Origin of the sequence: Vibrio gazogenes (assembly GCF_002196515.1) — a bacterium.
In the GTDB taxonomy this organism is placed as follows: domain Bacteria; phylum Pseudomonadota; class Gammaproteobacteria; order Enterobacterales; family Vibrionaceae; genus Vibrio; species Vibrio gazogenes_A.
This window is the reverse complement of record NZ_CP018835.1, coordinates 3,170,860-3,401,545: the sequence shown is the minus strand read 5'-3', so window position 1 is coordinate 3,401,545 and position 230,686 is coordinate 3,170,860. Positions and strand designations below refer to the sequence as shown.

At 45.2% G+C, this 230,686-nt stretch carries 185 protein-coding genes, 2 tRNA genes and 2 pseudogenes (1 of these 189 cut by a window edge); 68 read left to right on the top strand and 121 right to left on the bottom strand.

Annotation, left to right across the window (positions count from 1 at the left end; all coding sequences use genetic code 11):
- Nucleotides 1-634 carry the 3' portion of an AraC family transcriptional regulator gene (locus BSQ33_RS15385; RefSeq protein ID WP_021020220.1) on the top strand. 194 nt of this gene lie to the left of the window's left edge, so only the last 634 of its 828 coding nucleotides appear in the window; its start codon lies off the left edge, out of view; the stop codon is at nucleotides 632-634.
- Nucleotides 635-755: 121 nt separating this feature from the next.
- Here the strand turns inward: BSQ33_RS15385 and BSQ33_RS15380 are convergent, their stop codons facing one another.
- The 4 genes from BSQ33_RS15380 to BSQ33_RS15365 form a co-directional block, all read right to left on the bottom strand.
- Nucleotides 756-2,156, bottom strand: a complete 1,401-nt coding sequence (locus BSQ33_RS15380; protein ID WP_021020219.1) for an APC family permease — start codon at nucleotides 2,154-2,156, stop codon at nucleotides 756-758.
- A 54-nt stretch (nucleotides 2,157-2,210) separates the two neighbouring features.
- A complete protein-coding gene (locus BSQ33_RS15375) occupies nucleotides 2,211-3,503 on the bottom strand; it encodes an NAD(P)/FAD-dependent oxidoreductase (RefSeq protein ID WP_088134460.1) in 1,293 nt (430 codons plus the stop codon).
- A 47-nt stretch (nucleotides 3,504-3,550) separates the two neighbouring features.
- Entirely contained in the window at nucleotides 3,551-3,967 is a 417-nt protein-coding gene (locus BSQ33_RS15370) for a RidA family protein (RefSeq protein ID WP_021020217.1), read from the bottom strand.
- An 81-nt stretch (nucleotides 3,968-4,048) separates the two neighbouring features.
- Nucleotides 4,049-5,188 carry a tyramine oxidase subunit B gene (locus BSQ33_RS15365; RefSeq protein ID WP_021020216.1) on the bottom strand — a complete coding sequence of 380 codons (1,140 nt, stop codon included), beginning with the start codon at nucleotides 5,186-5,188 and terminating at the stop codon, nucleotides 4,049-4,051.
- A gap of 113 nt (nucleotides 5,189-5,301) precedes the next feature.
- On the opposite strand from BSQ33_RS15365, the gene BSQ33_RS15360 reads away from it, so the two are divergent.
- On the top strand, nucleotides 5,302-6,288 hold the full coding sequence (locus BSQ33_RS15360) for a helix-turn-helix domain-containing protein (RefSeq protein ID WP_021020215.1): 987 nt from the start codon (nucleotides 5,302-5,304) through the stop codon (nucleotides 6,286-6,288).
- Between the two features lie 318 nt (nucleotides 6,289-6,606).
- Here the strand turns inward: BSQ33_RS15360 and BSQ33_RS15355 are convergent, their stop codons facing one another.
- The 4 genes from BSQ33_RS15355 to BSQ33_RS15340 all read right to left on the bottom strand — a co-directional run bounded on the left by BSQ33_RS15355 (nucleotide 6,607) and on the right by BSQ33_RS15340 (nucleotide 9,900).
- The gene (locus BSQ33_RS15355; protein WP_088134459.1) at nucleotides 6,607-7,593 is read right to left on the bottom strand and encodes a trypsin-like serine peptidase; all 987 of its coding nucleotides are present in this window, start codon (nucleotides 7,591-7,593) and stop codon (nucleotides 6,607-6,609) included.
- Between the two features lie 264 nt (nucleotides 7,594-7,857).
- Entirely contained in the window at nucleotides 7,858-9,114 is a 1,257-nt protein-coding gene (locus BSQ33_RS15350; RefSeq protein WP_021020212.1) for a PTS ascorbate transporter subunit IIC, read from the bottom strand.
- Nucleotides 9,115-9,124: 10 nt separating this feature from the next.
- Nucleotides 9,125-9,412 (bottom strand): PTS sugar transporter subunit IIB, encoded by a 288-nt coding sequence (locus BSQ33_RS15345; RefSeq protein WP_088134606.1) that lies wholly within the window; start codon nucleotides 9,410-9,412, stop codon nucleotides 9,125-9,127.
- Nucleotides 9,413-9,456: 44 nt separating this feature from the next.
- Nucleotides 9,457-9,900, bottom strand: coding sequence for a PTS sugar transporter subunit IIA (locus BSQ33_RS15340; RefSeq protein ID WP_021020210.1), 444 nt, complete (start codon nucleotides 9,898-9,900; stop codon nucleotides 9,457-9,459).
- A 248-nt stretch (nucleotides 9,901-10,148) separates the two neighbouring features.
- Here BSQ33_RS15340 and BSQ33_RS15335 point away from each other — a divergent pair, with 248 nt between their 5' ends.
- Together BSQ33_RS15335 and BSQ33_RS21615 are read left to right on the top strand one after the other, a co-directional pair.
- Nucleotides 10,149-11,174 carry a LacI family DNA-binding transcriptional regulator gene (locus tag BSQ33_RS15335; protein WP_021020209.1) on the top strand — a complete coding sequence of 342 codons (1,026 nt, stop codon included), beginning with the start codon at nucleotides 10,149-10,151 and terminating at the stop codon, nucleotides 11,172-11,174.
- Between the two features lie 17 nt (nucleotides 11,175-11,191).
- Nucleotides 11,192-11,335 (top strand): hypothetical protein, encoded by a 144-nt coding sequence (locus BSQ33_RS21615; protein WP_198298116.1) that lies wholly within the window; start codon nucleotides 11,192-11,194, stop codon nucleotides 11,333-11,335.
- 17 nt (nucleotides 11,336-11,352) lie between these two features.
- On the opposite strand, the gene BSQ33_RS15330 is transcribed toward BSQ33_RS21615, so the two are convergent.
- Nucleotides 11,353-12,126 carry a 2,3-dihydro-2,3-dihydroxybenzoate dehydrogenase gene (locus BSQ33_RS15330; RefSeq protein WP_021020207.1) on the bottom strand — a complete coding sequence of 258 codons (774 nt, stop codon included), beginning with the start codon at nucleotides 12,124-12,126 and terminating at the stop codon, nucleotides 11,353-11,355.
- Nucleotides 12,127-12,288: 162 nt separating this feature from the next.
- Here BSQ33_RS15330 and BSQ33_RS15325 point away from each other — a divergent pair, with 162 nt between their 5' ends.
- Both BSQ33_RS15325 and BSQ33_RS15320 read left to right on the top strand, forming a co-directional pair.
- Nucleotides 12,289-13,470 (top strand): isochorismate synthase, encoded by a 1,182-nt coding sequence (locus tag BSQ33_RS15325; RefSeq protein ID WP_088134458.1) that lies wholly within the window; start codon nucleotides 12,289-12,291, stop codon nucleotides 13,468-13,470.
- Nucleotides 13,471-13,480: 10 nt separating this feature from the next.
- Complete coding sequence (locus BSQ33_RS15320) at nucleotides 13,481-15,145, top strand: (2,3-dihydroxybenzoyl)adenylate synthase (protein ID WP_088134457.1); 1,665 nt, start codon at nucleotides 13,481-13,483, stop codon at nucleotides 15,143-15,145.
- A 63-nt stretch (nucleotides 15,146-15,208) separates the two neighbouring features.
- Here BSQ33_RS15320 and BSQ33_RS15315 read toward each other — a convergent pair whose 3' ends face one another.
- Nucleotides 15,209-16,108 (bottom strand): isochorismatase, encoded by a 900-nt coding sequence (locus BSQ33_RS15315; RefSeq protein WP_088134456.1) that lies wholly within the window; start codon nucleotides 16,106-16,108, stop codon nucleotides 15,209-15,211.
- Nucleotides 16,109-16,398: 290 nt separating this feature from the next.
- Here BSQ33_RS15315 and fepB point away from each other — a divergent pair, with 290 nt between their 5' ends.
- The gene (fepB, locus tag BSQ33_RS15310) at nucleotides 16,399-17,391 is read left to right on the top strand and encodes a Fe2+-enterobactin ABC transporter substrate-binding protein (RefSeq protein ID WP_088134455.1); all 993 of its coding nucleotides are present in this window, start codon (nucleotides 16,399-16,401) and stop codon (nucleotides 17,389-17,391) included.
- Nucleotides 17,392-17,497: 106 nt separating this feature from the next.
- Here fepB and entS read toward each other — a convergent pair whose 3' ends face one another.
- Nucleotides 17,498-18,787, bottom strand: coding sequence for an enterobactin transporter EntS (gene entS / locus BSQ33_RS15305; protein WP_021020202.1), 1,290 nt, complete (start codon nucleotides 18,785-18,787; stop codon nucleotides 17,498-17,500).
- A gap of 123 nt (nucleotides 18,788-18,910) precedes the next feature.
- Between entS and BSQ33_RS15300 the strand changes: the two genes are divergently transcribed.
- The 3 genes from BSQ33_RS15300 to BSQ33_RS15290 all read left to right on the top strand — a co-directional run bounded on the left by BSQ33_RS15300 (nucleotide 18,911) and on the right by BSQ33_RS15290 (nucleotide 21,892).
- Entirely contained in the window at nucleotides 18,911-19,984 is a 1,074-nt protein-coding gene (locus tag BSQ33_RS15300; protein ID WP_021020201.1) for an iron chelate uptake ABC transporter family permease subunit, read from the top strand.
- The gene (fepG, locus tag BSQ33_RS15295) at nucleotides 19,984-21,021 is read left to right on the top strand and encodes an iron-enterobactin ABC transporter permease (protein ID WP_021020200.1); all 1,038 of its coding nucleotides are present in this window, start codon (nucleotides 19,984-19,986) and stop codon (nucleotides 21,019-21,021) included. Before BSQ33_RS15300 ends, fepG begins: the two co-directional genes overlap by 1 nt.
- Nucleotides 21,022-21,154: 133 nt before the next feature.
- On the top strand, nucleotides 21,155-21,892 hold the full coding sequence (locus BSQ33_RS15290; RefSeq protein WP_198298190.1) for an ABC transporter ATP-binding protein: 738 nt from the start codon (nucleotides 21,155-21,157) through the stop codon (nucleotides 21,890-21,892).
- A gap of 79 nt (nucleotides 21,893-21,971) precedes the next feature.
- Here the strand turns inward: BSQ33_RS15290 and BSQ33_RS15285 are convergent, their stop codons facing one another.
- The 3 genes from BSQ33_RS15285 to fes form a co-directional block, all read right to left on the bottom strand.
- Nucleotides 21,972-30,524, bottom strand: coding sequence for an amino acid adenylation domain-containing protein (locus tag BSQ33_RS15285; protein ID WP_088134454.1), 8,553 nt, complete (start codon nucleotides 30,522-30,524; stop codon nucleotides 21,972-21,974).
- Between the two features lie 64 nt (nucleotides 30,525-30,588).
- Nucleotides 30,589-30,783: an MbtH family protein gene (locus tag BSQ33_RS15280; RefSeq protein WP_021020197.1), complete on the bottom strand. Its 195-nt coding sequence runs from the start codon at nucleotides 30,781-30,783 to the stop codon at nucleotides 30,589-30,591.
- A gap of 29 nt (nucleotides 30,784-30,812) precedes the next feature.
- Entirely contained in the window at nucleotides 30,813-32,135 is a 1,323-nt protein-coding gene (gene fes / locus BSQ33_RS15275; RefSeq protein WP_088134453.1) for an enterochelin esterase, read from the bottom strand.
- A gap of 198 nt (nucleotides 32,136-32,333) precedes the next feature.
- On the opposite strand from fes, the gene BSQ33_RS15270 reads away from it, so the two are divergent.
- Nucleotides 32,334-34,427, top strand: coding sequence for a TonB-dependent receptor (locus BSQ33_RS15270; RefSeq protein WP_088134452.1), 2,094 nt, complete (start codon nucleotides 32,334-32,336; stop codon nucleotides 34,425-34,427).
- A 131-nt stretch (nucleotides 34,428-34,558) separates the two neighbouring features.
- Here BSQ33_RS15270 and BSQ33_RS15265 read toward each other — a convergent pair whose 3' ends face one another.
- The 6 genes from BSQ33_RS15265 to BSQ33_RS15240 form a co-directional block, all read right to left on the bottom strand.
- Nucleotides 34,559-38,023 carry an SNF2-related protein gene (locus BSQ33_RS15265; RefSeq protein ID WP_088134451.1) on the bottom strand — a complete coding sequence of 1,155 codons (3,465 nt, stop codon included), beginning with the start codon at nucleotides 38,021-38,023 and terminating at the stop codon, nucleotides 34,559-34,561.
- Nucleotides 38,014-39,477: an EH signature domain-containing protein gene (locus tag BSQ33_RS15260; RefSeq protein ID WP_088134450.1), complete on the bottom strand. Its 1,464-nt coding sequence runs from the start codon at nucleotides 39,475-39,477 to the stop codon at nucleotides 38,014-38,016. The genes BSQ33_RS15265 and BSQ33_RS15260 overlap by 10 nt, the downstream gene beginning before the upstream one ends.
- Nucleotides 39,474-40,208 (bottom strand): OmpA/MotB family protein, encoded by a 735-nt coding sequence (locus BSQ33_RS15255; protein ID WP_074373915.1) that lies wholly within the window; start codon nucleotides 40,206-40,208, stop codon nucleotides 39,474-39,476. Before BSQ33_RS15255 ends, BSQ33_RS15260 begins: the two co-directional genes overlap by 4 nt.
- Nucleotides 40,205-42,322, bottom strand: coding sequence for an anti-phage ZorAB system protein ZorA (gene zorA / locus BSQ33_RS15250; RefSeq protein WP_088134449.1), 2,118 nt, complete (start codon nucleotides 42,320-42,322; stop codon nucleotides 40,205-40,207). Before zorA ends, BSQ33_RS15255 begins: the two co-directional genes overlap by 4 nt.
- A gap of 616 nt (nucleotides 42,323-42,938) precedes the next feature.
- Nucleotides 42,939-44,477 carry an alpha-N-arabinofuranosidase gene (locus BSQ33_RS15245; RefSeq protein WP_088134448.1) on the bottom strand — a complete coding sequence of 513 codons (1,539 nt, stop codon included), beginning with the start codon at nucleotides 44,475-44,477 and terminating at the stop codon, nucleotides 42,939-42,941.
- 760 nt (nucleotides 44,478-45,237) lie between these two features.
- On the bottom strand, nucleotides 45,238-47,817 hold the full coding sequence (locus tag BSQ33_RS15240; RefSeq protein ID WP_420070636.1) for a bifunctional aconitate hydratase 2/2-methylisocitrate dehydratase: 2,580 nt from the start codon (nucleotides 47,815-47,817) through the stop codon (nucleotides 45,238-45,240).
- A gap of 435 nt (nucleotides 47,818-48,252) precedes the next feature.
- On the opposite strand from BSQ33_RS15240, the gene BSQ33_RS15235 reads away from it, so the two are divergent.
- On the top strand, nucleotides 48,253-49,311 hold the full coding sequence (locus tag BSQ33_RS15235) for a 4-oxalomesaconate tautomerase (protein WP_021020189.1): 1,059 nt from the start codon (nucleotides 48,253-48,255) through the stop codon (nucleotides 49,309-49,311).
- Between the two features lie 601 nt (nucleotides 49,312-49,912).
- Entirely contained in the window at nucleotides 49,913-50,599 is a 687-nt protein-coding gene (locus BSQ33_RS15230) for a response regulator (RefSeq protein ID WP_021020188.1), read from the top strand.
- A gap of 246 nt (nucleotides 50,600-50,845) precedes the next feature.
- Here the strand turns inward: BSQ33_RS15230 and BSQ33_RS15225 are convergent, their stop codons facing one another.
- The 5 genes from BSQ33_RS15225 to BSQ33_RS15205 all read right to left on the bottom strand — a co-directional run bounded on the left by BSQ33_RS15225 (nucleotide 50,846) and on the right by BSQ33_RS15205 (nucleotide 60,150).
- Nucleotides 50,846-52,288 (bottom strand): DASS family sodium-coupled anion symporter, encoded by a 1,443-nt coding sequence (locus tag BSQ33_RS15225; protein ID WP_088134446.1) that lies wholly within the window; start codon nucleotides 52,286-52,288, stop codon nucleotides 50,846-50,848.
- Between the two features lie 151 nt (nucleotides 52,289-52,439).
- On the bottom strand, nucleotides 52,440-54,077 hold the full coding sequence (locus tag BSQ33_RS15220; protein WP_085049864.1) for a sensor histidine kinase: 1,638 nt from the start codon (nucleotides 54,075-54,077) through the stop codon (nucleotides 52,440-52,442).
- Nucleotides 54,078-54,328: 251 nt separating this feature from the next.
- Entirely contained in the window at nucleotides 54,329-55,558 is a 1,230-nt protein-coding gene (locus BSQ33_RS15215; RefSeq protein ID WP_021020185.1) for an MFS transporter, read from the bottom strand.
- A 570-nt stretch (nucleotides 55,559-56,128) separates the two neighbouring features.
- Nucleotides 56,129-57,064: an FAD:protein FMN transferase gene (locus tag BSQ33_RS15210; protein ID WP_088134445.1), complete on the bottom strand. Its 936-nt coding sequence runs from the start codon at nucleotides 57,062-57,064 to the stop codon at nucleotides 56,129-56,131.
- A 71-nt stretch (nucleotides 57,065-57,135) separates the two neighbouring features.
- Nucleotides 57,136-60,150: an NADH-dependent flavin oxidoreductase gene (locus BSQ33_RS15205; RefSeq protein ID WP_088134444.1), complete on the bottom strand. Its 3,015-nt coding sequence runs from the start codon at nucleotides 60,148-60,150 to the stop codon at nucleotides 57,136-57,138.
- A 341-nt stretch (nucleotides 60,151-60,491) separates the two neighbouring features.
- Here BSQ33_RS15205 and BSQ33_RS15200 point away from each other — a divergent pair, with 341 nt between their 5' ends.
- Nucleotides 60,492-61,472 (top strand): MDR family oxidoreductase, encoded by a 981-nt coding sequence (locus BSQ33_RS15200; protein WP_088134443.1) that lies wholly within the window; start codon nucleotides 60,492-60,494, stop codon nucleotides 61,470-61,472.
- Nucleotides 61,473-61,494: 22 nt separating this feature from the next.
- On the opposite strand, the gene BSQ33_RS15195 is transcribed toward BSQ33_RS15200, so the two are convergent.
- The 6 genes from BSQ33_RS15195 to BSQ33_RS15170 all read right to left on the bottom strand — a co-directional run bounded on the left by BSQ33_RS15195 (nucleotide 61,495) and on the right by BSQ33_RS15170 (nucleotide 70,005).
- On the bottom strand, nucleotides 61,495-62,448 hold the full coding sequence (locus BSQ33_RS15195) for a LysR family transcriptional regulator (RefSeq protein ID WP_021020181.1): 954 nt from the start codon (nucleotides 62,446-62,448) through the stop codon (nucleotides 61,495-61,497).
- Between the two features lie 271 nt (nucleotides 62,449-62,719).
- Nucleotides 62,720-66,382, bottom strand: a complete 3,663-nt coding sequence (locus tag BSQ33_RS15190) for a COR domain-containing protein (RefSeq protein ID WP_088134442.1) — start codon at nucleotides 66,380-66,382, stop codon at nucleotides 62,720-62,722.
- 194 nt (nucleotides 66,383-66,576) lie between these two features.
- Nucleotides 66,577-67,458, bottom strand: coding sequence for a HEPN domain-containing protein (locus BSQ33_RS15185; RefSeq protein WP_088134441.1), 882 nt, complete (start codon nucleotides 67,456-67,458; stop codon nucleotides 66,577-66,579).
- 291 nt (nucleotides 67,459-67,749) lie between these two features.
- On the bottom strand, nucleotides 67,750-68,745 hold the full coding sequence (locus BSQ33_RS15180; protein WP_088134440.1) for a ribonuclease T2 family protein: 996 nt from the start codon (nucleotides 68,743-68,745) through the stop codon (nucleotides 67,750-67,752).
- 570 nt (nucleotides 68,746-69,315) lie between these two features.
- Nucleotides 69,316-69,403: transfer RNA gene (locus BSQ33_RS15175), tRNA-Ser, on the bottom strand.
- A gap of 155 nt (nucleotides 69,404-69,558) precedes the next feature.
- The gene (locus BSQ33_RS15170) at nucleotides 69,559-70,005 is read right to left on the bottom strand and encodes an L-alanine exporter AlaE (protein WP_021020158.1); all 447 of its coding nucleotides are present in this window, start codon (nucleotides 70,003-70,005) and stop codon (nucleotides 69,559-69,561) included.
- Between the two features lie 295 nt (nucleotides 70,006-70,300).
- On the opposite strand from BSQ33_RS15170, the gene BSQ33_RS15165 reads away from it, so the two are divergent.
- Nucleotides 70,301-70,873: a UPF0149 family protein gene (locus tag BSQ33_RS15165; protein WP_027694167.1), complete on the top strand. Its 573-nt coding sequence runs from the start codon at nucleotides 70,301-70,303 to the stop codon at nucleotides 70,871-70,873.
- 81 nt (nucleotides 70,874-70,954) lie between these two features.
- Here BSQ33_RS15165 and nadA read toward each other — a convergent pair whose 3' ends face one another.
- The 16 genes and pseudogenes from nadA to cysS all read right to left on the bottom strand — a co-directional run bounded on the left by nadA (nucleotide 70,955) and on the right by cysS (nucleotide 84,991).
- The gene (gene nadA, locus BSQ33_RS15160) at nucleotides 70,955-72,016 is read right to left on the bottom strand and encodes a quinolinate synthase NadA (protein WP_027694166.1); all 1,062 of its coding nucleotides are present in this window, start codon (nucleotides 72,014-72,016) and stop codon (nucleotides 70,955-70,957) included.
- A 195-nt stretch (nucleotides 72,017-72,211) separates the two neighbouring features.
- The gene (gene ybgF / locus BSQ33_RS15155; protein WP_021020155.1) at nucleotides 72,212-72,994 is read right to left on the bottom strand and encodes a tol-pal system protein YbgF; all 783 of its coding nucleotides are present in this window, start codon (nucleotides 72,992-72,994) and stop codon (nucleotides 72,212-72,214) included.
- A 20-nt stretch (nucleotides 72,995-73,014) separates the two neighbouring features.
- Nucleotides 73,015-73,557: a peptidoglycan-associated lipoprotein Pal gene (pal, locus tag BSQ33_RS15150; RefSeq protein ID WP_021020154.1), complete on the bottom strand. Its 543-nt coding sequence runs from the start codon at nucleotides 73,555-73,557 to the stop codon at nucleotides 73,015-73,017.
- A 31-nt stretch (nucleotides 73,558-73,588) separates the two neighbouring features.
- Nucleotides 73,589-74,941, bottom strand: coding sequence for a Tol-Pal system beta propeller repeat protein TolB (gene tolB / locus BSQ33_RS15145; protein WP_021020153.1), 1,353 nt, complete (start codon nucleotides 74,939-74,941; stop codon nucleotides 73,589-73,591).
- 34 nt (nucleotides 74,942-74,975) lie between these two features.
- Entirely contained in the window at nucleotides 74,976-75,986 is a 1,011-nt protein-coding gene (gene tolA / locus BSQ33_RS15140; RefSeq protein WP_088134439.1) for a cell envelope integrity protein TolA, read from the bottom strand.
- A 14-nt stretch (nucleotides 75,987-76,000) separates the two neighbouring features.
- Complete coding sequence (locus tag BSQ33_RS15135; protein ID WP_021020151.1) at nucleotides 76,001-76,441, bottom strand: ExbD/TolR family protein; 441 nt, start codon at nucleotides 76,439-76,441, stop codon at nucleotides 76,001-76,003.
- A 5-nt stretch (nucleotides 76,442-76,446) separates the two neighbouring features.
- Nucleotides 76,447-77,130 carry a protein TolQ gene (gene tolQ / locus BSQ33_RS15130; RefSeq protein ID WP_021020150.1) on the bottom strand — a complete coding sequence of 228 codons (684 nt, stop codon included), beginning with the start codon at nucleotides 77,128-77,130 and terminating at the stop codon, nucleotides 76,447-76,449.
- Nucleotides 77,120-77,541 (bottom strand): annotated as a pseudogene (gene ybgC, locus BSQ33_RS15125) (tol-pal system-associated acyl-CoA thioesterase). Before ybgC ends, tolQ begins: the two are co-directional and overlap by 11 nt.
- Before the next feature lie 154 nt (nucleotides 77,542-77,695).
- On the bottom strand, nucleotides 77,696-77,998 hold the full coding sequence (locus BSQ33_RS15120; RefSeq protein WP_021020148.1) for a cyd operon YbgE family protein: 303 nt from the start codon (nucleotides 77,996-77,998) through the stop codon (nucleotides 77,696-77,698).
- Nucleotides 77,991-78,098, bottom strand: coding sequence for a cytochrome bd-I oxidase subunit CydX (cydX, locus tag BSQ33_RS15115; RefSeq protein WP_021020147.1), 108 nt, complete (start codon nucleotides 78,096-78,098; stop codon nucleotides 77,991-77,993). Before cydX ends, BSQ33_RS15120 begins: the two co-directional genes overlap by 8 nt.
- A gap of 14 nt (nucleotides 78,099-78,112) precedes the next feature.
- A complete protein-coding gene (gene cydB, locus BSQ33_RS15110; RefSeq protein ID WP_027694165.1) occupies nucleotides 78,113-79,249 on the bottom strand; it encodes a cytochrome d ubiquinol oxidase subunit II in 1,137 nt (378 codons plus the stop codon).
- Nucleotides 79,250-79,264: 15 nt separating this feature from the next.
- Complete coding sequence (gene cydA, locus BSQ33_RS15105) at nucleotides 79,265-80,851, bottom strand: cytochrome ubiquinol oxidase subunit I (protein ID WP_088134438.1); 1,587 nt, start codon at nucleotides 80,849-80,851, stop codon at nucleotides 79,265-79,267.
- A gap of 455 nt (nucleotides 80,852-81,306) precedes the next feature.
- Nucleotides 81,307-82,311 (bottom strand): Holliday junction branch migration DNA helicase RuvB, encoded by a 1,005-nt coding sequence (ruvB, locus tag BSQ33_RS15100; RefSeq protein WP_021020143.1) that lies wholly within the window; start codon nucleotides 82,309-82,311, stop codon nucleotides 81,307-81,309.
- Entirely contained in the window at nucleotides 82,308-82,925 is a 618-nt protein-coding gene (gene ruvA, locus BSQ33_RS15095; RefSeq protein WP_021020142.1) for a Holliday junction branch migration protein RuvA, read from the bottom strand. The genes ruvB and ruvA overlap by 4 nt, the downstream gene beginning before the upstream one ends.
- Nucleotides 82,926-83,007: 82 nt before the next feature.
- The gene (gene ruvC, locus BSQ33_RS15090) at nucleotides 83,008-83,529 is read right to left on the bottom strand and encodes a crossover junction endodeoxyribonuclease RuvC (protein ID WP_021020141.1); all 522 of its coding nucleotides are present in this window, start codon (nucleotides 83,527-83,529) and stop codon (nucleotides 83,008-83,010) included.
- Between the two features lie 76 nt (nucleotides 83,530-83,605).
- Nucleotides 83,606-84,991 (bottom strand): cysteine--tRNA ligase, encoded by a 1,386-nt coding sequence (gene cysS, locus BSQ33_RS15085; RefSeq protein WP_088134437.1) that lies wholly within the window; start codon nucleotides 84,989-84,991, stop codon nucleotides 83,606-83,608.
- A gap of 153 nt (nucleotides 84,992-85,144) precedes the next feature.
- Between cysS and BSQ33_RS15080 the strand changes: the two genes are divergently transcribed.
- From BSQ33_RS15080 to BSQ33_RS15070, 3 genes are all read left to right on the top strand, one after another.
- Nucleotides 85,145-85,639 (top strand): peptidylprolyl isomerase, encoded by a 495-nt coding sequence (locus tag BSQ33_RS15080; RefSeq protein WP_021020139.1) that lies wholly within the window; start codon nucleotides 85,145-85,147, stop codon nucleotides 85,637-85,639.
- Nucleotides 85,640-85,707: 68 nt separating this feature from the next.
- Complete coding sequence (gene lpxH, locus BSQ33_RS15075) at nucleotides 85,708-86,454, top strand: UDP-2,3-diacylglucosamine diphosphatase (RefSeq protein ID WP_088134436.1); 747 nt, start codon at nucleotides 85,708-85,710, stop codon at nucleotides 86,452-86,454.
- Nucleotides 86,455-86,541: 87 nt separating this feature from the next.
- Nucleotides 86,542-86,937: a YchJ family protein gene (locus tag BSQ33_RS15070; RefSeq protein WP_021020137.1), complete on the top strand. Its 396-nt coding sequence runs from the start codon at nucleotides 86,542-86,544 to the stop codon at nucleotides 86,935-86,937.
- 76 nt (nucleotides 86,938-87,013) lie between these two features.
- On the opposite strand, the gene BSQ33_RS15065 is transcribed toward BSQ33_RS15070, so the two are convergent.
- A complete protein-coding gene (locus tag BSQ33_RS15065; RefSeq protein ID WP_021020136.1) occupies nucleotides 87,014-87,673 on the bottom strand; it encodes a DUF2057 domain-containing protein in 660 nt (219 codons plus the stop codon).
- Nucleotides 87,674-87,844: 171 nt separating this feature from the next.
- A complete protein-coding gene (locus tag BSQ33_RS15060) occupies nucleotides 87,845-88,810 on the bottom strand; it encodes a porin (protein ID WP_088134435.1) in 966 nt (321 codons plus the stop codon).
- 508 nt (nucleotides 88,811-89,318) lie between these two features.
- Here BSQ33_RS15060 and dinG point away from each other — a divergent pair.
- From dinG to pflB, 6 genes are all read left to right on the top strand, one after another.
- Nucleotides 89,319-91,400, top strand: a complete 2,082-nt coding sequence (gene dinG, locus BSQ33_RS15055) for an ATP-dependent DNA helicase DinG (protein WP_088134434.1) — start codon at nucleotides 89,319-89,321, stop codon at nucleotides 91,398-91,400.
- A gap of 36 nt (nucleotides 91,401-91,436) precedes the next feature.
- The gene (locus BSQ33_RS15050) at nucleotides 91,437-92,216 is read left to right on the top strand and encodes a sulfite exporter TauE/SafE family protein (protein WP_021020133.1); all 780 of its coding nucleotides are present in this window, start codon (nucleotides 91,437-91,439) and stop codon (nucleotides 92,214-92,216) included.
- Nucleotides 92,213-92,770: a primosomal replication protein PriC gene (priC, locus tag BSQ33_RS15045; RefSeq protein WP_088134433.1), complete on the top strand. Its 558-nt coding sequence runs from the start codon at nucleotides 92,213-92,215 to the stop codon at nucleotides 92,768-92,770. The genes BSQ33_RS15050 and priC overlap by 4 nt, the downstream gene beginning before the upstream one ends.
- Nucleotides 92,767-92,937 carry a pleiotropic regulatory protein RsmS gene (rsmS, locus tag BSQ33_RS15040; RefSeq protein WP_021020131.1) on the top strand — a complete coding sequence of 57 codons (171 nt, stop codon included), beginning with the start codon at nucleotides 92,767-92,769 and terminating at the stop codon, nucleotides 92,935-92,937. Before priC ends, rsmS begins: the two co-directional genes overlap by 4 nt.
- A gap of 122 nt (nucleotides 92,938-93,059) precedes the next feature.
- The gene (xthA, locus tag BSQ33_RS15035) at nucleotides 93,060-93,869 is read left to right on the top strand and encodes an exodeoxyribonuclease III (RefSeq protein ID WP_021020130.1); all 810 of its coding nucleotides are present in this window, start codon (nucleotides 93,060-93,062) and stop codon (nucleotides 93,867-93,869) included.
- Between the two features lie 718 nt (nucleotides 93,870-94,587).
- Nucleotides 94,588-96,864: a formate C-acetyltransferase gene (pflB, locus tag BSQ33_RS15030; protein ID WP_021020129.1), complete on the top strand. Its 2,277-nt coding sequence runs from the start codon at nucleotides 94,588-94,590 to the stop codon at nucleotides 96,862-96,864.
- 117 nt (nucleotides 96,865-96,981) lie between these two features.
- Here the strand turns inward: pflB and BSQ33_RS15025 are convergent, their stop codons facing one another.
- A complete protein-coding gene (locus BSQ33_RS15025; protein WP_088134432.1) occupies nucleotides 96,982-98,862 on the bottom strand; it encodes a methyl-accepting chemotaxis protein in 1,881 nt (626 codons plus the stop codon).
- Between the two features lie 344 nt (nucleotides 98,863-99,206).
- Here BSQ33_RS15025 and pflA point away from each other — a divergent pair, with 344 nt between their 5' ends.
- The 5 genes from pflA (at nucleotide 99,207) to BSQ33_RS15000 (ending at nucleotide 105,899) form a co-directional block, all read left to right on the top strand.
- Entirely contained in the window at nucleotides 99,207-99,947 is a 741-nt protein-coding gene (gene pflA / locus BSQ33_RS15020) for a pyruvate formate lyase 1-activating protein (protein WP_074373843.1), read from the top strand.
- 154 nt (nucleotides 99,948-100,101) lie between these two features.
- Nucleotides 100,102-100,602, top strand: a complete 501-nt coding sequence (locus tag BSQ33_RS15015) for a YfbU family protein (RefSeq protein WP_021020126.1) — start codon at nucleotides 100,102-100,104, stop codon at nucleotides 100,600-100,602.
- Between the two features lie 311 nt (nucleotides 100,603-100,913).
- On the top strand, nucleotides 100,914-102,848 hold the full coding sequence (locus BSQ33_RS15010; RefSeq protein ID WP_021020125.1) for a PrkA family serine protein kinase: 1,935 nt from the start codon (nucleotides 100,914-100,916) through the stop codon (nucleotides 102,846-102,848).
- Nucleotides 102,849-103,063: 215 nt separating this feature from the next.
- Nucleotides 103,064-104,335, top strand: a complete 1,272-nt coding sequence (locus tag BSQ33_RS15005) for a YeaH/YhbH family protein (protein WP_021020124.1) — start codon at nucleotides 103,064-103,066, stop codon at nucleotides 104,333-104,335.
- 13 nt (nucleotides 104,336-104,348) lie between these two features.
- Complete coding sequence (locus tag BSQ33_RS15000; protein WP_021020123.1) at nucleotides 104,349-105,899, top strand: SpoVR family protein; 1,551 nt, start codon at nucleotides 104,349-104,351, stop codon at nucleotides 105,897-105,899.
- Between the two features lie 81 nt (nucleotides 105,900-105,980).
- Here BSQ33_RS15000 and kdsB read toward each other — a convergent pair whose 3' ends face one another.
- Genes kdsB through BSQ33_RS14975 form a run of 5 tightly spaced genes read right to left on the bottom strand, consistent with a single transcriptional unit; the run spans nucleotide 105,981 to nucleotide 111,862 of the window.
- Nucleotides 105,981-106,742, bottom strand: a complete 762-nt coding sequence (gene kdsB / locus BSQ33_RS14995; RefSeq protein ID WP_088134431.1) for a 3-deoxy-manno-octulosonate cytidylyltransferase — start codon at nucleotides 106,740-106,742, stop codon at nucleotides 105,981-105,983.
- Complete coding sequence (locus BSQ33_RS14990; protein WP_021020121.1) at nucleotides 106,742-106,921, bottom strand: Trm112 family protein; 180 nt, start codon at nucleotides 106,919-106,921, stop codon at nucleotides 106,742-106,744. The genes kdsB and BSQ33_RS14990 overlap by 1 nt, the downstream gene beginning before the upstream one ends.
- A complete protein-coding gene (lpxK, locus tag BSQ33_RS14985) occupies nucleotides 106,902-107,909 on the bottom strand; it encodes a tetraacyldisaccharide 4'-kinase (protein WP_021020120.1) in 1,008 nt (335 codons plus the stop codon). Before lpxK ends, BSQ33_RS14990 begins: the two co-directional genes overlap by 20 nt.
- A gap of 3 nt (nucleotides 107,910-107,912) precedes the next feature.
- The gene (msbA, locus tag BSQ33_RS14980; RefSeq protein ID WP_027694163.1) at nucleotides 107,913-109,661 is read right to left on the bottom strand and encodes a lipid A ABC transporter ATP-binding protein/permease MsbA; all 1,749 of its coding nucleotides are present in this window, start codon (nucleotides 109,659-109,661) and stop codon (nucleotides 107,913-107,915) included.
- Nucleotides 109,662-109,678: 17 nt separating this feature from the next.
- Nucleotides 109,679-111,862, bottom strand: coding sequence for a DNA internalization-related competence protein ComEC/Rec2 (locus tag BSQ33_RS14975; protein ID WP_232471986.1), 2,184 nt, complete (start codon nucleotides 111,860-111,862; stop codon nucleotides 109,679-109,681).
- Nucleotides 111,863-111,954: 92 nt separating this feature from the next.
- On the opposite strand from BSQ33_RS14975, the gene BSQ33_RS14970 reads away from it, so the two are divergent.
- Nucleotides 111,955-112,464 (top strand): DUF2062 domain-containing protein, encoded by a 510-nt coding sequence (locus BSQ33_RS14970; protein ID WP_021020117.1) that lies wholly within the window; start codon nucleotides 111,955-111,957, stop codon nucleotides 112,462-112,464.
- A gap of 301 nt (nucleotides 112,465-112,765) precedes the next feature.
- Here the strand turns inward: BSQ33_RS14970 and lolE are convergent, their stop codons facing one another.
- The 3 genes from lolE to lolC are packed head-to-tail and all read right to left on the bottom strand — an operon-like array spanning nucleotide 112,766 to nucleotide 115,901.
- A complete protein-coding gene (gene lolE, locus BSQ33_RS14965) occupies nucleotides 112,766-114,013 on the bottom strand; it encodes a lipoprotein-releasing ABC transporter permease subunit LolE (protein WP_088134429.1) in 1,248 nt (415 codons plus the stop codon).
- Between the two features lie 12 nt (nucleotides 114,014-114,025).
- The gene (gene lolD, locus BSQ33_RS14960) at nucleotides 114,026-114,700 is read right to left on the bottom strand and encodes a lipoprotein-releasing ABC transporter ATP-binding protein LolD (protein WP_021020115.1); all 675 of its coding nucleotides are present in this window, start codon (nucleotides 114,698-114,700) and stop codon (nucleotides 114,026-114,028) included.
- On the bottom strand, nucleotides 114,693-115,901 hold the full coding sequence (gene lolC / locus BSQ33_RS14955; protein WP_021020114.1) for a lipoprotein-releasing ABC transporter permease subunit LolC: 1,209 nt from the start codon (nucleotides 115,899-115,901) through the stop codon (nucleotides 114,693-114,695). The genes lolD and lolC overlap by 8 nt, the downstream gene beginning before the upstream one ends.
- 164 nt (nucleotides 115,902-116,065) lie before the next feature.
- Here lolC and BSQ33_RS14950 point away from each other — a divergent pair, with 164 nt between their 5' ends.
- From BSQ33_RS14950 to BSQ33_RS14935, 4 genes are all read left to right on the top strand, one after another.
- On the top strand, nucleotides 116,066-116,632 hold the full coding sequence (locus tag BSQ33_RS14950) for a PilZ domain-containing protein (RefSeq protein WP_088134428.1): 567 nt from the start codon (nucleotides 116,066-116,068) through the stop codon (nucleotides 116,630-116,632).
- Between the two features lie 7 nt (nucleotides 116,633-116,639).
- On the top strand, nucleotides 116,640-120,104 hold the full coding sequence (mfd, locus tag BSQ33_RS14945) for a transcription-repair coupling factor (RefSeq protein WP_088134427.1): 3,465 nt from the start codon (nucleotides 116,640-116,642) through the stop codon (nucleotides 120,102-120,104).
- A gap of 53 nt (nucleotides 120,105-120,157) precedes the next feature.
- Nucleotides 120,158-120,940 carry a peptidoglycan binding protein CsiV gene (locus tag BSQ33_RS14940; protein ID WP_021020111.1) on the top strand — a complete coding sequence of 261 codons (783 nt, stop codon included), beginning with the start codon at nucleotides 120,158-120,160 and terminating at the stop codon, nucleotides 120,938-120,940.
- Nucleotides 120,941-121,209: 269 nt separating this feature from the next.
- On the top strand, nucleotides 121,210-123,570 hold the full coding sequence (locus BSQ33_RS14935; RefSeq protein WP_088134426.1) for a response regulator transcription factor: 2,361 nt from the start codon (nucleotides 121,210-121,212) through the stop codon (nucleotides 123,568-123,570).
- 17 nt (nucleotides 123,571-123,587) lie between these two features.
- On the opposite strand, the gene BSQ33_RS14930 is transcribed toward BSQ33_RS14935, so the two are convergent.
- The 14 genes from BSQ33_RS14930 to hinT form a co-directional block, all read right to left on the bottom strand.
- Entirely contained in the window at nucleotides 123,588-124,517 is a 930-nt protein-coding gene (locus BSQ33_RS14930; RefSeq protein WP_088134425.1) for a DUF1177 domain-containing protein, read from the bottom strand.
- 65 nt (nucleotides 124,518-124,582) lie between these two features.
- A complete protein-coding gene (locus tag BSQ33_RS14925) occupies nucleotides 124,583-126,157 on the bottom strand; it encodes an ABC transporter substrate-binding protein (RefSeq protein ID WP_088134424.1) in 1,575 nt (524 codons plus the stop codon).
- Nucleotides 126,158-126,210: 53 nt separating this feature from the next.
- Nucleotides 126,211-127,284: a DUF917 domain-containing protein gene (locus BSQ33_RS14920; protein WP_021020107.1), complete on the bottom strand. Its 1,074-nt coding sequence runs from the start codon at nucleotides 127,282-127,284 to the stop codon at nucleotides 126,211-126,213.
- Nucleotides 127,277-128,851: a hydantoinase/oxoprolinase N-terminal domain-containing protein gene (locus tag BSQ33_RS14915; RefSeq protein ID WP_088134423.1), complete on the bottom strand. Its 1,575-nt coding sequence runs from the start codon at nucleotides 128,849-128,851 to the stop codon at nucleotides 127,277-127,279. Before BSQ33_RS14915 ends, BSQ33_RS14920 begins: the two co-directional genes overlap by 8 nt.
- Before the next feature lie 14 nt (nucleotides 128,852-128,865).
- Nucleotides 128,866-130,542 (bottom strand): dipeptide ABC transporter ATP-binding protein, encoded by a 1,677-nt coding sequence (locus tag BSQ33_RS14910; protein WP_021020105.1) that lies wholly within the window; start codon nucleotides 130,540-130,542, stop codon nucleotides 128,866-128,868.
- A 2-nt stretch (nucleotides 130,543-130,544) separates the two neighbouring features.
- Complete coding sequence (locus BSQ33_RS14905; protein ID WP_072961001.1) at nucleotides 130,545-131,456, bottom strand: ABC transporter permease; 912 nt, start codon at nucleotides 131,454-131,456, stop codon at nucleotides 130,545-130,547.
- A gap of 3 nt (nucleotides 131,457-131,459) precedes the next feature.
- Nucleotides 131,460-132,482, bottom strand: coding sequence for an ABC transporter permease (locus tag BSQ33_RS14900; RefSeq protein WP_021020103.1), 1,023 nt, complete (start codon nucleotides 132,480-132,482; stop codon nucleotides 131,460-131,462).
- Between the two features lie 463 nt (nucleotides 132,483-132,945).
- On the bottom strand, nucleotides 132,946-134,235 hold the full coding sequence (locus BSQ33_RS14895) for an NAD(P)/FAD-dependent oxidoreductase (RefSeq protein ID WP_021020102.1): 1,290 nt from the start codon (nucleotides 134,233-134,235) through the stop codon (nucleotides 132,946-132,948).
- A gap of 331 nt (nucleotides 134,236-134,566) precedes the next feature.
- Nucleotides 134,567-135,106, bottom strand: coding sequence for an alpha/beta hydrolase YcfP (gene ycfP, locus BSQ33_RS14890; protein WP_021020101.1), 540 nt, complete (start codon nucleotides 135,104-135,106; stop codon nucleotides 134,567-134,569).
- 180 nt (nucleotides 135,107-135,286) lie between these two features.
- Nucleotides 135,287-136,147 carry a phosphotransferase gene (locus tag BSQ33_RS14885; RefSeq protein WP_021020100.1) on the bottom strand — a complete coding sequence of 287 codons (861 nt, stop codon included), beginning with the start codon at nucleotides 136,145-136,147 and terminating at the stop codon, nucleotides 135,287-135,289.
- 24 nt (nucleotides 136,148-136,171) lie between these two features.
- A complete protein-coding gene (gene lpoB / locus BSQ33_RS14880) occupies nucleotides 136,172-136,762 on the bottom strand; it encodes a penicillin-binding protein activator LpoB (protein WP_021020099.1) in 591 nt (196 codons plus the stop codon).
- 18 nt (nucleotides 136,763-136,780) lie between these two features.
- A complete protein-coding gene (locus BSQ33_RS14875) occupies nucleotides 136,781-137,170 on the bottom strand; it encodes a YcfL family protein (protein ID WP_021020098.1) in 390 nt (129 codons plus the stop codon).
- Nucleotides 137,170-138,576 carry a COG3014 family protein gene (locus tag BSQ33_RS14870; RefSeq protein WP_088134422.1) on the bottom strand — a complete coding sequence of 469 codons (1,407 nt, stop codon included), beginning with the start codon at nucleotides 138,574-138,576 and terminating at the stop codon, nucleotides 137,170-137,172. Before BSQ33_RS14870 ends, BSQ33_RS14875 begins: the two co-directional genes overlap by 1 nt.
- Before the next feature lie 64 nt (nucleotides 138,577-138,640).
- Nucleotides 138,641-138,991 (bottom strand): purine nucleoside phosphoramidase, encoded by a 351-nt coding sequence (hinT, locus tag BSQ33_RS14865; RefSeq protein WP_021020096.1) that lies wholly within the window; start codon nucleotides 138,989-138,991, stop codon nucleotides 138,641-138,643.
- A gap of 393 nt (nucleotides 138,992-139,384) precedes the next feature.
- Here hinT and BSQ33_RS14860 point away from each other — a divergent pair, with 393 nt between their 5' ends.
- Nucleotides 139,385-140,548 carry a Card1-like endonuclease domain-containing protein gene (locus BSQ33_RS14860; RefSeq protein WP_021020095.1) on the top strand — a complete coding sequence of 388 codons (1,164 nt, stop codon included), beginning with the start codon at nucleotides 139,385-139,387 and terminating at the stop codon, nucleotides 140,546-140,548.
- 59 nt (nucleotides 140,549-140,607) lie between these two features.
- Here BSQ33_RS14860 and fadR read toward each other — a convergent pair whose 3' ends face one another.
- On the bottom strand, nucleotides 140,608-141,453 hold the full coding sequence (fadR, locus tag BSQ33_RS14855) for a fatty acid metabolism transcriptional regulator FadR (protein ID WP_021020094.1): 846 nt from the start codon (nucleotides 141,451-141,453) through the stop codon (nucleotides 140,608-140,610).
- A gap of 625 nt (nucleotides 141,454-142,078) precedes the next feature.
- Between fadR and nhaB the strand changes: the two genes are divergently transcribed.
- Nucleotides 142,079-143,662, top strand: a complete 1,584-nt coding sequence (gene nhaB, locus BSQ33_RS14850) for a Na(+)/H(+) antiporter NhaB (protein WP_088134421.1) — start codon at nucleotides 142,079-142,081, stop codon at nucleotides 143,660-143,662.
- Between the two features lie 73 nt (nucleotides 143,663-143,735).
- Complete coding sequence (gene dsbB, locus BSQ33_RS14845) at nucleotides 143,736-144,269, top strand: disulfide bond formation protein DsbB (RefSeq protein ID WP_027694158.1); 534 nt, start codon at nucleotides 143,736-143,738, stop codon at nucleotides 144,267-144,269.
- 73 nt (nucleotides 144,270-144,342) lie between these two features.
- On the opposite strand, the gene BSQ33_RS14840 is transcribed toward dsbB, so the two are convergent.
- Together BSQ33_RS14840 and lrp are read right to left on the bottom strand one after the other, a co-directional pair.
- A complete protein-coding gene (locus BSQ33_RS14840; protein WP_021020091.1) occupies nucleotides 144,343-147,132 on the bottom strand; it encodes a DNA translocase FtsK in 2,790 nt (929 codons plus the stop codon).
- Nucleotides 147,133-147,303: 171 nt separating this feature from the next.
- Complete coding sequence (gene lrp, locus BSQ33_RS14835) at nucleotides 147,304-147,798, bottom strand: leucine-responsive transcriptional regulator Lrp (protein WP_021020090.1); 495 nt, start codon at nucleotides 147,796-147,798, stop codon at nucleotides 147,304-147,306.
- A 186-nt stretch (nucleotides 147,799-147,984) separates the two neighbouring features.
- On the opposite strand from lrp, the gene BSQ33_RS22035 reads away from it, so the two are divergent.
- The gene (locus BSQ33_RS22035) at nucleotides 147,985-148,188 is read left to right on the top strand and encodes a hypothetical protein (RefSeq protein WP_332457867.1); all 204 of its coding nucleotides are present in this window, start codon (nucleotides 147,985-147,987) and stop codon (nucleotides 148,186-148,188) included.
- Nucleotides 148,189-148,305: 117 nt separating this feature from the next.
- Here the strand turns inward: BSQ33_RS22035 and cysB are convergent, their stop codons facing one another.
- The gene (gene cysB, locus BSQ33_RS14830; RefSeq protein ID WP_021020088.1) at nucleotides 148,306-149,280 is read right to left on the bottom strand and encodes an HTH-type transcriptional regulator CysB; all 975 of its coding nucleotides are present in this window, start codon (nucleotides 149,278-149,280) and stop codon (nucleotides 148,306-148,308) included.
- A 302-nt stretch (nucleotides 149,281-149,582) separates the two neighbouring features.
- On the opposite strand from cysB, the gene BSQ33_RS14825 reads away from it, so the two are divergent.
- Nucleotides 149,583-150,344 carry a hypothetical protein gene (locus tag BSQ33_RS14825; RefSeq protein ID WP_021020087.1) on the top strand — a complete coding sequence of 254 codons (762 nt, stop codon included), beginning with the start codon at nucleotides 149,583-149,585 and terminating at the stop codon, nucleotides 150,342-150,344.
- A gap of 74 nt (nucleotides 150,345-150,418) precedes the next feature.
- On the top strand, nucleotides 150,419-151,219 hold the full coding sequence (gene miaE / locus BSQ33_RS14820) for a tRNA isopentenyl-2-thiomethyl-A-37 hydroxylase MiaE (RefSeq protein WP_021020086.1): 801 nt from the start codon (nucleotides 150,419-150,421) through the stop codon (nucleotides 151,217-151,219).
- A gap of 73 nt (nucleotides 151,220-151,292) precedes the next feature.
- On the opposite strand, the gene pyrF is transcribed toward miaE, so the two are convergent.
- The 6 genes from pyrF to cmk all read right to left on the bottom strand — a co-directional run bounded on the left by pyrF (nucleotide 151,293) and on the right by cmk (nucleotide 156,496).
- Complete coding sequence (gene pyrF, locus BSQ33_RS14815) at nucleotides 151,293-151,991, bottom strand: orotidine-5'-phosphate decarboxylase (RefSeq protein WP_088134604.1); 699 nt, start codon at nucleotides 151,989-151,991, stop codon at nucleotides 151,293-151,295.
- A gap of 61 nt (nucleotides 151,992-152,052) precedes the next feature.
- Entirely contained in the window at nucleotides 152,053-153,222 is a 1,170-nt protein-coding gene (lapB, locus tag BSQ33_RS14810; RefSeq protein ID WP_021020084.1) for a lipopolysaccharide assembly protein LapB, read from the bottom strand.
- A 9-nt stretch (nucleotides 153,223-153,231) separates the two neighbouring features.
- A complete protein-coding gene (locus BSQ33_RS14805) occupies nucleotides 153,232-153,516 on the bottom strand; it encodes a LapA family protein (RefSeq protein ID WP_021020083.1) in 285 nt (94 codons plus the stop codon).
- 137 nt (nucleotides 153,517-153,653) lie between these two features.
- Entirely contained in the window at nucleotides 153,654-153,938 is a 285-nt protein-coding gene (gene ihfB, locus BSQ33_RS14800; RefSeq protein ID WP_021020082.1) for an integration host factor subunit beta, read from the bottom strand.
- Nucleotides 153,939-154,024: 86 nt separating this feature from the next.
- The gene (rpsA, locus tag BSQ33_RS14795) at nucleotides 154,025-155,695 is read right to left on the bottom strand and encodes a 30S ribosomal protein S1 (protein WP_021020081.1); all 1,671 of its coding nucleotides are present in this window, start codon (nucleotides 155,693-155,695) and stop codon (nucleotides 154,025-154,027) included.
- Nucleotides 155,696-155,812: 117 nt separating this feature from the next.
- Nucleotides 155,813-156,496: a (d)CMP kinase gene (cmk, locus tag BSQ33_RS14790; RefSeq protein WP_088134420.1), complete on the bottom strand. Its 684-nt coding sequence runs from the start codon at nucleotides 156,494-156,496 to the stop codon at nucleotides 155,813-155,815.
- 546 nt (nucleotides 156,497-157,042) lie between these two features.
- Here cmk and BSQ33_RS14785 point away from each other — a divergent pair.
- The 4 genes from BSQ33_RS14785 (at nucleotide 157,043) to BSQ33_RS14770 (ending at nucleotide 163,242) form a co-directional block, all read left to right on the top strand.
- Nucleotides 157,043-158,893 carry a sensor histidine kinase gene (locus BSQ33_RS14785; RefSeq protein WP_157721407.1) on the top strand — a complete coding sequence of 617 codons (1,851 nt, stop codon included), beginning with the start codon at nucleotides 157,043-157,045 and terminating at the stop codon, nucleotides 158,891-158,893.
- 86 nt (nucleotides 158,894-158,979) lie between these two features.
- Nucleotides 158,980-159,240: a response regulator gene (locus BSQ33_RS14780; protein ID WP_232471933.1), complete on the top strand. Its 261-nt coding sequence runs from the start codon at nucleotides 158,980-158,982 to the stop codon at nucleotides 159,238-159,240.
- Between the two features lie 272 nt (nucleotides 159,241-159,512).
- Complete coding sequence (locus BSQ33_RS14775; RefSeq protein ID WP_232471984.1) at nucleotides 159,513-160,685, top strand: acyl-homoserine-lactone synthase; 1,173 nt, start codon at nucleotides 159,513-159,515, stop codon at nucleotides 160,683-160,685.
- 556 nt (nucleotides 160,686-161,241) lie between these two features.
- A complete protein-coding gene (locus BSQ33_RS14770) occupies nucleotides 161,242-163,242 on the top strand; it encodes a hybrid sensor histidine kinase/response regulator (protein WP_198298115.1) in 2,001 nt (666 codons plus the stop codon).
- An 83-nt stretch (nucleotides 163,243-163,325) separates the two neighbouring features.
- Here BSQ33_RS14770 and BSQ33_RS14765 read toward each other — a convergent pair whose 3' ends face one another.
- The 7 genes from BSQ33_RS14765 to tig all read right to left on the bottom strand — a co-directional run bounded on the left by BSQ33_RS14765 (nucleotide 163,326) and on the right by tig (nucleotide 172,199).
- On the bottom strand, nucleotides 163,326-163,631 hold the full coding sequence (locus tag BSQ33_RS14765) for a ComEA family DNA-binding protein (RefSeq protein WP_021020077.1): 306 nt from the start codon (nucleotides 163,629-163,631) through the stop codon (nucleotides 163,326-163,328).
- Nucleotides 163,632-163,765: 134 nt separating this feature from the next.
- Nucleotides 163,766-165,619 carry a peptidylprolyl isomerase gene (gene ppiD, locus BSQ33_RS14760; RefSeq protein WP_088134415.1) on the bottom strand — a complete coding sequence of 618 codons (1,854 nt, stop codon included), beginning with the start codon at nucleotides 165,617-165,619 and terminating at the stop codon, nucleotides 163,766-163,768.
- 249 nt (nucleotides 165,620-165,868) lie between these two features.
- Nucleotides 165,869-166,141, bottom strand: a complete 273-nt coding sequence (locus BSQ33_RS14755; RefSeq protein WP_021020075.1) for an HU family DNA-binding protein — start codon at nucleotides 166,139-166,141, stop codon at nucleotides 165,869-165,871.
- A 191-nt stretch (nucleotides 166,142-166,332) separates the two neighbouring features.
- Nucleotides 166,333-168,684 (bottom strand): endopeptidase La, encoded by a 2,352-nt coding sequence (gene lon, locus BSQ33_RS14750; RefSeq protein ID WP_088134414.1) that lies wholly within the window; start codon nucleotides 168,682-168,684, stop codon nucleotides 166,333-166,335.
- A gap of 116 nt (nucleotides 168,685-168,800) precedes the next feature.
- The gene (clpX, locus tag BSQ33_RS14745; protein WP_021020073.1) at nucleotides 168,801-170,075 is read right to left on the bottom strand and encodes an ATP-dependent protease ATP-binding subunit ClpX; all 1,275 of its coding nucleotides are present in this window, start codon (nucleotides 170,073-170,075) and stop codon (nucleotides 168,801-168,803) included.
- An 86-nt stretch (nucleotides 170,076-170,161) separates the two neighbouring features.
- Nucleotides 170,162-170,788: an ATP-dependent Clp endopeptidase proteolytic subunit ClpP gene (clpP, locus tag BSQ33_RS14740; protein WP_021020072.1), complete on the bottom strand. Its 627-nt coding sequence runs from the start codon at nucleotides 170,786-170,788 to the stop codon at nucleotides 170,162-170,164.
- Nucleotides 170,789-170,894: 106 nt separating this feature from the next.
- Nucleotides 170,895-172,199, bottom strand: a complete 1,305-nt coding sequence (tig, locus tag BSQ33_RS14735) for a trigger factor (protein ID WP_021020071.1) — start codon at nucleotides 172,197-172,199, stop codon at nucleotides 170,895-170,897.
- A gap of 496 nt (nucleotides 172,200-172,695) precedes the next feature.
- Between tig and BSQ33_RS14730 the strand changes: the two genes are divergently transcribed.
- Nucleotides 172,696-174,498: a sensor histidine kinase gene (locus BSQ33_RS14730; RefSeq protein WP_088134413.1), complete on the top strand. Its 1,803-nt coding sequence runs from the start codon at nucleotides 172,696-172,698 to the stop codon at nucleotides 174,496-174,498.
- Nucleotides 174,499-174,507: 9 nt separating this feature from the next.
- Nucleotides 174,508-175,851: a sigma-54-dependent transcriptional regulator gene (locus tag BSQ33_RS14725; RefSeq protein ID WP_088134412.1), complete on the top strand. Its 1,344-nt coding sequence runs from the start codon at nucleotides 174,508-174,510 to the stop codon at nucleotides 175,849-175,851.
- A 127-nt stretch (nucleotides 175,852-175,978) separates the two neighbouring features.
- Here the strand turns inward: BSQ33_RS14725 and BSQ33_RS14720 are convergent, their stop codons facing one another.
- From BSQ33_RS14720 to nagE, 6 genes are all read right to left on the bottom strand, one after another.
- Nucleotides 175,979-176,581 carry an ATP-dependent Clp protease proteolytic subunit gene (locus BSQ33_RS14720; protein ID WP_021020068.1) on the bottom strand — a complete coding sequence of 201 codons (603 nt, stop codon included), beginning with the start codon at nucleotides 176,579-176,581 and terminating at the stop codon, nucleotides 175,979-175,981.
- Nucleotides 176,582-177,148: 567 nt separating this feature from the next.
- On the bottom strand, nucleotides 177,149-178,510 hold the full coding sequence (locus BSQ33_RS14715) for a TRAP transporter large permease (protein ID WP_021020067.1): 1,362 nt from the start codon (nucleotides 178,508-178,510) through the stop codon (nucleotides 177,149-177,151).
- A gap of 5 nt (nucleotides 178,511-178,515) precedes the next feature.
- Nucleotides 178,516-179,187 carry a TRAP transporter small permease gene (locus tag BSQ33_RS14710; RefSeq protein ID WP_088134411.1) on the bottom strand — a complete coding sequence of 224 codons (672 nt, stop codon included), beginning with the start codon at nucleotides 179,185-179,187 and terminating at the stop codon, nucleotides 178,516-178,518.
- A gap of 82 nt (nucleotides 179,188-179,269) precedes the next feature.
- The gene (locus BSQ33_RS14705) at nucleotides 179,270-180,274 is read right to left on the bottom strand and encodes a TRAP transporter substrate-binding protein (protein ID WP_021020065.1); all 1,005 of its coding nucleotides are present in this window, start codon (nucleotides 180,272-180,274) and stop codon (nucleotides 179,270-179,272) included.
- 331 nt (nucleotides 180,275-180,605) lie between these two features.
- Nucleotides 180,606-182,090: a protein adenylyltransferase SelO gene (locus BSQ33_RS14700; RefSeq protein ID WP_088134410.1), complete on the bottom strand. Its 1,485-nt coding sequence runs from the start codon at nucleotides 182,088-182,090 to the stop codon at nucleotides 180,606-180,608.
- A gap of 214 nt (nucleotides 182,091-182,304) precedes the next feature.
- The gene (gene nagE / locus BSQ33_RS14695; protein ID WP_088134409.1) at nucleotides 182,305-183,801 is read right to left on the bottom strand and encodes an N-acetylglucosamine-specific PTS transporter subunit IIBC; all 1,497 of its coding nucleotides are present in this window, start codon (nucleotides 183,799-183,801) and stop codon (nucleotides 182,305-182,307) included.
- 286 nt (nucleotides 183,802-184,087) lie between these two features.
- Here nagE and nagB point away from each other — a divergent pair, with 286 nt between their 5' ends.
- The 7 genes and pseudogenes from nagB to BSQ33_RS22245 all read left to right on the top strand — a co-directional run bounded on the left by nagB (nucleotide 184,088) and on the right by BSQ33_RS22245 (nucleotide 189,800).
- Nucleotides 184,088-184,900, top strand: a complete 813-nt coding sequence (gene nagB, locus BSQ33_RS14690; protein ID WP_088134408.1) for a glucosamine-6-phosphate deaminase — start codon at nucleotides 184,088-184,090, stop codon at nucleotides 184,898-184,900.
- On the top strand, nucleotides 184,901-186,052 hold the full coding sequence (gene nagA / locus BSQ33_RS14685; protein WP_088134407.1) for an N-acetylglucosamine-6-phosphate deacetylase: 1,152 nt from the start codon (nucleotides 184,901-184,903) through the stop codon (nucleotides 186,050-186,052).
- Complete coding sequence (locus tag BSQ33_RS14680; RefSeq protein ID WP_021020059.1) at nucleotides 186,053-187,264, top strand: ROK family protein; 1,212 nt, start codon at nucleotides 186,053-186,055, stop codon at nucleotides 187,262-187,264.
- A 152-nt stretch (nucleotides 187,265-187,416) separates the two neighbouring features.
- Nucleotides 187,417-188,037 (top strand): esterase/lipase family protein, encoded by a 621-nt coding sequence (locus BSQ33_RS14675; protein ID WP_027694155.1) that lies wholly within the window; start codon nucleotides 187,417-187,419, stop codon nucleotides 188,035-188,037.
- A complete protein-coding gene (locus BSQ33_RS14670) occupies nucleotides 188,012-188,596 on the top strand; it encodes an alpha-ketoglutarate-dependent dioxygenase AlkB family protein (RefSeq protein WP_157721406.1) in 585 nt (194 codons plus the stop codon). Before BSQ33_RS14675 ends, BSQ33_RS14670 begins: the two co-directional genes overlap by 26 nt.
- Before the next feature lie 94 nt (nucleotides 188,597-188,690).
- Nucleotides 188,691-189,221, top strand: a pseudogene (locus BSQ33_RS22250) (bifunctional transcriptional activator/DNA repair enzyme AdaA); the annotation flags it as partial.
- A 39-nt stretch (nucleotides 189,222-189,260) separates the two neighbouring features.
- Nucleotides 189,261-189,800, top strand: a complete 540-nt coding sequence (locus BSQ33_RS22245) for a methylated-DNA--[protein]-cysteine S-methyltransferase (protein WP_420070635.1) — start codon at nucleotides 189,261-189,263, stop codon at nucleotides 189,798-189,800.
- Between the two features lie 105 nt (nucleotides 189,801-189,905).
- Here the strand turns inward: BSQ33_RS22245 and BSQ33_RS14660 are convergent, their stop codons facing one another.
- Nucleotides 189,906-190,700 (bottom strand): transporter substrate-binding domain-containing protein, encoded by a 795-nt coding sequence (locus BSQ33_RS14660; RefSeq protein ID WP_088134603.1) that lies wholly within the window; start codon nucleotides 190,698-190,700, stop codon nucleotides 189,906-189,908.
- Nucleotides 190,701-191,101: 401 nt separating this feature from the next.
- On the opposite strand from BSQ33_RS14660, the gene BSQ33_RS14655 reads away from it, so the two are divergent.
- Nucleotides 191,102-193,048, top strand: coding sequence for a HAMP domain-containing methyl-accepting chemotaxis protein (locus BSQ33_RS14655; protein WP_088134404.1), 1,947 nt, complete (start codon nucleotides 191,102-191,104; stop codon nucleotides 193,046-193,048).
- Between the two features lie 149 nt (nucleotides 193,049-193,197).
- On the opposite strand, the gene BSQ33_RS14650 is transcribed toward BSQ33_RS14655, so the two are convergent.
- From BSQ33_RS14650 to BSQ33_RS14610, 9 genes are all read right to left on the bottom strand, one after another.
- Nucleotides 193,198-193,812: a glutathione S-transferase family protein gene (locus BSQ33_RS14650; RefSeq protein WP_088134403.1), complete on the bottom strand. Its 615-nt coding sequence runs from the start codon at nucleotides 193,810-193,812 to the stop codon at nucleotides 193,198-193,200.
- 24 nt (nucleotides 193,813-193,836) lie between these two features.
- On the bottom strand, nucleotides 193,837-194,601 hold the full coding sequence (locus BSQ33_RS14645) for a metallophosphoesterase family protein (RefSeq protein WP_088134402.1): 765 nt from the start codon (nucleotides 194,599-194,601) through the stop codon (nucleotides 193,837-193,839).
- Between the two features lie 75 nt (nucleotides 194,602-194,676).
- On the bottom strand, nucleotides 194,677-195,153 hold the full coding sequence (locus BSQ33_RS14640; RefSeq protein ID WP_088134401.1) for a GNAT family N-acetyltransferase: 477 nt from the start codon (nucleotides 195,151-195,153) through the stop codon (nucleotides 194,677-194,679).
- 43 nt (nucleotides 195,154-195,196) lie between these two features.
- A complete protein-coding gene (locus BSQ33_RS14635; RefSeq protein ID WP_141650680.1) occupies nucleotides 195,197-195,616 on the bottom strand; it encodes an ABZJ_00895 family protein in 420 nt (139 codons plus the stop codon).
- A 64-nt stretch (nucleotides 195,617-195,680) separates the two neighbouring features.
- A complete protein-coding gene (locus BSQ33_RS14630; RefSeq protein ID WP_088134400.1) occupies nucleotides 195,681-196,046 on the bottom strand; it encodes a cupin domain-containing protein in 366 nt (121 codons plus the stop codon).
- A gap of 38 nt (nucleotides 196,047-196,084) precedes the next feature.
- Nucleotides 196,085-196,711 (bottom strand): LysE family translocator, encoded by a 627-nt coding sequence (locus BSQ33_RS14625; RefSeq protein WP_021020050.1) that lies wholly within the window; start codon nucleotides 196,709-196,711, stop codon nucleotides 196,085-196,087.
- Nucleotides 196,712-196,828: 117 nt separating this feature from the next.
- Complete coding sequence (locus BSQ33_RS14620) at nucleotides 196,829-197,050, bottom strand: VF530 family DNA-binding protein (RefSeq protein WP_021020049.1); 222 nt, start codon at nucleotides 197,048-197,050, stop codon at nucleotides 196,829-196,831.
- A 221-nt stretch (nucleotides 197,051-197,271) separates the two neighbouring features.
- Entirely contained in the window at nucleotides 197,272-199,503 is a 2,232-nt protein-coding gene (gene pbpC / locus BSQ33_RS14615; protein WP_198298113.1) for a penicillin-binding protein 1C, read from the bottom strand.
- Between the two features lie 62 nt (nucleotides 199,504-199,565).
- Nucleotides 199,566-204,461 (bottom strand): alpha-2-macroglobulin family protein, encoded by a 4,896-nt coding sequence (locus tag BSQ33_RS14610; RefSeq protein ID WP_198298112.1) that lies wholly within the window; start codon nucleotides 204,459-204,461, stop codon nucleotides 199,566-199,568.
- Between the two features lie 510 nt (nucleotides 204,462-204,971).
- Here BSQ33_RS14610 and BSQ33_RS14605 point away from each other — a divergent pair.
- The gene (locus tag BSQ33_RS14605) at nucleotides 204,972-205,952 is read left to right on the top strand and encodes an SLAC1 anion channel family protein (RefSeq protein WP_021020046.1); all 981 of its coding nucleotides are present in this window, start codon (nucleotides 204,972-204,974) and stop codon (nucleotides 205,950-205,952) included.
- Between the two features lie 32 nt (nucleotides 205,953-205,984).
- Nucleotides 205,985-206,326, top strand: coding sequence for a carboxymuconolactone decarboxylase family protein (locus BSQ33_RS14600; protein ID WP_088134397.1), 342 nt, complete (start codon nucleotides 205,985-205,987; stop codon nucleotides 206,324-206,326).
- A gap of 186 nt (nucleotides 206,327-206,512) precedes the next feature.
- On the opposite strand, the gene BSQ33_RS14595 is transcribed toward BSQ33_RS14600, so the two are convergent.
- From BSQ33_RS14595 to BSQ33_RS14580, 4 genes are all read right to left on the bottom strand, one after another.
- A complete protein-coding gene (locus tag BSQ33_RS14595) occupies nucleotides 206,513-206,794 on the bottom strand; it encodes a putative quinol monooxygenase (protein ID WP_021020044.1) in 282 nt (93 codons plus the stop codon).
- Nucleotides 206,795-206,805: 11 nt separating this feature from the next.
- Nucleotides 206,806-207,174, bottom strand: a complete 369-nt coding sequence (locus tag BSQ33_RS14590; RefSeq protein ID WP_088134396.1) for a VOC family protein — start codon at nucleotides 207,172-207,174, stop codon at nucleotides 206,806-206,808.
- Nucleotides 207,175-207,254: 80 nt separating this feature from the next.
- A complete protein-coding gene (locus tag BSQ33_RS14585) occupies nucleotides 207,255-207,722 on the bottom strand; it encodes a GNAT family N-acetyltransferase (RefSeq protein WP_027694150.1) in 468 nt (155 codons plus the stop codon).
- Nucleotides 207,723-207,929: 207 nt separating this feature from the next.
- Nucleotides 207,930-208,006, bottom strand: a tRNA-Arg gene (locus BSQ33_RS14580).
- A 213-nt stretch (nucleotides 208,007-208,219) separates the two neighbouring features.
- Here BSQ33_RS14580 and folD point away from each other — a divergent pair.
- Nucleotides 208,220-209,080 (top strand): bifunctional methylenetetrahydrofolate dehydrogenase/methenyltetrahydrofolate cyclohydrolase FolD, encoded by an 861-nt coding sequence (gene folD / locus BSQ33_RS14575; protein ID WP_021020040.1) that lies wholly within the window; start codon nucleotides 208,220-208,222, stop codon nucleotides 209,078-209,080.
- 122 nt (nucleotides 209,081-209,202) lie between these two features.
- Here folD and BSQ33_RS14570 read toward each other — a convergent pair whose 3' ends face one another.
- Both BSQ33_RS14570 and BSQ33_RS14565 read right to left on the bottom strand, forming a co-directional pair.
- Nucleotides 209,203-210,195 carry a lytic murein transglycosylase gene (locus BSQ33_RS14570; protein WP_088134395.1) on the bottom strand — a complete coding sequence of 331 codons (993 nt, stop codon included), beginning with the start codon at nucleotides 210,193-210,195 and terminating at the stop codon, nucleotides 209,203-209,205.
- Nucleotides 210,196-210,225: 30 nt separating this feature from the next.
- Nucleotides 210,226-210,510, bottom strand: coding sequence for a YcgL domain-containing protein (locus BSQ33_RS14565; protein WP_088134394.1), 285 nt, complete (start codon nucleotides 210,508-210,510; stop codon nucleotides 210,226-210,228).
- 201 nt (nucleotides 210,511-210,711) lie between these two features.
- Between BSQ33_RS14565 and minC the strand changes: the two genes are divergently transcribed.
- Genes minC through minE form a run of 3 tightly spaced genes read left to right on the top strand, consistent with a single transcriptional unit; the run spans nucleotide 210,712 to nucleotide 212,499 of the window.
- Entirely contained in the window at nucleotides 210,712-211,374 is a 663-nt protein-coding gene (gene minC, locus BSQ33_RS14560) for a septum site-determining protein MinC (protein ID WP_021020037.1), read from the top strand.
- A gap of 42 nt (nucleotides 211,375-211,416) precedes the next feature.
- Entirely contained in the window at nucleotides 211,417-212,229 is an 813-nt protein-coding gene (gene minD / locus BSQ33_RS14555) for a septum site-determining protein MinD (RefSeq protein ID WP_021020036.1), read from the top strand.
- 6 nt (nucleotides 212,230-212,235) lie between these two features.
- On the top strand, nucleotides 212,236-212,499 hold the full coding sequence (gene minE / locus BSQ33_RS14550) for a cell division topological specificity factor MinE (protein ID WP_021020035.1): 264 nt from the start codon (nucleotides 212,236-212,238) through the stop codon (nucleotides 212,497-212,499).
- Between the two features lie 134 nt (nucleotides 212,500-212,633).
- Here minE and rnd read toward each other — a convergent pair whose 3' ends face one another.
- From rnd to BSQ33_RS14510, 8 genes are all read right to left on the bottom strand, one after another.
- The gene (gene rnd, locus BSQ33_RS14545; RefSeq protein ID WP_157721405.1) at nucleotides 212,634-213,758 is read right to left on the bottom strand and encodes a ribonuclease D; all 1,125 of its coding nucleotides are present in this window, start codon (nucleotides 213,756-213,758) and stop codon (nucleotides 212,634-212,636) included.
- A gap of 388 nt (nucleotides 213,759-214,146) precedes the next feature.
- A complete protein-coding gene (gene fadD, locus BSQ33_RS14540) occupies nucleotides 214,147-215,838 on the bottom strand; it encodes a long-chain-fatty-acid--CoA ligase FadD (protein ID WP_088134392.1) in 1,692 nt (563 codons plus the stop codon).
- 97 nt (nucleotides 215,839-215,935) lie between these two features.
- Complete coding sequence (locus tag BSQ33_RS14535; RefSeq protein ID WP_021020032.1) at nucleotides 215,936-216,814, bottom strand: alpha/beta fold hydrolase; 879 nt, start codon at nucleotides 216,812-216,814, stop codon at nucleotides 215,936-215,938.
- Nucleotides 216,815-216,820: 6 nt separating this feature from the next.
- Nucleotides 216,821-217,390 carry a Slp family lipoprotein gene (locus tag BSQ33_RS14530; RefSeq protein ID WP_021020031.1) on the bottom strand — a complete coding sequence of 190 codons (570 nt, stop codon included), beginning with the start codon at nucleotides 217,388-217,390 and terminating at the stop codon, nucleotides 216,821-216,823.
- A gap of 16 nt (nucleotides 217,391-217,406) precedes the next feature.
- Nucleotides 217,407-217,715, bottom strand: coding sequence for a hypothetical protein (locus tag BSQ33_RS14525; RefSeq protein WP_021020030.1), 309 nt, complete (start codon nucleotides 217,713-217,715; stop codon nucleotides 217,407-217,409).
- A gap of 66 nt (nucleotides 217,716-217,781) precedes the next feature.
- Nucleotides 217,782-218,483 carry a tRNA (adenosine(37)-N6)-threonylcarbamoyltransferase complex dimerization subunit type 1 TsaB gene (gene tsaB, locus BSQ33_RS14520; protein WP_021020029.1) on the bottom strand — a complete coding sequence of 234 codons (702 nt, stop codon included), beginning with the start codon at nucleotides 218,481-218,483 and terminating at the stop codon, nucleotides 217,782-217,784.
- A complete protein-coding gene (locus BSQ33_RS14515; RefSeq protein WP_088134391.1) occupies nucleotides 218,484-220,439 on the bottom strand; it encodes an ATP-dependent DNA helicase in 1,956 nt (651 codons plus the stop codon). It abuts the gene before it with no gap.
- Nucleotides 220,440-220,542: 103 nt separating this feature from the next.
- Complete coding sequence (locus BSQ33_RS14510) at nucleotides 220,543-220,746, bottom strand: hypothetical protein (RefSeq protein ID WP_021020027.1); 204 nt, start codon at nucleotides 220,744-220,746, stop codon at nucleotides 220,543-220,545.
- Nucleotides 220,747-220,952: 206 nt separating this feature from the next.
- Here BSQ33_RS14510 and purU point away from each other — a divergent pair, with 206 nt between their 5' ends.
- The 3 genes from purU to ansA all read left to right on the top strand — a co-directional run bounded on the left by purU (nucleotide 220,953) and on the right by ansA (nucleotide 225,025).
- Complete coding sequence (gene purU, locus BSQ33_RS14505) at nucleotides 220,953-221,786, top strand: formyltetrahydrofolate deformylase (RefSeq protein WP_021020025.1); 834 nt, start codon at nucleotides 220,953-220,955, stop codon at nucleotides 221,784-221,786.
- A 255-nt stretch (nucleotides 221,787-222,041) separates the two neighbouring features.
- On the top strand, nucleotides 222,042-223,910 hold the full coding sequence (gene sppA / locus BSQ33_RS14500) for a signal peptide peptidase SppA (RefSeq protein ID WP_088134390.1): 1,869 nt from the start codon (nucleotides 222,042-222,044) through the stop codon (nucleotides 223,908-223,910).
- Between the two features lie 101 nt (nucleotides 223,911-224,011).
- Nucleotides 224,012-225,025 carry an asparaginase gene (gene ansA / locus BSQ33_RS14495; protein ID WP_021020023.1) on the top strand — a complete coding sequence of 338 codons (1,014 nt, stop codon included), beginning with the start codon at nucleotides 224,012-224,014 and terminating at the stop codon, nucleotides 225,023-225,025.
- Between the two features lie 152 nt (nucleotides 225,026-225,177).
- Here the strand turns inward: ansA and BSQ33_RS14490 are convergent, their stop codons facing one another.
- Nucleotides 225,178-225,471 (bottom strand): YeaC family protein, encoded by a 294-nt coding sequence (locus BSQ33_RS14490; protein WP_021020022.1) that lies wholly within the window; start codon nucleotides 225,469-225,471, stop codon nucleotides 225,178-225,180.
- A gap of 111 nt (nucleotides 225,472-225,582) precedes the next feature.
- Here BSQ33_RS14490 and BSQ33_RS14485 point away from each other — a divergent pair, with 111 nt between their 5' ends.
- Nucleotides 225,583-226,407, top strand: a complete 825-nt coding sequence (locus BSQ33_RS14485) for a DUF2989 domain-containing protein (protein ID WP_232471932.1) — start codon at nucleotides 225,583-225,585, stop codon at nucleotides 226,405-226,407.
- 39 nt (nucleotides 226,408-226,446) lie between these two features.
- On the opposite strand, the gene msrB is transcribed toward BSQ33_RS14485, so the two are convergent.
- The gene (gene msrB, locus BSQ33_RS14480) at nucleotides 226,447-226,848 is read right to left on the bottom strand and encodes a peptide-methionine (R)-S-oxide reductase MsrB (RefSeq protein WP_176698971.1); all 402 of its coding nucleotides are present in this window, start codon (nucleotides 226,846-226,848) and stop codon (nucleotides 226,447-226,449) included.
- 339 nt (nucleotides 226,849-227,187) lie between these two features.
- On the opposite strand from msrB, the gene gap reads away from it, so the two are divergent.
- The 4 genes from gap to BSQ33_RS14460 all read left to right on the top strand — a co-directional run bounded on the left by gap (nucleotide 227,188) and on the right by BSQ33_RS14460 (nucleotide 230,610).
- Nucleotides 227,188-228,183, top strand: coding sequence for a type I glyceraldehyde-3-phosphate dehydrogenase (gene gap, locus BSQ33_RS14475; protein WP_021020020.1), 996 nt, complete (start codon nucleotides 227,188-227,190; stop codon nucleotides 228,181-228,183).
- A 114-nt stretch (nucleotides 228,184-228,297) separates the two neighbouring features.
- The gene (locus tag BSQ33_RS14470; protein ID WP_088134389.1) at nucleotides 228,298-229,185 is read left to right on the top strand and encodes a D-hexose-6-phosphate mutarotase; all 888 of its coding nucleotides are present in this window, start codon (nucleotides 228,298-228,300) and stop codon (nucleotides 229,183-229,185) included.
- Nucleotides 229,186-229,303: 118 nt separating this feature from the next.
- On the top strand, nucleotides 229,304-230,122 hold the full coding sequence (rlmA, locus tag BSQ33_RS14465; protein WP_021020018.1) for a 23S rRNA (guanine(745)-N(1))-methyltransferase: 819 nt from the start codon (nucleotides 229,304-229,306) through the stop codon (nucleotides 230,120-230,122).
- 122 nt (nucleotides 230,123-230,244) lie between these two features.
- Nucleotides 230,245-230,610, top strand: coding sequence for a hypothetical protein (locus BSQ33_RS14460; protein ID WP_021020017.1), 366 nt, complete (start codon nucleotides 230,245-230,247; stop codon nucleotides 230,608-230,610).
- Nucleotides 230,611-230,686 lie beyond the last annotated feature (76 nt).

Here is a 230,686-nt window from a genome sequence, read left to right as displayed (position 1 = left end):
CTGGATTGTGCCGTCCACGCACGCCGTTTGGATCCCCGGTGGCGTCGTACATCAGGTTCAATCGGAAACCGTGACCCACATGCGCAACTTGTATGTTGATCCGTCATTTCCGATTCGGACACAGCAAAAAGGCATCGCGATGCTGAAAATAACCCCGTTGATCCGCGAGCTAATTTTACGTCTGGTTGAAGGGCACGATTCGTTACAAGAAGGGCCGATGAAACGGCTCGGACTGGTTTTAATTGATGAGATCGCCACGCTGGATGAGCTCAGAGTGTATTTACCGGCAGGCAAAGATCCGAGGTTAAACCGATTAATCACGCATATCATCAATGAGCCATTACACCACAGCACCCTACAACAGCGTGCTGCGCAAGTGGGTGCCAGCGTCCGTACCATTGAACGGTTGTTTAAAGCAGAAACGGGGATGACTTATCGGCAATGGTGTAGCAGGCACCGATTGATTAGCACTCTTGAGCTGTTAAGGCAGGGAGAAAATACCAACCGCGTCGCTTATGAATTGGGTTATAAAAGTGTGAGCAGCTTTATTAGTGCCTTTAAGACCTTGTTTGGATGTACACCACAAGTCTATGCACAGCAAGAAAACCATCAACTCCCTCCCATTCAATCCTAAAAAAACACTCGAAAGAAAATTACCGCAGCTTGTCACGCTGCTGGTGTTTCTCATCCGAGTGTCCTGACACTGTCGCGACAATATGTTCGGTGGCGCTGATACCGTCACACCAGAGAACAACTTAATCGATATCCGGCTCAAACAATCCGCGTTTCATGTAAAATTTTACCCAAAATGCCGCGATCAAACTGATGATAAGTAAAATGCTACCGGTGATGATGTATACCATCCGGGTCATACTCGGATCCGGTGAATTGTTGAGTGCCACATATAGCATACTGACAATCCCGATAATCTGAGGCCAAGGATAGAACGGTGTGCGGTAGGGACGCGCTTGTTTTGGCAGTCGTTGACGCAACACGATCACATCAATGTGAGCCACAATATAAGCCAATAGCCAACTGGTGGTTGCTGCAATCACCAACACAATCAACGCATCAATCTCAAAGATAAAATAGGAAACAGCGGTACAGACAGAGAGCATCACAATCGCTGCCCAAGGCGCATCAAACCGGTTGACGGCTTTCAGTTGCGGAAAAGCCTGCTTCTGCATTGCCATACCGTGCAACATTCTCGGCACTGAGGCCAGTACGGTATTGATCGTACTACAGGTGGCAGCGAGAGCCATGACGGTTGCGATCACTAAGCCACTCTTTCCAAAAACAGCATGGACATAATCCAAATACGGCAGCGGTGATTCAACGAGCGCATCCCGACTTAAATAAAGACTGGCACCGTAAGCAAAAGCCAAGAAGATCAAGAATATAAATAGCAGTGACAAATGCATGGCCCGGGGAATGTTCTTCCGTGGCTGTTGGACTTCGTTGATCATCGGACAGATAAATTCAACACCGACCATCATCCACATGGCTAAAGCAATCAGACCGATGAAGCTCCCGTCCCAAACACCGTTGAAACTCCAGTCTACCGCTTGCCCGGCCAAATCAGGATGTGTCTGACTTAAGCCGGTAATCGCAGTCAGCCCAACCAGAATCAAGGCGCTGACCAACACAAATGCCAGCAGATTTTGAACTCGGGCAAATACATCGGCCCCCACCAGATTGGTGATCGTAAGAACCCCTAAAATCAGGAGCGGCACCACTTTGTCCGGCAGCATCCCCGGAAACAGTTGCGCTAACATCCCATCGACCAGAAACATTTCCACGGGTACGGCCAGAATCGCAACCACAACATATCCGGCAAACACCGCAACAATCGCCGGGAAATGACCAATCGCTTTTTGCGTATAGGTCGCTAACGTCCCTTCTTGCGGAAACATCAATGATAATTCAGCAAAACTCATCGCATTGAACTGAGCAAGCGCTAATGCTGCAATCATCGCAGCAATGAACGACATGCCGCCGATCCCGATGCCCTGCGTTGCAGAAATCATCGACCCTTGCACAATGACCAAACCAATACAGATTGCCATCATCGTCGGCAAACGCATTTTTAACCGTGGACGGGGTGTTATCGACAGCCCGACAGTATCCATACTTTGTACATGTGTTTGATTGCTCATGTGAAATCCCTCTCATGAATAAAAACAACGTCAATGTTTTAAACTGATCTATGTTTAAAACCGCGCAAATCGATAAGGTGTCGGATCGACAATCGGCGTAACATTCGAGACCAAGTCCGCGGCGAGCTGTCCTGCTGCCGGGCCGGTACCAAATCCGTGACCGGAAAAACCGGTTGCGATCGTCAGGCCGGGAATCTTGCTTATGTGATCAATGACGGGGACTGAATCCGGTGTGACATCAATCAGCCCGGCCCAGCTTTCATCAATTTCAACGCCCGCAAACATCGGCCAAGCATTGGCGAGATTCGTCATTGCTTCTTGGTTAATCTCTTCATTGGCTGACGGGTTCAGAGTCCGAATCCGTTCGAATGGAGACACACCGTTCGCCTTCCAGCGTCGTGGCAAGGCCAGATCCCGAAGGAAATGACGCCCGAGCGACATGCGCATATAACTGCGCTGTGCACGTAACTGCGACAAATAACGCATCCCGATCAAAAGATGATCCAGTGTCAGTGGTGCATCCAATGCCCCGCGCTGCGTAATGACAAACCCACCGTCTGAATGGCGGCGAAAAGAAAAGTCTGGCGCTGCAAACGCAATCTCTGTCGGCCCTTGAGTCGCCTTGGTACGTAATACGGAACAGATAATCGGCAGTGTCGGGAACGACACACCATGATTGCCCAAGAAGCGTCTCGACCACGCGCCACTGGCAAGCAGCACTTGATTACAGCGGATTTCACCTTGTTCGGTGACAACGCCACTGACCTTGCCGCCCGCCGTAGAGAGTGTGCGGACGGCACAGTTCTGTACCATCACCGCCCCTTTTTCAATCGCTCGCTGAGCCATGGCACTGGTCGCAATGGCAGGTTCTGCAAATCCATCGGACGGGGTATACACACCACCGATCCATTTTTCACGCCCACCGGGAGCCAGTTGATCGATTTGCTGTGGGTTAAGGAGTCGAGAGTCCAACTGCAATGACTGAACCGATTGATGCCACCCTTGGTACATCGCCATCTGTTGTTCATCACGTGCAGCAAACAGAATGCCAGACTGCTGATAGCCAACCGAGCGTCCGATCCGTTCTGGCATCTTGGCCCAAAGCCGATCTGCTGCCTGTGCCAGCGGGATGTCTTCGGCATGACGGTTGGTTTTGCGGATCCAACCGAGATTACGTGATGACTGCTCTGCACCAATTTGTCCTTTTTCGAGCAAAACCACCGGAATGTTCCGCTCAGCCAGTGTTAATGCGGCACTGACACCAATAATGCCTCCACCGATAATCACCACTTGGGTGGATGCGGGGAGCTGATCTTGCGTCTTTACGGGTTCCAATCTCTGTGTCATCTTCTCATCCTTAAAACATCTATTCTCACGTATTGAATCCAGCGCCATCAGATCGTGATTCTGTCTGCCTCGCTATCACCGGCGCCACGATAAGCTGTGACTTCCAGCTCAACCAGATAGATTGTCGATCCCAAGGGCGGGCAGGTCACCGTTGTCGCCGGATCAATGCCCTTAAATTTTTGGCCGACAAATTCCATCACCAGCGGGACATGGGCCGGGTCCTGAATAAAAACGCGAGACATCACGACATCGCCCAGCCCGGCACCGACAGAGGCCAGCGCTTTTTCAATGTTGTCGAATACCTGCTGAGCCTGCTCAATCACATCATCAGAGATCTGTTGAGATTCCGGGTTACGACCGGCGGTATTGGAAACAAATATCCAGTTATCTACCGCCACAAGGCGGGAATAGCTGCCAAGCGCTTCAAACTTTGAACCCGTTTTTACTTTTACAATTTGAGTCATTGGGGGGAACTCCTACATCACAAATAACATACATCACAAGTCACACATGAATCGGGCGACACGATATTTCGGTGGTGGCGCTCAGCTCAGTACTGGCTCATCCCACAAATTCAGTTTGACGCCAATTCCCTGTGCGAGGGCGTTACGATAAAGCACGGTGGCCCACGCCACATCTTCTACCGGTAAACCACCGACTGACATGATGATGATCTCTTCATCGTTGTTACGACCGGGCGCTTCGCCGGCAACAATCTCACCGATATCTTCCAGTTGGTCGAGCGTGATTTTTCCTTCGGCAATCATGTCCATAAAGCGCACGCCGATCACCGGAATATGATGATGCGCTGGTTTCGGCACTTCTTCGTACCAAGCCTGATACAAACCGGTATTGTCGAGTACTTTGCGCACGTCATCCTGCTCCATCGCTTCATCAAGACGACAATAGGCAGGCATCGCCAAGAAAGCGCCCGGTTTAACCCATTCGCGTTTGACGATCGGATATAACGCCGGGTCACCGGTCTCACCGGAATTACAGTACGTCACAATATCTGAGCCTCGTACGACCTCTTCCAGTGAATCGACAATCTCGACGGTGGTGATTTGCGGATATGTGGATGCCACCCAAGTGAGGAAGCTATCGAGACTTTTCTGTCCGCGACCTTTCACTTTGATGGTATCAATCTGAGGACAGGCAGTAATAAATGCAGCAACAGCGGTTTTGCCCATCACACCGGGGCCGAGCAGACCGATGACTTTCGAGTCTTTACGTGCCAGATGGCGCGCCCCTACTCCCGGTACCGCACCGGTACGATAAGCGGATAACAGATTCGCAGACATATAAGCCAGTGGTGCGCCTGTCTCAATATCGTTGAGGATAAACATCAGGATGGAACGGGGCAGACCTTTCTCGCGGTTGGCAATGTTGGAGCCATACCATTTCACGCCACATGTCTGGAAGTTTCCGCCAAGATAAGCCGGCATGGCCATCAAACGGCGATCTGCGGTCGGTTTCGGCATGGTCGGAAAAGGCGATTCCTCTGGGAAAATAACCATCGCACCATGAGAATCATTATTTGCGCCAGCCATGCGATAGTCGCCCTGCCACAGCAGGCCAAACATCTCTTCCATCGTATCAACGCAGCTTGGCATATCGGTAACTCCTGCTTTGAGCATGTCCTGCTCCGACAGGTAAATAAAATCAATTTTGGTACTCTCTGACATAACATCACCTCAAACAAATAGGGGGTTGAATTTGTATGCCGTGTTCCGGTCACCGAGAGGATGTCAATCATCGACCTTCCCTGGCGAATCACATCGGATGAACAACGGATAGTTTGGATGATAGAGCGCTGGATCAGCAGCGTATTGAATTTTTGCGACATGACGCAAATATTGGTGAAAATGACAAACTGGCACCTCGCTTGCTTTCTAACCGTATTTCGAACGGTTTATCCCGAAAAGCAGGTGTCGTTATGTCAAAAGCTTCGATTGTCAAACGCGTGGCAGGCATCCACGCCAAACAACCTTGGTTTGTCCTCAGTGCCGCGCAGGATTTTTCGCTCTGTTCCTCTGATATTGCTGAGGTTTCTCACTTCTATGGCTTTGAAGCGGACTCGTCCGCATCACTGACACTCGCGATTCCCGATGGCTGTATCGACATCCTTTTCGACTGTGATGCCACCTCTCCGACCGCATATGTTTGTGGGACGACACTCGAAGCAACCCGAGCTAATTTCGTCCATCAACATCGGTATTTCGGAGTGCGGTTTGTGCCGGGTGTCATCCCTGATTTCTTGAATGCATCCGCCAGTGAGATGATCAACCATCTACTGCGTTTGCATGATGTGGTGCCAACATGTAATGCCCTGTTCGAACAAGTGGTCAGTGCACCAACGTTTGTCCAGCAAGTAACCCTGACGCAGCAGTTTCTGAAGGATAAGTTGTTGAATAATCGGCGGAGGAGACGCTTTTCACCACTGACGTCGCAAGCGATTGAGCTCATTTGTCATCATAAAGGGAATATTCAGATCAAGCAGTTAGAAGCATTAACCGGCTACACCAGCCGTACGTTACAACGCCAGTTTCTCGGTGATTTGGGACTGTCGCCCAAAGCGTTCAGCCGGATCATCCGCTGTCAGTCTGCGGTGTATCATATCAACCATCAGCAACAGGTCATTTTTTCCGACTTGGCTTATGGCTTAGGGTTCAGTGATCAGTCTCATTTCTTGAGAGAATTCAAACGATTAGTGAGCGCGACACCACTCGATTACCAAAAGCGGGTTAAACATGAAACTTATCTGAACCGGATTCGTTACAACTGAACTCATTTTGTGCATTTTTGCACCAACACAGTACAATGATACGGTCGATTGAGACGTTCGCCAGCTTGACGGACCGAGCAGATTGACTACGACATCACAAAAAACAATCCCGCTGAAAAATAATCTCGCTAAAACACAACCTCGTTGAAACACACTATCTCGTTGAAACACACAATCTCGCTGAAAAAAAGGCCCTCAAATTGAATTCTGAGAGCCTTTATTATCGGGTTGGGATCGTTCAACCACTCATTCATAACTGAACGGAGCGGCATTCACAAACCCGCTCCTTTTATCATCAGTATGACTGAAAGATACCGATTAATAAGAAGATATCCATCTTTTCAGTTCACTGTATACGGTACTGGTCAGCCGAGTACCACAGTTACGGGAAGATGAACCGGTTGTATGAATACCGCGAACGTAGTTACTCGAATCCCGGATGCCACTACCGCTTTGACCACCGGCAGTATCCAATGTGTAACAGATGCGGTAAGAAGAGATGGTGTTGGTTTTGCCGGAGTCAGTCCACAGGGTCCAGCGGGTTTTATCGCCCGGATATCCGGTAACCGAATGCGTACCACCAGAATAAACGCCCCAGGCAGCGGAGCCCCCATGTGGCGCTTTTTCCAACACAATTAATGCATAATCATAATTAGAATTACGGTTATTAAACCAGGCGGTCGTGGTGACTGCATTTTTCCATTTGGTTGTTCCCCAAGGTTTTGCAGAACCATTCTGTCCGGCGGCAAAATCCAACTTCTGATACCAATTGCCCCGTCCGTCTGCAACACAGTGGCCCGCAGTCAGTACATATTTATCACCAATCAGTGTACCGGTACATCCAACTGAGATATGGCCGATATACTTATAAGGTGAAGACGTTGTGTTCGTGATCCGGGTCCGATCATCACTACCAATGACGACCCCCTGAATCTCTTCCTCTTCTCCGGTCACTTTCGGTTTAATCGTTGCGTCTTTTTCCGGAGTGCTAAATAACGTGGCATCCAGACCCAGTTCATCGAATGTCTTCACTGCGGCCTCAAATGCTCGCAATGCGTCTTCTGAAATATCAGCGGTATATTGATTTCCGTCCCGATCAACAGCAATTGCTCCCATTGCATTGGCCCGGTCAGCAATCGAATCACTAAACGTCGGATCATTGGTAAATTCAGGCGGCTCAACAACATTAACGCCATCAATAAAATTTGCTTTTTGAGAGATTTCAGTAAATTGTGATAAGTCATCGGCCTGAACACCAAGTGAACACAACCCAATGATTGAAAGAGACAAAATTCTAAGCTTCATTTTTATTCCTTTAGATTCAGATTAGAAAGTAAACAGTGTTCTGACATCCTGCCACTGTTTCGACATGTTGATACATATATGCAACAAATATATATACAACAAAATGTACACTATCTTGATTCTAAATTTAGGGAAAGCTTAAATTAGAATTCTTCTCATTGCTGGGTATTCAAATGTGATCCGCACCTCAAAAAAAACAGATGCCAGTCAGCTTAACTGACTGGCATGACCCACAAGTGAGACCTTGATTTTGCAAACAAACAATTAGCGCACAATCAAGCCAAGTAAAATCCCGATGACTCCGAAGTCAGAATCACTGAATGTGGTATTGGCAAAGCCTAAATCACCCAGTACAGGTAGCAGGAAGACCGGCAGGAAGGTGATCAGCAGCCCTTGTGCGAACGCGCCTAAGATCGCACCGCGTCGTCCGCCGGTTGCGTTGCCGAAGACACCAGCGGCAGCCCCGACGAAAAAGTGCGGCACCACACCGGGAATGATGATGGTTAAATTCATCATGTAAAGCAGTAGCATCCCGACTAAACCTGCGGCAAAACTCGACAGGAAACCGACCAATACCGCGTTCGGTGCATAAGGAAAGACGACCGGACAATCCAATGCGGGTTTTGCATTCGGCACCAGCTTATCGGAGATACCTTTAAACGCCGGGACGATTTCAGCGATAATCATCCGTACCCCTTGCAAGATGACATATACCCCACCGGCAAAGGAGATGGACTGGATTAAGGCAAACATAAACCAGTGTTTACCGCCACTGACCTCACGGACATAGTCACCGCCGGCGAACAGACAAGTGATGATGAAAATGATCCCCATGGTGAACGAGATAGCAACGGGCGTATCGCGTAAAAAAAGTAAGCTTTTGGGAACATTCATATCTTCAGTGGAGTGGGCTTTATTACCCAGTTTGCTGCCGATAAACCCAGCGAGTACATAAGAAAGTGTCGAAAAGTGACCAATCGCCACATCGTCAGAACCGGTCACCTGTTTCATGTAGCGGTGAGCAATCGCCGGGAAGAACACCATCACACAGCCAACCACAATCGATCCTAAAGCAATCAGCGGCACACCGGTCATCCCACTACTGGCAAGAATCGCGGCCACCATCATCGACATAAACAGGGTATGATGCCCGGTCAAAAAGATAAATTTCCATGGTGTAAACCGCGCAATCAAAATATTCACCAGCATCGCAAAGAACATAATCATTGCCATTTCGCGGCCAAAGGATTTCTGTGCGATCGAGACGATCGCTTCATTATTGGGCACAACACCGGTAATGCCAAAAGCGTGTTGAAAAATGGTGGCAAAGTCACCGAGTGAGTTCACAACCAGGCCGGCTCCTGCTCCCAAGATAATAAAACCCAGTATTGTTTTTACCGTCCCTTTGATACATTCGGTCACCGATTTCTTCTGTGCGATCAGACCAATCAAAGCAATCAAACCGACCAACACCGAAGGCTCTGACAGAACGTCATTCATTAAGAAATTAAAGAATTCCATCTCTCTCTCCTTACAGGTAACCCAGCTCTTGCAAAGCTTGAGACAAACGCGCTTTCATCGCCGCTTTATCGACCATATTATCCAGTGCAACAATCCGTGGCTCGACCGCCAATGTATTGAGCTGCTCGGCGATATCGTTCGTGCCGACAAAGATGTCACAATCGGTTCCTTTTGCTGAGCCGAGATCAACATGATCAACAGCCGCATCAACATTGAGCTCTTTCACAATCGCTTTAATACTCATTTCCATCATCAGGCTGGTGCCGAGACCATTACCGCAAACCACTATAATTTTCATCATTCAAACCTTTTTATTTTTCAGTCATGTAAGGAGGTACAAAGTTAATATTGGTGAATCACTGCCAGCACATCGTCTGGGCTTTGCGCATTACATATCTGTTGTACGTGCGCTTCATTCATAAATAATTCGGCTAACTGCGCTATCGCTTCAATATGGCTGTTACTATCCGTCGCGGCTAATGTCACCAGCATCTTGATCGGGTCATTTTCATCAGCATTAAAATTCACCCCTTGCCGGATGACCGTCACCGCAAGAGCTAAACGGTTGACGCCATCCTCCGGGCGGGCATGAGGCATTGCCATGCCCGGACCCACCACGTAATAAGGGCCGATCGATTCATGAGAGCGACAAATCGCATCAACGTAGCCGGGTTCTATGGCATGATTTTCAATCAGCGCGGCACAAGATTTTTCAATTGCATCTTTCCAGTCGGTCGCATCCGCATGAATACGAACCACATCCGGGGTTATCAGTTCACGTAGCATGTTTATGTCCACTCTGTCGTGTGATTTAGTGACACTTTACAGAACAATGTGCCAGAAAAATCTTAAACAGATCACAAATGATAGCGCTATCTGATAGCGCTATCATTTGTGTGATGCATGTAAAACTTTGCACATGCCTTTCGGTTGAAGCCATTGAACCAGAACGCGGATACGTTAGTATCGAACCGATCATCAATATGCTGTGGTAACATATCAGCGTAGTAAACCTATCACGTAAAATTGAAAAGATGAGCAGACCGCGTAAACGAAGAAGTACTGGTAACGTCACATTGGCTGATGTCGCCCAAAAAGCCGGTGTCGGCACAATGACGGTATCACGGGCATTAAGAACACCGGATTTAGTCTCCGAGCATCTCAGAGAAAAAATTCAGCAAGTTGTTGATGAGCTTGGTTATATCCCCAATAAAGCCGCCGGGACACTGGCATCGGCAAACAGCCACGCAATTGCTCTGGTCATTCCGTCACTGTTTGAGAAAGCTTGTGCCGTTTTCCTACCGAAGTTTCAACACACTCTCAATAAAGCGGGCTATCAGTTACTCATTGGCTACAGTGACTATTCCATCACTCAGGAAGAAAAGCTGGTCTCCACATTTCTGGAAAGTCGCCCGGCAGGTGTCGTCCTGTTCGGTCAGGCGCATACCCAGCGAACCCACCAGCTACTGAAATCCACCAATACCGTTGTGTTAGAGATCGCAGAGCAATGCTCAAAAGCAAACTACTTAAATATCGGCTTTGATTACTTCGATGTGGGCAAAACGTGTACCAAGCATCTTATCGAACAAGGCTTTCAACATATTGGTTTCATCGGTGCGCGAGGGGATCATTTCACGTTGCAACATCAGCTCCATGGCTGGCAAAGTGCGATGATCGATAGTTATTTAACCCCCGATCATTTCTTAACCACACCGGATGCCCCCTCTTCTCAGTTAGGCGCTGAAGGGCTTGCGAAACTACTGTTACGCGATTCAACCTTGGATGCATTCGTCTGTAGTCATGAAGATATTGCGATTGGGGCGTTATTTGAGTGTCATCGCCGCATGCTCAAAGTGCCGAAAGATGTCGCGATTATGTGTCTTGAGGGCTCATCAATGGGAGAACACGCCTACCCAAGCCTGACCTGTGCGGAGTTTGATTATGAGGCGATGGGAACCAAAGCCGCTGAAAAGCTGATACATGCGATCAAAGGTGACGACGTATTGGCGTCACCTCCCCTCAAATATAAACTCAAACGCAGAGCCAGTACCGCGCGGTGATGCGGGTTACAACCCACTTGGGAGCCAATCGCACCGGTTTGATTGGCCCCAAAAGTGCTGCTGCCTATCCGGCCTCGCATCGTCACCGACAGTCAATCACCACTGACAATCAATCACCACCGACAAAAGCGGTGGTGATTAGTATTGATGTATCTCAATGATCCCGTTCGGGACCGGGCTAGTTATCCAGCGTGGCGCCCCCATCGACCCGCAGATCATGCATGGTGATTTGACTGGCCGCGTCAGACAGCAGAAAAAGCACACTCTTTGCAATATCAGCCGGTTCAGCGATCCGACTTAACGGAATACCCAGACGATATTGTTCAAGATTGCCTTCAATCACTTGTTGTTCACCATAGTCGTCATGCCAAAGCTGCGTCTGCATCTCTGTTCTGGTTGAGCCCGGGCTGACGATATTGCAACGAATACCGTATTCCGCCAACTCCAGGGCACAACACTTCACCAACATATGTAAAGCGGATTTTGATGCAGCATAGGCACCAATATTCAATCTTGGTGTATTGGCCGAATTCGAACCAATCACTACGATACTCCCCGATTGACGGTGTTTCATGCCCTCGGCGACTTGTTGAATCATGGTCAAAGCACCGAAGGTATTAATGTCAAACATTTGCTTGATGTCTTCAGCAGCCATTGAGTGGACATTTCCGATGCTTAATACTCCGGCACAACTGACAAAATGATCGAACTGATATTCACGGCAAAGCTGCGCGACCTGCTGTGCTAACCGGGGATCAAGCAGGTCGATGGCGTAATAATCGAGCTGATCACCATACGTCCGTTTAAAATCATCCAATTTTGTTTCAAGGGCGTCGATGCATCGATCGGTTGCGACGACCTTGTACCCCTCAACCAACAGCCGTTCCAATACCGCATATCCAATCCCCTGACTTGCTCCGGTGAGCAATACCGTTTCGTTCTTTTGCTTCAACTCAACATCTCCTGTTGCGATTCACGACCATAACAATTACCAATCTATAAACAAGATGAATTACCATTTGAAATTGATAATCGTTCTCACCTATAATCCTACCAATGTTTTGTGTATGAAACAAATGGCAACTATTTGTCACCAAATTTGAAAGAGGTAATTATGAAACGCGAAGTTGTTGGATTCTCCAAAATGGCTCAAGAGCTCTTGAACCAAGAACTAGAAACTGCGCCTTTTTTCTTTGCATCGCCAAACAACTCTATGCTGGGGGTTGGTATTGAACAACAGTTCAATCAGGCCATCCCCTTTTCTGAGCTTGCCCAACGTGCCAATCAAATGCTTGAGCAGGCGAAAACATCAGCCAATGATAATCCGGTGTTGTTTGCCACGGTGCCGTTTGACGAAAACACCCCGACGAAGTTTTTTATTCCTCAAAAACTGTATGTCTCCAGTAGTGCCAGAGAGAATAAAAATGACGCGCTTAGCCCCAACAAAGCAACGGTTATTTCTCCGCCAACCGGTGATGACTATAAACAAGGCGTCTCTACCTTATTGAATCTATTCAATACCACAGAGCTTTCTAAAGTGGTCCTCTCCCGCTCTGTGCGCATCGCAACCGATCAAAACATTAATCAAACCGCACTGCTCAGAAACCTGCTTTCCATCAACGCGCGCGGTTACACATTTGCTGCGGATATCGGAGACAATGCCAAGCTGATGGGCGCCAGCCCTGAGTTACTGTTAGCCAAAAAAGGCGGACACGTCATGTCAAACCCACTTGCAGGCTCACGTCCCAAGTCAGCCAATGCATCAGACAACCAGCGCTCGCATACCTCGTTACTCGATACCCAAAAAGACCTGAATGAACATAGCTTTGTGGTCGAAGAAGTCGAAAAAGTTCTGAGTCGTTACTGCCGGAATCTCTTTACGCCGATGGTGCCATCGGTCATCGAAACCGAAACCATGCTGCACCTGTCAACCGTGTTAGAAGGTCAGGCGATTGACCCGGAAGTGAACGCGCTGCAAATCGCCGCAGAACTTCATCCGACACCCGCTGTTTGTGGTTTCCCGAGACAGTCGGCTTATCAGGCCATCAAGCAGATCGAAACGTTTGAACGCGGATACTTCAGTGGCATGATTGGCTGGTGTGATGCACGTGGTAACGGTGAGTGGGTGGTGACGATTCGTTGCGCTGAAGTCGGCCAACGCGAAATGTGCATTTTTGCCGGTGCGGGCATTGTTAACGAATCTTCTCCGCAAAGTGAGCTTGAAGAAACCGGCGCGAAAATGGGCACCATTTTAAAGGCTGCGGGCATTCAACTTGACGACCGACTGATAGCATAAGGGGCATACCGTGACTTCTTTAACACCGTTAGACTTTACCCCTTGGCCAGCGGAATATGAGCAGCACTACCGCAAGCAAGGATACTGGCAAGACCGGACTCTATTTGATTGCTTATCGGCAACCGTGGATCAGTCACCGGATGCCATCGCCCTTGTGTGTCAGGATCAACAATATACGTATCAACAAATGCGGCAGAACATTGTCCGGCTTGCACAAGGCTTTGTTTCTCTGGGTCTCAACGCAGGTGACAATGTGGTACTGCAAATGGCCAATGAAGCTGAGTTTTACTTCTGCTTTTTTGCCTTAACCATGCAAGGAATTAAACCGGTTCTCGCGCTGCCTGCCCATCGTCATATGGAATTAAGCTATTTTTGTCAGCACGCTGAGGCAAAAGCCTATATTTTTTCTGACCAAATCACCGGTTTTGATACTCAAAAACAGGCCTTACAACTGCTTGAGACTTGCCCTTCGGTAAAACTTGCTATCACGTCAGGTACTGCGGCTCATCCCGAGATTCAATCGCTCGGCGCCCTCTATTTGGATGCGAGTGACCAACCCACCTGTGATCAACACGCTGATTCTGCACAAGGCAGTCGGGCAACGGATGTGGCTTTTTATCAGCTATCTGGCGGGACAACCGGCACACCAAAGTTAATCCCAAGAACGCACAATGACTACGTGTACAGCGTGATCGGGAGCATTGAAATCTGTCGGTTTGGCCCGGAAACCAAATATCTGTGCGTTCTGCCGGTTGCCCATAACTTCCCGCTGAGCTCTCCCGGTTCACTGGGGGTATTCTTCTCCGGGGGCTGCGTCATCTTAGGTCAGGATTCATCCCCGAAAGCAGCATTTAGCTTGATCGAACGCCACAAAGCGACCGTATCCGCACTGGTTCCGCCTTTGGCCTTACTCTGGATGCAATACGCCCCTTCGGCCTGCGAGGATATCTCCAGCTTAAAACTGGTTCAGGTCGGCGGTGCCAAATTCAGCCAAAGTGCGGCACAACAGTTGCCAGAGACATTGAACTGTCAATTGCAGCAAATCTTCGGCATGGCAGAAGGTCTGGTCAATTACACGCGATTGGATGATCCGATTGACGTTATCGTTTCAACTCAGGGACGACCGATTTCGCCCGATGACGAAGTGCTGGTCGTCAATGAAGAGGGAGAACCGGTACCTGCCGGTCAGGAAGGCCAGTTACTCACTCGCGGCCCCTACACCATTCGCGGTTACTACCGGGCAGCGGAACATAACCGACGAGCGTTCAATCATGAGGGCTTTTACTCGACGGGTGATTTAGTCAAGTTAACCCAAGATGGCAATATCATTGTCACCGGGCGCGATAAAGATCAAATCAACCGTGGTGGTGAGAAAATTGCCGCTGAAGAAGTCGAAAACGTATTGCTGCAACACCCAGATGTACACGATGCGGCCTTAATTGCGGTTCAGGATGCGTTTCTCGGTGAGCGGAGTTGCGCCATTATCGTGCTCAATCAAACGCACTTCGACCAGGCAAAAACGATTAAACCAATTGTGTTCAAGCGTTTCTTGCATGGTAAAGGCCTCGCGGAATATAAAATCCCCGATCAAATCCAATTTATGGATGTTTTACCCAAAACGCCGGTCGGTAAAATTAATAAGAAGCAACTAAGAGAGCAGTTCTCGGCCAGCTAATGTAAAAAAACCGATTTCATGTGAAATCGGTTTTTTGTATGAATCGTTTGATATCAAACGCAATCAGGCAACTGCGCGCGTTTGAGCCGCTTCCATCGTTTGCCACCACGCTCTTAACGTCACTTTCTGGATGACCTCCGAGAAAGTGACATCAACCCCTTGTTTGCGCCATTTTTCAAACAAGCTCATCGCGCGAATCGAATCCAGACCAAGCAGCATCAGATTCTCATCAACATCAATCTCTTCAATATCGAGATCTAAAATCTCCGCGACGTCTTGTTGCATGGTTTCGAGATCAATCATATCGAGGGCCGTGGGCGTGAAAGATTGCGCACTATGCTGAATTTCTTCAATCACACGCTGAGTGGATTTAACACTGCCGGCTCTGCCCGTAATAAACTGCAACGCATATTGATGATCCGCCAGTGAAAAATCGGCAACGGCATCACCAACCACAAAGGGCTGAATATCGAGCATAAAGGCATCCAGTGCTGTAGACAGTACGCCGATATGGGCATAGACACCCACAATGATCAACTGGTCGCGCCCCGTGTCGTTCATCCATTCCAACAGCGGGGTCTTTTTAAATGCACTATAGCGCCACTTCGTGTAAGTCACATCGTTATCTTGCGGTGCGACATCTGTGATGATTGCAGTATCTTGGGTTAATCCGGTTCCCCAAAAATCGGTCAGTAACGCACGCTCTTGCGGGTCCTGATTCGCGGGCTGAGCCGTATACACCACCGGAATCCCCGCCGTACTTGCCGCCTGTTTGATTAACTGAATATGTTGAATCAACGCAGGAACCGGTTCAGCTTTTTTATCAAAGAAATTAATAAAGTAATCCTGCATGTCGTGAATCAGCAGCACAGCTCTTTTTGCATCTAACTGCCAATTGACCTTGTTCTCGGGGAATGAATCACTGGTGGGAATGGGGTATGCGGCTATCTTGGGAATTGCCATGACGATTATCCTTGTTGAAAAAATTGCTGACTGACTCATGTTCGCGAAACACAGATTCCGAAATATAGAGTCACGAACAGAAGTAAAAACCGATATCAATTAGCACTGACAACCACGCAAATGCTAACAATTATCATTTCCACAATAATAAACAGCTGCTTTCATAAAATCAATTGATAATGATAGCCATTCGCAATAAAGTATTCCCCCTGTAACTATTGACTCACGCGTTGTCACTGTATGGTTTCTCAATCCCATCAGATCAGCGCTCGACAGACACGGAGCTCGTTATGCCTCGCTTATTTTTTCTCCTTTTGGGGATCTTATTTTCCATGTTGCTTACAGGATGCAACGACCAAACAGCCGAGACCGCCTCAGAGGCAGACCTGACGATTTCCCAAGGCTGGCCGAAAACCATTACCAGCCATTACGGAAAAGTGACGCTGAGCGAACCACCGAAACGAATTGTGTCCACCAGCGTGTCGATCACCGGCACCTTGCTCGCCATCGATGCACCGCTAATTGCCTCGGGAGGCTCACGCCCAAACACACACGTGGCTGACCAGAACGGTTTCTTTTATCAGTGGAACCAAGTCGCCTACACACGCGGGGTCAAACCTTTGTATCAAGGCGTCGCCAATGCCGAAGCAGTCGCGAAACAAAAACCCGATCTGATTATTGTGTCTGCCACCGGCGGAGACTCAGCAGCCAAACTCTATCGGCAGTTTTCAACCATCGCACCGACGTTGGTCATCAATTACGACGACAAAAGCTGGCAAACGTTAGCGCGTCTGCTGGCTTCGATCACCGACAGAGAAAAACAAGCCGAGTCCGCCATCACCAAATTTGATACCGAACTGACGGCATTGAAAGCGCGAATTTCACTGCCTCCGCAGCCGGTCTCCGCGCTGGTCTATTACGGAGACAATCGGGGCGGCAACTTCTGGACCAAAGACTCAGCACAGGGACAAATACTAAATGCGCTGGGTTTTACCCTGAGCCCGCTCCCTGACGCACTGAAGCACAACCATCAAATGGGCCAACGCCAAGATATCGTGCCGGTTAACGGAGAAAACTTTGCCGATGCGATTACCGGCCGTTCGGTGCTGTTATTTGCCGCAGATAATTCGCTGATCAAGCAGGTTAAACATAACAAGTTCATTGCCCATCTGCCGGCCATCAGCCAAGGCCATGTGTTCGCGATGGGCAACGACTCTTTCAGACTTGATTACTACAGTTCGATGAACTTGCTTGCCACGCTGGGTAAGACGTTTAGCCGCTAAACGTCTTACCCATATCCGCGACCCATACCTTATCTACCAACAGAAACCAGAAACCGCCTCATTTGAGGCGGTTATCGTGGTGATTTCTTCACTGAGCGCGGAATCGTTAGCCCGTCGTGGCTTGTGGTGAATCACCGCCCGCTTCTTCTTGTTGAGGTGCCAGGGCGGGATCAAATAAAGTTGCCTGACGTAAAGAACGAAACGCAATCACCATCAACATACCGATACCGGTTGCCCCGACGCCAAAGCTAAAGACCGACAGTGCCGGTGCCATGACTTTACCAAGTGCACCAAGCCCCAGCGCACCAACTGAATCTCCCGTCACATCCTGCGCTGTCCACAGGCTGCTGACACGTCCTAATAAGTGATCCGGCGTATGCCCCTGAACGATGGAATATTGCAGCAGAGAAGCAACAGAGCCTGCATAGCCATAGACCACCAGAATCGCTAAGAACAACCAGAAGTTACCTGCCAATCCCATGCAAACAATGGATAAGAAGGTACCCATCGTCGCATAAATCATCACCATCCCGGGCTTGCGTGACGTTTTCACCCACCCGGACGTTAACGCACCGATCATGGCACCAAGGGGAATCGCTGAATACATTAAACCGGCATTCGTTGCATCACCGGTAAACGTTTCTAACGCCAGTGCAGGGAACATCACCCGCACCGCTGTCGCCAAAGTCTCCAACGTTCCGAATACGACCACACAGCCAACCACTTTATTGGAAAACAGAAACTTAACCCCCTCATACAAAGAGAGTAAAGGATTCTCCGGTGTTTGATGCGTCGGTTTCATCGTCGGTAGTCGAAACAAAGGGATCAGGGTCCCCAATGTCCCAACCGCAGCGGCTAAATAGTTCCAACTGACATCACCAAATGAAATGATCAGACCGCCAATCGCCGGCGAAAGCACCATCCCGATGCGTACCGTCAACATACTCAGGGCCGCTGCCGCCGGTAGATTTTCTCGCCCGACAATCACAGGCAGCGATGCCATCAGCGCGGTCATGCCCATTGCGCCAAAAAAGCCATCCCACACGGAGAGGAGATAAAGTGCACTCAATGATGCGTTCGCCAGCAGGCTATTGAGCGCTAATGCCCCGAAACCGATACCACAGGTCGCGCGGGCAATCAAAATCAACTGACGCCGGTCATATTTATCGGCCAGCACCCCACCAAACAGCAGACCAATAAACATGCCGATGCCGTCTAAGGCCATAATCAAGCCAACCTGTAAGGTTGAACCGGTCATTTGATGAATCTGGATGGGAACGGCGACCGTCATCATACCTAAAGCGAGTACGGACATCATTCTGGCAATAAACACCATTCTAAAATGGGGGTTCTCTTTCAGCAGACTAAAATCTAATAGCAGTTTTCGCGTTGTCATGATCTTCTACGTCAAAATTTGAGGAATTTAAAGGCGTTACTCGTCGTGACGAGCGCTTAAAGCTTGAACATTCTAATCATTAATTTATAATAATGGAAATGATAATTGTTTTTATTAGCATCTATGACCAACTTATTTTCACCGCCCGAAACATCCTGTCACGATGTAAAAATCCCGAGACAACGTGCCATGCTTTCGACACGACTATCCAGCCCGTCAGGCAAACTCATCGCACTGCTACTCGCGCTACTGATGATCTGTACGGTGAGCATCTTTGTGGGTGCCAAAAGTATCTCACCCAGTATGGTGATGGATGTTTTACTCGCCAATACTGACTCGACTGAAAGTTTGATCATTGTTGAGAGCCGATTTCCGAGAACAGTGATCGGCTTACTCGTCGGTGCGGCTTTGGCTGTCGCAGGGTGCCTAATTCAATCCATCACGCGTAATCCCCTTGCCGACCCGGGAATTCTGGGAGTCAACGCCGGGGCAAGTTTCTTTGTGCTGGCCGGGGTGGTGTTACTCGGCAACCAAACGATGCCAGAACATCTCTGGCTGGCGTTTTTCGGGGCGTTGGTCACCAGTGTTTTTGTTTATTTTGTCGGAACGTACAAAGAAGCCCGTGTCAATCCGCTCAAAATTACATTAGCCGGGGTTGCTATCGGGGCGCTACTTGCAGGTGTGTCTTCGTCGATCACCCTGATGAATCCGATGGCATTTGATCAAATGCGTTTTTGGGATGCCGGTTCACTGGATATCCGCGATCTGTCCCTCGCGTCCATGGCGGTGTTACCGGTGTTATTCGGCATCATCGTCGCACTCGTGATTTCTCCGGCATTAGATAACCTTTCGCTCGGTGAAGACATTGCGCAAGGTTTAGGCACCAATGTGAAATTAGTACAACTGGCCGCTTTGTTCTCGATTGCCCTGCTGTGCGGCAGTTCAACTGCCATTGCCGGCCCCATTGGTTTCATTGGTTTAATGATTCCGCATATTGCCCGGCGCCTGTCGGGCCCGAACCAACTCTGGCTCACACTGTATGCGATTTTACTCGGCCCCCTGCTGATCATCAGTGCGGATATTGTCGGCCGGGTGATCGCCATCAATGAAATCCGGGTTTCCATTGTAACCGCTTTTGTCGGTGCGCCCGTGCTGATTTATCTGGCACGTCAAGTCACCTCTTTTGGTAAAATCTAATGCGACCATCGAATACGATTCTGCTCGGCAGCCAAACCGGCTGGCTCAATATTCTGCTCTCTAAACGGGCGCTGAAGTGGTCTTTGGCGCTGCTATGCTTCACATCTGTTGTCGCGGTGTTTGCGCTGTCCACCGGGCAATTAAAAACAACCTTTGCTGAACTGTCGCAAGTCCTGTTTGGTGAAGGAGAAAGATTCCTGACTACGGTCGTGCTGGAATGGCGCCTGCCCCGTCTCACCTCGGGATTAGTGTTTGGCGCAGCGCTGGGCGTCAGCGGGGCCTTGTTTCAGTCCCTCATCCGCAACCCGCTGGGGAGCCCTGATGTCATTGGCTTCAACACCGGTGCTTATACGGGTGCGCTCGTGGTGATTATTCTGTTCGGCGGCAGCTATTTGCAGATTGCTTTCGGTGCCATTGTCGGTGGCATTGTGTGTGCCGGGATGGTGTATCTGCTGGCGTTTAAGCAAGGCATACAAGGCTTTCGTCTGATCATTATTGGCATTGGTGTCAGCGCGATGCTGAGCGCATTTAATACTTGGATGATGATTTCCAGCAGCTTAGAAACATCGATGGCAGCAGCACTTTGGGGGGCCGGCTCGCTCAATGGTGTGAGCTGGGATCAAGTGGTGCCATCCATGTCCTTCATCTGCGTTGCGTTACTGGCGGCAATGATATTAGCGAGAAAGATGAACATCCTCGAAATGGGCGATGACAGTGCGAATATGCTGGGCATCAGCAGTGAAAAAACACGTCAACTGGCGATGCTATTCGGCGTCATTTTAACGGCAGCTGTCACAGCCACTGCGGGCCCGATTTCTTTCATTGCGCTGGTCGCCCCACAGTTGGCGAAAAAGCTGACCCGGGAAGGCGGCGTCGCCATCATTCCGTCGGCTTTAATGGGCGCCATGCTGCTGACTTTGTCAGACTTTGTCGCAGCCAACCTCTTCGCACCGAATCAATTACCGGTCGGCATTGTGACCATCAGTATTGGCGGTGTCTATCTGATCTATCTTTTAATTCAACAATCCGGAAGCTGATATTGTGACTAATGTACTGCCCACCACACGGACCGATAACCATAGCCATAATCACCATAGCCATAGTCACCATAGTTATAATAATTATCGCCTGATAGCCGAAAATATCACGCTCGCCTATCAAGAGACGCTGATCACTGAAGGGCTATCACTCAAAATACCGGATAAACAGTTCACCGTGATTCTGGGGCCGAATGGTTGTGGCAAATCAACCCTACTCCGCGGCCTGAGCAAACTGCTCTCGCCCAGCAAGGGACAGATTTGTTTTGATGGTCAAAACCTCGAGCAATATCCGCGCAAAGCGCTGGCGAAAGTGCTCGGCCTGCTCCCTCAATCGGCAATCGCCCCCAGTGGCATCACGGTGCATGATCTTGTCGCACGGGGCCGCTTTCCACATCAGTCTTTCATGCGACGCTGGACACTGGCGGACGAAAAAGCGGTCAATGACGCCATTCAGGCGACTCAGATTGAAGCATTGCTACAACAGACCGTTGAATCGCTGTCCGGCGGACAACGCCAACGCGTCTGGGTTGCAATGGTGTTAGCCCAGCAAACGCCTTATCTGCTCTTGGATGAGCCGACCACCTACTTGGATATTGCCCATCAAATTGAGTTACTTGAGCTGTTCAGCACACTGAACAGACAAGACGGTCGCACGATAGTCGCGGTATTACATGACCTCAACCACGCGTGTCGCTACGCTGATCATCTGATTGTGATGAAATCCGGCACAGTGGTCGCGCAAGGGGCACCCAAAGACATCATGACCGAAACGCTGGTCCACGACGTCTATGGGTTAAACAGCGTTGTGATTGATGACCCGTTAACCCATACGCCATTGGTCATCCCCAAGCCCTTGTCGAAACGCTAGCCAAAATCCGAGCAAAAACCGGCTCGTCTCCTCCCTTTATCAAGCGCAAAAAAGAACCGGCTCATGCCGGTTCTTTGCTTTATGACTGGAGTGTCTCTATCTGACACAACAACGTATTGAGGTGTTCACCGATATCACCGACATGCTCAGGCGCGAGAATATCCTCATGAGAGCAGTCGAATTGGTGCTTTTCTAACTGCGTCAGAAACGGCTGCCAGTGGTGGTCGATATCATAGCCTTGTGGCAATGTCCTTTGCGCCACGAACAGATCGACCCGACCATCATATGGCGAGGAGTGCGCCCCAGAAAGCAGCCGCACCGCATCTTCATAGTTGGCAGAGATATCTTGAAACATCGCGGCTCTTTGCTGATCAAGTTCATCATCCGTCACATCATTAGCGGCCAGAAACAGGTCTTTCTCCCGTTCAATTTCCTCCTGCGCTTCTTCATTCATTGGCCCGTCCCAGTCCTGCCCTTCAGGCGGATAAGTGTCCAGTAACCCGAGGAATGCCACAGTTTCACCCTGCTGCTGAAGCTGAGCGGCGAGACACTGTGCGACGGTGCCGCCAAATGAATAACCCAATAAATGATAAGGTCCGTGGGGCTGAATCTTTTTCAGCGCTCGCATATGGATATCACAGGCATCTTGCATGTCGCTCCCCGCAGCAATCGCACCCGATGGCCGTGGCGACTGAAGCCCGACAATCGGATAGTTACCTTGCAGATATTTCGGTAATCCGGTGTATTGCCAGGCAAACCCTGATGCGGAGTTGATACAGAATAACGCCGGCCCATTCCCCGCCCGGATCGGCAGGACTTCGCCAAAACCGGCCAGCGTCGGATCATTGCGAGCCTCATCATCGAGCAGTAACAGCGCCAGTTTTTCGACCGTCGGATGAACCATGATTTGCCCGACTGACACCGGAACATTCAACACGCGCCGGATGTCTGCTGCTAACTTCATCGCCATCAAAGAGTGCCCTCCCAACGCAAAGAAGTCGTCTTCAGCCGACAGGGTATCAATCCCGAGGACATCGGCAAAAATAGCCACCAGTTGAGCTTCCAGACCGGGGCGCGCTCTCCGCCCTTCTCCCGTGACAATGTCACTCGGCAGCGGCAACGCTTTACGATCCAACTTCCCATTCGCACTGAGCGGAAATGCTTCCAGCACCATGATCGCAATCGGTACCATATACGCCGGGAGATGTGCTGATAAGGCAGCCTTCAGCGCTTCACCATCCGGTTGCTGACCAGCATTCCCAATCACGTAGCCCACCAGTTGGCGCTCATCAGCGCCGGCAATGTTCCTTTCTGAACCGAATGCTTTCGCGCACACCAAGGCTTGCTTCACGCCCGGCAACGATTGCAGCGCCGCTTCGATTTCTCCCAGTTCAATGCGCTGCCCCCGAATTTTGAGCTGGTCATCACTTCTGCCCAGATATTCGATTTTGCCCGACGGTAACCAACGCACAACATCTCCGGTCCGATACATTCGCTCACCATGAGCAAACGGGTTGGCCATGAACCGATCTGCGGTCAGCGCGCTGCGGTTTAAGTAGCCAATCGCCAGTTGATCACCGGCGAGATATAACTCACCGGGCACACCGACCGGTGTTTGTCGCAGAAAACTATCCAACACATACAGCTGGGTATTCCATACCGGTAAACCAATCGGCACACTGTGACCAAGGCTTTCGTGGATGGGGTCGCCGAATGCCGGACAATATGTCACGTCCACTGCGGCTTCTGTGGGGCCGTACAGATTATGTAAAGGCGCATCAATCCACTTCGCGTAGACATGGGCGAGATCTTTGGACAGTGCCTCACCCGAGCAAAAGACGCGCTGTAAGCTCGGGGCAACTTTGCTTACTTGGGTTGTATTGTTTTCATGGATTGTATTGCTTTCATGGATCGTATTGCTCTCATGGATCGTATTGCCCTGCGTGGTACCCATTTTTTGTGCATTGGCTTCGACCGAGGCGATAAAGGCCGCCAGCATCGACGGCACAAAGTGCATGGTGGTGACTTGGTAGTCTTCAATGACCGCCATCAACCACTCCGGATCTTTATGTGACTCAGGGGGTGCCATCACTAACGTCGCGCCCTGAATGAGCGGCCAGAAGAACTCCCACACCGACACATCAAAACTACATGGTGTTTTCTGCAATACCACATCATGATGACTGAGCTGATACTCAGACTGCATCCATTGCAAACGATTCACGATCGCCCGGTGAGACACCAGTACACCTTTCGGATTTCCCGTCGAGCCTGAGGTATAGATGATATATGCCGCCTGCGCCGGATCCAGCACCGGTTGGTCCGGGACATCACTCAATGGTGTTGGGTCGGGTAACGCATCTAAAATCAGCAGTTGCCCAAGATCACGAAAACGGGCTTGATACTCAGATGTGGTCACGATCAGTTTCGGCTGCGCATCATGGACCATATAAGCCAATCGATCATCGGGGTAGCTGACATCCAGCGGCAGGTAGGCCGCGCCACATTCAATAATACTGTTAAAAGCAAGACTGAGCCTGACACTTCTTGGCAAAGCGACCGCAACCACATCGCCCACACCAACATGCTGCCGGACAAGCAAATTCGCGATGGCGATCACGTGCTCACGCATCGCTTGGTAACTCAAACGGTTGTCACTGTCGATCAGCGCAATCTGTTCCGGTGTCCGCGCCGCCTGCTCAGCCATCAGTGAGCGCAACGTGTGATGCCCCACTTCGGCCTGCGTCTGATTGACACGTTTCTGGAGGGTGATTTCTGCCGCCAAACGTAAATCGAGTTGCGTCAGGGGGATTTCAGGGGTATCAATCACGGCTTGCAGTAGTTTTTCAAAGCGCTGCATCACTTGTTGCGCAATACCGACTGTATCCCGGTATTCAAACAGCACGTGAATTTGCTCCCCGGGAAGAACCAGTATGGTTAATGGATAATGGGTATAACCACGATTGTGAATATGGGTCAGGGTTGCACCCTGATAATCTTGGTCGTACCACGTTGCATGGTCCGGGTAATTTTCCACCACCAACAGGGTATCGAACAAGGTGTCGCCACCCGCTAACTGCTGAATTTCACCTAAGCCCAGTTCATCATGTTCCAGCAGTTGAATCTGTGTTGCCTGATGCGCTTGCAATTGCGCCAACAAGCTCTGCTGCGCATCAAGTTTCATCCGTACCGGGATGGTATTACTGAACAAACCGATATGTTCATCAATGCCTTTCACATGTCCGAAACGCCCCGAGATTGGCGTGCCAAACACCACATCTTCGCGACCGGTCATACTGCCGAGGATAGATGACCAAATCCCCTGCATCAGCGAGTTCATCGTCAGGCCATAAGCACTCAGCCGTTGAGTCAGTTGCCGGGTTGTTTCCGCATCAATGATCAGTGCATGTTCTTTGACCTGATCGTCAACCGGCACATCTTCAAATGCGATGGTCGGCGTAACGTCTTGCAACACTTGCTGCCACTGCATTTCTGCCTGTGTTTTATCACGCTGTTTCAACTGACTGACCACCTCGGCATAGCTGGCTGCTACGGGCGGCAGACTTGGATGGCCTTGTGCATATGCGGTGAGAAAATCCCCCAGCAAGATCGGTGTTGACCACCCATCGACAACCAAGTGATGCGCAGAAACAAACAATGTGCTTTGCCCGTCACCATGGTGGATGAGCGTGGCACCGAGCAAGGATTCGTCCGGATGATTGAGATCGAACTGACGAACGAGCGTTTGCTTTTCGGTGTGAGCAAGGTATGCCTGTTGCTGTTGCGCGCTCTCGCTGCGGATATCAATACATGTCAGCGGCCAGGATGCATCGGTTTGAGGAATCAACTGAACCGTCTGGCCTAAAATCGAACTGTCGAATTTAGCCCCGAGTTGCGGATGACGCGTGATCACCGCGTTTAACGCTTGCTGCACTTGGTGCGGATTGACCTCGCCTTGGAAAGTCAGTCTGGTGGTTGAGTTGTAATTGCTATTCTCATCGCCTACCTGTGATTGGAACAGTAACCCTTCTTGTAACGGCAAAGCTGGCAGAATATCGCGTAGCGGGCCAAAGCGATCCGCGAACACGGCTGCGTCGTCAAGCGAGACCCCGGTTTGCGTATATTCAGCAGCAACCCGCAGCACAACCTGTCGCTCAGGTTGTGCCTTCATCCAACACAGCATGGCTTCAAGTTGCTGCGTGATCCAGTCACATACGGTATCAATCTCATCATGGCTGAATTGCGCGTTATCCCAAGCCCAGTTGAGCGCAAATTGAGCCCCGTCATCACTCTCATCGACAAAAATATTCAGCTCTAACGGATGTAACAGCGCATAATCGCTCTCCAGTGACACGGCAAAGGTGTCAGCAAACTGACCTGCGCGACTGACGGGTGTCCACATGGCCTGAGTCTGCTCAAAACGCCCCAGATAGTTGAACAACAACGAGGCGGGATGCTGTTGAGATAATGCGGTGAGCGTCTCGCGATAAGGGTTGTCCAGATAGCGCAGAGACATGTAACCCAAACCCCGGTCTTTGACACGTCGCTTCGCTTGTTTCACTTGTCTGAGTAAAGCTGGGATTTCGCCCGCTGCGGGCAAATCGATAACGAGCGGAAATTCGGTCGTGAACCACCCCAGTGTTTGGCTGAGGTTCAGTGATGCATCAAACTCTTCGCGGCCATGAGACTCCAAATACAGCTTGATCGCGTCTTTTTGATAACACTGCCCCAGCGCTGAAGTCACCGCAGCCATGAGCAACTCATCGACATCAATCGCCTGTGAATCTTGGCAGTGGCTGAGCATACTTTGCGTCAGTACCGTCGGCAGCAATACGCGACGGTGAACGACGTTCCCCTTTTCCGTCGGTGGTTTGCATGGTTCAATAAGACGGGATTCTTGCGCAATCCAATCCGGTGCTTGTTGACTCAGCTGCGGCAAATGTTGATAGAGGGCTTGCGACCATGTGTTCAGCCCTGTCACTTCCGGCGTCATCCCGGCTTTGACACCGTTCACTTGCGCCCGGACAAGCGTGTTGAGCTGCGGTAATAGAATTCGCCACGACACCCCATCAATGATCAGGTGATGTGCGAGGATCATTAGCCCGCAACGCCCGGTACGGTCACGCATTTGCACCAGCCGGAGCATCTGACTGTCTGGTGAGAGCATTTGACTCGCGTGGGCAAATACGCCGTCTAAATCTGCATGATCAAGATCGGTAATCTCAAGCGTCTCGACCCAAGTGTCCACCTTGAGCTGCGCCATCGACTGAATCACATAACGCGTCTCTTGTTTGATCAGTCGGCACGCGGCATGATTGGCAACCAGTTGTTTTAATCCGGCCTGAAGATGAGCCAGAGTGACATCGGATTCAATCTCGACAAACACGCCTTGAACATAGCGGGTCTGCGCGGCAAAGTGTTCTTCAAACCAACGCCACATCGGCAAAGCTGAAATATCCCCGTCCTGATTCTGCGTCACTTGACGGCGCAGCGGTTGCATCAACTCAGCCATGCCTCCTAACTGGCGGGCTGAGAATATCTCCCGGGGGCGCAGTTCATAACCGGCTTTTCTCAGTAATGTTCCCAAGCCCATGGCAGAGATACTATCGCCTCCCAAAGCAAAGAAATCATCTGTGATGCCGACCTTATCAACACCGAGCAACTCAGCCACCGCATCACACAGCACTTGTTGTTGATGATTGACCGGCGCGACCCATGTATGACCAGACACAATGGTCGGTTCAGGCAGTGCTTGCCGATCAATTTTGCCATTCACGTTGAGGGGGAATTGCGCCACGATCACCAGCGCAGCAGGCACCATATATTCAGGCACGGTGGCAGCAATTTGAGTCAACAAGCTGTGCTCATCCAACTGAGACCGGGCATGATTCACCAAGGTGCAGTAAGCTATCAGTCGGTGTGACGCGCCATGACGCTGGGCAATGACCACGGTGGTCTCGACACCGTCAATCGCATTAATCGCACTTTCAACATCCCCCAGTTCAATCCGGAAACCACGCACTTTGACTTGGTCGTCGCTCCGACCGATAAATGCCAGCTGACCATTGTCGCGCCATTTCACCAGATCTCCGGTTCGATACATAATTTGCCCATGGCCGAACGGGTTCGCGACAAATCGTTCTGCCGTCATCCCGGGCTGATTGAGATATCCTTTTGCCAGTCCGGCACCAGCCAGATATAACTCACCGACCACACCGACGGCAACGGTATTCAACTGTGTGTCTAACACATAAGCTTTGGTATTTAAAATGGGCTGACCGATCACCGGAGTGTCATCGACGTTCAATGATGCACTAACCGCATCCACCGTAAATTCTGTCGGCCCATAGCAGTTTTCAACCAGCAAGTCCGGGTAGGCTTTGACACTTGACCAGAGTGATTCCGGCACCGCTTCACTACCGGTCAACACCAGTGTCGGCACGTGACTGGCTGCCATTAATCCGTTATCGAGCATTTGGCTCAACAGTGAAGGCGGCAGATCCAATGCATTGATCTGGTCTTGTGCGACTTTTTCTGTCAGTTCGCAGGCATCTTTACGCTGCTCATCGTCATACAGATAAAGGGTATGCCCGCAAAGCATCCAGATCACTTGCTCCCAAGACGCATCAAATGAGAACGATGTGGTATGCGCTGCCCGAACTTGTACATCACTTTCATCACACTGCTGTTGCTCTGCAAGACGATGGATCGCATTGGCAAAAACAGACTGTCGGTGTGAATGCAATAAGTTCAGCAGCGCGCCATGGGTATTCATCACACCTTTGGGTTGTCCGGTCGAGCCTGAGGTAAAAACGATATAGGCCACATCCGAAGGGACAATCTCAAGCTCAGGATGCTCTGATTCGGTGACATTCAGGCTGGCAAGCACCGTCAGAGAGATGCAATGTGTCAGGCTTTGCCACGGCAGTGATGCCGTCTGTTCGACAATCACTCCCTTCGGCTGAGCCTGCGCTAAGATGGTTTCGATGCGTTCCTGCGGATATGCCAAATCAATCGGAAGATAGACCGCGCCAGCCCGAAGAACCGCCAGCATTGTAATCATCGTTTCAGCGCTGCGTGGTAAAGCAACCCCGATAATATCGCCTTTGCCGGCCCCGAAGGCATTGATCTGCTGCGCCCGTGTTGCGATGGCCTGATCAAGCTGGGCAAATGTCCAGTGCTGCTGACCAAAGTGCAATGCCACAGCATCAGGCTTTCGTTCGACCTGATGCGCAAACTCTGCTAATACGTGGCGCGCTTGCGGGCGGTCCGTCGCCACGCTTCCTGTGGACCAGCGAGCAATATTGGTCTGTTCACAGGTAGGGACAATATCCAAAGCACGTAATGGTCGATCCGGGTTACGGGCAATCTGTCCGACCATATGCGCAAAACGCTGGGCATGTAAAGCCAGTGACTGTTGGCCATATGTCACGGCATTGGCCGTTAACGTCAGGCTCAATTGGTTATGCCTGAGTTGCGGAGAGAACTCAATGTCGTCAATCGGGCCAGCGGAAAGAATGTGTGTCTGCCCTTTTGTCCCGGCCAGATTGATTTCTTCTTCAAACGGTTTGTAATTGAGCATTGGCCCGTACAGCGCCTGCCCGACTCTGCCGGAATCTCGCTGGATGTGTTCCGCATCGTACATTTGATGGCGGCGGGTTTGACGAATGGCCTTGTTCATCGCCCTCGCCACATCAGTGATGGTCATCGTTGGCTCAACGGCGAGTGTTAAAGGCAACACATTGACCACGGCACCGGTTGAACTCGCTGCCGAACTCCCCATACGACGCATAAACGGGAAACCGACACATACGTTTGGCGCACCTGACACTAAATGTAAGTAGGCAAAGACTAACGCCATGGCAAATTCAGAAGGCAGCACCTGATGCCCCCCCCGGTGCAGCCAATCCCCTCCCGCCAGTTCAATCGTGAATTTTTCGACGCCGGAGGCCGAGCTTCGTCGCCCGCCGGTCGCGAGTGAAATGATATCGGGCAGTTGGCTGATTTGGTGTTGCCAGAAACTGCGTGCGTGTTGACATGCCTCAGACCGATAAAATTGCTGATGTTCGGCAATCACCGCTTTGAACGGTGTAAACGGCGCTGGCTTTGCCGTCCCCAGCATAAGCCGGTTGTATTCACTGACGATATACTGCGTGATCGCGTTAAAACTGAATCCGTCAACATCAATATGATGATAGCGCTGATACCAGAGCCATTTCGGCTTCCCCGACTCGCTGACATCAATCAGACAGTGACGATATCTGGGGCGGCTTCCCTGTAGCTCAATTGGCGTATCGAGATCAGCTTTCATCCACGCCTGCGCAGATGCCGCCACACATGCCGACTGAGAAAAGTCCATCACTTCCAATACATCTTGCGCGAGTTGCGGCGCAAAGCCTCTTTGTTTAATGTCTCCGTCAACGTCTAGATATTCAAAATGCAGCGAGTCTGCGGCTGCCACACCACGGTTCACGGCCTGAGTGAATCGTTCTAAATCGATCTCTCCGTCAATCTCGATGTAATGGGCTACGTTAAATGATTCCGGTCTTGGCATCACTTGCTGCCCAAACCAAATCCCCTGCTGCGTACCAATCAGATCATACTGTTCTTCTGGCACTTGATGGTCTTTCATTCGTCCATTCCTTAAAAATAATAACTTGTTTTTTCTCGTTATTTTTATGCTTTCACGGTGCGATTTACACTCGGATGTCTTGCCAGTTTGCTTCAATGTGTTCGATACAATCCTGTTTACCGGACGGGCCAAAAGTCTGTTTCCAGCCCGAAGGCGTCTGTTTAAACTCAGGCCACAAGCTGTATTGACCGTGATGGTTGATCAGGACGATGAACTGATTTTCAGGATCATCAAAAGGATTCACGTATTGTTCTGCCATAGCTGACTCCGTTGGGTGCTGATAAAAATTTATAATGAAAAAATATAAGACAGGCCATCGATGATGCCGCCACGCCAACAGAGGCGCTCGTGGCCACCATCAAAGACCCGGTATTGAATGTTGTGTTGTTGAGCCGCGAGTTGGTGGTACATGTCCTGACTCAAGTCAACCATGATGTCTTCGCCGCTGCCGACTTCCATGAAGATGTTTAAACAGGCATGACGACCTAAGCCGTCATGTACCTGCCGACTCATATCACTCAACAAGTGAGGTGAGTCGGGCGGGACATAGTCCCCGGGCGGTTTCACAATCGAGAAATCCGGCCACCAGAAAGAACCGGACTGACAAACCACCGACCCAAACCGCTCAGGCCAGTTGAGCGCTGCAAACATCGCAGCTAACCCGCCCAGACTCTGGCCGACCACGACGGTTCGCTGCGGATCGGCACTGAGCGTGAAATAGCCGGACACCAAAGGAAACAGCTCTTGAATGATCGCCAGCCAAAACGTCGCGTTACAGCTCAGATCCACACTCCGCTGACAGCCATCAATTTCATCAATCAGCACATAGACCGCTTCTGGCAAGACGCCGTCTTCAGTGGCACATGACAGTGCGTCGTAGATTGGTAACGACTCTGACCAAAACCGACCGTCAAGAATAAAGACCACCGGTAAGACTTGCTCCGCAGAAGCGGTGGAATAGAGCCAGACCCGGCGGCTAGCGTTTAATATTTCACTGTGCCAATCGATGGCGAAAGTCGACTTCACGATGCTTTGTCCGCAGCGCTGATCGAACGGTTGCCACTGAGGTTGTGGTAGTGCATCCGGCATATGCAGCGGCGTTTTGTCACGCCCCCAGCCACAATAATTCAGCCCGTTTACATTGAGTTGGTCATGGCAACTCAGCGGAAAAATACGCCGGAGCCATTGGCGGTGCTGCTCCCTTTTCTCGTCGTCGTGCCCCACATAATTTGGCTGTACATCGGCTGAGGTTACGGGAATAAACGCATATCCACCGCGCCAGGTGCGCGGAATTGATGCGACATAAAACCACACATCGGTTTCTGCTATTCGGGTGAGCTTCGCCATGGCGAAGCTGTGATGATCGGTGATCCCATTGATATCAATGTACACGTCTTGAATATCTGCGGCGTCTGCATCGGATGGCGATTCACGCCAGAGGAAGATGACATCAGCATGTTCATCCGTCATATTCGCGACTATCGGTGTGCCTTGCGAAGTCATGATCCGCCACCATGTTTGATCGCCGATATTGCAGTTGTCTCTGGTGAGACAATGGCAAACACGAGTCATCACTGGTGTATTTTGTTCTTGGGGGGGTTCAAAAGCCATAACTGTTCCGATTCATCAACCACGCACTCATTCATAAAACACATTTATAGAAAAAGTGATCCAGTGGTATAAATTTGCCTTAATCATTGTTGTAAATAATAATAATTATCATTACCATAAACATCCGCAACAACTTTTACCTAAATTTTGTTGCGACATCAAATAATTTTCAAATTTTTTTAAAGGAATTTTTAGAAAATGAAGCCCATGGATTTAAACAGTGGTAATGGTCATGTTCTTCGTCATCAGAGGAGCATTCTTTCAACAGTGATTGGTCTGCTCTGCTTAGGCGTCAGCGCGGGTGCGAATGCAGAAAAACCACAGCAACAGAACAAAGTTCAAAACCCGGAGACGATTGTTGTCCTTGGTGAAAAGCTGGGAGGAACGCTGGCCGAGAATACCAGTTCGGTGACTGTTTTTACCGCAGAAGCCGATAACGGAGAAGACCAGACTTATTACGATTTACTGGATCGCGTCCCGAATGTTCTGAACGCGCCATCAGGCATGCCGCATATTCGTGGGGTCGATGGTCGCGGTGGGGCCGGAGACGGATTCCTTTCATACATGACCGGCGCAACGCCCCGCGTCAATACCACGGTTGATGGTGTCTCTGAATCATGGACAGGCGAAGCATTCGGTAAAGCAGGTTTGTGGGACACCGAACAGGTCGAAGTTTACAAGGGCCCGCAATCGACCAACCAAGGACGTAACAGTATCGGTGGTGCGGTGGTGATCAAAACCAAGGATCCAACGTTTCACACCGAGAGCAAAGTTCGCGCCGGTTACGAAAATGAAGATGATAAATACCATTTAGCCGGTGTTGTTTCCGCACCAATCGTCGCCGATAAACTCGCCTTCCGTCTTGCCGCAGAAGGCACCAGAGGCCACACGCCGATTGAATATTCATTTTCTGATAACGATAAGTACCATTACCCTTGGGACCCTTCTGAAATTAAATCTCACAATATCCGGGGTAAACTACTGTTCAAACCATGGGGAACCGACAAACTGACGGCGAAACTAACGATCGCCAGCCGTAATGAGGAAGGTCAGTACACCAATTTGGTCACCAAAGAAGGTTCGTTTGAAAACATCGACACTCGAGGTTCAGGTACCCGTCGCCAAACAACGAAAAGCTGGAACGTGAATCTGGACGTTGCTTACCTGATTAATGAAGAGCTGAAAGCCGATGTACTGCTTGCCAGACGTGACTACTCAACCAAGTTTGTTGCTTACCCTGATACGAATTGGTGGGGAGATATCGATGAGAAGAATTACACCGTAGAAGCCAAGCTGTCTTATAACTCTTTAGACGAAAAATACAGTGCGATTGTCGGGTTTAGCAGTTACTTCAAAGATCAGGACACACAGACTGACTCCCTGACGCGTTTTGATAAAACGCAAACCCATTCGATTTACTTTGATTCCAAAATCAAACTGACACAGAAATGGGGGCTGCTACTTGGCGCTCGTTATGAGCGGGATGAGCTTGATCGCGATTTTGATCATGAAAAATTCCGAATTGATTTTAAAGCCGATGATGATAACAACATTTTCCTGCCTAAAATTGGCGTCACTTATGACGTTTCCGGCAACTCAACACTAGGGCTGACCGCGCGTAAAGGCTACAACGCCGGGGGGATTGGTTATAACGAGTACAAGAAAGAACTCTTTGTGTTTGACCAAGAAGAAGTCTGGACTTACGAGTTGAGCTCACGCTCCACCTTCCTCGATAAAAAACTGGGGGTAACCGCGAACCTCTTCTACAACGACTATGATAACTATCATACGGTTGTTTATGGCGATAGCGGTAGCCGATTAGACAACTACGTTGCCAATATCCCGAAAGGCAAAACCTATGGGACAGAAGTCGAAACAACTTATTGGTTCGACTCTGGCTTAGATGTTTTTGCTTCTGTTGGTTTACTGAAAACAGAAGTCACTCAAGGGCCCAGCGGCACAACAGAAAACCTCAACGGCAAAGAGTTCAGCTATGCACCGGATCTGTCTGCGAGTCTCGGCTTCACGCAACACCTTGAGTCAGGCATCTTCTTCGGCGCCCGGGCGAACTACGTTTCAGAGTATTATACTGACTTAGCCAATACGAAGAGCACTTCTGCCGGAGACTACACCGTTGTCAACCTGAACGCCGGTTATGCCGCGGATAACTTCACGATTCGCGCTTACGTTAAAAACGTCACCGACGAAAATTATGTTTTACGGCATAAGAACGATCTGTTTGAAATCGGTGCCCCACGGACATTTGGTATCATTGCTGACTATCAATTCTAACCGTCTATGGCAATTCGTTTATAACAACAAACCTAGCGAGATACGCTAGGTTTGTAGCTTACGCGGTCAATTAAACTCAACCCACTTGGTTAAACTATAGTACCCAACAACATTCCGCTCCCAATCATGCGTTACAAAGATAATCGCTGTTTATCTAAACGGGTTAATACATCTTTATAAGTCACTTCTGTTTTCGATAATAATTCCAATAACTTCGTCCGGTTGATCACTTCAACGTGACAAGCTTTAGCAACATCCATGGCTTTCTTTCCGAGCGTCGATGAATTGGTCATGAACACCAAGCGATCAAACGTGGTTTTCAGTGCATTTTCATAAATCGGCTTTGCAGAGGTGATTTCCTGAACAGCTTTATACCCTTCGTAGCGTCGCAGGGTAAATTTGGACTGAATCAGGATACTTGTACCCTGTTTCCCGACAATAATACCATCAGCACCGTGATCGCTACCCTGCTTGGTTAAATAGCAGCTCTCAGACGACATCTGTTTCGCAAAAATTTCAACACAGAGCGCCTCAAACTGTTGCCAGCTCAGGTGGTCAACATTGTCTGCCGTAATTCGTGTTGATATAGAATCACCAAACACACCATTCCCCATTCCTGCTGGTTGGGGGATCACATCCTCTGGTGTAATGACCGCATCTTTCAACTGTACTTTCTTCGTCAATAGACGGTGTAGATTCACATCAAACGATTCGTATTCGGGGTGATACAACAACGGTACATAAATATGAACATCTTCTTTCTGCCCAATGCGATAGACCCGATCCGTCGCCTGAGCTTCCTTAGCCGGGTTCCAGTGACGTTCAAGATGAATCACATGATTGGCACCGACCACAGTCAAACCAACCCCAGCGGCCACTGGTGACATTACGATAATATTAAAGCCGTCTTTGGCCTCAAAAGCTTCAATCATGGTTTTTCGGGTCGGACTCAGTTTATTTTTTGTCACAGCTTTAGCGTCACCATTAATCACAGAAAGCGGCCCTAAGCCAAATAACTGTCCTAACGAGACACTAAGGAAACTCTGCAGACGTTTGTTGACGGTGAAAATAATCACTTTTTGCTGCTTCGCTTTAATTTGTTCCAAAGTGGTAAGCAGCGACGTCAGTTTGCCAGACTCCTGATATATCGCTAGGGTCTCTTTGAATGATTTACCGACATCTAACCGCCCGCCATCGGCTAATCTCGGATGCAAAGAACTGTCACGCAAACGCGCTAATGTTGTCAGGGCATGGCTGTCTTCATTTTGTAGCTGGTTGAGAATACTGCCCTCATACACATCACATTGATAGCCCTGCATGACGGAATGCAATGAATCGAGATAATTCCAGCCATCGAAATGCCCTCCTGCATGTAGATGCTTCTCAGGTAATCCTTCTAAATTATCTTCTTTGACACGGCGCAACATCAAGGCACCAACTTTTTCTCTGAGGGCGCGACCCAGCTGATGTCGGATCGCTTCCACTTCATCCCCCGCAGCCTTTAAAAGGGGTGAAATATAGGTAGCACGGAATTCTTGATAACTGCCCAAATATCCCGGGCAGGCGGTATCCATTAAACACCAGAAATCGGCAAGACTGTTTTCCACCGGCGTCCCGGTCGCCACCAATTTAAAATCAGCTTTTAAACCTTTGCCCGCACGAGCTTGCAATGAATTCGGATTTTTAATGTTTTGCGCTTCATCAAATACCACCATTCCCCAGTCAATCAGACACAGCGAAAATTGGTAATCCCGCAACGTCTGATAGGTGGTAATCACCAAACGCTTAGGCAAATCGAGACGCTCATTGAGAAAGGCCTTACCGACTTTTAAGGAATATCTGAGCTCAAGCTCGTCGTCATTGTCAGATGACCCTCTTATTTCTGTGCCACCTAAACGAAACGTGGATAAATCAGCATCCGATTGGAGAATGACCACATCGTTGAATGGCGATGTATGAAAGGTTTTATCCACTTCATCTTGCCAGTTTTCCAACAGGCTTAATGGTGCCACGATAAGAACCGGTTTTTGGGTGGCATCCATCGATTCACAACGCTGGTAACTATGCTCGATAGCAGACAGCGCCATAAATGTTTTCCCCAACCCCATATCATCTGCCAATATGGCACCGCTAATGGTATTTTCTGATCGAGCTTTGTCTTCGAGCCCTAAGATCCAACGCACCCCAATCTCCTGATGAAGGAAAGGCGTGCGTTTATGGTTGCTCCAGTCTAGCTTGCGCTTATCCAGCACATGATCTAAATTTTTAGCTACAACGGTTGATTCTTGGCTTAAATCGTCATCATTAAGATCAATGTCAACAACATAGATACCATCCTGCTCTGAAACTTGACCTTCGTTCTCAGTAACGTCCTCATCATCAATTTCATTAGCTATAGTTTCATGTCTAATATCTAGGTTATGTTTGATTTCATTGAGAACAGTATGAGCAACATCCTTATCGGGTATCTCATACGTATTACCCATAAAATCGATAACCGTAGCTCCAGTTTGAATCGCATCATCAATTTTCTGACTGAGTTGTTCCAACGTTTCAGCATCAGATACAGTATCTTTTATTTTTGAAAACGGATAAATAACTTCGGCATTAGCTGCTTGAGCAAACCAATCAATACCGGATTGATCCGTTTCACCAAAATAGGCATGTTTAAATTCAGTTGCGCCATGTACGCGTAAAGAAAACCCCAAATCTAGATCCACCAGACTGGCATCAATAAATGCGGTCGGTGTTTTTAAAAACTGTTGTACCTGATGTTTGGGAATCACCCGATTTGAGATGATCTGTTTAACGGCATCCAGTTTTTCTTCGTTGAATAAGACGATTTCTTCCCCAACCCGTAGCGCGGTTGTTGAATCATGACTTAGTTGCCCGAGCACCCGTTGCATCTTGTCGTGAGATGCCTTTTGCCCGAAATTCGGAGTAAGGATTAAATTCCCAGCGGCATCCGCTTCCGCTTCCACTGCAATTTGATCTGGAGTGATAATACTCAATTTATCAAAGTGTTGTAGATTAATCCGACACCCCTGTTCCTGCGCTTGCTGCAATGCATGAATCAATAACAGGTTGTCGTATTCTGATTTCGCGGAAGAGTGATGAGAGGCCAACGCCTGAAATGCTATCAATTGTTGAGGGCTGAGCAGATATTTGGATTGCTCACTAAACTGAATATAAGGGCCAGAAATCTGATAACTTTTGGTCATCTGCCCACGGAAATTGGAGACCAAAAACGAAACTGAAAAGTCCGGATGACTCGAACGGCCAGTCACATCCACCTCAATGGCTCCCGACCATACCTCGGCGAGTTTTAACAACTCACGTTCTTCAGCACTCAACCTGACCGCCGTATCACTAGGCATCATAAAGCCATCCGGAAAAGCCGTTACCAGCCCCTGCTCTTCCAGCATTTTCAAACAGACATATTGCGCGGTAATGTATTCACCAGCATTACCAGTGGTAATGGCATTCAGTACTTTTTTATCAGCGGAAAAATCGAGTCCATCATCGCAAATCACATCAAAACATTCTGATTTATCTGTAGATGAGAAAAAACGGCTGATTAATGATCCTATTGCCATTCTCTTGTCCCAAATTGTTGTTTGAATTGTTTGTAATCTTTATCGCTCAATACATCTTTCGGCGTCACCTTAACTCCCAGTTCCCGTAATGTCGTTAATGCTTTACGCTGCCAAGAAAAATTGGTTGGTGAATGGGTTATTTTTGCTTCCGCCCCCATATCCCCGGATATTCGAATCATCTGATGGTTAATACCAGACGTCAACTGACTGTACGTCGGCTGAGAAATGTCATAGTTGAACACACAGACTTCCGGATCGAGATGTTTGTACACCCAGAGATAACAGCTATGGCTACCTTCAATAAGATGAGCTCCGGTTAACTGAACATAAATGATCGACTTATCACCGTTGGAAACTAAAGAGTAATTGGGTAAGTGGTTTTTATCGTAATTTCTTTTTAGAAAATAATCTGCTTGGCGACTCATATACAGTCTAGTATGAGTAATTAATCCGGCATCAAATAGCCCCTCAAGAAATTGTTTTCTCGCCGGATACATTCGGCGCAATTCACTGTCGTAGGATGTTTTAGCAAAATCATCTAAGGCTTCAAGGAACAGACGTAAATCGAGTTTTGACAACCATCCTCGGACGGTTTGAATCAATGTGGGATGAATATGACTCCACCATTTGATATATCGTTCATGGGACTTAGGTATCCGAGGATCGCCAGCGATCGCCATAATCACATTAAGCCAAGAATCATCGATAGCCGTTCCTTGTGCTCTGGAGATCAATATTTCGAGAATCTTATGCCCTAACAAACTTTTGCTGTCATACCTAGCTTGATAAACATTAGGCTTTTGAACTTCATGTAGGAGTTCATGATCTTGATTCAATGTGATTGTTTTCAAGCGCTCAACATAATATATACTTTGTGCCAATGTGATAAATCTTCCGCTTGAGTAACGATCTAATTTTAATTCACGAACCAATTGGTCAAAATCAATATTTTGTTGTATTGCTTGATGAGCTAACCATTGGGGACCATTTTCAGATAATATTTCGTTCCCGTGTTTTAATTCTATCCCTCGCCCCTTCATTGACTTATGCAACCACACCCCCGTTGCGACGATATCCCCAAGTTCATCAAATTTCTTTAAAAAATGCTGAAAAAGTGACTCGATAAGTAAACTGGTCGGTTTTATAACTATTTGTGTAATCGCATCTAATAATCTTTGAGTAATCTTAATTTTGTTATCGGTATCCGATTCAAGAGAAAGGGCAAATGCTCGAACATGTGTTTTTGAACAGAGAGTTTCCTCCAACGGGCGTTCAAATCGAATCGCATCTTGAACTTCATCCAACGCTCGATTAAAACGCTGATTATTCGTTCCCGCTTTGTTAGCCCAAACACTGAGCTCATTACTCAGTTTTTTTAAATTTGAAATTTCCTTTTCAAAAAATGTCTCTGGCTCGGGCAAAGTAAAATTTAATCGCTTTAGGTTCATCATCATTGCGCAACTATCCTCTCTAAATCAGCAATAGTTGGACGTTTTACTGTAAAACGGATATCAATACGCCTATTCTGGCTTTTTTCAGAATCATTAATTTCTGTGGTATTTACCCTACGTGTTGCAGCGTAGCCACTAACCGAGAACAATTTTTGTCCATAAACATTATCTAAAACACCAAACTTTGGTTCGATTTCAATATCTTTCTGCCAAATGTTCCAAACGGAGATCGCTCTATCTACAGATAACCCCCAGTTACCTTTACCTCGATAATAGATATTGTCACTATCTGTATGACCTTCAACAAAGACCGTATCGAGATATTTCAATCGACCTTCCTTCATTATTGCTTGATGAAGTACCAATCCAATTTCTCGTACAGCATCCTGCATTTCACTATTTTTGGGTAATTCATCTTCACCAGATAAAAATGATAATGTCTTGTCTGGGATACGTATAACTGTGTCGTTTTCAGCTATCTCAACAAATACATTGCGGCGGGCAAGCTCTTCTTTAATATCAAACACAATATTACGACGTACTTGCTCAGCCTTTTTCAGTTCTTCAATTCCCGCATCGACTTGATTCGTCTTTTGGGTTAATTCAATAATCAACGCAACGGATGCAAGAATAAAAATAACCAATAATCCAGACATCAAATCGGAGAAAGATACCCAATAAGGGTTTTCTTCATCGATGTGCCGCTTGTTGTGACTAGCTAATCCTTTTTTCATTGTGCGTAGCTCACCTTACCTTGAATTTCATCAACTACAGAGGAAAGAGCATTCACTGCTAAATTCATATTTGTTGCATAGTCATTTACTGACTGAGACCATACGGTAAGATGATCCGATGTTTGCGAATTAGCTCGTTCAGCGTAGTCCTCTAATAATGAAGTCATCCGAGAACTTAGCTCATTAACATGACTTTGAATATTTTCACTTAACTTTGTCAGACTACTTTGCTGTTGTTGCAAAAATTCACTTTGAGATTCTTTAAGTGCCGTAAATGTGCTGTCCGCATTAATGATTGTTCGATCTAATGTTTGAGCAATGGAATCAAACTTAGCTGCATCTTCCAGTAATTTAACTCTTAATTGTTCGATTCTGTCACTGGAAAGCTGATTTTGTTGTGCCAGATCTTTTGTGCTCTCAACAGCCTGCCGAACAGCACCTGAAAGATTATTACCAGCTTCTTTAATATGAGATCCAAACACCTGCATATTATCAGAAGCACTTCTTAGCTCTTTAGCCGATTGTTGCATGCTTTCCGTAGCTCGTGCTGAAGCTGAAACTGATGAATCGAGGCTAGCTTGTAATTGTTTTCCTTGAGAAAGGATATTTTCAGCGGCTTTCATATTCGCTTCACTGACATCTGAAACACGCGACAACAATGTTTCTGTTCCCTGCTTCATCGCATCTGTTTGTTGAACAAAAACTTCATTCCGGTCACGTTCCATCTGTTGCGACTTTAGATCCCTCTCATTAAAACTGCTCGTCAGAGAACCTATTTGTTCGTTAACAAAATTGCTGAGAACCTGACTTTGACTAGAAACATTATCAACAAGATCTTTAATCGTTGTTTCTATAGATGTGGCAAGTTTTTCTTCACGTTGTGCAGCAGCCTTTTCTCTATCATCAAACTTCTGACCAAGTGTTGTAACCTGTCTATCCACCAGCTCTGCAAGAGTACGTTTTTGTTCTGTTCCCTGTTCAACTAACTCAGATACTTGAACTGAAATTGAGCTAATGAGATCTTTCTCTCGTTCAGAAGATGCATCTTGCTGAGTCTGTAATCGATTCAAAAATGCCTCCATTGATGTACTCATCTTATCTAAAGATGCATTTACACCATTCGACGCACTATCCATAGCAAGACGCTGTTGCTCACCTTGTTGACCAAAACCATCCATAAAAGCTTGCAGCGTAGCTTCGAGCGCTTTTTGGTTACCGTCTGAGGTTTCATCGACAAGTTTATTAATGGCTGGTGCCATGATTTTTTCCAAACTGGATTCCAAACCGCTCTGAATACCTTGCGTCGCCTGTATAAGAGAATCTTGAAGTCGGTCACCAATTTGTTCTGCTAAGCCCTTAAGACTTATATGTGATTCATGGCTGTCATGAGCTATACGTTCAAGTTGAGACTCTGTACTCAACCTGGGGAATAGGTTATCGATAATTTGCTGTAAGTCATTTAAACGCCGACGAATTTTGTGTTCAAATAATTTTTCTACAAAATTAAAAATAACGCTTAACGTTACACCCCATACAGACGTCACAAACGCAATTTTCGCACCGCTAATAACGCCTGCGACTCCGTTTTTCATCTCATCGACACCAACATTACTACCAATATTGAGGTCAGCCAGTCCTAACTGTAATCCCATAAAAGTACCAATTACCCCGACGGCAGTAAGAAATCCAGGAACAGCTGTTAGCATTCGACTTTCTGTACTTCCCGCAGCAAGTGTACTGGAATTAAAGAAATAGGCAGCATCATAAGTGTTATAAAGCCTTGTTATTCCATCTCGCCCTATAGCCTCGATTAACGTTTCATCGAATTCATTCCATAAGTGCCAAATCTGAGCATATTTAGTAGGAGATAGTTCATCAATCAAGTCTTGACGAATGTCCACTATATTTTTATTTTCGGTCTTTTTAAGTAGATTTTTTAATACGTTAATGCGATTTTTAGCCCGAAAATAAGCTCGTATTGAAATCCCCCCAAAAATCACTGCCAAGAGAATCAATAAAACAACAAAAACAGAACTTAGCCCTTCAGATGTCGTCGGAGGAAACGTTAAACTGGAGAACGGGAAAAAGCTGGAAAAATTTAAACTTTCATTCATAGCACATACCGAAATTTATCATTCTCTTTAAATGACAGATCTATTCTTTTTATAATTATCTGCCAGCCTTCACACTCATGTATCTATTGTGATTTACCGCAGTAGAACACGAGTGTGATTACCATGCTTGTTCTTACAATAACGTATCAGTTCAGATAATTCATGAAGTGAGAAAGCAAGCATGTGCGTAACATACAGCTTACGAAATACCTCTCTAATACATTGAGAAAATTATAATGAATAAGTCCAGAATTGACACCATTAGTTATAACATCGAGCATTAATTAAGCCGTTCGTTTGACAGTCTCTTTTAATCAGCGGGTTCGAGCACGTAATCGCCATCAATACTGTTAGCTTTGCGATTGGAACCCGACAAGTTTTAGGGAAAGCATCAAATTTTAGTTTAAGCCTGTTACCTTTATGTTTTTTTGGGGGTTAAACAGCGACTTTAAATTCCATCTGGGATCTACCCCTTTTTTCAGTTTTTTGTTAACTCTTGTCGTCGCTAACCTCAAGTTATTTTAACAAATTGAGAGGAGTTTGATAGCTGGCCCATAGCTAAAAGCCAGACGAGTCCCCTCGCCTGGCTTTATATCTGACTAAATCTGACTGACCGCTACTTGAGCGTTAAGACAACCACTGATTTCGCAGGAAGTACAAAACTATCCGCCCAGTCCTGAAAAGGTTGAGGCTCTAAAGCATGTGGATTATCGAACGTATTTTTAGCGTTGATAGCATCAGCAGTTAAAATACGTCCCGCTAAGATGGTGTTAATTTTTCCGTTTAGATTCAAATCAATATCTGCATCGTTCACCGGATCCAAATTGACCAAAGCCATGTATATACGGCCATCCGTTCCCTGCGCTAACGAAGCACTGACCGCAGGTAGCTCTTTACCATCCATCGCATACTTCGTGGTGTCCAGCGTAAATGGAATCGATGTTGCGTCCTGAAATATCTTGTACATATCGTAAACATAGTACGTCGGTGTTTTGACCATTTCTGCACCGTCAGTCAGGATCATGGCTTGCAGCACATTGACCATTTGCGCGATGTTGGTCATATGAACACGTTTGGCATACTGGTGGAACAAATCGAGGTTGACGGCTGCAACCACCGCGTCACGCAAGGTGTTCTGCTGATATAAGAAGCCGGGTTCACGGCCTTCTTCCGTGTCATACCATGTGCCCCATTCATCCACATAAAAACCTAACTTACCACTCGGGTCATTGCGATCCAGAATATCGATATTATTTTCCAGATAGGTTTTCATGCGATAGCTGTTTGCTAGGGTGTTAAACCACACCGTATTGTCAAATTCAGTCGCACTGCCTTTGTTATCCCAATCGTCGTTGGGGAGAGTGTAGAAGTGGAAACTGATCCCATCCATTTTGTTGTGGATCTGGTCGCTCAGAACTTCAGTCCACTGGGTCCCACCGGAGGTATCACCGCTTCCCACCAATAAGATGTTTTGATCCGGAGGCGTTTGAATGGCTGACGAGTACTGACGATAAAGGTCAACGTATTGATCCGGCTCCATATTACCGCCACACCCCCACGCCTCGTTACCAATGCCAAAGTATTTGATTTCCCAAGGTTCTCGTCTGCCATTGGCACGGCGTTCATTGGCAAGTACGGAATCCGTATCGGATGTCATGTATTCAATCCAATCCGCCATTTCCTGCGCACTACCGGTGCCTAGGTTACCGTTGATGTAAGTATCAGCACCAATCAGATCCGCTAAATCAAAAAATTCGTGAGTACCAACTGCGTTTGTTTCGTCAACGCCTCCCCAGTTTGAATTGATGGTAACCGGGCGATCCGCTTGAGGGCCAATCCCATCCCGCCAATGATATTGATCGGCAAAACAGCCACCCGGCCAGCGAATCAGAGGGACTTTGATGTCTCTTAAAGCTTGAACAACATCGTTACGAAAACCTTTTGTATTCGGAATATCGGAATCGTGTCCGACCCACAAGCCGCCATAAATACCTCGTCCTAAATGCTCAGCAAATTGGCCATAAATGTCTTTGTTGATGACTGCGCCACGCTCTTGTAAATTGGCGTTAATGGTCACCTGATGATTGGCCGCGAATGCATTGCTCGCAAACAACGAAGCGGTGAGTATCGAGAAAGTGAATACCTTTTGTTTCATTTATATTTTCCTTAATTTAAGTTGTATAACACCCAGAATACGAGCGTTAAAACGCTATTGGCTTTATCGTAAATAGGCTCGATTGCAACCGAACAACTTAAGCGGACGCCACTTGGTTGATAACTTTGAGAAAGTAAAAACCAATGTGATCAATAAAATAATGCAAGCCTTTAAACTCGATAATAAATTGCTCATTCGTCTCGGTATTGCCAAGCACGTCGTTTCAGATGCCTTCCTCATGACATAACCGAACTTTTAAAAACTGCCGATACGACAGCGAAAACACCCCGAATCATTGAGTCTTTGCAAGTGCCTGTCCACAGAGAACAAGCACCAAAATCGCACTTAAACATTTATCTAATGTATACCCAACCTCAAGATGCAGTTTCAGCGAGAATCTCTAACACAGTCTCTGAGTTCAGTGAAATCGCCCTTCGGGAGTGATTCTTGAGGTTACTTGGGTATAAGTAAATCATTCATTATTATTATAATATTGTGAAAAACGCTTTACTGAGGCGTCGTTCGAATAACTACGGCCCCTAATTGGCAATAAACAAAATAACAACCATTCGGGGGAAAGCATTTGTCACAACATTTAAATTTTAAATGTGTACTCTGCATCGCTTCATTTAATATTCATGCAGATTTTAAGTGCGGCTGAGGCATCAAAAAAAAAACAGGCAATACCATTTGGTACCACCTGTTTTTTATCACATGTTTTCAATCAAGGCATGTGGCTAAAACCGATTATCTTTGCGTTCTAGCAGGACACAACGGCAATCCGGTTTTCAGTCTGATAGGCAACATCCTGATCAAACAAAAGCTCCTGATACAGACTGTCTTGATTCTCGCTGAGGACAGACACGCGGGAACGGTACTCATCAACACTCGGTAAGTAGCCCAGAATAGCAGTGACTGCGGCCAGCTCAGCCGATGCCAGAAATACTTTAGAACCTTGTCCCAGTCGATTCGGGAAATTACGTGTCGATGTTGAAACCGCCGTTGCACCTTCTCTGACCTGAGCCTGATTGCCCATACATAAAGAACATCCGGGTTCTTCAACCCGCGCTCTGGCCCGAATATAGGTGTTCAAAATACCTTCTTTGCGTAGTTGTGCCGCATCCATTTTTGTTGGTGGTGCTATCCACAGTGTTGCATGAGTCAGATCCGGTAATTTATCAAGCAATTTACCGACGGCCCGGAAATGACCAATATTGGTCATACAGGAGCCAATGAACACTTCATCAATTTTAGTGCCTGCGACTTCAGACAATTGACGCGCATCATCCGGATCATTTGGACAACAGAGAATCGGTTCGTCAATCTCAGCCAAATCAATCTCAAGCGTCGCTGCGTATTCGGCATCCGGATCTGCGGCCAGCAAGGTTGGTTTTTCTAACCAGGTTTTCAGCGCATCGACTCTGCTTTGCAAAGTATCCCGATGGCCATAGTTTTGCCCGATCATCCATTCAAGTAGGGTGACATTTGAACGCACATTTTTAATCACCTGCTCTGGCGCTAACGCAATTGTCGTTGCCGCTGCCGAACGCTCTGCGGTTGCATCGGCTAATTCAAATGCCTGATCAACAGATAAGCTTTCCAGCCCCTGAATTTCAATGATACGTCCGGAGAACACATTGACCTTATTGGCTTTTTCGATCGTCAGTAACCCCTGTTTTCTGGCAAAATAAGGAATGGCATGCACCAAATCACGCAGCGTAATACCTGACTTCATCTCACCTTTGAATTTCACCAGTACCGATTCCGGCATATCGATAGGCATCGTCCCGGTTGCAGCAGCATATGCCACCAAACCGGACCCGGCAGGGAATGAAATACCCATCGGGAAACGAGTATGACTGTCACCACCGGTACCCAGTGTATCTGGGACTAACATCCGGTTAAGCCATGAGTGGATCACACCATCGCCGGGTCTCAGTGCGACTCCGCCCCGGGATTCAAAAAATTCCGGCAGTGTTGCATGAAGCTGGCTGTCAATCACACGGGGATAAGCATTGGTATGACAAAATGACTGCATCACCAGATCAGCACTGAACTTCATACAGGCCAGATCTTTAATTTCATCACGCGTCATCGCACCGGTGGTATCCTGAGAACCAACCGTCGTTACTTTGGGTGTGCAGAACGTGCCCGGTCGAACCCCGGCAACACCACAGGCTTGACCCACAATTTTTTGCGCCAGAGTAAACGGTTGGTCAACGGTATCCGCTTTGGGCTTGTCTTGTGTTAAACCTAATGATTGACGCACGCGCTCAGTCAGAGATTTACCAATCAGGTAAGGGATCCGGCCACCGGCACGAACCTGCGCCAGAATGGCATCATGTTTCAGTGTAAACTCAGCCAGGACTTCATCACTGCCATGACGCTTAATCAGCCCCTGATATGGATAAATATCAATCACATCGCCCATAGCAATATTTGAAACATCAACTTCAATCGGCATGGCGCCTGAATCTTCTAATGTATTAAAGAAGATAGGCGCAATCTTACCCCCTAACACAACCCCACCCCTGCGTTTATTCGGTACGCAGGGAATGTCGTGGCCGATGTACCAGATTAATGAGTTCGCCGCCGATTTACGAGAAGACCCGGTGCCGACAACATCACCGACAAAACAGATAGGATGACCGTGTTGCTTTAATTCATTGATTAAACGGACTGGCCCTCGCTCTCCATCCTGATCCGGCTGAATCCCGTCGCGGGCATTTTTATACATACTCAGAGCATGGAGTGGAATATCCGGTCTTGACCATGCATTCGGTGCCGGCGAGAAGTCATCAGTCGTTGACTCGCCCGTGACTTTGAAGACGGTCATGGTCAGGCACTCAGCAACCGGTGACTGACGACTCAACCACTCTTCCTGAGCCCAACTGTCTACCACCTGCTTCGCGTATGTATTGCCTTCACGAGCTTTTGCAATGATATCGTCCGATTTTTCATACACTAACAGCATATTTTTCAGCTGGTTTGCTGCTTCTTCAGCCAATTGAGCATCATCCAACAGTAAAATCAGCTTATCCACACAATAGCCACCCACCATGCTACCCAGCATTTGGGTCGCCTCTCGGGGAGAAATTGCCGCAACGGAAAGCGTCCCCTGAGCAATCTGACCGAGGATGTCTGCTTTTACTTTTGCAGCATCATCCACACCGGCAGGTGTATGATTTTTCAATAAATCAAGAATCTCTGCTGATAATGCACCGTCGGCTTCGGACTGTAACAAGGCAAAGCAAGCCTGAACCTCTTCAGCAGTTAAAGCGGGTTTTACCACCCCCTGAGCCGCGCGTTCTTCGCATTTATCGAGATATTGTTGATATATTCGCTTCATCGGTAATGTTCCCTTCTGGAATTAGAAATTGGGACCATTTTATGGTTTTTGCTCTCCAGAAATATGACATGTAACCGAATGAAAAAGTAAATAAAAAACAGTATAGATTTAATGAACAAAAAAGAGTTTTTACCTTCAAATTATTGTTATTGAACGATAAGGATTAGCATTTACCTAAAAAAATGCATTCTCCGGACACAATGTACCGCGCACTCAACCGCGCACGATTCAGATATAAATCATTATGCATATAGCTATTCAACAAAGCACCACGGTAATAGTGACGAATCTACAACGATCTCAATAATTTTGTTCATTATAACCATACTGTTTTTTTAAATTTAGTCATCGTCCTTCAGACCTCTCACATCTCTTTTCCCGATTAGCAGAAGATCAGTCTTATTACTGGATAACAAGAGAGATCCTATGACTCAGCTAACTCAACTGCCCTTAACTATGATGCGTGGCGGCACTTCTCGCGGTCCTTACTTTCTTGCCTCAGATTTACCTGAAGACCGGGAAGAAATTGCTAAAATTCTGGAAAAGGTAATGGGCTCTGGCCATGAGCTGCAAATTGAAGGCATTGGTGGCGGAAACAGTCTCACCAGTAAAGTCGCCATTGTCGGACCATCATCCGAACCGGGTGTCGATGTTGATTATCTGTTTGCACAAGTCGGCATCACTGAGAAAAAAGTCGACTTCTCGCCTAACTGCGGAAATATCCTTTCCGGTGTCGGTCCCTTTGCACTGGAAAAAGGTTTAGTCAAAGCCAATGGTGACAAAACCACCATTCGTATCCGCAATTTAAATACCAACAAAATTATCCACGCCACGGTTGAAACCCCAAACGGCAAAGTAAACTATGATGGCGATACTTACATCAGCGGCGTCAACAGCCCGGGTGCACCGATCGAATTGAGTTTCCTTGATGTGGAAGGTGCAAAAACGGGAAAACTCTTCCCGACAGGCAATGTGCAGGACCAATTCGACGGTTACAATATAACCTGCATTGATGCTGCCATTCCGGTCATGATTGTTGATGCAGCCCAATTCGGCAAAACGGGTTACGAGAAACCGGCCGAACTGGATGCAGATACTGAATTTACCCAAAAACTGGAAGCTTTACGACGCCAGGCGGGAGAAATGATGGGATTGGGTGACGTCTCCGATAAAGTCATTCCCAAACCAATTTTGGTTTCAAAACCGGCAACGGATAAAGGGACCATTAACGCGCGTTACTATGTGCCAAGAACATGCCATAAAGCGATTGCAGTCACCGGCAGTATTGCTCTTGCCATGTCGCTATGCCATCGCGGAACAGTCAGCGACGACTTACTTTCGCAAGACGCAGAGCTCGTCGACTGTTGTATTGAACACCCATCAGGATTCATCGATCTGAAAGTCGCCCGAGAAAATGGCAAAGTGTCGTCGGTTTCTCTGGTCAGGACCGCTAAAAAAATTCTCGATGGTGTCCTCTCACTCTGATGCTATCTGAAGTAAAAATCCGCCTGCTTATCTCGTGAGAAGGCGGATTTTACTCAAAACAACACACGCCTTATTGTCCTGCTCAGGAATATTTCTCTAGCTTAGGACTGGAATAACCGATAAATCACTGACAATGAACATAGATTAATAATATCTCGATAGATCATACTTACTCTTTCAGATATCCTGAATAGTATTCCCCATTCAGCGCAATATTCATTCACTAATAGATTTTTGAGTGATTCATGCTTAATTCAAACAGTTCTAACCGACTTCGTAAAAATCACCGGGCCATGATGTAGAAATCCATTTGAATATTGTATTCATTTCTACCAAAGTCATCGCTTTAATGATTTACTTTACAACCACAAGTTCATGAACAACATTTATCCCGTGATTGATTCAGATCAACCCCGAGTCCAACTCATGTTTTAGATAGAATACTCAGTCAGACATCACTAGATCTTAATTTTAAAAAATACTATTATCTTGCCTTCATTCACTTCCTTTATTTGGCATCTGTGTTAGTGTGACATCTATCACTTATAATGGGACAATGACCCGGTAGTTTCATCAATTTTAGTCAAGGCTAAATTATTCTATGAACAGAATTGATTTATTAATCGTTGAAGATATTAAAGAGATTTCGGGCTTATTATCTGACCACATTTCTCAAATATACCCATTCAGAGTTGTCGGCACAGCCAAATCACTTGCTGATGCAAGGATGATGCTCAATCACTTTTCAGTGAAACTGATCATACTGGACAACTACTTACCAGACGGAACCGGCATTGAATTTTTCCGCAGACTTCGCTCTCAGGATAGCAACATTGATGTCATCTTTATTACTGCGGCGAATGATATTGAAACAGCGACAAACGCCATTCGTCTGGGTGCTTTTGACTACATCATCAAACCATTTGCGTTGGATCAGATTTCTGAAACGCTGGGACGCTACTATCAGTTCCATAAAGAAATCAGCCTGAATCAAGACGGCCAGATAGACCAAAGCTTCATCAAGAAAATGTACAACAAGCACAATAACTCAGAAGAAGGCATAAGACATCCCAAAGGTATCGATGAAATTACCTTACAGCAAATTCTGGCTGTCTTTTCAAAAGACCAGAGTTACACTTCTGTGCAAGTCAGTGTCGAAGCCTCTGTCAGTCGGACAACCGCCAGAAGATATCTTGAATATGCGGTCAGCAGTGGGTATTTAAAAGCGACCGTCAAACACGGAAAAGTGGGCCGACCTCAACGATTCTTCAGCAAAGCCGTCGTCTGATTCCACTTTCTCTCTTATTCCCGCCAGGCGGGAATCATCCTTTCTGTATACTTTCTTTTACTTCTCTTTTATCCGTACTCATCCGATATGCTCAGATGCCTGACAACAAGGTTTCATGCCTGAGGCGATTCATCTTGCTTCATCGACCAGACACAGAACTGCCCGGGATTTCTCATCTGGAAAGAGATATCAACCGGGCAGCTTTTTCGATTTATCTAAACTGATCAATGTGACTCAGGGGAAAATCTATAGTCCAAGTATATTCCACCACCACAGACCGATTGTCATGTTAATCGCATAGTTAATGAAAGTAACCACAGCCCCGACGGTCCACCAGTTTTTCAGCGGTACATAGTTTTCACTAAAGATGATGGGACCGGCAGCACTGCTATAGTGAGTAATACCACTACCATAGACAGCAGAACATGCCAACGCGATAGCTAACTGACCAGGAGAAACCCCCATCATCAGCCCCAGCGTAAAGAATACCGGAATCATCGATACAACGTAGGCAGAACCAGAAACAATGAAATAACGAACCAACACACTACACAATACAATCAGCATAAAGGCCAGCGTAGCGTTAGTATCGGCACTGGCCAAGTGATTCATCAATGAACCAAGCCAAGAGAAGAAGCCTTCTGCTTTCAAAGAGGCAGACAGCCCGATGACACCACCAAACCAAACAAGTACCGTCCATGCACCTTTAGCCTGTAATACTTCATCCCAAGACATAACACCACAGAGGAGCATCAGCATAAATGCTGCTATCGCAACAACCGCAGCACTCAGATGGAATATAGACCCCATCACCCAGCCAGCTAAAGCCAGAATGAAAATAATACCCAGCACTTTTTCTCTTTTACTAAAAGCACCAAGCTCTTCCAGACCTTCTTTAGCAATGCGTTTATTATCGATTTTTTTCTCTTCCGGTGGATACACCATATAGATAATCAGCGGTGTCAGAAGCAGCATGACGATACCAGGAACAACGGCACCAACGAACCAGCTCGTCCAAGTCAGATCAACACCAAGAATGTCTTTAATAAACGGTAAAATCAGCAGGTTGGGAGCAGCCGCGGTCAAAAATACATAAGCTGTTGATTTAGTATTTAAAAACGAGTTCATCATCAGATAAGAACCAATTTTTCTGGCACCTGAATCCGGGTAGGAATTCAGAGAAGCTGAAATACTTTTTGCAACAGAGAAGACGATCCCACCGGCTCTGGCCGTAATCGATGGTGTACAGGGGGCAATAATGAAGTCTAGCATAGCCAGAACATACCCCAGTCTCAGACTGGTTTTTCCGAACTTATCAATCAGAAGATATCCAATCCGTTTTCCCAGACCAGTGACCAGAATTGCGTTACTCATAATTAACGCAGAAAATACGATCCAGGTTGTCGTGGATGAATATCCGCTTAACGCCAGCTTCGCATCGCCACCAGTCAGACCGATAACCGAAATCACGGATAATAAAATTACAGGGGCAGGAAAAGGTTTAAATATTAATCCAAGGATTGTCGCGATAAACAAGCCACATAAATGCCATCCCTGGACAGATAAACCTTCCGGAGCTGGTGATATATAAAATAGAAGTGGAACAATAACGACCAATAATATGGATAACAATTTCTTGTTAATAAAGGGCTCTCGTGGGAGCCTTTCGCTCATCAGTGTCGAAGTCATAATTTGTCACTCTCAGCATTAAAATAAATAACTGAGTAGATAGTAAATTCAAACAAGAATATCATCTGTGACAATAAACTTTGAATAATCAAGTGAAAATCAACAATATGGGTTTAATGGTTTTAATTCCATTGAATCAGTACCCCGAAAATTAATCCACTTCAACATATCTTGATTGCTTTGATATAGAACAAATTTTTAACGGAATAAACACAATAAATAAAGCGCCGCCAAAATCTGATTCTTCAATAACAATTCGCCCTCCGGCTTGCTCAACCAGTGTTTTAACCAGATGCAACCCAATGCCGTGATTATCACCATCTTTCGAAGTGACACCACGCTCAAAAATTTTGTCGACATCTTCTTCGGAAATCCCTCTGCCACTGTCTGCAACTTCAATAATGAACTCATCACTCTGATAGACATACAGACTGACAACCCGTTGCTCTGCGTTACTGTTGACTATTTCTTCAAAAGCATTGCTGATCAAGTTGCCAATAATACACGTGATATCCTGTATATCGATGGGTAACAACTTACTGTCAATCTGACTCATCGGATCGATCTCGAGCGTAATGTTCAGCTCTTTCGCCCGCGCTCTTTTACTTAGGAACATCGCAGCAAGGTCAGGTACGGGTAACATCCTTGATATTTCTCGAACATCATTCTGCCGGGTCGAAAATTCTGTATTAATGTATTGCAAGACACTGTCATAACGTCTCATCTCAAGTAAGCCGTAAATCACAGACATCTGGTTGTTGAACTCGTGAATGATCGCTCGGAGATTATCTTTATCCTTTGCATACTGATTCATTTTGTTTTCGAGCTCAGTTTGCATGGTATTAATGCGAAAACTCACAACTAAACCGAGCTCATGGCCCTGTTTATCGTATATGGGTTTACGGGTCGCAATCAGAGAATGACCATTGCAAATAATGGTTTCGTCTTTCAGCTCTTCAAGAGAGTTACTGCTAAAAAAATCCGTGTTAAAGATATAATCTGAAATGGGTTTCCCACGGATGTCCGCGTCAAGAATGTCCAAATATTCCATTGCAGCATCATTAATCAGAACCACGTTATCTTCTTTGTCTACAGCGACAATCCCCTCATAGACAGAATCAAGAATATACTGACGATAAACAAAGCCTTTTTCTATCTGCTCGGGCGTCATTAAGTTTAACCGGTAACGTAAGCTGCGGATTAATAAATAACTAATCCCCAGATTAATGAACCAGGCAGCAATAAATAACATTGCAATTTCATTCAGATCTTTTTTCTGTTTTTCGATGAATTTAGGGTAAGAGATACCGGTAGAAACAATCCCGATAAAGCGACCATGATAAAAAATCGGCACCCGAGCTTTGACTAAAACCCGCCCGTACAACCCTTCACTGACATCTGAGATTTCCTTTCCCTGCGCAATTTCATCAATTTTATTAGAATGAATTTTGTGGCCGATCTCATAGCCTTTACTATGAAATAACCGGATGCCATGAGTATTTGAGATAGAGATGTACTCAATTTCACCTCCCCATTGATACTTTTGAGCAATCTCGGTCAATTTTTTGATGTCTTTCTTAAATACTTGTTCAGACAATAGCGGATCATGAGCAATCACTCTGGCCTGAGATAACCCGTAGTTTTTCAATTCTTGAAGATTTTCAGAGAAATTTCGGTTATAGAGATTCAGGGCAACCAGCACTAGACCGATAAAGCAAAGCACATTAATGGTCACGACCAGTTTAAAGTAATACGACCTTTTTCTAAGGTAGATAATATTTCTTACCACTTTGTCCCCCCAACTGAACGTTTTTCTAAATCATAATGCTACCCTATTATACTGATCTATCTCATGTGAAGAATTAAAAATAGTTTTAATGAACTCAATCGTTGGTGTCATTCAACGTAAAACCGGGTGACCACAAGAAGGGGGAATGGGAACCGGACACCCGAAATGAATCATGCCAGTAACTCATCCGTTTTGAGTTACCGACATTCAACCTGGTCTGACGCTCCAGAGGAGGATGCGCTCAGACTAAACTAGCTTCTGACAGCAACCAGTGCCTCATTACGCTGGATTTGCGCTTTTAAATAAGTTGCAATGCAAATCCCGATACACAAAAGCGCGATAACAAACGTTGCCATACCAGCCCATCCGAAATAGGTATAAACATATCCGTTACAGTAGCCAAGTATAGAACCACCCAAGTAGTAACAGAACAGGTACAGAGACGTTGCCTGACCTCTGTTATGAGTCGCATTTTTGTTTACCCAACGCAGACATACAGAGTGGCATCCAAAGAAACAACCGGTAAAAATCACAACACCGATAAGTAACGTCGTCAGTGTATGTGTCAATGCTAACAACATACCCACGATCATGACGGAAAATAATCCGGTTAAGACTTTAGTTGCACCGAATTTATTTGCAAGACGGCCAGCCTGAGGTGCTGTAATCACACTTAAGATAAAACAAACTGAAATTAAACCAGCCTGAGCATGTGTCAGATTAAATGGTTTATGAGAGACATAGAAAGTCAGGTAGTTATATAGTGACGCAAATGAGCCAAAAATAATAAATCCCAGACCATAAACAGGTGAAATCATTTTATTTTTGAAGTGTTCACCCATCCCGTTAATCATCCGACTCAGATTCAGTTTTGGCGTCGGTTTAAAGTTTTTGGACTCAGGCAAAATAACCAGAACTAAAACAGAAACACACAATAGTAATATCGAAAATCCATAGAAAATATTATGCAGCGTGGTATGTTCAATCATTTGACTGGCAAAGACACGGCCGGACATCCCGCCCATTGAGTTACCAAAGACAAAATATCCGGTGACGATACCAGCAACGGCCGGAGCCACTTCTTCACTGATGTATGCCGTTGCTGCCGCAGCGATGCCACTGAGTGTCAGCCCTAACAGCCCCATGACCGCAACCAGAACATTCCAGGAAGTGATAAACGAGCAACAACAAGTCAGTATCGCGCCGGAAAACAGAGAAGTCACGATGAGTTTTTTCCGGCCGAACCGGTCAGAGAGACTTCCGGTAAACAGAAGACCGATTGCTAACAAAGCCATTTCAACCGACAGAATAATACTCACATGGTCGACAGAAATATGATATTTATCAGAAAGGAAAGGAAGCAGAGGCTGAACAAAATAAATTGATGCTAATTCAGAGAGACCAGAAAGAGCCAGAGCAAAAGTAACTGCAATATAAGATTTATTTCTATTCCCTTCACCGAATGTATTGGAAGTTTTCATAATATTCTCATGGTGATTATTTAAGTTGGATGTTTTTAAGATATTCTTATGTCGTCATGTTGAGCGATATATCCGACTCGCAGTACCCTTCTCAAACATCCTTTTCATCGAATGATAAACGTTAATATTTGTGGTAATGAGCCCTTGTCAGTTGAGGTGACGATACAGAAAACCCTTCTATAGTAACTCTTCTCTTACCATGAAAAATTTGATTTCAAGCTTGTTACTCAATAATAAAAACGTATCACGTAACTCTTAATTCAATAAAAGCATTCTCTGGATGCTAAATTCCAAGGCGGGTTTTATCTGTGACAATTTACAAATTGTAACCAAATGTAAATAAACAATATGGTTTTAATGGTTCAAATTCGACCTTATGTTTGCAAAAAACAAAATGTCGAATGCTTTGATGCAGTGCAACTGCTGTTCTCTGACGTTTGGATTGATGAGCAGAGTGTAAGGAATGGAACAAGGCAGGAAAACACACAAGGCAAGCAAGCGTCACCGGCGACACTGATTGAGCCACTTAACGATGACACGGCCCTGATGGAGACACGCGCGCTTTCTATGTCACTGCGTTCGTCCGACGAATCCACTGGTCGTCATTACCTCTCCTTGTATTGAAACAACAACCGCCTCAATCCCTTCGATCATGTTTAGAAAGCGGATCGATTGCGACGCTGAGGGAAGAAAACCCGCAGTACTCCAAATCTCGCCATCCACAGAACGCTCGGAAATAATCGTCAGACTCGCAATATCGGTTGAAATCGGCATCCCTGTTTTCCCGTCCAACAAGTGGTGATAACGCTGGCTATTTAATTCGAAGAAACGTTCATTGATACCAGAGGTGACCATCGACATCCCTTGCAACGGAACAATCCGTATCACATCACCTCGTTGAGACAATGGATTCTGAATCCCCACGTTCCAAGCCTGATTGGCATTCTTTGGTGAATGTCCGATTGTGAGCACATTGCCTCCCAGGCTGATAAAGCCGGACGCCACCCCCGCATCTGTCAGCTTTTGCTTCACTTGGTCAGCAAAATAACCTTTTGCAATCGCGCCCAGATCGATTTCCATCCCGGTTTGACGAAGGAACACGGAGTGCTCTTGCTCATTCAACATAATCTGAGTTGGGTCAACTAATGCCAGTTTTTCGTCAATGACCTCTGGCGACGGCACCGTCGCTTCTTGGAACCCAATGCGCCATGTTTTGACCAAAGGGCCAATGGCAATATTGAAAGGGGTCGTCATATCTTCACTATAGTATTGGCCGAGCTTGATCAGCTCAAACAGATCTGGGGCCACCACGACAGGCGCAATACCGGCATTTTGATTGACGCGCATCAACTCAGAATCGGCTTGATTTACGGTAAATCGAGTCGCGTAATCCTTTAATTGAACGTACGCATCTTTGATGAGCTGCTCACCGTCTGGATGGTAGACCACCAAATCAATAAAGGTCCCCATCATTTCAAATCTTGCGCTATAGCTATTCATGTTCATATCGTCATTGCGTGTTAACGAAAGAGGGGAGCTACGCTCCCCTCTGTACGGCCTACTTGCTTGAGATACAGCTACACCCGATTGGCTGCATTTGCACCCGCAATACGACCATATGTGAAGATATCAATCAATGCGTTGCCCCCTAAGCGGTTCCCGGCATGGATACCACCTGCGACTTCACCGGCAGCGTATAAGCCTTGGATAACATTGCCATCTTTACCAATGACACGCGCCTGTGTATCAATCTTCAAGCCACCCATGGTGTGGTGAACTGACGGTTGACGTGGTGTGGCATAAAACGGAGCCTGTGCCACTTTGAGGCCAAATGCACTCTTATTAAACTCAGGATCATGCCCTTGCTCTACACAATGATTGTACTGAGCGATGGTGTTCGACAATGTCTCTGCCGGCACACCAATTTTTTCAGCTAACTCTTCAATCGTGTCCGCTTTAATAATGGTGCCTTCTTTGATTTCTCGCTCGATAGTTTCATCTGAAGTATTTGCCGCAGTGTGACGAATATTCTCATCGGCAATCATATAAACGAGACCACCGTTATCGAAGAAGGATGCAGATAACACATCTCGACTTCCACACTCATCAACAAAGCGTTTGCCCTGTTGGTTCACAAACACAAAGTTTTCAGGTGGCACAATCAAGCCTGTCAGCAATGCACCTGATTTTGGATCACCAATTGGCATCAACTGAACAAAGCCCATACCGACAAGATCTGCACCTGCTTTTTCGCCAATCTCAATACCGTCACCAACCAGTGCTGGTGAGTTAGTTGTTTTGATATCGTCAGCAATTTCTTTCCAGTAGGTGTTGTACTTCTTGATCATTTGCGTATTTGCGCCAAAACCACCAGAAGCCATAACCACACCATTATTCACATGCAGAATCAGTTCTGTACCATCGGCCTGTACCGCTTTGATACCAACAACTTTGCCATCTTCAACCATCAGATCAGTTGCGCGAGTATCAGTGATAATGCGACCGTTCTGCTCCTGAATACGTTTTGATAGCTTGTCCACAAACTCAACACCTTTCTGGCGTTTTGGTTTATGTGCCCGACGCCATAATGCGCCGACTGGGATTTCAACAACACTGCGATCAAAATCGATGCCCTTCTCAGTCAGCCAATCAATTGACTCCATTGAACGAGACGTTAACGTCTCTACAAGATCATATTGACCATAAATCGATTCACCATTGAGGTCGGTACGTTTACCGCCCAGATAGGTTTGAATCCGGTGCAGTTCAACTGAATCAAAGAGGTACTGTTTGCCTGACTCTATATCAGTGAAATAGCCATCTAACTGAGATTTCAGTGTTCTAAAGTCTGCTAAATATTCGTCAACAAACTCAGACTCAGGTGTATTGGCGAGCTGCATTAACGTCTCTTTTTCACCGGGTAACGCTGCAAACTCACCCTGCCACGCAGGTTCTGCCGCATTGACCCATCCCCCCGTACGGACGGTGTTACCACCAATCGCAGGGAACTTTTCAAGTAAAATGACTGATTTGCCTTTATCCATGGCTGTCAATGTTGCACTTAAACCGGCACCACCGCCGCCAACAACCACAATATCAACGGTCTCTTCAATCGTTTTTGTTGACCACTCAACCGCTTCTCTTGCTTTACAGCGTAACGCTTCAGAGTTACCACCGGCGAGATCAACTGCGTTAGCAACACCATCAAGCACGGCTTGGCTACTGACGGTTGCACCTGAAATGACATCAATGTTCAGCGTTTGACCGTCTAGAATTTGTTGCGGAATACGTTCAAAGGCAGGGTTGGCAATTCCGTCAGATTCTTTTGATGAATCAACAAAGATATTGAGGATCTTATCTTCAGAGAAAGAGACTGTCACAGGTAAGTCATCGTTATGACCACGGCCATACGCTGTATATTCACCGGCGTTAAACTTGATCGGAATGCTCTGCAACTCTTTAATTCGTTGGTGCTTAATCGCTTCGGCTGCACTATCGACAATCATGTAATCCATGATTTCCCACAATGGGGTCGGGATTTGCAATGCCTCTTGTTGTGCGATGTCGGCAAACTCGGCACAAGATTCGCTGTTAAGCGCCTTCTCAGCCCAAGTTGGCTCAACCAAGAAGCCTTTACCCACGGCGACAATGTCGTACCCTTGTTCAATCGCTTTATCAGCATCACTGCGTTGCGCAATACCACCAACACCAATCACTGGCACCTGTGCCAAGGCGTCAGATTGTAGATGACGGTACTTGTTGATGAGCGGCTCTAGATCTTCCGGAGTCACAATCGAGTTCCGTGCCCAGCTCCCCATCGAGAAATGCAAATAATCCAAGCCACATGTCGCCAGTTTATCGAGCAGATACATGGTGTCATCAAAGCGGATACCCGGTTGTTCAATCTCTTCCGGAGAGAATCGGTAACCGATAATAAAATCAGCTTTATCGTGCGCTTGAACAACTGCTTTTGCCTTTGCGAGTACGGCGAGCGGGAAAGTTGTACGTTTCTCAATATCACCGCCCCATTTGTCGGTTCTGCGGTTTGAATGCGGAGAGAAAAATTGCTGGAGCAGATACGTGTTTGCACCGTGAATTTCGACCCCATCAAAACCGGCAAGAATCGCTCGATTCACTGCATCGCCAAAGCGTTCAATCATGTCTTCGATTTGCTCTTGGGTCATTTGCAATGGCGTTTCCGCATTATCACGCAAAGCTGCAACCGGACTGGCAGAGATAGGCTGATGCCCGCCGTTGAACTCTGGGTTCGCCATCCGTCCTGCATGGTAGATCTGCAAAATAGCCTTTGAGCCTTTTGCTTTAATGCCTTCAGCAAGCTTGCGTAACCCCGTGATTTTGCTATCGGTATCGATACCAAGCGCACCAGGGAATGCCCGGCCATATTTTTCAACAAACGCACTTTCGACGATGACAGCACCAGCATCACCCGAACGAGCAGCGTAATAATTGATCATTTCTTCCGTTACACCACCATCGAAAAATGCAGATTGAATCGTCATCGGTGCCATTACGATTCGGTTGTGCAGTTTGCCTCCTGACTGGAATATGATGTCATCGGTTAACTTAGCCATAAATTGTTCCTCTAATCGGTGAATTCTCATATCAAACGTGCCAACCACCTAAGGTTTCGGGTTCTAGTAGCCTGTTTCATATGAAAACTTCGGGATCAATAACCGTATTAATATCATGGAATTTAATATATGAGTAAAATGACTTATTTACATCAATACCATGATCATTGTGCATAGCTAACTTCAATGCGCACAACTCACCGCAATACACATCCATTCTCTATACTGGCAAGCACTATGATTATTATGCATAGCTAAATATGCTAAAGCTTCATTTAATTCATAGAGATATCAGCGCTAGACTGCGATGAGTTAATCATTACAATATTTGTGGAGAACCTATGTTTGACGCTTTGATCCTGAATCAAGAAGATAAAAAAACCGTTGCAACTATCGAACAACTCGATGAGTCACATCTCCCGGAAGGTGAAGTGTTAATCGCTGTCGATTACTCGTCACTGAACTATAAAGATGGCTTGGCTATTACAGGCAAAGGCAAAATCATTCGTAATTTTCCGATGGTGCCCGGAATTGATTTGGCAGGAAAAGTACTCAACTCTGATGATTCTCGTTATCAAGAAGGTGACTCTGTTGTATTGACAGGTTGGGGAGTCGGAGAAAACCACTGGGGAGGCATGGCACAAAAAGCGAGCCTGAAAGCGGACTGGCTTGTCCCTCTTCCACAGGGTCTCAACGCAAAACAAGCCATGATGGTCGGCACTGCTGGTTTTACTGCAATGCTTTGTGTTCAGGCTTTAATTGACGCAGACATTAAACCTGAAGACGGAACAATTCTGGTGACCGGCGCAAGTGGCGGTGTCGGCTCTGTCGCGGTCACGCTGTTATCTCAACTCAACTACAAAGTCGCCGCTGTTACAGGTCGTGTAGAACAAAATGGCCCGCTATTAGAAAAACTAGGTGCCTCTCAAATCATTGACCGTAGTGAATTTGACGAACCGGCCCGTCCGCTAGAAAAGCAAGTCTGGGCAGGTGCCATTGATACAGTTGGCAGCAAGATGTTGGCAAAAGTATTGGCTCAAATGGACTATAACAGTGCTGTCGCGGCCTGTGGTCTTGCTGGCGGGTTTGATCTGCCAACAACGGTTATGCCATTTATTTTGCGTAATGTCCGCTTGCAAGGTATTGATTCGGTCAGTTGCCCACGTGAAAAACGCATTGCCGCATGGGAAAAAATTGCCCAACTGCTACCAACGCATTATTTTGAGCAGGCGTGTACTGAAATAACATTAAATGAAGCGCCACAATATGCAGAGAAAATTACCACGGGTCAGACAACTGGTCGTGTGGTGATAAAGCTTTAAATCTCTATTGAGTAAGGCCCACTCAGGGCCTTACTTCATCCAACCCCATATCCTCTACTCGTTTGGCAATTAGCCTGCCACATTCTTCTTTTACGATGCTTCGCAACCATTCCTGTGCAGGCGAATGTTCACAACGAGGGTGCCAAATCATTGAATAATCAAATGGCGTAAAGTGAAAAGGTAAAGGTTTGACGATCAGGTCATAACGCTCAGACACTAAGTATGCCAAATCGGCAGGGACAGTGATAATGAGTGGCATCATATCGACAATCGCTAACGCAGCTTCTAAATGATATGCCCTCAGCACCATGCGCCGTTTAGGTTTATCTTCTAATGCCTGTTCAATGAGTGATTTAACCCCGTCACTGATCGCAATCATGGCATGGGGAAACCTCAAATAGTCATCGATCCCCATTTGTTCATTCGCCAACGGATGCTGCTTCGATAATAAACACAACACCCCGACACGACCCAATATTTCATAATGTAATGCTTCAATCGAGTGAATTGGGCGACAAATCGCTAAGTCTGCTCTGCCGTATGTGAGTTGATCTTTCAAATGTTCATTTTGTAGAGGTAAAAACTCAAACGCAACATTGGGGGCTTCCTGATAAATACGCGGTAAAGCAAATGGTAGAATGGTTTGCATTGCATAGTCAGTCGTCGCAATCGTGAATGTCTGATCACAAGACCTAGGATCGAAATCGATTGGGGACAAAAGTTGTCGAAGAGACTCAAGCGGTTCCCCTAAAGCCCGATTCACGGATAACGCTTTTTCTGTAGGAATAAGATACTGCCCTTGGCGTGTGAATAGAGGATCCGATAGTAAGCTACGTAATCGTCCTAAAACCCGACTCATTGCTGACTGACTGAGGTTTAAACGATTCGCTGCCCGGCTGACACTGCGCTCCTCAACCAGAATCCGTAATGCCACTAACAAGTTTAAATCTCGGCGATAAATCTCTTCTACTTCCATACCCAGTCTTCAGTGTGCTAACAATATCGATAGTGTAACCAATAAATTACGGAAAATATCTTTTTAAGTTGGAAACATTTTATGCAGATAAAATTCTTGATAGCCAAAAACGCACGGTGTTATACCATTGAAATGGGAAGGCCATTCCTGCCCACATTTTCCTTGAATGACGCCGATTGAAGACACTCTGAATCCTGCATCTTGAGGTTACTTGGGTATATATCCCATTTATTCCTCTAAAAATATCCTTTAAGAGAGAAAAGCAGCATACTCACGCCTCCCGAATCCGCTTCAATATCAGCTCAACCGTAGCATCCACTTGTAAGTCCGGGTGTCTTTCTGTCACTAAGTCACTGACCCATTTCAGTGTATTAACACAACTGTCGAGGAATGAACGCATGATTTCCAACTCCTTGATCGACTCAGCACCAGCTATCGCTGCCCCAAGTTCCTCAACTTGTGCATTCAGCTCAGTGCACTCTTTTTTCCAGTATGAAGCGATGCTTAATCTGTCTTTGAGTGAATCGATTTTTGCATCCGATAGCACGACAGGAATAACCCTGCCGACGAACTCCTCTTTCTGCCTTTGACAACGTTGGTAAATATGCCCCATCTCTTTCATGCAGTGCGCCGAATGAAGTGATTTTTCACTAATCAGCAAAACGATAAAATCACCACGGCCGATCTGTCGTTCAAACTTATCGATACTATCCCCGATGCTCATCGATTCTTTATCCCGATACACATCCAGCCAAGCCTGTTGCTCTATGTGTTGATAGATTTCATCACATCGCTGCTGGCGCTCATCGCTCTCAGCCCCCCAAGCATATGAAAAAAAGACTTTAGGTACAGGTGGTTGAACCGCTTCCCCCATCTCTGAAAACGGCTCTTTTGAACTGCGACTCTCCATAGATTCCTCCTGCTTCGGTGCACCTTTCAACCATTGTACTTGTGGCTTTGCCCCCAGCGCATGAGTCTCCTTGATTGAATCCACCAAGTGTTCAGCCAGTTCGCCTCCCTTTGCCCCTGCAATATGGATCCGGATATGCCCCGGACGACTAAAGCTATCAATATGTTCTTGAGTTAACTCAGATTCGGCAATCTCAAAGCACTCCAGCATCACTTTCACCTGATGTTTGCTGTCAAAATAGCAACACCCATAGCGCCAATAACAGGCGGCTGCTTTTGCGATGGAACCCATCCGACTCAGGATGACTCTTTGGGTCGCCTCATGTAAAAACGGGTAATCAAGCCGGATTTCAATATCCGGAACCGCCGACTGCCATATCTGAATTAGCTGTGCGCTAATACTGGCTTTATCTGGCAAGGCATCCGGAGCAATGTATTGATTCACTTCAATTTCAAAGCAGACGCCACATTGCTGCATCATCTTGATAAATAGTGCTTCATCTCCTGCATTCTCCGGGTTGTCCCATAACAGGCGGCGCAAAGTCTCCTGAGAGAATTTCCCCTGATTTTCTCTTAATTGTGGCAACGCAATATCTCGCTCCAACAGTAGGTAAACGCCTTGTAATGCCCACGCCTGATCCAGAATCAGATCGTTATTAAAATGCCCTTGACGGAAGAACACACAGCCCGACTGATGCAGGTATTTTGCCAGTGTATACGGTGCCGATACATGAGAGGCTTGGCATAGTGCCTCAAATTGTTCGAAACACATCCGTTTTTCACCATCATCATAGTGATTTTGGAGCAACTGACGGACCTTCAACCAGGTTTTAGGAAGCCATATCTCACCGTTGACCGCCAACTGATATTTCACCGCCCTGTCAAACTGGGCGTGGAACAGCTCAAGCCCATCTTCGGCTTTTGCGCTACAAGCCACTCGTTTTAATCGCTTCAGCGGTGTCGGATGTGGAATCGGTTCAGGCAACTCCTGAGCCGGCGAATCACACTGGGACTGACACACCATCACATTGGCCTGTTCCCCGACCAGAGAATTCAGATAGGCCAACCAGTAACTCAAAGGTTTGTTGCGAATAGTTAACTGATCACAACAGATCAGGTCTGTATTTTCCGCCTCAGGATGCCATAACAGTAGGTAAATCGCTTGCTTATCAATAAACATCGTATGCGTACTCAGATAAACATCCTGACCGCCGAAATCCCAGGTATGAATCTGTGCGCCACTCTTATGGGTGAACTGGTTGATTTGAATGCCGTGGGTACTGGGAACAGAAACATCAAAACTGTCACCGCGCAAACGACGGGCCAACTGGGTTTTTCCAATCCGACCATTGCCCAACAACATCACTTTTAAAGCCTCAGGGGATTCATACCCACTGGTTTGCAAGTCATGATACCAATCCTCAACTGCGCGTTGATTAAAGTCCTCAGTCAGTTCAACAGGCACATGCTCTATCGGTAAACGACCCAAAATAGATAATCTTGGGAATTGAGTAATGATGTGCTCTCCGACTTCCCATGACAGACTGCTCAGGTTGCTACACCCTCTCACATTCAACGAGGTCAATTGCGACAAACCTTCGATTCCGGACAGACTGCTCAGGTTGCTACACCCACCCACACTCAACGAAGTCAGCTGAGACAAACCTTCGATGCCGGACAGACTGCTCAGATTCTCACACCCAAACACATTCAACCAGGTCAATTGCGACAAACCTTCGATGCCGGGCAGACTGCTCAGGTTGCTACACCCAAACACATTCAACGAGGTCAATTGCGACAAACCTTCGATGCCGGACAGACTGCTCAGGTTGTCACACTCACCCACATTCAACGAAGTCAATTGCGACAAGCCTTCGATTCCGGACAGACTGCTCAGGCTGTCACACCCAAACACATTCAACCAGGTCAGCTGAGACAAACCTGCGATGCCGGACAGACTGCTCAGGTTGCTACACCACCTCACATTCAACGAGGTCAATTGCGACAAACCTTTGATGCCGGACAGACTGCTCAGGTTGTCACACCCACTCACATCCAACGAAGTCAGCTGAGACAGCCCTTCTATGCTGGACAGATTCTTCACATTCAACAAGGTCAGCTGAGACAAACCTTCGATTCCGGACAGACTGCTCAGGTTGTCACACCAACTCACTGCCAACGAGGTCAGCTGAGACAAACCTTCGATGCCGGACAGACTGCTCAGGTTGTAACACCCACTCACATCCAACGAAGTCAGCTGAGACAAACCTTCGATTCCGGACAGACTGCTCAGATTCTCACACCCACCCACATTCAACGAGGTCAGCTGAGACAAACCTGCTATGCCGGACAGACTGCTCAGATTTCTACACCAACTCATATTCAACGAAGTCAATTGCGACAAGCCTGCTATGCCGGACAGACTGCTCAGGTTGTCACACCAACTCACATTCAACGAGGTCAACCGAGACAAACCTGCTATGCCGGACAGACTGCTCAGATTCTTACACCAACTCATATTCAACGAAGTCAATTGCGACAAGCCTTCGATGCCGGACAGACTACTCAGGTTGCCACACTCTCTCACATTCAACGAAGTCAATTGCGACAAGCCTTCGATTTCGGACAGACTGCTCAGGTTGCTACACCCACCCACATTCAATGAGGTCAATTGCGACAAGTCTTCGATTTCGGACAGACTGCTCAGGTTGCTACACCCACCCACATTTAACGAGGTCAGCTGAGACAAACCTTCGATTCCGGATAGACTGCTCAGGTTGTCACACCTACTCACATCCAACGAAGTCAGCTGAGACAAACCTTCGATTCCGAATAGACTGCTCAGATTTCTACACCCACTCACATTCAACGAGGTTAACTGCTGCGAGAGCTTTTCAAGCTGTGGGGGGAGTTGCCTGAGATTTAATTGGCTTAAATCGAGATGATTCTGGCCGGTGGCTAAAGCTTGCTCAATGAGGCGATTGGATTCACGTAAGGCACCAGGGTGTTCGAATGGACTCATCATATGTATTCCCGAGATTAAACAACGGATGATTATTTGTTATTAATCAAGATATCGCATAATCATGGATTGGCATAATCCTCAGACATAGAAAGATCGATGCGATCAATTATGCAATATAGATGAAGGATGCCAAAAGTCTTATGGTCTCTGAAACCACAAAATGATCGGTACATTCCCCTCCTTCCTCAAATAGCCTAAACCTCAAGTCGCGTCAGACAAACTTGCTCCACCAGCCCTTTCAGCTTCTCCACTTCCCCTTGCAGATACACCAGTTCTTCTTCGGTGATTTCGTAATGCATCGAGTAACGGGCGTCGATGTAGGCACGTTGCAGGCGGCGGAAGCTGCGACGGTGGAATTTGTCGTCCATCGGGAAGATATCAGCGAAAGCAAGATCTTGCTCGGCGCAATATTTTTTCAGTTTCTCGATATTATGGGTTTTGGGTAGGTAGTTGGTCTGCACCAGTAACGTACAGGCGAAAAAACGTTCCGTGGCTTGATGGAGTAGGAATGCAGAATGATTCAACCACTTTTGCTCGTGAAATGAAAATTCAAAAGAACGCAAAAACTGCTGAGAACTCGTAAACCAATGATCAAAATGCCCCTGCGCAATCTCTCGATGCTCTTCTTCGGTTAAGTTCCCCGGTTCAGCGAGCTCCTTCCCATTGGCGTTATAAAGCAAGATACCTTGTTCACGAATATCGGTAAAAAAGTAATGACCTTTTTGTAGTTGTTCATTGACCTCTTTGAGCGTATGAACGATCAGCCCCAGCGGCGCGCTTTTGACTTTACGGTCGATCTGCTCTTCGGCCCTGCGCCAGACGAGATCCTCTTCCACCAGCGAGGGTTTGTTGACGATCACTAGAATGTCGTAGTCACTGACATAGCCGTTGGGAATATCGCTCACCCAACCGCCTTTGGCATGGCTGCCAAACAGAATGATTTTCAGGATCCGAAATTCAGCTTTACTCCCCTGCTTACCAACGAGGTATTCTTCCAGCGTATCGCGCAAAATGGCCGAGATCAGCGCAAGTTCATGCTGTTTACGTTCGGGAAGATGGTCGAGTGAAGTCTTCATACCTGAATGATTTGAATCGGTTAGTGAACAATGCCCACAGTGTGGCGAGCTGCTGCGCAAAAGTCTATGGTTTTTCACCAGTTTGAATCCGTATCGCAGCTTTTCCCGAGGCACTTCACATCAATGTATTCTCATGCTGCAACATTGAGTTCAGCGGGATTTTATCTTTCAATTTGATTGATTTAGATAACTTTCAGAAATAAAACCCGGATTGAACCGGGTTTTATACCAATGTAATCACAAGAAGGAGGCGGGAAAACCGCCTTCTTTTTTATCCGTCAGAACGGATGATTAAAAGCCGATTTCATCCACAGTGAAGCTGCTGCCACATTGGTTAGAAAACTTCGGATCAGCATCCATCATTAAGCTTGCAAGGGAAGCATTTTCATCCAGTTGTTTCGGCAAATTAATATAGACATCCACTAATTTTCTGTTCTTACATGAAATCTGTAACCGTTTATACGCTCCATCGAAAAAGGCCTGATCCACAACATCAAAAAAGTCCTGCGTGGAGACAGATTCACCGAGATGCTCCTGCATGAAATAAGCGACATTCTGGTTAAACTCTTTTTGCAGACGAATCGCAGTTTTAAAATATTCATCCGCGTTTCTTTGCGTCTGGCAGGTACCATGCTTGTACCATTCATGACGTTGTAAACAAGAACCATAGGCTGCACTTGGCATATATTGTCCCAGTAATGCCAGCGTCGATGATGGCATCGGAACCGCATCATAGCTGCAAAAAGGACTCACCGAGTGAGAATAACTGCCACAGAATCCGTAACTTGTGCCACAAGAAGCTTTATTCGGCCATAAACCATGCAGGGTAAAGTTTCCGGCCTGATAAGCGCTGGAATCCGTGACTTTACATTCAGGCTTTGACGTGTGTGTTTCACAGAAAGCTGGCTGCCAGCTGAGAGCAAAGACATAACTGTCTTCCTGACCCGCCGTTGAACATCTGCCAGAACCCGAGCTGCCAGATGAAGAAGAATCATCACCTTTTACCTCACCACAACTGACAGAGACCCAACGCAACTGCGGATTAGCATTTTCAACCACCACCCGGTACCAGGTGGCGTCATTTTTATTCGCCTCACGAATTTGGTAAGACTGCCCGGAAACCAGATAGATGTTACCAGGATTGGTTTTCTTGTTTTTTGATTGATAAGCCGGACATGACTGGCTGGCATAAAAAGTACCAGAGAAAGTCACCGCGGAACTCTGCCCGACAACACCGAACAACAGTGCCAGGGCAGAAAAAACAGCCAACAGAGTTTTTAGTTTCATTTAACAAATTTCCTGTATAAGTATGTGTAAGCGTCGCAATACTAAACATATCAAATTAAATAAGAAAGAAGTTAAATAAAACTTAGTGTCATATTATTTTTGCGAAATAATCATGACACTGTTTTTTTCACCGGACATGCCGCAATAACCGGGTCAATCCCGGTTTAGTCTTCCAGTTCATGGGATAAAAATCATTGGAAGGACTGCCCCTTAAAGCTCCCAGCCAGAGCGGATAATTCAGACCTGATGCCATCTCTTTTATCCGGTTTAGATACAAGTGTTATAGAAAGGTATACGGACACAAAAAAGAGATGTAGTGATTTCTGGTGTATGTGTTGAAGGGATCGCGGTGTATCTCCTGTTGATTGATCTCGGCAGATCAACAACCAACAGGAGACTGCTGCGCAAAAGTCTATGGTTTTTCACCAGTTTGAATCCGTATCGCTGCTTTTCCCGAGGCACTTCACATCAATGTATTCTCATGCTGCAACATTGATTTTCCGGTATAGATTTCAGCAACGAATTTCAGAAACGAAAAAGGCCGCAGACGAATGTCTACGGCCTTGAATGTGGCGGTGAGTGAGAGATTCGAACTCTCGATACGTTGCCGTATACACACTTTCCAGGCGTGCTCCTTCAGCCACTCGGACAACTCACCGAATCGTTGAAATTATTGTTTCAACGGGGCGCTAATTTAATGATTCTTCGGAAGAAGGTCAAGGAGAAAAATCGTAAAAACCGCCCTTTGACAATCAAATGGTTATTAATTAGCTGATTGGCCGATTATCTGAACAATCAGTAACCGTGCATGAATCATACATGGTAATAACCGGGTACCCGGAACCAGCGTCGGCAACAATCGAGAAAGTAACCGTAAACGACTCCCATACCGCAAGAAATCACAGCATTGATAGAAACGGCTGTGACGATCTGATCATATGTCGCCCCTACCGCCAGTAAAATTCCCACATAGACTGGTGATTGAAATGCGACATAAGCAAACAAGTCACAAATATTTTTCATCCATCCGCTGGGAGAAAGGCGCCGTCCGGATCTCAGAATAAGATCACGAAAGAGCCCATATGGCCAAGCAATGGCAATATTGACTGGGATCGAAAGCAGCCTCGAAGATAATGACTGTTCCAGCGTCATTCCCGAGATAAACACCTCAATGCCCATACCTGTCACGAAGCAAAATACCACCATAGCAAATGTATCGGCAGCTGCATTGCGAACACAAAAAGGCGCGCTATTTTTCATTTCATCTCACCCAGACAAACAACACTATTTATGCGCATTAGAACACAATAATTACGAAATTAATCACTAATTATTTTAAAATAAACTGAATATAAAACCAAAAAACAAACACAAAACCAGTTTAAAAAACTACAAAAAATAAATGGTTAATAATTTGTAAATTAAGAAACAAAATTAAAACAACTATCTGAAAAATCAGTCGTTTCAAAAGAAACAGATTGGATGTCTCGCAACTTCTTCCAATTTCAAATACCATAACGGTCCACCCACTCAATCGATTTAATGAAGCATGAATGTGACACTAACTGAAATTATTGCGTCGGTAGAACAGCCCGAACAACTGCTCAATGAACATCAGATGACGGGATTTATTGTTGCTCTCGCGGCAACACCTTATCTGATTTCACCGGAAGAATGGCTTCCCTATCTTTGGGGAGGGAGTGATGTCGCACCGTTCGCGGAACCCTCTCATCTTGAGATGTATTGCCAACACGTGGTTCAACACTGGAATACAGCCCGGGAATCATTACTCAGTGGTTCATGGCAATGGCCAGCTTCATGTCAGTTGGATGATGAAGAAATTGTCAATCAAGCGACGCGGGACTTCTGTGAAGGCATGTTACAAGGCTGGCAGTTGACCAGAGATGACTGGGAAGCCCTGATGCCGCCTGAAACAGAAAATGGCGCCTTATTGGGCGGTGTGTTGCTGTCCATTACCATGCTTTATGACCCAGAAACCTCACTGGTAACATTGAATGAAGCGGGTGCGGATGCAATGGCTCAGTTCGAAGAGATTTACCAGGCGGTGCCCGTCATGCTATCCGGACTCAGCCAACGTGCACTGGCGATTGCTGAATCTGACGATTAAAAACGGGATATATTCAACACATCAAAAAAAGAAGGCGATGGTAACATCGCCTTCTTTTTTATTATCGGATTCACATCCCACTCAGGCATTGCCTTTGACAGAGACATTCAACTGCTCAGCGAAATCCAACATGCGGTTCAACGGGATCAGAGACTTAACCCGAATCGACTCATCCACAAAGATTTCGTGTTCCTCTCCCCCGTCTCTGAGGGCTTTCTCGATGGCCTGGAGCCCGTTCATCGCCATCCAAGGGCAATGCGCACAACTTCGGCATGTCGCGCCAGCACCGGCTGTAGGCGCTTCAATCAGCTCTTTTTCAGGCACAAGTTGCTGCATTTTGAAGAAAATACCTTTATCCGTTGCCACGATCATTTGTGGATGTGGTAAAGCTTTTGCAGCTTTGATTAATTGACTGGTTGATCCGACTGCATCAGCCAGTTCAACAACACTGGAAGGTGATTCGGGGTGAACTAAAACAGCCGCTTTGGGATATAACGCTTTCATTTTTTTCAACGCATCGGCTGAAAACTCATCATGGACAATACATTCACCATGCCAAAGCAACATATCAGCACCAGTTTTGGTTGCAATATATCCCCCCAGATGGCGGTCGGGTCCCCAGATGATTTTCTTATCTTCCGAATCCAGATGTTCAACAATTTCTAATGCGATGCTGGATGTCACCACCCAGTCGGCTCTGGCTTTGACCGCTGCAGAAGTATTCGCATACACGACAACGGTATGATCTGGGTGAGCGTCACAGAAAGCGGAAAATTCTTCCACGGGGCATCCAAGATCCAGAGAACATTCCGCTTCCAATGTTGGCATCAGAATGCGTTTTTCTGGTGTCAGGATTTTAGCGGACTCACCCATAAAGCGCACACCAGCAATCAACAGTGTCTTGGCTGGATGTCGATTGCCGAATTTCGCCATTTCCAGTGAGTCACCGACAAATCCACCGGTTGCTTCAGCCAACGCCTGAATTTCAGGATCTGTGTAGTAATGGGCAATCAAGACGGCGTCTTTCTCGATTAAGAGACGCTTGATCTCGTCTATATAGAATGCTTTCTGTTCTTTTGAGAGAGGTACCGGCTTCGGTGGAAATGGGTACACGGTTTCAATCTGTTCTGTGATATGGCTCATTGCTTTTGCTCTACGCAATTTCCAGTAATTAGCGCATTTTACACGCTCTTTACAACGTGTCAAAAGCCAGTCTGGCGACTCATTGATAAAATAATTGATAATGAAAAACATAAAGGAGAACCGAGGTTCTCCTTTTGTGTGCATTCGAGATGCAAATATTAGCGCTGACAAAGCAATTAAAGTTTACCCATACTACTATTTTGCTATAGATCGTTTTGCAGATTCAGCAGAAGCGGTATCAGGATATTCATCAATCACCTGTTGATAATACTGATTCGCTAACTTTGTGTTCTTGCGACGTTTCTCAACATCACCTAATTTGACTAATGCATCCGCACGTTTATTCGATTTAGGGAAATCCAACACAGCTTTAAAGCTTTCAACCGCTTTATCATCCTGTCGTTTGGCATAGTAAAGTTGACCTAACCAATAATGTGCATTTGGCGCAAAATTAGATTTGGGGAAATCACGCTGAAATTTAGTGAAGGCGTTAATCGCACCAGAATAATCTTTTTTCTTCAAGATCAAATCAACAGCATTTTGATAAGCCGTTTGCTCATCAGCATTTTCGCTGTACGTACCAGAGGATGCCGATTGATCATTGGTTGTTGAACCTGATTGTGCCCCATCACTACGCTTTGAATTGAGCTTTTCTCTAAGATTATCAATTTCAACAAATAATTCTCTCTGTCGATCAAGCATCTTGCCCATATCGTGAGAGTTCTTCTCTACCTGACCACGCAGATGTTGAATCTCGGTCGCCATTTCATCAATCTGTTGCTGCATTTGCACTCGCAACTGACTACTGTTTTGAAGTAGACGTTCCAGACGATCAATTCTCGTCTCAGGGCTCCCCGAAGTCGCATGTTGCTCCATGCCTTCACTTAGGTCCGATACTGGAGCGGGTACAGCAAGCACTGGGCTTGCTGTACTGACCAGTAACATAAGCATCATTGGTCGCTTTAAGTTACCGAACATGTTTAATCAAACTCTTCAGATTAGTAAACAATCACTGCACGACGGTTTTTTGCGTATGCAGCTTCGTTATGTCCACGTACTAATGGTTTTTCTTCACCATAGCTAACAATTGACATTTGGCTGGTTTGTACACCAAGAGCCTGAAGGTATTTATATACAGCTTCTGCACGGCGCTCACCCAAAGCAATGTTGTACTCAGGCGTACCACGCTCATCGGCATGACCTTCAATTGTAACGTGAACTCTTGGATGCTTACTCAGATAAGAGGCATGAGTTGACAGCATATCTTTATAATCTGATGCAATTGTTGAATTATCAAAAGCAAAGAATACGGTTTGCTCTTGCATAACCTTATCTTTTTGTTCCTGCTCAGAAAGCTTACCATCATCAGTCATGGGTGATACAACAGTTGTATCTGTGCTCTCTGCGGAGCCGGATGTAGATTGGTTAGTCGTCGTCTCATTTCCTGAGGCACTCACTGCATCATCACTTGAACTACACGCAGTAACCGCGAGTACTGGTAGTGCAATCAATAGCCCTTTAAGAACTTTATTCAGTTGCATCTTCTTTTCCTTATTTTTTAATCATGACTCATTACAAAAACGGTGACCACGCCGGCGCTCTTACGCGTCCGTTTGTTTCTGGTAACCTGGCTTTAAATCGCCCGTCAATAGAAACCATAGATAATACATTGGTTTTATTGTATATCGAACTATAAATAACCATACCACCGTTAGGCGCAATACTTGGAGACTCATCGAGCAAAGTTCTTGTCAGAATTTGCACGCTGCCGGTTTCCAAATCTTGCTTTGCCAAGTTAAATCCTGACTGGTTTTTATTCACCATGATCAAGAATTTTCCATCAGGCGTAATCTGCCCACCTAAATTTTGTGAGCCCTGCCAAGTAAGACGATTTGTCACGCCAGAAGACAAATCTACTTTATATATCTGTGGTTTACCACCCCGATCTGAGGTAAATATCAGAGATTTTCCATCTGGATACCAAAAAGGCTCTGTATTATTTGATCTGCCCCGCGTTATTTGACGAATTTTCTTCGTCGCTAAATCCATGATATAGACCTGTAAGCTTCCCGATTTCGACAAGACTATGGCTAATGATTTACCGTCTGGTGAGAATACTGGCGCGCCATTGTGACGAGGAAATGACGATATTTTTTCACGTTTTCCCGTATAAATGTTCATGACGTAGATTTCAGCATGTCCATTTTGGAAACTGACATAAGCCAGCTTTTTACCATCCGGAGACCAAGCAGGCGACATTAATGGTTGTTTAGAGCTAAGAACTAGCCGTTCATTGTAACCATCATAGTCTGAGATTCTCAGCTGATAAGGATACTTCTCACCGTCATGTACAACGACATAAGCAATTCGCGTTAAAAACGCGCCTTTATCCCCAGTCAATTTTTCATAGACTAAATCAGAAATACGATGGGCGTACTCACGAAGACGCTTCGGTGAAACCGTCGCAATATTATTGAGTAATACATAATCTTTTGACTCAACAAGTTGACCATCCTCTGTGAGGGACTGCCTTTTACCTTTTAGTAATTGCGCCTGAACGATATCAACCAACTGGTAATGGATAACATAATTACCCGCTGCATTTTGCTTGATGGTTCCGGTCAATAATGAATCGACCCCGAGGCGGGTCCATGCATCCACATCGACAGCGGACTCGTCATAAGGCGTCTGGGGCATATTACTGGTCGCAACAGGGCTAAACTTACCACTTCGCTGTAAATCTGAAGCGACGACACCTGAAACATCTTCTGGTAATTGCCCCTTACCCTCCCATTGAAACGGAACGATCGCGATCGGCCTCGCTGAGTTAATCCCATCAGTAATGACGAGCTCTAATGCTGCATTTGCGGTGTGTATGCCTGATATTACGAGGAACATACAACTCAAAATCAATCGCTGTAACACAAGCTTTTCCTTTTCTCTGATACTTCAGTCAAAATTATATATTCGGTTCAACGGTTATATTAATATCTTTTAGCTTATTGATAACATCCGAGTCATCTTTTGGCAGAGGAAAAGACGGAACCTGAGCAACCGCTCGCTGTGTTGCAGCACAAACGGCCGAGTTTCCCCCTAATACTTTCAAACTACCAACAATTGCACCGCTCCCTGTAGGAATCAGGTGCAGATTAACCCGACAATTTTTACCTTTAAACGTATCTTCTACGCGTAAATTTTGCCGGATGAGCTGTTTGTAGATTTCGCCATAACGTCCAACTTCGCTAGCAATATATTGACTTCGAGCACTAGAGTTTTGTTGCTCTTCAGCCTGTAGACCGGAAAAAATATCATCTAAAGCCGCTTCCCGTTGCTTTCTTTCTTTTTCCAGTTTTTTCAGGCGCTCTTTTTCCTGTCGAGCCTTCTCAGCAGCAGCCTTTGCTGCTTTCTCTTTGGCTAAACGTTCCCGTTCTGCTTTCTGAGCGGCCTCACGCTCTTTACGTGCTTTTTCTGCCGCTAGTTTGGCCGCTTTCTCGCGTTCAATTCGCTGCTGTTCCGCTTTTGCAATGGCTGCTTCTTTTGCTTTCCTTGCAGCCTCAGCTTTCGCGGCGCGCCGTTCTTCAGCTTGTCGCTCTTGCTCTTTCTGCTTACGCTGCTGCTCCGCTTTTCTGGCTGCTTTCGCCTCACGGGCTTGTTGTTCTTTTAACTGCCGGATTCGCTCTTCTTCAGCTCGACGATTCTCTTCAAGACGTTCACTTTCACGTCGTAAACGATCAAGTCGATCTTTTTCCTTGCGGGCAGCAGCTTCTCGAGTCGCCTTAATCTGTTGCGCCTGCTGATGCACCAATGCTGGATCAATCACGACCGCCTGAACCATATTACCGGTCGGACGCGGCTTTTCCTGATAAAACTGTCCGCCCCAAAGCAATAAACCAATTAAAATCGCATGTAACACGATAGAAATTATCAGCGGTTTTGTAAAACCTGAGCGCTTATCTTCTCTCTTTTTCATGAAGGTTATACTGCTTATTCCCTGATATCTGTTAACAAACCAACCTTTGGAATACCAGCTTTACTCAGCTCATCCAACACATGCACAATCTCTGCATAGGGGCTTGTCGCCTCACCACCGACTGCAACAGGTGAATCTGGATGTAAACTCAGCTCAGCTTTTACCAGAACAATAGCATCCTGTAAGGATAGTCCCCGTTTGAAAGGTTCATTATTGATACTGACTCCCAAGCTACCTTCCTTATTGATCTCGACAATAATGAAGCTACCATCGTCACCGACCAAATCGGAGGCCGGTTTTGCTGTTTCGGTTTTTGGTAGTTCAACATCCACGCCCTGAGTGATAAACGGAGATGTCACCATAAAAATGATTAACAAAACCAGCATCACATCTATATAGGGTACCACATTAATTTCTGCGGTCATTTTACGCTTCTTTGGTTGGTAACCTGTCATAAAGCTTACTCCCTACCAGTCATTGCCTGACGATGAAGGATACTATGAAACTCCTCAGAGAATGTCGCGTAATTCATTTCAAGTTTACTGACAACGGTTGTCAGTCGGTTGTAAGCCATCACCGCTGGAATGGCAGCGAAAAGCCCCATAGCTGTTGCAACAAGCGCTTCTGCGATTCCGGGCGCAACCATTGCTAATGTTGCTTGTTTTACCGCACCTAACGCAATAAATGCGTGCATAATCCCCCATACTGTTCCAAACAACCCGATGTAAGGGCTAATTGAACCGACGGTCGCCAGAAACGGTAGATGAGTTTCCAATGATTCAACTTCTCGGGAGACCGCAACTCGCATGGCTCTTGCAGTCCCATCCATGACAAAACTAGCTTCGCCGGCATGGTTTTTTCTTAATCGGGCGAATTCAGTAAAACCGGAATAGAAAATTTCTTCACTGCCACTCAACTGGTCTTTTCTACCTTTTACGTCTTGGTATAAAACCGCTAAATCAGTGCCGGACCAGAAACGGTCCTCAAATGAAGCTGCTTGCTTTTCAGCAGCCGATAATGCTTTGGTTCTTTTAAAAATCATCGCCCATGACATGATAGACATGCCCAAGAGAATCATCATCACCACTTTGACTAGAAAACTAGCCTGTAAAAAAAGATCAAGTATTGAAATTTCAGCACTCACTGTTTACTTCTCCGAAAATACTGTGTCGGGAATACCTTGGGGTTTCATTTTTTGCATGTCAATATATGCTACCTTAACTATTGCTCGACACAATACCTCTTCACGAGGATTAACCAGCTCCTGACAGTATATTAAAGAAGCCTTTTTTCTCTCGGTTAGCTGAGTTAAAACGACTAAATTGTCATCCAGACGTGCAGGTTTCAGAAAATCAATCTCCATGCTTCGGACCACAAAGCCACATTTTTGTTCCAATAACTCTCGCTGACATACCCCTTGCTCTCGGAGCATTTCCGTTCGCGCACGTTCAAAAAATTTAAGATAGTTTGAATGGTATACAACACCGCCAGCATCGGTATCTTCATAATAGATCGTCACAGGAAAGCGAAAAAAAGCTGATTTAGAATGATGCACTTAACGTCCCTCAACGGATTCACAACAATCGTTTACTATAACGCAACTCAAACACTTTCGCATGAGTGAGACGAAATGAATTTTGATTTTTTGGACAAAAAACGCAGCCTGAAGGCTGCGTTTTCTTTTATCGATAGGATACTGGTCGTTGAATTCAGCTTATTCGAATCAAACTGAAATAAACCAATATGCATCCGGCGAGATAAGGTGAAAATAGAATCTGCCAAAACCATCGTCTCGGCTTAAAGCCGACACCGAAGATCATGCTGGCACAGATAGCCAAGATCAGCAGAGCGACGACTCCCAGATTAAAACCACCAATTGCTGCTGCATAAGTGTGTGGATTCCACATCAACAACGCAACATGGTAGAAAGCAAGGCCCATTAACAGTATTCGATAAAAGATACGATCAATGGGACGATGCCACTGCGCAACTAAGGCAGAAAAATCATTCACTATCTTTATCCATCATCTCTGCATGTTCTAACCACAGTGCATTGATGATGCCGAAAGAACAAGCCAGTAAGACGCCTAAAATCCATGCAAAATACCACATAACTTAGCTCCTCGTTAATAAAGTGAATTTTTGTTGTCTTCGACATACTTATTATTGATACGACCGAACATTTTATAGTACGTCCAACAAGTATACCCAAGAATAATTGGTACCATGACAAAGGCAATACCAGTCATCAGTTGTAACGTCAGCTCACTGGATGTTGAATCCCATATGGTCAGACTGTTACTTGGTGCCATACTTGAAGGCATAATGAACGGGAACATCGCAAATCCAGCCGTGAAGATAACGCCGGCATTCGTCAAACTCGAAGCAATAAATGCGATACCGCCTTTTTCCATTCGAGATGCAATCGCAGCAATCAATGGCATCGCGGTACCAAGAATAGGTGCCAACCATAACAATGGATATTGATTGAAGTTTGCCATCCACGCACCAGATTCACGAGCGACTTCTTTATTCAATGGGTTTGACGATGCAAGATGATCCATTGTACTGGTGATGACATAACCATCGATGTGTTGAACCCAAAAACCAGCAGCTACAAAAAGAACCGCGACAAGTACACCACAAAGCTGAGCAACGCTACGAGCTCGCGTATGTACAGCATCAGAGGTCTTCATTTGTAACCAAGACGCACCTTGAAGCACAAACATCAGGACACTAACCAGACCACATACAATACCAAATGGATTCAGTAGTCCGAAGAATGAACCATGATAACTTGGCATCAAAAATTCATTCAGTGCAAAAGGAACACCTTGTAATAAATTACCAAATGCAACACCAATGATCAGAGGTGGTACAAAGCCACTGATAGAGATACAGATATCCCAAATACTGCGCCATTTGGTATCTTCAATTTTTGAACGATAGTCTAGCCCTACAGGACGGAGCCATAAAGCAGCCAAAGTCACGATCATTGCAAGGTAGAAACCGGAAAATGATGTTGCGTAGACCAAAGGCCATGCAGCAAATAAAGCACCACCCGCAGTAATTAACCAAACCTGGTTACCATCCCAGTGAGGTGCAATCGAGTTGATCATGACACGACGCTCTGTGTCATTTTTCCCGATGATCGGCACCAAGGCACCGACCCCCATATCGAATCCATCTGCAATAGCGAAGCCGACAAACAGCACACCAATCAGGATCCACCATATAAATCGTAAGATTTCGTAATCCATAATATTATTCTCCTCGCCTTAAGCTTCTACCTGACGGTTAACTTGATCTGTTGCTGAAGTCGCATTTTGCTCAAAATGATAACGCCCAGTTTTCAGACTACTTGGACCTTTGCGAGCAAATTTAACCATCAGGTAAACTTCGGCAACAAGGAACGCTGTATATAGTGCAAGAATTGCAAGCAGGGAGATAACCAACTCACTGACACTCAATGCAGAATTCGCAATATGTACAGGGAGAATTTCACCGACAGCCCATGGTTGACGACCATATTCCGCGACAAACCAACCAGCTTCAACACCAATCCACGGTAAAGGAATACTGTAAAGTGCGGCTTTGAGCACCCAGTTTTTCTGCTCAATTTTCTGACGGCATGTCTGAACAAATGCAGCAGCGAAGACAACCAGCATAATGACACCACAAGCAACCATGATCCGGAACGACCAGAACAACGGCCAGACTGTTGGGAGTGAATCATCAGCAGCGGCTTGAATCTGTTCTTCTGACGCATTGACTACATCATCAGTATAACGTTTCAGTAACATGCCATAGCCCAGATCAGATTTCACCTCATCGAAGGCATCTCGATTCATTTCAGAAGTATCACCTGCACGTAATTTTTGAAGTAGATCATACGCATACATCCCATTACGAATCCGTTCAAGGTGCTCTTCACGTAAATCACTTAAACCTTTAACAGGAGTATCCAACGAGCGCGTTGCAATAATACCCATGACATAAGGGATCTTAATCGCAAAATCTGTATGCATCGTATCCTGATTCGGGAAACCGAACAGCGTAAACGATGCAGGCGCCTCTTCTGTATGCCATTCAGCTTCAATTGCAGCCAATTTCGCTTTTTGGACATCACCCAATTCATAACCAGATTCATCACCTAAGACGATGACAGAAAGAATCGCAGCCATGCCAAATGATGCAGCAACAGTAAATGAGCGACGAGCAAAAGCAATATCACGCCCTTTCAGCAGATAATAAGCACTCACCCCTAAGACAAACATTGCGCCAGTGACATAACCTGATGCGACAGTGTGAACAAATTTCACCTGCGCGACAGGGTTTAGAACAACCTCAGCAAAGCTCACCATTTCCATGCGCATAGTTTCGAAGTTAAAGTCGGAACCAACTGGATTTTGCATCCAGCCATTGGCGACAAGAATCCAAAGAGCAGAGAAGTTAGAACCTAATGCAACAAGCCATGTTGTCACTAAGTGTTGACGTTTTGAAAGTCGATCCCATCCGAAGAAGAACAAACCGACGAATGTTGATTCAAGGAAGAAAGCAACTAACGCTTCGATGGCAAGAGGAGCCCCAAAAATGTCGCCAACGTAGTGCGAGTAATACGACCAGTTTGTACCAAACTGAAATTCCATTGTTAGCCCTGTGGCAACGCCCAGAGCAAAGTTTATTCCGAACAGCTTACCCCAGAACTTTGTCATGTCCTTATAGATTTGCTTATCGGTCATCACATAAAGTGACTCCATGATAGCGAGTAAAAACGTCATCCCTAGAGTCAGAGGAACAAACAGGAAGTGATACATCGCAGTAAGCGCGAACTGCAACCGCGATAGATCAACTATGTCAATCATGATAACTCCTTTGTGTCGGCTGAAAGACACCACTCAGATTAAAGCAACCAAATTTTATCAATTCATACCTGTCAAAAATGCTAGAAAAGCAGAATATTTGTTACATCAACGTGTATTTTTATTTGAATAAATATTAATCAAGTAAAATACATATTGCCGAAATACTACTTTTAAACGCGTAAGCTTTCAAAGGGTTTATCTACAAGGCCTGTCTTGATTTAGATCAAGTTTCACACGCGGTGAGCCAGCAAAAAAACAACAAAATGATTAAGATCAAAATAAGAGGGAGTTAATTGATATTTTTTTGTAACAAATAGATTTTGCTCACTCAATAAACACACAAACCATTAACATTAACATTAAGTTTGCAATCTATTTGCTACCTAAAAAATTTTCATAAATGAGATATTTATCACATAGGGAGCCAACTTATGGATCCGATAATACATGAAAAATTATTTTTCGAATCCGAAATGCAAATAAGCTCTTTCTGTGGCAATCCGCCCTCTAGGCGTTCGTTGCAAATATCCCTGTTGAATCAGATAGGGCTCTAAAACATCTTCGATTGTATCTTTTTCTTCACCAATTGCAGCAGCGAGATTATCTAAACCGACAGGGCCGCCGGAAAACTTTTCAATAATTGTGATCAATAACTTACGATCCATAAAATCAAAGCCCAGAACATCAACATCAAGCATATTTAAGGCATTATCTGCCGTATCCGCACATATATTGCCGTCCCCTTTAACTTCAGCATAGTCTCTGACTCGCCGTAGCAGGCGATTGGCGATGCGAGGTGTGCCGCGGGCACGTCGGGCAACTTCTAGCGCCCCTTCTGGTTCAATAGACAAAGATAAACACGCTGCACTTCTCTGGACAATATTCTGTAAATCACCGACCTGATAATACTCAAGCCGCTGCACAATGCCAAAACGATCACGAAGTGGTGACGTCAGAGAGCCAGCTCGTGTCGTTGCACCGATGAGGGTAAAAGGCGGTAAATCAATTTTAATTGAACGGGCTGCCGGCCCCTCTCCAATCATAATATCGAGCTGATAATCTTCCATTGCCGGATAAAGGACTTCTTCAACCACAGGGCTCAGACGATGAATCTCATCAATGAACAGTACATCATTCTCTTCAAGATTGGTTAACAAAGCGGCCAAATCACCAGCTTTTTCTAACACAGGCCCTGATGTAGTTCGAATATTCACCCCCATTTCATTGGCGACAATATTAGCTAAGGTGGTTTTCCCCAGACCAGGCGGACCAAAGATGAGGAGATGATCTAAAGCTTCCTGACGACGTTGAGCTGCCTCAATAAAAATTTCCATTTGGTTACGGACATGATCTTGGCCCTGATAATCGGCCAAAAGCTTCGGCCGTATCGCACGATCAATCAACTCATCATCTTTAAACGGTGTACTCACCGGTGTGATAAAACGATCCGCCTCAATCATACCATCGCTCTCAATGCTTCTTTAATCAACGTTTCACTACTCATTCCCGGTTGGGCAATCTGAGCGACGATCTTCGAAGCTTGCTGAGGTTTATAGCCAAGCGTTAACAGTGCACTCACCGCTTCCTCTTCTGCATGACTGGCTGTATCTTGTGGACGAATTGGCACAGCGTCTTGAACCAATTCAAATTCATCAATTTCAGAAGTCGAGAAAGATGCGAGACGATCTTTCATTTCAACCACCAAACGTTCTGCGGTTTTTTTACCGACCCCCGGTAATTTAACCAGCATCGAAACATCTTCATGTTTGACACACTCAACAAACTGACTGGCCGTCATGCCGGATAGAATCGCTAAACCAAGTTTTGGACCAACACCGTTTGCTTTAATCACGGCCCGGAACAATGCACGCTCCGCTTTGCTGTTGAATCCATATAAAAGTTGAGCATCTTCACGGACCACAAAATGTGTATAGATGACCGCTTCTTGTGCTACTTCGGGTAATTCATAAAAGCAACTCATTGGCATCTGAACTTCATAGCCAACCCCACCAACTTCAATTAATACTTCTGGTGGCTGCTTCTCCAGCAGAATGCCTCTAAGACGTCCAATCACAATTTTTCCTTTTCATCTATTTCAGTCTGATTGATCATAATCAATAACTGGATAAATAGCCAGTATTGGGTCGTGGCAAATTTTATCGATATCGCCCTCGCCGCGCCCCTTTCGCCTGCCCCGCAAGTGCAATCAATGTTTTATTTGTATTTGCGTGACAAATAGCAACACCAAGCGCATCAGCAGCATCAGCTTGCGGTTTAGATGGTAACTTCAGCATTTGTTGAACCATGTGCTGAACCTGTATTTTATCCGCACCGCCTGTTCCGACAACAGCCTGCTTGATTAAACGTGCAGCATATTCATAAACCGGCAAATCGGCATTCACAGCCGCCACAATCGCAGAGCCCCGGGCTTGTCCGAGTTTCAATGCTGAATCCGCATTCTTCGCCATAAAAACCTGCTCGATTGCGAAAACATCTGGTTGAAATTGCATTATCACTTCTGAGATCCCGGCATATATTTGCTTCAAGCGTCCCGGTAATTCTTTTTCTGTCGTTTTAATACAACCACTACCAAGGTAAGTCAGGATTCTTCCCTGCTGCCGTATAACACCGTAACCAGTCACCCGTGAACCCGGATCAATTCCTAAAATGATCGACATATCTATTTTATTGCCTTCAATCGGATGAACAAAAAGGGCTTATTCTGTTATAAGCCCTTTCAAAACCGTGCCGCAACTATTTACGTCGCCAAGTTGTACCACCAGCCCCGTCTTCGAGAACGATACCCATTGCCGTCAGTCTATCTCGAGCCAGATCAGCATTCGCCCAATCTTTGGCAGCTCGTGCATCATTACGCATTTTTATCAATGACTCGATTTCTGCCACTTCCTCTTCTGAACCGCTATCACCTTGCAAGAAACTCTCCGGCTCTTGAGACAAAATCCCGATGACACTGGCTAAATCCCGCATACGAACGGCAAGTTGACTGGCTTGCTGTAACTGATCTTCCTGTTTGAGTCGATTGACTTCTCGCGCCATATCAAACAATACGGAATAAGCTTCCGGTGTATTGAAGTCATCATTCATGGCAGCTTCGAAACGAGTCACGAACGCCTCTCCGCCAGATGCTGCCACGGTGAGGTCAAGTCCACGTAATGCCGTATAGAGACGCTCCAAAGCTGCCCGAGCCTGATTGAGGTTTTCTTCACTGTAATTCAATTGACTGCGATAATGGCCAGACATCAGAAAATAGCGTACCGTTTCTGGATCATAGTGAGACAGAACATCACGGATGGTAAAGAAGTTCCCCAGAGATTTAGACATCTTCTCTTTATCAACCATCACCATGCCACTGTGCATCCATGTATTTACATAGGCAGTGTCATACGCGCAGCAGGACTGAGCAATTTCATTTTCATGATGCGGGAATTGCAAATCAGAACCACCACCATGGATATCAAAATGTGTCCCTAAGATTGAAGAGTTCATCGCTGAACACTCAATATGCCAGCCCGGGCGGCCCTCACCCCATGGTGATTCCCACTTTGGTTCCCCCGGCTTAGACATTTTCCATAATACGAAGTCAAGCGGGCTACGTTTTGCCAATTCAATATCAACCCGAGCCCCAGCCTGAAGTTGTTCCAGATCTTGCCGGGAAAGCTTGCCGTACTCAGCGAAGCGACTCACCTCAAACATCACATCGCCATTCTCTGCGATATAGGCAAAGCCTTTATCAATCAGCCGTTGTACCAGCGCAATGATTTCCTCGATATATGCGGTAGCACGGGGTTCAACATCCGGACGGAGTATATTCAATGCATCGAAATCGGCATACATATCCTGAATCAGACGGTCAGTCAGCTCATCGCACGACTCGTTATTTTCCGCAGCACGATGAATAATTTTGTCATCAATATCGGTAATATTTCTTACCAAGGTCAAATCGTATCCCAGATAACGTAAATAACGGGCAACGACATCAAAAGATACAAACGTCCTTCCATGACCAATATGACAGAGATCATATATAGTGACGCCACAGACATACATGCCAATTTTTCCGGCGGTAATGGGCTTGAACTGCTCTTTTTGTCTGGTAAGTGTGTTATATATTTGTAACATGATCTCTATCTAAGTTATGGTAATTTACTGAATAATCCGATTATAACAATGCTCTTGTCTATAGGTCATCCTATTCTTTTAAGAACATTTGAATGTCGCTAAAACTAAGTTAGAATCACGGCTTCTTTGTACAAAAATAGAAAGGTAATCGTGATGATCACCCTGCATACAAACTTCGGCGATATTCAAATTCAGCTTCATGAGGACAAAGCTCCTGAAACCTGTGCAAATTTCCTACAATACTGTCGTGAAAATTTCTATGACAATACCCTGTTCCACCGTGTCATTGACGGTTTCATGATTCAGGGCGGTGGTATGGCTTCAGGCATGAAAGAGAAAGCAACCAAAGCTCCGATTAAAAATGAAGCCAACAATGGGCTAAGTAATAAAGTCGGAACACTTGCTATGGCCAGAACCATGGAGCCCCATTCAGCAAGTTCCCAATTCTTCATTAATGTAAATGACAATACTTTCCTTGATTTTCGTTCAGAAAGTCTCGATGGATGGGGATATTGTGTATTCGCTGAAGTTGTTGAGGGTATGGATGTTGTCAACCAGATTAAAGGCGTGAGTACTGGTTCATTCGGTATGCATCAAGATGTGCCTCTGGAAGAAGTTCTGATTACTGGAACAACTATCGAAGAGTAATCAATCACTGATCTGATTGGTGCAGTACTGATGTTCTGCACCAATCTCCTTTCCTGACAAGCGAATTTATGCATACACTTTTTATTTCTGATCTCCATTTAACCCCAGCCCGCCCGGACTTAACCGCTGCTTTTCAACATTTGATGCAACATCGGGCGCCACAAGCAGACGCACTCTATATTCTTGGCGATTTATTTGATTTTTGGATCGGGGATGATGATCCCGACACTTTTGCACAAACCATCAGAGCGACATTCAAAAATCTGACCGCGTCAGGAACGCCTTGCTATTTCGTTCAAGGAAACCGGGATTTTTTGGTTGGAAAACGCTTTGCCCGGGAAACTGGAGTCCAGTTACTTGCAGAAAAAACTCGTATTAATCTCTACGGGAAACCGGTCGTCATCATGCATGGTGACACATTATGTCTGGAAGATATTCGTTACCTCCAGTTTAGAAAGAAAGTTCATCAGCCTTGGTTACAATGGATTTATTACCGATTGCCTTTCACATTGAAGCAGCGAATCGTGAGCAAAGTGAAGCAAGATGTCCGGATGGATAAGCAGTCAAAATCAATTGATATCATGGATGTCACGCAAGCCGAGGTGGAACGCGTGATGACTGAATACCAAGTTGATATGATGATTCATGGTCATACACATCGCCCCAACATTCACCATTTTGCTCTTGATGGGATTGAAAAAACCCGCATTGTATTAGGGGATTGGGACGATGAAATCTCTGTGCTTGAATACTCTCAGGATGCGAGTTACCGCCTTGTTCATCAGCCGGTTTCGTCATTAGCCGACTCATGTTGATGAACTGACAAGCGGTCGCATTGCTCTATTTTTATACACCATGATTTGAATGACTCATTCACCCAGCACATCACAATTGATAACACTATGAAAAAATGTCCGTGTGGCTCTCAGCGCCACTACAAAAACTGCTGCCAACCGATACATCGCTCTCCTGATGCAGCCAAACGCCCAGCTCAGTTGATGCGAGCACGTTATAGTGCTTATGCACTCGGATTAGTTGATTTTATTGTGGCGACATATCACCCGAGTTGTCAGGCAGAAAATGATCGCCAAGAGATCGAGCAAGGAACACAAACCCAGTGGATCAAGCTGGTCGTGCTTGAGGCAGAAAACGGCCATCATACAGATGAAGGGTTTGTCAGTTTTAAGGCTTATTTCGAGCAAAATGGTGAGCCTTACTCACTACAAGAGCGTTCTCGGTTTATCCGGGAAAACGGCCGATGGTATTACATCGACGGCGAATTTGCTGAAAACGAATAACTTCTAACAAACAGACCTTATAAAAAAACCACCGCAAATACGGTGGTTCTTCCTCAATCAACCTGATTACGAGTGATTACTGCTCAGCAACCCACGCCTTAATTTTCTGCTTCTGAGCAGGAGACGCATTGTTATACAACAGTTGAATAGTCTGAATCAGAGTATCATCCCCTTTTGGGGGCGTAATTTTTTGCGCAGCAATATTGGGAGTCGTGACAGCCGCTTGTTGAGCCGATGCAAACTCATTGCCCTGCTCGGCATTATGTCGAGCAACCGCCCTCTCGATATCATTAAATGGCATAATACCATTGCCAGTCAACGCCTCGTAATCTACCGATTTTACATCGCCATGTTGATCCTGAACTTTCCAGTCTGCACCACGACGAAAATAACCTTCGGCCTGTGTATAGCTGTTCAGACGTGGCGCTAAAATCTTAATGCTGTCATCTTGCTTCAGGTCAATGGTAAATACATCCGGTGCTGTTGAATAAATCACATCGCGCTGCCCTTTTCTGACATCACCATAATAGCGGAACACCACCTGATGACGCCCTGCCTGTACTTCCAGCATATCGGGGTTAGTAAAATTTGCTTTACTTACTTTCACCCCATCTAATGCAAGAATTTCAACATCACTTTGGCTGGAAATGGTCGCAGCATGACTCTGCACCGAAAAACCAAACATTGAAAGACTCATCAGGGATACTGACCCTAACACTTTTTTCCATAACAACATGGTTGATAGTTTCCTTTCACTGAACTCTGTAATACACATTCTAATGTATCCGTAGCCTGATGGATACGGACGATAAACATAATAATGACTTGATCAATATAACTGATGCATCAATGAAAAAACCGCCTCGGTTGAGGCGGCTTTACTAGCAAGTATTCGAATCAACAATGATTAGAATTTAACTTCCATACCCAGAGTGTAAGCTGGATCGTAATCAGTGTTGCTGTTATCGTCATAGAAGCCAATTTCCGCATAAGTACGAACGTTAGCATTCATCTTGTAAACAACAACACCATAGATGTTATCGCCATCTACATTGGATGTATCATCGTCGTTATGAACATAACCTAGAGAGAAAGTGGTTTTGTCCATGGTGTAAGAACCAACCAGTTCGATGATGTCAAGATCAGCAAATTCTTTGCCAGCTTGATCATCTTGCTCAACCTGACCGTAAGATGCTGCAAAGTTAAATGCGTCCATCTCATAAGTAACTTCAAGGTTGAATGAGTCTTCATCACCAGTTGTTGTACTATTCAATTTGACATCATCACCAGAGTAGATATACAGACGAGCATCTAAGCCTTCATGACGGAAGCCGATACGACCATCTGTAGAAGTTGCATCAACTGTTGCGCCTTCACTCTCGTCTAAATCATGTGACAAGCCAAAGTAGAAAGTACCGTTGTCGTAGACATATTTGATAACGTCTTTTCCAACAGTCTCTTCTTGACCATACTGCTTTTTACCAACTTCAAAATCAGCACCGATACCAGAATCATCAGTGATCAGATATTGACGACCATAAGTGATTGTACCGTAATCAGCATAGGCAAAACCGACATAAGAGCCATCAGTTTTAACTTCACCTTTTGCGTTATCATTATCTTCGAAAGTGAAATCCAAGCCAACGATTGCATTCAGACCTTCAGCTACTTCGATTGTACCGTGAGTGTTCAACTGCATGTCGTCAAGACGTAGCTTAGTTGATACATCAGTACCATCTTTTTCGTATGCTTGATATAGTTGAACTTCACCTGCACCAGATACTGTTACTGCAACACCATCTTGGTTGTAGATTTCAGCCGCGCTAGCAGAACCTGCTGCCAGAACCGCAAGAGCGATTAGAGTCTTTTTCATAATTAATCCACTGCCTTTTCTTAGATTAGGAATTCCTTATCTGGATTCCTTTTGTTTTTTGATGGTGATGAAAACATCAAGCCCTCATCACCGCCATTTCAATTACGGAGATTAGATTGCAAAAGAATAGCTTATGTGTCAAATATTCTAAAGCAGCAAAATAAATTTAAATAAATACTTATAAAACAATCAATTACTACCAATTATTCTCAATAGTGCATATTTTGTGACCATTTTTATAAATCAAAGTGAATTCTGTTTTTTACCAAAAATGCAGCATAAAAAACTATGCATACTCTAAAAAAACATCAATTTTGGATTTTTATAAAAATTTCTAACTAAGTTAAAGGCTTTATATTTTTCAGGTTCTGAATTTATTTTAAGTTCCTGACGATGAAAATTTTTTGTGAACAAGATCCCTATTTAGAACAAAAAAATCACATCTAAAGGAACTTCTCCTGTTTTCTGTATGTGTTAGTATGTCCGCCCTATCCCATCAGGTTACATTATGATTACACCCAAAATTCAGAAATCGGTCCGTCAGAGTTATCAAAACCTGCAAGCTCAGATGGAAAATTTTACCCCTCGACGCGGACAAAATTATCTGGTTGCTGAAATTACCAAAACATTATGCGGTACCTACCATGCGAAAAATCGCCTATTGGTTGCCGAAGCGGGGACAGGGATTGGCAAATCACTTTCTTATCTGATGGGAGCTGTACCTGTTGCCGTGTTGAACAATAAAAAACTGATTATTGCGACAGCAACCGTGGCACTACAGGAGCAATTACTCCATAAAGACTTACCGCTTTATCGTCGTCTGACCGATTTAGACTTTCAGTTTCGAATCGCCAAAGGCCGACAACGTTACTGTTGTGCCGAAAAGCTGGCTGCGATTTGCGAACCGGAAATGTCATCAGGACAAGTAGCGCTATTTGAAAGCCCACCGACGGAGCAGGATATTTCTCTCTATAAAGCGCTCTATTCACAATGGTCTACAGGTCAGTGGGATGGCGACCGGGATAGTTGGCCCACCCCAATTGAAGATTCGATGTGGCTACAAATCGTCAGTGACAAGCATAGTTGTAATCCGGCGTTTGCGGTTCATCACCATTGCCCGTTTCAAAAAGCGCGTGCAACGTTAGAACAAGCCGATGTCATTATTGCTAACCATAGTTTAGTCATGGCCGATGCCGATCTGGGAGGCGGTATTATTCTTCCGGAGCCGGAAAATAGCATTTATATTTTTGATGAAGCACATCATTTACCTCAGGTTGCCCGAGATCATGCTGCGGCATCGTCCACTCTGAAAAGTACGGCATCTTGGCTGGAAAAATTTCATCAATCATTAGCGCAATGGGTGCAACTGACGGATGAAAGCCGTGCATCGCGCTTTAAAGATGAAATTGCTAATGCGATTCAAATTCTAATTCCGACATTGTCTCAACTGGCCCGACAGTTCACACCGGAACAATGTCAGGAGGGTGTGCTCCGTTTCGAGCATGGGGAACTCCCAGAGTGGTTATTTACAGAATCCAAGGCTCTGAAAAAAGCATCGATTAAAATCTGTCAGGCTACGGCTAAAGTCGCAGATTTACTGACTGAACGAATTCAGGAAGGTCAAATTAGTAATCGCATCGCTAGCCCTGTCTTAGCTGAGTTAGGGGTAGCTTTGCAACGTCTGGACAGTATGGCACAAGTATGGACCTTGATGGCCGAGCCACCGAGAGAGCATGGAGCACCGATGGCGCGTTGGATCACAGCATCAGAAGCCCTTCCTGGAGATTACACCGTCCACGTCTCTCCGATAGAAGTCGGCTGGAAGCTGGATCAACAGTTCTGGAGCCGCTGTTATGGCGCGATTATGGTCTCTGCAACACTGCGAGCCTTGAATTCATTTGCTTTCTTTTGTCATCAGAGCGGCATCAGTGCCCAACCAGATGAGGGAACCCAGTTCATTGCGTTAGCGTCACCATTTGACTACCCAAGTCAGGGAGAATTATATATTCCGCATGTTCATCAGGAACCGCAGTCGCCTCATTATACTCAGGCACTGATTGACCAGTTACCCACGTTAATTCGCGAAAAACAAGCGACGCTGGTTCTATTTTCTTCCTACTGGCAAATGAATCAGGTCACTGATGCGCTCAAATCCGATTTTAAAAAGCGCGGCTGGCTGCTTCAGATTCAAGGTAAAAAATCACGAACAGAAATTCTAAAAACGCACCGCTTTACCATAGAACATCAGGGGACATCGATTATTTTTGGCACCGGTAGCTTTTCGGAGGGCCTGGATCTGCCTGGTCGGCTGCTGGAAAACGTCATTATTACTAAAATCCCATTCTCAGTCCCGACATCACCGATTGAGCAAGCCCATGCGGAATACATTCTTTCCAAAGGCGGCAACCCTTTTATGCAAATCACCGTCCCGGAAGCCAGCCGAAAATTAATTCAATGTGTGGGAAGACTACTGCGTAATGAGGAAGATTCTGGTAGAGTTGTCATCCTTGATCGCCGTGTTGTCACTAAACAGTACGGTAAAGCATTACTGGATGCTCTGCCTCCATTTAAACGCATCATCGAGCCGTAAAACGTTGATGAGAAAATAAGAAGGCCAATCAAATTAATGGATTTTCTGGAGCCGACGCTTTTAATTGTCTTGGCAGTGGTTGCTTTTGTTGCCGGGTTTATTGATGGCATTGCCGGTGGTGGTGGTATGCTAACCGTCCCCGCATTATTATCTTTAGGGCTCCCGCCTCATGTTGCCTTAGGGACCAACAAAGTTGCCGCTACTTTCGCGACATCAACCGCAGCCTTTACCTATTACCGTAAAAAAATGTTTCACCCTGCTGCTTGGAAACACGTTTTTGTTTCAACATTCGTCGGTGCCATTATCGGCACGCTTATCGTTGATTTCATCAGCACTGCATTACTGGATAAAGTGCTCCCCATCATTATTCTGGCAACAGCGCTGTATACGATTTTTTATCATCCACAACACGGTAAGTTGCACACGGATCCAAACATCCCCCCGCAGAGTCAATTCAAGCAGGTCTCACAGGGCTTAAGTCTCGGCTTCTATGATGGTATCGCCGGTCCCGGAGTTGGCGCATTCTGGGTGGTCTCTTCAATGGCACTTTACCGACTCAATATTTTATTTGCTTCGGGTCTCGCCAAAGCCATGAACTTAACCAGTAACGTGACATCACTGGTGACATTTGCAATTTTAGGTCATATTAATTGGGTACTCGGGCTGACAATGGGAGTTTGTCTGATGGTTGGCGCTTATGTCGGCGCCCATTCCGCGATTCGTTTCGGAACGTCATTGATTCGGCCAGTTTTTATTCTGGTGGTCAGTATCCTCGCAATTCGGCTGGGATATCATGCATGGTTTGATACATTATGATTGATCTGTCTCGTTTACATGACTTGATTTTTTCTCTAGAACAGCAAGCCATCAAGCTCGATGAACAGCGTGGAGAACAGCATAATCCGCTGTTTGATCCACAGCTGTTCCGCTGCAAGTCTCTTTTGCTGGTTCCTTGTATTGCCGAACTTAAAAACACATATCATGAAATTGTGCAGAGTCAGGAACATCAACGTCTGACCACAACCCAAGCCGCTTACCTGACAGAGCGACTCCTGAATCAGCTGAATGCGATTCAAAGAGAACTTGCTACCGCGGATTTGAGAAAAAAAGAGAGTCATGGTTTGCCTCGTCAAACATCAATCAGTTCTCTTTATCAAGAATTAGCACAACATCAGGACTGGGAAAGACGTTTACAGGAAATGATCTTTGAGAAAGAACAACTGCTTGATATCAAGTCAACGGGGCTGGCTGAGAAAACCGCTTGTCAGCAGGCTATTCTGACACTGGAACAACGTCTGATCCGCTGTCAACAATCCAGACAGCGCATTGAGAATAAAATTACTGCCAGAGAGAGAAAAGGCTTCAAATGAATGAGCAACATCCCCCTTTAGAGCAAGCGCCAGAACCCGTACAGCTTGCCGTCGATTTGATTTACCTGCTTGAATCGAATGCCATCGACCCAGCCGTTGCTCTGGAAGCGATCCAGATGGTAGAAGCAGACCTCAAAAACAAATTAAATGCTGCAACTGAAGTATAAGATTACTGAATAGTTGGTGATTGCATTCGACTCTTCGCGCAAAACTTGCAGATAACGGACAGTTGCAGATAAACAACAGACTGTTAACATCGCTTATTCAATAGAATTCAAGGATATTTATCATGAAATTGGTTAGTTTTAATATCAATGGACTCAGAGCACGTCTTCATCAGTTGCAAGCACTTATCGACAAACATCAGCCTGATATTATCGGACTTCAAGAGACAAAAGTTCACGATGAAGCCTTTCCGCTTGCGGATCTGGAAAGCATGGGATATCAGGTTTTCTATTATGGTCAAAAAGCACACTATGGGGTGGCTTTACTCTGCAAACAGACTCCCGTTTCAGTACAGTATGGATTCCCCGATGATACCCCTGAGCATCAAAAACGGATGATCATGGCGACATTCCAGACGCCGAGTGGTAAACCGTTTACAGTGCTCAATGGGTATTTCCCTCAGGGGGAGAATATTGCTCACGAAACAAAATTCCCTTACAAACGCCAATTCTATCAGGATCTGATGGGTTATCTGTCTGCGAATCACCAGCCGGATGATCACCTTGTTATCATGGGAGATGTCAACATTAGTCCGATCGATTTGGATATTGGTATCGGTGAACCAAACCGACAACGCTGGCTGAAAACCGGTAAATGTTCGTTCCAGCCAGAAGAACGGGAATGGTTTGCGACACTACTCAACTGGGGATTAGTTGATACCTTCCGCTATCTTCATCCTGATGTCACAGAACAATATTCATGGTTTGATTATCGCTCGCGCGGATTTGATGATAACCGAGGGCTCAGAATTGATGTCATTCTTGCTACAGCAGCACTCTCTCAGCAATGTCAGGAAGCGGGAATCGATTATGAATTGAGAGGGATAGAGAAACCATCAGACCATGCGCCAATCTGGAGTACTTTTCATCTGTGATAACTTTCATCTGTGATAACCACACCGCTGACATAAAACGATTCATGCTATCGACGGTTCGGCCTCTTTGATGAGGCCTTTGTGTGACATCCATGAACCTCTCCTAAGTGCTGCGTGCATCGATAAACCAGACTCTCCTAGCACAACAACACGTTATTCATCTGCTTCTGCTTCTATATAGGCAATGCATTTATATAGACAATGCATTCTCCAAGTACCAAGTATGACGCGTCATAACATCAAGTCTTCATTTTACTATCACAACCTGCCGATAAAATAAAATTGATGGGATAGAATCAATGTTGCACAGGTCTAAGGAATTGAACATGAAAAAAATAGTATCGAATTAGGGTTGAACATGAGGGCGACTGGGAGTTTCACTAACAGTATCTATACTGAGAAGATGGATTTTGCACCGTCGACTCTGAACCACTGACTGATTGTGCAAGTCAATATGACACCAAATTTTATCCCTATTTTTGAAGTTTTATTGATTTAGTTTAAGGTTTGTATGTTTTTTTTATCCTAAGCTACGATCCATACGATGAGGTTCGTGGTGAGAGTCGCAATATGATTAATCAAACTGATGTATACCATCAGGTGTTCAATCATATTGTTATTCGAAGAGTGTACTGAGGTCTTTTTCAACAAAAAGACAAGTTGGCTCAACAGCTAAGTCAGTACGTGTTTTTCTCTACTATATAAAGGTAGGTATATCATGGCAGAGCAATTTGCTAAAGCTTGGGAAGGTTTTGTCGCAGGAGATTGGCAAAACGAAGTTAACGTTCGTGATTTTATTCAAAAGAACTACACACCTTATGAAGGTGATGAGTCTTTCCTAGTTTCTGAAGGTACTGAAGCGACCAATTCTCTATGGGCCGCTGTTATGGAAGGTATCAAACAGGAAAACTCAACTCACGCTCCTGTTGATTTTGACACTTCCGTTATTTCTACCATCACGGCACACGATGCGGGATACATCAATAAAGATTTAGAAAAAATCGTTGGTTTGCAAACTGACGCACCGTTAAAACGTGCCATCATTCCAAATGGTGGTATCCGTATGGTTGAAGGTTCATGCCAAGCTTATGGTCGTGAGCTTGACCCTCAAGTGAAAAAAATCTTCACTGAATATCGTAAAACACATAACCAAGGTGTCTTTGATATCTATACACCTGAAATTATCAAATGTCGTAAATCAGGTGTCTTAACTGGTTTGCCAGATGCTTATGGTCGTGGTCGTATTATTGGTGACTACCGTCGTATTGCCCTGTACGGTATTGACTTCCTGATGAAAGATAAATTCGCTCAGTTCACTTCTCTGCAAGAGAAATTTGAATCGGGTGAAGATCTGCATATGACAATGCAGTTGCGTGAAGAAGTTGTTGAACAACACCGCGCGCTTGGCCAAATCAAAGAAATGGCGGCTAAATATGGCTGTGATATTTCTCGTCCTGCTGAAACAGCTCAAGAAGCAATTCAATGGACTTACTTCGGTTATCTGGCCGCTGTAAAATCTCAAAACGGCGCTGCAATGTCTCTGGGTCGTACATCAACGTTCCTCGATATCTTCTTAGAGCGTGATATTGCCGCAGGCAAATTGACTGAAGAAAGTGCTCAAGAAATGATTGACCACTTCGTCATGAAACTGCGTATGGTTCGTTACTTACGTACCCCTGAATATGATGAACTATTCTCTGGCGACCCAATCTGGGCAACAGAATCTATCGGTGGTATGGGAATTGACGGACGGACGCTGGTCACTCGGACTAACTTCCGCTTCCTGAACAGCCTGTACACAATGGGTCCATCACCAGAGCCAAACATTACTGTACTTTGGTCAGAGCAACTCCCAGAAGGCTTCAAACGTTTCTGTGCGAAAGTCTCTATCGACACATCATCAATCCAATATGAAAATGATGATTTGATGCGTCCTGACTTTGAGTCTGATGATTATGCGATTGCATGTTGTGTATCACCAATGGTTGTTGGTAAACAAATGCAGTTCTTCGGTGCTCGTGCCAACCTGGCAAAAACCATGCTCTATACCATCAACGGTGGTATTGATGAAAAACTGAAAATTCAAGTTGGTCCAAAACTGGAAAAAATCACGTCTGAAGTTCTGGACTATGATGAATTGTGGGAAAAAATGGATCACTTCATGGATTGGTTGGCAAAAAATTATGTCACCGCTCTGAATGCGATTCACTTCATGCATGACAAATACAGCTACGAAGCTTCCCTGATGGCATTGCATGACCTGAATGTAAAACGCACCATGGCTTGTGGTATCGCTGGTCTGTCTGTTGCTGCCGACTCTCTGTCTGCTATCAAATATGCGAAAGTTACACCTATCCGTGATGAAGATGGTATTGCGACCGACTTCAAGATCGAAGGTGACTATCCTAAATTTGGTAACAATGACCCTCGTGTTGATGACATTGCATGTCAATTGGTTGAAGTCTTCATGAACAAAATCCGTTCACTGAAAACTTACCGTGATGCGGTTCCTACACAGTCAATTCTGACTATCACATCAAACGTTGTGTATGGTAAGAAAACTGGTAACACACCTGACGGACGTCGTGCTGGCGCACCATTTGCACCGGGTGCAAACCCAATGCATGGTCGTGATGAAAAAGGCGCGGTTGCATCACTGACTTCAGTTGGTAAACTGCCATTTGCTCACGCTAAAGACGGTATCTCTTATACCTTCTCTATCGTACCGAATGCTCTTGGTAAAGATACAGATGCACAACGTTCTAACCTTGCTGGTCTAATGGATGGTTACTTCCACCACGAAACAGGCCTTGAAGGTGGTCAACACTTGAACGTCAACGTTCTGAATCGTGAAACATTGGAAGACGCTGTGAAACATCCTGAGAAATATCCACAGCTGACTATCCGTGTATCAGGTTATGCTGTTCGCTTTAACTCTCTGACAGCAGAACAACAAGCTGATGTGATTGCTCGTACATTCACTGAAACGCTTTAATCATTGAGACCTGACTCAATATCAAGTCCTGATAAAGAAGCTCCCTTCGGGGAGCTTCTTTTATGATCAATCTCAGTCAGCTTATACGAAAATGTGAGGATGCAATCATAGATTGGCTTATACCGCGAAACGTTGGCAATCCTCTGAAAGATGCGTTGAACGCTGAGCGACAACCTTACTGGTTTTTCTGAGCCTTTGATTATTCTCTTCCAAGTTTTTCATCGAAGATGAAATCTGCACCATGTTATCAGCCATCGAGTGACTGGTTACCGCTAATTCTTTGATTGATTCAAAAATCATTGCTGTCTGATTGGCCGCTTCATTAGTTTTTTCAGTGATATGAGAAAGCGCCTGTATCGCTTCCTGTCCCAGCTCTTGCCCGCGTTTCATCGAATCTTCAGACTGGGTGATAGACTGAATCACTTCTGCACTTTCACGTTTCATCGTCTCGATGGTTTCGGTTATTTCGGATACGGCATCAACAGTTTTGACAGCGAGATTGCGAACTTCATCAGCAACGACAGCAAATCCCCGCCCCTGTTCACCAGCCCGGGCAGCTTCAATCGCAGCATTTAAAGCCAGTAAATTGGTCTGCTCAGCAATGCCATTGATAATGTCCATGATGGCATCCACTTTCTCTGAAGCTGACTCCAGTTGCTGAATATGACCGGCAGCTGAATTCAAAATGTTGCCGACATCCTGAATGGACTGAATGGCCGTCTCAATCACTTCCCCCCCTGACTGTGCTGCAGCGGTTGATGCTTGACTCACATCCGCCACAAATTCAAGTGAGTGACTCACTTCCTGAGTCGTGACACTAACTTGCTCCGTCGCAGAAGCAAGCAAATCGGTTTGACGGACAATCTGAGTCTGAGCGGACATGAGCTGGTCTAAACCATCATTAAGGTCTGCGGCGTCACCAGACAATGCTTGACTGTTTTGCTGTACCTGATTCACCAACAGCCCTAGATGCTCACAACTATCATTCAAAGCGATAGCCAGTTGATTAAATTCATCCTCTGGATTCGTCGAGATCGGTAAACGCTTTGATAGATCGCCTTGAGATAACGCATCCAGAAATATTTTTGTCTGCGTCAGAGCTCGCGTCAAAGATAATCTCAGAGTGATAAAAATGGTAATCGTAATCGCAGCAAGCAACGCACAAGCTGCCATCACCGACCACAATGTTTGTGTTGCTTCCCGATGAGCGGTCTGCTGATAATCATGACTAACCGTTTTTAATTGCTCGGAAGCATTCTGAATTAATTGCTGAACGGCTTGCTCTGATGCCGAGAGTTCCCGTTCATAATTTTTTACTTGTTGAGATAATTCACCAACCCGGGCAAAAGTCTGTTTAAACTGGTCAACTTCCGATTGGTAGCCCGACAGGGCTGCGTAAAGCTTAGATGTGTTGATAAAGGTTGCCATGGCACGATTGAATAACTTGAGATTTTTTTCATTCGGTGCCAATAAATAATTCTGCTGGGCTTTGATCATTGCCCGAAAATCAGAACGAATCGTCACCATCCCTGTTTCTTCAATCTTTGCCTCGATCTGCGCAGCAAGCTGTGTCAACTCCCCCTCTTTCCCTTCGCTGAAGTTAAACCCCAGCTCAGATTTAGTTTTCAGCCAAGGATGCATCGCGTTTTCAAACCGGGTCATCGCTTCATAGAGCATCTCACCTTCACGCTCAAAGCCTGCATTTTTAAGAAAAGTGACATCCTTATCGATATCGTGACTCAATCCTGCCAGTAATTCCGTCACGCGGGCAACATCTTTAATCTGGAGCGCATTTCTTTCTGCTGCCAGAGACAATAATTTTGTCTGAGAGGCAAATAACTTGGTTGTTCCCTGAGAAATCCCCCCACTCAAATCATACTGAGATGTCATCATCGATAACTTGCGAGCAATAAATCCCCCCATCGCTAAAAAACCAAAACATAAAACAACAATGAAAATAGCAATCTTCCGCTTTTGCGATAATTTCAGTACATCCATGACCACAATATCCTTCACTCAAGTCAGCGTTTAAAAAGCAAATTTTTGAACCAATATCAATCCTTTTGTTACCAACAAATTTATTACACGCGTCACAAAATTACTACAACTTTATACAGAAAAGTAAATGCTTCGTTTGCGCGGTCGAGGCCGACTTCGACATCGCTCACCTGATATGAGAATCAGAATTAAAAGTATTAAAAACAATATGATTCTGATTCTTACCCATTCAAAGAATCAGAATTTAAAAACGCACACATTCAGTATGCTCTGGTGAGTTAGATCTATATCTAAGCATGGAAATGTAATAAAATGACGGGTAAATCCTCCAAAGAGAAATCATCATGTCAACTCTAGGTCGTATCCATTCTTTTGAGACATGTGGCACCGTTGATGGTCCGGGTATTCGTTTTATTGTGTTCATGCAAGGGTGTTTGATGCGCTGCATGTATTGCCATAACAGAGATACTTGGGACGTTCATGCAGGAAAACTGATTTCTGTCGAAGATATCATTCAAGAAGCCAAATCTTACCGCCACTTTATGAATGCATCTGGTGGTGGCGTCACGTGTTCTGGTGGCGAGGCGGTTCTACAGCCTGAATTTGTCAGAGATTTTTTCAGAGCCGCCAAAGCTGAAGGCATGCATACCTGCCTTGATACCAATGGCTATGTCCGTAAACACACCCCCGTCATTGATGAACTGCTTGACGTTACAGATTTGGTGATGCTGGATATCAAACACATGCAGGATGAGATTCACCAAAAGCTCATCGGTGTATCCAATCACCGAACGTTAGATTTCGCCCGCTACCTGCATAAAATCGGTCAAACAACGTGGATTCGCTATGTGATAGTCCCCGGATACACTGACGATGAAGACGCTGCGCATCAGTTGGGGCAATTTATTCAAGATATGGATAATATTGAGAAGATAGAACTTCTGCCCTATCACAAACTCGGGGCACATAAATGGGAGGCCATGGGCATAGACTACCCCCTTGATGGCGTTCAACCCCCGTCAAAAGAGACGATGGATAATATTGTTTCAATCTTGAGTCAATATCATGCCAATGTGAAATATTAACCACGCTTACCAAGACCGAGATGCTCAAAAATGAAACATCTCGGTAACCAAATCATACAAATCCGATAAAATCCGTATTGAGATCATATTTCAGACCTAAAATTCACGTTACTCTACTGATAACAATCTTTTATCATTCGAGTAGGAATTTGCTATGGAAATGACCAATGCTCAACGCCTTATCCTATCCAATCAATATTTATTGATGACCCAGCTTGACCCAGAAAATGCTGAAAAATATAAGCGTTTCAGAACAATTATTGAACGTGGTTATGAATTGCACATACGGGAGCTGGATAAAGAATTTGGCTGTTTGCCAGAGAGTGAATGCAGTGAAATCATCAATATCATGGAAATGTATCATGCGATGCAAGAGTCCTATAAGCAGTTAACTGAAGGGGATCAGGACAAGATTGATGCAAGACGCCTGCAATTTTTAGGCTTTGATTTATCGACAGAAACACAATTGGTTCACTATGTACGCTTCTTAGTCAACTCCGAGAAGTTATATACCCACTTTGAACAGGGTGAACACCAGTTTAACAGTCAGGTACCTATGCTGGATAAATACCGCCGTATGGCCGCAAAATGGCAATCATGTCCCCGTCAATACCACCTCTCTGTCTCTGAATTCCAGCAGATTTTTAACGCTTAACTGAGCATACCAATCCGGGCGATAACCTCCTATCGCCCGAAAACACAATCAATCAGATTTATTACTCAAACGCAAACCATCGACCTCTCTACTGAGGTCATTTTAGACCCTCCGCAATGCGCGATTTTTTGTTAAATTGATAAAACATTCATTTAACAAATCATTTAAACACCGAGTATGACGCAGACCAAATTTTTTGATTAAACGCATATTTTGTAAGCAGAATTGCTAATTAGCGACTAGTCTTAAAGAGTGTGCGATTTGTGTTGAAGCGTTGACATGTCGTCAAGACATTTTAGAGGGAATGAGCTATGAGTATATTCGACCATTTTCAAGCGCGTTATGAAGCAGCGAAGGAAGAAGAGTTATCACTACAAGACTTCTTACAGTTATGTAAAGAAGATAAAAGTGCCTATGCTAATGCTGCCGAGCGTCTACTATTAGCCATTGGTGAGCCTAAAGTCATCGATACATCAAAAGATCCCCGTTTGAGCCGTATTTTCTCGAATCGGGTGATCTCTCGTTATGATACTTTTAAAGACTTTTATGGGATGGAAGAATCCATTGAGCAAATTGTCTCTTACCTAAAACATGCTGCTCAAGGACTTGAAGAACGGAAACAAATTCTCTATTTACTTGGCCCTGTCGGGGGTGGTAAATCATCACTTGCAGAAAAACTAAAATCATTAATGCAGCAGATGCCTATCTACGTACTCAGTGCAAATGGGCAACGTAGTCCGGTGAATGACCATCCATTCAGCCTGTTCGACATCAGTGAAGACGGAGAGCTGCTCAAAACCGAATACGGCATTGATCAACGCTACCTCCGGAGCATCATGTCACCATGGGCAGCCAAACGACTCCATGAATTTGGCGGGGATATCACAAAATTCAAAGTCGTCAAATTACGCCCATCCATACTGGATCAAGTTGCTATCGCAAAAACAGAACCGGGAGATGAAAACAACCAAGACATTTCTTCACTCGTCGGTAAGGTTGATATTCGTAAATTGGAACATTTCTCTCAGGATGACCCCGATGCGTATAGTTACTCTGGCGCGCTTTGTCGCTCCAATCAGGGTTTGATGGAATTTGTCGAGATGTTTAAAGCACCGATTAAAGTGCTGCATCCCCTGCTGACTGCAACTCAGGAAGGGAACTATAACGGAACGGAAGGTTTATCCGCCTTACCATTTGAAGGCATGATCCTCGCTCACTCGAATGAGTCAGAATGGCAGGCATTCCGGAACAATAAAAATAACGAGGCATTTCTGGATCGGGTATATATCGTCAAAGTGCCTTACTGCTTACGCGTCTCGGAAGAAGTCAAAATCTATCAAAAACTATTGGATCACAGTGAACTGTCTCTTGCGCCTTGCTCACCCAGCACCTTAGAAACACTGGCACAATTTAGTGTTCTGTCTCGTCTCAAAGTCCCGGAAAACTCGTCCATTTTCTCCAAAATGCGAGTCTACGATGGTGAGACACTCAAAGATACCGATCCGAAGGCGAAGAGCTATCAGGAGTATCGAGACTATGCCGGTGTGGATGAAGGGATGAACGGTCTATCAACACGTTTTGCCTTCAAAATACTCTCCCGTGTATTCAACTTTGATCAGACAGAAGTTGCGGCCAACCCAGTGCATCTGTTTTATGTCATCGAACAGCAGATAGAGCGGGAACAGTTCCCTCAGGATACTGCCGAACGATATCTCGAATATCTCAAAGGTTATCTGGTGCCCAGATATGTTGAGTTCATCGGCAAAGAGATCCAGACCGCTTATCTGGAGTCTTATTCTGAATATGGGCAAAACATCTTTGACCGTTACGTCACTTATGCGGACTTTTGGATTCAGGATCAAGAATATCGCGATCCGGAAACCGGCCAACTGTTTGATCGCTCCGCGCTCAATAGTGAGCTGGAAAAAATCGAAAAAACCGCTGGTATCAGTAATCCAAAAGATTTCCGGAATGAAATCGTTAACTTTGTGTTACGTGCCAGAGCGAATAACAGTGGTAAAAATCCTGTATGGACCAGTTATGAAAAACTGCGCACTGTGATTGAGAAAAAAATGTTCTCCAATACAGAGGAGCTCTTACCGGTTATTTCTTTCAATACGAAAACATCCTCTGAAGAACAGAGAAAACATGATGATTTCGTCGCGCGGATGATGGAAAAAGGCTATACCGAGAAACAAGTCAGATTGTTATCCGAATGGTATTTACGTGTTCGTAAATCGTCATAAATCATCTTGCACCATACGCTCGGTGTGGTCGGAGGCAGACGTCAAAAGGCGCCGCTTTAACGTGTTTACGTAAACTTTAAAGCGGTACAACTTGATGATGGCGCGTTGAGAAACACAGTGCTCAACCGCTTCTGCTTCTATGCCGAGAGAGCCATACGACAACTCGTAGACCCAATTAGGTTGTTGTTCGGTGATGTTAAGTAAAGGGGATATTCATGGCGCAATTTATTGACAGAAGATTAAATGGTAAAAATAAGAGTGCGGTGAATCGCCAACGTTTTCTCCGCCGCCACAAGCAACAAATTAAAGAGTCGATTGCGGATGCGGTGAATCGTCGCTCTATTACCAATACCGAATCTGGGGAAGATATCGCAATCCCTAGTAAAGACATCAAAGAGCCAAGTTTTCATGAGGGGAAAGGTGGCCTGAAAGAACGTGTGCATCCCGGAAATGATCAATTCATTACGGGTGACAAAATTGACCGCCCGCAACAAGGTGGCGGCAGTGGATCCGGTCAGGGCGATGCCAGTGCCGATGGTGAAGGTAGCGATGATTTTGTGTTCCAGATATCTAAAGATGAATACTTGGATATCTTATTTGACGACTTGGCCCTGCCGAATCTGAAAAAACAGCAAGTCAATCGAATCGTCGAATGGAAAACGCATCGGTCTGGCTATCAAACTGCCGGCGTGCCAGCCAATATTTCAATTGTCCGTTCACTCCAACAATCGCTGGCAAGAAGAACAGCAATGACTTCCGGTAAACGCCGCTTACTTCATGAACTCGAAGAAACACTGGCAGAAATTCAGAATCTGGAACCGGCACAACCTCTGGAAGAGAAACGCCTACAACAGGAAATTTTGGATATCCGAAAAAAAATCGATCAAGTCCCATTTATTGATACGTTCGATTTGCGTTATAAAAACTATGAGAAACGCCCTATCCCTTCCAGTCAAGCCGTCATGTTTTGTCTGATGGATGTGTCGGGTTCAATGGATCAGGCGACTAAAGATATTGCGAAACGTTTTTACGTCCTCCTCTATCTATTTTTAACCCGGACTTACAAAAATGTTGAAGTTGTATTCATCCGTCACCACACACAAGCGAAAGAAGTAGATGAACATGAGTTTTTCTACTCACAAGAAACTGGAGGAACCATTGTATCCAGTGCCCTCAAATTGATGCATGAAATTGTGGAAGAACGTTATCCGGTTAATCAATGGAATATCTACGCAGCACAGGCATCTGACGGAGATAACTGGGCAGATGATTCTCCTCGCTGTCGTTCAATACTCACTGAAAACCTACTACCGTGCTGTCAATACTACGCATATATTGAAATCACACACCGCTCTCATCAGACACTCTGGCATGAATATGAAAAGTTACAGACAAGCTTTGATAACTTTGCCATGAAAAATATTCAGTCCGTGGATGATATTTTCCCCGTATTCAGGGAATTGTTTCAGAAAGAAACAACAGCTTAGGAGGGGCTTTTGAATGGTAACCAAAACAAAGTCGACACCTGACAAGCACCAAAGTAAACGGCTCCCGGACGGACCGGACTGGACCTTTGATTTACTCGAACGCTATCACACCGAGATCAAGCGGGTTGCAGAGCATTATCGTCTTGATACTTATCCCAACCAGATAGAGGTTATCACGTCGGAACAAATGATGGATGCCTACTCAAGTATCGGTATGCCGATCAACTACAACCACTGGTCTTTTGGTAAAAAATTCATTCAGACAGAACAAGGTTATAAACATGGCCAAATGGGATTGGCCTACGAGATTGTCATCAATTCTGACCCTTGCATTGCTTATCTGATGGAAGAAAATACCGTCACCATGCAAGCACTGGTCATGGCTCATGCCTGCTACGGGCATAATTCATTCTTTAAAGGGAACTATCTGTTTCAAGCATGGACAGATGCCAGTTCTATCATTGACTATTTACTATTCGCCAAAAACTATATCCGCGAGTGTGAAGAAAAATATGGGGTCACCGAAGTCGAGGATACTTTAGATTCTTGCCATGCCCTGATGAATTTCGGCGTGGATCGATATAAAAGACCAGAAAAAATATCGATTACTGAAGAAAAAATTCGCCAAGAGCAACGCGAGATGTACTTACAATCTCAGGTGAATGAACTCTGGAAAACACTTCCGAAAACCGAACAAAAATCAGAGGATGAGCGAATTCGATTTCCGAGTGAGCCGCAGGAAAACATACTCTATTTCATTGAAAAACATGCGCCTTTACTTGAACCATGGCAGCGCGAGATAGTCCGAATTGTCAGAAAAATCAGCCAATACTTCTATCCTCAGAAACAGACCCAGGTCATGAATGAAGGATGGGCTACGTTCTGGCACTATACGATTTTAAACCACCTCTATGATGAAGGTCTGGTCTCTGAAAAATTCATTCTCGAATTTCTTCACAGTCACACCAGTGTGGTTGCTCAGCCATCGTATAATAGCCCCTACTACAGTGGTATCAACCCATACGCGTTAGGGTTTGCTATGTTCAAAGATATTCAGCGTATCTGTCAGGAGCCAACGGAGGAAGATAAAGAATGGTTCCCGAATCTGGCCGGAACTGATTGGCTGGACGCGGTTCATTTTGCGATGCAAAATTTCAAAGATGAGAGTTTTATCAGTCAGTACCTCTCCCCTAAACTTATTCGAGATTTCAAACTATTTGCTATTACAGATGATGACCGTAAGAATTTTATTGAAGTCAATGCGATCCATGATGAACTGGGCTATCAGAAAGTCCGAGAAAAGCTCGCCGCACAGTACAACCTGAGTAATATTGAACCCAACATTCAGGTTTACAATGTTGACATCCGGGGGGATCGTTCCCTCTCTCTCCAGTACGTTCCTCATGACCGTATCCCACTCGATCCGAGCTATGAAGAAGTTTTAAAACATTTGCACCGCTTATGGGGGTTTGAAGTCATTCTTGAAGAAGTCAAAGATACCGGCAGACGAGAGCGGTTGGCTGTTTGTCCTAGCAAGGAGACGACACAGCTCTCAACACCGTAAAAGCATAAAATCCACCAGCGTGACCGTGAGATCAACATCCGGTCATCATACAAAACGGATGGGATTTCCCATCCGTTTCTATTAGTGGTTTTGGGCGATAATTGCGCGAAGGTGTGCCAAATCTGCCTCAGTATCGACCCCAATCGGGGGTGTTTCCAAAGCAACATCCACATGAATCTTTTCACCGTACCAAAGGACACGTAGCTGTTCCAAACTTTCAATTTTCTCCAGTTGGCTTGGTGCCCACTGAATATAAGTCTGAATAAATCCGGCACGATAAGCATAGAGACCAATATGCCGTAATAATGGAGTATGAATTTCAGGCTGCTGCTGACCATATTGGTCGCGATCCCAGGGAATGCTTGCACGACTAAAATAGAGTGCATACCCTTGATGGTCTGTAACAACCTTGACGACATTAGGATTGAACACTTCTTCCCGGTCAGTAATTTCAACCGCGAGGGTTGCCATCGGGACATTGTGACTTGCCAGATTTTCGGCCACTTGCGTAATAATCGCAGGCGGAATCAATGGCTCATCCCCTTGAACGTTAACGACGATATGCTCATCCGGAATCGATAATTTTCGGACAACTTCCGCCAATCGCTCCGTACCGGATTCATGTTCAGATCCTGTCATACAGACTTGTCCACCAAAGGATTTCACAGCCTGTTCAATTCTTTCATCATCTGTTGCGACCACAACTCGTTCCGCGCCAGACTGAATCGCCTGTTCATAAACACGCTGGATCATGCTCTTCCCGCCAATATCAGCCAGTGGCTTTCCCGGTAACCGAGAAGACTGGTAACGCGCAGGAATCACAACAGTATAGGCAGTCGTCATCAGCGCCCCTCTTCCATTGACATGGTTCGTGCTTCTGGCTCTAGCAACACAGGGATTCCCTCTCGAATTGGATATGCAAGCCGATCAAATTTACAAATCAACTCTTGTTGCTCTTTATCATAGGTCAGTTTTCCTTTACATACCGGACAGGCAACAATTTCAAGCAGACGATGATCCATAATGTTTAATAACCTCTTCAATTGATCGTAATATTTTTTGCGCATCCATCGGTTGGAACGTCGCAGATACGGGTAAATACCACCAGTTATCTTGCGCAAAAGAAAGACATTTCACAGCATCTTTTTCCGTCATGATGACACGTTCGGCTTCTTCTGCAATCCCCTCAATATCATGGACACCATATTGATAGTGATCAGCAAATTCTCGGGTTGTCACCAAAGATGCGCCTAAATGCAATAGTGTCTGAAAAAAACGTGGCGGATTACCAATTCCTGCAATAGCAGCTAATTTTCCTAACTGCGCGACATCACAACGGGTACCGGAGCAAAGATGAACCGCTTGCTGAGGCGTCAGTGTCATTGAAATCTCATTCGATTCAGGGGAACCACCATTGTTAATGACAAAATCCACCGATGTCAGTCGTTGCAGCGACTCACGCAACGGGCCGTAAGGAATAAACCGCTGATTACCAAACCGCCGTTGACCATCAACAACCACAATTTCAATATCCCGCGCCAGCGCATAATGCTGTAAACCATCATCAGCAACCACGACATTCACACCTTGCGTTAATAATGCTTTCACTGCATCTTCGCGGTGTGGTGCCACGGCAACCGGTGCGCCTGTTCGCTGATGTATCAGTTTCGGTTCATCACCACAATGGTGAACCGGTGTCTCTTGAGTCACCAGTAATGGATATTGTGGCGCTTTGCCACCGTACCCCCGAGAAATGACACCCGGTGTCATCCCCATCTGCTGCAATGCTTCCACCAGCCAAACAACCACTGGGGTTTTACCGTTTCCGCCAGCGGTAATATTGCCGACAACAATCACCGGAACTGGTGCACGATAAGTTGGCTTGCGCCCTTGTTGATAGGCTTTTCTGCGCGATTCGCTGATCCAGCGATATAGCAAACTCAGCGGCCATAAGATCGGTGCCAATAACCGACCGACAATATGACGTTTAAACCAGATATCCTCAATCACGATTTAACTACCAAACTGTGTACGATGAAGTTGAGCATAGGCACCATGTTTTTCTAGTAGCGCTACATGGTGGCCTCTTTCGATAATTTCACCTTCATCGATCACCAAAATTTCATCGGCTTCTTCAATCGTTGATAACCGGTGTGCAATCACCAGAACCGTCTTATTCTTCTGCAATTCAGCCAAAGCTTCCTGAATCGCCCGTTCTGATTCGGTATCCAGTGCGGATGTCGCTTCATCCAAAATCAGAATCGGTGCATCTCTGAGCAGCGCCCGGGCGATCGCGATCCGCTGCCGTTGTCCGCCAGACAGGCTGGCACCATTCTCCCCGATCAAGGTATCTAGACCTGCGGGCATATGCTGAATGAATTCCATCGCATGTGCTTGTCGGGCGGCGTGTTCAATTTGTTCCCGGGTATAAAGACCCTCTGCCGCATAGGCAATGTTATTTGCGATCGTATCGTTAAATAGGTGCACATTTTGCGAAACCAACGCAAAATGTTTTCTGAGATTGGTCAACTTATAATCTCGGATATCTTGCCCGTCTAACTGAATCACACCATCGTCCACATCATAAAAACGGGTAAATAAGCTGGCAATGGTACTTTTCCCCGATCCAGAACGACCAACCAAAGCAACGGTATGACCTGGTTTGATGGCAAAAGAAATATGCGAAAGCGTCGGTTTTTCTTTACCCTGATAGGTAAACGTCACGTCATTGACTTGAACTAACCCTGTCACCGCCTCTGCTTCATAATGACCGGTATCTTTTTCTGTCTCCAGATCGATCAATGAGAATAATGTCTGACTGGCAGCCATCCCACGTTGAAAATCTGACGTGACATTCGTCAACGCTTTTAATGGACGCATCAAACCGAACATTGCAGAAAAAATCACCGTAAATGTGCCGGGAGTCAACTCGGAACGAATCGAGTCCACACTGGCTAGAAATAACACCGTGACCAATGCCAAAGAAGCAATCATCTGTATGACAGGGTTCGCGATAGCCTGAGCAGCGACCAGTTTCATCGTCTGTTGACGCATCCGGTTGCTCACATCATCGAAACGCTTGCATTCAACATCATGACCGCCATAGCTGAGAACCACTTTGTGACCTTTCAGCATCTGCTCCGCAGACGAAGTGACCTGCCCCATCGCATCCTGCATGTTTCTTGATATTTTCCGAAACCGTTTCGACACAACCCTGATAGCCACAGCGACAACGGGCGCGACCACAATCAAAACCAGAGATAACTCCCAGCTATTCCAGAACATCAATGCCAGTAAACCGACAATACTGGCCCCTTCGCGGACAATACTGACCAATGCCCGACTTGTAGCCCCGGCAACCTGTTCCGTGTCATAGGTAATTCTTGACAACAATCCACCGGTTGATTCCTTGTCAAAGAAGCTCACCGGCATATGCATGAAATGGCTAAATATTTTACGTCGCATCATCATTACGACGTTCCCCGAGACCCAACTCAAGCAATATGATGACACGAAGCCACTGAATCCGCGAATCAGCATCATGGCTAGGATAATCAGTGGCAGTATTTTCAGGAAGTTAGATTCAGCGGAACCAAACCCTTCATCCAACAGGGGCTTGAGCAGGGAAACCATGTAGGTATCCGACGCAGCATTAATAATCAGAGCAATAACGGCAACAAACAAACCTGACTTATATAAGCGGATATAAACCCAAAGACGCTTAAACGTTTGCCAAGTCGTTTCATCATTTATATTTGACATAGATACCATGGTACTTTTCATCGAGAATAACCGCGCCATTCTACCTGTTTACGCAGCGTCTGCCTATACCATGGCGAGAAGGTCTCACTACGCATTGTATTGACCTCGCGTTTTTGACCGGAAATGATGACCCGAACCTGACCGGATATAGCCGTATCCAGCCATTGCGTGCCATTTTGCTGATAGCGTTTGACGACTCCCTTATTCGGTAAATGCCAGCGATTCACCCCAGCTAAAGAGGCAATCGCTAACTCGGCACCAACCCGTTTAACCCATAAAGGAGAAGAGGATGTATCGCTGCCATGATGAGGCACAATCACCACGTCACTGCCAAGCGGCAGGTCCTGTTGTAACATCTGCCATTCACTCCCCTTTTCAATATCACCGGTCAACAGAATAGAATGTCCGTCATCATCAGAAATCCGAAGCGTACATGAAGCATCATTATCTGCTTTTACAACACGTTTCGGTGGCCATAAAACATCAAACGTTAATCCTTGCCATTGCCATGAATGCCCTTGCGCACAAGGCTGATATCCCGGCAGAAACTCACTGGCTCGTTTCCATTGGGGATGCCAGACTTTTTCAAGTTCAAAACGCCCCCCGGCATGATCATTATCCAAATGACTGAGAATTAAACCATCGAGATGACGAATCCCTCGCTGTCTTAAAATGGGTGTGACCACCGACTGAACCATACTCCCACCCGGCCAGCTTTTACCCGTGTCATAGAGAATGTAATGCCCATGTCTCCCAATTAAGACTGACAAACCATGACCGACATCCAGAATGTCAATCTGCCAGTCGGTTGTTGTATTACGTCCAACGGAAAAGCCGCACATCATGACCAGAAAAAAACCGAGACTACGGGATGATAAGATGGGCCAAAGTAACACAACCGTTGTGGCAATAATCAAGAGAGCAATAAGATGAGAAGGGGTAAACAACCAAGCCGGTCCGGCGAAACTGGCAGCCCACATAACCGGTTCAAGTAGCCCATGAATGACCTGCCATATGAGGATGGCCGAGCCCCCTAAACTCGTGACCAACAAACCGACAAAAACTAAAGGTACCACCAAGACACTGAACCAAGGAATAAATACCAAGTTATACAGGGGGGAAATCAGACTCACCCCGCCAAAAAAGTAAGCACTGACCGGCAACATACCGATCATTAATACAAGATGCCCTTTCATCTGTCGTATCAGTTTTCCAACGCGATCACGGTGTAGAACATCTCTTTCTTGATTCACCAAATACAAGACAAAGAAAACCGCAGCAAACGACATCCAGAAACTGGCTGAAATACCAGCAAACGGATGAATGGTTAATATACCGCTCAACGTGAGTAAAAATCGCTCTCTGAGACTGACTCGACTATGGTTCATCCTGAGTACAATATGGATAAGTAACATCAGTATCGCCCGTTGGGTCGGCAGTGAAAAACCGGCTAACCATGCGTAAATCAAAGCTGAACAGCCACCCAAGATAACGGGTGTCCATAACCAGCGACGGCCTAAACGAGAAACGGGGATACCAAGCAAAAAACCAAATGAATAAGCAATACCGATGTGCAAACCAGAGATAGCAATCAAATGTGCTAAACCACTCTCTTTCAGAACCTGCCACTGTTGCTCCGTTAAATCATGACGGTTAGCAAAAGAAAGCGCCAAGATAATGCCTTTCAACGAGTCGTCCCGGAGCTGCTGAGCCACTTGCTGAAACAGACGATAACGCCAAGTATCTCCTGACTTTTTTACCTCAATATCAGAACGGGCGAATACTTTTGCCACAATACCTTGACTGAAAAAATAGCGTTCACTATCAAATCCTGCTTCATTGAATACACCGGTAATCGGTTTGATCGTTACCGACATTTTCAATATATCACCGGGGTCGTATTGACCCGTTGTATATAGCTTGACTTTTGGTTGCATCCACCACCTAATAGGTGTGTTATTTATCGATAACACTTGCGCTTGCGCACTATAGCCAAAACTATTTGGTGTAAAAAAGCTGTCAACTTTAACGTTTATGGTAATATCGTGCTTAGATTGAAATAGAACGTCAGATTGTCGTTTGAATATATTTCCGTGAAGTAATACCAATATCAATGCGGTGCATATACCAATTGTGTACCACAATTGATGAATCCGGAGAGCAAAAAACAGCAGTAAGACACCCCACCAGCAATAAATCATGCCCGGCATCTTCGGCCAGTAAGGTGATGATAATAATGTTAAACAATAAGAACTGAGCAACCAGTTGTTTTTTATAAGAGCCATCGTTTTATATGCCTAAAAAATTAATTAAGCGATTCTTACCAGACAGGGAACTAATCAAACGGCAAAAAGCCCTGAGAATCTTTGGTAACGTGTTGTATAACCCCAATTTATGGTGTCTGAACCGTCGTTCAGCTGCTGGTGCTTTTGCTGTCGGCTTATTTATGGCATTTGTTCCGCTGCCCAGTCAGATGATTATGTCTGCTGGACTTGCTATCGCATGTGGTGTCAATCTCCCACTCTCTGTTGCCTTGGTTTGGGTCAGTAACCCGATCACCATGCCCGTCCTCTTCTATTTTGCTTATAAGCTGGGCGCTTGGGTGCTCCATGAACCGCCCCAACACTTTCATTTCGAACTGTCTTGGAGCTATATCACGCAACAGATGTCAACCATTGCACCTTCACTGGTTGTGGGCTGTTTAATTTGTGGTGTCGTCTGTGCCCTGCTCGGCTATTTTGGGATTCATGGTTTGTGGCGTTACTCCGTGGTCAGGAGCTGGCAAAAGCGACAATTAAAGTAACCGGCAGAATTAAAATAACTGGATAGGAAGAGAGCGTCTTGACAAGTATTCGTCATTACGAGGCACTCGTAATAAAGGTATGAAAGCGTTGATATGAGTGAATAACTATCCTCGGTTCACTTCACACTTTCTTTCACATCGCTCTGTACCCAGTTCAAGTGATACAGTTCAGGTAACTTTGATACATTCAGGCATGGCAACGCGATACGCGCCGGAAATCATCACCAAAGCGACTTCAGATCGTGAACGATGCTGAAGTCGCTTGCTGTCTGTCTATAGAAAAGTGTCTATCGAAGGGAATCTATCGGGAAGAAAGAACGGTTGCGGGATTAAGACGACTCGCCTTCAAGGCGGGATAGAATGTCGCAGCCAGGCTTAACAAAATTGCGGTTCCAGACACCAACACCACATCTCGGACTTCCACTTGAGATGGCAGAAAGTCGACAAAATAAATATCACCCGATAAAAAGTGATGACCGATGAGTGATTCAAGTTGTTGAATCAGCCCGGTGAGATTCATTGCAACCAATACGCCAATGACGCTGCCACACAGGCTACCCAATACACCGGAAAAAATTCCCTGCCACATGAATATCTGCCGAATCAAGCGATCCGAAGCCCCCATCGTTCTCAAAATCGCAATTTCCGCAGCGCGATCTTTCACCGCCATCATTAAGGTTGAAACAATATTAAAACTTGCCACCCCAATCACGAGAACCATCACCAGATACAAAATTGTACGCACCAACTGAATATCCCGGTAAAGATAGCCGTACTGCCGCTGCCAGCTTCGCAGATAAACATATTGATTGAGCTGATTACCGACCTGACGCACAATCTGCTCGGCACGGAACACATCATGTACTTTGACGGATACACCGGTCACCGCTGAACCAATACTGGTATATTGCTGTGCATCTTCCAGAGGAATCAATGCCAGATTGTGATCAATCTGCCCATGCAGTGCCAATACGCCAACCAATGTGACCCGTATCCGTTGAGGGGCTTTCAGTGATTTGGCTCCCCCAGACATATTCGGCACCATCAATGTCAAAGCGTCACCGACATGGACACCCAAACGTTGGGCAACGCCCTGCCCGAGGATGACCTGATGCTTACCGGGAGAAGCCTTCGTAAATGTCTGTCCCGTGATATAGCGGGAAAGCTCAGACACGTGACGCTCCATCTCTGGGTCAATACCACGGACCTCTATCGCTTTCAGTTGCTGGCCTTTCTCTGCCAACGCGGTAAACCGGACATAAGGTGCTGCCGCAACAATCTGAGGAAAAGAAGTGACTTTCTTCATCATGGCCGGCCATGCTTGGAGCGGCCCTTCGACCCCCTCAAATTCACCATGCGGGATCACTGATAGAACCCGGTTATCTAATTCTCTTTCAAACCCGTTCATCGCTGATAAACCAATCACAATCACAGCCACCCCGAAAGCAATCCCTAGAGTGGAGGACATTGAAATAAAGGAAACCAGTTTGTTTCTTTTTTTGGAACGGCTAAAACGACGACCAATCATCAGAGATAATGATGAAATCACTTTGTGCTCTCCTTACGACGTCAGTAAACCGTCTTTCATCGTCAGAATACGATTCATTTTTCCCGCAAGTTCCTGATCATGCGTGACCACTAAAAATGCTGTCTGAGAATCTTCATTCAACTCTCTCATTAGCTCATACACAGCCAGGGCCGTCTGATGATCCAGATTACCAGTTGGTTCATCCGCTAATACCAGAGATGGTTTGTTGACCAGCGCCCGGGCTATCGCAACCCGTTGCCGCTCGCCGCCCGAAAGTTCACTCGGGCGATGAGAGAGCCGGTGATCAAGCCCGACACGGGCAAGCCATTGTTGCGCCGTGTGGGTCGCATTGGCAACTGACTCACCACCAATCAGCAACGGCATTGCCACATTTTCTAATGCTGAAAAATCGGCGAGTAAGTGATGAAACTGATACACAAAGCCAATGTGTTGATTACGGATTTTTGCCTGCTGCGCGGAGCGGAGCTGCAACATGTCATGACCTAAAAACGTCACATCGCCACTGGTGGGTTGATCAAGAGCCCCTAAGATGTGTAGTAAGGTGCTTTTCCCCGAGCCGGATGACCCCACTATCGAAGCAAACTCTCCAGGCTGCATCGAAAAGCTGACACCTTGTAAGACATGTGTCGCAAGCTCTCCTTCCCGATAAATTTTAGTGAGCTGGCGACATTCAAGGAGATTATTCATATCGTAAAGCCTCTGCTGGATGAACGGACGATGCACGGAGTGAAGGATATAAGGTTGCCAAAAGACTCAAAGCAATGGTCAGCAACTCCACCACTACAATTTGGCTGGGCCGAATCATCACGGGTAACGAACCGCCCATCGCAATCAAGTCCACCCCCAATATTTGTAAAATCGAATTCAGGTAACTCGCAGTCAGGATGCCGAGAATACCACCACTCAGCGCACCGGCAATACCACTGCTGGCCCCCTGAACAATAAAGACAAACAGAACCTGCAAATTGGTCATCCCCTGCGTTTTCAAAATCGCCACTTCTGACTGTTTTTCCATCACAACCATGATCAACGCAGAAATAATATTAAAAGCGGCGATGGCGACAATCAGTCCCAGCATCAGCCCCATCATGTTTTTTTCCATCCGCACGGCCTGAAATAATTCGCCACGCTGATCCCGCCAGTCACTCCAGTGCCACCCTTGTGGTAATGGTTTTTTCGCCAGTTCAGAGACCATAAAAGGGTCGGCAAACGACAATCGCCAGCCGGAAATGGTGTGCTCATTGAAACGTAATAGCCGCTGCGCATCATGGATATGGGTAATCATCAGTTGAGCATCGATATCAGAACCGGTGTTAAAGATACCGGCGACGGTAAAGTTGCGTTGACTGGGAATGCGCCCCAGAGGTGTAAACTGACTCGCTTGTGTCACCATCAGACGGACTTTATCGCCTTGAGAAACATTCAGTTGTCTTGCTAACTGATGACCGAGGAAAAGTGTATAATCTCCGGCATGTAAATCTTGCATCGTTCCGATGATCAAATATTGTGCAAGTGGATCGTTGTCCTGAGGCTCAATCCCTAGCATGATGCCGGCCGATAGCTCGCTCGCACTCTGAACAACCGCTTCACTGCGTACAATTGGTTCAGGGGAGGATTGCGCGGGAAACTGTTGAAGGAAAGACGGCGGCGTTGCTTGCCATTGGGTTCGTTCATGTCCCTGATAAACCACCGCATGCGGTAAAACCCCGAGAATCCGGTTTTTCAGTTGAGACTCAAAGCCATTCATGACCGACAAGACCGTGACCAGCGCTAACACACCGATGGTGATACCGACCGTTGAAATACGGGAAACAAAACGGCTGAACCGATCACCTGACTGTCCTCGTAAATATCTGAACCCTATAAATACCGAAACAGGACGAAACATACTATAAACCAATAAAGACTATTGCACGGTACTTTAACGATAAACTGACTCAGGTTGTAGCATTAATTTGCCAATTCATTGTTAATTCATACAAATGACAGCTCTATACCTTGATTAGTTCATTCGTATAGCGATAATCAACATGCAAAGATGAGGAATGAACCATGGTCGAACAAGAGTTTTTTACAGTGCAACATGCACTCACAATCAATATCGAGCCTTTGGCGGCAGGGGCATCATTCCCTTCTGAAGAGGTATTTGAAAGTGAAATCCCTGTACCATTTATTGTTGCATGTGAATTCAGTCATCTTGACCAACTTGGTGATGTGGCCCGGCAAGAACTGAAAAATAATGATTTTAAAAATCTCATTCAGTTGCTGGATAGTCAAAATACCAAATTAAACATGCTGCTGAACTTTATGTTGTCTCAGCAAGATGATCCTCAGCAACGCCACCAGACTGAATCGTTTGGTGCCAGCCAGTTTACTTATGTCAGCCATCAACCGCTAGATATCGATACATTACTACGCGTCAAACTGTTTCTGGATCATCCACCTGCCGCTATATATTGTTATGCTCATGTTGGCAACTGTCAGGCTGAAGACGAACACTATCTTGTGACCGTGAAATATGACCTCCTGAGAGAATCCGATCAGGATTTATTAATTCGAGCCGCTCTATATCAACAGCAGAAACTACTCCGTCGTCGCTCTCTTGAAAGAAATAAATAGCAAACTCATGACCAGCTTAAATCCCATTCTATCGCTTCCGGCCACTCAAGGCCCGGGAGATAAAAAACAGATCGGTAACCTGACGGGTGCCAGTCTTGCACTGGTGGCAGCAGAGCTGTCCCATCGGCATCAACACCATACGCTGCTCGTCACTGCGGACCCGCAGATGGCGTTGAAATTACAGCAGGAAATCGAACAATTTTACTCAGCCGGTGTCACGGTATTCCCGGACTGGGAAACACTGCCTTATGACAGTTTTTCCCCGCATCAGGATATTATCTCTGATCGGATCTCACGGCTCTATCACCTGCCCAAACAACCGGGTGGGATAACGATTATCCCGGTGACGACATTACTGCAAAGACAGTCACCCCGCGATTTTTTGCTGCAACATACGCTGATCGTCAAACAAAGAGATCGCTTTTCTTTAGTAAAGCTCAGAGAACAACTTGAAAATGCCGGCTATCGTCATGTCGATCAAGTATTTGGCCCGGGTGAGTATGCAAGTCGGGGAGCTATTCTCGACCTGTTCCCAATGGGCAGCGACCTCCCCTATCGTTTTGACTTTTTTGATGATGAGATTGACACCATTCGAACCTTTGATCCGGAAAATCAGCGTTCGATAGAAGAAATTCAAGAAGTTCGGCTTCTGCCGGCTCACGAGTTCCCGACAACGGCCACGGCAATCGAAGCGTTCCGGAGCCGCTTTCGTCAGCGTTTTGAAGCCTCCAGAGAACCTGAATCCGTCTATATGCAAGTCTCAAAAGGGATATGGCCGGCAGGTATTGAATACTGGCAACCCTTGTTTTTCGATCACACTGAAACGCTCTTCGACTATTTACCGCCAGAGACTCAGCTGATTGTCGTCGGTGATATTGAACCATCGATTGATCGGTTTCTGAATGATGTTCATGAGCGTTATGAACAAAGACGCGTTGATCCATTACGGCCACTGCTTGAACCTGCTGAACTCTGGCTGCAAAAAGATCAACTTTTTGCCATGTTGAAACCTTTTTCACAATTTCAGGTTCATAGTAAACCTGTCACTGAAAAAGCGGGACGGTTCAATCTTCAAGTCTCCCCGCTCCCGGAAATCAAAGCGCAGCACCAGCATAAAGAGCCATTAGCAGCACTGCGTCAGTTTGTTGAATCCCATACGGGACAAATTGTATTCTCCGTCGAATCGGAAGGTCGTCGTGAAGCGCTGCTCGAACTCCTACAACGGATCAAATTACGCCCGACGACACTGCCGTCTTTTCAGGATGCTTGTCTGAGTGATGAAAAATATGCGTTGATCCTCGGAACGGCTGAGCATGGGTTTATCCTGCATGAACAACAGGTTGCCTTGATTTGTGAAAGTGATCTTCTTGGCGATCGGGTTGTCCAACGGCGAAAGAAAGACAAACGAGTCACCAATAGTGACGCGATCATCCGTAATCTTGCAGAACTCAAACCCGGCCAGCCCGTAGTTCATATTGATCATGGTATCGGACGTTATATCGGATTACAGACATTAGAAGTGGGTGGCATTACCACAGAATATGTCACGCTGGAATATCAGGGAGAAGCCAAGCTTTATGTTCCGGTTTCCGCACTGAACCTGATTAGTCGCTATTCCGGTGGTGCCGATGAAAATGCCCCGATTCATAAACTGGGTGGAGAAAGCTGGACCAGAGCGCGGCGTAAAGCCGCAGAGAAAGCCCGGGACGTCGCGGCCGAATTACTGGATGTCTACGCCAAACGAGAGTTAAAGCCGGGCCATGTCTTCGCGCTGGATCGTGAACAGTATGCGACGTTCAAAGCCAGCTTCCCGTTTGAAGAAACGGATGATCAGTCAATGGCGATCAACGCTGTTCTTTCAGACATGTGTCAAAACAAAGCCATGGATCGCTTAGTCTGCGGTGATGTCGGTTTCGGTAAGACAGAAGTTGCCATGCGCGCGGCCTTTGTCTGTACCGATAACAGCAAACAAGTCGCAGTTTTAGTGCCGACAACGTTGCTGGCGCAACAACATTTTGAAAACTTCAGAGACCGCTTTGCCAATCATCCCATCCGCGTTGAAGTTCTCTCTCGCTTTAAAACAGCCAAAGAACAGAAACAAATCCTGCAAGATGTGGCGGATGGCAAGATTGATATTTTAGTCGGCACCCATAAACTCCTCTCCAGCGAGTTGAAATTTAAAGATCTCGGGCTATTGATTGTTGATGAAGAGCACCGCTTCGGGGTGCGTCAGAAAGAAAAAGTCAAGGCGATGCGGGCAGATGTTGATATCCTCACGCTCACGGCAACACCGATTCCCAGAACGTTGAATATGGCAATGAGCGGGATGCGAGATTTATCCATCATTGCGACCCCACCCGCACGACGCTTAGCCGTTAAAACATTTGTCCGGCAAAGTGATCCGACGATTGTCCGAGAAGCAGTATTGCGTGAGGTCATGCGTGGCGGGCAGGTGTACTATCTGCATAATCAGGTTGAAACGATTGATAAAGTCGCGGCCGATCTTGAGAAACTGATTCCCGAAGCCCGGATTACCGTGGCACATGGTCAGATGCGTGAACGTGAACTGGAACGCATTATGAATGATTTTTATCATCAGCGTTTTAATCTGCTGGTTTGCACGACCATCATTGAAACGGGGATTGATGTACCGACCGCCAATACGATCATTATGCACCGGGCCGACACATTAGGCCTCGCGCAACTCCACCAGTTACGGGGACGAGTCGGGCGTTCACATCACCAAGCCTACGCTTACTTGTTGACCCCACATCCGAAAGCGATGACCAAAGATGCCGTCAAACGGTTAGAAGCTCTGGCTTCTCTTGAAGATCTGGGGGCCGGATTTACGCTTGCAACCCATGACCTTGAAATCCGGGGCGCGGGCGAGCTACTCGGTGAAGAACAGAGCGGACAAATCCAGTCCGTCGGCTTTACACTTTATATGGAAATGCTTGAGCAGGCGGTCGATGCGCTGAAATCCGGTAAAGAGCCTTCCCTCGACGACTTACTGAAAACGCAAACAGAAGTGGAACTCCGGTTACCGGCTCTGCTTCCCGATGACTATATTCCAGACATCAATACCCGCCTGTCGATGTATAAGCAAATCGCAAGTGTGTCGAATCCTGATGAACTGAATGAATTGCGGGTAGAATTGATTGATCGCTTTGGCAAACTGCCGGATGCTGCACTCAACCTGTTAGAAATCAGTAAACTGAAATTGGAAGCCGCTGCACTGAACATTAAGAAAATTGAAGCACACAGTAAAGGTGGTTATATTGAATTTGATCTTAATGCTAGTATTAATCCCGCGTATTTAGTGCAACTCTTACAGTCTCAACCCAAACAATACGGAATGGATGGCCCAACGAAGTTTAAATTTACCCTGCCGCTGGAAGAACGAAACCAACGACTGGGTTTTATCCGAGATATGCTGAATGAATTTCAGCAAAATATACTACCGGCTTCCTGATGTCAGGGAGCAATCATGATGAGAATCGCCTGCTAGGTCATAATGGAGTCATAATGAATAAGCTGATCCCACTGCTAATGTTATTAATTGCCATGCCTTCTTGGGCACAACGCCAATTTGACATTGAAGTGATCATTTTTAAGCGCGTCGTGAATGCTGAACAAACCAATGAGACATGGCCCAATGTGCTCCCACCGATAGATTACAAAAATACAGGTAATTTGGGGTCTCAGGCCTATCTCGACCAAAAAGGTGTCACACGATTACCGGCCTCAGAATACAAGTTGAACAAGCAGGAAGAGAACCTGAAAAATCATGCAGGCTTCCAGGTATTGCTGCATACCGCTTGGCGTCAGGGTGATGAAGGTAAAGCAAATGCCCCTGCGTTTCATATTTTAGCCGGCAAAGATTACTCATCTCAGTTTCATCCGGACGGCCGTGAAATCACACCGTCGACAGCAGCTCAGCAATCTCCCATTGAAGATACAGTTGAAAAAGCTGTGCCGAAGCCCCTGTATGAGCTAGATGGAAAATTACAGGTCTATGTACAACATTATCTCTATGTCGATGCTCTGTTGGATCTGAAAGAACCGAGTGTTCGGGATATTGCTGTTGAAGAAACCCCGGTTGATTTTTCACAAGATGCCACAGACGAAGATGACAATGTTCAGTTTGGTCACCTTCAATCGATCTCTCCGACAGTCACAGAAGAACGTTTTCTGAAGTCATATCGACTGGACCAAAAACGCAGAATGCGCAGCGGTGAAACGCTCTATTTCGATCATCCTCTGATGGGCATTATTTTACAGGTCAGAAAAGTGCCGGATCCATCGTAGCGACATAATCAGAGTAAAGCACTGTTTGAGTGTGTTCATCACGATCAAAATTGCCCGCTTATTCAGCGGGCATTTTCCCTCTAACCTTCATCGGACCTTGCGTCAAGTTGTCGTGGCTTAGCGAATTTCATCCGCTGTGCGCTGAACACAAGATCATCTACTTTTTCATACGCAACCACTGTCAATTGCCTTTACTACCAATGGTTAACGGTTGCTTTCCTCTAACATTATGTTAGCGTGATAACAACACGTAGCATGACTGTAACATTATGATTGAACGCTTCTCCCTCCTGCATTTCATCACGACCCAAAAATCCCCGATTGTCATTTTAAATGGTATGGCGGGCAGCGGAAAATCGACGGTATTGAAACAACTTTCTGACTATCTGAAATGCGATATTTATAATTCGCTTCCGAACCCTGAAGATACCGAGCCGAGTGGTCACTTAATTTGGGATCCGCTAGGAAGAGCGTTTTATCAACATCTGGACCAGGTGTTACAAATGTGTCCGCTGCTTGAAGCGAAAGACCAGACTTTATTTATTAGTGCCAACTGGATAGGCAACAACAAATTAATTTCTGAAGCGCTGCTATACAAAAAAATCACCCTGATTGATCAACACTCGCTGTTGTTCTCTCAACATGAAATCGCACAGTTGTACCCGGATAATTACAGCGATATTTATTTGCAGACTAAAGGTTGGCCGGTACTGGTTGCCAACTGGAAAGAACTGGATAGCGAGCGATACAAAGAATCACTGCAGGAATTTATTCAGGCAAGGATACTTCCAAGCCTGTCTTACCATGAACAACGACTTTTGATCGCACTGGCTTTTAGCGCCAATATCAAAAAAAATCTGGTCTCGCTTGAGAGTGCGCATATTGAAAACCTCGCTCCGCTCATTGAGCTGGACAGAGATGAGCGCTATATCCTGGGCATTCCATACTTGCGAGACACATTAGAAAGTATCGCCAGAGCCGATCCGCGAATTTATCAGGAAGCGATGCGCATCGTGGCTAAAAATCACTATAAAAGCGGTCAAATATACATCGCTATTCAAACCGCTATCAATACTCAAAACATCGACTTAGCCATACACTGGTTCAAACAAAGTGGCAGTGGCATGTACGGGTACTATCATGGTTTTTCTGAATTAAAACAAATTCTTGATGCATTCCCGGTTGAAATTATTGAGAGTGAGCTGTCACTATGCTGGGCAAAAACAATCTATCTGTTTAAAAACCAGCAATTTGTAGAAGCGCGTGGCTTTATCGAAAACTTACAATTGCTCAAGCAGCCGTACTATCGACACGAACAAGATCGAGCTATCGCCATCCTGATCCTAGCGAAATACGATACCTATTTCGCCGCAACTTCCGACGACTTTAAACTCGACAAGTTACATCAACTCGAATTCCATCTGTCCGCAGATGAAAACGCGATTATGAACTACTACGGTATGGTATCGATTCATTATAGCAACCTCGGTGACTGGTTTCAGGCTGCTGTATATCAGCGTAAAGAATTAGAGCTCGCCATTAAAAATAACATCCCATACCTCATCTTCTACTGCCATTTCAATCTGGCACGGATTAACTTGCGTATGGGTTATATTGATGTTGCCGCTGAACACAGTCAGGCAGCAAAGCGTTATATTAAACGCATCAGCTTTTATCACACGTTGAGTTTTGAGCACAACTTCATCGATCTTGTCGATGGCATGATAGCGCTCATGCGTGGTGAAAGCTCTCCAGCACTGAAATCATGGAATAAAGTGTCTATCTTACGTAAACACTCGGAAGTCTGGCCGGAATTTATCACCCAATTCGACTTTTTCGGTATTGCAACACAACTGATCAATTATGATTTTGAACAGGCTGTTTCGCTTCTTGATGAACTTCATTATGAATATCAAATCCGATTTTCAGACCCTCATGCAACGCTCTATTTCAACCTGTTGTTGATTCTTATTCTGCAACAGCAGGAGCGCTGGGTAGAAGCACAAACCAAACTAAATCAAATCAATGATAGTAAAGCGACGGTGATTGGCTCATTTGCCGAGTTTTATCAGTGGCTTAACTATCGTAACGATATTGGATTAATCACCATCCACAAAACGCCCCAGTCACCAAAAACAAACTGGGATCAACGAAATGATACAGCTTGGTCAGATATCTGTTATTCACTACAGGAAATCAAACTGTTATGGCACAACGGCCATACCTCGATCGTGACCACCAAACTGCTATCACTGTTCTATCGTGCATATAAGCTGAATTTGTGGCTCCCCCTACTACTGGAAATGCATTGGCTGAATCCAATACTAAAGAAAATAAAAGCGGATGAGAAAAAGCGGATTCAATACACTCAATTTGAGCAGGCGATTTTACATTGGGAAGAAAAATGTCAACTCAGCGGCAGGCAAATCAATGTCACCGAGTTGACAAATAAGCAGTTGCTTATCATTCAGCGCTTAGCAGAAGGCCTTTCGAATAAGCAAATTGCTCAATACACAGGACTGTCCGAAAGTACCGTAAAATTTCATTTGAAGAACATCTTCAGGCAGTTTGATTTGAAAAACCGCCAGGCTTTAGTTCAATTAGCAAATGACAAGGGTTGGATTCATTAAGGAATACCATAAAGAGTTTAACTTTCACGAACCAGATGGCTCATTGAGCCATAGTGTTTCTTCAGCCCTTCAAACTGTTCTTCGCTATAAAAAGAACATTCATTGCGCCCATAAGCCTTAGCAACTTCAATACAGAACGCATTGACAACAGCAATATCCGTTTCATGGCTCACACCAGTACCACAACCCGGAATTGAGGTTTCGGTGGTGATAGCAATACCTACCAGAGGCTTATTCGTTACCGTTGCTGGTTGCATAATACTGTTAATATGATGAAGGCCATTCGAATAGGGGGTGATGTCAGCGGTCGACAGTGGAAAGCACACGGCTTTTTTACCCGTGACAAATTCCATTAATTCAATCAGATCATCAGCCGGATGCAAAATATAACCATCAATCACTGTCGGTGAGATAGCAAAACCTTTGTGGTTGATATAACGATTGCCTTTCGTGGTATCGATCGACAGATATGCGTCGCATTCGTCAATCACCTCATGAGGTAAAATCTCGGCGGTTGTTACCGGTGAATCCATAAAGTCCACGGGCTTATGCGGACGAACAGGAGCAGAAGGACAAATATGCGTCGTAATCACCACATCCCCCGCTAAGCCGTCACCTCGCTGACGCATGGTGGCCAGTTTTAAAGCACAGGCAATCGCAGCAACTGCGCCATCCGCGTCTGATACCATACCGATTCTGGCCGGTCGGGCACCAATACCGCCGAGTCGACCAATAATACCCAGCGTCGGCGCATCACCCTGCTCTTTTTTACCTTTCGTACCCAGAATATCAATGCGCACAATATCGGTACTGCCTTTATCCCCTTTGACAGGGTATGTGGTCGCAGTGACCCCCTCGAAGTGCTCAAACAGAGCGACAACAGCATGACCTGTTACCTGTGAATCTTCAAGCAAATCAAACACAGTCATAGTTTGCTTTAACGACATAATCCATTACCTAAAACGACACGGGAGAATGCAGTGAAGGCGGCCCTCCACTGCATGATGGTGTATTAACGACCTGCCGGACGACACAACCAGTTAAAGTGAGAGAAATCGTAGTAGAAGCTCTGAATCGGAATGAACTTCATATCGCTCAAACAGTTATTAACCGCCATACGGTAATATGTTGTCTGAAGGAAAGTATCGACCTGATTATCAACGATATATTTTTGTAAATCTTGATAGATCGCATTACGTTTGTCGTCGTTTAACGTTGTACCCGCCGCATCAATCATGTCGTCAACCTTTGGATCGTTCAGCCATGACATAGACGCCCAAGAACCGGCAGATTTTGAAGAGTACTGGTTATAGAACACAGAAAGCGGTGACGAATACGTTGGACCAAAGAAGATTTGGTTTACATTCGGTGTTGTTTCTGGCTTAGCTGCAATTTCAGTAATACGGCTCCAAGGGTCAGCCTGAAGCGTGGGTTTAAAGCCGATTGTCTGTAAGTTCGCCTGCATCATCAGAGCAATTTCTTCTTCATAAGCAGACCCCGCGACATAACCTAACGTAATAGGAATCGGGCGACCTGCGTATTTAGATTTTTTTACGTACTCCGCTGCTTTCGCGAGATCCAGTTTTGGCGGTTCAAGCGAATCCAAGTGCGAATCTTTAAACAATGATGCCAATGGGCCCGCCATCGGTTCACCCGGGTGCAAGTCTTCATTAATGAGGTCGTAATCAATGGCCAGAGCAATCGCTTTACGGATATTCACATCATCTGTCGGTGCTAGCTGGTTGTTAAATTTAACGTAGTAACCACTTGCTGTACTCAGTTGTTGGATATGATAATTTTTCAGCTTATCAATGGCTGACAAAGTTTCATTCGCCTGATAAGTGCTACTTAAATCAAGTTCCCCTTTGTTTGCTAACGCTTTGATGGTTGATTCATCATTGGTGATCAAGATACGAACTCTCTCAAGTGGATGACCAGTAAAGCCTTTAAAGTAGTCATGGTTGCGTTCCAGAATAATGCGGCTACCCCGTTGCCATTCACCCAATTCGTACGCACCGGTACCTGCCGTGTTCGAAGCTAAGTATTCTTCCGCCCATTTATTTTTACCCGCATGCTCCCGAGCTACGTCTGAATTAATAATGAACAGAATCGGCGTCATTGCCAGAAAAGCAGACGATGGTTGCTTCAGCGTGAATGTGACAGTGTGAGCATCCGTGGCTTTTACCCCATCAGCATCAAGGTAGGGCTGGAAGAACCCAGCCGGACCCTGGTTTAGCGTTAACATGCGCTTTGTAGAATAAACCACATCTTTTGCTTCAAGCGGTGAGCCATCCTGAAATTTCGCATTTTCGTCGAGATGGAACGTAAATGTTTTACCATTCGGTGAAATATCCCAGCTTTTGGCAAGATGAGGAACGATCTTACCTGTTGTATCAGCCGTCGTTAAACCGTCGTACAAGTTTACTGCCATCATGTATTCGGTGTAGTCAGACACCTTTGCCGGGTCAATACTACCGACGACCTGAATCACATTCATTGTCGCCGTTAAATCATCATAACTTTCTGCGAATGCGGTGCCACTGGTAAGTACAGCTGCGGTTAACGCAGCAACCATTGTCGTTTTCATATGTGATAGTTCCTTTATCGTAAAAGGTCAAAAGACCTTAGTTATCCAAAAACTTAGTTAAATGGTACGTATTGAATTTCCGGGTATCCAAACGCCGCCGGACCGATGATTTCCAAAGCTTTTTCGGAACGTAGTAACGGGTGGCACGGAATCGCTAACACCGCGACTTTTTGACCGAATCGTAAGATTTCGGTCGTAATCGCATGACCCGTTTCAATATCCAGGATGATAATCAGGTCAGGTACACTACAAACAACGGCCTCATTAACTTTCAGGATCAAGTTTTCATTTTGAATATCAATGCTGGCTTGGCTTTGAGCAAATCTACCAGAACCTTCGATCTTCACTTTACCGCGGGTAAAACCAGCAACCATGTTTCTTTCCAGATCGACAATTTTACCTTCAAACAACACCTTGCCATTTTCATGGGCACAGATTTCTTCGATAGGATTGGTTTTTTCGACATGTGAACGCATTACCGCCAAACCAAGATTGGTTGCCTGAGTCACCGTGCCAGGTACAGCGTATTTCTTAACAAAGCTCCCTTTCATTGGCGCTTCAACCATCCCGGCACCACCACCCATTTGCACAACACATGCGCGGGCTAAACGTTCCAACCAGAACTCATCCACCAGATTCTTGAAAATCACCGTATTACCATGTGCATCTGACATCGCAGCAGGTACACTGCAGTGCCCATAAATACTGTATGTTGTCATCTGCATTTCCGGGAAAGCGCGCCCCATACCGTCACCATCGACCAGAGGTAACCCGGTAATCGCGGCAATAGCGATTGGACGAAGACCGTTCGCCCCACCGATTTCTACCGGAATAATGGCATCGACTTTCTTACCCATGTCTTCTTCGATAGCGCGAATCGCACGAACAATTTCGTGACCCTCACATATCTTTTCCATGGAGACAGCCGGCGCACCAATGTTACCAACCGAAATAACCAGAGCATCATCATCTAATTCACTTAAACGAATCAGATTAACTTTTGATCCTTTTTCCATTTCTGCAATCGCGTGCAGCTTCCCGTAATACGGATTACCACCACCACCGGTCCCCAAAATAGCAGTACCGATTTCCAATGCTTCAATATCATTTTTCGTTAGTTCAATCATGGTTAAACTCCAAATCTCCGACCACTTTGACTCGAATACGAGTGGCATTCCCTGGTAAATACGCTAACGGCACATCTTCTTGGTCGATAACTTGAATACTTTGCGCACTCGCACCTGCTGCAACGGCTCTCTCAATCGCAACACTCACCGCATCATCAATCGCTTCTTGACGCGTTAAATTGGTCAGACTGTAAATCTTATCGGCTTCACCACTCACCTGAGCAATTGCCGCACCGACTGCGTTTGCAACTGAAAAATGATTTGGTTTAATGGCTTTCAAACCACCAATTTCATCGGGTGCGATAATAGAACCACCACCGACAACGATGACTGGAATCTGAGCTGAAGAAAGACGGTTTTTCTCAACCACGTTGCGCATAATTCGATCTATTTCTTCAAGAGAAAGTGCCACAAGTGATTCGTCAATATTTGTTACTTTGCTAACGTCACCAACTTGCACACGACCAGAGGCAACAGCGATATCCGTTGCTGTTGTCTGTGTACCGCCAAAGACCAGTGCTTCTTCGGTAATTCGGTAACCGACACTATGCGGACCAACTTCAATTTTTTTGTCGATGATGCCGAGGTTAAAGTTCACGCAGCTACCACCACCTAAACCGACCGATACCATATCCGGCATTCGGAAGTTGGTACGTATACCGCCGACATCAACACTTGATGAAGCCTGACGCGGGAAGCCCTGTTGCACCAAACCAACATCCGTAGTCGTCCCCCCAATATCAACCACAATGGCATCCTGTTCACCCGAAAGGAATACAGCTCCGCGCATTGAGTTGGTCGGGCCGCTGGCAAAAGTCAGAACCGGGAATCGCTTAACAAACTCAGCGTTCATTAAAGTACCGTCGTTTTGCGTGATAAAGAATGGGCAATGTAAACCACACACTTTCAGTGCATTGGCAAATGCGTCGACAGTTTTTTCACTCAGCGCTAATAAGCTGGCATTCAGAATTGCAGCATTCTCACGTTCCAACAGGCCAATTCGACCGACCTGATTAGAAAGAACAACACGACATTCGGGATAAAGTTCTGCGAAGATTTCCGCAACACGTTTTTCTGAATCATCATTCACCGGGCTAAATACGCTGTTGACGATTGCTGAAGTCACGCCTTTATTCTTCAGCTCAAGAGCGATCTCTTTGATGTGAACTTCATCTAATGGATTGATTTTGCGTCCGTCAAACTCATAACCACCTTTCACCATGTAGCGACCTGCATCAATCAATGATTTGATGTCATCTGGCCACCCTGCAAATGGAGGAACACTCAAGGTTGCCGGTAAACATAGCCGAATAACGGCAGTTTTGGTTAAGTGCTTACGCTCAACGACAGCATTAGTGAAGTGGGTCGTACCAATCATCACTCCCAGAATGTCAGCACATGCAACGCCAGAGGTTTCTAAAATAATGCGAAGCGCTTTTTCTATCCCTGTCGTGACATCTTCTGTCGTTGGCTGCTTAGTCGTTACGACGACTTCGTTGTAATTCATTAATACGGCATCGGTATTGGTTCCACCGACATCAATGCCAATTCTATAACATGTTGTCATTGTCTCTCCTTAAATCATCCCTGCTGCAAGACTCGCATCGCATCTTCGTCACTAATCTTGGGCTTATGTTGCTCTTCATCATCGCTAACCACAGGGATTGCTCGAATAAGTGCTCGGGTATAAAGCTGTGTTGATTGTTCAAAAATTTCTTTCGTGTTGCCGCTTTCAATCAATTGCCCGCGGAACATGATCGCAACCCGATTACAGAAATTGCGCATTAAACTTAAATCGTGAGAAATAAAGATGTATGTCAGACCAAGCTGTTGCTGTAATTTTTCCAACAAAGAAATAATGCTTTTCTGTACGGATACATCGAGAGCTGAAGTCGGCTCATCTAACACCAAAATGGTTGGGTTAGCCGCCAGCGCTCGTGCGATTGCCACACGTTGCTTCTGACCACCGGACAAGCTGGACGGATACATATCCGCATATTCCAGCGGTAATTCCACCAGCGTTAATAAACGCTCGATTTCCGGCTGACGTTTTTCGCTTTGAGCAATAAACTTCAGTGGAACCTCAAGTATTTGAGCAATGGTACGGCGTGGATTTAACGACGCCGCTGGATTTTGGTGAACCATCTGAATACTGTGCCGGTTTGCTTTCTTTTGACGCCATGATTTCAAGTGACGGCTCTCAATCATGATGCTGCCACTTGTCGACTCGATGATCCCCATAATCATACGAGCTAAGGTTGTTTTACCAGAGCCTGATTCACCGGCGATCCCGAACGTATCGCCTTTGTGAATATCTAAAGAGAGCGGTTTAACAGCCGCCACTTCGTCAACCACCTGCCCACGCCAGTTTTTCTTGGTGATAAAACATTTTTCTACATCCACCAGACTGACAAGAACGGACTCACTTGCATTGTTTTGTGCTGAATCACTATCCACATATAACTTCGGTACGGCGTTAAACAGTCTTACTGTATATGGGTGTTTGGGATGCGCAAAAATATCCTTAACCACACCGTGTTCAACAATACGGCCGTGCTGCATAACGTAAACCCGGTCTGCGGTTTTACGAACCACACCCAGATTGTGAGTCACCATTAACAGTGCGAGTTCTTCATCAATCACCAACTGATTGATTAGGTTGATAATCTCATCCTGAGTCGTCACGTCTAACGCTGTTCCCGGTTCGTCAGCGATCAGTAGTCGAGTCGGATGAAGCAAAGCCATCGCAATCAACACTCTTTGACGCATTCCGCCCGACAACTGCCAAGGATAAGATGAGTAGACACGTTCAGGATCTAACAGCTTTACTTTCTGAAGCACATCCAGAATATGTGACTTCCTCTTCGCAGCACTGTTTGAGATGTTCATCAGCTTGTCACCGGCCTTCATAATATCGTCCAAGTGAGTACCGATGCGGAACACTGGGTTAAACGATGTTTGTGGATCCTGCTGAATCATCGACATAACAGAACCTTTAAGCGATTCTCGCTCAACAGAGCTCATGCTTAATGCGTCTTTACCGTTCACTTTCAGTTCGCCACTTTCTATAATTGTCTGGCTATCATTCAGTGTGCCGATTAAGAACTTACTGGTGACACTTTTGCCTGAACCTGATTCACCAATCAGTGCAACGCGTTCGCCCGGCTTAATATGAATAGATACATTGTGCAGTACCTTTCTGGTCCCGCCGTACACCTTAAATGCAAGGTTGAGGTTATTCATTTCTATCAAGTGCATGGTTATACCTCAACATCAAAGAAATCACGTAATCCATCACCAAGCAGGTTGAACCCCAGAATGGCATATAAGATTGCAAGCCCCGGCATAATCGCTTCCCACCAGTATTCCGGTAAGTAACTTGATCCGGTCGATACCATGGTGCCAAGATCCGGCGTCGGTGGTTGTACCCCAAGCCCAAGAAAACTTAGTGTTGCACCAAACAGGATGACGAATCCGGCATCCAGCGTCGTTTTAACGCTGATAGCAGCAATACAGTTAGGCAAAATCTCTTTAGAAATAATATGCCAGTGAGACGCGCCACTTAAACGAGCGGCTTCTACAAAATCCTCTGTTACCAGACTTTTTGCCAGGCGGTAAATCAGTCGGCAGTGCCAGTTCCACCATAAGAACGAGATCGCAATCATTGCGTTAACAAGGTTTGGTTCAAGAATCGATGTGATTGCCAGAGCGAGTGCCAGTGGTGGTACAGCAAGTAGCATGTCGTTGAAACGCATAATGACCTGCTCAACCCAACCGCCGGCATAAGCAGCAACGATCCCAAGTAAAACACCAATCGGCACAGAGAGAGCAAGAACACCAACGACTAATGAGAGCGAGATGCGGTATCCGTAAATCACGCGGCTGAAAATATCGCGGCCGATGTTATCAGTCCCCATAAAGTACTCTAAACTGGGTGCTGAGTGGCGTGCCCTGAAATTAACGAAGCTACCGGCATGTTCCGGGTATGGGGCCAGTAACGGAGCGAATATCGCCAACAGCAGCACACTAACAACAATGAATAAACCGATGACTGCGGTATGATTACGGGTAAAACGGTACCAGGCTCTTCCAAAATTTGTGTACTGCTTACTCGCTGTTTCCGGAGCAAACTCCTCCGCGCCATTTGGCAAATGTGTCTCTGAGTTACTCATATGCTATGACTTCCCTTTCAGTTTCACTCGTGGGTCAACAAGACCAATAACAAAGTCGATAAGAAGGTTTGCTACGATGAAAAACACGCCAGAAACCAATACAACACCGACCACAGCATTGAAGTCTTTATGCAGGATAGAACGAACGCCATAACTGGCTACACCCGGCCACGAGAACACCATTTCCACGACGAAAGCATTACCAATCAAAGAAGCAAACTCGAGCCCTAAAATCGTCAATGGCGCAGAAGCACTTAAACGTAACAGATATTTAAAATTCACCAGCGGACGGCTGACACCACATGCACGCAGTGTTTCAACGTGGTCACGATGGCTAAATTCAATCATCGAAGAACGGGTAATACGCATGACCTGAGAGATACCCGCCGCTGATAATGCAATTGCAGGTAATAGAATATGCTGCAAACTATCGGCAAAAACATCAAAGCGACCGGCGAGTAGTGAATCGATAAGGAGCAAACCGGTGTATGATTCATCAAACGTCACCATGCTGGACATTCTTTCTGTCACAGGCAGATCAAACCATCCGACACTGGCCATCAACTGAAGCATGATGGCTAGTAAAAATGACGGCGTAACAACACCAACCAACGAAATAATCCGTGAGAACTGGTCAAACACACCATTAGGTTTGTATGCTGCGAACAACCCCAACGGAATCCCCAGACAGGCTGTGAAAAACACGGCAACCACAACCAACTCCAGTGTTGCAGGTAAGGCTTGTTGAATATCAGTGAAGACAGCACGCCCCGTCATTGTTGACTCACCCATATCACCATCGAGCAAATTGCCGACATACTGGATATATTGACTAACCAGCGGCTCGTTGAGGCCCATACTGTCACGTAACTCAGCGACTTGTTCGGGTGTCGCCATAGGCCCTAATGCGATTCGTGCGGGGTCACCCGGTACTAATCTCGCAATAGAGAAGATGATCATTGACAGACCAACAAATACTAGCAATAAGCGTCCTGCTCTTGCCGATAGATAGTAGATGTTATCCATGACATTCCTTGTTTTGATTTCCTTAACATTAAAACTACAGCTCGACGTGATAGAAACAAGGCTAGAAATGGGTAGTTTTACAAGAAACATGGGTAGCAATGATGAGTAAACATCCAAATATGCCCCCCGACACAATACTTAATACAAATGAAAACAAGATAGTAGAGTGATATTTAAGTCAATAACTACCCTCAAAAATTGGCGGACAACTCAATAGGGAAACGGTCTGCATGATTGGATATTTATCGCAGATGATATTCAAGTAATTGATATAAAAGGACTGATAACGTCTTATCGCTACCCGGATAGATATACGTTAAAAGAGCAGCAGCAGTTGATTGGCAACGTGGTATATTCGTTTCATCACAAGAAAGCAGTGAAAGATCTTTCACGCTCTAGAGGTAAGAATGCCACTCGCTCTTAAGCGAATGGCATTCAGCTATATGGTTCGGTTTTTATTGAATTAGTGCAGCTTCAGGTTAGGTCTAAGAACCCTGTTGATTCTTCCGACCAGCAGCATCAACGCTGTTTTGAACATCCCATGTAGGGCCATCTGGTGCATTCGATACAGAGAAATATAAACCACTCGGGCAATTGTTCCTTCAACCATCATCGAACCTTTCGTCAGGTTACCCATCAGGCTACCGACGGTTGAGAATCGACTCAGAGAGACCAGAGAACCATGATCTTTATAAACATAAGGCTTCATATCCCGGTCATTCAATTTAGCAACGATGTTTTTAAATGTCCGGCTTGCCATTTGATGGGCAGCCTGTGCACGTGGTGGAACAAATGATCCATCCGATTGGGTACACTGGGCCAAATCACCAATCACGAAAATATTTTCATCTCGAGTCGTCTGTAAGGTATTCGTCACCACCAACTGATTAATCCGGTTAGTCTCAAGACCCGCGATATCTTTCATAAAATCAGGTGCTTTAATCCCTGCGGCCCAGACCATAATTTTCGCCGAAATCTTTTCACCGTCTTTGGTCGTCAGACCGTCTTCTTCAACTTTAGTGACCATCGTTGACGTGCGGACATTCACACCCAGCTTGGTGAGTTCATGATGGGCAGCAGAAGAAATTCGTGGTGGTAAGGCCGGAAGAATCCGCTCACCGGCTTCAATCAGGTGGACATTCAACTTATTTGAATCCAAATCACCAAAACCGTAATTACGCAGCTCTTTCACTGCATTATGTAACTCCGCAGAGAGTTCAACGCCCGTCGCACCGGCTCCGACAATCGCAATATCAACCGTTCCATCCCCATTTTTTGCATGAAGTTTCAGAAACTCATTGTTCATCTCAGTTCGGAATAAATTGGCCTGCTCCGGACTATCTAAAAAGATACAGTGATCTTTAACACCCTCAGTATTAAAGTCATTCGATGTTGAACCGATAGCCAATACCAGAATATCGTATTCCACTTCACGACGTGGGATCAGCAGTTCGCCATGCTCATCTTTCAACTCAGCCAAAGTGATGACTTTTCGGTCCCGATCAATCTCTTCAAGATTTCCCATTTGGAAATCAAAGCTATGATTTCTCGCATGGGCACGATAACTCAGCGCATCAACCCCCTCATCCATAGAGCCGGTTGCGACTTCATGCAATAACGGCTTCCATAAATGACTGGCATTTCTGTCTACTAACGTGATTTGGGCTCGCCCTTTTCTTCCTAATGTGTGGCCTAATTTAGTGACAAGCTCTAAACCGCCTGCACCGCCACCAACAACAACAATACGAGTCACAACAAACTATCCTCAAAATGAATAAACATGCTATAGCCCGGAGTCACCACTCCGAACTAGAAAAATAGGACGGGTAAAGAAAGTTGAAAGTCACTTTTTCTGTGAGAAACATTGATATAGATAAAGCTTCACTTTACTACTTCACATAAACTGTCGTCAGGTTGGTACCTGCTCTCATTCTATTTTGATATTTATCAAGTTTTACCTTGATAAGAAACATTATAAGGAGCAAATCAAGTCATGCAAGCCAAGATTGCAAGAAAAACCACACCAGCTCAATGGGTCTTTCCCAGATAGCAAACAATAACTTAACTTTATGAAAAATATAATTTTATTTATTTTTAAATTGGCTAATTGTCTGAAGATGTTGAGATATCTTCTTGAATTTATGACTTTGTGTCTCATCCCAAATAATATCGTAGTAATTGCCCAACTCTTCTGCTGTCTCCCGGCTATCGAGTGCTTCATCATTGTTAGACAACACAACCAAGCAATGCGCTTTATTTTTTAATCTAAATTCAGAAACACACTTCGTCGCAATATCTTCATACTCTTCCGGGCGATCTATCTTCCCTTGCATATTATTCTCAGGATGTAAATTCGGATTGAATAGCACCTGTTTAATCCCGCATAAGAAACCAATCCGCTCAGACCAATAAGCACCGAGCCCGACCCCACAGATCATCGGATGTGGATCATCACTTGACTCAATCGCTTTATGTACTTCTTTCAGGAGATGCCGCATATCATGTCGGGGGTGAAGCGTGCTATAGCTGACAAAACGCACATCATCATCGATAAATTGTAATTGCAGCACCTTTTCATGATTCCCCGGACTGGTTGAATCAAATCCATGTAGATAAATAATCATAACAATCCCCTTTCCAACATACAGAATGAACCTAGCATGAAACGCTGCGATGATACAGTGAGTGTGACATGAAAATTGGCATTCAACTTTTCACGCTCTCGTCGGGTGTGTCACTCACCGTGTATTCGATTGTTTGCTATCTTTCAAAAGCCCACTTGCGAAAGCCCGTGAACGAATAAATTAGTTGCCGAGCTGTGCTTTTATCCGTTCAGCTGCGGCTTGCATCTCTTCATTTTCCCACATCTGAAAAGCTATCAGATACCATAACATCGCCAGCATTCGAACTCTGGGCAGCCAAGCTTTCACTCCCTCAATCCATAAATCCAGATCAGCAATATCCCGCTGTTGGCAATACTGCCCGACAGCCGTGAGCAAATTGACATCGGACATATCGATGGTCATTGCTAAATCCATTCTTGGATCAGCTAAAGATGCATACTCCCAATCGATCACTTTGATTCCCTGAGGCGTTTTGATCAGATTGTGGCAGCCTAAGTCGAAATGACAAAGAGAAAGTGGTACCTCAGCAACATTGGGAAGTGTCCGCCAAGTTTTATACAGCGGTTCAATCTCATCCAGCTCAGCAGACATCGACAGCAATTTGAACCAGTAATGATCAATACGTGCGGTATAAACAAAAGGAACAATGGGCAGTTTGGTCGTCGGAAACTGATGAATCTGGCTCAGCAGACGAGTCATAACTTCAATGTCATTTGCAACAACTCTGTCCCCTTCAATCCACTGAACCAGTAACCCTTGTTCATTAAGATAAAGCGGTTCAGGAGAAATTTGTCCCGCTTGATCTTTCAATGCTGACAGAATATGGAATTCCTGATGGCGGGAAATTGAAAACGCTTGAGTGACGTCCGTTGAAGGACGCCATACAGCGGAAGGCGACTCAGGTATGTCAATCTTCCAACAGCGGTTTGTCAAACCACCAGCGAGTGTTTGTGCAACCGTCGGGGTTTCTCGGAAAAAATGAGTCAGAGACGCCAGAGACGGATCTAATTGACATGCTTCGGACCATGACATGCGTGCCATCGCTGACGCCCTCAACTCTGTGGATTAAAATCCCAAGAAGCTCTTTTCCTGCTCTTTCCGAATTTCAGTTTCATCAGCCCATTCGATGAGCCCTGAACGCAAATCCATCAGACGCATGGTCATTTTATAGTACACATCTTTATCGCTGCCCGTATCTTTTACGATACTCGATAAATTTCCGTATAGCATATATTGTGCACCAACCATTTTACCAAACTGAATCGAGCTACTCTTATCGACTAACGCATCATTATTCTGGAAATCTAACTGCTTTCTGACCGCTTCAATCCGCGTCATATCAACAAAACGGAACTTCCCAGAATTCAGCATCTTGGTACTAATTGTGTCCGTAATCGACTCAGTATCGATATGTTCACTGGTTTTGTTTTTAATGCCATCGACAAACACAATCGGGCGTGAGTTTCGGGTAATCGCTGCCACTGAACCAGACATCATCATACTATCGACCATATCTGCGGCGATTTTTTGTAAATCTGTCGAACCGAAATCAACGGTTTTCGTTTCTACGGCCTGTGCATCACCATAGGTCACTTTATTTGCACAACCACTCATGAGAGCAGCCAATCCCAACACGAGGATTATACTTTTTTTCATAAAGACTCACCTTGTCACTTACTGATTCAATTCTCTAATCTGTACTCTGAAATTCACAGCATTCGGAGCAACAGCCACTTCAGATAACGAAGTTTCATCCATCCCTCTAATAATGGCTTGTCGCCACGGACCAGGTCGAGCATTGACGTCCAGTCCCTGTTGATCATACCAATAAAAGCGGTATTGAATATGCTGATCTGAGGTGGTCTTATTTTTTACTCTGACCACACCTCGTGTATGATCGTTCACTTCTGCTGTCGAAATATCTTTCACCTCAAGTTCAGAAGCTAATATTTTATCACCATACAAAATCCGCTGGTATTCACTCTCAACGGTCAATCCGGCGGTCTGTGTATTGGCACACCCCACCAAAACAAGTACAACTAAACTGAAGAGCCATTTATTCATCATAACCTTCCCAACTGTTTGTGCCAAATCACGGCATTTTCCCCTTGACGGGAAAGCCATACAAATGTTGTTCCTTGTGCAGGAACATTGAATGTATAAGACTGCTGCCCCACGGTGAATGTCTGCTCACCCGCGGATACAATCTTGGTCGCACTAAATACGCTGCCTGGCAAAGTAATCCAACTTCTTGTATCCGGCTGCTCTGTCAAAGTATTCCATATATTGAACACCAGATTTGCGACTTCTGCACCGCCATTATCATCTTTCGAAGCTTCCTGACGCAGCGTATTCTTCAATGTTAAACGTAATATCTGTCGAAAAACAATCGACTTAATTCTTTCATTCAGTTGCTTTCTTGCCATCAGATTGGTATCAACCAACCGTTGGCCAGCAACGGTGGTACCATCGAGCGTCATTGGAAGAGCATCTGATGGCTGATAATCTGAATAGTAAGGTAAGGCCACAGAATACAGGTTCATTCTGCCCAGACTATCATAGATCGGTAAAGACGCCTGCCAACCTTTCAGTTGGTCAACAACCCCTTGCTCCTGAATGATAATCACCCGTCCCTGATGTTTATTCAGCCGGGGTAAACGCCCATATTTTTTTCGCAGCGCGACCACATCTTGATTCATACCTAGCTTTTGCGCGCATCGGAGCGTGCTCTGAACCACACTGGTGTTCTCTGGTGCAACAGCAAGCGCTCGCCGATAATCAACATAGGCATCATTCAAGTCACCACTGGCTTCATATAACAGCCCAGACAGATAAAACAGATAACCATTCTGAATCGATTGAAGCGTGCTCCCGGTACTAGGATAACGAGCCATTAATCCACCAAGATTAGGTTCAATCCCTTCTTGTTTGAGACGGTTTCGCTCTTTTATTAATTCACCCTGTCTCTTATTTCTTGCTTTTTCCTGAACCTGATTCGCCCGTCTCAGTTCGACTAACGCACCTTCAAGCTGATTTTCATAAACGTACGAGAGCGCGAGATATAAATGTAAAAAACCGAGTTCGTAATCTGCGGGGATGTATGCCGTCAGATTGTCATTGGCAAATAAACTGCCTGTGTTGGTTGCCTCACGACTGATAGACACAATAGCTTCATCTTGCTGCTGTCTAACCGCCTGATCACTCAGATTCAGAAATGACTGACTCTTGGGCACATCTTTATTCAGCCAATAAACCCGGCCTTTTTCAAGATTGTCTAAAATCTTTCCCCCAATGAGATGATCAGGGAGATCCTGACTCGCCTTCTGATAGTCACCTTGCTTAACAGCCTGATACATCCCCTGATTTTGTTCGGAGTAATGACTGAACAGGTTGCCAGCCGAGAAATTGGCGCAAGCACTGCTCCCTAGCGCCAAACATATCACGGCAATATCTCGTATCCGTATTCTCACAACGTTCCTATGTCCGCCCGTATCTATTATTCATATCATCGATGGTTCACTCATCAGATACCCATTAGTTCATCAAGAGCGGTCCTAACGGTTGCCCTCCCAGCAGATGCATATGAATATGATAAACCTCCTGCCCGCCATGTGCATTGCAGTTCATAATCAGTCGATAGCCATCTTGAGCAATGCCTTCTTGCTCAGCCAACTTCTTCGCTACAGTGAAAAGACGACCTAAGGCGGCTTCATCCGCATCTTCAACATCATTCACTGTCGGAATCAGTTGATTGGGTACAATCAGGATATGACTTGGTGCTCGTGGATTAATATCCCGGAATGCCGTGACCAATTCATCCTGATAAAGAATTTCTGCTGGGATTTCTTTGCGAATAATCTTGCTAAAAATTGTTTCTTCGGCCATGTAATGCCTCTCTATCGGCTCATGTATAAAATCAGACTCATAAAAAACGACAACGAAAAATTAACCATAGCTTGGATTCATCACAATCAGTTAAGTTTCATCATGTTTTCGTACCTCATGTATTTTAAGCACTTTTCTCATACTAAATACAGTAGAATGTTGCGGATGTTTGACTTCATGGAGATATCGCCACTTTCTGTCAACCATAGGTCTGATCCGGTTCGAATTTGAATTTTAAGTGGGTGATAGGTAAAGATAGCGTCATATTTCACGCTAAAATAGATATTTATCACCAACTGACCTTGTTTTTTACGCTGGAGACCTTTATATCCTAATCTATATCGCTTGTCTTTTTCCTTCCGACTCCTGCAAGCGAAAGCACGAGGATAATTTATGACCATTCATGTTGGCATCCTTGACGACGATCCAGTTCGTCTGATAACTCCGCTGCTTGATCACCGTATTATCGGTTCACATACCGTACTGATTGGTGATGCTTCACAAAAAACTATCTATTCCCGGTTGCATAATGTTTTAGAACAACATGATATTAGTAGTGAATTTTACGAGATCCCATCGGGTTCAAGTGTCGCATTAATTAAACGCTCTATTTATCAATTGGCCCATGACCTGAAAAACAGAACTCAAGATATTCAGCTTAATGCCAGTTGTGGGCTTCGCCACCGTCTCCTTTCCGTTTATGAAGTGTTCAGAACATTCCAGTGGCCCATTTTTGTGGTTGAACCTAACTCTGACTGTTTATGCTGGCTATATCCAGATGACTACCAAGATGCGCAAGTTCAGGATCGGATTACCATCTCCGATTATTTAACAATCTTTGGTGCCCGAGGCGAATTCGTTGAGCGAGACACCCCACCAGAGCTGGATAAAAAACTCTGTAATATCGGTGCCTCATGGGCAAGTCATGCGCTCGAACTCGGTCCGGGTCTGGCAACGCTGAATTATCTGGCAACAACATGCAGAAAAGAGCAATGCCTTGATGTCGCTTTATCAGAAAAACAGCAAGGCTACAAAGAACTGAGTGTATTGATACAAGATCTTGTCAATGCAAATATTGCGACTTATGAACACGGTGTTTTAACATTTGCCAACGAAGATGCCCGCCGATTTGCCAACGGAGAATGGCTAGAAACGCTGGTACACAGCATCGTCAGAAAAATTCAGTGTGGTATGCCAACAATTCAGGATCGCTCTTTAAACGTTCAAGTCTATCGTCAGTTGGGTGAGCGTGAAGTGCGAAATGAGCTGGATGTTGCTACGGTGGTGAATAACAAGCTACACATTATAGAATGTAAAACCAAGGGCATGAGAGATGACGGTGATGATACTTTGTATAAGCTAGAATCACTGAGAGACTTACTGGGTGGCCTGCAGGCCAGAGCAATGCTCGTCAGCTTCCGCCCTCTCCGGCAAAACGATATTACTCGAGCCCAGGATTTAGGGCTGGCGTTAATTGGTCCTGATGAGTTAAAAGCACTGGAAACACATTTATCACAATGGTTCACTCAAGCTGGCGGCCGAGAAAACCTTTCCTGAAGAATAAATACGATTCAGAAACAACAAAAAGGGCCCTACGGCCCTTTTTTCAATCCTTATTAACCATCATCTTCGGTAAAGCTTGTTGGCAATGAACGCTTCATCTCATTCCAGATTTGTCGACTTTCAATCCCGTACTGGCGAATACAAGCGGAGAGGTGCTCTAACTTATCCGTCCCATTCGAGCAGATCGATAACAAATCTTTATAAAACTCTAGCGCGAGTACGCGAGCTCTGGGATTTGAAAAGTAGTAACTACCGACACGATCATACAATTTTTTCAGGCCGTTAAAGATCAGGCCGTAGATTTGATTGCCAGAATGGAAAGCCAGACGCTGGAACAACATATAATCATAAAAATTGAACGTTTTTGCCAATAGTCGCTGTTCACGAGCTTCTTTATCCCCATCGCCATCATCTTTAACATGCTGTGAGATCTTTTCAGAGTATGGGGAGTCTGCCATGAATTGTTCCCATGACTCAGCATCCAGTAATGCCTCACATGAACCAATGACTCGCTTAATCGTTTTTTCAGACTGGGTTGAATTCAGCCGAAATGCATAACGCATGAAAATCGGACTGATATTGGTTCTTGCCGCCAGTAAGTCTTCAACGATACTGGTTGCATTTTCAGCATCCAGTGTCATCAACGTATCGAGAATATGTAACCCAGAGGTTTCCATAAACTGATTCACTTTTGTCGGCTTACCATGCTGTATTGTCAGCCAGCCATCACGAGCCAACCGTTGCAGCACTTCTCTTAATGTCGTTCTGGTCACACCAATCAGTTCAGACAGTTCTCTTTCTGCCGGAAGAATCGATCCCGGCGCAAACCGCCCATTCCAGATACTTTCAATAATATACTTTTCTGCAAAGCCTGCTGGGCTTTTCGCCTTAATGACCATTCAATACTTTTCCAGTTTTGTTTATTTACAAAGTCAGATGGCATCCATCATATCACCAGTTGGTACACTGCGAAAATGTTCGATATTCAACTTGCCACACAAGCCAAATTATTCATCAGTGTGCAATAGGTATCTTATTCACTTTTTGATTTAGCTTAAGATTACCATTCTGAAACTTGAATAAAATATAAAGGAAATTTAGTACGATGGACAGGTGAAAAGCATAAATATTTCCATAGTAAACTTACAGATATGTCATATTATTTCATATTATCTCTGTTGATATGCTTGTTGATAATAATATTGTCTTCGACATTATTTCCAAAGTTGTGAAGTCACAATGATTTTATATGCATTATGGTCATACTATAGGCTACTTTTATGTGAAAACTTCAAGAGAACTCTCACTAAGAACTTATTGTATTTCATGAAATAATCAACCTACTGTAGAGTTCCGGCAAAACACCATGTCGATACATTAATCAGGGAGCAATGTTCATTAGGCATCACTCATGAACCTTTGCTGAGATGTATGTAACTTTGAATGGATATCTTTCGTAAATTGTTACGAAAAAGAAGTGATGGATATCAATGTCTATTCATAACAACTATAAGAGTCATCATCATGCCGATTTCGTTAGGAAACGCGTTTATTAAAAATTTTCTGGGTAAATCACCAGATTGGTACAAAGTGGCAATTATTGCTTTTCTCATTGTGAATCCTATTGTCTTTTTCACAATCAGCCCCTTTGCTGCAGGTTGGTTACTGGTTGTTGAATTTATCTTCACACTGGCAATGGCCTTAAAATGCTATCCACTTCAACCCGGTGGGTTACTTGCAATAGAAGCCATACTCATCGGAATGACAAGCCCGGATCAAGTTAAACATGAGTTAGTTGCAAATATTGAAGTCCTCCTACTGCTCATGTTTATGGTTGCGGGCATCTACTTCATGAAGCAACTGCTTCTCTTCATCTTCACCAAAATCCTTTTGGAAATCCGCTCTAAGGTTATCTTATCTTTAGCATTTTGCATTGCTGCTGCATTTCTTTCTGCATTCCTCGATGCCCTTACAGTGATCGCGGTTATTATTAGTGTTGCCGTTGGATTTTATGCCATCTACCACAAAGTTGCCTCTGGACAAGGTGACCACACACAAGATGAGCATTTATCAGACCTGACCAGAGAAGATCTGGAAAATTACCGAGCTTTTCTACGTTCACTACTCCTCCATGCAGGGATCGGAACTGCACTTGGCGGTGTTATGACGATGGTTGGTGAACCACAGAATTTGATTATTGCCGATCAGGCGGGATGGAATTTCGGTGAATTTTTAATTCGTATGTCGCCGATCACAGTACCTGTTTTTATCAGTGGAATTCTCACCTGTATCGCAGTTGAGAAGCTGAAAATTTTCGGCTATGGCGCTCGACTCCCCGATCCCGTTCGGCAAATTCTGCGTGATTATGATCGGACACAAACACAAAACCGAACTAATCTTGATGTTGCAAAACTATGGATTCAGGGATTAATTGCAATTTGGTTGATTGCCGGACTGGCTCTTCATCTTGCATCGGTTGGGCTGATCGGACTTTCCGTGATCATTTTGGCAACCACATTCTGTGGTATTACCGAAGAGCACGCACTTGGAAAAGCATTTGAAGAGGCACTGCCCTTTACCGCTTTGCTCGCGGTCTTCTTCTCGATCGTTGCGGTGATTGTCGACCAGCACTTATTTAAACCGGTAATCGATGCCGTATTACATCTGGAGAATGCAGACCTGCAGCTCGCGATGTTCTACGTCGCGAATGGATTACTTTCCATGGTATCTGACAATGTATTCGTTGGCACAGTCTATATCCATGAGGTGAAAACCGCACTCATGGAAGGTATTATCTCACGCGATCAGTTTGACTTACTCGCTGTTGCGATCAATACCGGTACAAACTTGCCCTCTGTCGCAACCCCGAATGGACAGGCTGCATTTTTGTTCCTACTGACCTCTGCACTGGCACCACTCATCCGACTCTCTTACGGACGGATGGTGATGATGGCTCTGCCATATACAATTGTTTTAACACTTGTTGGTTTGGTCGGAATTATCTTTTTCCTTGAGCCAGCGACAGCGAATTATTATGATCTGGGTTGGTTATCACACCACATCCCAGACGCATTAAAACATGCATCAGCATCACTAGGTCATGAATAATCGATTGAGTCTACCGCCGTTTCGCGTTAAAAAGCTCTGTAGAACAGAGCTTTTACTTTATTAAGGATATCCCATTGTGATCTTTGCCAAACTCAACCAGTTTTCTCAGTCCAGAACATCCTGGGTTTTACTGCTGTTATCTATCCTATTTTTCGAAATGTGTGCGCTCTTTTTCCAACATATTCTGATGCTTGCCCCCTGCGTCATGTGTATTTATGAAAGAGTGGCAATGCTAGGGATAGGTGGTGCGGCGATTCTGGGGCTTATTGCACCCCGGCTGGTAATATTCCGTTGGTTAGGTCTTCTTTCTTGGGGATACACCGCCTATTCCGGGTTATTACTTGCACACCAGCATGTTGAGTATCAGTTCCATCCTTCACCATTTGCAACTTGTGATGCTTTCGTTCAATTCCCACAGTGGGCACCACTGAATCAATGGATGCCGTGGATGTTTGAAGCCTATGGCGACTGTAGCAAAATTGTATGGCAATTTTTAACGTTATCGATGCCACAGTGGTTGGAAATCATCTTTGCAATCAATCTTTTTGTTGCCTTTATTTTCTTGATTGCTCAATTTTTTAAACCGAAAAGACGCAGTTTATTTTAAAACGACGATGATCTTTAAAAAAGAAGCGGGAGACCATCCGGTCTCCCGCTTCTTTTTCATCAACGCAGTACAATTAATCTCTGATCGGTGGCGGGGCTAGCACTTCCCGATTACCATTGTGTCCCGGAGCACTGACAATTCCCTGAGCCTCTAATTGCTCGACAATTCTAGCTGCACGATTGTATCCAATCTTAAAGCGTCGCTGCACCCCAGAAACCGAGCCTCTTCGCGTTTCAACGACGTGTTCAACAACTTGATCAAATAATGGATCGATATCTTCATCACTTTCGAGTTGCTCTCCCGGTAACAATGCTTCTGGTCCTTGATCCCCACTGACAATCTCTGCAATGTAGTTGGGTTGTCCTCTGGCCTTCCAGTTATTGACGACAGCATGAACATCATCATCGGAAGCAAATGCCCCGTGAACACGGACGGTATGACTGGAACCGGGTGGCAAGTAGAGCATATCTCCCATTCCCAACAAAGATTCCGCCCCTCCTTGATCGAGAATGGTACGAGAGTCGGTCTTGGTTGAAACCGTAAATGCAACCCGAGTCGGGATGTTTGCCTTAATCAATCCTGTAATGACATCAACCGAAGGACGTTGGGTCGCCAGAATCAAATGAATCCCCGCAGCCCTCGCTTTCTGAGCCAAGCGGGCGATCAGTTCTTCTACCTTCTTCCCAACCACCATCATCAAGTCGGCAAATTCATCAACCACGACCACAATGAAAGGAAGTTTCTCCAGCCGTGGTGCTTCTGCATCCATGCTATCCCCCTCCTTCCAGAGCGGATCATGAATCGGATGCCCAGCTTTAGCGGCCATATCCAGTTTTTCATTGAAACCTTTGATGTTCCGAACACCAACAACCGACATTAGCTTATAGCGACGTTCCATTTCTGCCACACACCAACGCAATGCATTGGCGGCATCCTTCATGTCGGTCACAACCTCTGACAGAAGATGAGGAATACCTTCATAGATTGAAAGCTCCAACATTTTCGGGTCAATCATGATAAATCTGACTTCTTCCGGTGTTGCCTTATATAGCATACTGAGGATCATCACATTCACACCGACGGATTTCCCTGAGCCTGTTGTTCCTGCAACTAAAACATGAGGCATTTTTGCTAAATCGGCAATCACAGCATCACCGGCAATATCCTGACCGAGTACAATTGTTGTCGGAGATTTTGACCGCTTAAATTTGTCACTGCTGACGACATCAGACAAGTAGACCGTCTGACGGCTCAAGTTTGGCAATTCCAAACCAACATAAGGTTTCCCCGGAATGACCTCGACGACACGGACTGCCGGTGTTGACAGGGAACGAGCCAAGTCTGTTGATAATCCCGAAATTCGGCTCACTTTCACTCCCGGGGCTAAATCAAGTTCGAACCGAGTAATCACCGGGCCGGGATAAATCCCCACAACACTTGCCTGAATCTTATAATCCAATAGCTTAGACTCAACCAACCTTGCTACTTCCGTCAGCATATCCTGATCAATAAAGTTTTCTCTTTTCTCCGGATGATACAGCAACTCTAAAGTTGGTAATGGCTCTGTCGGTGTCGGTAGATCGATAGTCGGCTGAACCAAAAACGGATTTTGTTTTGCCGATTCGGTTTTCTTGGCTTCAGACACTAAATTTTGGAAAGCAACTACATCTTCATCCGACTCTTCATCTAAGTCCTCTTGCACCTCAGAGCGGTCCGGTTCTTCATCGAGTGTATCTAAGTTAGAGATGGTTGGTTCATCTTCATGAACATCAATATCAAATGATCCAAATGAGTGAGTGCTTGAATCGGTTGTCGCGGATGCATCTTCGTTTGAGTCATCGCTCCAATCTTCTTCAGCAAAATCATTATGTTGTTGTGCAGCTTTATCCAATTCTTCTATTGTTGCAGAAAACTGTTTATTACGTTCAGGCCACTCATCATCGACATCATACACAACTTGTTGCTCTTGAGTATTATCATCCTCTACATCCTGCTCACTCTGAGGGATATGGATGTTGAAGCGACGAACATGATCAGTAAGAGAATTATCCGTGAAAGCGTTGTCACTAGGTAAATCGGTCGTCGGCTCTGATGCTGTATCCGAGTGATTCGATTCAATCACCGTTTCAGTCGGTGACAGACGATGTTGAATATCACGTTCAAGCAAAGCCGCTGATGATTCAATCCCCGGGGACAGAATTGTCTCTTTCTCTCCTTTCCGAAATAATGCGACGCCTTTTTGTGCGAATGCAATGGCTTGATCCCCAAGCCACTCCACGATTGTTAACCATGAGATGCCGGTCAGTAATGTAAAACCAGCGCCCCAAAGAAACAGGAAAATCAACGTACTACCCAAGATATTGAATGTTGGTAGTGCTAGGCTACTTAAAACATCACCAACGACACCGCCAGAAGAGAAGTACCACAAATCATCAAAATTAATGTCGGCCAGACCACAACTCGTCAGCAGAACCACGACAAAGCCGAGCAAACGGGTCCCCCAGATCATAAAATCGAAGGCTTCATCCTCATCACGAGTACGAAGTGCTCCCCATGTAATGAGTGTAATCACCAGAGGAAGTGGGTATGCCAGTGAGCCAAAAGTAAAGAAGAGCGTATCTGCAATCCAAGCACCAATGTATCCACCAGCATTATGTAGCTCGCCGCCCCAAGCAGTCTGAGACCAAGACGGGTCAGCAGGACTAAATGTCAATAAAGCCACGGAGAAGAAGACGGATAGGAGGACAGCCAAAATCAAAACACTTTCTTTCAGCCGTTGAACGCCATTTAAGCGAGGAGAAGTCGTGACTTCAGCTCTGGTTTTGATAATGGTTTCGACTTTATTTTTGTTCTCTTTGAACATAACCAACTTTTTGCCTAAACCTCATGTCAAAGCATCATGCGCAACATGAATTGAAATAAAAACAGTCCGAGCGGCCCAAGCCGCTCGGTTTATAGTGTGATTTAACCATAACATTAGCCAAAACCCAATGTCGTTAAGTCAGAATACAGAAAGATATTCGAGACTTTGTGGCTAACGAACTTTAATGACTAACTGATTTGTCTGTTTCACTTCTTCCATCACGACATAGGTTCGAGTATCGTTTACGCCAGGCAGTCGTAGTAGCGTATCGCCCAAAAGCTTACGATAGGCCCCCATATCAGATACCCGAGTTTTCAACAGATAGTCAAAATCTCCTGAAACTAGATGGCATTCCTGAATATCATCTAGTTTTTGCACCGCTGTATTGAACTGTTCAAATACATCCGGAGCCCCACGATTCAATGTAATTTCAACAAAAACAAGTAATGACGCATCAAGATACTGCGGATTCAAGAGTGCTGTGTATCCGGTAATATAATTCTGACGCTCAAGTCGTCTCACACGCTCCAAACAAGGCGTTGGAGACAGTCCAACACGTTTGGATAATTCTACATTTGAAATCCGGCCATCTTTCTGCAATTCATTCAAAATGTTGCGATCGATCCGGTCTAAATCCTTGGACGGCTTTTTATAGTTGTCTGCCATGTTTATTCCACCTTATTTACTTCCTTGCAAAAACATACAACAATTTTTAACACAAAATATCTCAAGTAACGGACTAACATAATACTAGTCATATATTCGATATATTATACAAACACCCAGTGAATACAACCAAATACAAATGAGGGATCAGGATGATGATCGCCATATCGAAAATGCTCAAACACCATCACTGGTATCAGCTTTTCTGACGATAATGACATCACCGTAGGTGCATCCATTCTTCCTACTGCTGACGGTATATTTGCGAAAGCAGGCATAATTGTAAAGGTCAAAAAACCTCTGAACGTCAAATGTGAAAAACGACTAAAAGGGCAAATATTATCAATTTATTTACACCTTGCACCAGATTTTCCACAAACTGACGGCTGAATCAAGAATAAAACTATCTCTATTGCTGATGAAAGAGTCATCGGTTCACTGCATTATTTACCACTTTTGGAACCTGATTCTGAAAATTAGGGACTTGACGACACCAGACAAAATCAATTAGCGCACCGGCAATTGAATGTCCTTAAACATCTCTTCAATTTCCTGATTTGATTTCAGAGATATCGCCTGTTCCACTACTGGACGAGTCAAATGAGGTGCGAAACGTTCCATAAAATCAAACATATAAGAACGCAAAAAAGTCCCTCGACGAAAACCGATACTCGTGGTGCTCGAACCAAAAATATGGCTTGCATCAATAGCGACTAGATCTGCATCACGGACTTTATCTACTGCCATACTGGCAATCACCCCAACCCCCATACCGATTCGGACATAAGTTTTAATCACATCGGCATCAGTGGCGGTAAAGACAACTCGCGGACTCATTCCGATTCGATCAAATGCCATATCCAGTTCAGAGCGCCCTGTAAACCCAAATACATAAGTAACCAAGGGATATGTCGCTAACTCTTCGATGCTGAGCTTATCTCGTTGTGCTAAAGGATGCCCTTTTGGCACCACGATCGAACGATTCCAGTGGTAACAAGGTAACATGATTGCATCTTGATACAAATGCAGTGCTTCAGTTGCGATAGCAAAGTTCGCAATCCCTTTTGCAATCGCTTCTGACATCTGACTCGGCGTGCCTTGATGCATATGCAAAGAAACTTTAGGATATCTGGCAGTAAACCCTTTGATCACATCCGGCAGCGCATAACGGGCTTGTGTATGAGTTGTCGAGATATTCAATGTCCCCATTTCCGGGTGAGTGTGTTCACTGGCAACGGCTTTAATTCCTTCAACCCGAGAAAGGATTTCCTGTGAGATTTTAACGATGTCTTCCCCGGCAGAAGTCACCTGAGTCAGATGTTTACCACTCCGTTCAAATATCTGAATCCCAAGCTCATCTTCAAGTAAACGAACTTGCTTACTGATTCCCGGTTGAGATGTGTACAAACTTTCGGCTGTAGCTGAAACATTTAAGCTATGATTCACTACTTCCACAATGTATTTTAACTGCTGTAACTTCATGTCAACCCCGTATCTCTGCAGCAAATTACAAACTTAGGCATTTTATATAATCATTAGTTATAATGCTTAATGAGAAGAATTTATACCCTTTTTTGGCCGCAATTTGGAAAATAATTGGAACTTTTCTGCGAGTTGGGACTTCATTTACTGAATAATTAAGTGATCTATTAAAGAATAATAGGGTATTCATTGGTAGAACACGCTAAATTTTATTATGCTATACGAACTTACCGTCGAGGATTATCCACCCTATGAATCCTTAGGCAGGTTGAATTCACGATGTACGGATTGATGCAGGAACTATGAGTATAGGATTAATCATTGCCTTGGTTGGCGTATTGCTCCTTCTGGTTTTAGGCTACAACATTATGTTGCAGTATAAAGTCAAAGTAGAAACAGCAAAAAAACACGAGTCGACTCGTTATGTTGCAATCATTGATGCCACCGAGGATCTAATTGGTAACGCTCACCACGTCCCTTACAGTAAGGACTTGTTGCTATGCCTGAATAATCGGATTTTGGATGCACTGCAAAATATGCACGAGCTAGACCCTAAGAATAAACAACTGGCGCATCGTATCGAAAACATGCAGGGACAAGTAAAAAACCTGCGTGAAAATCATCCGAACCAAGACAGTACAACATTCAAATCGCCAACCAATGATAAACAAGCAATTACGATGCTTAAGCTCGTAAAACGTCTGAGAGATACAATTCGAAGCGAGCATAATAAAGGGCGTTTGGATACTCAAGCATATGTAACGGAAAATGCGCGTCTGGAAATGATTCAGATACGCATCAATATCGAGAATGTTATCAAACGAGCCAATGAGTCGATTGTGCGCGGACAACCAGGAACGGCAATTCAGCTCTTGAAGAAAGGCATTGATGTCCTCAGTACTAAAAATGATGCTTATTCAAATCAAGCGCGGGAAAAACTGCAAGCCATGTATGATGAGCTCGAGAACAAGCGTCAGCAGAAAAAAACACCGGTTGAAGCACAAGGCGATCGAGAACGGGATGACGACATGGAAGCCCTCTTTGGTGAAAAGAAAAAGTGGTAACAATCTCCTCCTGATTTAGATTCTACTCCGATTCATAACAGGTCGCTCTGGCGGCCTTTTTAAGTTTAAGAACCATGACCAATAGCGACCAGTATCAACAATTACTCCAACCCATTCATAACTTTCTACAATGTGAGACCCCCGAAGCGTGGATTTGCGAGGCGCAAAAGCCGGAGAATTTAAAAATCATTCTGATTGATCATCTTTTATGTGAGTTGAAGGCTGGCCAATCGGCAATGTATCTCATCCGTAAGTACGCGGTTGATGCGACAAGTGCATCGGCTCTGCTTGCATGGTTTAAACCTTATGAAGATTTCGCTTATCGCAAGTTAGGTACTCTGACGGATCTGAAAGGGAAAAGTCAGCTATCCAAAACGATCATGGCAAAAGCTGATTCGTCATACAGCCAAGATTTAATCGACAAAATGGTTTTACTGATCAAAGAAGAGCTCCATCACTTCTATCAAGTGCTGGAGATCATGGAGAAAAAAGGGATTCCTTATGAGAATATTCCTGCTGGTCGTTATGCAAAAAGGCTATTATCGCAAGTAAAAACTTATGAGCCAGATGCTCTCATCGACAAGTTAATCATTGGTGCTTATATTGAAGCAAGATCATGTGAACGTTTTGCCAAACTCGCACCCTACATGGATGATGATATCGCAAAGTTTTATGTGTCTTTGTTACGTTCCGAAGCGCGACACTATCAAGACTACTTGACACTGGCCCAACAAATTGCGCATCAAGATATTTCTAAACGGATCGAGGCGATAGGAAAAGCAGAAGCCGAACTGATCCTTTCTCCCGACTCTTGTTTCAGATTTCACAGTGGTTCCCCTGCTGAGTCACTGAGAGAATCACCTGTCCATGAATAGATATAAAAAAACAGGGGCTAAGACCCCTGCTCTACTCAAATTAATCTTGCAGTCAACAAAACAATCGATGTATCTATCGACAAAGTGAATGGTTAATACTCTCCAGAACCGATGCAGGAGCTTGTGCTTGAGTAATCGGCCTGCCAATCACCAAATAGTCAGAACCCGCTGAAATCGCTTCCTGAGGCGTCATAATCCGCAGTTGGTCACCCACATCACTCCCTGCCGGACGAATTCCTGGCGTCACGAGTTGAAACGACTGACCCAGTTGCTCTTTTAGCTGGCGCGCTTCCTGAGCAGAACACACGACACCATCAAGCCCAGAATTTTTTGTCAATGTCGCAAGACGAAGCACTTGCTCTTGAGGAAGCACATTCAGCCCGATATCAGCCAAATCGTGTTGAGACATACTGGTTAAAACCGTCACACCAATCAGTATTGGTCTATCTGCCCCATAAGGCTCAAGTATTTCTCGAGCGGCAGTCATCATACGTTCACCACCGCTGGCATGAACATTCACCATCCAGACTCCCATCTCTGCCGCAGCTCTCACTGCTTTGGCACAAGTGTTAGGGATATCGTGAAATTTCAGGTCCAAAAAAACGGAGAAGCCACGTTGGTGTAATGCTCGCACAAAATCAGGACCAAATAACGTGAACATTTCCTTCCCGACTTTCAAACGGCAATGCTGAGGATCAATCTGATCAACAAAATGTAATGCTTCAGCTTGATTATCATAATCCAGTGCCACAATGACTCTCGGCTCGCCCATTTTTTCTCCTTCGTTCATTTTATATGTTCATTCAATCCAATTCTTGTTTCAGGAGCGGTTCTTACTCTCCATCTAAACCCCGAATCGGTTTAACCTCTCCCCAGCTCTTACACGATGGACAGTGCCAATACAATGAATGAGAAGAGAAACCACATTTCCGGCAGCGATAATGAGGCTTTATCCTCATTTGCTCACCAACCATACTTTGCAATGCAGATAAACTTTTTTTCGCCCGACCTTCTTCAGCTTCCGCTAAATGATAATCCATCAATCGGTAGAACCCCTTCATGGTCGGATTCTTCACCAACTGTTTTGTCAGTAGATCCAAAGCCGAACCAACACCTTCATGGTGAGCGACCAACTGAGCTAACATGAGTTCTGATGAAGCACCCGCTTGATGGGCGATACATTTTCTTAAAAATTCAATCAGTCCCTGTTCATGACCAGAATGGTGATAACACTCGGCAAGCGTCGGTAAAATTTCACTGACATAATCGACATCCTGTTCAAGTACCATTTCCATATAACGAATGGTATTCCGATAATCTTCTTTCTCCAGATAAAGCTTCCCTAAACCAATACTTGCTCTGACACATTTCGGATCTTCCGATAGCGCTTTTTTGTATATTTGTATCGCTTTCATGTCATCACGCATGGATTGCGCATCTACTGCAAGCTCACACCAAAAATAAGCAATACTCTTACGCATCTTTTTGCGGCCGAGTTTCACCAAAGCATGAGCACACTCTATGGCTTTCATCCATTCCCGGGTTTGCTGATAAATCGACGTTAATTGAATTAATGCTGACTCTCGATGTTCAGGTTCTTCAATAAGTTGTTCGAAAATACGCTCCGCCCGATCCAAAAAACCAGCAACCATATAATCTTTTGCCAACTGTTGAAGAGAGAGGTTCTTTTGATCGATAGTTAACCCTGAGCGAGAAATCAGATTCTGGTGAATTCGAATCGCTCGATCAACTTCACCTCGAGAACGAAATAAGTTACCGAGAGCTAAATGGGTGTCGATCGTCTCATCATCGACCTGAAGTAGTTCGATAAAATGATCAACCGCTTTATCCGATTGATCAGATAACAGCAGGTTAAGCCCCGTAACATATTGACGGGATATTTGGTGAGATTGTTTCTGCTTGTCTTGCTGAGCGCTGCGGTGCCCCATATACCAACCATAAGCAGCAGCAATCGGCAATAACAAGAAGAGTATTTCTAACATCGAGTTATATTATCCGATATTCAGTTTCTCTTTCGCAACTGGACGCTGAGTTTCACTCTTGTTCAGCTGCTTATTCAAACGGCGAATCTGTAGTTTTGCTCTGAGATGCAAACTACCAAAAATAAGCCACGCTATAGCAAAACCGGCGACAAAAACTGCTCCCAAGAGCCAAGATAAATGGAATTCACCTTTTGCTAATAGATAGTTGAACGTAACAATTTCTTGGTTTTGAGCACCCAAGGCTAAGGCAACAAGGAAGAGAACGAGAAGAAAAATAATTTTTAGGACTCTCATAATGGGAAAACCTGCTTCAGTTATTGGCACCCCTGATTATGCAAGAAAATCACCATGCATACCATGATAATTGATAATATCGTATTCAAAAAAAACGGCATATCGAACGATATGCCGCATAGATTCGCTTGCAAAAATCAGATCGTACTATTAACGCGCTCTCTGAGTTCTTTGCCAGGTTTAAAGTGAGGGACATATTTACCATCCAATTCAACTTTTTCACCTGTTTTTGGGTTACGTCCAGTGCGAGGCTCACGATAATGCAGAGAGAAACTGCCAAAGCCTCGAATCTCTATTCTGTCTCCCTGTTCCAACGATGTCGCCATATGTTCGATGATATCTTTTACGGCATCTTCGATTTCTTTCGCGGACAGATGAGTTTGCTCTGCGCACAATCTTTCAATCAATTCAGACTTCGTCATAGTTTCCCTCTTCTTACTTGCAATATCAGCATCAAAATCCTAACTAAAAAAAAGGAGCCCGATAGGCTCCTTTTTTGCGAATGATATTATTCGCCTTTAGCAGCCTTGAAAGCATCAGCCATAGCATTACCGAACGCGCCTTCATCTTGCTTGTTCAGTGAAGCCATTGCTTCTTGCTCTTCTGCTTCATCTTTCGCTTTGACAGATAGGTTGATAACGCGGTTCTTACGGTCTACACCAGTAAATTTCGCTTCAATACTATCACCAACACTCAGGATGAGAGATGCGTCTTCAACACGGTCACGAGATACCTCAGAAGCACGGATGTAACCTTCAACGCCATCTTCTAGTTCAATTGTAGCACCTTTCGCATCAACTGCAGTAACAGTACCATTGACTAGTGTGCCTTTTTTGTTGTCAGCAACATATGCGTTGAACGGGTCGTTTTCCATTTGCTTAACGCCAAGAGAAATACGTTCACGCTCTGCATCAACAGCAAGAACAACAGCAGAGATTTCATCGCCTTTCTTGTATTCACGAACTGCTTCTTCTCCAGGAACATTCCAAGAGATATCAGACAGGTGAACCAGACCATCAATGCCACCATCCAGACCGATAAAGATACCAAAGTCAGTGATAGACTTGATCTTACCTGTAACTTTGTCGCCTTTTGCCTGAGCTTCAGCGAACTGTTGCCATGGGTTAGCTTTACACTGTTTCAGACCCAGAGAAATACGACGACGTTCTTCATCGATATCCAGAACCATAACTTCAACTTCGTCACCGACGTTGACAACTTTAGATGGGTGAATATTCTTATTCGTCCAATCCATTTCTGAAACGTGAACCAGACCTTCAACACCTTCTTCGATTTCAACGAAGCAACCGTAGTCAGTCAGATTAGTTACACGACCAGTTAGCTTATGACCTTCTGGATAACGTTTTGCGATTGCAACCCATGGATCTTCACCTAGTTGTTTCAGACCTAGAGATACACGAGTACGATCACGATCAAACTTCAGCACTTTCACTAAGATTTCGTCACCAACGTTGACGATTTCAGACGGATGCTTCACACGTTTCCAAGCCATATCAGTGATGTGCAGAAGACCGTCAACACCACCAAGATCAACGAACGCACCGTAATCAGTCAGGTTCTTAACGATACCTTTAACTTCTGTGCCTTCTTGTAGTGTTTCAAGCAGTTCATCACGCTCAACACTGTTTTCAGATTCGATAACAGCACGGCGAGAAACAACAACGTTGTTGCGTTTCTGATCCAGCTTAATAACTTTGAACTCTAGCTCTTTGTTTTCTAGGTGAGCAGTGTCGCGAATTGGACGAACGTCAACCAGAGAGCCAGGAAGGAAAGCACGGATACCGTTGAGTTCAACAGTAAAACCACCTTTAACTTTACCATTGATAATACCAACAACAGTTTCAGCTTCTTCGTATGCTTTCTCAAGAACGATCCAAGCTTCGTGGCGTTTCGCTTTCTCACGAGAAAGTTGAGTTTCACCGAAACCGTCTTCTACTGCATCCAGCGCAACATCGACTTCAGAACCGACTTCAACTTCAAGTTCGCCAGCAGCGTTCTTGAACTGTTCAGCAGGGATTGCAGATTCAGATTTCAGACCTGCGTCAACAAGAACAAAGCCGTTCTCGATAGCAACAACAGTACCTTTAACAATAGTACCAGTCTGGAATTCAGTTTCGTTTAGAAACTCTTCAAAGAGTTGAGCAAAAGATTCAGTCATTTATTTCATCTTCAAAATATTAAACTTCCACGGGTATCCTACCGCGTGGGGTTATGAATTTCGCCAATCATCATCCTTGAGACCGACGTTCTGAACTGACCGTTACTTAGCAGACTGCTAGCGAACCGCCAGTTTAGATTCTATATATTGTAGCGATGTTTCGAGAACCTGCTCGATAGACATGGACGTTGAGTCAAGGACCAATGCATCATCAGCGGGACGCAACGGCGCAACGGGACGATTTCGGTCTCTTTCGTCACGTTCACGAATTTCGCTTAAAAGGTCATCAAATTTAACATCAAGCCCTTTAAGTTGCAACTGGTTATAACGTCTTTTTGCCCGCTCCTCAGAGCTGGCATCCAAGAATATTTTGACTTCCGCATCAGGGAAAACAATCGTCCCCATATCCCGGCCATCGGCAACAAGTCCGGTCTCTTTGATAAATGCACGCTGACGTCGAAGAAGGGCTTCTCGCACTCTGGGAAAAGCAGCAACTTTAGAGGCAGCCATACCCGTTTCTTCCTTACGGAGTTCTCTGGAAACATCTTCACCTTCCAGAACAACTTTGACTAAATCCCCTTCAGTAATAAATTCAACATCCAAATGCGTTGCCAAAGGCACCAAAGCATCTTCTGATTCGGTATCAACACCATGATGAATCGCAGCCAGAGCTAATACACGATACAATGCACCAGAATCAAGCAAATCAAATCCCAATGCTTTAGCGATACACATACAAAGCGTACCTTTCCCGGCGCCACTCGGTCCATCAACGGTAATCACCGGTGTATAAGAAGACATGTCTTACTCCACTATTCAAATGATTGCGGCTCAAATCCGCACCTTGCCGGTGACGCATTATAAAGACTCAACGGCTCAGGAGCCATAGGAGATTATAGGAAGTTATAAATATAGTAACTTTTTTATTTAAACTGAGATAAATCACAAACAACCGATCTATCAATTCAATTTCCCACCATCATTATGATAAAACTTGATAAGGTTGATTTTTATGTGTATTCATATGTCTAAATTTACCTTACTATCTTAACTAAAAATTTAGGATACTTATTTCGACTAATGTACGAGGTATAATTTAACTTGATCACTCAATTATTGAACTATATCGCTTATCCTAAAGCTTTGTTACTTCTCTTTGCATCGATAGGTGGAGTCTGCTGGTTATTATACTTTATCATGTTTTTATCAACTAAGATATCAGGCTATATAAGAAGTCTTTACTATTCATATGCTGCATGTATTTTCTTTATTATTTTATGGGTTATAAGCAACGCATACTTTCATACAGAACTACTTACTATATTCGGTGAGAGTGGTGCCATTTATATGGCAAAAATAGCAAATATATTTTCATATATGTCATTAACATTTGCATTTATCTATTCATGTCATCTAACCTCAGCTATACACGAAAATAAATTTAAACTTTGGGAAATCATGACAATAGTTATAATGACTATTTATGCATTCTATGTGAATTTTATATCAGGAAAAACCATAATAGGAGTTACAATAGAAAGTCCCAGTCATTTTACTATTCATTTCGGTCAGGCTACTCCTATTTTCTTCCTATCTCTATTCATATATACATTTTTAACTTTATTAAAATTAATAAGATCCATAAAATCAAATCATATTAAAATAAAACAATTAAAATCAATATATACAGCATTAGGTATGATTATATATCTGATCACAACAGCAACATTTCATTTAATTACAACATTTATATATGACGATTTTTCATTAACTTGGCTTCCTCCTTTCTTAGCGATAATTTGTTTAATTATTGTTGGATACACATCTGTAAATTATAGATTTTATAGCTGGCGACATTTAATACATTCAACTATTAGAATAGTTTTAACTTTATCAATTTATATCATTCCCATTATATTTATATCTGCAAATAATGACAAAAATGTTTATATTACATTCAGTGTATTATGGTGTTTTACTTATATATTACATTGGAAAAAAATAACAAGATTATCTGCTAAAATATCTAGTCTACTAGTATATAAAGAACTATACACTCCTATTGATAAGATTTATACCACATCCAAAGAAATTCATAACTCATCGCAAGATTTGATAGCAACAATTTCTCAAATATTGAAACTCGACGGTGAGTTATCAATTATATCATTAGATGACAATTTAAACTCCATTTATAGAAAATACCTATATGAACACAAGTCAGCTTTAATCATAGATGAAATAGAGTATCAATTATATGATAGAAAACATAATGATTTGAACAAGATATATTATAATATGCTTGAAAATAATTCAGCGGTAATACTTCCTATCTTTGATAATAATGACTCTATATTTCAGTTATTATTATTACCTCGAAAATCAAATGGTTTTTTATATGCAAATGAGGAAGTACATGCAATACAATATCTATTGAAAGAAGCTAGTTTTTATCTCTATTGTGAACATAAAATAAAGCAATCTCAAAAAGCAGCTATATCCATTTCTTATGAAATGAAGACTCCTTTAAAAGAGGTTAAGTCATATATTTCAAAAATTGAGAAAAGAATAAAAAGTACAGAAAAAAGTACATTATTACTGCATAATATAATAGATATATATAAAGCTATAAATTATGGAAATCAAATAATTAACACTTCACTGAATGATATTGAGCGCATACCACTCACAGATCATGATAAAGAGTATGTATGCATGGGAGATATACTTCGAGAATCTATTAACGACTATACTTATGACAATGAAAAGTACACCGATAGAATCTTTCTAGATGTTAAAGATGATTTTATAGTTCATGCAAATAAAACAAAGATAGTATTCATTATTTTTAATTTATTGAAAAATGCCACTTATTATTTTAATTCACACCCAGAAAGCACGGTAGAGATTAAAATAATATCTGGTTTATCATTTAATAAGTTAATTTTTAAAGACTATGGCCCTGGTATAGAAAAGGATATAATAGATAATATATTCAATAATTTCTTCACTTACAAAAAACATAATGGGACAGGACTCGGCTTGAGCTATTGTAAACGAGTGATGAAAGCAATAGATGGAGATATTTATTGTAATTCTGTATTTGGTGAACATACTGAATTTGTGCTTATTTTCCCAAATATAAATCATTCAAATAATATTAAAGAATCAACCAAAATACATATAATGAATACATAGTCGATAACAAGTTAAAATCAATATATAAAATTAGTGCATTAGTTATTGATGGCAATCATACCCATCGTGCTTTAGAAAAATACTTCTTGATAAATCTTGGAGTAAGCGTTCATGAAGCTCAAAACGATCAAAAATCTATTGATATGGTATCACATTACACTTTTGATATAGTATTTATGGATATTCAAATGTTATATATTGGTGGCTTTGAAGCTACCATTCAGATTAGAAATATATCTCCGGAAGCGTCCATCATCGCACAATCCGGAGAGTCTAGAGCTAAAGAAGTAGCAAGAATTCATCAACTTATGGACGATAGAATTGTCAAGCCAGCTACGCTTTATTAGTTCAAAGAAGTACTTCAAAAATGGGTTATTACATATATGATGATAAGGTCACACCTAGTCAGTCAACTTCATAAGGTAAGTTGTAACCATCATGTCTCTATCTAGATTAGATATATTGAAATAGATCAATATATCTAATCCTTTAGCACACTATCATTTAAAATTCACAATAAGAGAGTAGGCTCTTCAAATGTCAATGTGTTGAATAATTGACACTATGGTGATATAAATGTCAACTATTAATGTGAATACTAGGATAGATCATTTTGGATGTGATATTATCAACGCATAATCAGCAGACAAATCAGTCGAACTCTCAAAAAAAAATATTTTTTTTCCAGACAGTACAGCGTGTACTATTCCAAGAGTTCCCCGCCTTAAATTTTGCTGACTTAGTTACTCTACGACGCAAAAATATTCTCTATTATAACGCTTGCCCTGATAGCGGTGATCTTGCTTCAATATTTGAATCATCTCAAGCGATTCAACATATTATCTCCAATCCAATGATAGATTCCCCAACTAACTGGCACTCTATCGAAATTTTTGCAATTGAACTATTCGGAAGTATTCTAGCTGGATGGGCTGAATATGAGAAATACTTGATTTTACAGCGAAATCAAGCCTTGTATTCAGTGGAGTTCAGTGTTACTTCCCCACCATTAGATGAGAAAAATTATTATTCAGAGTACGTTAAAAATATAGAGAAAGATACAAGAAAGTTTATTACACTACATTGTAACACTCCTCTTTCCCTTGCAGATGCGATTTCTTTAATAAATCTTGATATCTTTGTCATAGAGCAGAGATGGTATGAAATACTTTTTACACTTCATTTATCGCAACAAGGAAGTCATGTTTTGGTGTTTTATTACGATAAAAACAGTTTCCCAATATTAGTATCAACCGCATTGATTCAACATTGGGATAAGCGTGAGAACTGGCTCAGTTTTGATCCCTTTTTTAAAAACCCTAAGTGGCAAAGTTGTCTGACGGAGAGCTCAGTTGAGTATCTTCATCAAACAGGTGTTTTCAGTAAAAATATTTTAAGTACAATACCATACAATGATTCTATCATTGAAGATAATTTATTAGATACAAACGCTGTTTGTGAAATTTTAAGGCTAACCGTTAGCGGCCCCCATAGGCTTCGTATTTTCTTGATCTTCTTATGCCAAAAACATCTAGCAAAGCAACTGATTGCAATAGGCAAAAAACTCTCATATACTATTGTAGAATTGTCCATAATGCTTGATTTATATGATTTTTTTGGCAAAGAATCTTATTTAAATAGTTCTTGCTGCGATATTAACAATAACAATATAAAAACTTATAAAGGGTTCTGGAATAATCAGGGAATAAATGATAAGTTTAAGAATCTCAACTATGAAGAATATAAATTAATAATAAAATATTACAAGGCTAGGAGAGATTCTTTTGAATAAAATTATTCTAACAATAGATAAATTCTTCTATGCTAAGTCTCTTTTACTACTATTTACTGCACTCCTTGTGCTAGTTTGGCTGATTTATTTTATTACGACATTGAAGAAACAAGGCGCATCTCCACTAAAGACCATATATTCTTCATATATTTATTATTCTATATTCATTATGCTATGGATCATATCGAATTCATACTTTCACTCTGGATTATTAACAACATATAGCTCTCAATACGCTGTTGCAGTAGCAAAAGCTGCAAATATTTTCTCATATATGGCATTTGCCTCTGCATTCCACTTCTCTTGTAGAATTACATCTAAAAAATTAAATAATGGTCTAAACCATTGGCAAAGAATAATTCTCATTATATTCACAACATTCGCTCTATATACAAATTTATCGTCCAATTATACTATTGTAAGCATAGATATATATGCTCCTAGTAAATTCACTATTCATTTTGGTAGCTTAACATCACTGTTCTTTATTTCAGTCATCATATTAACGTGTATAACTCTTCTCAACCTCACCCAGTTAATTAGAGGAAATGATAAGTTGAAGAAGTTAAAATCCATTTATATGATAATCGGCATTATTACATTTATGCTATCGACTGCTATTATACATACATTTGTAACATATATCTTTCATGACTTTTCATTAACTTGGCTTCCACCTGCATTATCCGTAACTGAACTGTTATTTATGGGTTACGCTGCACTATATCATCGATTCTATAGCTGGCACTACCTTGTATACACTACTCTTTGCATGGTTCTGACGGCAATTATCTATATAACTCCTATATTTGCTCTTCAATCATGGTTAGTAGCAAGTAAAAATCACATTCTTATCATCTCATTCTGGTGTTTATTATGTGGTTTAACTTGGAGAAATGTTTGGCAATTTTTTTCTCAATATATAGGACTATGGGTCTATGGGGATAAGAAACCACCTGTTGAACGAATTTTGTCTTTAGTAGATGACTTTCAAATATCGACACAGCAAGCCATAACAAAACTTGAACGTTTACTTAATTTAGAACAGTCAATTTTAGTTTCTGATATTAATTCAAATAGTATTTATTTTAGTTACTTTAAAAATAACTATTCTGTTCTACTTCTTGAAGAAATTGAACAATACATTAATAACAATCATAATAAAAAATTCCGTCAGATTCGAGATCTAATGTCAAAAAATGAAAGTGCTATGATTCTTCCTATATATGATCATCATAACACTTTATCACAGTTACTTATTTATCCTAAAAAAAATGATGGTTCCCTATATTCAAATGAAGAAATAAATGCAATTCAATTACTTTTAAAAAAAGCACAAGTATATATCCATTATGAAACCAAGATACACCAGTCTCAGGCAATGGCGAAGTCTATCGCTCATGAGATGCGAAACCCCCTATCTCAAATTCAATTTCATCTAGAAAAATTAGATGATATTATACTTAATAGCCAATTACCTCAAAATCTAAGAGATGAGATTCAAAAAGGTAAAAATGCCGTCCAGCACGGAAGTCAGCTGATTGATATCATTTTACATGAAGTTAACCAATCGATAATAAGCCAAGATAAAATGGCTATCTTTTCTATAAAAGAGCAAATGACACAGATTATTAATAGATTTGCTTATCGCTCTAGTTTATTTAAAAATCGTATAGTTATGAAAGTATCCTGTGATTTTAACATACGTGTAAATGATACTTTATTTGACTTTATTATTTTTAATCTATTAAGGAATGCAATTTATTATTTCGATGATTATTCTGATAGTAAGATTGAACTATCTCTTGATGCTGGCGATGAATATAATGAACTTACTTTTACTGACTACGGCCCGGGCATTGAACCACAAATTGTACACAGAATCTTTGATGAATTCTTCACCTACCAGAAAAAAGGGGGGAGCGGCTTAGGCTTAAGCTACTGCAAAAGAGCAATGAAGCTCTTTGGTGGTGACATTCAGTGCCAATCTGTTTACGGTGAATATACAAAATTTACCCTCACCTTTCCTCATGTCAAACAAGAAGAGCAACTTGCACCACCCAAAATTGATGTGGTAAAAACGCCATCTCCTGAACGATTGAAATCAACCCATACCATATCGGCAAATCAGAAACAGAGAATCGCGTTGGTTACTGATGATAACGCAACACAGCGAGCACTAGCAAAACTCTATTTGGAATCTCTTCAGTTTACTGTCTATGAAGCTCAAAATGGAAAGGAAGCGGTTGAAATAGTTCGCCATCATACCATTGATATTATTTTTATGGACGTTCAAATGCCGGTCATGGATGGTTTAAAGGCATGTACAATCATTAAGGAAACTCACCCGACACTCCCAATTATTGCCCTGTCTGGAGAATCGGGTGAAGATGAAATTGCTCAGATAAAAAGTACAATGGATGGATGGTTGATTAAACCCACGACTAAACAGTTATTACAACAAACCGTACTCAAATGGTTAGATGTGGATAGTCTTCAGGCGATAAATCATATCAATACGCCAAAGCCCCAAATCAATACGATAGATACTTTATGATCTACTCACATTCAATATAAGTTTACCATCAATAACAGCATTGTTTTTCTATCCGAATTGTACGTTCTAAACAATGCTCACCACTATAAGCTGATTCGACTACGGTTCCTCTCAACAAGCGACATACCGATCCCTTTGACTGCTGTCACATCCTCTACTTGAGCAAATGGCCCATGTTCTTCTCGATAGTTAACGAGAGCCTGTGCTTTTTTCAAACCAATACCGCTGAGCACTGTGGCAAGTTCTTCCGCTGTTGCACTGTTGATATTGACAATATTGGCCTGACTTTCCAAAGGTGTAACAGAAGCTGGCTCACCAGTCGCAGCATAAACCGTTTGTAGTGGCAGACACACAACTGAAAGTACAGAAAGAAGTAATAATTTAAGCATAAGATTTATCTCCAAATCAAAAGTTCGGATTCATCCTAATGAAGCTTATTAAAAATACGAGACCGACTGATATAAATTAAAACGGGCTACAAAAGTAGCCCGCCTCAACAAACATATCAATTACATCCAGCTTATCACTGCGTCGCAATGTAATACTTGATGTCGGCTTGCTCTCTTAAGATATTTAAGAGGCCGGTGAGATCCTGTTGACGATTCAAACGTTGCATTTGGACAGCCAATTGTTGCGTTAATTGCTTATCCGTTGTCGATTCAACCTTCGTTAACTCAACTAACACAATGTTGCCTTGACGATCTTTTGTCTGTCCATAAACAGCCTGACCATCTTGTGGTTTTTGCATAGCAAAGACTGACCGTGCCAGCGGTGAACTTCGATCAATCATGGTTAATTCACCAAACTTGAGCTGATTTTTCTTAAGCGCTGTCATATCCCCCTGTTTTAAACCAGCCAGCACTTTCTCAGCAATCGCTTCTGTTTGCTGCTCAGCCTTAACTTGAGACAGAGCCTCAACAACCTGTGCTTTCACGGTATCGAAAGGCAACAGTGTTTCTGGGCGGCTATCTTCAATACGAACAACCACAACATCTTCAGGCGCGACTTCAACCACAGAAGAATTCAACCCTTCATTTTTGACTTCTGGATTATTCAGTGCTTTCTGAACAGGTGCTGCACGCAGAATCTCTGGTAAATCCGTCAATGACACAAAATCAGTGGTATGCACTTTCTCTTGAATAGCTTTGGCGGCTTCATCCAGAGAATCAGGGCTTTCAAAAGCGACTTTCTCAAGGTCATTCTGTAATTGATAAAAGCGATCAAGAGCCCGTTCATCGCGAATAGATGCAATCACATCATCTTTAATGGCTGTGAAAGGTTTCACTTGAGCAGGTTTCATTGCATCTAACTTAATAATGTGATAACCAAAATTCGATTTCACAACACCAGAGAGATCACCTACTTTTTTCAGCGCAAATGCCGCCTTTTCAAACGCAGGATCCATGACACCTTTTTCAAACCAATCCAGTTCACCTCCCTTACTAGCACTTCCCGGATCCTGAGAATCCTCTTTTGCCAGTTTTGAGAAATCAGCACCATCTTGCAGCTGTTTTAGTAAAGCATCGGCCTGCTTCTCATCTTTCACCAGGATATGACTGACTTTACGCTGTGCTTTGGTTGAATATTGATCTGCGTGATCCTGATAATATTTTTCAGCTTCATCATCAGTCACTTTGATTGATGACTTCAGTTTGTCTGCTGAAAGTTCAAGGTAGGAGATTTTAAATTGCTCCGGACGCATGAAATTGTCTTCATGAGATTTGTAATATGCATTCAAATCTTCGTCACTAAGCTGAATCTTCTTCGCATAGTCATCCGTGGCAAGTTTAATCGTTCTGATTTCTCGTTTCTGCGCAAATAATGCGGCCTGAGCATCCACTTCACCGTTCAAAGTAAAGTCACTCGATTGAACTGCTGTCAGAAGTTGATTACGTAATAAATCACTTCTTAAGAATGTTGCAAAAGAATCAGGAGAAAAACCAGCCCTGCGCAATGCAGTCTGATAAATATCTTGATCAAATTTACCATCTGACTGGAATTGCGGCATGTCTACTATAGCCTGACGAACTTGTTCATCACTAATTCTTAAGCCTAATGCTTCAGCATGTTGTTCAAGTAGAACATCATTCACCATTTTATCTAATACAGAACGGCGGAAAGATGCCACATAACTCGGATCAGCAAGCAGGTTCGAGAAGTAATCACCTAATTGTGATTGCATTCGGTTCCGCTCATTTTGATAAGCTTGCTCGAATTCCGCCCGGCTTATTTTCGTGCCTCCAACCTTTGCTGCTGCATCATTACCACCACCGACAAGGTAGCTACTGACTCCCGCAAATACAAATGATAAGATTATCAACCCAAGGATAATCTTAATCGCGATGCTATTCACACCCTCGCGCAACCGATCCATCATAATTTAATCATTCTCCGGCTTAATGGCCACTTACTCAGTAAAATACTCTGTTTCTCAAAACAACCTTTCAGAAATCAATGATTTTCATCATCAAAAGACTTTCACAACTGATAGTTTTCAGAACCAACTAAATTCAAAGCGAATGACGCGATAATATCAGAAAAAAGAAATGCGCATCACTATGATGCGCATATTTTCAAAACGTTTGACTTAATTTTGCCTCAATTAGCAAAATTCTGTGCGACCAAATTAGTTACACGCGTCTTTCAGTGCTTTACCAGCTTTGAAAGCAGGTACTTTAGCTTCAGGGATTTGGATCTCATCCCCTGTTTTCGGATTACGGCCAGTACGGGCTGCGCGAGTACGGACACTGAATGTTCCAAACCCAACCAGAGCAACTTGCTCACCAGACTCGAGTGTACCACCCACTGCATCAATGAATGCATCAAGAGCACGGCCCGCAGATGCTTTAGAGATTTCAGCATCTGACGCAATTTTATCGATTAATTGTGTTTTATTCACTGTGATTCCCCTTTCTTCACCTATCGTTATATTTAAAGGTGATTTTTGTTCCATTAAGTCTGAAAAATGGCTTGAAGCCTTGTTGTATCAGGGCTTAAGCCATAGTCAGTAACTATGGCCTCCAAAAAAAACGCTGACAAGCCTTTTTATGCTAATCAGCGTAAACTTTTAGTTATTTTTGCTATGCATCACTATTTTTGAGACTCAAACTCAACCCCTAACGGAGCGCGTTCCAGAGCCACGGTCAGAACCTCATCAATCCATTGCACAGGAATGACTTTCAGATCAGCGATAACATTTTCAGGAATTTCTTCCAAATCCCGTTCATTATCTTTCGGGATCAACACGGTTTTTATCCCACCCCGATGAGCAGCAAGCAATTTTTCTTTCAGGCCGCCAATCGGTAAGACTTCACCCCGTAATGTAATTTCACCCGTCATTGCAACTTCAGCTTTGACTGGATTCCCAGTCAGACAGGACACGAGAGCCGTACACATTGCGGTACCAGCACTTGGACCATCTTTCGGTGTTGCGCCTTCAGGGACGTGTACATGGATATCGCGTTTCTCATGGAAATCACTATTGATTCCTAATTTTTCAGCACGCGATCGAACCACGGTCATTGCCGCTTGAATCGACTCTTGCATGACATCGCCCAACGAACCGGTCTGCGTCAGTTTTCCTTTACCAACCATAGACTGTGCTTCAATGGTTAACAGATCGCCACCGACTTCCGTCCAAGCAAGACCTGTCACCTGACCAATACGGTTACTTTCTTCCGCTTTACCATAGTCAAAACGCTGTACGCCTAAGAATTCTTTTAAGTTGTCCTGCGTAACGGTCACAAGCTTGATATCTTTATCCAACAAAATTTTCTTCACGGCTTTACGGCAAATTTTTGAAATTTCCCGTTCTAAATTCCGCACACCAGCTTCTCTGGTGTAGTAGCGAATAATGCCGATAATCGCGGAGTCATCAATCTCAATTTCTGACTGTTTCAGACCATTTCGTTCAACCTGTTTAGAAACCAGATGACGTTTGGCAATATTCAATTTTTCATCTTCGGTATATCCCGAGAGACGAATGACTTCCATTCGGTCAAGAAGAGGACCGGGGATATTCATTGAATTTGAGGTTGCCACGAACATTACATCAGACAGATCATAATCAACTTCCAGATAGTGATCGTTAAATGCATTGTTTTGCTCAGGATCAAGTACCTCAAGCAATGCTGATGAAGGGTCACCTCTCATATCCGATGACATTTTATCAATCTCATCTAAGAGGAACAGTGGGTTTTTTACACCGACTTTGGACATTTTCTGTATCAGCTTACCGGGCAGTGAACCAATATAGGTGCGCCGGTGGCCGCGAATTTCAGCTTCATCGCGAACACCACCTAATGCCATACGGGTATATTTCCGTCCTGTCGCGGCGGCAATAGAGCGCCCCAGAGATGTTTTACCAACCCCCGGAGGACCGACCAAACAAAGAATCGGGCCTTTTAATTTCTGAATACGATTTTGAACTGCAAGGTACTCTAAAATACGTTCTTTAACCCGCTCCAACCCATAGTGATCTTCATTTAAAATCACTTCAGCTTTCGCCAGATCTTTTTTCACTTTCGAACGCTTCGACCAAGGAACATTCACCATCCAATCGATATAGCTCCGGACTACTGTTGCTTCAGCAGACATCGGAGACATCATCTTCAGTTTCTGGAGTTCCTGCTCGGTCTTTTCTCGCGCTTCTTGAGGCATCTTCGAATCTTCAATTTTCTTCTTCAATGTCTCAAATTCATCAGGCGCATCATCCATTTCACCCAGCTCTTTCTGAATCGCTTTCATCTGCTCATTCAGATAATACTCACGCTGGGATTTCTCCATCTGTTTCTTCACTCGGTTGCGAATACGCTTCTCAACCTGTAGCAAATCAATTTCAGATTCCATCTGGCCCATCAAAAATTCCAGACGTTCAACCACATCAAGAATTTCAAGAACTTGTTGTTTATCTACAAGCTTCAAAGGCATATGGGCTGCAATCGTGTCAGCCAGACGGGCTGCTTCATCAATACCATTTAGAGCGGTTAAAACTTCTGGTGGGATTTTCTTATTGAGCTTAATAAACCCTTCAAACTGATTAATCGCGCTGCGAACAATCACTTCTTGCTCTTTTTCATCTAATTCAGGTGTGATTAAGTAGCGAGCCTGCGCAGAGAAAAAATCACCTTCAACAAAAGATTCAACCTGTGCACGTTGTTGGCCTTCAACAAGCACTTTAACCGTACCATCAGGTAACTTCAGGAGTTGTAAAATCGTCGCGACCGTGCCGACATCAAACAAGTCATCAATGGCTGGTTCATCCGTTTCAGCTTTCTTTTGAGCGACTAAAAGAACCTGCTTATCATTGTCCATTGCAGCTTCAAGACATTGGATTGATTTTTCACGGCCAACAAATAAAGGAATAACCATATGTGGGTAGACCACAACGTCTCGCAGTGGCAATACGGGGATCTCTATACGCTCGGAACGTTCCAAGTTCATATTCTTCTCTCTTCCGCTTCTGTCTATATGGCAGTATATGGGGTCTAAACAATGGGATTCAATCGTAGAATAAAAAAAAGGAGGTAATCATACCTCCTTCGTGAGACTTTGCTGAATTATTCGGCACCGGCGGCCTGATTTTCATTGTTAGAATAGATGAGTAACGGTGCTGATTCACCATTAATTACCGACTCGTCAATGACAACCTTACTCACATCATTAACCGATGGTAACTCATACATCGTTTCTAACAACACACCCTCAAGAATTGAACGCAATCCGCGAGCACCCGTTTTACGCGTCATTGCTTTTTTAGCAATAGCACGTAATGCATCTTCTCTGAACTCTAGATCAACATCTTCAAGTTCGAAAAGCGCACCATACTGTTTAGTCAGCGCATTCTTCGGTTCACAAAGGATCTGAATCAATGCAGCTTCATCCAGTTCCGTCAGTGTTGCAGTCACGGGGAGACGACCAATGAATTCAGGAATTAACCCATATTTCACTAAGTCTTCCGGTTCGACCTGAGTAAACAGCTCACCGACTGTCTTGATTTCATCTTTGGAACGAACTTCCGCACCAAAGCCGATGCCGGTTCCTGTCGCGACTCGCTGTTCGATGACTTTATCTAGACCGGCAAACGCACCACCACAGATGAACAAGATTTTTGATGTATCCACTTGCAAAAATTCTTGTTGTGGGTGTTTTCTGCCACCTTGAGGCGGAACAGATGCAACCGTCCCTTCGATGAGTTTCAACAAGGCTTGCTGCACACCTTCACCGGACACATCCCGAGTGATCGATGGGTTTTCGGACTTACGCGAGATCTTATCGATTTCATCGATGTAAACAATCCCCCGCTCTGCCTTGGCAACATCGTAATCACATTTTTGCAGTAGCTTTTGGATAATGTTTTCAACGTCTTCCCCGACGTAACCTGCTTCGGTCAGTGTTGTCGCATCCGCCATCGTAAATGGCACATCCAAAAAGCGAGCTAATGTTTCAGCCAACAAAGTTTTACCGCTACCTGTCGGCCCGATCAGCAGGATATTACTCTTACCTAATTCAACACCTTCACTTGTCTTATCACCATTACGTAGACGCTTGTAGTGATTATAGACAGCGACCGCAAGCACCTTTTTCGCGTGCTCTTGACCAATCACATAGTCATTAAGATGATCCCGAATCTCATGCGGCGTTGGCAATGCCGTTGACTCTTTCTTCGGAAGCGCATCCTTAATTTCTTCTCGTATAATGTCGTTACATAGATCGACACATTCATCACAAATGTAAACAGAAGGACCTGCGATCAGTTTGCGAACTTCGTGTTGGCTTTTGCCACAGAAAGAGCAGTACAACAGTTTACCACTCTCTTTGCTTTTATCTGTCATTCGCTAACCTCTTAGCCTTTATCCATATGCTGAGTTTATATCAATTTGTATCAAATTGCGCTATTCAAATGAAGCGCACTATCAGCCTATTCGCCTCGATGTGTCAATACTGCATCAACCAGACCATAATCGACAGCTTGCTGTGCAGACATAAAGTTATCCCGATCGGTATCACGTTCAATCACATCTAGTGGTTGTCCGGTATGTTTGGCAAGAAGCTCATTCAATTTTTGTTTAATCTTCAAAATTTCCTGCGTATGAATATGGATATCAGATGCCTGACCGCCAAAACCACCCGATGGTTGATGCATCATCGCACGCGCATTCGGCAACATGAAGCGTTTTCCAGCGGTTCCGCCTGCTAATAAAAACGACCCCATAGAACATGCCTGACCCATACAGACTGTACTCACATCCGGTTTGATGAACTCCATGGTATCATAAATCGACAATCCGGCATCAACGCTTCCCCCCGGGGAATTGATATACAAAAAGATATCTTTATCCGGATTTTCTGATTCCAGGAACAGGAGCTGAGCCACGATAAGATTTGCCATCTGATCTTCAACCTGACCGGTCAAAAAGATAATACGCTCTTTCAGCAGACGGGAATAAATATCGTAAGAGCGCTCTCCTCGGGAGGTTTGCTCTACCACCATGGGTACTAAGGCGTTCATGATTGACGACATTTCATTTTTTTCTTGGTAGCTCATATTCTTATATCCCTAAAATAAATGGCCCGAATGACGGACATCATGCGGACCATTGTTATCAGAATAGTTAACCTTTAGTCAACCTTCTATGATACATCTTGCCTAATTAAGCAGCGTTCTGAGAATTCATTAGCTCGTTGAAGCTTACATCTTTCTCAGAAATTTTTGCTTTAGCAAGGAGTGCATCAATAGCTTGCTCTTCAAGTGCAACGTTACGCATGTTATTCATGAGCTCTTCGTTTTGCTCATAATATGTCACAACTTCTTGCGGATCTTCATAGGCAGTCGCCATGTCTTCGATCAGCGCTTTTACTTTTTCATCATCTGCTTTCAGGTCATCTGCTTTGATCACTTCACCCAGCAGTAAACCAACGACAACGCGACGTTTTGCTTGTTCTTCAAACAGTTCACGAGGCAGTTGTGCAGCTGCTTCAGGGTTGCCACCGAAACGTTGTGAAGCTTGCTGACGAAGCACTTCGATTTCTTGGTCGATCAAGGCAGACGGAACGTCGATGTCATTTTCTTTGACCAAACCATCAATCGCTTGTTGCTTGATACGCTGTTTCACAGCTTGCTTGAGTTCGCGTTCCATATTCTTACGAACTTCAGCCTGAAGTGCTTCAACTCCGCCTTCGCTCACACCGAATTTCGCGACGAATTCATCGTTTAATTCTGGTAATTCACGCTCTTCAACTTTGCTGATCTTAATTGCAAATTTTGCCGCTTTACCTTTCAGGTTTTCAGCGTGGTAGTCTTCAGGGAAAGTCACGTCGATTTCAAACTCCATACCCGCAGTTTTACCAACGATGCCATCTTCAAACCCAGGAATCATGCGGCCAGCGCCCATTTCCAGAGCGAAGTCTTCAGCTTTGCCACCTTCAAAAGCTTCACCATCAATTGTACCGACAAAATCAAGTGTTACACGCTTGCCTTCTTCAGCCGCGGCATCAACTTCTGTCCATGTTGCTTGCTGCTTACGCAGTGTTTCAAGCATCTCAGCCACATCTTCATCTTTTACCGCAACGTTTGGCTTCTCGACTTCGATATTGTCCAAGCCTTTCAACTCAACTTCAGGATAAACTTCAAACGTCGCGTTAAAAACTAAGTCTTTATTCTCTTCATTTTCAACAGGAGTAAATGTCGGCGCGCCAGCAGGGTTCACTTTTTCTTGGATAATCGCTTCGATAAAGTGACGCTGCATCACTTCACCAAGGATATCCTGACGTACTGCTTTGCCATACATCTTAGCAACCATTTTCATTGGCACTTTGCCTTTACGGAAGCCATCGAAACGACGGTTTTTTGCGATGTTGCGCAGTTCTGCTGTAACAGCATCTTCGATGTTAGCAGCAGGAACAGTAATATTCAGACGGCGTTGTAGGCCTTCTAGCGTTTCAACAGTAACTTGCATTCTATATAAACCTCAAAACTGGCTCAGTTCTTCTGAGCATCATGAGCCAAGATCGCACTGATCTCGGCTGCATCCATGTTCCGTACTCTTTCAGAGTACATCTATAACGAAATAAAATAGTGAGCAGTGAAGTGGCGTATTCATCACTCCATCAGGAAATACTCCCAGATATGCTCCTATCTGACTCAGGACATACTTTTTAGACGCGACATTCTAACGACCAGAGCTACGGCTGTCGAGTCTATCTCAGCAGACGAATACCTGACGCTCAGAATTTATTCTCCTGCCTAGCAAAAATCTTATCCGAATTGCTCCGTAGATTGACAGGTTGGGGATAAAATTACTCTTTTCAAGGGAAAACCTGCTTTTTTTCAGTGAAATATTGAAAAAGAGATCCTGATCTTACTTTTTCGCTCTTCCCGAAACCGTTTATCCCCGTTCTTCAGGCAAACCCAGTAAAATAAAGCACAGCCTCTTCTCAACAGCAAGTGCAACGATGTTATCTAAGTTTCGATTCAATGTGATTTTTGTTGTTGTCTTCATTCTCACAACAGCATACGGTGCGCATCTTGTGTGGCAGTATAGCTATCAGACCTTGCTCAGTGAACATCAGGCACAGTTAGAACGTTTTGCCAGTCATGTAGTCACCAAACTGGATAAGTTCGCCCATATCCCCCAGCTACTCGCCAAAGATAAAAAACTGGTTGATGCATTAACGATGGTGGACAACTCCGCTCAAATCGATATCACCAATCACTATCTTGAACAGGTTAACGATGCCATTAAAGCCTCTGATACCTACCTTCTCGATATTCATGGCAATACGATTGCTGCAAGTAACTGGAATCTGGCACGTTCATTTATTGGCAGAAATTTCAATTGGCGTCCGTACTTTCAGGTGGCGGTTCAAGGCAAAGAAAGCCAATACTACGCGCTGGGCTCAACGTCTGGTGAACGCGGATACTACTATGCCTACCCGGTGACTTATGCCGCGACGATTCTCGGTGTCGTGGTTGTAAAAATGGACCTCTCGTCAATTGAAGAGAATTGGAAAAGCACAAACAGTTACTTTGTTGCCACCGATCCGTACAGCATTATTTTTATGTCAAGCCAGCCAAAATGGCTGTTCAAAAGTGTCACCTTCATTGACCCGGAGATCCGTACTGAAATCTTTCATTCCCGTCAGTACCTCGATAAAACGATACAATCACTGGGATTACTCGGGAAAATGGATCAAGCGACCACCGAATGGATTGACCCGAAGCAGGGCTGGATTAAAGGCGATTTCATTGTCAGCAGCCGTCCTTTGAAGAATATCCCGCTCAATATTCGCGTACTGTCACCGAAGATTCAGGTCTTTTGGACGAGCTTCGCTTTTGTGGTCATTTCATGCATGGTATTTGCCATTATTTATCTCATTGTGTTGCTCATCCACCACCGTAAAAATAAATTGCGCCAAATTGAGCAGCTTCAATCGGAAGCAAAGCAAAAGCTTGAGTTTTTGGTGATGGAAAGAACTGCGAAGCTACACCTTGAGATCGAAGAACGGAGTAAAACCGAACAACGACTGCGACAGACACAAGATGAGTTGATTCAGGCCGCAAAACTCGCTGTGCTTGGTCAGATGTCTGCCAGTATCAGCCATGAACTGAATAACCCGCTCGCAGCAATCCGCAGCTTCGCAGATAATGGCCGCCGTTTTCTGGCCAGCGGTAAAATTGAACGGGCAGATGACAACTTGGACCGCATCTCAGGACTGACTGAAAGGATGGCCAAGATCAGCACTCAATTACGTTCTTTTGCCCGTAAATCAGATTATGATGAACGTGCCGTTGTCCAGCTTTATCCAATCATCTTATCAACCAAAGAATTAATTCAGTCACAACTAAAAACAAACCTCATTCATTTCGAGATCCAGTCTGCGGAACACCCCATCTGGTTAAATATCAATCCGATTCATTTGGAACAAGTGCTGATTAATCTTTTGACCAATGCCATTCAGGCGCTTGATGATCGTCCTGATAAACAGATCATTCTCAGCTTTACTGAAGATAACCACCAGCTCACCATTCATATTGACGATAACGGAGAAGGTTTTGGTAATAAAACGCTATCTCAGTTGTTTGATCCCTTTTATACCACGAAGAAAAATGGGCTGGGCTTGGGCTTGTCGATCTCTCAACAAATTATGCAGAGTATGGGCGGACAACTGAATGCCTCATCATCACCGCTTGGTGGCGCCCGGTTCAGTATCCAGTTACCGACAACACTTCCTCCCTCACCTGAAACTGCCTCATAAGGACATGTTATGTGCGATGTATTTTTTATCGATGATGAAGCGGATATTCGGATTGCAATCGAACAGAGCTTTGAACTGGCTGACATTCAAGCCAGATTTTTTGACAGTGCCGAAGAAGCGCTACTGGCTATCAAACAGGACGGACTACCGCTGGTGATTGTGACAGACATTCAATTACCCGGGCTCAGCGGTCAAAATTTACTGCATTCGGTTCACCATCAAGATCAGGATTTACCGATCATCCTGATTACCGGACACGGTGATATCTCTATGGCGGTTCAGGCGATGCATGACGGTGCCTACGACTTTATCGAAAAACCATTCGCCCCCGAACGCCTGATGGAGACCGTTCATCGCGCAATTGATAAACGCCGGCTGACACTGGAAAACCAAAAGCTGAAGCGGAGTCTGAAGGCCAGCCAGACACTCGGGCCGCGGATTATTGGTGAAACCGCCAGTATTCAAGCATTGAAAGAGACCATTAGTCAGATTGCTGATACCAATGCAGATATTTTGCTCTTTGGTGAAACGGGCACCGGCAAGGAGTTGATTGCCCGCTCTTTGCATGAATTGAGTTCCCGGAGAAAACGAAACTTCGTTGCCGTCAATTGTGGTGCGGTGCCGGAACACTTGATTGAAAGTGAATTATATGGCCATGAGAAAGGTGCATTCACAGGGGCAGAAGCACAACGCATCGGTAAATTCGAACATGCACAGGGTGGTACGCTGTTTCTCGATGAAATTGAATCGATGCCTATGTCAGCACAAATTCGATTACTGCGAGTGTTGCAAGAACGGTTGATTGAGCGCGTCGGCTCGAATGAATTAATTCCGCTGGACATTCGAGTGATCGCCGCCACTAAAGTCGATCTGAAACAAGCGGCTCAACAAGGCACGTTCAGGGAAGATCTCTATTACCGATTAAATATTGTGACTTTAGATATTCCCCCGCTGCGGGAACGTAAAGAAGATATTCCCGCGCTATTTCATCACTTTTTACTGGTTGCTGCCGCCCGCTATGGGAAAGCAGCAAATTCGATCTCAAAGCAGGACGTACAAGCGTTAATGAGTCATCGCTGGCCGGGTAATGTCCGCGAGTTAAGAAATGCCGCAGAACGGTATGTATTACTCGGTAAACTGATTCAACTCGGTCAGGATACAAACCTGTTGAGCGGGCCCATGCTTAGTCTTGCGGATCAGGTGGCAGAGTTTGAAAAATCAGTGATCGAACAGGCATTGAACGAATGTGGTGGCAGTATCAAAGACACGATGGAAAGTTTGAACCTCCCGCGTAAAACACTTTACGATAAAATGCAGAAATATCAGCTGGATAAAGAGAACTACAAAAACTAACACGCTTTCTGATACAACCGGATAAACCCTCAGTATGAGCCGCGATCAGCAAGACATAAAAAAACATGGAATGAAAGACTGACTTTCATTCCATGTTTTCATTTAATCGTTGTACGATGTTTCCAGATTAATCCTGCAGTTCTCTGATATTACTCACGACCCGACTGACCAATCCATACTTAACCGCCTCTTCAGGACTCATCCAGAAGTTATAATCGGTATCTTTCTCAACCTGTTCATAAGGCTGTCCGGTTGCTTCACTGATCATCTGATTGACCCGGCTACGCATACGTAAGATCTCATCCGCTTCAATTTGAATATCTGAGACTTTACCACGCACCTGACCCAATGGTTGGTGGATCATAAAACGGGTGTTCGGCAAACAGACACGGTTTTCTTTTTTCGCGGCAATGTAGATAGTCACTCCGGCACTGGCAACCCATCCGGTTCCAATCACGATAACTTCCGGTTTGATAAATTTAATCATGTCATGGATAGTATCGCCAGCTTCTACATGTCCGCCTTGGCTATTGATATACAAATAAATCGGCTCATCGCTGATTTCCTGCAACACCAGTAACTGAGTTGAAACTTTTTGAGCCAGCTTCTGGTCAATTTCACCAGAAATGAAAATAGAACGAGACGCTATGAGTTTTTCCTCTACCATTGAACCAGAGCTCCGTTCATCATTGGCCTTATCATTTTCATCATTTTTTAATACGAAATTCATAGACATTCTTCTCTTATTAACCTTGGGATTCATTGTAACGAATTACGATTAACTAGCAAGGCATATCTCCCACCTTCTAAGAAACAGATATCATACTTCAACCCACAGCATCGTCAGTCGTTTTCATCGTTGCGAAACGGGTCAATATTTTCACCATTTTGCCAGTTAATTACCTGACTGTTCAGAAGAATTGCCTGCCTTAAGCCAGTTTTCTTGGGCGACTATTTTTCTGCAGTTCGTTCAGTGTAGGAGATCAACGCGATAAAAACGACACAGCCAGTCTTGCACTGGTTCAGAATAGACCTGAGGAGAAGTCGGTGGGCACGCCCCGGTTGCGCTTTACCCTTATCGGGACGGGACCTTACATTGACATGTGATGTATCGGTGAGAAATTTCTTAGCGCCCATCCGAAGGTGCGAGAGATCGATAAAAAAGCAAGCGAATCGACATCATCGAACAACTCCCCGACTAACCTCAATTCACAACATCGTGCTGATATTGAGGCTGCGGGGATATTGGTACATGTCTTTATAGTGATTGGTTTAGTGATGATTATTTAGTAACTATTTATTTAGTGATGATCTCCGGTCCCATCAGTGTGGTCGGCAACCATGTTGAAACCCATGGCACATAAGTCACAATTAACAGGAACAGGAACATAATCGCTACCCAAGGCAACGCAGCTTTAACAACGTTGAGCATCGACATGCGAGCCACTCCGGCTGTCACAAACAGGTTCAGACCGACAGGCGGCGTTATCATCCCAATTTCCATATTCACCACCATAATGATCCCGAGATGAATCGGGTCAATCCCAAGTTGAATCGCAATCGGGAAGACTAGCGGCGCAACAATAATCAACAGACCTGACGGTTCCATAAACTGTCCGCCAATCAGCAGTAACAGGTTGACGACAATCAGGAAAGTGATTGGCCCCAAACCGGCAGAAAGCATTGAATTTGCGATCATCTGCGGTACCTGTTCTTCAGTGAGAACATGTTTCAGAATCAAAGCATTGGCAATGATAAACAACAGCATGATCGTCAACCGACCCGCGTCACACAGCGTTTTCTTCGTATCCGGATGAACAAATGCCTGAAAAACTTTGACCACGCCCGGTAGTCGATTTTCAGAGTCAGCGAACGGTCCCATATCTTTATAGACAAAGTTGGCAATCAGGAAAGCATAAACCGCAGCCACCGCAGCCGCTTCAGTCGGAGTGAAAATCCCCCCATAGATACCGCCTAAGATGATGACGATTAAGAATAGTCCCCAAATCGCGTCTCGTCCGGCAGACATCAGCTCCCCCCAACCAACGAAAGGTTGTTTCGGCAGGTTCTTAACCCGGGCCGCAATATAAATGGCAACCATCAACATCGCACCGGCGAGTAAACCGGGAATAACCCCACCAAGGAACATCCGTCCAACAGAGACATCGGTTGCCGCAGCATAGACCACCATGACAATGGATGGCGGGATTAAAATACCCAGAGTCCCGGCATTACAAATCACTCCGGCAGCAAACCCTTTGGAGTAGCCGTTTTTTACCATCCCGGCAATAACAATACTCCCGATAGCAACCACCGTTGCAGGAGAAGAGCCTGACAGCGCAGCAAACATCATACAAGCCATGACGGACGCAATCGCAAGACCACCACGGAACCAGCCAACCAGCGCAATCGCAAAACGGATGATCCGTTTCGCAACCCCCCCGGTTGACATAAAACTAGATGCAAGAATAAAGAACGGAATCGCCAACAATGTATAGTGGCCCGCAAAAGCATTAAATAGTGTTTGTGCCACCGAGGCCAGCGATGCATCAGAATGCATCATCAGGAACACAATACTGGATAAACCCAGTGAGACAGCGATCGGCACACCGATGAGCATCAGGGCAATCACCATTAAAAAGAGAAATAAAACGGCCATGAAGATTACTCCTTCCGATCCGATGACTGCGTCGATTTTTCAGAATCCACATCAGCGCTTTGCTGCAATTCTGCTTTGAGAGTTTCCAGATCATCTTCCCCTTCATGTGAAGCAATCAAACGATCAATTTTGCCCGTCAAAATCTGGTAAGCGGCTTGCACGAATCGCAATGTTAATAGCCCCATCCCGATAGGCAGCGCCATGTACGGAATAAATCGTGGTAGTTTCTCGTAAGCTTCCCCTTCATTGAGCCAATCGGCTAAAAACTGGAGAAACCCCGGCATCGGAATATCATCGGTTTCATACCAAGCCCGTTCGGCAACAAACGGATGCCAATAATTCCATGACCCAATTAACAGCAGGATGGCAAAGCTCAAACAGGCAATTGCGGACATCACGGCGAAGGTTCTCTTTAACCCTGCCGGTGCAATATTGATGATCACATCAACACCAATGTGAAAGTGCTTTTTTACCCCATAAGAAGCACCGACCAGTACCATCCAGGCAAACATAAAGACCGTCAGTTCAAGGGCCCACAATATGTTGTCATTAAAGATATAGCGACATATGACATTGATAAACGTCAGTAATGTCATCGTTCCTAAAAAGAATGCGATCAAAAATTCTTCAACCGAATCTGTAAAACGACCGACTTTAGAAAAGAAAGAATGTTCCATAACTATCTTCGCTCTCATTGTTATCATCAAGGTGCCCCACGCTTGTGTTGTGGGGCACATGTTTATAGCGTGACTACGACAGTTACTTCTGATTTGCTGCGAGTGCGTCTTCGATCAGATCATGACCGATATTTTTCTCGAACTTTTTCCAGACAGGTTTCAACGCATCAACCCACTGTTCACGCTGAGCTGGGGTCAGTGTCCGCACAACACCACCGGCATCGATGATGTTCTGACGGTTGGTCAGGTTGACTTTCGTTGACTCTGCATTTCGGGTTGCTGTGACTTCCTTGAGAATCTGTGCAAACTGATTCCGCACATCATCAGGAAGGTTGTCCCAGAATTTCGTGGATGTCACAACGAGGTAATCCAGGATGCCGTGGTTGGTTTCAGTAATACCATCTTGTACTTCGAAGAATTTCTTACCGTAAATGTTGGACCAGGTATTTTCCTGACCATCGATAACCCCGGTCTGTAAACCACCGTATACTTCTTTGAACGACATTTTCTGTGGATTAGCACCCAGCTGTTCAAATTGAGCAACCAACACATCTGAAGCCTGAACACGGAATTTCAGCCCTTTCGCATCTTTTGGATAAATCAGCGGCTTGTTGGCCGACAACTGTTTCATCCCATTATGCCAAAACGCCAGCCCCTGTAATCCACGGCGCTTCATCGCATTTTTCAGCTTATCTCCGGCAGCAGAATTCTGAAAACGGTCAACTGCTGCAACGTCGTCAAACAAAAATGGCAGATCGAAAATACGGTATTTTTTGGTGAATTTTTCAAACTTGGAAAGAGAAGGAGCTGCGAGTTGAACATCGCCATTTAAAAGGGCTTCCAAGACTTTGTTATCATCATACAGGGTGGAGTTTGGAAAAACTTCCATACAAACTTTGCCATCCATCTCTTGATTGACTCGCTTGGCAAGCAAAGCCGCAGCAATCCCTTTCGGGTGTTTGTCTGTATTGGTGACATGGCTGAATTTAATCACGGTTTCACCCGGATCACAGCCTTCGGAAGCAGCGGCATTGAAGCTGGTCGCAGCGAGTATCGATACAGTCAGTAATGTGAAAGGCTTGAACATCTTTTTCTCCTTGTTATCGAAACAGAACACCTGCTTGGTATTCACGTTATTGACAACAAGGCAATTAATAAGCCAACTATCAGAAACAAATGAAACAAATTAATAACAACAGCAACTTAAGATCAACACTATTGAAAAATCGCACAACATCGACATGTCACTTCAGTCAAGAATGGGTGGGAATCCCTCCATCCCAAACGCATCAATGGGTCATAAATGACACATCGAGGTCAAGCAGAAGTGGGCGTTATCCCGCGGATAACGGGATAACGAATAGATGTTACTGGCCAATCAATCCTTGTTGACCACCATGAACAGGTCGATAGCCGTATTATGATGAACAACTGATTTCGAGACATTTTCCCCATGCGGGGGGTAACTCCGCATAATGTTCATGCTGCGGCAGCTCATCATAAGGAGCCCTTAACACCGAAATCAATTGCTCTAACGGTTGAAAATCACCTTGTTCTGCGGCATCAATCACTTGCTGGGCAAGATAGTTACGAAGAATATATTTGGGATTCACCTGACGCATCAACTGGCAACGCTGGGCAACAGTCCGCACCTGCCCCGTCGAATCAGTTTCTTGTTCACAACGTGCAAGGTACTGTTGTAGCCACTGCTGTGCCGCCGCTTGGTTCTCAAATAGTGTGGTGACACATTCAGATGGTTGTTGCTCCAAAGATGAGAGTCGCCGGAAAAACAGCGTATAGTCAACCCGGTTTTCTGCCATGAGTTTGAGCAGTGCATCACACAGATCACTGTCTCCGTCCCGGCGCTGTTGTAATCCAAGTTTGCTACGCATCAAGCGGCTATATTCCTGATTGAGTTGCACGGTATACGTCTGCAACGCAGCTTCCAGTTCATCTTTCTCAACCAATGGCGTCAATGCCTGCGCCAGTGCAGTCAGGTTCCACCAACCAATTCCCGGTTGCATATCAAATGCATAACGCCCCTGATAATCGGAATGATTACAGATAAAATGGGGATCATAATCATCCAGAAACGCAAATGGCCCGTAATCAAAAGTCTGGCCGAGAATCGACATGTTATCGGTATTCATCACCCCGTGTGCAAAGCCGTAAGCTTGCCAGAAAGCGATCATCTCGGCAGTCCGTTTAACGATCTGCTCGAACATCGCCAGATAGACCTGCTCCCGCGGTGCGTCTGATGAAGATTCAAGTTCCGGGAAATGCCACTCAATGACTTTGTCTGCCAACAAGCGCAAGTCATCATACTGCTCGGTATAGAAAAAGTGTTCAAAATGGCCGAAGCGAATATGGGTTTCTGCCAGACGAATCAGCAAAGCCCCCTGCTCAACCCGTTCTCGATACACCGGTGTATCGCTGACCATCATCCCCAGCGCCCGGGTTGTTTGATTCCCCAGCGCAGCCATTGCTTCACTACAAAGATATTCACGAATCGTAGAACGTAATACAGCCCGGCCATCCCCCATCCGCGAGTAAGGTGTTTGACCCGCGCCTTTAAGATGAACATCAAACCAACGCCCTTGCTGATCCGCAATCGCTCCGAATAACAATCCTCGCCCATCCCCCAATGCCGGGTTATAGACACCAAACTGATGCCCCGCATACTTCATTGCCAGTGGTTGGAAATAATCCGGCATCGAGCCTGCGGAAAAGATCTGTTGCCAGATATCATCAGGCGTCTCATCCAGACCAAAACTGGCAGCTAAAGGGGCATTCCAGGTCACCCAGCGCGGATTATCCACCGGGGTCGGCATCACCCGAGTGTAAAAGCTTTGCGGCAGTGCTGCATAACGGTGGCTAATCGGTAATTGTTGCCAAAGAGACATAAGGTGTTCCCGTTTCAATCTATCTCTGTCAACCTTACCAATTACCTGACTGGTTTGCTAGGTTATTTCATGCATTGCGCGTGTACAGGTCACCCCATCGGCCGATTCATTCGGCATAAAAAAGAGCGTGCAAAATTGCACGCTCTTTTGATTGCTCTCAGCTTAACACCATCGCTATCAGGTATTGGCACTGAGTCAGAATATCAGTGATATTCTATTCGGTATCACCTTTCATCGCATTGGCGACCAATTCAGCCTTCGCGCCTAACACAACCTGCAAATCGGTTCGGTTCAGTTTGACGATACCACTGGCACCCAGTGCTTTAATTTTGACTTCATCAATCTGCGCCATGTCGTTCACAGAAAGGCGTAAACGCGTAATACATGCATCAATTTGCTTCAGGTTATCCTTGCCACCCAAGGCTTGGAGATATTCATCAGCCAATGTCTGAATATTTTCAGACACCCCGGACTGACGGACTGGCCCTTCTTCTTTTTCTCGGCCCGGAGTCGGAATATCAAACCAACGAATAGCAAAGTAAAAGATACAGAAATAAATCACACTGAAGCACAACCCGACCACCAACAAGAGTCCGGGTTTCGTTGCCAGCCCCCAGTTGATCACAAAGTCAAACAGACCAGCGGAGAAACCGAAACCATCGAGAATTCCCAGATAGTTGGTCACAACAAGTGAGATCCCGGTGAGTATCGCATGAATGATATACAGTACCGGAGCGAGGAACATAAACAGGAATTCAAGCGGCTCAGTCACCCCGGTTAAAAATGCGGTTAACCCCACAGACAGCAAAATCCCGCCCACTTGCGGACGACGACTTTTCGGTGCAGCCATGTACATCGCAAACGCAGCACCGGGCAGACCAAACATCATGATTGGGAAGTAGCCGGCCATAAATACCCCGGCCGATGGATCACCGGCAAAGAAACGATTGAGATCGCCACGCGTGGTTTCAGCCGCAATACTCTGAATCACACTACCGTCAATGGTTGAAATCGCACCGCCAACACTCAGTGTTTTTGCCACTTCAGGTGCAAGACATAAGTTGTGCAGTCCACCAGCCAACTCGTAAGTGACTTTGGTACATTCACCCAATCCGAACCAGAAAATGGAGTTCAAAACATGATGTAATCCGACCGGGATCAGAGCACGGTTTAATGTCCCATAAACAAATTCACCCCATGCACCAGAATGCGCCACAGTATGACCAAACGTATCAATACCATTTTGAATTGCAGGCCAAACCACACCGCTGATACCTGCCAAAACAAGTGTAATCAGACCTGTCATAATCGGTACTAATCGCTTCCCACCGAAAAAAGCAAGATACGCTGGCAAGTTGGTTTGATGAAAACGGTTATACGCATGACCGGCAACTACCCCAGCCACGATACCGCCAAAGAAAGACATATTGATATCAGCATTGATGGTTTTAGCGGCTTCCGTCAGGACCAAATACCCAACGGCCCCGGCTAAACCGGCTGCACCGGCATCTCCGCGAGACAATCCAACCGCAATCCCAATCGCAAACAGCAAAGGTAATTGACCAAAAATTGCGCCCCCAGCCTGAGCCATAAAAGCAATATTCAGCATATCCGGTTGTCCGAGCCTTAATAGAATTGCGGCCACCGGTAAGATAGCAATCGGCAACATAATTGCCTTGCCAAGTTTTTGTAGATACCCCAGTACGTTCATTGCACCCTCCATCACATGATTCGTACATTACACACACATCTTAATTCATCCAGTAAACTAAGACCTAATATATATGTCACATAATTGATAATTTTGTAAAGCAATACGACATTTTATTTGCACAAACAGAAAAGTTTATTCAATATATGAATTAAGTTCACTTTACTTTGATCATCTCAGATGGTGATTTCCCGAGGTTGTGCACGGTCAGGACCGATGTAATGAACCAGCGAACACACCATCACTATAGTGAATCAAAGTGTCAGTATGATGCATGGAGAGAAAAATGCGTTTATTACCTTTAAAAGATAAGCAACAAGTTGGTCAATGGACCGCACACTACATCGCTGAAAAAATCAAAGCGTTTCAACCAACCGCTGAGCGGCCTTTTGTGTTAGGCTTGCCCACCGGCAGTACGCCACTCACAACCTATCACGCTCTGATCCAGCTGTATCAGGCGGGTGACGTCAGTTTTGAACATGTCGTGACTTTCAATATGGATGAATATGTCGGACTTTCGCCAGAACATCCTCAAAGTTATCATTACTTTATGTTTGAAAACTTTTTCAATCATGTGGATATCCAAAAGAAAAATATTCACATTTTAAATGGCATGGCACCTGATTTAGAGGCAGAATGTCAGGCCTATGAAGCGACGATTAAGCAGTTCGGCGGTATTCATCTCTTCTTTGGCGGTGTTGGGAGTGACGGACATATTGCATTTAATGAGCCTGCCTCGTCTCTGGCATCCAGAACCCGAATCAAGACCCTGACTCAAGAAACGCTCATTGATAATGCCCGTTTCTTCGAAAACGATATCAATCAGGTACCGAAGATGGCGCTTACCGTCGGAGTCGGCACATTATTGGATGCCAAAGAAGTTTTGATTCTTGCCACAGGCCCGAACAAAGCATTGGCCGTACAGGCTGGTGTCGAAGGCGCAGTCAATCATTTGTGGACCATCTCTGCTTTGCAGATGCATCCCCGGAGTATTCTGATCTGTGATGAGCCAGCTGCGATGGAGCTGAAAGTCAAAACATTACGTTATTTTCAGCAACTTGAAGCGGCTGAGATTGAGCAATTTGGAGGAAAAAAGTAAATGTTCGCACTATGTCACGGTGAGATTCTGACAGGCGATGAAAAGTTACTGGATACGGCGGTTGTTATCAGCAAAGGGAAAATTCACGCTTTAGTCCCGATGTCAGAACTGTCTGAAGATATCCCTCGTTTCGATTTGCATGGCCATATCTTGTCTCCCGGTTTTATCGATTTGCAGTTGAACGGCTGCGGTGGCGTCATGTTCAATAGCGCCCCGACGGTGGAAACGCTCGAACACATGCATCTCACCAATCTGAAGACCGGTACAACCAGCTTTCTGCCGACTTTAATCAGTGACAGTGACAATGTGATTCGTCAAGCCGTTGAGACAACACGCCAGTATATGACCCAATATCAACACCAGGTGTTGGGGATGCATCTTGAAGGGCCTTACACGAACCCTGTGCGTAAAGGCATTCATCCGCTCCAGCAACTGCGCCAGCCCGACAATGACATGATCAACTGGTTGGCTGAGCAAGCGCCATGGCTAAAAAAAGTCACACTCGCACCAGAGATGAATCACAGCGAACACCTGAGACAACTGCACAAAGCAGGAATTGTCGTCAGTGTTGGTCATACGGCAGCAACCTATGATCAAGCCAGTCAAGCGTTTGAACAGGGCGCGAGTTTTGCAACGCATCTGTATAATGCCATGACCTCAATGGAGAACGGCCGTTCTCCCGGTGTCGTCGGTGCCGTCTTTGATCGCAATGATGTGTATGCCGGTATTATCGCTGATGGTTACCATGTCCATTGGGCAAACATCCGCACCGCCAAGAAAGTCATGGGTGAGCGGCTTTGTCTGGTAACGGATGCAACCGCCGCTGCAACGCCGCCGACAGGGATGACAGAGTTTGATTTTTGTGGCACCCCTGTGTTTATCCGTGATGGCCAGTGTGTCGATCAGGATGGCACACTGGGTGGCTCAGCACTCACGATGAATGAAGGGGTTCGTCTACTGATTGAACAGGCCGAAATTCCACAGGAAGAAGCGTTCCGAATGGCAACGCTCTACCCGGCCCGAGCGATCAAAATGGATCACCTGCTTGGTGCGATTCGTCCCGGCATGATTGCCAACCTGACCATTCTTGATCCCGCTTATCAGGTCATCAATACGCTGGTCAATGGCGAGTGGACAAAGGACATGCCCTAAATGGTCAAACGTAGCAGACAAGTGACAAATCACGAGCAACTCAAACAGGTCAATGCGGCACTGGTCTATCAGCTGATCGACCAAGAAGGGCCGATTTCCCGCGTCCGAATTGCTCAACAGAGTGCACTGGCGCCTGCCAGTGTCACCAATATCACGCGTCAGCTACTGTCCCACAATCTTATTACTGAGGTTGAACAACAAGCTTCAACCGGTGGGCGTCCGGCAATCTCGCTGACCACCAATCAGCGAGATTTCTACTTTATATCCTGTCGGTTGGGCCGGGATATGATTCAGGCAAGTCTGATGGACTTATCCGGTCAGGTTCATCATGTTCAGCAAACACCGATTGAGTCTCACGATACACAAGGTATCGTTGACACGCTCCGCCATGAGATCTGTCAAATCCAAACTCGGTATGCGACATATCGTCTGATTGCCATTGCAGTGACCATGGCGGGTTTGGTCGATCCAACCTCAGGGATGATCCATTATTCTCCCAACCATAAAATTGCCGGCCTTAAGTTATCCTCAGCACTTGAAGATCTGGCATTACCCATCTATATCGGTAATGACATTCGAGCCCGGGCACTCTCGGAATACTATCTGGGAAAAGCGAAACACTGCCATGACTTCATCCTGATCAGTATTCATCATGGCGTCGGTGCCGGGATTATCACCGACGGGCAATTACTTTTGGGCAAACACCGCCCGATTGGCGAGATTGGGCATATTCAGATCGATCCATTCGGACAACGCTGCCACTGTGGCAGCTTTGGTTGTCTTGAGACGGTCGTTTCGAATCAAGCGCTGCTCAAGCAAACACAAACGCTACTACAACGCGGTCATCAAAGTGTCTTGACTGCGGACAATCTCACCATCGAACGCCTCTGCCACGCCGCGATTCAGGGCGATGGCGTCGCAACACATATTATCGAGCAAGCCGCCCAATATCTCGGTCGCGTGTTGGGGATGCTGGTGAATGTATTCAATCCGGAAAAAATTCTGTTTGCCGGAGAGATGATTCAGACCGCCCCGATACTATTTCCCCTACTGTTGGAACAAATTCAGCGACAGACTCTTCCCAGCTTTGCCGGGGATTTACGCCTTGAACAAGCCCGTTTTCAACAACAGGACACGATTGGGGGCTATGCATTAATGAAGCGGGCACTCCACGAAAATAACCTGCTTCAACACATCATGGCAGATGCATAACACGTTATACTAACGATTGAATGCAACAGGAACTGATACAATTCAGAACGACTGGGTATGATATTCAACACCATTGAAATCAACATTGCATATCATCCGATTGTTCCATACGATGCAGTTCAGTCTTTAGGAAATCTGACATGAAAGACTCTATGAAAATCATCCTCCTCCATGGCCTGTATATGCATGGCATCGCGCTGCAACCGCTGCGACAACAATTAAATCAGCTCGGTTATACCACGGAAGTTCTCAGCTACAATACCGTTGCTATCGATGATGAAAAGCTATTTAGTCACATCGATGCAGCACTCGATGAAGCCCAGACCAATATTCTGGTCGGCCATAGCCTCGGGGGGTTGATGATCAAAAACTATCTTGCCTCCCGTCAACCACCCCCGACTCAAATTTCTCATGTCGTGACACTTGGTTCTCCCCTTCAGGGCGCTTCGATTATTAACAAGATTCAGGCGATGGGATTCGGTATGATCCTCGGTAATGCCCCCCATCATGGGTTGCAGCAACACCAAGACGAATGGCGCTTTCCCCAGAAACTCGGCAGCATCGCTGGCAACCTAGCTTTTGGGATTCGGCCAATGCTATTCGGCAATGACACAGCATCGGATGGCACGATTACTGTGGAAGAAACCAAAATCGCTGGTATGACCGATCATCTTGAAATTGGTTATGCACATACAACGATGCTGTATTCACAAACACTTGCCTCACAAATCAATGAATTTATCCGCCATGATCGTTTCCAACCAGAATCCTGAAATCATTGCGTTGCAGGATGGCAGACTGCGCTATATTGATCGGTTCCTCACAGAGACGGATGCACTGTCACACACACTAAAAAGTTCACTGAACTGGTATCAGGGCGATGTCTACTTATTTGGTCGCCATTACCAAACGCCCAGACTTCAGTGTTGGTACGGTGATAAAGCCTATACGTATTCTCAAGTTCGCTTACCGCCAACCCCATGGCCACCGTTACTCAACCAACTCAAAACCATTGTAGAAGCGGCTTCAGAGCATTCATTTAACTCCGTGCTGGGGAACTGGTATCAACACGGACAACACAATATGGGGATGCACGCTGATAATGAACCCGAATTAGGCAAGAACCCCGTTGTCGCAATGCTTACCTTCGGCACAGCCAGACCCTTACAATTCAGACACCGGAACGGTGAAGACCGGTTCACCATCACGCCCACAGATGGTTCACTGCTGGTCATGGAAGGGCCAATTCAGCACTACTGGCGACATGGAATCAACAAAAGTAAAAAGGTTACCGGGCAGCGGATTAGTCTGACGTTTCGTCAGATCTTATAGACAGCGATGCAAAGACGGGACAGAAACGGTCAACAACCAGAAGCCGGCGAAAAAATAGTTGTCAATTTATTGGTTGTCACCCAACTTTTTCTGCATGTATCGTATGGTCATTCAGTACGACAGAAGAATGTTTCCCATGCAGAAAGCTGGACAACCGATTACCAATCCGCAACAGATCAATCGTTATTATCAAGCGCTGGTGGAAAAAGATCCGAGTTATGTCGGGACTTTTTATGCCGGTGTCAAAACCACATCCATCTTCTGCATTGCCACATGCCGAGCCAGAAAACCGAAAAAAGAAAACGTTGATTTTTATCCCACATTAAAAGCGGCACTGGATGCGGGTTTTCGTCCCTGCAAAATTTGTAAACCGACAGAAAATGCCAGTGAAGCACCCTCACCCGTTGCTCAGGCTATAGCATTGGTTCGCCAACACCCGAAAGAAAAAATCTCTGACAGTTGTCTGCGACAACACCAGATACAACCGGAAATGGTGCGCCGCTGGTTTAAAAAATACTATGGCATCACTTTTCACACCTTCCAGCGAATGTATCGCATCAATAATGCGCTGGTCGAGCTCAAAGAAGGAAAGAAACTCATGGACACAGCCTACGACATGGGATATGAATCCTTGAGTGGATTCGGATATACGTTTAAGAAAGTTATGGGAAAATCACCAAACCAAAGTGCCAACAGTCAAGTCATCTTGATCAACCGCTTTACCACACCATTAGGCCCGATGTTCGTCTGTGCAACCGATGAAGGCATCTGTTTACTGGAGTTTGTCGAACGGCTCATGCTGGAAACCGAATTCCGGGATTTACAGCGCTTGCTGAAAGCCACCATCATCAATGGCGAAAATGAGCATATTCGTCAGGCTAAACAAGAGATGACCGAGTATTTTGCCGGGACACGCAAACAATTTAACGTGAGCATTCACTCACCGGGAACCCCATTCCAGAAACAGGTGTGGCAAGCTCTACAGCAGATAGAATATGGTTCGACAGCGTCTTACCAACAGCAAGCGGAAGCGATTCATAAACCCACCGCAGTCCGAGCAGTTGCTTCAGCCAACGGGCATAACCGCATTGCCATTATCATTCCGTGCCATCGCGTCATTGGCAAGAATGGCAAACTGGTCGGTTATGCCGGAGGGCTGGAACGCAAACGCTGGCTACTTGAACATGAAAAAGCCAACTGCTGATTCAAGATACTGATTCGCAGCACAACTGACTAACAGCAAAATTGATGGATAAAAAAACACCGAAGTAATCGGTGTTTTTATCAAGTATTTACTGACAGCATTCAATCACTGGATGCTTTTCATCCATCTGTCAGATTGAAACCATTTGGCGTAAATCCGCTCATAAGTCCCGTCACCCCGGATCTGTTTTAAATAATTATTCAGGAAGTTAACAAATTCAGCGTCACCCTGACGCACTGCCCAGCCCAGAGGTTCGAAAGTGAATGCATCATCAAGATGAACGACCTGTTTGGGATGCTGTGCAGCATACATTGCGTTATAAGGTAAATCGTAGACAAAAGCATCGGCCCGGCCATTAGCAACCTGCAACACTGCATCGGCTGAGGTGTCATAAAGATCAACGTTTGCTTTTGACAAATACTTCTTCGCAGCCTGAGCACCGGTTGTTCCCATCTGGGTTGTGACGGTATATTTGGCGTCATTCAAATCACGATAACTGTGAATCTTTCCTGCCAGCTTCGGTGACAGTAAAACCGTCTGTCCAATCTGCATATAAGCATCGGCAAAGGACACTTTCAGATTGCGTTTCGGCGTCACCGTCATCCCTCCGATAAAATCACACTTGCCAGTCTGTAATGCCGGAATAATCCCATCCCATGCAGTATTAACCGGCACAAATTTAACATTGATCGAATGGGCCATATGCTTCGCAATATCAATATCAAACCCGATAAACCGCCCATCTTTACTGGTCATCTCAAATGGTACATACCCAGCTTCAAAACAAAATTTCAACTCACCTGATTTTAAAATACCCTCAATCGTGGAGGTGGTTGCGAATACCGTCGTAGCAGAGAAAGCAGCTGTACCAATGACCAAACCGGTCAATAACCGACGCATACCTTTTTTCACTCGATGAATTGTCATGATGAATCATTCCGTAACTTGTTGTGTTTGAAGTGATATTATTCTTTAAATCAATAGTAAACATCATACCATCAGGCTATTCTTGTCGTCATGTCATAGATATGATGAGCCTCGCATCATCAGCGAAAAACGTCACAATTTCAATCTATTATCATTATATCTTATGCTCAAATATTGCCGCCTCGATACGCATGGCCGCTCTTTTCCAAATTTTCAGTCCAACTCATTTCACTACTCTGACGAGTTACCAATAGTCTATAATTTGTGTACTACTCTGATATCATGAGCACTGCATTTTGTCGCTCTCTGGCACGTATTTCATTGCCAAAATAACGTCAAAAATAATTATCAAAACAGATGAATAGGTGAAAAATATGTTTAGGGATTTAAGGCTAGGTTTGAAAATTGGCTCAGGGTTCGCTGTCGTACTGATTTTACTATCGATTGTTTTAGGGGCGAGTATCTTCGCATTACAATCAGTGAGTGACGGGATCAATAAATACAGAAACTTAGCCAGGGAGACAAACCTTTCAAGCCGATTACAAACGAACATGCTGATGGTTCGCATGAATGTCAAAGATTTTCTGATCACCAGAAACACTGACGACATCACAAGCTATCAAAAATATCTTGCCAAGATGAAAGATTTTTTGAATGAGGCAAAACAGTCTGTTCACTCACCGGAAAGAAAAGACCTGATTGATCAAGTGGGTCAGTCCATTAACACTTACAATACGACCTTTAATCAAGTTGTTGAATTAGTCAGACAACGTAATGGACTTGAAGAACAACTCGGTACCTATGGTCAAACAATGCGCGAGTCTATTGCCCAAATCATCAACTCAGCCTATCAAGAAGGCAATGCTGCACTCACCTATAATGCGAGTCAAGCGCAGCGAGCAATGCTCGTTGGACGTCTGTTCGTCGTCAAATATCTTCAGAGCAGTGAAGAGAAAGATTTCGCCACCGCGATCACCAATATGGATCAAGGACTACAGGATGAACTGTCGACCCTGAAGCAAGATCTGCAAGGAACATCGCAGCAAACACGACTCAACACGTTCCTGAAAGCACATCAAGACTATCTGAAAGATATGCGTGATATCAACAATCTGATCTCACAAACCAATCGGATGATTACCAACACACTGGATGAACTCGGTCCTCAGATTGCGACTGATGTTGAGAAAGTCACACAGTTAGTGATGCAAGAGCAGGATACGCTTGGTCCCCAGTTAAAAGACAGTACCAACAGAAGTATCGAAATCACTATACTTCTGTCCGTGCTGGCCATTTTGTTAGGGATTGCCGCCTCCTACTTACTGACTCTTGTTATTACCAAACCGGTTCATAAAGCCGTGCAAGCAGCCAACCAACTGGCAGAAGGTGATCTAACCGTTGATGTCGGCAAAACCAGTAAAGACGAAACCGGGTTACTACTTGCTGCCATTCAAAATACGGCGGTCAACCTGAAACAGATGATTACCACTATTTCAGGTGCCAGTACCGAACTTGCCTCGGCATCCACTGAGCTGGCAACCGTCACCGAACAAAGCAGTCAGAGTATTATCAGGCAAGAATCAGAAACGGAAATGGTTGCAACTGCCATGAATGAGATGACCGTGACCGTTCATGATGTTGCCAACAGCGCATCTCAGGCAGCCAGTGCGGCAGATCAAGCCAATCAGGAGGCTGAATCAGGCGCAGGTGTTGTGAAGCGAACTATCGCGGCTATCCATTCGCTCTCGGAAAGTGTTACCCAGTCTTCGGAAAAACTCAGCGAAGTAGAGCAAGAAGTCCACAATATCAGTACCATTCTGGACGTCATCAGAGGGATTGCCGAACAAACCAACCTTCTTGCGCTGAACGCAGCAATAGAAGCAGCCCGAGCCGGAGAACAAGGCCGGGGATTCGCAGTCGTTGCCGACGAAGTTCGCTCGCTGGCATCCAGAACGCAGGATTCTACCCAAGAGATCCAGAACATTATTGAACAGCTCCAACAAGGGACACAGAGCACCGTCAACGCCATGGATCAAGGGAAAAAACAAGCGATGTCATGTGTTGAACAGGCCGATGAAACCAATGAAACGTTACAAACCATTATTCATGCCATTGGCGTCATCAATGACATGAACATGCAAATTGCCAGCGCTTCTGAGCAACAGAGCACCGTTGCTGAAAGTATCAACGAAAACATCGTCAATGTGCGTCAAATCGCTGAAGAAAATGCAGTTGCCTCAGATGAAACCCGTCAATCCAGTGGGGAAATTGCACGACTGGCGGAACAACTGAATCAACTGGTTACCCGCTTCAAAATTTAATTGAGCATTCATGCGCCATAATGATAAAGGGAGACATCATGTGTCTCCCTTTATTGATGCCATCCCATTGTCTGTTCCGCCCACGGCCTGTTCCCGTCCACATCGGATACCATCGGCACCATCACACCCCGCATCACACCCTGATAGCGTCATTCATGAGACTTATCTTCTGGTGGCTCAGCCTCCGCTACCCGAGCATTACTGCGAATAAACATGAGATGCTGATGATAAAATGCGTCTTCAGCAGCACCATGTTGTCGTGCTTTTTTATAAATTGACGCGACAAAGATATCCGCAAGACTGAAATTGTGACCAATAACATACCCCGAGTCGTGACAAATCGACGAACTTAACTTACCGAGACAATGCATAATCCACTCACCCCGCAATTGCCGTTTCGAACTTTCATCAAGCTCAGGGCGAAAAAATTTAAGTACCGTTTTGTTTTGAGGTGAATGAATACTGCCATTTACATATTCACAAACCCGACGGATATGCGTCTTTTCATTGAGATTGTTACCGAGTAAAGGAATATCGGTAAACCGCTCTTCAAGATACTCGGCAATCGCCATTGATTCAGAAAACACCAAGCCATCTACCGATAGTGACGGCACATAACCAAACGGATTCACTGTGAGATAAGTCGACCCCAACTCTTGTGAACTCACTTCAATCCTTTGATAAGGAATCCGCTTAAAGTTAAGTACCCACTGCACTCTTTCCGAACAATTGGAACCCTTAGCGCTATACAGTAAAACATCCATATTCTCTCCTGAAAACACTAATTATCAGCATCGTCCGGTGCGTAAACATTGAACCCAGTCTGTGCGACCCCGTTGCTGAGCCGCATCGATAGCTTGCGACACATCGTAACTAACCCGATGAAACGCAATATCCCACTCATCACCACATTTTGTCTCACCGCCAACATGTTTGGACAAGATGACATAGGATGCTTGAGACGAATAGTTTTGCATGGCATGTACCACAGGCGCTTCATCGCGATACGCTTGCAATCCGACGCTACCGGGATTAATCACCATTTGACCGGTCGATAGTTCAACACATCTTGGCATATGGGTATGACCACAAAGAATCATTGGGGATGAGATGCCCCCCAATAATGCTATGATTTCCTGATCCGCCCTGACTTCAGGTTTCCCTGATTCAATATTGTCTAATAAATAAACCAGATCGCTCGTTGGCGTCCCATGACACGCATAAATGTCATTGGTGATCTGTAAATCAAATGGTAACTGTTTCATCCATTCCAGCGGGGCTTGACCCAACTCATCGAGTATGAATGCCATGGTGGGATTTGATTCAATTTCTTCTGGAGTGGCCTGATAGATCTGTCGATCCTGATTCCCCGATATGGTTATCGCATCCAACGTTAACAAATATTGATAAGTCTCTTTGGGCGCAATCGGTCCATACAAAATATCCCCAAGATTGATAAACTGGGTCACGCCCTGTGATTTGGCATGATTAACCACCGCGTCAAGGGCAAAAACATTGCTATGAATATCAGATAACACTGCAAATTTTGTCACTAAATTTCCTTGTGTTTATTGCGACCGATTCAGTTGATGGTCAGATAAGGCGCTCGAAACCGATCCGATACATCATCATGATTCATCAACCCTGTCCAATGCCATCGGAATATCCACCATCCCGTTTCTATTCCTGATCCCATCAATCCGTTTAAAACCAAAACGTAAATAGACACTTTCTGCGTTCACCGCAGAATTCACCGTAAAATATCCCCGATTACCGTTGTCGAGCGATGCTTGTTTGACCACATGCCATAACTGACGCGAAAGCCCCTGACCTTGATGGTTATCATCGACAAAGAGATGATACAGGTGTGAATGATCCCGGATGCCGGCCACACCAACCACATCGTCATTCCGATTAACCGCAACAACATAGAAATAATTAGCAGACAAATAAGTCTCCATGTTCGCCTCCGACATCGAATCCAACAAAATATGCCGGACAGATGCGTCAAAAGTTGGGCAAACATACTTTTCTGTTAACGGTACAATCAACTCACTAATGGCCTTCGCATCACTGATGGCTGCTTTTCTGATCTTGATACTCATGTCCTCAACTAACGTCAATGCAGTTCATCAGCACAATGAACGATCATGACGCTTGTTCATGGTTTGCCAGCTTAGGATTCTGTTTAAGCATCATCTTTTTGACGCCAAAATTGACTGCGAGAAAAAGCAAGAAATGCAATGGAATAGTGATCAATAAACCAACCCATAAAAAATTAAGGGGAATATGATTGGCCAACATCGTTGGCGTACCTAATAAGATCGTCGTCATTACATCGCCAAGCAGGGCCAGTAAAATCAAATGCCACTTCTCTTGTTTCTCAATGATACGTTGGTTCTTATTGGTATAGCTGTAGAAAACCCAATACGAGATACCGAGCAATATCGGTGTATTCAAATTGCTCGCATTCGCCATCCCCAGAAGACTCGCTGATACACCCGCGATCGCCATAATCACGAGATAGGCGGCCGTAAAACGGATAAAAAATCCTACTTTTGTCATCATCTTTCCTTCAATATGAACCCAGTCAACAGGTAGCGCCCAACATCATTGACTTGCTCGCATACAATTACACCCAGACATCATTCTCAGCCGTCAACTCACTCTCTGAATCACCGGTATTCACGACGCCTTTAGGCTCAACAATCATGATCTTGCATTCACTTGCTGCAACAGGCCGATGCTCAACACCTTTCGGAATAACAAACATTTCTCCTGGATTTAAGGTCACGACACCCTCCCGGAATTCGATATTCAGGATACCGTCCAATACGATAAAGACTTCATCGGTATCCGGGTGATCATGCCAAACAAACTCACCTTCAACCTTGACTAACTTAAATTGATAATCGTTCATTTCCGCCACAACACGCGGAGACCAGTGTTCAGAAAATTTCGAGAATTTATCTTTAAAATTGATCGCACTAAAATTCATTTTGACTCCATTGTTTCGTTCTGCTTATCCGCCCAACTTTACTGTTTACTAAATACGATTTTTCCTGCCAAACCAATCAGCAAAGCGCCGGAAAATCCCTCAATGATCCGTGAATAACGGTTGGCTTTGGCACTTTTCAGTAACCAACTACCGACAAACGCATAAATCATATTGCACAATGTCGCCAATCCACTAAAACACAATCCCAAGATGAATAATTGCATATTGGCTGAGTTTGCAGAGGTATCAATAAACTGCGGCAGAAAAGACAAGAAAAACAACGCCACTTTCGGATTGAGTACACTGACAATGATACCTTGCTTAAAGACGTTCCCGTGAGCCTGAACATGTGATGCTGCAGTGAATACCGAACCGCCCCGCCACATCGCTCTGAGAGAGCAAAATCCCAAATACAGCAGATAGATAGCCCCCAGCCACTTAATGATGCTGAATGCCAGTGCCGAACTCATGATAATGGCTGACAAACCGAAAACCGCAGCGAACGTATGCACAAAATAGCCAACACCTAAACCCAGTGCCGCTTTCATTCCCCCAACCATTTTACCTTTCATGGTGTTGGACACGATATAAATGACATCCGGTCCCGGTATTAAATTGATTGATAAACATGCAACTACGAATAGTAAGATTGTATGTAATTCCATTAACTGACGCCTCCGTTTGTTAAAAACTCATTTCATGTTTAGGGGTTGTTGATCTTTCATGGTTGAATTTTGTTCAGATGAACCCTCTGGGCAGCATTTATCGCTCAGGACGTTTTCTTATTGGCAAAAGGTCTCGACATACAAAGCTTCAACCTTTTCTCTTGCCCACTGCGTTCTACGCAAAAATTTCAATGACGACTTGATTGATGGGTTATTGTAGAAACAGTTAATTTGAATTTTTGCATCTAATCCTTCCCAACCATAGTGCGCTTGTAAACGTACGAGGATCTTTTCTAAAGTCAGACCGTGCAACGGATTATTGGGTTGCTCTTGATTCATATCGGATGTATTCCTGAGGCTCACGCATTGAAGCATGAATTGGTTCATATGCTATTAATTTACTGTTTTTCGTTCCAAAAGTATGATTTTTTTCATACTTGATTAAAAAATATCGAGTCATCTCCCACACGATGCCAGTCATATATGTATGACTGAAATGTCTGTCATCACAAGCTTTGTCGGTTGGTTATCGTGAAACCGCATCGAGTAAAGCATGCTTTTCACTCAGATGAGTAGCGCAGCACCGAAAACTCAACTTGGTCTCTTGAGCCTGCCTGATCAATTAACGTGAGTTGATAATGACCAGTTTTCAAGTCTTTCAATGTGATCTTGCTTTGCTGATTCGATAATAAAACACCGTTTAAAAGCCAGTAATAAGGGGCTTCACCACCCTCAGCGGAGATTGTGATCTCTTGGCTTTGCTGTTGTGGTAACTGGAACGCATCCTGATTCGCGAGCCCATGGATATGCACGGCAGATTGGCGAATAATGTTGCCTGTCAACTGGCATCTCGGGTCCCAGCTTGGAATGCGGGCAGCTCTGCGTTGTTCGGGCTTGAGCCAATGATCTAACGGTGCAGGCCAAACCGTCACCTTGTGACGCTGTGCCTTGATCTGACAGCGAATATTAACACGCAACTTGGAGTCAGTCGCTTGCCAGAAATTAAATTCGGATTGATCGAATGGTTGTTGCCGCTCAACGATATTGTACCAAGTCTTCGGGATCGTGCCGTCAACAATATAAGCGTGATGGCGCTCCTCACAGCCTGATTTAACCATGTTCCCCTGAGGCCAACAGATATCGACTTGAGAGACGCTGTCAGGCATCAAAGGAATTGGGCGTTGGTCATTGAGGCGTTGATAAATTGTGTTGATTAACGGTACAGCGGTGACTTGCCCGTAATGGCCGGGCATCGGCACGCCATCGGGTCTGCCAATCCATACCCCGATAGTGTAATGCTGGCTAACCCCGATGGCCCAAGCATCCCGGAAGCCATAGCTGGTGCCGGTCTTTACCGCCAGACCTGCCACTGCATTCGGCTTATCTAACAGTATTTTTCGGATCACCCAAGCAGCGCCGTCACTTAAAAGGGGTTGCTGTGTGGGTTTGTCTGTCGTGCTAAAGCGCAGATGCTGCGCTTGTCCTTGATTTCCCAGACTGGTGTATGCAGAGACTAAATCTTCTAAATCTGCCCCCACCCCACCGAGCGCAATGGCTAGGTTAGGCTTTGCCCCCTTCGGTAGTTCTAATGCTATGCCTGCTTTTTTCATCTTTAAGAAAAAATAAATCGGCTTTAACTGCTCCAACACCTGAACTGCTGGAACATTCAGGCTTTGTTGTAAGGCATGTGATACGGATACGGGGCCGCTGAATCCACCGTTGAAATTGTCGGGTTGATAATCTCCAAATTTGAGGGGCACATCCATTAATAAGCTTTCACTGTGTATCAAGCCTGCATCCAACGCCATGCCATAAACAAAAGGTTTGAGGGTTGAGCCCGGGGAGCGAGTGGCTTGCACCATATCCACATAAGCAAAACGGCTGCGGTCATTGAAGTCGGCTGATCCAGCGTAGACTTTGACCTGACCCGTCTCATTTTCGACCACCAAAGCCGCTGCGGAAACGTTCTGTCCGATGCCATGAACATAATTTCTGAGCAGGTTACTGACCTGACTCTGCCACTGCGCATGAATAAAGGTTTGAATCTGAGGCGCTTGGCTGTGTGTGACGAGCCTGCGGGCGAGTAACGGCGCAGATTGATAGCTCGCTTTGGTGGTGTTCGTAATGCCTTCGATTAACGCATCGTCTAACCTTTCTTGCGACCATGCATGCTGCGTGACCAAACGATGCATTAATTTGTCCCGCGCTTGTCGGGCACGTACGGGATGTCTGTCCGGCCGGTAATCACTGGGAGCTTGTGGCAAAACGGCCAACAAAGCGGCTTGGGCGTCCGTCAACTGCTTCACCGAATGACCAAAATAACCTAAAGAGGCCGCTTGAACCCCTTCATAAGTACCACCAAAAGGGGCATGATTCAGATAATAAGTGAGGATGTCGGCTTTACTAAAATGCCACTCTAATTGCAGCGCGCGGATGATTTCCTTGAACTTTCCCCATACCGTCCTGGGCTCAGGATAGCGGATACGAGCCACTTGCATGGTTAGCGTTGAACCACCGGACACAATTTGTCCTGTGCTTATCCATTGCCATGCGGCACGCATGAGCGCAAAGACATTGATACCCGGATGGTCGTAAAAATATTGGTCTTCGTAGGTGATCAGCGCGGTGAGATAATTGGGGGAGACGTCATCTAATGTCACAGAAAAGCGCCAGACGCCGTTCTCATCGGCAAAGTTCCGTAAAACAGAACCATCCTCAGCGAGAACCGTTTGACTCAGAGAGCGAGACGCTAAATCGACCGGTACGATCCAGTCGTATAATAAGAAAGACAAGAAGAATAATATCCCGGTTATAGGCAAAGCAGCCCATAACCGGGGTTGTTGATTCAAGATAGTCATTCGCGAGGCTGTATTTGCAGCGTCTTGAGCGACGAACCGACAGCACGATAATGAGGACGATACATATCTTCGACAAACGGCGGTGCAACTTGGTAAGTCCCCGGTGTCACCGCTCGCGCCAGATAATACAGTTTCTTCACGGCACGATGATTCAGGCTGACAGAGGCCACAAAGCGATCATCCCGATACTCCTGATGCTGAACGTGATTTTCACGGAAGTAGCTACCCAGTGGTTTCTCGTCAATCATAATGCTATCCAAATCGACACTGGCATTGCTTAGGTTTTGGTTTTCTAACACCAAACCGGCTGGCAAAAGGTCAACCACTAAAGCATCCGGAATACGGATGTCATCATCAACGGTCGCAAGACTTAATTCCACAATAACCAAGTCGCCACTGGTGAGCGTCGTTGGTATGGTTGGCTGTCCTGCGAGGTCGTAATACTGTCGGCGAATGCTTACCCCTTCACTATACGGTTGCGGGATGTCGCTTGGTGCCCCTTGATATTGCAGGCTGGCATACAACTTCTGGTCGTGAGCAATGATCCCTTTGAGCTGACGCAACTTGTCGGCATCAAACACCGCATTGAATGCCTGTGTTTTTACCAGCGACTGTTCACTCGATGATAACTGGATAGTGGCATCCCAACGACTGGTTTTGTTCGCATATTGGCGAGCGACTTTTAACAGGGCAATCCGCTCTTGGGTACTGAACCAACGCTTGTTGTGCAGGCTATTGATCATTTGATCTGCGAGTGTACCGTCATCTAGCCCGATTTCCAGAGCGACAGCAAGACTTAACGCCTGATCGCGCACAACAGAGCCATAATCCCGGTAATACGCATTCGGTTTACGCTCAATTTTGAGGGTCAGTTCAAGTGCCTTTTGGGCTCTGGCGGTGTCATTTAACTGCTGCAATGCGCCCGCTAAGTGCATCCAGGCAAGACCAGACTGATCGAGCCTGATTGGTTTGGAATCCCCCTCACCTTCGTAATTGGTCATCGCCTGACTGTAGAGCCGACGCACAAAACCTAAGCTAATGGCATCGGCTTTTGCTAAGACAAAGGCAGCGTAAGCGCGATAAGAGAATTGATAGTAGTCCGGGCTTTCGCTCCACATCTCGCTTTTAGGGTTATTGTTAACAAAGAAGGTCAACCGTTTGATCGCGCGCTTCAACATATCGTCATCAATGACAATCCCTTGTTTCCGTGCATCGATTAACAACTCCGTCGCGTAAACCGTTCCCCAGCGAGACTCCCAGCTACTGGCATCCCAATAGCCAAAACCACCCTGACTGAGTTGTTTCGCCTTGAGCTTTTCAATCCCTTTCTGGATTTGTTCTTGACGGAACGCTTCGCTAAACGGCTGCTGAAACTGTTGTTCAATACTGCTATTCAAATCAAACTTCTTGACCATCGCTTCATCGAGTAACAACCAAGGATAAGTTGAGCTGGTCGTTTGCTCTAAACAACCATAGGGGTATTGCAATAGGTTGTTGAATTGGCTTGTGAAATTGATCGCGGGACGATTAGAAATCGTCAGCATGGCTTGAACACTGCTGTCTCGCAATTCACTGAGATCAACATCCGGCTGCCACTGTGCACCGGGTTCAATCGTTGCCCGTAATTGATGGGTTGCCCAAGGATAAGGGCTCCGGACACCCAGTCGCCATGTGCGTGTGATATTGATGTCATCACCATTGCTGGCATTCAGTTGAATGACGCCTTGCCCTTCAATATCTGCACCTGTAACAGGAATCGTGAGGACCGTTTTTTCTTTATCGGCAAGCGCTAACGTCTGCTGTAACCCCTCACTCGTGACAGCCCCCGAGACTTCCACACTGACCTCAAGTGTTTGGTCGGTATCGGAGAGATTATGCAGGTCAATATTCACTTGGCTGTTATCGCCCATGGCAAGGAAGCGAGGCATGGCAATTTGAGAGACCAGCTTGTCCGCAACAATCATTTCTTGGTGGGCACTTCCGTAGCTGTGGTCGCCATAGACCACAACCATCCATTCCAACTTGCCGTTAAAACTTGGTAATTCAAAGCTAACATCGGCTTCGCCATTCACCACGGTGACAGGCTCACTCAGAAACGACACAATTTGCACATCGGATTTCGGTTTTTTGCCGCCCCGACTGAGTGCTGCATCCGACTCATCAAACGCATCCCCCCCAAATTTCTGGCGGATCATGTCATACCCTAGGTTATTGATGATCTTGCCGTATATATCGAAATATTCTGACTCGAATCGGCGCGGTGCATAGAAGTACTGCTCAGGTCGAGGAGGTTGATAATGTGTAATATTCAACACGCCTTTATCAACAAGCGCGACGGTTGCATACAGCTGTTGATCACCGAGTTTGGATAAATTCGTGACATTTATATGCGCATTAACTGCTTTGTTGGGTTGCGTTTTATCCTTTGTGGTCAGTTCAACGGTTGCAATGGCATCCGGACGGATTATCGATAAATGCGTGATGCCCAATGCACGTTTCGGTGCAACTTCCGTCACTTGGTCGGCAGGCGTTAATACCATTGCCGTGATATACAAATCGTGTCGGTTCCAATCCCTTTGAATATCAATACTGACTTCATTGTCGCCTTTATGGATCTGTTGATGCAGGCTGTATTGCACGCCATGGGTCGATTCCACATTGATAATGCCATCGCCTGTGATGGGACTCGTCAAACGAAGTTTCGCGCTATCGCCCGGCTCATAGTGATCTTTATCTAAGGCCATTTGCAACATATCAGGTTTTATGTTGCTGCTGTTTTGGTTGCCCCAACTCCACTCGGTCTCAAACTCAAACGTCGTCTTGGCACCCGAGGCAGAGGTGACTTCTAAAATATAAGTCCCCCATTGCACAGGAAAATCGACCGTGACTGAATCCCCCTTCACGTCAACCTTTTCGCTGCCGACAGCATAAATATGGCTTTTATAATTCCAGTACCAGCCGCGGGACTCGTTATACTCCCAGAAGTACTCTCGATACTTGCGAGACATGCGAACATTGAGTTGGTCGGAAACGGGCTTTCCTTGTTGATTGACACTTAACAGCTCAAATTGCACCGTCCCATCGGATGCAGGCCGGCCTTTAAATAACGGATGAACCCCAACCAGTTTGTCGTAGTCCGGCAACTGGATAACCTGTTGATTGCGGGTCACCGGACGGCCACCACTTTCATAAACACTGGCACTGACAAGGTATTGCAATGGCACGGAAATATTAGACCAATTCGCAGGCACTGAGATGGCACCTTTCCCCGTCTGGTCCAACTGAATTGCCGGCGTTTTTAACGTTCGACGGCTGATTTTTTCTTTGGCATACCCAAAGTAAAAATCCTTGAGTGCCGGAAATGGTGACGTGGCAGGCGAAACCATAATCACAGCATCGGCATGATTGCCTGCCGCAGGCGCACCGTAGAGATAATCCGCTTGTATCGGTACCTCAAAACTGCCGCTGACGGGCGCATAGTGCGTTTGATTCGGCACTCCATCGTAAAAGGAAAGCGTCAGCGTTTCCGGCAAAAAGTCTTCGACTTGGAACCAATACGTATTGACATAGTCATCGTTAATGCTGACCTCAAGACGCCACTTCCCTGTGGGGGCATTGTCATCTAACTGGAAACCAGTTTGATAGAGATTGGTGCTTTCAGGTTGCCAGGTGAACTGTTTCTTACGTTCTCCACGAGCATCATAAAGCTTGGCTGTGAGTGGCAATCCGGCAACTTTTTGACCATCAAAATCGCGAAGAAGTAGATTGATCGAGACGGCTTCACCGGGGCGATACAAATCACGAGGCCCGTACATAAACATCTGATATTGACGATGCAGGCTCGGCACATTGGGATAGGCAGAGAGATCCAACGCACCTTGGTCTAATTTAAGAAAGGAAATACTGTTACCATGACGCGCAACCACCACTTTGGGCAAGTCATTGGTTGCCAACTGATAGCTGCCGTCAAGGGCCGTCTTGCCAGTTTGGTCATGTGCGGCTTGTTTCTTGGTTTTGGGCCACAAAAAACGTAAATCAACATTGCCCATCGGCTTTGCAGTCGCAATGGAATGGCTGTAAACCACTAAAGAATCTTGGTACTTTCTGACATGCAGCCCGATGTCAGTAATCGTAAAAACTGCCGTGTCATAGGCATAGTCATAGTCACCTGCTTTGCGGATGACCGCGACATAAATCCCGGGAGAATTTTTGTCTAAAACCGGGTCTAAATTTAAGTTGTAGGTCTTACGCTGATTGGGTTTTGCATCATTGTCATAGCGCGCTGTGTGGACTAAATCGGCGTATTTTTTTAATCGCTGGAGCCGGTAGTAATTATTCATGCCTTGGAAGGACGTTTCGTGAATAAAGCGGTCTAAAGCATCATCTCGAACACGAAAGACATCTAAGTCTACCGATTTCTGATTAATCACAGTCACCGGTATACCGTTTTGAATATTGCCAACCAAGAAGCTGCCTTTGTCTGAGAAATTGGCTCCGGGGACAATTTTTCGGGTTTTGACGGTCCGCTCAAACGGATGCTCCTGACCTTCGCTGTCTTTTTCAGAGAGGGTGACGCCACCAACCGATTGAAGCTGAGGATCCACTTTGATTGTGTACTCAGTGCTGGGTTCAACAAATGGAAGCACCCATTGGCGGCCATTATTTTGCGGGATCCAGATATTACCGGTCGTAGGATTTGGCGTTATAGCAACTGATTTGCTCAAGTCCGTTCGCGGATCGACCGGGCTGGTAAAACGAATCACTAAGGCCGGTGCGTCATCTTGGGTGGTTTCGCTGATATCAGAGACATAAAAATCGGCAGCCTGAAGCGTGCCGGAAAGCAGTAATAAGCTCATCCAGATAAGGTGAAATCTTAATAGAGAAGACCACACAGTAAGCATTCCTTTTACGCAGGTTTAGGCTACCGATAGTATAAGAGGCATCTATATTTATCAATTTTTTAAGATGAAGTTGTTATGTGTCATTTTGTTTAAGCATCCATGATTTTTTATCGTATCAATTCTCTTCAAGAGCGCCCCCTGTAAAGACGCCCAAAGTGATTCACCTTGGGCGTTTCTTGTGGCAAATGTCGTAATGATAAACCGAGTATTCAAGCGCCATATGCGGCATTGGAAAGGGGTTTCATCTCATCCAGTGGTGAACGAGAAATCACTTGCCCATAGGCTCGTAAAAATCACTTGTCGTATTAGGAATATAGTTTGGCATATTGACCACTTAAAACGTCATTCAGACAGGAGTATATTAGATTTATCTAATAATCATACCGAACACATCATCGGTGACTCACGATAAAGCGTGTGAACTCGTGTCATGGATAGACCTTCATGACAATCTGAGGTTGGTGCGATGTTACGACAACCTGATAAATGAAAAGGCTTGATATGAAAGACTTATCCATAAACCAACCATCCTCTGCGAAGAAAGAAAGCCGATTAATACATTTCCCGATTTCAATGTTCTCTATCGTGATGGGGCTTAGCGGGTTTTCAATCGCATGGCAAAAGGCGCTGGGGATGTCCTTTCCTGTGGTGACAACATTGAGTAGTGCTTTAGCAAGTCTTGTCATGATAATTGTAAGCAGCTTTTATTTGATGAAACTCATTCATTTTCCCAATGCGGTCATTGCAGAAACGAAACACCCGATCAAGATTAATTTCTTTGCTGCTTTCTCAATCAGCCTATTACTTCTTTCCGTCGTCTGGCACCGGTTTGAATCCCTTTCCTGTGTTTTATGGGGGATTGGAGCCATCGTTCAGTTATCGCTAACTTTATTGATTATGCATAGCTGGATACACCACGATCACTACCGATTAGAGCACGCTAACCCGAGTTGGTTTATCCCGGTCGTCGGAAACATCATTGCTCCAATTACCGGTGCGAATCTGGGCTTTATTGAGATAAGCTGGTTCTTTTTCGGTGTCGGTATTGTGTTTTGGATGGTGCTATTCACCATCATTACCAACCGTTTGATTTTCCATGAAATGTTACCAGCACGTTTTAAACCGATGCTGTTCATATTGTTAGCGCCCCCATCTCTTGGGTTTGTCTCCTATAGTGCGCTAGTACCAGAATTGACTGCTTTTTCCAGAATACTCATCTCTGTTGCACTATTCACCGCTATTTTGCTCGTACTCAATCTCAATCAATTTCGAAAAAGCGGGTTTTATCTTTCGTCATGGGCGTTTTCATTCCCGGTAGCTGCCTTTAACGTCGCCCTATTTAGATATGCAGAATTAACCCAGTCATCAACCTGCTTCTACATTGGTATTGCACTAATCGGATGTTTGACACTGCTCATTCTGTGGCTTTCGTTTAATACACTCAAAGCAATCAAAGCCGGAGAAATATGCAAGCCAGAGTAAATAAAATTCAAATATATCAGTGAGGTAAAATTATGAATAAAAATTATACAGCCATTAACCAACAACAACGCAAATTGGGTTCCGCTTTTCGAAAAGAAAGCCCTGATACGCTTAACGCTTTCTTAAACCTTCACAAAGCTGCCTTTGCGCCCGGTGCAATGGAAACCAAGTACAAAGAACTGATTGCTGTTGCGATTGCGATCAATGTTCGCTGTGACGGCTGTATTGGTTCCCACGTTGAAGCCGCGGTGAAAGCCGGCGCCAACAGAGAAGAGCTTGTTGAGACCATTAATGTCGCTATTTTGATGGGAGGTGGCCCTGCCGTTATTTATGGAACACAAGCCCTCGCTGCTGTGGACGAATTTTGCCAATAAAAATTGGCCCAGCTGTCAATAAATCTAACATGATTCGCCCCAGCAGGTTTTGTGGTGGTCAATCAGCCCCAGACACCTTGCTTTCATACGAAAACGCCCAAAGTGATCCACCTTGGGCGTTTCTTCTGGCACATTGAAGGATGATAAACCGAGTTTTAAAGCGTCATATGCAGAATTGGAAAGGGGTTACCTCTCTTCAATAATTTCATAGTGACGTTCAACATTGGCGGTTACTTTCCCCCAATGAGACGCTTTGACTCTTTTTTGGTGATACTCAAAAGCGGCTTTATCGGTAAATTCCTCGTAAACATCGAAACGAAGCGGGTTTTCTAAATTTGCGGTGACACTGAATGTCATACACCCCGGCTCTTCGAGTGTCAGGCGTTGATGATTGACCAACTCAATTTTTACGATCTCAAGTGCAGACTCAGGCACTAAGATGAAACCTTTTAAGATAATTTTGGACATAATTTCCCTGATTACGCATACACGCTCACCTCAATCAAATTTAAATCCGGGTCGACAAAGTAAACGGATTGAATCGCTCCACTCGCCCCTGACTTTTCTACCGGACCTTCAATAATGTCAATACCTTCACCGGCTAAGTGATTGACAACATCACCCAGAGGCCAGTCAGAGATTAAACACAAATCACCGGAACCGACCTGCGCTGCGTTTCTCGTTTCTTGGCCTAAGATTTGAAAGTTGATCTTTTGACAGCCAAATTTAACGGCCTTACGCCCATTGGCAAAAGTGACTTCTTCCATGTGTAACACACGTTTATAGAACGCAACCGACCGTTCAATATCCGAAACTGTCAAAACGATATGATCAATATGACTAATCACAATATATCTCCTGTCTTCCTTGTGTTCAGCGAACACGTTTAGGGAGTACCATTCGGCAGCCGAGGGAGCTCTCGCACGGGTCAGTCGAGATGACGACACATGATATGCGATTGATCTTGAAAGCCGAGTTGCTGATAAAACTTCTGCGCAGATTGATTAAAGGCCATGACCTCCAGCCTGATTTGCGCGGCACCTTGTGATTTTGCCCACTGTGCACAAGCGTCCATCAATTGTGTGCCGATCCCGCAAGCACGATGCGCTTCATCAACGACGAGGGTTCCAATCCGACAGATTGGGCAACTCACGATAAATGGCACGGTATCATTGACCGTGATGGTTGCGGTCAGAAAGCCGACAACCAGACTATCTGACTCCGCCAGCAAAAAAAGCGTTGCTTCATCATTTAACAGACTCAGCCAGAATGGTTTATCCGCGGCTGAAGGCTGTTTAAATGCAGACGGTGCATTTTCAAAGTGTAGCTGCCCAATTTGCTTACTTAAAACCAACAACGCATCTAAGTCTGTTATTTCTGCGGTTCGAATCGTCATCATTTCCTTTGATCTCATTGTGTTCAGTAAACATTATGTTCAGTAAAAATTTACTGGCAGCATCTACATCACTGATGTTGAACACTGAATACACTTCGAACTACATTACCCTGTGTACAAACTTGTTTTCAACTATTCGACCAAAGAAAATCAACCAAAGAAAAAGGCCCCGACGATACAAGTATCATCGGGGCCTTCTCAAATAACTGGCGCGCCCTGCAGGATTCGAACCTGCGACCACATGCTTAGAAGGCACGTGCTCTATCCGACTGAGCTAAGGGCGCGTTACGGAGGGGAATTATACGAGTTCATCGGCGTAAATCAATGAGTTTCTCTAATTGAATGTTTTAAATGCCTAAAAAATTACCAGCTTGGGAAAAGGCGCAGAAAACATACCAGAAGCAAACGTTTGCTTATAGATGTTCTGCGAAATATCTGCGACAATGCGCGCAAAAATTTTTGCTATTCTTTTGTTTCGCGACTCATGAAGGTAAGCCATGACTGCTCAAAATATTGATGGAACCCTAATTTCCAAAACCGTTCGTGCTGAAGTTGCTGCACGGGTGAAAGCAAGAACCGATGCCGGACTTCGGGCACCGGGACTTGCCGTGGTTCTTGTCGGGGAAGATCCTGCTTCCCATGTCTATGTCGGGAGTAAACGTCGGGCTTGTGAAGAAGTCGGCTTTATTTCAAAATCGTTCGATTTACCAGCCAATACCACCCAACAAGCACTACTTGAGTTAGTTGACCAGCTCAATGCCGATCCAAGTATTGATGGCATTTTGGTGCAGCTTCCCCTTCCTGCCGGTCTGGATGCAACGCAGGTTCTGGAAAGAATTCTGCCGGATAAAGATGTCGATGGTTTCCACCCTTATAATGTCGGCCGTCTGGCACAACGGATTCCGACACTCCGTTCATGTACGCCTAAAGGGATCATGACCCTGCTTGAGCGCTATAACATTGACCCACGCGGCAAACATGCAGTTGTCGTCGGTGCATCCAATATTGTCGGTCGCCCAATGACCCTCGAATTACTCTTGGCAGGTTGTACAACCACGACATGCCACCGCTTTACCAAAGATTTAGAGCAATTCGTGCGTCAGGCAGAGATTCTGGTCGTCGCTGTTGGGAAACCCCATTTTATTCCCGGTGAGTGGATCAAAAAAGGTGCAGTGGTGATTGATGTAGGTATCAATCGTATGGATGACGGCAAATTGGTCGGCGATGTCGAGTATCAAGTTGCCAAAGAAAAAGCCAGCTATATCACACCAGTTCCCGGTGGTGTGGGGCCGATGACCGTCGCAACACTGATCGAAAATACCATGCTCGCTTGTGAACAGTTCCATACTGATGCTTAAGGATAAAACGCGCCGCTATTATCATGAAGGTAATTGATGATTTACAGCGCGTATCACAGATATAAACAAGGCTCCGTAAAGGAGCCTTTTTAATGCGAACCGCTGTATTACTGCTCATCCGGCTAGTTCATAATGATACGGTCTGCAAGGTGGCTGACTGCAAGCGCAAAATAATACGAGTGGTTCCACTTCATCAAGACGTTATAGTTGTTATACACCAGATAGACACGCCCCTGTTCATCATCAGGTGCGATCAGCCAGGCTTCAATATCCTGTTTCAGCTTCGGCAGCGGGCTACCATCATAACGAGTCACCCCCAGCTCACTCCACTGATGAAGCATTTTACCCTGACCTTTCCCCCGCCCACTCAGACGCATATCGAATCCACGCGGTAAATGAACCTGACGGCCCCAAATCATGTGTTCATTCCAGCCGGACTGACTCAGATAATTCGCAGTTGATGCAAATACATCCGCTTTTGTCCCCCAGATATCTTTTTTCCCATCGCCGTTACCATCGGCAGCAAAAGCAAGGAAAGAACTCGGCATAAACTGACACTGCCCCATCGCACCGGCCCATGAGCCTTTCATCGCTTGCGGGGTGATATGGCGCTGTTCCAGGATGTTCAGCGCGGCCATCATTTCATTCCGGAAAAATTGTTCACGACGCCCATCATAGGCCAGTGTTGCCAAGGCATCGACAACGTTGTATCCACCGGTGAGTGAACCAAAGTTACTCTCTACCCCCCACAATGCAACGATATAACGGGGTTGTACACCATACTGTTTGCCGATTTTTACCAGCTCATCATAGTGTTCCTGATAGAGTTTTTTTGCCTTCGCAACTTTCCAGTCCGGCACCGCGCGAGGAATGTATTCGTCTAAGGTGAGCTTTTTCTCCGGTTGATTCTTATCTGCAACAATCGCTCGGGGACGATAGGTGACGTTTGCAAAAGCAGCTTGAATTGTTGCTTGGCTAATCCCTGCTTGCTGCGCTTGTTGTTTGAGGCCTTCGACATACTGCTCGAAACGCTTAGCATTATCGACACGCTCTGCATTGGCATAGAGGGGACAACTCAGAATCAATCCCAATCCAACTGACCATAATTTTTTCATTTTATCTCCTCTCATCCTGATAAGTATTCGCTACTGCTGTTCCTGTTGAGCGGCTTTCCTTGCTTTATAGCTTTCTAATAAATTTTCCGGTGGTGGCGGTAATTGTAAGAAAAACCCATCATCTTTGAGCGCGACCTGCACTTTTTCAATATCAACGCTTGCCAGCGTCTTACCTGCCAGACTCATCGTCATCACTAAAACCGGTCGTCCGAACATCTGGAGCAGTGCTTCCGGAACTAGTGAGAAATCGTCTTTTTTCTCAACGTATAAGTAGGTGCCTTCTTTTTTAGGACTTTTATAAATAGAACAAAGCATTAGCGTGCCTTTTGTATATTTCCTGACCAGCATGTCAAGACTTACGATCCCAACACATAAAGTTAACCTAGTTTTGAGGTTAAAAGCGTCAATTAAAAGTAAGATATCTTGCTGAGTTTGAGCTGTGACTATAACATGACAGCCCTACTTTCAGGCAATGCCCTTTCTACAGTGTTTTATGAGTTGAGGCCCAAATTACCTATGTCAATCACACCTGATCTTAAAGGTAGTAGTTTTACACTCTCCGTGTTACATATTGCAGACAGTGAAGTTTCAAAGTCCGTCGAGTTTTTGAAAGAAAAAGTCACTCAGGCGCCGGCATTTTTCACCGCTGCCCCCATTGTGCTCAACATTGCCCAAGTTGAAGGTGAACTTGATTTTCACCAGTTGAAGCTCGGAATTCATGAGACAGGCATGGTGCCTGTCGGTGTCACCGGTGCCCGGGATAAACGCACACAAAATCTTGCATCCGAAGCGGGTTTAGCCGTACTTACCGCCAGTAAGTCACCGAGTCAGGCACCTGCAACCATCACACCGACGAAAACCATCACCACGCCGATTCGTTCCGGTCAACAGGTCTACGCGAAAAATTCTGACTTAGTCATTCTCAATCATGTGAGCGCAGGTGCCGAAGTGATTGCCGATGGTTCAATTCATATTTACGGTAGCTTACGCGGCAGAGCCATTGCGGGTGCCAGTGGACAACAGCAAGCAAAAATATTCTGTCACGATTTACAGGCTGAATTAATTTCTATCGCAGGTAATTATTGGCTCAGTGATCAAATTTCGAGTGAACACTGGCAGAAAAAAGCGATGCTCAGTTATCATGACGGCACGCTCCACATTGAGCCAATCACTATTTAAATCCTACTCAAAGGAAACTTAAGTTAAATTTAAGGGAAACAAATGGCACGCATTATTGTTGTTACATCAGGTAAAGGCGGTGTTGGGAAAACGACATCGAGTGCAGCAATTGCCTCAGGTTTGGCAATCAAAGGTATGAAAACCGCAGTCATCGATTTCGACATCGGCTTACGCAACCTAGACCTCATTATGGGGTGCGAGCGCCGGGTGGTATATGACTTCGTGAATGTCATTCAGGGCGAAGCAACGCTCAATCAGGCGCTGATCAAAGATAAACGCTCCGACAATCTCTTTATTTTGCCTGCCTCTCAAACCCGGGATAAAGAAGCCCTGACCCATGATGGTGTCAAACGTGTGTTTGATGAATTAGACACGATGGGTTTTGATTTTATCATCTGTGATTCTCCGGCAGGGATAGAACAAGGCGCGCTCATGGCACTTTACTTCGCCGATGAAGCGATTATCACCACCAATCCGGAAGTCTCGTCCGTACGCGACTCTGACCGTATTCTTGGTATTCTCGATTCGAAATCACTTCGCGCCGAGCAAGGTCTTGAACCGATCAAACAACACCTCTTGCTCACCCGCTACAATCCGACTCGCGTCACTCAGGGAGAGATGCTGAGCGTGGAAGATGTTGAAGAGATTCTGCACATTAAATTGCTGGGTGTGATACCTGAAAGTCAGGCAGTGCTCAATGCGTCCAATAAAGGGGTACCGGTGATTTTTGATGATCAGTCAGATGCAGGCCAGGCTTATCATGATGCAGTCGAACGCCTGACAGGCAGTGAGCTGGAATTCCGTTTTCTGTCCGAGCAGAAGAAAGGCATTTTTCAACGATTATTTGGAGGTTAAGAACGTATGTCATTACTGGAGTTTTTCCGCCCGAAGAAACAAACCTCCGCGAGTCTTGCGAAAGAGCGTTTGCAGATTATCGTTGCCGAGCGACGGAGCCAGAATGATCCGGCCCCGAATTATCTGCCGCAGTTGAAAGAAGATATTCTGAAAGTGATCGCCAAATATGTTGCCATCGAGCCAGACATGGTTGAACTCACTTTCGAGCACAAAGGCGATGATCTGTCCGTGCTGGAATTGAATGTCAAATTACCGGAAGAAGAAAAGTAATCGCTGTTCTCTCGCCCGCTATATAACCGGTGTCAGTTCCGGTTATATAGCGACTTCACGGATACATGTAGCGGATGAGTACCGCTATTGTCCATTTGCCTGAACGCGTGATGAGTTACCCGATGCTTATCGGGTTACGCAGACGGCACCATTTCATATAAGAGTTCACCCAGCGCTTCTTTACGCCATCCTTGCATCAGATCCGGAGCATATTGCGGATCGGACGCCATCTTCCATACCCAGCCCAGTAACTGATTCAACTGTTTCCGGGATGCAAGAAATTCCGGTGATAAACCCAGCTTTTCAGACTGCACGTTGACTTGATCTTTGAGTCGTTTAAACAGCTGTTTGTATCCGGGGTAGTCTGAAACAGGAATAATGCGCGCTGGATAATCAGATTCGCTGACCGCCTGCCCTTCCTTCACCAGTTGACTAATTTTTGCACCGTGGCGTTTCACTGAGCGAGGATCAACCCCTTCGGCTTCCATGCGCTTGAAATTGACTAATTCCAACCGGGCTATGGTCAATAAATCCTGCTCTTTGATAACAAAATTCAGTGCCAGATTACGCTTTAAGGCTTCTTCGTAGCGCCAGGTCGCCAAAGGTTTTAAGATCGCCAGTTGTTTCGGTGACAGTTGCCATGCCCCTTTGATATCGAGATAAGCGTCTGCCGGCTGATAGCTTCGGGTCCGCTTTTCCACCTGTAGCCGGGATTCTTCCAACGCTGCATCCCACCAACCTCTCTGTTGAACTTTTTCCAACAATTGCTGATAAACCGGCATCAGATAAAAAACATCCGCAGCAGCATAGTCTAGTTGTTTCTGACTCAACGGCCTTGCCATCCAGTCCGTCCGGGATTCACTTTTATCGAGCTCAACCGCTGTGAAATCGGCAACCAACGCGGCAAAGCCTGTCGACAAGCCATACCCCATAAATGCTGCCAGAATCTGAGTATCCACAAACGGTGCCGGTGCGCACTCAAATTGATGGTAGAACACTTCTAAATCTTCACCGGCGGCATGAAGCACTTTAAGCACCTGTGGGGCTTTCAACAGATTGACGAAGGGAGTCATATCTGTAATGGTTGTCGGGTCAATCAATGCAACGGATTCTCCGTCATAAAGCTGGATCAATCCCAGTTGGGCATGAAATGTCCGGGTCCGGACAAATTCCGTATCCAACATCACAACGGGACACTGCAATGCTTTGCGGCACACCGCTTCAAGCTCATCTGAGCTGGTAATCATTTGATAGTCCAAAATTACTCACTTTTATCATTCATTGTCAGGTACCCGACCATCCTTTGACAGTCAGTGACCGGAAACAAGCAAAAATGCCGACATCAATGTCGGCATTTCCCCGTACGTTTCAATCATAGCTGACTAGGGGCTGTTGACCTTTCGTGATGGTTTTTGCAGCAATTTGTCGCTCATTTAGTCAAGGCAGGTCATGTGAAGTGTAGCGATCTACATGAACCATGACCTAACGCTGGATAAATGAGCGACAAATGCTGCCCAGAGGGTTCATCTGAACGTGTCTTGCTCTTTGTTACGGGTCATTTGCTTAGGATACTAAGCGGCATGCCCCGCGCCGCGATCAATACCCGTTCAGATTGAACAAAATTCAACCACGAAAGATCAACAGCCCCTAGGTTTGTTCCATGCTAAACGTCACCTGATTTTCATCTTTCAATGCCCGGCGCAATATTTTACCGACATTGGTTTTCGGTAGATCTTCCCGGAATTCTATCAGTTTGGGGATCTTATATCCGGTCAGATATTGACGACAGTGAGCAATGATTTCTTCTTTTGTCAGCGATGTATCTTTCTTCACGACAAACAATTTCACCACTTCACCACTGACATCATGTGGCTGCCCGACGGCTGCGGCTTCCAGCACTTTATCATGCATGGAAACCACATCTTCAATTTCATTCGGATAGACATTAAAACCGGAGACCAGAATCATATCTTTTTTCCGATCAACAATATATAACATACCTTGTTCATCCATCCGAACAATATCACCGGTCGATAACCAACCATCGTCAGTCAGCACTTCTCTGGTTGCATCTTCCCGTTGCCAGTATCCACGCATTACCTGCGGCCCACGAACCTGTAGTTCACCGGTCTGATCAAACGCAACGATTTGACCATTCTCATCAACAATCCGCACATCCGTCGATGGTACCGGCAGACCAATTGCGCCACTGTAATCACTCAAATCATAAGGGTTACCAGCCACCAAAGGCGAACATTCGGTTAAACCATATCCTTCAAGCAAATGTAAGCCCGTTACTTTTTTCCACTCATTGGCAACCGCCCGTTGGACGGCCGTTCCGCCACCAACAGACAAATGTAACTGTGAAAAATCCATCTGACGGAACGAGTCATTATGAACCAAAGCATTAAACAGCGTATTCACGCCGGTAATTGCCGTGACAGGGTAGCGTCGTAACTCTTTCACAAATCCCGGAATATCTCTCGGGTTGGTAATCAGTAGGTTTTGTCCGCCCAGCTCAACAAATAGCAAACAGTTCACACTCAGCGCAAACACATGGTACAAAGGCAAAGCCGTCACCACCAACTCTCGCCCTTCGGTCAAAACCGGCCCATAAGCGGCTTTCGCCTGTAACACATTGGCAACCATGTTCCGATGAGAAAGGATCGCGCCTTTGGCTATCCCTGTTGTCCCACCGGTGTACTGTAAAAACGCGGTATCATCACCGTCAATCATAGGCTTGACGTACTGCATATGACGACCACGTTTCAATGCAGTGCGCATCGAAACCGCATCGGGCAAATGGTAATGCGGGACCATTTTTTTGATATATTTGACGACAAAATCGACCACAGTGCCTTTCGCCCGCGGTAACATCTGTCCCAGACTGGTCAAAATGACATGCTTCACCGCTGTCCGTTTCACGATTTTCTGCAAGGTTCCGGCAAAGTTAGAGACGATCACAATCGTGGTGACCCCTGCATCATTGAGCTGGTGTTCCAGCTCTCGGGGGGTATACAGCGGATTGACATTGACCGCTACCAAACCAGCCCGCAACACACCAAATAGCGCCACCGGATATTGCAGTAGATTTGGCATCATCAGAGCGACGCGATCACCTTTTTGCAGTTGTAGCTCGTTTTGTAAATAAGCGGCAAAAGCGCGACTACGCTCTTCCAGCTTACGGAAGGTCATAACCGTTCCCATATTGACAAAAGCAGGCTGATCAGCGTATTTCGCGACCGACTGTTCAAACATCTCAACCAGAGATGAATAAACTTCCGGATTAATTGTTTCAGGCACATCATCTGGATAACGTGCAAGCCATGGATGCTCCACAGGGATACTCCTCGTGCTGGCAGGTCAGCGCCCTGCCTTATTATATATGTTAATTGTTTGTTAATTTACTAAGGTTTTTTAAAGTATATACTCTAATTCAAGAAAATGGTGTTTCATTGATTTTCATAACAAACTGTGAGATTAGCTGACCAATGTGATCAGGATGCTCTAAGTGACAATGATGACCACCCTCTACATGCTGAATCTCAATTTGCGCTGGTAACGACTCTGGGGAATATGATTTTAAAGATGGATAACCTTTGTTCGCTAAAACGACTTGCATGGGAGATCGAATTGCAGCCAGAATCGCTTCCGCATGCGCATTCGACATTCGGTATAACGACGGAGCCGATAATTTCGGATCCGCACGCCACACCCACTGCCCGTCTTGTACTTCGAGACCTCGCGCCACAATCGGCTCAATGAGCGCTTTTGGTAATTCCGAATGTGCTGCCCGCACTTGTAGAGCCACATCATAATGGTCATAGGCTCTGCGAAATTTGTGTCGAATGCGGGTGCGACTTTTTACGCCATCGCGTAACCGCCGCACACTCAGTTCTGTTCGTTCGGTCAAAGGTCCGAGACTCTCAATCAAAAAAAGTCCATCGACATATTCAGGAAAGGCGGCACTATAGCAACTCGCAATCATTCCACCAAGTGAATGACCAACTAAAATCTTTTTTTTCGTCGGCAATTTCATTAAAAATTGATGAATGTCATCGATATAGTCATGAAATACATAAAAGTTGTCAGCCGACTTGTGGCTTGACAGACCGTGTCCCGGTAAATCAATCGCACATAGATGAATCTGGGGGGACATCTGATGCATGAGAAAGTCCATCACGGACATGAAGCTGCCGGCGTTATCCAGCCAGCCATGCAGGAAAACGACGGAACATGTTGCTGTTTGACGATTGTCAGTTTCAATCGCAGCAATGTTCCGTTCGAAGATAGAATAAGCGTTTTGTACGAGCATAGAAAATCATTTGACCTCAGGTATCACCTTACCCGTCTTCGAGCCGAAACTCTCCCGACAGCGCCAGTGATCACAATCACGTAGAAATGAGTCCGGTTCATGAATAACGATACGCTCTGTCACCCGCCACAGATGATATGCGGATGCTGACAAGACAGGAAACTCTGCTCGGTATTCACCGACCTGACTTTTTTCTGGCGCGCTTGCACTACCGAGCACCGTCAGTAAACGGCCTTTGGCATAAGTCACCGGATCAAGGAATCGATTGACATAAACAATAAATCGTCCATGTGGTTCCTGCCGAATATCGGGTTTACCATCAGAGCCGATCGGCAAATTGACCATTTCCAGCCGAGTCCGTTGCGGCAAGTTCTTAATATCAGCAATCACCCCCCCTAACCGCACGTAGGGTGCTTGAGTCTCATGCAGTGCTGCAAATGTTTGATAATCTTGAATCACGGTCGCGCCATCAGGCACAGATAACTCATTCGGCAGTGAAGCACAGGCGCTAAGCACCAGACAGGCAAAGGTTATCATCATGCTTTTGATACGACGATTGAAATGATACCGGGCCATTATGTTTTCCTTCATCTTAAATATAAATATCGACTCCCAGCATCTGAGCAAGTTCCTCGCGCCGGGCTTGATTCATCACACCAAAATACTCTTCCAGAGCTTTACGCGCCCGCCCCTCCGGTAAGTCATATTGCAGATTCTCCTGAAAACGCTCAGTCTCTTTCATACCGCGCATTGAATGCGTGACAGCATGGGCAACGGGGGTCGGTTCATAAGTGCCAGATGTGGCACCTGAAGTCTCACCCTGCCGCTTTGCTTTTGCGGACTTCGATGACTTCCCCGTTCCCGGTATCCGCGAAGGTGGTAATCCCTGAATCGAAACCATAATGTTCCTCACCTATCTTCGTGTATCGGTGGTGACGCATCACCGCCCGCGGGCTCGCGAAATCGGCTATCCACGACCCGGCATTTTTTTCCAGGCGACCTGATCACGTAAGTAAATTGGGCTAGCTTCTTCTGCTGGCACCGTTTTACCGTTCTCAAACGCAATTTTAGCTAAAAAGACAATATCTTCGGCATCGGGATAAAGCACATCCCCCGAAGCAACCTGAATTGGTAATTGGGCGAGTGCTTCGTGATAAGCTGCCCAGCCCGTTCCGGCACAGCGCCACGTCTGTGAATCTGACTCAAGCTGGTGTGTCAGTGTCTGAGGCGGAATCACACATTCATCATCCACAACCTGCCAGGCGCCATTATCCTGACGGGCAAAACGCCCCCAGTACACTTCACTCATCCGTGCATCAATAGCGCTTGCCACATGCACAGCACCGTGTAAACGGTAACTTCCCTGCGCCATTGCTTCCAGCGTTGAAACCGGAACCGTCGGCAATCCGGCACCAAACGCCAATCCCTGAGCGATGCCGATACAAATACGGACACCGGTAAAACTGCCGGGGCCTCGGCCAAATGCCAGCGCATCTAAATCAGCCAGTTGAACATTCGCTTCATGTAACACTTCGTCAACCATCGGCAGAATTTTTTTCGCATGGTCCCGCGGTGCAATGTCGCGCCGGACAAAACATTGGTTATCAACCATCAAGGCAACAGAACAGTTTTCTGTTGAGGTATCAATTGCAAGAATTCTTGGACTCATTTAACTCTCTGTACTCACTTCATCACTTTCCGAGTGCGACGGCTCCGATATATCACGGAGAAATACTTGTATCTGTTCTAAATCACGGGTGCGCGGGATCGGGGGTAAACTTGCAAGAAACACGCCGCCATAATCTCGGGTGACCAACCGATTATCACAAATAATCAGCGCACCTTTATCGCTTGCGTCGCGAATCAACCGCCCCACGCCTTGCTTTAGGGTGATCACAGCTTCCGGTAATTGAACCTGTTGGAATGGTTCTCCGCCTTGCAGACGACAGTCTTCAATTCTGGCTTTCAGCAATGGGTCATCTGGTGCAGTAAACGGCAATTTATCAATAATAACACAGCTCAGGGCATCGCCTCTAACATCAATCCCTTCCCAGAAAGCACCGGTTGCAACCAGCAAGGCATTCCCGAGCGCCATAAACTCAGACAGGGTTTTCTGTTTGCTGGTTTCACCCTGTAATAGTACCGGCAGTTCGAGACGCTGGCGAAATCGTTCGCCTAAATCCCGCATCATCTGATGTGAGGTACACAGGAAAAAACAGCGCCCTTGGTTCTGCTCGATAACGGGCGTCAGCATGGTAACCAATTTATCGGCCATACCCGGTGAATTCGGTTCGGGCAGATAACGCGGGACGCACAGCCGCGCCTGTTTTTCATAATCAAACGGGCTTGGCAGGGAAAATTGTTGTTCAGGTATCAGCCCCAAACGATGACTGAAATGGCTAAAATCATGATTCACCGCTAATGTTGCCGAGGTAAAAATCCACGTTCCCGGTTTCAGTTTGATCTGTTCCTGAAACTTATCCGCGACAGAAAGCGGTGTAATATGTAAACCGAAATGGCGGGGCGTGGTATCAAACCAGTAGGAATACCCGGTAATTGAAACATCACAGACACGCTTCAGACGCGCCAGAATGGTATTGGTTCGCTCAAAAGCGGTATCAAGCAGTTGGCTTCTTCCCAGAACGAGTTTCAGGACATCTAATGCGAATTCAAGGCTGTCAGTCAGACGCTCAAGCGCCTGATTCATTTTGGGCTGGCGAACGGCTTCACGCCAGTTGCCCCGATAACCGGGCTCGCCCAGAGCTATTCTGACATCCATCGCGGTTTGAACCAGCTTATCGCTGATTTTTTGCAACTGACGCATATCTTTTGCTTCGGTGCGATAGCCAATTTCGATATCTTTCGCCAATTCCTGAATCTGGCGGCTGCTCAGCGACTGCCCGAAATACTGGCTCGCGATATCCGGTAACTGATGGGCTTCATCAAAAATAAACACCTCAGCTTCCGGGATAAGCTCACCAAACCCAGTTTCTTTAATCGCAAGATCAGCCAGAAACAGATGATGATTCACCACCACAATATCCGCATCCATTGCTTTTCGACGTGCTTTCGAGACAAAACAGTCCTGAAAGTCCGGGCAGTCTTTGCCCAGACAATTATCATTGGTCGAAGTAATGGTTGGAATAATCAGGCTATCTTCCGGTAACGTTTCGCATTCACCGAGGTCACCGGTTTTCGTCTCCGACGCCCAACGACGGATCTGGAACAACTGTGCAAAATGCTGCGAATCCGTTTCATTGCCGTGACTCTCAACCATCTGGCGGTTGAGGCGTTCCAGACATAAATAGTTCGCACGCCCTTTGAGTAAGGCAATCTGGCCGAAGAATTCGAGCGCTTTGACAATCAAAGGTAAATCACGATGGAATAGCTGCTCTTGCAGGTTTTTCGAGCCAGTGCTGATGACCACTTTCTTACCGCTCATCAACGCCGGCACTAAATAGGCAAACGTTTTCCCGGTTCCCGTTCCCGCTTCAACCACCAGTTGTGACTGATGACGGATAGCGGATTCAATCGCGTTGGCCATATCAAGCTGGGCCTGACGTGGCTGAAATCCGGGGATGGCTTTTCCCAAAGCACCATGAGCTGAAAAAGTCTGTTCGATCATCGCATAGAGGATTTAAAAATATAATGTGCGATTATGTCAGGTTTGATGAGACAGCGCGAACCTTTCTCTTACGATTCACGCTGCAAAATGCGCGTTAAAGGGGTTACTTGCGGTTCAGATATCGTTGTAACCAAGACGCAGCTTCCAGTACGTTGGTCGGCTGCTCCAGCATCACTCTGGCAGCATCAGCAGGAGAAGCTTTACTTTCCCACATCGCATTCAGGACAATCTCATCGATTTCATGTGTTCCGATCAACTCGTGGACACGCTCAACATACAATTTACGAGCTAGCAATTCCTTATCCATAACCACCACCTTCATGAAAAATGTGATAAACAACGATTGTCCGAAATAAAGACCAACCAGATAAGCCGAGGAAAATTACTTTAGTGATTGGGTTGAAACTCTCCTGAGAATAGATTAATTATAGCCGCAGTATTGTGGAACTCATCACCGTTTTGGGTACTCTGAAATAGTTTTTCATTCAAAAAAATCATCGGAAGTCATCATTGATGGAAAAGAAAACGCTCCTTACACATTGCACGGATAAACCAGGTCTGATCGCCAAAGTTACCAATATCTGTTACAAGCATCAGCTGAATATCATTCACAACAATGAATATGTCGATAATACCAGCGGCCATTTTTTTATGCGCACCGAGCTGGAAGGCTATTTTAACGACGCAACGCTGAAGGCGGATTTAGATCAAGCGCTCCCCGAAGGGGCCAAATATCAATTGATCGGCTCTTCACGCAAGAAAATCGTCATTCTGGTCACCAAAGAAGCACATTGCCTAGGCGATATTCTGATCAAAAGCTACGACGGCAGTCTCGATGTCGATATTGCAGCGGTCATCGGTAACTACGATAAACTACAAACGCTGACAGAACGATTTGATATCCCTTATCACTGTGTTTCTCATGAAGGTCTCAATCGTCAGGAACACGAACAGAAAATGCTGGAAGTGGTCGAGCAGTATCAGCCGGATTATATTGTGCTGGCAAAATATATGCGTGTTCTGACGCCGACTTTTGTTGAAAAATACCACCACCGTATCATCAACATTCACCACAGTTTCTTGCCGGCATTCATTGGGGCGAAACCTTATCAGCAAGCCTATGAACGGGGCGTCAAAATCATCGGTGCGACCGCCCACTTCGTCACGGATGATCTCGATGAAGGTCCAATCATTAAACAAGATGTTATTCCTGTCGATCATACGTTCAGTGCTCAGGATATGGCGCAAGCAGGGCGTGATGTCGAAAAAAATGTTTTGAGCAAAGCACTGGCAAATGTGTTGAATGACAAAGTCTTTGTCTACGGTAATAAAACCGTCATCCTGTAAATACCAAGCCCATCATTCTCCCTAGCGAACGTTCGTTTGTTGGGGAGAATGGGTTGTCACAGTCAGCGTTGAAAGCGCTATCGCTGACCACCACCAAATCAATCGGATAGATTCCCCGAACACAGCAATCAAACAATCCCATCACTGAATAGTTGTCCCTCTCTGGGTTATCACGTAGGATCATATCACCATACACCGTGTACCATCAGGTTTATCAACCCATGGTGCCTAATCAGCCACGATGTTAAAGCGATTATGAAAACAATACTAAAAGCTATCGGTATGATCTTTCGGTTTATCTGGAAAACGATCACCCTGTTCCGCCTTCTCGTCACGAACTTGTTGTTTCTGTTCACGATTGCCATTATTTACATCTTGTATACCCAATCAGCATCAGACGATACCAATATTCAGATTCATCAACCTTCGGCACTGGTTCTGAACTTATCCGGCCCGATTCATGAACAAGCCACTTATGTTCAATCCGTTGATTCAATTGCGACGTCACTACTTGGTGACTCGCTGCCGAAAGAAAACATTCTGTTTGATATCGTTGATACGATTCGCCATGCCAAAGACGATGAACAAATTTCAGGACTGGTGCTTTCACTCGGCGAGATGTCCGAAACCAATCTGACAAAATTACGTTATATCGCAAAAGCGATTAATGAGTTTAAAACCAGTGGCAAACCGGTGTTTGCGGTCGGTAACATGTACACCCAAAGCCAGTATTATCTGGCCAGTTATGCTGACAAAATTTTAATGTCTCCCGATGGACTGGTGATGCTCAAAGGCTATAGTGCTTACGGTTTATATTACAAAAACCTGCTAGACAAGCTGGATGTCACCACCCATATCTTCCGCGTCGGTACTTACAAGTCCGCGGTGGAACCGTTTATGCGGAATGACATGTCGGATGCGGCAAAAGCATCGAACAAGCGCTGGCTACAACAGCTCTGGGATGCCTATCTGACCGATGTGGCAGCCAACAGAAACATCACGCCTGACAAGCTACGCTTATCGATGGATGATTTTCTGGCACAACTGAAGCGTGTTCATGGTGATATTGCCAAACTGTCACTCGATCTTGGGCTGGTTGATGAACTGATATCCCGGCCACAAATGCGAGCGGAGCTGACCGATACATTCGGTAGCGATGGTCAAGATGGTTATCGTTCGATTGGTTACTATGACTATCTCAACGCTATCGACTCACAGTTCGAACCAAGCCTGACGACGAAAAATGAAATCGCTGTGATTGTGGCTTCAGGCACCATCATGGATGGCAATCAACCTCGCGGTGAAGCGATTGGTTCAGAGAATATCAGTGTTCTGCTGAGAGAAGCACGCAATGATCCACACATTAAAGCGGTCGTGTTACGAGTTGACAGCCCGGGAGGCAGTGCCTCCGCTTCTGAAGTCATCCGTAGCGAAATTGATGCGCTGAAAGCTTCAGGCAAACCGGTTGTGGTCTCGATGTCCAGCCTCGCAGCCTCCGGGGGATACTGGCTATCCACCAGCGCTGACCAAATTGTCGCGCAACCCACAACACTCACCGGTTCAATTGGCATATTCAGTGTGCTGGCCACCTTTGAGCACAGTCTGGATCGTATCGGTGTGTCTACCGATGGTGTGGGTACAACACCATTTTCCGGTCAGGGGGTCGCGACTGGGCTGTCTGATGGCACCAAACAGGCATTGCAATTAACTATCGAACACGGATATCAGCGCTTTATTTCGTTGGTTGCAGAACATCGTCATCTCTCATTGCAAGACGTCGATAAAGTCGCACAAGGCCATGTCTGGACAGGCCAGGATGCCCTCAAATTCGGTTTAGTCGATAAAATGGGTGATTTTGATGATGCGGTTGCACTGGCGGCCAAACTTGCCAAAGTGGATGACTATCAACTCGACTGGCTGGAAGAACCTGTTTCAACCATGCAGAAATTACTGATTGGCCTCTTTTCAGAGGCCCGGGTATCACTGGGGCTGAATGTCACGGCACTCCTCCCTGAAAGCCTGCGTTCTACAACCCAAAAAATGCTCAGTGACGCAACGCTACTCAACCAGTTGAATGACCCCAAAGGACAGTATGCATTCTGTCTCAACTGCGAGGTCGAATAAAGCATTAAACGTGATCAAGGGCGACAATGTCGCCCTTTTTATTGCGTATGATTTCGCTATAATCGCACTCCCTGAACTTGATAGAAGAGTAAATTTCAGTCATGGCAAGAAAACATATCTATATTGCCTACACGGGCGGCACCATTGGTATGCAAAAATCATCACACGGCTATGTTCCGGTGGCTGGTTTTATGGAAAAGCAACTCGCGGGGATGCCCGAGTTTCATCGTCCGGAAATGCCTGAATACACAATTCACGAATACGATCCGCTGATCGATTCGTCAGATATGACGCCAGAAGACTGGCAACTTATCGCTGATGATATCCGCAATAACTACGATCAATATGACGGCTTCGTCATTCTGCATGGTACGGATACGATGGCTTATACCGCATCAGCACTGTCATTCATGTTAGAAAATCTGGGTAAACCGGTCATTGTTACTGGCTCACAGATTCCATTGGCAGAACTCCGTTCTGATGGACAAGCGAATTTACTCAATGCACTGCATATTGCTGCCAATTATCCTATCAATGAAGTCACGCTGTTTTTCAATAACCAGCTGATGAGAGGAAATCGCAGTACAAAATCACATGCAGACGGCTTTCACGCATTTACATCACCGAACCTACCACCACTTCTGGAAGCAGGTATCAATATCTCGGTGAGTAGTCATGTGACCGTCGGCAAACAGCCAGATGGCCCTTTTCAGGTCAGTGACATCACGCCACAACCGATTGGGGTGATTACCATGTATCCGGGCATCTCCCATGAGGTGATTCGCAATACATTACTGCAACCCGTCAACGCCATGATTCTTCTGACCTTCGGTGTCGGCAATGCCCCGCAAAACCCAGAGTTGCTTGCACAACTCAAAGCGGCTTCAGAACGGGGAGTGATTGTGGTTAATCTGACTCAATGCCTTGCCGGGAAAGTGAATATGGGTGGCTATGCCACCGGAAGTGCATTGGCAGAAGCGGGAGTTATCAGCGGGTTCGACATGACACCGGAAGCAGCACTGGCAAAACTGCATTATCTGTTGAGTAAGGGGCTGGACTACGAGACCGTCAAGTCAGAGATGCAAAAAGTCTTGCGGGGAGAAATGAGCCTGTAAAACAGCGCGGTTTGCCAAAACAAAATCAGCTCAGGCAAACGCCTATTTAATATCAAATCCAGAAAGTCCCCTCAATCGTCATCAATGACGCACTCCCGGCCAACACTGGGAGTGCCATTGTCAGCACTCACTGCAATTCATGAGCACATCGATCACTCAGTTTGATTGGGATTGACCCGCAGAATATGCTCTTCTGCCTGCTCTGCTTGAAACTGTTTTTTCAACTCAGACTTCGATTTAAAACAAATCTCGCCGCCTGCGGCAACTGTCATATGTTCCGGCTGTGCATTATGCTTAGATTGGTACAACATCACAGCTTGAATACATGAGTCTCGCTGTTGTGCAGAAAGTATCGTACCTTCAGGCCACTTACCCGTTTCAACTGCATAGAGTAAACGCTGGTAGGCCTCAGGTGTAATCGCATCAATGAGTTGTTGAGTATTCATTGCATATCCCGGATGGTTGGTTGTACAAACAATTCAACATAATGAAGTTTCAGCCGCTAACGTCAAGGGATGTCGTATAAATAATTGTATATGATCACAGGCTATCATTATATGCAACAACCAATGAAGTATATTTGTCTTGCTATCACTGTTCTTCTATTGAGCAGTTGCTTTGAAAATACGAGAAATACAGACAAACTTTGTCTGGATCACCCCGAGCTTCGTTGTAAAGAACTGAACATTAATGACGGGCAATGTCGGGTCGCCAGAACCAACCTCATCTGGCATCGTTTCGACGTCTCCAAGAACCCTTCTGATCTCAATAAAATCACTGAGTACCAACTCACCCAGCAATATCGAAAATGCCTGGGCGTTGCTGCTCAGATTCAACCAATCGATCAAGCTGAACTCAAGAAAAGACGCTTCAACGCATTACTCAATTCCGGGGATAATATGGAACGTCTGGAAAAAGAGCTGATGCAATTTAACACCCCTGCTTCACTCTATTTCTTATGGAGTCAGACGGGTGATACACAAGCGCGCCGACAATTTTTACAGCTGGAAGGCAAACCAGAAATGGAGACAGCAGCCCTGCAATATGCGCTGGCAACGTTCTACATCGACAGAGACAGAGAAAAAACCATCAAGCTACTCAATCATGCACTGGAACTCTCCGACCCGGATTCACTCAATATCAGCATTTTTGAATCATTAGCCAGTTTGAATCAACTGCTTCACCATCAAGAAGCCTCTTATATTTGGGCGATGGTCGGTAAACACTTTGGTGTCCCTATTGCATCCCCCCAAAATATACAACTGATGTATGGTTTCAGTGAAGAAAAATTCAGTATGTTAGATAACGTTGCAGATATGATTATTGATGCGATAGAAAGCCAAGAATATCACCCATCGATGATGCCTGAGTTTAAAAAATAGCCATTCTGTACAAATCATACAAAAATGTTCAAAAAACACTTACTCTTGATCATTTTTGTTGAAAATTAACGACACTGAATTGACACAGTAACGTTCACCGGTCGTTTGCGGACCATCATCAAAAACATGGCCGAGATGACTATCACAAGCTGCACAGCGGATTTCAATCCGGCTCATGCCATGACTCTCATCCTGTAAATATCGAACGGCATTAGCATTGATCGGGGCATCAAAACTTGGCCAGCCACATCCGGAATCATACTTACTCGCGGAAGAAAACAACGGGGTCTGACAACAAGTACAGGCATAAATGCCGGTCTCTTTATTATGCAGTAGCTTCCCAGAAAACGGCATCTCGGTGCCCTGCTGGCGACAAACACGAAATTGCTCATCTGTAAGTGATTGACGCCATTGAGATTCTGATTTTTTAACCTGTTTCATATCCTCACAACTCATCTTAGGGACTTTACTTTTACGCACTCGATTTTATCATGTTTTTTTCATGAAAAACTTGCACATTTGCGGTGTTGTAGCACATACTTCAACACCTTAACATCATTCGTTGAGATTTTTTAGAATACCATGGATGCTTCGGTATTCTAGGCCAACTGGTGACTGACAGAGATCAAATTATAGAATAAATGCAACCGATAGAAAGAAAGGTTCACTTTTTTGATTTTAAACAACTAAAGTAGGATTATCGGTTGCAGAGATGCATCGATTTCTGTAATTTTACTACCAGTATCTTTCATCACAAAATTAAGTTGTGGAGCAACTACAATGACTATCAAAGTAGGTATTAACGGTTTTGGCCGTATCGGCCGTTTTGTTTTCCGTGCAGCACAAGAGCGTAACGACATCGAAGTTGTTGGTATTAACGATCTGATCGACGTAGATTACATGGCATACATGTTAAAGTACGATTCAACCCACGGTCGTTTCAACGGAACTGTAGAAGTTGAAGGCGGCAACCTAGTTGTCAACGGTAAAACTGTACGTGTTACAGCAGAACGTAACCCTGAAGATCTGAAATGGGATGCAATCGATGTTGACGTTGTTGCTGAAGCAACCGGTATCTTCCTGACTGACGAAACTGCACGTAAGCACATCACTGCTGGTGCAAAAAAAGTCGTTCTGACTGGTCCTTCTAAAGACGCAACACCAATGTTCGTGAATGGTGTTAACTTCGACACTTACGCTGGTCAAGATATCGTTTCTAACGCATCTTGTACAACAAACTGCCTGGCACCTATCGCTAAAGTACTGAACGACAAATTCGGTATCGAATCAGGTCTGATGACAACAGTTCACGCAACAACTGCAACTCAAAAAACTGTTGACGGTCCTTCTGCAAAAGACTGGCGCGGTGGCCGTGGTGCTTCTCAGAACATCATCCCATCATCAACTGGTGCAGCAAAAGCAGTTGGTGTTGTACTTCCTGAAGTAAACGGCAAACTGACTGGTATGGCTTTCCGCGTACCAACAGCAAACGTTTCTGTTGTTGACCTGACAGTTAACCTTGTGAACGGTGCTTCTTACGCAGATATCTGTAAAGCAATGAAAGAAGCGTCTGAAGGCGAACTGAAAGGCGTACTGGGCTACACTGAAGATGCCGTTGTATCTCAAGACTTCATCGGTGAAACTTGTACTTCAGTATTCGATGCAAAAGCTGGTATCGCACTGACTGACAAATTCGTTAAAGTTGTATCTTGGTACGATAACGAAATCGGTTACTCAAACAAAGTTCTGGACCTGATTGCTCATATCTCTAAGTAATCCAGATTCAATCTGAACTTGTTCAAAGGCGGCTTTTAGCCGCCTTTTGTATTTTCAGGCCGATCACTTGTTGACCCTAATCTCCGGATGACACCAAAATGCGAGGATGAAAAAATGGACTTACATGCTTTACCCACCCTGACCAATCTTTCTAACTGTGTCTCAATCGTAGAACAAGAAAACACAAAAATAGTGCGTGTCATACACGAGAAGGCAACCGCTGGCATTGCTTTATACGGTGGACATGTAATTTCCTTTCAACCAAGCGGCAAAGCCGATTTAATCTGGATGAGTGACAGTGCCAAATTTGATGGCACAACCCCTTTGCGTGGTGGTATCCCCGTTTGCTGGCCTTGGTTTGCCCGAATTGGCTCACCGTCTCATGGTTTTGCCCGCACCCAACAGTGGACATTGGTTGAACACCGGGAAAGTGAAGCAGGTGTCATCATCACTCTCGGCCTGACAGCCAATCCTGAAACACTGTCAATCTGGCCATATCAATTCAGCCTCAAGTTACACGTTGCCATTAGCGATACGCTCGAAGTCACGCTGGAAATGACCAATGAAGACGACCGAGCTTGGCACTTCTCCGGCGCATTACATACATATTTGAATGTCGGAGATATCCGGCAGACCACAACAACGGGAATGGGTAACGAATATATTGATAGCCTGCAAAATAATCAGGTCTGTCAGGGCGATGATGAATTACAGCTGACTGACACCATTGACCGTATTTACACCAAGCCAGCACCACAGATTCACTTACATGATCCAGTGCTGAAACGGACGATTCAGGTTGAAAATACAGGCCACAATTGTGCAGTCCTATGGAACCCCTGGTCACAGGGAGCCCAGTCAATGGCAGACATGAACGACGAAGGCTATCAAACCATGCTGTGTATTGAATCCACCGTTCATGCCCCCTGTATTTCTACCGGGATTACATTACAGCCGGGTGAACAGTATCAGTTGAAAACACACCTTTCAGCAACGGATTAACCCGCCTGTCGTGCGCGCTTGTCTCTTGATATACCAATCAACCTGACGAGCGCTTTTTATTTGCAGAAGAACCCGATACACTGCCCGCCTCCAATCGATACGAAATACAAGGCTGATTATGTCTTATCAATGTCCATTGTGTGACGCCCCACTTCAGCAAGAGTCCGGTACATTCCGTTGTATGAACCGCCATCAGTTTGATATTGCCAAAGAAGGATATGTCAATCTGATGCCTGTTCAGCATAAACGTTCCAAAGATCCCGGTGACAACAAAGCGATGATGCAAGCCAGGCGTCATTTTCTGGAGCAGGGTTACTATACGGCCATGCGTGACAGAGCCGCCCAGCTCTGCGCACAATTTATGTCACAGCCCGCAGCGTTGCTGTTGGATATTGGCTGTGGCGAAGGTTATTACACCACGCATGTCGCTGAAACCCTACACACGGACAACCCCGATTTGACCGTCTACGGTCTGGATATCTCCAAACCCGCGATTCGCTATGCTGCTAAACGCTACCCCAATTGTCAGTTTTGTATTGCATCAAGTCATCGACTCCCTTTTGCCGCACAGAGTATCGATGCAATTTTACGTATCTACGCACCATGCAAATCAGAAGAGCTACAACGTTGCCTGAAAGCCGACGGCATTGTGGTGACCGTCACGCCAGCAGCGCGTCACCTATATCAATTAAAGGCACTGATTTATCAAGAAGTTCGCTTGCATGATCCACAAGCAGAATCGATTGAAGGATTTGTCCCGGTGCATGAAGAACAGTTACATTACCCGATGCAAATGAGTGGCACAGATGCATTCAACCTACTCCAAATGACGCCTTTTGCCTGGCGTGCCAGTGACGCGGTCAAAACCACATTACAACAGCAAGAGACCTTTCACTGTGAAGCAGACTTTACGCTGCGGGTTTATCGAAAAATATAAATACCACACCAATTCGGGCATATTTTTTGCTGTCTTATTTGCAGGAAAAACTTTGAGAAAAAATAACTCAAGTTTTTCCTTCAACCTCCGTTAACATATAAGGAGATGGGCAGGAGAATGTTATGGACCCAGTAAAAGCAACAGGATCTACAACTTTGTATTCACCTCAGTCGGTTAAAGCAAAACAAATTGCACCGGCAGCTCAGGGTGCGCCAAATAAAACCAATGAATCGACCAAAGTTGAGCAGAACAAAGTCATTTTATCCGACGAAGGGAAAGCTTTACTTGCCGCACTGAAAGAAATCGACAAAGAAAACAAAGCGAGTGAAGATAAAAGTGTGGGTGATAAAGTCGAATCATTTACTTATGGTGCTCTGGGAATGGAACATCCTAAAAAATTAGAAGAGGAAGATGACGGCTCATACTCTGCGGGGCAATATCTTTCCGCAGCGGCAACAATTGGCAGTATTCTGTTAGCCATCGTTTGATCAGCCAGCGCGTCTGACCCGCTCAAAATTCTTTCTTTTTTCTCATCCCTTCAGATGATCCGTCTCTGAAGGGATA

Bases quoted from the DNA above. Each gene is read 5' to 3' on its own strand.
- BSQ33_RS15270 (WP_088134452.1), top strand. From the start codon at position 32,334: ATGAAGCCCATGGATTTAAACAGTGGTAATGGTCATGTTCTTCGTCAT.
- lrp (WP_021020090.1), bottom strand. From the start codon at position 147,798: ATGGCAGACAACTATAAAAAGCCGTCCAAGGATTTAGACCGGATCGAT.
- BSQ33_RS14625 (WP_021020050.1), bottom strand. From the start codon at position 196,711: ATGGAATTACATACAATCTTACTATTCGTAGTTGCATGTTTATCAATC.
- BSQ33_RS15375 (WP_088134460.1), bottom strand. From the start codon at position 3,503: ATGACACAGAGATTGGAACCCGTAAAGACGCAAGATCAGCTCCCCGCA.
- lon (WP_088134414.1), bottom strand. From the start codon at position 168,684: ATGAACTTGGAACGTTCCGAGCGTATAGAGATCCCCGTATTGCCACTG.
- minC (WP_021020037.1), top strand. From the start codon at position 210,712: ATGTCAATCACACCTGATCTTAAAGGTAGTAGTTTTACACTCTCCGTG.
- BSQ33_RS15380 (WP_021020219.1), bottom strand. From the start codon at position 2,156: ATGAGCAATCAAACACATGTACAAAGTATGGATACTGTCGGGCTGTCG.
- BSQ33_RS14515 (WP_088134391.1), bottom strand. From the start codon at position 220,439: ATGATCGAACAGACTTTTTCAGCTCATGGTGCTTTGGGAAAAGCCATC.
- BSQ33_RS14730 (WP_088134413.1), top strand. From the start codon at position 172,696: ATGTTATCTAAGTTTCGATTCAATGTGATTTTTGTTGTTGTCTTCATT.
- BSQ33_RS15285 (WP_088134454.1), bottom strand. From the start codon at position 30,524: ATGAAAGACCATCAAGTGCCAGAAGAACAGTATGATCTGATTGGTACG.
- BSQ33_RS14600 (WP_088134397.1), top strand. From the start codon at position 205,985: ATGAATAAAAATTATACAGCCATTAACCAACAACAACGCAAATTGGGT.
- BSQ33_RS15245 (WP_088134448.1), bottom strand. From the start codon at position 44,477: ATGAAACAAAAGGTATTCACTTTCTCGATACTCACCGCTTCGTTGTTT.
- fes (WP_088134453.1), bottom strand. From the start codon at position 32,135: ATGGCTTTTGAACCCCCCCAAGAACAAAATACACCAGTGATGACTCGT.
- fepB (WP_088134455.1), top strand. From the start codon at position 16,399: ATGCCTCGCTTATTTTTTCTCCTTTTGGGGATCTTATTTTCCATGTTG.
- folD (WP_021020040.1), top strand. From the start codon at position 208,220: ATGACTGCTCAAAATATTGATGGAACCCTAATTTCCAAAACCGTTCGT.
- nadA (WP_027694166.1), bottom strand. From the start codon at position 72,016: ATGAGCCATATCACAGAACAGATTGAAACCGTGTACCCATTTCCACCG.
- BSQ33_RS15190 (WP_088134442.1), bottom strand. From the start codon at position 66,382: ATGATGAGTCCATTCGAACACCCTGGTGCCTTACGTGAATCCAATCGC.
- msbA (WP_027694163.1), bottom strand. From the start codon at position 109,661: ATGTCAAATATAAATGATGAAACGACTTGGCAAACGTTTAAGCGTCTT.
- ihfB (WP_021020082.1), bottom strand. From the start codon at position 153,938: ATGACGAAGTCTGAATTGATTGAAAGATTGTGCGCAGAGCAAACTCAT.
- BSQ33_RS14910 (WP_021020105.1), bottom strand. From the start codon at position 130,542: ATGCACTTGATAGAAATGAATAACCTCAACCTTGCATTTAAGGTGTAC.
- BSQ33_RS14510 (WP_021020027.1), bottom strand. From the start codon at position 220,746: ATGGATAAGGAATTGCTAGCTCGTAAATTGTATGTTGAGCGTGTCCAC.
- pflA (WP_074373843.1), top strand. From the start codon at position 99,207: ATGTCAACTCTAGGTCGTATCCATTCTTTTGAGACATGTGGCACCGTT.
- BSQ33_RS14885 (WP_021020100.1), bottom strand. From the start codon at position 136,147: ATGGCACGCATGTCATGGTCCGAAGCATGTCAATTAGATCCGTCTCTG.
- miaE (WP_021020086.1), top strand. From the start codon at position 150,419: ATGACCAATAGCGACCAGTATCAACAATTACTCCAACCCATTCATAAC.
- BSQ33_RS15300 (WP_021020201.1), top strand. From the start codon at position 18,911: ATGACCAACTTATTTTCACCGCCCGAAACATCCTGTCACGATGTAAAA.
- BSQ33_RS14470 (WP_088134389.1), top strand. From the start codon at position 228,298: ATGGACTTACATGCTTTACCCACCCTGACCAATCTTTCTAACTGTGTC.
- BSQ33_RS15215 (WP_021020185.1), bottom strand. From the start codon at position 55,558: ATGAAAACTTCCAATACATTCGGTGAAGGGAATAGAAATAAATCTTAT.
- BSQ33_RS14595 (WP_021020044.1), bottom strand. From the start codon at position 206,794: ATGTCCAAAATTATCTTAAAAGGTTTCATCTTAGTGCCTGAGTCTGCA.
- BSQ33_RS14720 (WP_021020068.1), bottom strand. From the start codon at position 176,581: ATGAATTTCGTATTAAAAAATGATGAAAATGATAAGGCCAATGATGAA.
- BSQ33_RS15005 (WP_021020124.1), top strand. From the start codon at position 103,064: ATGGCGCAATTTATTGACAGAAGATTAAATGGTAAAAATAAGAGTGCG.
- BSQ33_RS15370 (WP_021020217.1), bottom strand. From the start codon at position 3,967: ATGACTCAAATTGTAAAAGTAAAAACGGGTTCAAAGTTTGAAGCGCTT.
- BSQ33_RS14700 (WP_088134410.1), bottom strand. From the start codon at position 182,090: ATGTCTCTTTGGCAACAATTACCGATTAGCCACCGTTATGCAGCACTG.
- BSQ33_RS14655 (WP_088134404.1), top strand. From the start codon at position 191,102: ATGTTTAGGGATTTAAGGCTAGGTTTGAAAATTGGCTCAGGGTTCGCT.
- xthA (WP_021020130.1), top strand. From the start codon at position 93,060: ATGAAATTGGTTAGTTTTAATATCAATGGACTCAGAGCACGTCTTCAT.
- BSQ33_RS14605 (WP_021020046.1), top strand. From the start codon at position 204,972: ATGAAAGACTTATCCATAAACCAACCATCCTCTGCGAAGAAAGAAAGC.
- BSQ33_RS14490 (WP_021020022.1), bottom strand. From the start codon at position 225,471: ATGAATACTCAACAACTCATTGATGCGATTACACCTGAGGCCTACCAG.
- BSQ33_RS15210 (WP_088134445.1), bottom strand. From the start codon at position 57,064: ATGAACATGAATAGCTATAGCGCAAGATTTGAAATGATGGGGACCTTT.
- BSQ33_RS15200 (WP_088134443.1), top strand. From the start codon at position 60,492: ATGTTTGACGCTTTGATCCTGAATCAAGAAGATAAAAAAACCGTTGCA.
- BSQ33_RS14620 (WP_021020049.1), bottom strand. From the start codon at position 197,050: ATGAATCAAGAGCAACCCAATAATCCGTTGCACGGTCTGACTTTAGAA.
- ycfP (WP_021020101.1), bottom strand. From the start codon at position 135,106: ATGATTATTTATCTACATGGATTTGATTCAACCAGTCCGGGGAATCAT.
- BSQ33_RS14565 (WP_088134394.1), bottom strand. From the start codon at position 210,510: ATGCTTTGTTCTATTTATAAAAGTCCTAAAAAAGAAGGCACCTACTTA.
- ruvB (WP_021020143.1), bottom strand. From the start codon at position 82,311: ATGATTGAGGCGGATCGTTTTATCACACCGGTGAGTACACCGTTTAAA.
- tolA (WP_088134439.1), bottom strand. From the start codon at position 75,986: ATGAAAAAGAGAGAAGATAAGCGCTCAGGTTTTACAAAACCGCTGATA.
- tig (WP_021020071.1), bottom strand. From the start codon at position 172,199: ATGCAAGTTACTGTTGAAACGCTAGAAGGCCTACAACGCCGTCTGAAT.
- lapB (WP_021020084.1), bottom strand. From the start codon at position 153,222: ATGTTAGAAATACTCTTCTTGTTATTGCCGATTGCTGCTGCTTATGGT.
- purU (WP_021020025.1), top strand. From the start codon at position 220,953: ATGGAAAAGAAAACGCTCCTTACACATTGCACGGATAAACCAGGTCTG.
- BSQ33_RS15205 (WP_088134444.1), bottom strand. From the start codon at position 60,150: ATGGCTAAGTTAACCGATGACATCATATTCCAGTCAGGAGGCAAACTG.
- BSQ33_RS15225 (WP_088134446.1), bottom strand. From the start codon at position 52,288: ATGACTTCGACACTGATGAGCGAAAGGCTCCCACGAGAGCCCTTTATT.
- BSQ33_RS15050 (WP_021020133.1), top strand. From the start codon at position 91,437: ATGGATTTTCTGGAGCCGACGCTTTTAATTGTCTTGGCAGTGGTTGCT.
- mfd (WP_088134427.1), top strand. From the start codon at position 116,640: ATGACCAGCTTAAATCCCATTCTATCGCTTCCGGCCACTCAAGGCCCG.
- BSQ33_RS15065 (WP_021020136.1), bottom strand. From the start codon at position 87,673: ATGTTGTTATGGAAAAAAGTGTTAGGGTCAGTATCCCTGATGAGTCTT.
- BSQ33_RS15185 (WP_088134441.1), bottom strand. From the start codon at position 67,458: ATGAAGACTTCACTCGACCATCTTCCCGAACGTAAACAGCATGAACTT.
- BSQ33_RS15280 (WP_021020197.1), bottom strand. From the start codon at position 30,783: ATGGCAGAACAATACGTGAATCCTTTTGATGATCCTGAAAATCAGTTC.
- fadR (WP_021020094.1), bottom strand. From the start codon at position 141,453: ATGGTCATTAAGGCGAAAAGCCCAGCAGGCTTTGCAGAAAAGTATATT.
- cysB (WP_021020088.1), bottom strand. From the start codon at position 149,280: ATGAAGTTACAGCAGTTAAAATACATTGTGGAAGTAGTGAATCATAGC.
- minE (WP_021020035.1), top strand. From the start codon at position 212,236: ATGTCATTACTGGAGTTTTTCCGCCCGAAGAAACAAACCTCCGCGAGT.
- BSQ33_RS14650 (WP_088134403.1), bottom strand. From the start codon at position 193,812: ATGGATGTTTTACTGTATAGCGCTAAGGGTTCCAATTGTTCGGAAAGA.
- ansA (WP_021020023.1), top strand. From the start codon at position 224,012: ATGGCAAGAAAACATATCTATATTGCCTACACGGGCGGCACCATTGGT.
- clpP (WP_021020072.1), bottom strand. From the start codon at position 170,788: ATGAGCTACCAAGAAAAAAATGAAATGTCGTCAATCATGAACGCCTTA.
- BSQ33_RS14670 (WP_157721406.1), top strand. From the start codon at position 188,012: ATGATCGTTTCCAACCAGAATCCTGAAATCATTGCGTTGCAGGATGGC.
- BSQ33_RS14570 (WP_088134395.1), bottom strand. From the start codon at position 210,195: ATGAAAAAATTATGGTCAGTTGGATTGGGATTGATTCTGAGTTGTCCC.
- entS (WP_021020202.1), bottom strand. From the start codon at position 18,787: ATGACAACGCGAAAACTGCTATTAGATTTTAGTCTGCTGAAAGAGAAC.
- ybgF (WP_021020155.1), bottom strand. From the start codon at position 72,994: ATGTTCGGTAACTTAAAGCGACCAATGATGCTTATGTTACTGGTCAGT.
- BSQ33_RS14680 (WP_021020059.1), top strand. From the start codon at position 186,053: ATGGTCAAACGTAGCAGACAAGTGACAAATCACGAGCAACTCAAACAG.
- BSQ33_RS14675 (WP_027694155.1), top strand. From the start codon at position 187,417: ATGAAAATCATCCTCCTCCATGGCCTGTATATGCATGGCATCGCGCTG.
- cysS (WP_088134437.1), bottom strand. From the start codon at position 84,991: ATGTTACAAATATATAACACACTTACCAGACAAAAAGAGCAGTTCAAG.
- BSQ33_RS15080 (WP_021020139.1), top strand. From the start codon at position 85,145: ATGATCACCCTGCATACAAACTTCGGCGATATTCAAATTCAGCTTCAT.
- BSQ33_RS14530 (WP_021020031.1), bottom strand. From the start codon at position 217,390: ATGGCCCGGTATCATTTCAATCGTCGTATCAAAAGCATGATGATAACC.
- BSQ33_RS15365 (WP_021020216.1), bottom strand. From the start codon at position 5,188: ATGTCAGAGAGTACCAAAATTGATTTTATTTACCTGTCGGAGCAGGAC.
- BSQ33_RS15325 (WP_088134458.1), top strand. From the start codon at position 12,289: ATGAAACGCGAAGTTGTTGGATTCTCCAAAATGGCTCAAGAGCTCTTG.
- lolC (WP_021020114.1), bottom strand. From the start codon at position 115,901: ATGTTTCGTCCTGTTTCGGTATTTATAGGGTTCAGATATTTACGAGGA.
- BSQ33_RS14990 (WP_021020121.1), bottom strand. From the start codon at position 106,921: ATGGATCATCGTCTGCTTGAAATTGTTGCCTGTCCGGTATGTAAAGGA.
- BSQ33_RS14765 (WP_021020077.1), bottom strand. From the start codon at position 163,631: ATGCTTAAATTATTACTTCTTTCTGTACTTTCAGTTGTGTGTCTGCCA.
- ruvC (WP_021020141.1), bottom strand. From the start codon at position 83,529: ATGTCGATCATTTTAGGAATTGATCCGGGTTCACGGGTGACTGGTTAC.
- BSQ33_RS15010 (WP_021020125.1), top strand. From the start codon at position 100,914: ATGAGTATATTCGACCATTTTCAAGCGCGTTATGAAGCAGCGAAGGAA.
- BSQ33_RS15345 (WP_088134606.1), bottom strand. From the start codon at position 9,412: ATGAAAATTATAGTGGTTTGCGGTAATGGTCTCGGCACCAGCCTGATG.
- gap (WP_021020020.1), top strand. From the start codon at position 227,188: ATGACTATCAAAGTAGGTATTAACGGTTTTGGCCGTATCGGCCGTTTT.
- dinG (WP_088134434.1), top strand. From the start codon at position 89,319: ATGATTACACCCAAAATTCAGAAATCGGTCCGTCAGAGTTATCAAAAC.
- pyrF (WP_088134604.1), bottom strand. From the start codon at position 151,991: ATGGGCGAGCCGAGAGTCATTGTGGCACTGGATTATGATAATCAAGCT.
- BSQ33_RS15000 (WP_021020123.1), top strand. From the start codon at position 104,349: ATGGTAACCAAAACAAAGTCGACACCTGACAAGCACCAAAGTAAACGG.
- BSQ33_RS14970 (WP_021020117.1), top strand. From the start codon at position 111,955: ATGCCTAAAAAATTAATTAAGCGATTCTTACCAGACAGGGAACTAATC.
- BSQ33_RS14935 (WP_088134426.1), top strand. From the start codon at position 121,210: ATGATTGAACGCTTCTCCCTCCTGCATTTCATCACGACCCAAAAATCC.
- clpX (WP_021020073.1), bottom strand. From the start codon at position 170,075: ATGACAGATAAAAGCAAAGAGAGTGGTAAACTGTTGTACTGCTCTTTC.
- BSQ33_RS14900 (WP_021020103.1), bottom strand. From the start codon at position 132,482: ATGGATAACATCTACTATCTATCGGCAAGAGCAGGACGCTTATTGCTA.
- BSQ33_RS14715 (WP_021020067.1), bottom strand. From the start codon at position 178,510: ATGGCCGTTTTATTTCTCTTTTTAATGGTGATTGCCCTGATGCTCATC.
- BSQ33_RS14535 (WP_021020032.1), bottom strand. From the start codon at position 216,814: ATGCTCGTACAAAACGCTTATTCTATCTTCGAACGGAACATTGCTGCG.
- BSQ33_RS15315 (WP_088134456.1), bottom strand. From the start codon at position 16,108: ATGGCAATTCCCAAGATAGCCGCATACCCCATTCCCACCAGTGATTCA.
- lpoB (WP_021020099.1), bottom strand. From the start codon at position 136,762: ATGAAAAAAAGTATAATCCTCGTGTTGGGATTGGCTGCTCTCATGAGT.
- rlmA (WP_021020018.1), top strand. From the start codon at position 229,304: ATGTCTTATCAATGTCCATTGTGTGACGCCCCACTTCAGCAAGAGTCC.
- BSQ33_RS15060 (WP_088134435.1), bottom strand. From the start codon at position 88,810: ATGAAAAAGACTCTAATCGCTCTTGCGGTTCTGGCAGCAGGTTCTGCT.
- BSQ33_RS14640 (WP_088134401.1), bottom strand. From the start codon at position 195,153: ATGAGTATCAAGATCAGAAAAGCAGCCATCAGTGATGCGAAGGCCATT.
- BSQ33_RS14930 (WP_088134425.1), bottom strand. From the start codon at position 124,517: ATGTCGTTAAAGCAAACTATGACTGTGTTTGATTTGCTTGAAGATTCA.
- BSQ33_RS14485 (WP_232471932.1), top strand. From the start codon at position 225,583: ATGCAACAACCAATGAAGTATATTTGTCTTGCTATCACTGTTCTTCTA.
- pal (WP_021020154.1), bottom strand. From the start codon at position 73,557: ATGCAACTGAATAAAGTTCTTAAAGGGCTATTGATTGCACTACCAGTA.
- BSQ33_RS15350 (WP_021020212.1), bottom strand. From the start codon at position 9,114: ATGGAATTCTTTAATTTCTTAATGAATGACGTTCTGTCAGAGCCTTCG.
- BSQ33_RS14860 (WP_021020095.1), top strand. From the start codon at position 139,385: ATGACCATTCATGTTGGCATCCTTGACGACGATCCAGTTCGTCTGATA.
- BSQ33_RS14460 (WP_021020017.1), top strand. From the start codon at position 230,245: ATGGACCCAGTAAAAGCAACAGGATCTACAACTTTGTATTCACCTCAG.
- hinT (WP_021020096.1), bottom strand. From the start codon at position 138,991: ATGGCCGAAGAAACAATTTTTAGCAAGATTATTCGCAAAGAAATCCCA.
- BSQ33_RS14975 (WP_232471986.1), bottom strand. From the start codon at position 111,862: ATGATTTATTGCTGGTGGGGTGTCTTACTGCTGTTTTTTGCTCTCCGG.
- BSQ33_RS15135 (WP_021020151.1), bottom strand. From the start codon at position 76,441: ATGACAGGTTACCAACCAAAGAAGCGTAAAATGACCGCAGAAATTAAT.
- BSQ33_RS15265 (WP_088134451.1), bottom strand. From the start codon at position 38,023: ATGGCAATAGGATCATTAATCAGCCGTTTTTTCTCATCTACAGATAAA.
- BSQ33_RS15235 (WP_021020189.1), top strand. From the start codon at position 48,253: ATGACTCAGCTAACTCAACTGCCCTTAACTATGATGCGTGGCGGCACT.
- BSQ33_RS14805 (WP_021020083.1), bottom strand. From the start codon at position 153,516: ATGAGAGTCCTAAAAATTATTTTTCTTCTCGTTCTCTTCCTTGTTGCC.
- BSQ33_RS14825 (WP_021020087.1), top strand. From the start codon at position 149,583: ATGAGTATAGGATTAATCATTGCCTTGGTTGGCGTATTGCTCCTTCTG.
- BSQ33_RS14635 (WP_141650680.1), bottom strand. From the start codon at position 195,616: ATGATGACAAAAGTAGGATTTTTTATCCGTTTTACGGCCGCCTATCTC.
- BSQ33_RS14660 (WP_088134603.1), bottom strand. From the start codon at position 190,700: ATGCGTCGGTTATTGACCGGTTTGGTCATTGGTACAGCTGCTTTCTCT.
- BSQ33_RS14525 (WP_021020030.1), bottom strand. From the start codon at position 217,715: ATGGTTTCGATTCAGGGATTACCACCTTCGCGGATACCGGGAACGGGG.
- rpsA (WP_021020081.1), bottom strand. From the start codon at position 155,695: ATGACTGAATCTTTTGCTCAACTCTTTGAAGAGTTTCTAAACGAAACT.
- BSQ33_RS14840 (WP_021020091.1), bottom strand. From the start codon at position 147,132: ATGTTCAAAGAGAACAAAAATAAAGTCGAAACCATTATCAAAACCAGA.
- nagB (WP_088134408.1), top strand. From the start codon at position 184,088: ATGCGTTTATTACCTTTAAAAGATAAGCAACAAGTTGGTCAATGGACC.
- BSQ33_RS15355 (WP_088134459.1), bottom strand. From the start codon at position 7,593: ATGAAGCTTAGAATTTTGTCTCTTTCAATCATTGGGTTGTGTTCACTT.
- BSQ33_RS14705 (WP_021020065.1), bottom strand. From the start codon at position 180,274: ATGTTCAAGCCTTTCACATTACTGACTGTATCGATACTCGCTGCGACC.
- minD (WP_021020036.1), top strand. From the start codon at position 211,417: ATGGCACGCATTATTGTTGTTACATCAGGTAAAGGCGGTGTTGGGAAA.
- BSQ33_RS15335 (WP_021020209.1), top strand. From the start codon at position 10,149: ATGAGCAGACCGCGTAAACGAAGAAGTACTGGTAACGTCACATTGGCT.
- BSQ33_RS14630 (WP_088134400.1), bottom strand. From the start codon at position 196,046: ATGAATTTTAGTGCGATCAATTTTAAAGATAAATTCTCGAAATTTTCT.
- BSQ33_RS15340 (WP_021020210.1), bottom strand. From the start codon at position 9,900: ATGCTACGTGAACTGATAACCCCGGATGTGGTTCGTATTCATGCGGAT.
- msrB (WP_176698971.1), bottom strand. From the start codon at position 226,848: ATGAAACAGGTTAAAAAATCAGAATCTCAATGGCGTCAATCACTTACA.
- zorA (WP_088134449.1), bottom strand. From the start codon at position 42,322: ATGAATGAAAGTTTAAATTTTTCCAGCTTTTTCCCGTTCTCCAGTTTA.
- BSQ33_RS14950 (WP_088134428.1), top strand. From the start codon at position 116,066: ATGGTCGAACAAGAGTTTTTTACAGTGCAACATGCACTCACAATCAAT.
- BSQ33_RS15015 (WP_021020126.1), top strand. From the start codon at position 100,102: ATGGAAATGACCAATGCTCAACGCCTTATCCTATCCAATCAATATTTA.
- sppA (WP_088134390.1), top strand. From the start codon at position 222,042: ATGAAAACAATACTAAAAGCTATCGGTATGATCTTTCGGTTTATCTGG.
- BSQ33_RS14585 (WP_027694150.1), bottom strand. From the start codon at position 207,722: ATGACGATTCGAACCGCAGAAATAACAGACTTAGATGCGTTGTTGGTT.
- BSQ33_RS15170 (WP_021020158.1), bottom strand. From the start codon at position 70,005: ATGAAAAATAGCGCGCCTTTTTGTGTTCGCAATGCAGCTGCCGATACA.
- pflB (WP_021020129.1), top strand. From the start codon at position 94,588: ATGGCAGAGCAATTTGCTAAAGCTTGGGAAGGTTTTGTCGCAGGAGAT.
- BSQ33_RS14905 (WP_072961001.1), bottom strand. From the start codon at position 131,456: ATGAGTAACTCAGAGACACATTTGCCAAATGGCGCGGAGGAGTTTGCT.
- ppiD (WP_088134415.1), bottom strand. From the start codon at position 165,619: ATGATGGATCGGTTGCGCGAGGGTGTGAATAGCATCGCGATTAAGATT.
- lolD (WP_021020115.1), bottom strand. From the start codon at position 114,700: ATGAATAATCTCCTTGAATGTCGCCAGCTCACTAAAATTTATCGGGAA.
- BSQ33_RS15025 (WP_088134432.1), bottom strand. From the start codon at position 98,862: ATGGATGTACTGAAATTATCGCAAAAGCGGAAGATTGCTATTTTCATT.
- BSQ33_RS15180 (WP_088134440.1), bottom strand. From the start codon at position 68,745: ATGAAACTAAAAACTCTGTTGGCTGTTTTTTCTGCCCTGGCACTGTTG.
- BSQ33_RS14920 (WP_021020107.1), bottom strand. From the start codon at position 127,284: ATGATTGAACTAACGAAAAATGATATTGAAGCATTGGAAATCGGTACT.
- rsmS (WP_021020131.1), top strand. From the start codon at position 92,767: ATGAATGAGCAACATCCCCCTTTAGAGCAAGCGCCAGAACCCGTACAG.
- BSQ33_RS14915 (WP_088134423.1), bottom strand. From the start codon at position 128,851: ATGACAACATGTTATAGAATTGGCATTGATGTCGGTGGAACCAATACC.
- BSQ33_RS22245 (WP_420070635.1), top strand. From the start codon at position 189,261: ATGGGAAAATCACCAAACCAAAGTGCCAACAGTCAAGTCATCTTGATC.
- priC (WP_088134433.1), top strand. From the start codon at position 92,213: ATGATTGATCTGTCTCGTTTACATGACTTGATTTTTTCTCTAGAACAG.
- nhaB (WP_088134421.1), top strand. From the start codon at position 142,079: ATGCCGATTTCGTTAGGAAACGCGTTTATTAAAAATTTTCTGGGTAAA.
- nagE (WP_088134409.1), bottom strand. From the start codon at position 183,801: ATGAACGTACTGGGGTATCTACAAAAACTTGGCAAGGCAATTATGTTG.
- lpxH (WP_088134436.1), top strand. From the start codon at position 85,708: ATGCATACACTTTTTATTTCTGATCTCCATTTAACCCCAGCCCGCCCG.
- BSQ33_RS15195 (WP_021020181.1), bottom strand. From the start codon at position 62,448: ATGGAAGTAGAAGAGATTTATCGCCGAGATTTAAACTTGTTAGTGGCA.
- BSQ33_RS15070 (WP_021020137.1), top strand. From the start codon at position 86,542: ATGAAAAAATGTCCGTGTGGCTCTCAGCGCCACTACAAAAACTGCTGC.
- cydA (WP_088134438.1), bottom strand. From the start codon at position 80,851: ATGATTGACATAGTTGATCTATCGCGGTTGCAGTTCGCGCTTACTGCG.
- tsaB (WP_021020029.1), bottom strand. From the start codon at position 218,483: ATGAGTCCAAGAATTCTTGCAATTGATACCTCAACAGAAAACTGTTCT.
- BSQ33_RS14710 (WP_088134411.1), bottom strand. From the start codon at position 179,187: ATGGAACATTCTTTCTTTTCTAAAGTCGGTCGTTTTACAGATTCGGTT.
- BSQ33_RS14785 (WP_157721407.1), top strand. From the start codon at position 157,043: ATGGCAAAAATAGCAAATATATTTTCATATATGTCATTAACATTTGCA.
- BSQ33_RS14925 (WP_088134424.1), bottom strand. From the start codon at position 126,157: ATGAAAACGACAATGGTTGCTGCGTTAACCGCAGCTGTACTTACCAGT.
- BSQ33_RS14725 (WP_088134412.1), top strand. From the start codon at position 174,508: ATGTGCGATGTATTTTTTATCGATGATGAAGCGGATATTCGGATTGCA.
- fepG (WP_021020200.1), top strand. From the start codon at position 19,984: ATGCGACCATCGAATACGATTCTGCTCGGCAGCCAAACCGGCTGGCTC.
- BSQ33_RS15260 (WP_088134450.1), bottom strand. From the start codon at position 39,477: ATGATGATGAACCTAAAGCGATTAAATTTTACTTTGCCCGAGCCAGAG.
- BSQ33_RS14940 (WP_021020111.1), top strand. From the start codon at position 120,158: ATGAATAAGCTGATCCCACTGCTAATGTTATTAATTGCCATGCCTTCT.
- nagA (WP_088134407.1), top strand. From the start codon at position 184,901: ATGTTCGCACTATGTCACGGTGAGATTCTGACAGGCGATGAAAAGTTA.
- BSQ33_RS15230 (WP_021020188.1), top strand. From the start codon at position 49,913: ATGAACAGAATTGATTTATTAATCGTTGAAGATATTAAAGAGATTTCG.
- kdsB (WP_088134431.1), bottom strand. From the start codon at position 106,742: ATGACGACTGCCTATACTGTTGTGATTCCTGCGCGTTACCAGTCTTCT.
- cydX (WP_021020147.1), bottom strand. From the start codon at position 78,098: ATGTGGTATTTTGCATGGATTTTAGGCGTCTTACTGGCTTGTTCTTTC.
- BSQ33_RS14875 (WP_021020098.1), bottom strand. From the start codon at position 137,170: ATGAATAAATGGCTCTTCAGTTTAGTTGTACTTGTTTTGGTGGGGTGT.
- cmk (WP_088134420.1), bottom strand. From the start codon at position 156,496: ATGTCTTCTTATACACCGGTGATTACCGTTGATGGACCGAGTGGCGCC.
- BSQ33_RS15255 (WP_074373915.1), bottom strand. From the start codon at position 40,208: ATGAAAAAAGGATTAGCTAGTCACAACAAGCGGCACATCGATGAAGAA.